183 protein-coding genes, 1 other RNA gene, 1 pseudogene, 1 riboswitch and 1 other annotated feature are annotated in these 219,341 nt (G+C 40.3%); of the genes and pseudogenes, 154 read left to right on the top strand and 31 right to left on the bottom strand.

Translation table 11 applies throughout. The features are described from left to right. The 13 genes from BUF11_RS24470 to BUF11_RS17750 all read left to right on the top strand — a co-directional run. Window positions 1-220 (top strand): hypothetical protein (locus BUF11_RS24470; RefSeq protein ID WP_175562094.1); only part of this gene is annotated, 220 nt, incomplete at its 5' end. A 552-nt stretch (window positions 221-772) separates the two neighbouring features. Continuing rightward, a complete protein-coding gene (gene nifH, locus BUF11_RS17805) occupies window positions 773-1,591 on the top strand; it encodes a nitrogenase iron protein (protein ID WP_073590201.1) in 819 nt (272 codons plus the stop codon). Between the two features lie 15 nt (window positions 1,592-1,606). Beyond that, the gene (locus BUF11_RS17800; RefSeq protein ID WP_073590200.1) at window positions 1,607-1,930 is read left to right on the top strand and encodes a P-II family nitrogen regulator; all 324 of its coding nucleotides are present in this window, start codon (window positions 1,607-1,609) and stop codon (window positions 1,928-1,930) included. An 18-nt stretch (window positions 1,931-1,948) separates the two neighbouring features. Further along, entirely contained in the window at window positions 1,949-2,332 is a 384-nt protein-coding gene (locus BUF11_RS17795; RefSeq protein WP_073590199.1) for a P-II family nitrogen regulator, read from the top strand. A 13-nt stretch (window positions 2,333-2,345) separates the two neighbouring features. Beyond that, window positions 2,346-3,941, top strand: coding sequence for a nitrogenase component I subunit alpha (locus BUF11_RS17790; RefSeq protein ID WP_073590198.1), 1,596 nt, complete (start codon window positions 2,346-2,348; stop codon window positions 3,939-3,941). Further along, on the top strand, window positions 3,941-5,314 hold the full coding sequence (locus BUF11_RS17785; protein ID WP_073590197.1) for a nitrogenase component 1: 1,374 nt from the start codon (window positions 3,941-3,943) through the stop codon (window positions 5,312-5,314). The genes BUF11_RS17790 and BUF11_RS17785 overlap by 1 nt, the downstream gene beginning before the upstream one ends. A 118-nt stretch (window positions 5,315-5,432) precedes the next feature. Further along, entirely contained in the window at window positions 5,433-6,794 is a 1,362-nt protein-coding gene (gene nifE / locus BUF11_RS17780) for a nitrogenase iron-molybdenum cofactor biosynthesis protein NifE (protein ID WP_073590196.1), read from the top strand. Then, window positions 6,791-9,433 (top strand): nitrogenase component 1, encoded by a 2,643-nt coding sequence (locus BUF11_RS17775; RefSeq protein WP_073590195.1) that lies wholly within the window; start codon window positions 6,791-6,793, stop codon window positions 9,431-9,433. Before nifE ends, BUF11_RS17775 begins: the two co-directional genes overlap by 4 nt. A 15-nt stretch (window positions 9,434-9,448) precedes the next feature. After that, the gene (locus BUF11_RS24465; protein ID WP_073590194.1) at window positions 9,449-9,757 is read left to right on the top strand and encodes a 2Fe-2S ferredoxin; all 309 of its coding nucleotides are present in this window, start codon (window positions 9,449-9,451) and stop codon (window positions 9,755-9,757) included. A 35-nt stretch (window positions 9,758-9,792) separates the two neighbouring features. Further along, entirely contained in the window at window positions 9,793-10,785 is a 993-nt protein-coding gene (locus BUF11_RS17765; RefSeq protein ID WP_073590193.1) for a homocitrate synthase/isopropylmalate synthase family protein, read from the top strand. Then, entirely contained in the window at window positions 10,769-11,587 is an 819-nt protein-coding gene (locus BUF11_RS17760) for a beta/alpha barrel domain-containing protein (RefSeq protein ID WP_073590192.1), read from the top strand. The genes BUF11_RS17765 and BUF11_RS17760 overlap by 17 nt, the downstream gene beginning before the upstream one ends. 124 nt (window positions 11,588-11,711) lie before the next feature. Next, complete coding sequence (locus BUF11_RS17755; RefSeq protein WP_073590191.1) at window positions 11,712-12,329, top strand: Fe-only nitrogenase accessory AnfO family protein; 618 nt, start codon at window positions 11,712-11,714, stop codon at window positions 12,327-12,329. A gap of 4 nt (window positions 12,330-12,333) precedes the next feature. Continuing rightward, the gene (locus BUF11_RS17750; protein ID WP_073590190.1) at window positions 12,334-13,332 is read left to right on the top strand and encodes a hypothetical protein; all 999 of its coding nucleotides are present in this window, start codon (window positions 12,334-12,336) and stop codon (window positions 13,330-13,332) included. Window positions 13,333-13,358: 26 nt separating this feature from the next. Here BUF11_RS17750 and BUF11_RS17745 read toward each other — a convergent pair whose 3' ends face one another. Further along, on the bottom strand, window positions 13,359-14,285 hold the full coding sequence (locus BUF11_RS17745; RefSeq protein ID WP_073590189.1) for a substrate-binding domain-containing protein: 927 nt from the start codon (window positions 14,283-14,285) through the stop codon (window positions 13,359-13,361). A gap of 351 nt (window positions 14,286-14,636) precedes the next feature. On the opposite strand from BUF11_RS17745, the gene modA reads away from it, so the two are divergent. The 13 genes from modA to BUF11_RS17680 all read left to right on the top strand — a co-directional run bounded on the left by modA (window position 14,637) and on the right by BUF11_RS17680 (window position 27,513). Next, complete coding sequence (modA, locus tag BUF11_RS24790; protein ID WP_073590188.1) at window positions 14,637-15,467, top strand: molybdate ABC transporter substrate-binding protein; 831 nt, start codon at window positions 14,637-14,639, stop codon at window positions 15,465-15,467. Between the two features lie 44 nt (window positions 15,468-15,511). Further along, a complete protein-coding gene (gene modB / locus BUF11_RS17735; protein WP_073590187.1) occupies window positions 15,512-16,183 on the top strand; it encodes a molybdate ABC transporter permease subunit in 672 nt (223 codons plus the stop codon). Between the two features lie 2 nt (window positions 16,184-16,185). Next, window positions 16,186-17,247, top strand: coding sequence for a sulfate/molybdate ABC transporter ATP-binding protein (locus BUF11_RS17730; protein WP_073590186.1), 1,062 nt, complete (start codon window positions 16,186-16,188; stop codon window positions 17,245-17,247). Between the two features lie 200 nt (window positions 17,248-17,447). Beyond that, window positions 17,448-17,861, top strand: a complete 414-nt coding sequence (locus tag BUF11_RS17725; RefSeq protein WP_073590185.1) for a hypothetical protein — start codon at window positions 17,448-17,450, stop codon at window positions 17,859-17,861. Window positions 17,862-17,863: 2 nt separating this feature from the next. Continuing rightward, window positions 17,864-18,862 (top strand): hypothetical protein, encoded by a 999-nt coding sequence (locus tag BUF11_RS17720; RefSeq protein ID WP_073590184.1) that lies wholly within the window; start codon window positions 17,864-17,866, stop codon window positions 18,860-18,862. Between the two features lie 37 nt (window positions 18,863-18,899). Then, a complete protein-coding gene (gene cdaA, locus BUF11_RS17715) occupies window positions 18,900-19,778 on the top strand; it encodes a diadenylate cyclase CdaA (protein WP_073590183.1) in 879 nt (292 codons plus the stop codon). After that, complete coding sequence (locus tag BUF11_RS17710) at window positions 19,759-20,979, top strand: CdaR family protein (RefSeq protein WP_073590182.1); 1,221 nt, start codon at window positions 19,759-19,761, stop codon at window positions 20,977-20,979. The genes cdaA and BUF11_RS17710 overlap by 20 nt, the downstream gene beginning before the upstream one ends. A 41-nt stretch (window positions 20,980-21,020) precedes the next feature. Continuing rightward, window positions 21,021-21,296 carry an HPr family phosphocarrier protein gene (locus BUF11_RS17705; protein WP_073590181.1) on the top strand — a complete coding sequence of 92 codons (276 nt, stop codon included), beginning with the start codon at window positions 21,021-21,023 and terminating at the stop codon, window positions 21,294-21,296. Window positions 21,297-21,579: 283 nt separating this feature from the next. Next, window positions 21,580-23,250, top strand: coding sequence for a 2-isopropylmalate synthase (leuA, locus tag BUF11_RS17700; protein WP_073590180.1), 1,671 nt, complete (start codon window positions 21,580-21,582; stop codon window positions 23,248-23,250). 225 nt (window positions 23,251-23,475) lie between these two features. Then, entirely contained in the window at window positions 23,476-23,874 is a 399-nt protein-coding gene (gene tagD, locus BUF11_RS17695) for a glycerol-3-phosphate cytidylyltransferase (RefSeq protein ID WP_073590222.1), read from the top strand. Window positions 23,875-23,895: 21 nt separating this feature from the next. Then, window positions 23,896-25,116, top strand: coding sequence for a CDP-glycerol glycerophosphotransferase family protein (locus tag BUF11_RS17690; protein WP_242952401.1), 1,221 nt, complete (start codon window positions 23,896-23,898; stop codon window positions 25,114-25,116). 9 nt (window positions 25,117-25,125) lie between these two features. Beyond that, a complete protein-coding gene (locus BUF11_RS17685) occupies window positions 25,126-26,307 on the top strand; it encodes a glycosyltransferase family protein (protein WP_073590179.1) in 1,182 nt (393 codons plus the stop codon). Between the two features lie 18 nt (window positions 26,308-26,325). After that, window positions 26,326-27,513, top strand: a complete 1,188-nt coding sequence (locus BUF11_RS17680; RefSeq protein ID WP_073590178.1) for a CDP-glycerol glycerophosphotransferase family protein — start codon at window positions 26,326-26,328, stop codon at window positions 27,511-27,513. Window positions 27,514-27,605: 92 nt separating this feature from the next. Here BUF11_RS17680 and BUF11_RS17675 read toward each other — a convergent pair whose 3' ends face one another. Together BUF11_RS17675 and BUF11_RS17670 are read right to left on the bottom strand one after the other, a co-directional pair. After that, window positions 27,606-28,535 (bottom strand): LCP family protein, encoded by a 930-nt coding sequence (locus BUF11_RS17675; RefSeq protein ID WP_207665489.1) that lies wholly within the window; start codon window positions 28,533-28,535, stop codon window positions 27,606-27,608. 125 nt (window positions 28,536-28,660) lie between these two features. Continuing rightward, on the bottom strand, window positions 28,661-30,079 hold the full coding sequence (locus BUF11_RS17670) for an undecaprenyl-phosphate glucose phosphotransferase (protein ID WP_073590176.1): 1,419 nt from the start codon (window positions 30,077-30,079) through the stop codon (window positions 28,661-28,663). Between the two features lie 275 nt (window positions 30,080-30,354). Between BUF11_RS17670 and BUF11_RS17665 the strand changes: the two genes are divergently transcribed. The 13 genes from BUF11_RS17665 (at window position 30,355) to hisC (ending at window position 42,751) form a co-directional block, all read left to right on the top strand. After that, window positions 30,355-32,004, top strand: a complete 1,650-nt coding sequence (locus tag BUF11_RS17665) for a S1C family serine protease (RefSeq protein ID WP_084558736.1) — start codon at window positions 30,355-30,357, stop codon at window positions 32,002-32,004. A gap of 214 nt (window positions 32,005-32,218) precedes the next feature. Next, window positions 32,219-33,646, top strand: a complete 1,428-nt coding sequence (gene clpX, locus BUF11_RS17660; RefSeq protein ID WP_073590175.1) for an ATP-dependent Clp protease ATP-binding subunit ClpX — start codon at window positions 32,219-32,221, stop codon at window positions 33,644-33,646. A 28-nt stretch (window positions 33,647-33,674) separates the two neighbouring features. Further along, window positions 33,675-34,352: a beta/alpha barrel domain-containing protein gene (locus BUF11_RS17655; RefSeq protein WP_073590174.1), complete on the top strand. Its 678-nt coding sequence runs from the start codon at window positions 33,675-33,677 to the stop codon at window positions 34,350-34,352. Between the two features lie 10 nt (window positions 34,353-34,362). Next, complete coding sequence (locus tag BUF11_RS17650) at window positions 34,363-34,599, top strand: hypothetical protein (RefSeq protein WP_073590173.1); 237 nt, start codon at window positions 34,363-34,365, stop codon at window positions 34,597-34,599. A gap of 240 nt (window positions 34,600-34,839) precedes the next feature. Further along, the gene (locus tag BUF11_RS17645) at window positions 34,840-36,027 is read left to right on the top strand and encodes an ABC transporter substrate-binding protein (protein ID WP_073590172.1); all 1,188 of its coding nucleotides are present in this window, start codon (window positions 34,840-34,842) and stop codon (window positions 36,025-36,027) included. Window positions 36,028-36,066: 39 nt separating this feature from the next. Next, window positions 36,067-36,216, top strand: coding sequence for a hypothetical protein (locus tag BUF11_RS24460; protein WP_175562093.1), 150 nt, complete (start codon window positions 36,067-36,069; stop codon window positions 36,214-36,216). A 95-nt stretch (window positions 36,217-36,311) separates the two neighbouring features. Continuing rightward, window positions 36,312-37,190 (top strand): branched-chain amino acid ABC transporter permease, encoded by an 879-nt coding sequence (locus BUF11_RS17640; protein ID WP_073590171.1) that lies wholly within the window; start codon window positions 36,312-36,314, stop codon window positions 37,188-37,190. 7 nt (window positions 37,191-37,197) lie between these two features. After that, window positions 37,198-38,184 (top strand): branched-chain amino acid ABC transporter permease, encoded by a 987-nt coding sequence (locus tag BUF11_RS17635; protein ID WP_073590170.1) that lies wholly within the window; start codon window positions 37,198-37,200, stop codon window positions 38,182-38,184. A 16-nt stretch (window positions 38,185-38,200) separates the two neighbouring features. Continuing rightward, complete coding sequence (locus BUF11_RS17630; protein ID WP_073590169.1) at window positions 38,201-38,959, top strand: ABC transporter ATP-binding protein; 759 nt, start codon at window positions 38,201-38,203, stop codon at window positions 38,957-38,959. Window positions 38,960-38,971: 12 nt separating this feature from the next. Beyond that, a complete protein-coding gene (locus tag BUF11_RS17625; protein WP_073590168.1) occupies window positions 38,972-39,682 on the top strand; it encodes an ABC transporter ATP-binding protein in 711 nt (236 codons plus the stop codon). A gap of 13 nt (window positions 39,683-39,695) precedes the next feature. Next, entirely contained in the window at window positions 39,696-40,319 is a 624-nt protein-coding gene (locus BUF11_RS17620; RefSeq protein ID WP_073590167.1) for a cytidylate kinase-like family protein, read from the top strand. Window positions 40,320-40,478: 159 nt separating this feature from the next. Continuing rightward, the gene (locus BUF11_RS17615; protein ID WP_073590166.1) at window positions 40,479-41,672 is read left to right on the top strand and encodes a pyridoxal phosphate-dependent aminotransferase; all 1,194 of its coding nucleotides are present in this window, start codon (window positions 40,479-40,481) and stop codon (window positions 41,670-41,672) included. Between the two features lie 8 nt (window positions 41,673-41,680). Then, window positions 41,681-42,751: a histidinol-phosphate transaminase gene (gene hisC, locus BUF11_RS17610; RefSeq protein WP_073590165.1), complete on the top strand. Its 1,071-nt coding sequence runs from the start codon at window positions 41,681-41,683 to the stop codon at window positions 42,749-42,751. A gap of 63 nt (window positions 42,752-42,814) precedes the next feature. Here hisC and BUF11_RS17605 read toward each other — a convergent pair whose 3' ends face one another. The 5 genes from BUF11_RS17605 to BUF11_RS17585 form a co-directional block, all read right to left on the bottom strand. Then, window positions 42,815-44,830, bottom strand: coding sequence for a DUF2264 domain-containing protein (locus BUF11_RS17605; RefSeq protein ID WP_073590164.1), 2,016 nt, complete (start codon window positions 44,828-44,830; stop codon window positions 42,815-42,817). Window positions 44,831-44,872: 42 nt separating this feature from the next. Next, window positions 44,873-47,047, bottom strand: a complete 2,175-nt coding sequence (locus tag BUF11_RS17600) for a glycoside hydrolase family 31 protein (protein WP_073590163.1) — start codon at window positions 47,045-47,047, stop codon at window positions 44,873-44,875. Between the two features lie 15 nt (window positions 47,048-47,062). Continuing rightward, window positions 47,063-47,893: a carbohydrate ABC transporter permease gene (locus BUF11_RS17595; RefSeq protein ID WP_073590162.1), complete on the bottom strand. Its 831-nt coding sequence runs from the start codon at window positions 47,891-47,893 to the stop codon at window positions 47,063-47,065. A 27-nt stretch (window positions 47,894-47,920) separates the two neighbouring features. Beyond that, on the bottom strand, window positions 47,921-48,829 hold the full coding sequence (locus BUF11_RS17590) for a carbohydrate ABC transporter permease (protein WP_073590161.1): 909 nt from the start codon (window positions 48,827-48,829) through the stop codon (window positions 47,921-47,923). Window positions 48,830-48,916: 87 nt separating this feature from the next. Next, window positions 48,917-50,263 (bottom strand): ABC transporter substrate-binding protein, encoded by a 1,347-nt coding sequence (locus tag BUF11_RS17585; RefSeq protein ID WP_073590160.1) that lies wholly within the window; start codon window positions 50,261-50,263, stop codon window positions 48,917-48,919. A gap of 308 nt (window positions 50,264-50,571) precedes the next feature. Here BUF11_RS17585 and BUF11_RS17580 point away from each other — a divergent pair, with 308 nt between their 5' ends. From BUF11_RS17580 to BUF11_RS17565, 4 genes are all read left to right on the top strand, one after another. Next, window positions 50,572-52,320 (top strand): sensor histidine kinase, encoded by a 1,749-nt coding sequence (locus BUF11_RS17580; protein ID WP_073590159.1) that lies wholly within the window; start codon window positions 50,572-50,574, stop codon window positions 52,318-52,320. A 3-nt stretch (window positions 52,321-52,323) separates the two neighbouring features. Beyond that, entirely contained in the window at window positions 52,324-53,928 is a 1,605-nt protein-coding gene (locus BUF11_RS17575; protein WP_073590158.1) for a response regulator transcription factor, read from the top strand. 61 nt (window positions 53,929-53,989) lie between these two features. Next, the gene (locus tag BUF11_RS17570) at window positions 53,990-55,705 is read left to right on the top strand and encodes a glutamine--tRNA ligase/YqeY domain fusion protein (protein WP_073590157.1); all 1,716 of its coding nucleotides are present in this window, start codon (window positions 53,990-53,992) and stop codon (window positions 55,703-55,705) included. 16 nt (window positions 55,706-55,721) lie between these two features. Next, window positions 55,722-56,567 (top strand): DUF2225 domain-containing protein, encoded by an 846-nt coding sequence (locus BUF11_RS17565; RefSeq protein WP_073590156.1) that lies wholly within the window; start codon window positions 55,722-55,724, stop codon window positions 56,565-56,567. Window positions 56,568-56,723: 156 nt separating this feature from the next. On the opposite strand, the gene BUF11_RS17560 is transcribed toward BUF11_RS17565, so the two are convergent. Continuing rightward, window positions 56,724-57,446: a DUF6062 family protein gene (locus tag BUF11_RS17560; RefSeq protein WP_073590155.1), complete on the bottom strand. Its 723-nt coding sequence runs from the start codon at window positions 57,444-57,446 to the stop codon at window positions 56,724-56,726. A gap of 354 nt (window positions 57,447-57,800) precedes the next feature. On the opposite strand from BUF11_RS17560, the gene BUF11_RS17555 reads away from it, so the two are divergent. The 3 genes from BUF11_RS17555 (at window position 57,801) to BUF11_RS17545 (ending at window position 60,509) form a co-directional block, all read left to right on the top strand. Further along, on the top strand, window positions 57,801-58,088 hold the full coding sequence (locus tag BUF11_RS17555; RefSeq protein ID WP_073590154.1) for a co-chaperone GroES: 288 nt from the start codon (window positions 57,801-57,803) through the stop codon (window positions 58,086-58,088). 22 nt (window positions 58,089-58,110) lie between these two features. Further along, entirely contained in the window at window positions 58,111-59,733 is a 1,623-nt protein-coding gene (gene groL, locus BUF11_RS17550) for a chaperonin GroEL (protein WP_073590153.1), read from the top strand. Between the two features lie 278 nt (window positions 59,734-60,011). Beyond that, the gene (locus tag BUF11_RS17545) at window positions 60,012-60,509 is read left to right on the top strand and encodes a DUF6106 family protein (protein ID WP_073590152.1); all 498 of its coding nucleotides are present in this window, start codon (window positions 60,012-60,014) and stop codon (window positions 60,507-60,509) included. An 81-nt stretch (window positions 60,510-60,590) separates the two neighbouring features. On the opposite strand, the gene BUF11_RS17540 is transcribed toward BUF11_RS17545, so the two are convergent. Further along, complete coding sequence (locus BUF11_RS17540) at window positions 60,591-62,303, bottom strand: methyl-accepting chemotaxis protein (protein ID WP_073590151.1); 1,713 nt, start codon at window positions 62,301-62,303, stop codon at window positions 60,591-60,593. Between the two features lie 397 nt (window positions 62,304-62,700). Here BUF11_RS17540 and guaB point away from each other — a divergent pair, with 397 nt between their 5' ends. After that, on the top strand, window positions 62,701-64,155 hold the full coding sequence (guaB, locus tag BUF11_RS17535) for an IMP dehydrogenase (protein ID WP_073590150.1): 1,455 nt from the start codon (window positions 62,701-62,703) through the stop codon (window positions 64,153-64,155). Window positions 64,156-64,177: 22 nt separating this feature from the next. Here guaB and BUF11_RS17530 read toward each other — a convergent pair whose 3' ends face one another. Together BUF11_RS17530 and BUF11_RS17525 are read right to left on the bottom strand one after the other, a co-directional pair. Beyond that, a complete protein-coding gene (locus BUF11_RS17530; protein WP_073590149.1) occupies window positions 64,178-64,867 on the bottom strand; it encodes a peptidoglycan recognition protein family protein in 690 nt (229 codons plus the stop codon). A 67-nt stretch (window positions 64,868-64,934) separates the two neighbouring features. Next, complete coding sequence (locus tag BUF11_RS17525) at window positions 64,935-65,414, bottom strand: deoxycytidylate deaminase (protein ID WP_073590148.1); 480 nt, start codon at window positions 65,412-65,414, stop codon at window positions 64,935-64,937. A gap of 348 nt (window positions 65,415-65,762) precedes the next feature. On the opposite strand from BUF11_RS17525, the gene BUF11_RS17520 reads away from it, so the two are divergent. From BUF11_RS17520 to BUF11_RS17490, 7 genes are all read left to right on the top strand, one after another. Beyond that, entirely contained in the window at window positions 65,763-66,683 is a 921-nt protein-coding gene (locus BUF11_RS17520) for a phosphate ABC transporter substrate-binding protein (RefSeq protein ID WP_073590147.1), read from the top strand. Beyond that, complete coding sequence (gene pstC / locus BUF11_RS17515; RefSeq protein ID WP_073590146.1) at window positions 66,683-67,603, top strand: phosphate ABC transporter permease subunit PstC; 921 nt, start codon at window positions 66,683-66,685, stop codon at window positions 67,601-67,603. The genes BUF11_RS17520 and pstC overlap by 1 nt, the downstream gene beginning before the upstream one ends. A 95-nt stretch (window positions 67,604-67,698) precedes the next feature. Further along, entirely contained in the window at window positions 67,699-68,853 is a 1,155-nt protein-coding gene (pstA, locus tag BUF11_RS17510) for a phosphate ABC transporter permease PstA (RefSeq protein ID WP_073590145.1), read from the top strand. Window positions 68,854-68,895: 42 nt separating this feature from the next. Next, entirely contained in the window at window positions 68,896-69,654 is a 759-nt protein-coding gene (gene pstB / locus BUF11_RS17505; RefSeq protein WP_073590144.1) for a phosphate ABC transporter ATP-binding protein PstB, read from the top strand. Between the two features lie 112 nt (window positions 69,655-69,766). Further along, window positions 69,767-70,414, top strand: coding sequence for a phosphate signaling complex protein PhoU (gene phoU, locus BUF11_RS17500; RefSeq protein ID WP_073590143.1), 648 nt, complete (start codon window positions 69,767-69,769; stop codon window positions 70,412-70,414). 25 nt (window positions 70,415-70,439) lie between these two features. Further along, on the top strand, window positions 70,440-71,144 hold the full coding sequence (locus BUF11_RS17495) for a response regulator transcription factor (protein WP_073590142.1): 705 nt from the start codon (window positions 70,440-70,442) through the stop codon (window positions 71,142-71,144). Between the two features lie 96 nt (window positions 71,145-71,240). After that, a complete protein-coding gene (locus BUF11_RS17490) occupies window positions 71,241-72,992 on the top strand; it encodes an ATP-binding protein (protein ID WP_073590141.1) in 1,752 nt (583 codons plus the stop codon). Here BUF11_RS17490 and BUF11_RS17485 read toward each other — a convergent pair. Beyond that, window positions 72,933-73,589 carry a TIGR01906 family membrane protein gene (locus BUF11_RS17485; RefSeq protein WP_073590140.1) on the bottom strand — a complete coding sequence of 219 codons (657 nt, stop codon included), beginning with the start codon at window positions 73,587-73,589 and terminating at the stop codon, window positions 72,933-72,935. The genes BUF11_RS17490 and BUF11_RS17485 overlap by 60 nt on opposite strands. A 358-nt stretch (window positions 73,590-73,947) precedes the next feature. Here BUF11_RS17485 and BUF11_RS17480 point away from each other — a divergent pair, with 358 nt between their 5' ends. From BUF11_RS17480 to purH, 5 genes are all read left to right on the top strand, one after another. Next, window positions 73,948-75,360: a helix-turn-helix domain-containing protein gene (locus BUF11_RS17480; protein ID WP_073590139.1), complete on the top strand. Its 1,413-nt coding sequence runs from the start codon at window positions 73,948-73,950 to the stop codon at window positions 75,358-75,360. Between the two features lie 178 nt (window positions 75,361-75,538). Then, the gene (locus BUF11_RS23840; protein WP_084558734.1) at window positions 75,539-77,722 is read left to right on the top strand and encodes an Ig-like domain-containing protein; all 2,184 of its coding nucleotides are present in this window, start codon (window positions 75,539-75,541) and stop codon (window positions 77,720-77,722) included. A 50-nt stretch (window positions 77,723-77,772) separates the two neighbouring features. After that, window positions 77,773-78,408 carry an Ig-like domain-containing protein gene (locus BUF11_RS17440; RefSeq protein WP_073590138.1) on the top strand — a complete coding sequence of 212 codons (636 nt, stop codon included), beginning with the start codon at window positions 77,773-77,775 and terminating at the stop codon, window positions 78,406-78,408. A 29-nt stretch (window positions 78,409-78,437) separates the two neighbouring features. Further along, entirely contained in the window at window positions 78,438-79,226 is a 789-nt protein-coding gene (locus BUF11_RS17435) for a DinB family protein (protein ID WP_242952400.1), read from the top strand. 127 nt (window positions 79,227-79,353) lie between these two features. Continuing rightward, window positions 79,354-79,436, top strand: a riboswitch (ZMP/ZTP riboswitch). Between the two features lie 89 nt (window positions 79,437-79,525). Continuing rightward, entirely contained in the window at window positions 79,526-81,079 is a 1,554-nt protein-coding gene (gene purH, locus BUF11_RS17430) for a bifunctional phosphoribosylaminoimidazolecarboxamide formyltransferase/IMP cyclohydrolase (protein ID WP_073590137.1), read from the top strand. A gap of 3 nt (window positions 81,080-81,082) precedes the next feature. On the opposite strand, the gene BUF11_RS17425 is transcribed toward purH, so the two are convergent. Then, a complete protein-coding gene (locus BUF11_RS17425; protein WP_073590136.1) occupies window positions 81,083-81,973 on the bottom strand; it encodes an AraC family transcriptional regulator in 891 nt (296 codons plus the stop codon). Window positions 81,974-82,318: 345 nt separating this feature from the next. Between BUF11_RS17425 and BUF11_RS17420 the strand changes: the two genes are divergently transcribed. The 24 genes and pseudogenes from BUF11_RS17420 to BUF11_RS17300 all read left to right on the top strand — a co-directional run bounded on the left by BUF11_RS17420 (window position 82,319) and on the right by BUF11_RS17300 (window position 116,854). Continuing rightward, window positions 82,319-83,620 carry an ABC transporter substrate-binding protein gene (locus tag BUF11_RS17420; RefSeq protein ID WP_073590135.1) on the top strand — a complete coding sequence of 434 codons (1,302 nt, stop codon included), beginning with the start codon at window positions 82,319-82,321 and terminating at the stop codon, window positions 83,618-83,620. An 82-nt stretch (window positions 83,621-83,702) separates the two neighbouring features. After that, window positions 83,703-84,608 (top strand): carbohydrate ABC transporter permease, encoded by a 906-nt coding sequence (locus tag BUF11_RS17415; RefSeq protein WP_073590134.1) that lies wholly within the window; start codon window positions 83,703-83,705, stop codon window positions 84,606-84,608. A gap of 9 nt (window positions 84,609-84,617) precedes the next feature. Beyond that, complete coding sequence (locus BUF11_RS17410; RefSeq protein ID WP_073590133.1) at window positions 84,618-85,496, top strand: carbohydrate ABC transporter permease; 879 nt, start codon at window positions 84,618-84,620, stop codon at window positions 85,494-85,496. Between the two features lie 127 nt (window positions 85,497-85,623). Then, window positions 85,624-86,739 (top strand): phosphotransferase enzyme family protein, encoded by a 1,116-nt coding sequence (locus tag BUF11_RS17405; protein WP_073590132.1) that lies wholly within the window; start codon window positions 85,624-85,626, stop codon window positions 86,737-86,739. Between the two features lie 13 nt (window positions 86,740-86,752). Beyond that, window positions 86,753-88,705 carry a DUF5107 domain-containing protein gene (locus tag BUF11_RS17400; protein ID WP_073590131.1) on the top strand — a complete coding sequence of 651 codons (1,953 nt, stop codon included), beginning with the start codon at window positions 86,753-86,755 and terminating at the stop codon, window positions 88,703-88,705. 177 nt (window positions 88,706-88,882) lie between these two features. Further along, window positions 88,883-89,500, top strand: a complete 618-nt coding sequence (locus BUF11_RS17395; protein WP_073590130.1) for a lactate utilization protein — start codon at window positions 88,883-88,885, stop codon at window positions 89,498-89,500. A gap of 78 nt (window positions 89,501-89,578) precedes the next feature. Further along, complete coding sequence (locus BUF11_RS17390) at window positions 89,579-90,235, top strand: DNA-3-methyladenine glycosylase family protein (protein WP_073590129.1); 657 nt, start codon at window positions 89,579-89,581, stop codon at window positions 90,233-90,235. Then, the gene (locus BUF11_RS17385) at window positions 90,232-90,834 is read left to right on the top strand and encodes a bifunctional transcriptional activator/DNA repair enzyme AdaA (protein ID WP_242952399.1); all 603 of its coding nucleotides are present in this window, start codon (window positions 90,232-90,234) and stop codon (window positions 90,832-90,834) included. Before BUF11_RS17390 ends, BUF11_RS17385 begins: the two co-directional genes overlap by 4 nt. 50 nt (window positions 90,835-90,884) lie before the next feature. Continuing rightward, window positions 90,885-91,346, top strand: coding sequence for a methylated-DNA--[protein]-cysteine S-methyltransferase (locus BUF11_RS17380; protein WP_334293032.1), 462 nt, complete (start codon window positions 90,885-90,887; stop codon window positions 91,344-91,346). A 69-nt stretch (window positions 91,347-91,415) separates the two neighbouring features. Beyond that, window positions 91,416-91,862, top strand: a complete 447-nt coding sequence (locus tag BUF11_RS17375; RefSeq protein WP_073590127.1) for a GNAT family N-acetyltransferase — start codon at window positions 91,416-91,418, stop codon at window positions 91,860-91,862. A gap of 309 nt (window positions 91,863-92,171) precedes the next feature. Further along, window positions 92,172-92,944: pseudogene (locus BUF11_RS25265) on the top strand (transposase); the annotation flags it as partial. A gap of 682 nt (window positions 92,945-93,626) precedes the next feature. After that, window positions 93,627-99,995: a leucine-rich repeat protein gene (locus BUF11_RS17365; protein WP_073590125.1), complete on the top strand. Its 6,369-nt coding sequence runs from the start codon at window positions 93,627-93,629 to the stop codon at window positions 99,993-99,995. A gap of 134 nt (window positions 99,996-100,129) precedes the next feature. Then, the gene (locus BUF11_RS17360; RefSeq protein WP_073590124.1) at window positions 100,130-101,221 is read left to right on the top strand and encodes an RCC1 domain-containing protein; all 1,092 of its coding nucleotides are present in this window, start codon (window positions 100,130-100,132) and stop codon (window positions 101,219-101,221) included. A 158-nt stretch (window positions 101,222-101,379) separates the two neighbouring features. Then, entirely contained in the window at window positions 101,380-108,711 is a 7,332-nt protein-coding gene (locus BUF11_RS17355; protein WP_073590123.1) for a S8 family serine peptidase, read from the top strand. Beyond that, the gene (locus BUF11_RS17350) at window positions 108,674-109,270 is read left to right on the top strand and encodes a hypothetical protein (RefSeq protein WP_139243446.1); all 597 of its coding nucleotides are present in this window, start codon (window positions 108,674-108,676) and stop codon (window positions 109,268-109,270) included. Before BUF11_RS17355 ends, BUF11_RS17350 begins: the two co-directional genes overlap by 38 nt. 318 nt (window positions 109,271-109,588) lie before the next feature. Beyond that, the gene (locus BUF11_RS17345) at window positions 109,589-110,044 is read left to right on the top strand and encodes a hypothetical protein (RefSeq protein ID WP_073590121.1); all 456 of its coding nucleotides are present in this window, start codon (window positions 109,589-109,591) and stop codon (window positions 110,042-110,044) included. Window positions 110,045-110,055: 11 nt separating this feature from the next. Next, entirely contained in the window at window positions 110,056-110,406 is a 351-nt protein-coding gene (locus tag BUF11_RS17340; protein WP_073590120.1) for a hypothetical protein, read from the top strand. A 151-nt stretch (window positions 110,407-110,557) separates the two neighbouring features. Continuing rightward, the gene (locus BUF11_RS17335; protein ID WP_073590119.1) at window positions 110,558-110,842 is read left to right on the top strand and encodes a hypothetical protein; all 285 of its coding nucleotides are present in this window, start codon (window positions 110,558-110,560) and stop codon (window positions 110,840-110,842) included. Window positions 110,843-111,392: 550 nt separating this feature from the next. Further along, a complete protein-coding gene (locus BUF11_RS17325) occupies window positions 111,393-111,719 on the top strand; it encodes a hypothetical protein (protein WP_073590117.1) in 327 nt (108 codons plus the stop codon). A 14-nt stretch (window positions 111,720-111,733) separates the two neighbouring features. Beyond that, complete coding sequence (locus tag BUF11_RS17320; RefSeq protein WP_073590116.1) at window positions 111,734-112,135, top strand: DUF6557 family protein; 402 nt, start codon at window positions 111,734-111,736, stop codon at window positions 112,133-112,135. 85 nt (window positions 112,136-112,220) lie between these two features. Beyond that, window positions 112,221-112,448: a hypothetical protein gene (locus BUF11_RS17315; RefSeq protein ID WP_073590115.1), complete on the top strand. Its 228-nt coding sequence runs from the start codon at window positions 112,221-112,223 to the stop codon at window positions 112,446-112,448. A gap of 582 nt (window positions 112,449-113,030) precedes the next feature. Next, the gene (locus tag BUF11_RS17310; protein ID WP_073590217.1) at window positions 113,031-114,566 is read left to right on the top strand and encodes an ABC-F family ATP-binding cassette domain-containing protein; all 1,536 of its coding nucleotides are present in this window, start codon (window positions 113,031-113,033) and stop codon (window positions 114,564-114,566) included. 178 nt (window positions 114,567-114,744) lie between these two features. Beyond that, the gene (locus BUF11_RS17305) at window positions 114,745-115,284 is read left to right on the top strand and encodes an NfeD family protein (RefSeq protein WP_073590114.1); all 540 of its coding nucleotides are present in this window, start codon (window positions 114,745-114,747) and stop codon (window positions 115,282-115,284) included. A 94-nt stretch (window positions 115,285-115,378) separates the two neighbouring features. Beyond that, entirely contained in the window at window positions 115,379-116,854 is a 1,476-nt protein-coding gene (locus tag BUF11_RS17300; protein WP_073590113.1) for a flotillin family protein, read from the top strand. A 112-nt stretch (window positions 116,855-116,966) separates the two neighbouring features. Here the strand turns inward: BUF11_RS17300 and BUF11_RS17295 are convergent, their stop codons facing one another. Beyond that, a complete protein-coding gene (locus tag BUF11_RS17295) occupies window positions 116,967-117,614 on the bottom strand; it encodes an Ig-like domain-containing protein (protein ID WP_073590112.1) in 648 nt (215 codons plus the stop codon). Window positions 117,615-117,943: 329 nt separating this feature from the next. Here BUF11_RS17295 and BUF11_RS17290 point away from each other — a divergent pair, with 329 nt between their 5' ends. From BUF11_RS17290 to BUF11_RS17240, 11 genes are all read left to right on the top strand, one after another. After that, the gene (locus BUF11_RS17290; protein WP_073590111.1) at window positions 117,944-118,639 is read left to right on the top strand and encodes a response regulator transcription factor; all 696 of its coding nucleotides are present in this window, start codon (window positions 117,944-117,946) and stop codon (window positions 118,637-118,639) included. A gap of 101 nt (window positions 118,640-118,740) precedes the next feature. Next, complete coding sequence (locus BUF11_RS17285; protein WP_073590110.1) at window positions 118,741-120,228, top strand: sensor histidine kinase; 1,488 nt, start codon at window positions 118,741-118,743, stop codon at window positions 120,226-120,228. Between the two features lie 60 nt (window positions 120,229-120,288). Next, window positions 120,289-120,466, top strand: a non-coding RNA gene (gene ssrS / locus BUF11_RS17280) — 6S RNA. Window positions 120,467-120,582: 116 nt separating this feature from the next. Continuing rightward, complete coding sequence (locus BUF11_RS17275; RefSeq protein WP_073590216.1) at window positions 120,583-122,523, top strand: NAD(+) synthase; 1,941 nt, start codon at window positions 120,583-120,585, stop codon at window positions 122,521-122,523. 55 nt (window positions 122,524-122,578) lie between these two features. After that, the gene (locus BUF11_RS17270) at window positions 122,579-123,457 is read left to right on the top strand and encodes a DegV family protein (RefSeq protein WP_073590109.1); all 879 of its coding nucleotides are present in this window, start codon (window positions 122,579-122,581) and stop codon (window positions 123,455-123,457) included. Window positions 123,458-123,528: 71 nt separating this feature from the next. After that, on the top strand, window positions 123,529-125,787 hold the full coding sequence (locus tag BUF11_RS17265) for a helix-turn-helix domain-containing protein (RefSeq protein WP_073590108.1): 2,259 nt from the start codon (window positions 123,529-123,531) through the stop codon (window positions 125,785-125,787). 271 nt (window positions 125,788-126,058) lie between these two features. Continuing rightward, a complete protein-coding gene (locus tag BUF11_RS17260) occupies window positions 126,059-127,411 on the top strand; it encodes an ABC transporter substrate-binding protein (protein WP_073590107.1) in 1,353 nt (450 codons plus the stop codon). 173 nt (window positions 127,412-127,584) lie between these two features. Then, window positions 127,585-128,478 (top strand): carbohydrate ABC transporter permease, encoded by an 894-nt coding sequence (locus BUF11_RS17255; RefSeq protein WP_073590106.1) that lies wholly within the window; start codon window positions 127,585-127,587, stop codon window positions 128,476-128,478. Between the two features lies 1 nt (window position 128,479). Continuing rightward, window positions 128,480-129,313 (top strand): carbohydrate ABC transporter permease, encoded by an 834-nt coding sequence (locus tag BUF11_RS17250; protein WP_175562092.1) that lies wholly within the window; start codon window positions 128,480-128,482, stop codon window positions 129,311-129,313. Between the two features lie 20 nt (window positions 129,314-129,333). Beyond that, window positions 129,334-131,220 (top strand): glycoside hydrolase family 2 TIM barrel-domain containing protein, encoded by a 1,887-nt coding sequence (locus BUF11_RS17245; protein WP_073590105.1) that lies wholly within the window; start codon window positions 129,334-129,336, stop codon window positions 131,218-131,220. After that, on the top strand, window positions 131,204-132,181 hold the full coding sequence (locus tag BUF11_RS17240) for a beta-galactosidase small subunit (RefSeq protein WP_073590104.1): 978 nt from the start codon (window positions 131,204-131,206) through the stop codon (window positions 132,179-132,181). Before BUF11_RS17245 ends, BUF11_RS17240 begins: the two co-directional genes overlap by 17 nt. 127 nt (window positions 132,182-132,308) lie before the next feature. Here BUF11_RS17240 and BUF11_RS17235 read toward each other — a convergent pair whose 3' ends face one another. Then, window positions 132,309-133,403 (bottom strand): glycerol dehydrogenase, encoded by a 1,095-nt coding sequence (locus tag BUF11_RS17235; protein WP_073590103.1) that lies wholly within the window; start codon window positions 133,401-133,403, stop codon window positions 132,309-132,311. Between the two features lie 284 nt (window positions 133,404-133,687). On the opposite strand from BUF11_RS17235, the gene BUF11_RS24785 reads away from it, so the two are divergent. Continuing rightward, window positions 133,688-134,785: a response regulator transcription factor gene (locus BUF11_RS24785; protein WP_073590102.1), complete on the top strand. Its 1,098-nt coding sequence runs from the start codon at window positions 133,688-133,690 to the stop codon at window positions 134,783-134,785. A 138-nt stretch (window positions 134,786-134,923) separates the two neighbouring features. Here the strand turns inward: BUF11_RS24785 and BUF11_RS17225 are convergent, their stop codons facing one another. Continuing rightward, on the bottom strand, window positions 134,924-135,370 hold the full coding sequence (locus BUF11_RS17225) for a hypothetical protein (protein WP_073590101.1): 447 nt from the start codon (window positions 135,368-135,370) through the stop codon (window positions 134,924-134,926). A 191-nt stretch (window positions 135,371-135,561) separates the two neighbouring features. Between BUF11_RS17225 and addB the strand changes: the two genes are divergently transcribed. From addB to BUF11_RS17200, 5 genes are all read left to right on the top strand, one after another. After that, window positions 135,562-139,044, top strand: coding sequence for a helicase-exonuclease AddAB subunit AddB (gene addB, locus BUF11_RS17220; protein WP_073590100.1), 3,483 nt, complete (start codon window positions 135,562-135,564; stop codon window positions 139,042-139,044). Continuing rightward, window positions 138,998-142,768, top strand: a complete 3,771-nt coding sequence (locus tag BUF11_RS17215; RefSeq protein WP_073590099.1) for a UvrD-helicase domain-containing protein — start codon at window positions 138,998-139,000, stop codon at window positions 142,766-142,768. Before addB ends, BUF11_RS17215 begins: the two co-directional genes overlap by 47 nt. 252 nt (window positions 142,769-143,020) lie before the next feature. Beyond that, window positions 143,021-145,336 (top strand): methyl-accepting chemotaxis protein, encoded by a 2,316-nt coding sequence (locus BUF11_RS17210; RefSeq protein WP_073590098.1) that lies wholly within the window; start codon window positions 143,021-143,023, stop codon window positions 145,334-145,336. A gap of 123 nt (window positions 145,337-145,459) precedes the next feature. Beyond that, the gene (locus BUF11_RS17205) at window positions 145,460-145,678 is read left to right on the top strand and encodes a small, acid-soluble spore protein, alpha/beta type (RefSeq protein WP_073590097.1); all 219 of its coding nucleotides are present in this window, start codon (window positions 145,460-145,462) and stop codon (window positions 145,676-145,678) included. Then, window positions 145,675-146,574 (top strand): diacylglycerol/lipid kinase family protein, encoded by a 900-nt coding sequence (locus tag BUF11_RS17200; RefSeq protein ID WP_073590096.1) that lies wholly within the window; start codon window positions 145,675-145,677, stop codon window positions 146,572-146,574. Before BUF11_RS17205 ends, BUF11_RS17200 begins: the two co-directional genes overlap by 4 nt. Window positions 146,575-146,762: 188 nt before the next feature. Here BUF11_RS17200 and BUF11_RS17195 read toward each other — a convergent pair whose 3' ends face one another. After that, a complete protein-coding gene (locus BUF11_RS17195; protein WP_073590095.1) occupies window positions 146,763-147,998 on the bottom strand; it encodes an ROK family transcriptional regulator in 1,236 nt (411 codons plus the stop codon). 238 nt (window positions 147,999-148,236) lie between these two features. Between BUF11_RS17195 and xylA the strand changes: the two genes are divergently transcribed. Next, window positions 148,237-149,556, top strand: coding sequence for a xylose isomerase (gene xylA / locus BUF11_RS17190; protein WP_073590094.1), 1,320 nt, complete (start codon window positions 148,237-148,239; stop codon window positions 149,554-149,556). A gap of 73 nt (window positions 149,557-149,629) precedes the next feature. After that, on the top strand, window positions 149,630-151,111 hold the full coding sequence (gene xylB, locus BUF11_RS17185; RefSeq protein ID WP_073590214.1) for a xylulokinase: 1,482 nt from the start codon (window positions 149,630-149,632) through the stop codon (window positions 151,109-151,111). On the opposite strand, the gene BUF11_RS17180 is transcribed toward xylB, so the two are convergent. Further along, window positions 151,108-151,671, bottom strand: a complete 564-nt coding sequence (locus BUF11_RS17180) for a TetR/AcrR family transcriptional regulator (RefSeq protein ID WP_073590093.1) — start codon at window positions 151,669-151,671, stop codon at window positions 151,108-151,110. The genes xylB and BUF11_RS17180 overlap by 4 nt on opposite strands. A 134-nt stretch (window positions 151,672-151,805) precedes the next feature. On the opposite strand from BUF11_RS17180, the gene BUF11_RS17175 reads away from it, so the two are divergent. From BUF11_RS17175 to hslO, 8 genes are all read left to right on the top strand, one after another. Continuing rightward, window positions 151,806-152,357, top strand: coding sequence for an HXXEE domain-containing protein (locus BUF11_RS17175; protein ID WP_073590092.1), 552 nt, complete (start codon window positions 151,806-151,808; stop codon window positions 152,355-152,357). 217 nt (window positions 152,358-152,574) lie between these two features. After that, window positions 152,575-153,699, top strand: a complete 1,125-nt coding sequence (locus BUF11_RS17170) for a helix-turn-helix domain-containing protein (protein WP_073590091.1) — start codon at window positions 152,575-152,577, stop codon at window positions 153,697-153,699. A gap of 90 nt (window positions 153,700-153,789) precedes the next feature. Beyond that, window positions 153,790-153,999 carry a PLD nuclease N-terminal domain-containing protein gene (locus BUF11_RS17165; protein ID WP_073590090.1) on the top strand — a complete coding sequence of 70 codons (210 nt, stop codon included), beginning with the start codon at window positions 153,790-153,792 and terminating at the stop codon, window positions 153,997-153,999. Continuing rightward, complete coding sequence (locus tag BUF11_RS17160; protein ID WP_073590089.1) at window positions 153,999-154,916, top strand: ABC transporter ATP-binding protein; 918 nt, start codon at window positions 153,999-154,001, stop codon at window positions 154,914-154,916. The genes BUF11_RS17165 and BUF11_RS17160 overlap by 1 nt, the downstream gene beginning before the upstream one ends. Window positions 154,917-155,092: 176 nt before the next feature. Next, entirely contained in the window at window positions 155,093-155,869 is a 777-nt protein-coding gene (locus BUF11_RS17155) for an ABC transporter permease (protein ID WP_242952398.1), read from the top strand. A gap of 430 nt (window positions 155,870-156,299) precedes the next feature. Continuing rightward, window positions 156,300-157,082 (top strand): phosphoribosylformimino-5-aminoimidazole carboxamide ribotide isomerase, encoded by a 783-nt coding sequence (gene hisA, locus BUF11_RS17150; protein WP_073590088.1) that lies wholly within the window; start codon window positions 156,300-156,302, stop codon window positions 157,080-157,082. A gap of 198 nt (window positions 157,083-157,280) precedes the next feature. Then, on the top strand, window positions 157,281-158,105 hold the full coding sequence (locus tag BUF11_RS17145; protein ID WP_073590087.1) for a class I SAM-dependent DNA methyltransferase: 825 nt from the start codon (window positions 157,281-157,283) through the stop codon (window positions 158,103-158,105). Window positions 158,106-158,183: 78 nt separating this feature from the next. After that, on the top strand, window positions 158,184-159,059 hold the full coding sequence (gene hslO, locus BUF11_RS17140) for an Hsp33 family molecular chaperone HslO (RefSeq protein WP_073590086.1): 876 nt from the start codon (window positions 158,184-158,186) through the stop codon (window positions 159,057-159,059). Between the two features lie 109 nt (window positions 159,060-159,168). On the opposite strand, the gene BUF11_RS17135 is transcribed toward hslO, so the two are convergent. Beyond that, complete coding sequence (locus tag BUF11_RS17135; protein WP_242952403.1) at window positions 159,169-159,606, bottom strand: helix-turn-helix domain-containing protein; 438 nt, start codon at window positions 159,604-159,606, stop codon at window positions 159,169-159,171. 565 nt (window positions 159,607-160,171) lie between these two features. Between BUF11_RS17135 and purC the strand changes: the two genes are divergently transcribed. The 3 genes from purC to purB all read left to right on the top strand — a co-directional run bounded on the left by purC (window position 160,172) and on the right by purB (window position 164,051). After that, a complete protein-coding gene (purC, locus tag BUF11_RS17130) occupies window positions 160,172-160,879 on the top strand; it encodes a phosphoribosylaminoimidazolesuccinocarboxamide synthase (protein WP_073590084.1) in 708 nt (235 codons plus the stop codon). 119 nt (window positions 160,880-160,998) lie between these two features. Beyond that, window positions 160,999-162,441 carry an amidophosphoribosyltransferase gene (gene purF / locus BUF11_RS17125; protein WP_073590083.1) on the top strand — a complete coding sequence of 481 codons (1,443 nt, stop codon included), beginning with the start codon at window positions 160,999-161,001 and terminating at the stop codon, window positions 162,439-162,441. 176 nt (window positions 162,442-162,617) lie between these two features. Then, complete coding sequence (gene purB, locus BUF11_RS17120; RefSeq protein ID WP_073590082.1) at window positions 162,618-164,051, top strand: adenylosuccinate lyase; 1,434 nt, start codon at window positions 162,618-162,620, stop codon at window positions 164,049-164,051. 168 nt (window positions 164,052-164,219) lie between these two features. On the opposite strand, the gene BUF11_RS17115 is transcribed toward purB, so the two are convergent. Continuing rightward, the gene (locus BUF11_RS17115; protein ID WP_073590081.1) at window positions 164,220-164,708 is read right to left on the bottom strand and encodes a hypothetical protein; all 489 of its coding nucleotides are present in this window, start codon (window positions 164,706-164,708) and stop codon (window positions 164,220-164,222) included. 362 nt (window positions 164,709-165,070) lie between these two features. Between BUF11_RS17115 and BUF11_RS17110 the strand changes: the two genes are divergently transcribed. Then, a complete protein-coding gene (locus BUF11_RS17110) occupies window positions 165,071-166,804 on the top strand; it encodes a cellulase family glycosylhydrolase (RefSeq protein WP_073590080.1) in 1,734 nt (577 codons plus the stop codon). Window positions 166,805-166,922: 118 nt separating this feature from the next. On the opposite strand, the gene BUF11_RS17105 is transcribed toward BUF11_RS17110, so the two are convergent. Then, window positions 166,923-168,131 (bottom strand): hypothetical protein, encoded by a 1,209-nt coding sequence (locus BUF11_RS17105; RefSeq protein WP_073590079.1) that lies wholly within the window; start codon window positions 168,129-168,131, stop codon window positions 166,923-166,925. Window positions 168,132-168,331: 200 nt separating this feature from the next. Between BUF11_RS17105 and BUF11_RS17100 the strand changes: the two genes are divergently transcribed. The 5 genes from BUF11_RS17100 (at window position 168,332) to BUF11_RS17080 (ending at window position 171,042) form a co-directional block, all read left to right on the top strand. Then, window positions 168,332-168,607: a GNAT family N-acetyltransferase gene (locus BUF11_RS17100; protein ID WP_073590212.1), complete on the top strand. Its 276-nt coding sequence runs from the start codon at window positions 168,332-168,334 to the stop codon at window positions 168,605-168,607. 86 nt (window positions 168,608-168,693) lie between these two features. Beyond that, the gene (locus BUF11_RS17095) at window positions 168,694-169,035 is read left to right on the top strand and encodes an arsenate reductase family protein (protein ID WP_073590078.1); all 342 of its coding nucleotides are present in this window, start codon (window positions 168,694-168,696) and stop codon (window positions 169,033-169,035) included. 3 nt (window positions 169,036-169,038) lie between these two features. After that, the gene (locus tag BUF11_RS17090; protein ID WP_073590077.1) at window positions 169,039-169,944 is read left to right on the top strand and encodes a LysR family transcriptional regulator; all 906 of its coding nucleotides are present in this window, start codon (window positions 169,039-169,041) and stop codon (window positions 169,942-169,944) included. A gap of 82 nt (window positions 169,945-170,026) precedes the next feature. Continuing rightward, entirely contained in the window at window positions 170,027-170,545 is a 519-nt protein-coding gene (locus tag BUF11_RS17085) for a dCTP deaminase/dUTPase family protein (RefSeq protein ID WP_073590076.1), read from the top strand. Window positions 170,546-170,568: 23 nt separating this feature from the next. Beyond that, entirely contained in the window at window positions 170,569-171,042 is a 474-nt protein-coding gene (locus BUF11_RS17080; protein ID WP_175562091.1) for a DUF523 domain-containing protein, read from the top strand. Window positions 171,043-171,199: 157 nt separating this feature from the next. On the opposite strand, the gene BUF11_RS17075 is transcribed toward BUF11_RS17080, so the two are convergent. Both BUF11_RS17075 and BUF11_RS17070 read right to left on the bottom strand, forming a co-directional pair. Next, the gene (locus tag BUF11_RS17075; protein WP_073590074.1) at window positions 171,200-171,661 is read right to left on the bottom strand and encodes a chemotaxis protein CheX; all 462 of its coding nucleotides are present in this window, start codon (window positions 171,659-171,661) and stop codon (window positions 171,200-171,202) included. Then, entirely contained in the window at window positions 171,652-172,515 is an 864-nt protein-coding gene (locus BUF11_RS17070; protein ID WP_073590211.1) for a response regulator, read from the bottom strand. Before BUF11_RS17070 ends, BUF11_RS17075 begins: the two co-directional genes overlap by 10 nt. Before the next feature lie 244 nt (window positions 172,516-172,759). On the opposite strand from BUF11_RS17070, the gene BUF11_RS17065 reads away from it, so the two are divergent. Continuing rightward, on the top strand, window positions 172,760-173,521 hold the full coding sequence (locus BUF11_RS17065; protein ID WP_073590073.1) for a DUF4362 domain-containing protein: 762 nt from the start codon (window positions 172,760-172,762) through the stop codon (window positions 173,519-173,521). 227 nt (window positions 173,522-173,748) lie between these two features. Further along, window positions 173,749-175,023: an adenylosuccinate synthase gene (locus BUF11_RS17060; RefSeq protein WP_073590072.1), complete on the top strand. Its 1,275-nt coding sequence runs from the start codon at window positions 173,749-173,751 to the stop codon at window positions 175,021-175,023. A 246-nt stretch (window positions 175,024-175,269) separates the two neighbouring features. On the opposite strand, the gene BUF11_RS17055 is transcribed toward BUF11_RS17060, so the two are convergent. Next, window positions 175,270-175,749: a leucine-rich repeat domain-containing protein gene (locus tag BUF11_RS17055; RefSeq protein WP_073590071.1), complete on the bottom strand. Its 480-nt coding sequence runs from the start codon at window positions 175,747-175,749 to the stop codon at window positions 175,270-175,272. Window positions 175,750-176,146: 397 nt separating this feature from the next. Between BUF11_RS17055 and BUF11_RS17050 the strand changes: the two genes are divergently transcribed. Next, on the top strand, window positions 176,147-176,986 hold the full coding sequence (locus BUF11_RS17050; RefSeq protein WP_242952397.1) for an endonuclease VIII: 840 nt from the start codon (window positions 176,147-176,149) through the stop codon (window positions 176,984-176,986). 12 nt (window positions 176,987-176,998) lie between these two features. On the opposite strand, the gene BUF11_RS17045 is transcribed toward BUF11_RS17050, so the two are convergent. After that, window positions 176,999-178,114, bottom strand: coding sequence for a pyridoxal phosphate-dependent aminotransferase (locus BUF11_RS17045; RefSeq protein WP_073590070.1), 1,116 nt, complete (start codon window positions 178,112-178,114; stop codon window positions 176,999-177,001). Between the two features lie 111 nt (window positions 178,115-178,225). On the opposite strand from BUF11_RS17045, the gene BUF11_RS17040 reads away from it, so the two are divergent. The 16 genes from BUF11_RS17040 (at window position 178,226) to spoVAE (ending at window position 195,488) form a co-directional block, all read left to right on the top strand. Then, window positions 178,226-181,813 (top strand): DUF5717 family protein, encoded by a 3,588-nt coding sequence (locus BUF11_RS17040; RefSeq protein WP_073590069.1) that lies wholly within the window; start codon window positions 178,226-178,228, stop codon window positions 181,811-181,813. Window positions 181,814-181,846: 33 nt separating this feature from the next. Further along, window positions 181,847-183,112, top strand: a complete 1,266-nt coding sequence (locus BUF11_RS17035; RefSeq protein WP_073590068.1) for a DUF5716 family protein — start codon at window positions 181,847-181,849, stop codon at window positions 183,110-183,112. Between the two features lie 14 nt (window positions 183,113-183,126). Continuing rightward, complete coding sequence (locus BUF11_RS17030) at window positions 183,127-183,993, top strand: hypothetical protein (protein WP_073590067.1); 867 nt, start codon at window positions 183,127-183,129, stop codon at window positions 183,991-183,993. Between the two features lie 28 nt (window positions 183,994-184,021). Beyond that, a complete protein-coding gene (locus BUF11_RS17025; protein ID WP_073590066.1) occupies window positions 184,022-185,185 on the top strand; it encodes a hypothetical protein in 1,164 nt (387 codons plus the stop codon). Between the two features lie 128 nt (window positions 185,186-185,313). After that, window positions 185,314-185,525 (top strand) — a binding site (T-box leader). Between the two features lie 278 nt (window positions 185,526-185,803). Next, window positions 185,804-188,467, top strand: a complete 2,664-nt coding sequence (locus tag BUF11_RS17020; protein WP_073590065.1) for a valine--tRNA ligase — start codon at window positions 185,804-185,806, stop codon at window positions 188,465-188,467. Window positions 188,468-188,545: 78 nt separating this feature from the next. Next, window positions 188,546-188,689, top strand: coding sequence for a hypothetical protein (locus BUF11_RS24455; RefSeq protein WP_170866704.1), 144 nt, complete (start codon window positions 188,546-188,548; stop codon window positions 188,687-188,689). A gap of 49 nt (window positions 188,690-188,738) precedes the next feature. Next, on the top strand, window positions 188,739-190,142 hold the full coding sequence (locus tag BUF11_RS17015) for a tetratricopeptide repeat protein (protein WP_073590064.1): 1,404 nt from the start codon (window positions 188,739-188,741) through the stop codon (window positions 190,140-190,142). Between the two features lie 291 nt (window positions 190,143-190,433). Then, window positions 190,434-190,820, top strand: coding sequence for an STAS domain-containing protein (locus BUF11_RS17010; RefSeq protein WP_073590063.1), 387 nt, complete (start codon window positions 190,434-190,436; stop codon window positions 190,818-190,820). Between the two features lie 33 nt (window positions 190,821-190,853). Further along, the gene (spoIIAB, locus tag BUF11_RS17005; RefSeq protein WP_073590062.1) at window positions 190,854-191,273 is read left to right on the top strand and encodes an anti-sigma F factor; all 420 of its coding nucleotides are present in this window, start codon (window positions 190,854-190,856) and stop codon (window positions 191,271-191,273) included. A gap of 20 nt (window positions 191,274-191,293) precedes the next feature. Continuing rightward, window positions 191,294-192,040, top strand: a complete 747-nt coding sequence (gene sigF / locus BUF11_RS17000) for an RNA polymerase sporulation sigma factor SigF (protein ID WP_278277154.1) — start codon at window positions 191,294-191,296, stop codon at window positions 192,038-192,040. Between the two features lie 139 nt (window positions 192,041-192,179). After that, window positions 192,180-192,383, top strand: a complete 204-nt coding sequence (locus tag BUF11_RS16995) for a hypothetical protein (protein WP_073590060.1) — start codon at window positions 192,180-192,182, stop codon at window positions 192,381-192,383. Further along, a complete protein-coding gene (locus BUF11_RS16990) occupies window positions 192,352-192,981 on the top strand; it encodes a stage V sporulation protein AA (RefSeq protein ID WP_073590059.1) in 630 nt (209 codons plus the stop codon). The genes BUF11_RS16995 and BUF11_RS16990 overlap by 32 nt, the downstream gene beginning before the upstream one ends. Then, the gene (locus BUF11_RS16985) at window positions 192,971-193,393 is read left to right on the top strand and encodes a stage V sporulation protein AB (protein WP_073590058.1); all 423 of its coding nucleotides are present in this window, start codon (window positions 192,971-192,973) and stop codon (window positions 193,391-193,393) included. The genes BUF11_RS16990 and BUF11_RS16985 overlap by 11 nt, the downstream gene beginning before the upstream one ends. A gap of 70 nt (window positions 193,394-193,463) precedes the next feature. Further along, entirely contained in the window at window positions 193,464-193,970 is a 507-nt protein-coding gene (spoVAC, locus tag BUF11_RS16980) for a stage V sporulation protein AC (protein ID WP_175562090.1), read from the top strand. Window positions 193,971-194,009: 39 nt separating this feature from the next. After that, on the top strand, window positions 194,010-195,059 hold the full coding sequence (locus tag BUF11_RS16975; RefSeq protein WP_073590057.1) for a stage V sporulation protein AD: 1,050 nt from the start codon (window positions 194,010-194,012) through the stop codon (window positions 195,057-195,059). A 72-nt stretch (window positions 195,060-195,131) separates the two neighbouring features. Further along, window positions 195,132-195,488 carry a stage V sporulation protein AE gene (gene spoVAE, locus BUF11_RS16970; protein WP_073590056.1) on the top strand — a complete coding sequence of 119 codons (357 nt, stop codon included), beginning with the start codon at window positions 195,132-195,134 and terminating at the stop codon, window positions 195,486-195,488. Between the two features lie 296 nt (window positions 195,489-195,784). Here spoVAE and BUF11_RS16965 read toward each other — a convergent pair whose 3' ends face one another. Next, window positions 195,785-198,508 (bottom strand): transglycosylase domain-containing protein, encoded by a 2,724-nt coding sequence (locus BUF11_RS16965; protein WP_073590055.1) that lies wholly within the window; start codon window positions 198,506-198,508, stop codon window positions 195,785-195,787. A 622-nt stretch (window positions 198,509-199,130) separates the two neighbouring features. On the opposite strand from BUF11_RS16965, the gene BUF11_RS16960 reads away from it, so the two are divergent. Beyond that, the gene (locus BUF11_RS16960; RefSeq protein WP_073590054.1) at window positions 199,131-199,424 is read left to right on the top strand and encodes a DUF6514 family protein; all 294 of its coding nucleotides are present in this window, start codon (window positions 199,131-199,133) and stop codon (window positions 199,422-199,424) included. Window positions 199,425-199,538: 114 nt separating this feature from the next. On the opposite strand, the gene BUF11_RS16955 is transcribed toward BUF11_RS16960, so the two are convergent. Further along, on the bottom strand, window positions 199,539-200,207 hold the full coding sequence (locus BUF11_RS16955; protein WP_073590053.1) for a YigZ family protein: 669 nt from the start codon (window positions 200,205-200,207) through the stop codon (window positions 199,539-199,541). A 10-nt stretch (window positions 200,208-200,217) separates the two neighbouring features. Continuing rightward, window positions 200,218-200,394: a DUF4250 domain-containing protein gene (locus BUF11_RS16950; protein ID WP_073590052.1), complete on the bottom strand. Its 177-nt coding sequence runs from the start codon at window positions 200,392-200,394 to the stop codon at window positions 200,218-200,220. A gap of 523 nt (window positions 200,395-200,917) precedes the next feature. Between BUF11_RS16950 and BUF11_RS16945 the strand changes: the two genes are divergently transcribed. Further along, a complete protein-coding gene (locus BUF11_RS16945; protein WP_073590051.1) occupies window positions 200,918-202,246 on the top strand; it encodes a replication-associated recombination protein A in 1,329 nt (442 codons plus the stop codon). 18 nt (window positions 202,247-202,264) lie between these two features. Here BUF11_RS16945 and BUF11_RS16940 read toward each other — a convergent pair whose 3' ends face one another. Further along, the gene (locus BUF11_RS16940; RefSeq protein ID WP_073590050.1) at window positions 202,265-202,498 is read right to left on the bottom strand and encodes a hypothetical protein; all 234 of its coding nucleotides are present in this window, start codon (window positions 202,496-202,498) and stop codon (window positions 202,265-202,267) included. Between the two features lie 549 nt (window positions 202,499-203,047). On the opposite strand from BUF11_RS16940, the gene BUF11_RS16935 reads away from it, so the two are divergent. The 12 genes from BUF11_RS16935 (at window position 203,048) to BUF11_RS16875 (ending at window position 216,477) form a co-directional block, all read left to right on the top strand. Next, window positions 203,048-204,289, top strand: coding sequence for an ammonium transporter (locus BUF11_RS16935; RefSeq protein ID WP_334293031.1), 1,242 nt, complete (start codon window positions 203,048-203,050; stop codon window positions 204,287-204,289). A 37-nt stretch (window positions 204,290-204,326) separates the two neighbouring features. Beyond that, window positions 204,327-204,665 carry a P-II family nitrogen regulator gene (locus BUF11_RS16930; RefSeq protein ID WP_073590048.1) on the top strand — a complete coding sequence of 113 codons (339 nt, stop codon included), beginning with the start codon at window positions 204,327-204,329 and terminating at the stop codon, window positions 204,663-204,665. Between the two features lie 287 nt (window positions 204,666-204,952). Continuing rightward, window positions 204,953-207,070, top strand: coding sequence for a leucine-rich repeat domain-containing protein (locus BUF11_RS16925; RefSeq protein ID WP_073590047.1), 2,118 nt, complete (start codon window positions 204,953-204,955; stop codon window positions 207,068-207,070). Window positions 207,071-207,223: 153 nt separating this feature from the next. Then, complete coding sequence (locus BUF11_RS16920; protein ID WP_073590046.1) at window positions 207,224-207,934, top strand: DUF975 family protein; 711 nt, start codon at window positions 207,224-207,226, stop codon at window positions 207,932-207,934. Between the two features lie 126 nt (window positions 207,935-208,060). Continuing rightward, complete coding sequence (locus BUF11_RS16915; protein WP_073590045.1) at window positions 208,061-209,392, top strand: FAD-dependent oxidoreductase; 1,332 nt, start codon at window positions 208,061-208,063, stop codon at window positions 209,390-209,392. A gap of 85 nt (window positions 209,393-209,477) precedes the next feature. Next, entirely contained in the window at window positions 209,478-211,181 is a 1,704-nt protein-coding gene (locus BUF11_RS16910) for a S8 family peptidase (RefSeq protein ID WP_073590044.1), read from the top strand. A gap of 71 nt (window positions 211,182-211,252) precedes the next feature. Then, complete coding sequence (locus BUF11_RS16905) at window positions 211,253-212,068, top strand: alpha/beta fold hydrolase (protein WP_073590043.1); 816 nt, start codon at window positions 211,253-211,255, stop codon at window positions 212,066-212,068. Between the two features lie 167 nt (window positions 212,069-212,235). After that, complete coding sequence (locus BUF11_RS16900; RefSeq protein WP_073590042.1) at window positions 212,236-212,568, top strand: hypothetical protein; 333 nt, start codon at window positions 212,236-212,238, stop codon at window positions 212,566-212,568. 92 nt (window positions 212,569-212,660) lie between these two features. Beyond that, window positions 212,661-213,215: a flavodoxin family protein gene (locus tag BUF11_RS16895; protein ID WP_242952396.1), complete on the top strand. Its 555-nt coding sequence runs from the start codon at window positions 212,661-212,663 to the stop codon at window positions 213,213-213,215. A gap of 411 nt (window positions 213,216-213,626) precedes the next feature. Continuing rightward, window positions 213,627-213,902: a CD3324 family protein gene (locus BUF11_RS16890; RefSeq protein WP_073590041.1), complete on the top strand. Its 276-nt coding sequence runs from the start codon at window positions 213,627-213,629 to the stop codon at window positions 213,900-213,902. A 797-nt stretch (window positions 213,903-214,699) separates the two neighbouring features. Beyond that, window positions 214,700-215,347, top strand: coding sequence for an HD domain-containing protein (locus tag BUF11_RS16880; protein WP_330393903.1), 648 nt, complete (start codon window positions 214,700-214,702; stop codon window positions 215,345-215,347). Between the two features lie 623 nt (window positions 215,348-215,970). Beyond that, window positions 215,971-216,477, top strand: coding sequence for an SEC-C metal-binding domain-containing protein (locus tag BUF11_RS16875; RefSeq protein ID WP_073590039.1), 507 nt, complete (start codon window positions 215,971-215,973; stop codon window positions 216,475-216,477). Between the two features lie 104 nt (window positions 216,478-216,581). Here BUF11_RS16875 and BUF11_RS16870 read toward each other — a convergent pair whose 3' ends face one another. Then, on the bottom strand, window positions 216,582-216,935 hold the full coding sequence (locus tag BUF11_RS16870; protein ID WP_073590038.1) for a helix-turn-helix domain-containing protein: 354 nt from the start codon (window positions 216,933-216,935) through the stop codon (window positions 216,582-216,584). Window positions 216,936-217,295: 360 nt separating this feature from the next. Between BUF11_RS16870 and BUF11_RS16865 the strand changes: the two genes are divergently transcribed. Both BUF11_RS16865 and BUF11_RS16860 read left to right on the top strand, forming a co-directional pair. Then, complete coding sequence (locus BUF11_RS16865) at window positions 217,296-218,699, top strand: putative glycoside hydrolase (protein WP_073590037.1); 1,404 nt, start codon at window positions 217,296-217,298, stop codon at window positions 218,697-218,699. A gap of 67 nt (window positions 218,700-218,766) precedes the next feature. Beyond that, window positions 218,767-219,327 (top strand): RNA polymerase sigma factor, encoded by a 561-nt coding sequence (locus BUF11_RS16860; RefSeq protein WP_073590036.1) that lies wholly within the window; start codon window positions 218,767-218,769, stop codon window positions 219,325-219,327. Window positions 219,328-219,341: the final 14 nt, after the last annotated feature.

The raw sequence follows: 219,341 nt of genomic DNA, 5'->3' as shown, positions 1-219,341 counted from the left end.
GCTTACGGCATTATACTTTGATGAGAATGGAAAAGCTATGGGTATGGCTGTTGCAAGCACATCAAATGTATATGCACCGGGATATACAGATACCGTAGTGCTGAAATATCCAATAAAGAGTCAGACCTGGAATTCATCCACCGGCCAGTATGACTACACATATAACAAACCAGTGTCATATCTGATATACACGAATGGTGCTTATGTGACATCCAATTAAGTAATGAAGATATATTTGATAGCCAGAGGAAAAGTCAAAGTTAAAAATGTTCTTTAGGTGGAAAAGAGAGGAAGTTTGTGTAAACTAGAGAACCGCCGTATACAGAACCGTATATATGGTGGTGTAAGAGGAATGTTTGATGGTGTAAATCACTGTCTGGCATTTCTCTTTTGTTGCATAAAAATGCTTGTTAAGACTTTACCCAAAATACAGATATAAAGCTCCATGAGCTTATAAGAAAGCGAAAGGGGATTTTTTTGACTATACCAGTTATAATGCATAAAAAGTGTTTTAAAACAAGAAGTTATGGCGGTATTTTAGCACAAAAATACCTACATACAATAATTGTCACAAAAGATGAATTAAAAACGAAGATTAATTATATAATTTGATGTATTGTGTCAAGGGACTTTTTCTATTATGATAATCCTAACATTTCACAATCATGTTGCAGAGGTTCAAGTGATCATATTCACAAAGAGGTGGCTTTTTAATCGGCGCTGTCAAGCGGATTAAAAAGCCATTTTGTTTTAAAGAAACGGAGGAATCATTATGAGACAGGTAGCGATTTACGGAAAAGGCGGAATCGGAAAGTCAACTACAACACAGAATCTTACAGCAGGTCTGGCGGATATTGGGAAGAAAATCATGATAGTCGGATGCGACCCCAAAGCAGACTCCACAAGACTGGTGCTTGGGGGACTTGCACAGAAAACAGTTCTTGATACCCTAAGAGACGAAGGGGATGATATTGAGCTTGAGGCGGTAATGAAGCAGGGGTTTATGGGAATCAAGGGAGTTGAGTCCGGTGGTCCGGAGCCCGGTGTTGGCTGCGCAGGACGCGGAATCATTACATCCATCAATCTCCTTGAGCAGCTGGGGGCCTATACGGATGACCTTGATTATGTATTCTACGATGTACTCGGCGATGTTGTCTGCGGCGGTTTTGCAATGCCGATACGTGAAGGGAAGGCACAGGAAATCTACATTGTATGTTCAGGGGAAATGATGGCTCTTTATGCAGCTAACAATATCTCAAAGGGTATTGCAAAATATGGAAAGACAGGAACCGTTCGTCTTGGCGGTCTGATTTGTAATTCCCGTAAGGTTGACAGAGAGGCTGATCTGGTTCAGGCAGTGGCAAAAAAACTTGGCACACAAATGATTCATTTCGTTCCGCGTGATAATGCAGTACAGAGGGCAGAAATCCATAAGAAAACAGTAATTGATTACAGCCCGGAGGAGCCACAGGCAGAGGAATACCGAGAGCTTGCAAGAAAGATAGAGGGCAATGACATGTTTGTTGTTCCAAAGCCAATGTCAATTGATGAGCTGGAAGAAATCCTTATGGAATACGGAATTATGGATTAAGAGGGGAGAGAGTTTATGCTGATAATAAGAGCTATCGTAAGACCCGAAAAAGCCGGGCAGGTAATGGTGGAGCTGGCTGAGGCAGGATTTGCTGCGGTTACCAAGATGGATGTCTTTGGAAGAGGAAGGCAAAAAGGAATTATGGTCGATGATTACTGCTATGATGAGATTCCGAAGGAAATGCTGCTGATTGTTTGTACGGACGAGGATAAGGATACCATTGTAAAAATTATTATGCGAACAGCAAGAACCGGCAATGGTAACTACGGAGACGGGCGTATATTTGTATCACAGGTGGAAGAAGCATACACGGTCAGCACTGGAAAAGCGGGTCTTTAAACGAAAGGCGGTATATATATGAAAGAAATCATGGCTTTTATTCGCCCGAATAAAGTAAATGCAACCAAACGGGCGTTGGCGGAAAATGGATTTCCTGCTTACAGCTGCCGTAAGTGCATGGGCAGAGGCAAGAAAATGATTGATCCCGAACTTCTGAAGCTTGTAATGGCTACCGGAGAACTGCCGATGGATTCCCAGGGAGAGGCACTTACCGAAGCAGTAAGGTTGATTCCAAAGAGGCTTTTTATCGTGATTGTTGATGATGATAAAGTGAAGGATGCGGTTGATATATTCATAAAGGCGAATCAGACAGGGCATCCCGGAGATGGAAAGATATTTGTTGCTCCCGTCATGGAATCATACCGGGTTAGAGACGGTGCAGCAACTACAGATGCGTATTAGGAGGTGTATATTTATGAATGAAAGAGATTTGTTGCTGGAAAAATACTCCTCCAGAGTCTTTAAAAACAGAAAGAGCCATATCACCCAGCTTGAGATGAGTGACGAGCAGGATACCATAACTGCTAATACCAGGGCCATTCCCGGTATCGCAACAGCAAGGGGCTGCTGTTATGCAGGGTGTAAAGGTGTTGTTGTAGGACCCATGAAGGATGCGGTCACGATTACCCACGGCCCGATCGGCTGTGCATTTTACAGCTGGGGAACCAGAAGAAATAAGGCAAAGACGGAAGAAGGCGGGAAAAATTTTATCCCTTATTCCTTCTGTACGGACATGCGGCCGACAGATATTGTATTTGGAGGAGAGAAGAAGTTGGAGGAAGGAATTGATGAGATCATGGCGATTTTCAATCCGAAATGTATCTTCATCTGTTCCACCTGTCCAATCGGACTGATCGGTGACGATGTTCAGGCAGTTGCGAGAGAAGTTGAGAAAAAATACGGTATCAAGGCAATCGGCTTCTCTTGTGAGGGGTACAAGGGCGTTTCACAGTCCTCGGGACATCATATTGCCAATAACGGCCTGATGAAGCAGGTTATTGGTACCGGTGATAAAAAGCCGATGGGCAAATATTCGCTGAATATTCTGGGTGAATACAATATCGGCGGTGATGGCTGGGAAGAAGAGAGAATACTTAAAAAGATCGGATATGAGATAGTATCAGTGTTTACCGGAGATGGAAGCTACGAAACCATGAAGAATGCCCATCTTGCGGATTTGAATCTGGTTATGTGCCACCGTTCCATCAATTATGTGGCACAGATGATGAAAACAAAATACGGCATAGACTGGCTGAAGGTTAATTTTATCGGCATCGGGGCAACCTGCAAAACTCTTCGGATGATCGCTGAGTACTTTCAGGATACTGAGCTTATTGCTAAAACAGAAGAGGTTATAGCACAAGAGCTGGAAGCAATTTCAGATGATATGGAATATTACCGGTCGATGTTAAAAGGCAAGACAGCAGGTATCTTTACCGGAGGTTCCCGTTCTCATCATTATCAGAGCCTTCTTAGAGACCTTGGAATCGAGACGATTATCGCCGGATATGAATTCGCTCACAGGGATGACTATGAAGGGCGGGACATCATTTCGGAGATAAAGCCGGATGCTGACAGCAAGAACATCGAAGAGATTGCTGTTTCCCGGGATGAAGAATTATATAAGGAGCGTTATAGTGGAGAGAAACTGGAGGAACTCAAGGAAAAAGGAATCGAGATTGATACCTATGACGGAATGTTTCCGGATATGAAAAAAGGGTATATGGTTGTCGATGACTACAATATGTTTGAAACGGATGAGCTGATTCAAACGATGAAACCTGACATCTTCTTTTCCGGAATTAAGGATAAATATTCGATCCAGAAGCAGGGAGTAGTGTCCAGACAGCTTCATTCCTATGATTATTCCGGTCCGTATGCAGGATTTAATGGTGCTGTCATATTCGGCCGTGATGTCACAATGAGTATTTATACCAAAGCCTGGGTGCTTACCACTCCTCCCTGGAAGACGGCAGCACTGCTTGGAGGAAGAATCGGAGGTGAAAATTAATGCTTGAGCTGACACCAAAAGAAATTATGGAAAACAGACATATCACCATTAATCCCTGTAAGACCTGTGAACCGGTCGGAGCAATGTTTTGTGCGCTTGGGGTTGAGAACTGCATGCCCCACAGCCATGGCTCTCAGGGCTGCTGCTCTTATCACAGAACCGTATTATCAAGACATTTTAAGGAACCAGCCATGGCTACCTCCAGCTCCTTTACCGAAGGAGCTTCCGTATTCGGAGGAAGAAGTAATCTGACAACGGCGGTAAAGAACATATTTGACATCTATGATCCGGATATTATAGCAATTCACACCACCTGCCTTTCCGAGACCATCGGTGATGATGTTGGAAATTATATTATGGATCTTGAGGTTTCCGATGATAAGACAGTTCTTTATGCAAGCACCCCTTCCTATGAAGGTTCCCATATCCAGGGCTTTTCAAATATGATGATCGGTATTATGAAGTATATGACACAAAAAGCCGCAGTTAAAAGCAACCGGGCTGCCATCTTCCCCGGCTGGGTCAATCCGGGAGATGACAGGGAATTAAAGCGCATTGCAGGGGTGATGGGTGTGGACTATATCTATTTCCCGGATCATGAAGGAATCCTGGAAACACCTATGACGGGCAAATATAAATATTTCCCCAAGGGAGCAGGAACCTCTGCGGCAGATATCAAGGCTCTCGGTACGGCGAAAAAGCTGATTGCCATGGGACATATCACAAGCAGTGAGCCTGCTGAATTCCTTGATAAACAATACAAGGTTCCGTTTTCGCTGATTCCCATGCCAATCGGTGTAAAGCTTACGGATAAGTATGTCATGGCACTTCGTGAAATATCCCACCAGGAGGTGCCGCAAACACTTGAAGACGAAAGAGGAAGACTGGTGGATCTAATGCTGGATTCCCATACCTATACCTACAATAAGACAGCTGCGATTTACGGAGACCCTGATATTGTATACAGCTTTACCTCACTTTGCATTGAAATGGGAATGATTCCAAAGTACGTGATTACAGGTACGCCGAAGGAGGAATTCACAAGACAGGTGTCAGCGCTCTTAAAAGAGCATGGAATCGATACAGGTAAATGTGTTATTAAAGCTGATACGGATCTGTTTTATCTTCATCAGCTGATTAAAAATGAGCCGGTGGATATTTTAATTGGAAGTTCTTATGGAAAGCAAATAGCAAAAGCGGAGAATATTCCAATCATTCGGATGGGATTTCCTGTGCTTGACCGTTATGGCAATACCATTCAACCTACGGTCGGATATGCCGGTGCAATACGCTATGTGGAGAAAATCACCTGCGCATTGATGGATAAAGTAGATGCAGAGGCCAAGGATGAGGATTTTGATGTTGTAATGTAATAAAGCAATAAGGCGGTTCCGGTAATCAAAACGAGGGTGTCTTAAAGTCTCGTAATCTTAAGAGACTTTTAGATACCCTCATGTAAGATAGCGATAAATGATGAAAGGAGTGTTCCAGATGGCCGAATTACAGCGAAAGAATGTCTTAGGGGAAAGGGAAAAATCCATTCTGACCAAGCAGGCAGGGGTCTGTTCCGGGACGGGAATGAAATGTGATACGGATTCTGTATCAGGTTCGGTAAGCCAGAGAGCTTGTGTGTACTGCGGCGCAAGAGTTGTGTTAAATCCGATTACAGATGCCTATCATATTATTCACGGGCCAATCGGATGCTCAAGTTATACATGGGATATACGCGGGAGCCTTACCAGCGGGGAAGACATCTATCGGAACAGTTTCTGTACAGATCTAAGGGAAACGGATGTAATATTCGGCGGAGCCTTAAAGCTTGAAAGTGCCATAGAAGAGCTGATGTCAAAAAATCATCCGAAACTTATTTTTGTATATTCCACCTGTATCGTGGGTGTCATCGGTGATGATGTGGACGCTATCTGCAGACATATGTCTGAAAAATATTCCATTCCGATGGTGCCCGTGAAATCCCCCGGATTTTCAGGAAACAAATCCACCGGGTACCGGATGGCCTGTGATGCGATCATGCAGGTCATAAGCCCGTACAAGACGGACAAACGAACGGGCGGGATCAATATCCTCGGGGATTATAATCTTGCAGGGGAAATGTGGATCATCAAGAATTATCTTGCCAAAATAGGCATCCCTGTGGTGGCGTCCTTTACAGGAGACGCAAGCTACGATGAAATGATCAAGGCACCTTCTGCTTCTCTGAATGTGGTTCAGTGCGCCGGTTCAAGTACCTATCTTGCCAATCGGATGGAAGAGGAGTTTGGTATTCCCTATATCAAGGTAAGCTTTTTCGGGATAGAGGATACGGCGAGTTCTCTCTTGAGGATTGCAGAAGCGCTTGGGAATGAGGAAGCAAGAGAGAAGGGAATCCGGTTCTGTGATAAGGAAACCGGTAAAATACAGGATTTCCTTAATATGTACAGGAGTAACCTGGAAGGAAAGAAAGCAGCTATCTATGTCGGCGGAGGCTTTAAAGCAATATCTCTGATCCGCCAGTTCGCTTTTCTGGGAATGAAGACGGTTGTCGTGGGAACACAGACCGGAAAAAAGGATGATTATGAAATAATCGAGAGCCTGGTAGATGAAGATACTATCATTTTGGATGATGCGAATCCTGCGGAGCTGGAGGCTTTCATGAAGGAAAAAGAAGCGGATATTCTGGTTGGAGGTGTAAAAGAGCGTCCGCTGGCCTATAAGTTAGGAATAGCATTCTGCGACCATAACCATGAGAGAAAGCATGCGCTGGCCGGCTTTGAGGGAGTCATCAATTTTACCAGGGAGATCAATGAGAGTATGAATAGCCCGGTATGGAGTTATATTAAGGAGTGTGGTCTATGAAAACAAAAATCAATTCTCTTGTTAGTCTTAATGTAAATCCATGTAAGATGTGTATGCCTATGGGGGCATCCACAGCATTTTACGGAATCAGCAAATGCATGACCATTCTTCACGGATCCCAGGGATGTGCCACTTATATCAGAAGACACATGGCGACACATTATAATGAGCCGGTGGATATTGCTTCTTCCTCCCTCACAGAGCAGGGAACAGTCTATGGCGGAGAAAAGAATCTAAAAATTGGTCTTACGAATCTGATCAGCCTGTATAACCCTGAGGTAATCGGGATCATGACCACCTGCCTTGCGGAGACCATTGGAGAGGACATTTCGGGAATCATTGAGAGGTTCCGGGAAGAAAATCCGCAATATAAAGACATTACATTGATTCCGGTTGCTTCTCCGGGATATGGGGGAACGCAGTATGAGGGCTATATGGCGGCATTGAATGCAATCGTAGGGAAGCTTGATATGAATACAGAGAAAAATGACAAGGTCAATGTGGTGCTGCCGCCACACAGTCCTGCGGATATCCGGTTTATAAAGAGTGCGTTCGTGCAATTCGGAATCGATGCAATCTTTTTAACGGACATTTCAAGTAACCTTGACGGAGGATATGACCCCAATTATTCAAGACTTCCCCGGGGAGGAACCGCAATTGGTGACATAAGAAAGATGGCAGGGGCAAAGCTGACCATAGAAATCACCGATGATACGACAACCCAGTCGCCGGCAAAGACGCTTTTCGGCAAATATGGGGTACCCTATCGGCAGATATTGTCACCCATGGGACTAAAGGCAACGGATGCATTTTACCGTCTGCTTTCAGAGGTGTCCGGTGTTACAATACCTGAAGGTCTTATGGAAGAGAGGGGGCGTTATCTGGACGGCATGATTGATTCACATAAATATAACAGCGCAGGAAGAGCCGTTATATTTGGAGAGCCGGAATTTGTAATCTCGGCAGTCAGGGTATGTTCTGAGAATGGAATCATGCCGGTGGTTGTGGCAACCGGAAGTGTCTTCCCTTCATTAAAGGATTATGTCGGGCAGGCAGTGGAGGATCTTGGCGTACGGTATTTTGTGGACGGCTATGCTATTATGGATGATGCGGATTTTAAGGAAATTGAGGAGGCTGCAGCCAGATATGGCGCAAATCTTATGATAGGAAATTCGGATGGGCGAAGAATTGAGGTGAATCTTAAAATTCCGCTGGTTCGCAGGGCATTTCCAATCCATGACCGTGTGGGCGGACAAAGGCTGCGGATGCTTGGTTATGAAGGAACCCAGACATTTCTTGATGAAATAACGAACGCACTGCTCAAAGTAACGGAGACGACGTTCCGTGAAGAGATTTATGATGAATATTATAAAGGGAGCGGAATTGACAAAAACAAGAAAATGGTGGAGGATAAATACATATCGGATGATATGGTGAAAAAAACAATGGAGCACCCCTGCTATAATTGTGCAGGACACAAATATGCAAGGATCCATCTGCCGGTAGCACCATCCTGCAATGTTCAGTGTAATTACTGTGTAAGAAAGTTTGACTGTCCCAATGAGAGCCGTCCTGGGGTTACCAGTTCTATTCTGACACCGGAAGAGGCACTGGAGCGGTATAAAACAGTGAAAGCTAAGCTGCCGAACCTTACGGTTGTGGGAATTGCCGGTCCGGGAGATTCGCTGGCGGAAAATTATCCGCAGGTGAAACGTACGATTGAACTGATTCGGGAATATGACAGGGATGTAACCTTCTGCTTATCAACCAACGGACTGATGCTTCCATTCTATGCAAATGAGCTGGCGGACCTTGGCGTGACGCATATTACCGTGACAATGAGTGCTGTTGATCCCAAAATCAGCGGAAAGATATATAAGTACGTCAGCTATATGGGCGGAATCTATGAGGGAGATGCGGCCGGAGCAATTATGATATCCAATCAGATGTCGGGACTTCGGATGCTGCTTGCAGCAGGAGTAATCTGCAAGGTGAATATCGTGACGCTCAAGGGAATTAATGAGCATCATATTCCGGAAGTAGTACAGACCTGCAAGGATATGGGAGTGTATATAACGAATATTATGCAAATGGTCCCGGTGAAAGGAAGTGCTTTCGAAAACCTTCCGATGGTGAGCAATCTTGAGATCGGGAAGTTAAGAACAGAGTGCGGAACAATCATGAAGCAGATGCTTCATTGCAGGCAGTGCCGTGCGGATGCCATTGGAACCCTTGATAATGATATTTCTGTTGACCTTGCCGGTTTTGCTCCGGAAGAGAAAGGAAATAAGGATAAGGGAAAGAAGCATATGTTATTTGCTGTGGCGTCTAAGAGCGGGATTAATGTGGATCTGCATTTTGGCCATGCAAGGGAACTTTATATCTATGAATATACGGACGGTGATGTCCGTTTTCTGGAAAAACGTGATGTAGAAAAGTACTGTTCCGGCAATGCTTATTGCAGTGAGCAGGACGATAAAATTGCAAAGATGCTCAATGCGCTAAGTGACTGTAACGGTGTCATAGCCATGAGAATCGGTGAATCTCCGAAGCATAAGCTGGAGGATAAGGGGATATTTTCATGGTCTACCTTTGATAAAATCGAAAATGCTATTATGAATGCTGCAAAACAGGTATAAAAGGAGGAAGGATTTATGGTTCAGCCAAAATATCATGTATTTATCTGCACGAGCTGCAGAATCAATGGCCAGCAGAAAGGTTACTGCTTTCAACAGGGGAGTACCAGTCTTGTTCAGGCATTCATGCAGGAGATTGAAGACCGGGATCTGTCAGGGGAGGTTGTCCTGAATAATACCGGGTGCTTTGGTATCTGCGAAAAGGGACCGGTTGTGGTTGTTTACCCGGAGGGAGTCTGGTACAAAAATGTTGCACAGGAGGATGTCGGGAGGATATTTGACGAGCATTTTGAGGGTGGTAAGCCGGTGAAAGATCTAATGATCTGATCAAGCTTCATGAGGAAGAAATCGGAGGTATATCTATGATAAGAATTATAGATGCGACACTAAGCCGACTTGATGACTATAATTTGACCCGGGATGAGATATACTGTTTCATTGAACTCATGGGAGAGATCGGCGTCAAGGATATCCAGCTTTCCGTTAATGTGTATTATACAATGGATGGAGAGCTTCCGGAGGGCTTCCATTATTATCTTGAGGTGGACACATCCGCCTATATCAAAGGAATATATCCGGAGAAGGATGAGAATATCAAGCTGTATTTTACTCCAAAGCAATGTAAGAATGACAAGGAGGTGCCTTATTATCAGATTAACAGCCTGGAGGACAATACCAGGTATGAATTGCCGGATAACAGGAAGCTGATGAAGGTAATCGGACTTGATAACCTTATCCTTGGCGGTTGCGTGGCGGGGATGGAGGCGCTGAAAAAGAAATTCTGTTTCGAACGATTGATTCTGTGTCCGGAGAATACCTATCATTGTGCGACAGCCATAGCCTCTTTGTTCCTGCAATATAAGGGGTATGCAGTGCTGACAAGCATGATGGGAATAGGAGAATATGCTGCTACAGAGCAGCTGATTATGTCATTGCATGTTATGGACAGATATATGGTCAGCAGAAGCTTCCGGGGTTTCCTTGATTTGCGCGAATGGCTGGAAAATGTGTTGGGAGGAACGATATCTCCGATAGCACCGGTTCTGGGAAGAAAGATTTTCTATGTGGAATCCGGTGTGCATGTGGATGGAATATTAAAAAAGCCAACGAATTATGAGCCATATGAACCTGAATTGGTAGGTCTTCAAAGAGAAGTGACACTTGGAAAGCATTCCGGAAGAAATTCTATCCGCTACAAGATAGAAAAATTAAAACCGGGAAGTATCGCACTGGAACGAATCGATGAGATTCTGGAGGATGTGAAATCGATGTGCAGAATAACCGGGGAGGCCGTTTCAGAAGATGACTTCATTAAAATTATAGAAAGGTATGAGCGTAATGAAAGAAACACTTAAGATTGTGGACACGACATTACGTGATGGCGAACAATGTTCAGGAGCCATCTTTCTTCCGGAGGAAAAGGTCAAACTTGCCTTGCTTCTTGACCAGATTGGTGTATATGAGATAGAAGTGGGGATTTATGACAGAAGAACGGAAGGGCGGGAATATCTGTCCCGGATTATGAGTAAGAAAAAGCAGGCAAAAATATCAATCTGGTCGAGGCTGAATCCGAAGGATGTCATGGAGGCCTGTCATCAGAAACCGGATATCGTGCATATTGCAGCTCCCGTCAGCTATGTGCAAATCTACTCTAAGCTAAATAAGAATAAAGCATGGGTCGAAAAGCAGCTTGCAGAATGCATGGAGATATCCAACAATTTTCATGTGGATGTAACGCTTGGATTCGAGGATGCTTCCAGGGCGGATATCGGATTTATGATAAAGCTGGCTGTCATGGCGGAGAAGCTCGGGGTAAAAACCGTCAGGCTTGCAGATACGGTTGGGATTTTTACTCCGGTCAGGGCCGGTAATCTTGTTGCTGAGATTAGGTCGCATTGCGGGGTGGCAATCGAAGCCCATGAACATAATGATTTTGGGATGGCGGTTGCCAATTCGCTGGAAATGGCAAACAGGGGAGCAGCTTTCATTGACTGTACCTTATTTGGAATTGGAGAACGCGCCGGTAACTGCAATATGTATCAATTTGTGCATGCCTGTGAATCAGGATTTCAGACAGGAATTGAAAAAAAGAAGATTTTACTATGCATGGAGCAGCTAAAAGTTATGCTGAAGCCCTCCTTTGAAAACTTTGTATAAGAGAACATGATTTGCAGTCTTTGGAAAGGTCTGGGGATTAGGTTGAAAAAACAAAAGTATTGTTTTTTCAACTGCCAATTAACGAATATCCAATCAAAGATTGAATATTCAGGAAAGAGGTAAAATGGAGAAAGCGGCGGTTTTTTACGATAAGGATAAGAAAATGGCTGAATTCTATCAATGTTCAGGGTATTCGATTTTTGGATTAGAGCAGGATGAATTAAAGGAGATAGGAGAAGCTGTGTTTGAACCGGTAGCACCGTCCTCACCGGCTGCTATTCGGGCAAGGGTAAATGAACTGATTGCAGGACTGGGAGATTGTAAAACAGCAGCGTTTGGTAATATTTCCGGAATTCCCTATTCAGCCTTTGATATGGCTGGATTTTGTATTTTCCAGCTGGGGGATAATACCAGGGAAGGCATAAAAGGATTATTGAAAGACCTGCAGCAATTCAAGGAGAAGCAAAGTAAGGCTTCACAGGCAAAAGTAGCACCGGAGGAGACTGATGTGGAAGGAGTCTACCGTTTTGACTTGATTAAGGCACAGGAAGCGAATCCGGAATTGAGCTCTAAAAAAGCGTTGCTTCCTTTCTTTGAGTTGACACCCTTTATGGAGCTTGAGCTGACCTGTGCACATATACCGCCGTGGCTGGAACGGGATGAAAGATTCCTTATAAGGGTGGAGAAGGCGGTAGCCGGCCAATTGGTGCTGATCACTCATAGACAGTGCGAAGGAGGTTGATTGCATGATGAACTATATGGTAGTGGATGATAATCATATCCAGGTTGCAAACGGGATATTCGGGGATGTAACCTCGTTTCAGACGTATCCTTCCGGAGAGCTGGAGAGCCTTAAGCTGGAAGGGAAAAACATGGTTGTAACTCATGCCGGAGAGCTTGTTCCGGCATTTACAGAGACGCCGAGGAGGAAGAATGCCCCCTCGGTTGAATTTTATAAGAATGGAATGATCAAAGCTGTGATGGTAGAGGAACAGTCAGAGGTAATGACACCCATTGGAGATATTCCGGCAGAGAAGATTACGTTTTATCCTACCGGAGAGGTACACAGGGTTTTTATTACGGATGGGAAAATCAGCGGGTTCTGGACAGAGGAAGAGGAAAAAGCTTATAACATACCGCTGACCTTTGAATTTGATTTTGCGGCTTTTACGGCATATCTTTCGGCGGTGAATTTCTATGAGAACGGAGCCATAAAGAGCATTACTCTGTACCCGGGGGGAAAAGTATTGATAAGCACTCCGGTGGGCGAGATGGAAACGGTGATCGGATTTTCTTTGTACGAATCGGGGGAGCTGGAGTCAGTGGAGCCGGCGGCCCCTGTTCTGGTGGAAACGCCAATCGGGCGCTTATCGGTGCATGACGCCAATGCATACGGTGTTCATGCTGACTCTAATTCGGTAAAATTTAATACGGAGGGAAAGCTCTTGTCCGTAAAAACGGAGGAAAACAAGATAATAGCACAATCGGATCAGGAATATGAGATATGGAAACCGGCATGGAAACCGCATCCTTTATACGACGATGAATTAATTGCGGAGGCAATGCAGATCAGCTTCGACTGGGAGCGGAATACAGTAACCTTCCTTTCGGAACAGGAAGCAACCTATCCCATCCATGGAACCAGATTTGTTGTGGGAAAGGCAGATACCGGACAGACGGGCTGCACCCCTGCAAATTGTGCGTCGTGTTCCCTTTGCGGAAGCAGAAACAGCACGATGAAATAAGGGGGAGAGCCCCTTAAAGAGGCCGCTTAAAGCAGCCTCTTTCCCATATCGGTTATGTCATAAAGACCTATGGCATTGATCTCATCGGCGAATTCCCTGGAATTGAGTACTTTAATCAGGGTATTGATTTCCGGACGGTTGATATCAGCTTCTTTGATAACAATGTCATACTGTTCGTCACGCAGAAACAGAAAATCAATACTGGGCATCTGGAGTGCCGTGCCTTTGCTGCCAATGGCACAGTCGGCGCCCCCTTTTGCAACGATTGCCGCAGCAGCCAGATGGGAGCTGACTGCCTTATTATAACCCTTGACCAGGGAGGGGGTGATGTTGTGGGACAGCAGAAGGGAATCGGTAAGAATTCGGATACCGCTTCCTTTTTCGCGGTTTGCGATATGAATGTCCTCCCGGGAAAAGTCTTCAATAGAACAAATATTCTTCGGATTGCCCTTGGCAATATAAAAACCGATGGGCCTGTTTAACACATGGTAGACATGAACTTTTTCTCCCGGAATCAGAGAACTGATATAGGGAAGGTTATAGGAGTTGGTTTTATAATCCCAGATGTGTGCGGATGCGACAGATACCTCGTCCTTATACAAAGAGAGAAGTCCGTTGTAGCTTCCTTCATAGGAACGGATGAAGCGGGCGGATCTGCAGAGGGTATGCGCCGATGAGCACAGCATATCCAGGACGATATCCTGACCACACACAATAATGTCCTCGGTTCGGCCACCGGAATAATCGGTGGACGGGGATTTGACATAATCATAATCTTCAGTTCTGTTATTGCCGGGAGTGATCAGATGGTTTAGATCGCTTTCTGTAATGCGAAGCTGTTTGCCCATCTTTGTGGCCTTCAAAGTACCGCGTTTGATCATTTCGTAAACGGTATTCTTTTTTATTTTTAAAATCTCTGCCGCTTCCAGCGGTGTATAAAGCTTTTCGTTCATTTTCATCACCTGTTTCCCAATATTGAATGATATGCATTATAACAGACATGAAAGAATAAGTCTATATTATATGTGAAGAAACGTAAAAAAACATAATAAAACGTGAATACATGTATTATAACATAATAAAACATAACAATCACTGAATGAAATTGTACAAATATGTATTAAAAAATATGAATTAATATTGAAAATGCTGAAAATAACAAAGGATATTGACAATAATCAATTAATTATATATTCTGTAAAACATAACACAAAACAATGATCAACAACAAGACATTACTAAACATAATAAAACATAACAAAACGCAAAATGTAATGTTTTGAATTCAGAGGAGGAAAAAAATTATGAAAGAGAATGTTATGAAACGGGTACTGGTCGTGATCCTTGCGGGAATAATGTTATTTACCACGGCATGTAAAAAGGCGGATACCCAGCCGGCAGCGGATGAGGGCATTATAAGTTTTGAAGATGTCAACACCGACAAAGTGAATCTGATAGCCTTAGGCAATTCCGATGTTCCGGTCGGACAGTATTCCCAGGAGATTTTTGAAAACCTTAGTCTCTGGGAGGGCATTCAGAGCAAGATTTCCTTTGGTGCCAATGTGAAAGAGGTGCTGTCACAGGTAGAGGAAGCTTCCGTAGACTGCGGTGTTGTATATGCAACGGATGCTGCAACAGCAACTGATATCAAGGTGGTTTGTGAGGCTCCGGAAGGTTCCTTAAAAACTCCGGTGGTATATCCGGTGGCAATGCTTTCAGAGACAAAATATCCGGATGCTGCAAAGACGTTCCTGAACTATCTCATGACGGAAACTGCACTTTCAGAATTCACAAAAGTTGGTTTTACTGTGGCGATTGATACTCCGGCAACAGAAACGGAATATACGGGAAAGACATGCACACTGAATGTATTTGCAGCTGCGAGTCTTACAGAAGCACTTCAGACGATACAGACAGCCTTTGAAGCAAAATATCCTGATATCAGGCTGGTGTTCAGCTTTGATTCAAGCGGTACGCTTCAGACCCAGATTGAGTCCGGAGCCGAGGCGGATATCTTCTTCTCGGCTGCGGCAAAGCAGATGTCAGCGCTTAGCAAAGAGGGCTATATTGCAGATGATACAAAGGCTGACCTTCTGGAAAACAAGGTCGTGCTGATTGTTCCTGCACGGCAATAGATAAACAAAGGAATCAAAAGAAACACTAAAACGGAGGTAGCTCAATGGATTTGTTTCCCTTGTGGAATTCACTTAGAATTTCATTTGTCGCATCGGTAATCACATTTTTTCTCGGAATTTTAATCGCGAATTATGTGGCAAAGCTCCCTGGATTTTTAAAAGGGGTATTGGATGCGGTGCTTACAATTCCGATGGTGCTGCCTCCGACAGTAGTGGGTTTTTTGATATTAAAGATGATTTCGCCGAAAAGCAGTCTCGGGATGCTGGTTAAACAGTATTTTGATGCGACGCTTACTATGAAATGGCAGGCTGCGATTATCGCTGTGGTCGTAGTCACGTTTCCGCTGATGTACCGGACGGCAAGGAGCTCGTTTGAAGCCTTTGATAAGAATATTATCGCAGCAGGTAAGACACTTTGCTTATCCGATGTATATATTTTCTGGCGGGTACTGCTTCCAAACTGCAAGGAGGGAATCATTGCGGGGGTGGTGCTTGCTTTTGCACGGGGTCTTGGGGAATACGGTGCGACAAGTATGGTGGCAGGCTATATTGCGAACCGGACGGCAACCATATCGACGACAGTTGCATATTTCTGGCAGACCAATCAGGATGAAAAGGCAATGCGGTGGGTTATGATCAATCTGGCAATATCCTTTACCGTAATGCTCTGTGTCAATATTTTTGAAAAACGGATTTCCTTCGGAAAGGGGAAATAGATATGTCTATTTACTGCAAAATAAAAAAGAAAGTGGGTAAATTTAATCTGAATATTGATTTTCAGGCCGAAAATGAAACCGTGGCACTCATGGGAGCATCCGGCTGCGGAAAAAGCATGACCCTGCGCTGCATAGCAGGCATTGAGAAGCCGGATAGCGGGCGAATCATTATAAACGGACAGACAGTATATGATTCTGAAAAGGGTATCAACCTGGCACCACAAAAGCGCAGGGCAGGGTATCTTTTTCAGGATTTTGCACTGATACCCAATATGACTGTGAAGAAAAATATTCTGGTCGTGATGCCAAAGGAAAAAAGAGGGAGCATCGAAAGTGTGATGGAGCGGTTTCATCTGACGGGACTGGAAAATCACTATCCGGCTCAGTTGTCGGGCGGACAGAAGCAAAGATGCGCAATTGCCAGAATCATCGTATCTGCGCCTTGGATCATTATGCTCGATGAACCGTTTTCTGCATTGGACAGCTACTTAAAGTGGCAGTTGGAGCGGGAAATCATGTCGGTAATTAACGAATTCGGAAAAACAGTACTGTTTGTATCCCATGACAGAGATGAGGTGTATCGTATCAGTGACAAGGTAGTGGTGATTGAGAACGGAAGAAATGAGCCGATTTGTACGAAGCAGGTGCTTTACCAGCATCCCCAGACCTATGCGGATGCACTTCTGACAGGGTGCAAGAATATTTTCCCTGTTCTTTATGAGGAATTGACCATCCGGGTCCCCGACCTGGCGTTGAAGCTGGAATCTCCAAAGGAATATGAGGATGTGTGTTTCCTTGGTATCAGGGCAAAACAGATTCTTCCGGAGTTTATGGTTGAGGATAAAAACAGTGCTGTTTTCGTATCCTATACCGTTGAACAGGTTACGGAGGCTGTGTTCAGCATGATATTGATGGTCAGGCCGGAGAACGGACACGGGCTGGTTCGCTGGGAGATGCCAAAGGAAGTCTATCATAAATTATCTCTTTATCCACCCGTACTAGCTATACCGAAGAAGGAGATTCTATATCTTAAGGCAGACAGAAATATCTTCCCGTGCGGATAAATCAGCTTCTTTTTTGTAAGAAATTCATGAAATAGAATAAATTGCAGGAAAAACCAGAAAACTTGTAAAATAAGGCTCGAAAACATCTAACTGATATGATATAATATTTGTGATATTCGGTTATCCTGCCAGTTGATTTTTAGGAGACGGAAAATCACCTTAATGAATAATAAGGTAAGCGAAAGCGAGGAATATAGTTCATGTTAGATTTTAAAAAGATAAAAATAATGACAAAGCTGGCTGCCTTTGAGCAAGGAAAGGGTAAGGAAGATATCAAAATCAGCAAATACTATAAAACAGATTATATAAGATACCAGGTAATAAAAACAGCAGTGAGTGTTACTTTGGGATACCTTTTGATACTTCTCCTTTTTGGTATGTATCATGCAGAATATATTATCAGAAAGATAGTAACCTTAAATTTTGTCCGTATAGGCCAGTACTTGCTTGGGTTTTATATTATTATAATGGCCATCTACATTACCGGAGCATTTATCGGTTATTCCGTTAAGTATAATCATTCCAAAAAAAATCTGTCGAGGTACTACAAGCTCCTCAAAAAACTGAACAAGTTCTATCAGGAAGACAGTGCGGATGAAAAGGGGGAAGCATAGAAATGATGACATTGTTAGTACTAAGGACCAGACTTCAAAGTTTATACCAAAAGCATGAAATTTATCTTAAGCCCATATTTAAGTTCATTATAGCAATTATTGTGTTTCAGACAATTAATGCAGGAATCGGGTATGACGGACATTTAAAGCAGCTGCCGATAGTTCTGGCGCTTTCTCTTTTATGTGCTTTTACACCTTCTGCAGTGCTGGTATTGCTGGCAGCTTTGGTTTCTTTTTTGCATATATACGCGGTATCGGTTATATTGTCAGCTATTATACTAATACTATTTATAATAATGTATGCTCTTTTCCTAAGGTTTACACCAAGACTTGGATTAGTGGTTCTTGCGGTTCCCATACTGTTTTACCTGAACATACCGTATGCAGTTCCGCTGCTTTTAGGGGTATTTTCAACTCCGGTCGCTATTATACCGACCTGTCTTGGCGTTATGGTTTATTATCTGTTTCATATTATACAGGGAGCAGCAGCCATTCAGGTAAATGTAAGCCTGGAAGACACTGTAACAATATACTCCTACGTGGTGAACGGGCTAAAGGATAATTCACAGCTCGTGACGGCAATGGTGGTATTTTCTATGACAATTTTAGTTACCTGGCTTGTATGGAAGATGAAATTCGACTATGCCCATGAGATTGCAATTGCAGCAGGCTGCTTTACCAATATATTTGGATTCCTGATTTCCAGCTTGAAATTTGATACCACAGAAGAAATTGGTATGATGATTATCGGTACGGTAATTTCAGGGCTGGTGGTATTGGTTATCCAGTTCTTCCATTTGACATTGGACTATTCGGCTGTGGAACATGTACAGTTTGAAGATGACGATTATTATTACTATGTAAAAGCAATACCAAAAATAAATGTGACAACTCCCCAGGTCAATGTGAAGAGATTTAATACACAAAAAACACAGATTCCGGGAGAACATTTTCCGGATGATTCTTTCACCGATGAGGAAGACTATGAAGATGAGGAGTAACAGACAGCCTAAATTACAGTAAAGCGGGTGAGCTTTTATGAAGACAATTATAAGCTTTTTAAAAGATTATATAAGCTGGAACTCTCTTCCCAAAATCGGGTTCACGGATATCATAGAAATTCTGATATTGACTTTTGTCATTTACAGTGTGATAGTATGGGTAAAACAGACAAGAGCCTGGATACTGGTTAAGGGACTTATTGTGCTGCTTATTCTTTGGCTTTTTGCCTCCATTCTGAATTTAAGCGTAATACTCTGGATATTCTATAAGTGTCTGAATGTGGGTATTATTGCGGTAATCATTGTATTCCAGCCGGAATTTCGAAAGGCGCTGGAACAGCTTGGGCAGAATCATCTTGTTACACCGTTGTTTAATTTCAATGATTCAAAAGACAAGGGAGACCGCTTTTCGGAGAAAACTGTTTCGGACATCGTTAAGGCTACCTTTGAACTTGCCAAAGCCAAGACGGGAGCTTTAATTGTAATAGAAAAAGAGCTTTCCCTTATGGAGTTTGAAAAAACAGGAATTGCCATAGATTCTCTGGTTAGCAGTCAATTACTGATTAATATATTTGAGCACAATACACCTCTTCATGACGGCGCAGTTATCATAAAGGGAAACCGGGTTGCAGCAGCAACCTGCTATCTGCCCCTGTCGGATAACATGCATTTAAGCAAAGAGCTTGGCACAAGGCACAGAGCAGGTATTGGCGTCAGTGAAATAACAGACTGTCTTACAATTATCGTTTCGGAGGAAACAGGCAAGGTGTCTATTGCTACAGGCGGCAGCCTGATCCGGAATGTGGATGGAGACTATTTAAGAAATAAAATACTAAGTCTTCAAAATAAGGCACCCGATACCAAGAAGATAAAATTATGGAAGGGGAGGTCTAAGAGTGAAAGAGAAGCTGACTAGAAATCTTGGACTTAAGATTCTGTCCCTGTTTATGGCTGTTTTTATATGGCTTATTATTTTAAATATAGCAGATCCGGTAGTGCAGAAATCTTTTTACAATATTCCGGTGACAAAAATCAATGAAAATGTAATTTCCCAGAAGGATAAGGTCTATGAGGTTGTATCAGGAGATACGGTAGATGTAACCCTTAAGACAAAAAGATCGGTAATGGAAACCTTGAAACCGGCCGATGTCAAAGCGGTAGCGGATTTATCGGAACTGTCCCTTGTAAATGCGGTACAGATCAAGGTGAACGTACCCGGTCACGACAGGGATATCGTTGATCTGTCCCAGGATATCTCAACGATGAAGGTAAGCCTTGAAAACTTAAAAACTGAGCAGTTTCGTATCAATGTTGTGGCTTTGGGAGAGGTAGCATCGGGGTATTATATCAAGGATAAAATTGCAAGTCCTAACATTATTCAGGTAAGCGGTGCTGAAACTGTTATCAATCAGATAAAGGAAGTAGTTGTAGAGGTGAATGTCACCAATCAGCGTGAGTCTTTTGAAACAAGTGCGGTGCCTAAGGTATACGATAAGAATGGGACTTTAATGGAGTCTGATAAATTGAACTTAAATTTTGATGCGGTGGATGTGACAGTCAATCTGCTGCAAACGAAAACCGTTAATCTCTTTATTGAAGTTACGGGAACTCCTTACTCCGGTTATAAATATGTGGACCTTGAATATGAGCCCAAACAGGTGGTAATTGCCGGTGAAAAGGACGAACTCGACAAGGTTCAATATATCATGGGAGAATATAACATTGACAATCAGAAAGAAGATATAGAAGATCAGGTCAATATTGCGGATTTTATCAAGAATGACGTAATTCTTATAGATGATAACCAGACAGCGGTAATTAATGTTAAGATTGAACGGTTTGACAGTAAGGACTTAAGTTATAATGCCAGTGATATAGAGATGCGCAATCTCCAGACGGGATTAATGGCAACCCTGAAAGAAAATTTTCTTCGTGTTGTGCTGTATGGTGATAATGAAAGCCTGAATTTGATAAGTAAATATAACCTAAAACCGTATATTGATTTAAAAGAAGCCAAGGCCGGAACGAATATCATGCCGGTAGAATTTGATTTACCGGAAGGCATCACGCTGGTCCCCCCCAGCGTGGTAGTGACCGTAAAGCATACGGGCGGATAGATATACGGCATACATAAGTAACTATTAAAGGAGGAATAAGGATGGTAAGCAGTAAAATAGTAGTCAAAAACCCAAATGGATTCCACCTAAGACCGGCGGGGATGTTCTGTAAGATTGCGATAGAATTCCGGTCTAAGATAACAATTTCCATAGAAAATACGAGGGTCAACGGGAAAAGCGTACTAAGTGTTTTAGGAGCCTGTATTAAAACAGGAGATGAAATTGAGATTATCTGTGAAGGGGAAGATGAAGAGAAGGCCCTTGCTGTCCTTATAAAAGCTGTTGAAGAAGGCTTGGGAGATAAGTTTAATGCCTGATGCCCTCTGTAAGGCAGCTATGTATTCGGAGGATACATAGCTATCGGATGATGCATAAATATTCGTAGAAATGTTTTAAATAAAACTTGTAATCCTTTGGAAGGGATGTTATAATGGTAAGCAAAATTGAAGGCCAATATAAGAGCAAAGGAATGATAGGGATGGGACTAGAGTAGACAGGGCCAAGTTATTTATCATAAAAAGATACAGTGTGATCTACCGACTCCGTAGCTTCATATGATTTGAAACAAAAAATATCATGTGAATATCAGGAGGACGGATTATGTTAAATTATAAGAGATATAAAAGTGCACCGGTGGTTAATTTTGAGGAAAGAACATGGCCGGAGAAGCAGATAACAAAGGCACCCATTTGGTGCAGTGTGGATTTAAGAGATGGCAATCAGGCATTAATTGAGCCTATGGTGGTAGAAGAAAAGATTGAATTCTTTAATCTTTTGGTGAAATTAGGCTTTAAGGAAATTGAAGTGGGATTTCCTTCCGCTTCACAGATTGAATTTGATTTTTTAAGGCAGTTAGTAGACCGTAAACTGATTCCTGATGATGTTGCAGTTCAAGTGCTGGTCCAATGCAGGGAGCATCTGATTGAGCGGACCTTTGAAGCACTGGAAGGAGTAAAATCGGCAATCGTCCACATCTATAACTCAACTTCTACTTTGCAGAGGGACGTAGTCTTTGGCATGGACAGAGAAGCTATCAAAGAAATTGCTGTTAACGCTACGAAACTGGTGAAAGAGCATGCCAAGAGTTTTCCGGGAAAAATCATACTGGAATACTCACCGGAGAGTTTTACCGGAACAGAGCTGGATTTCGCTCTGGATATCTGTACGGCAGTGCAGGATGTATGGGAACCGGCTCCGGACAATAAAATTGTTTTTAACCTGCCCAGTACAGTCGAGATGAATACACCGAATGTTTATGCAGATCAGATTGAATGGATGCATACCCATTTTAAGAACAGAGACTCTATTATTTTAAGCATACATCCCCATAATGACAGAGGCTGCGGAGTGGCTTCCAGCGAATTGGCACTCCTTGCAGGAGCAGACCGCGTTGAGGGAACCTTATTTGGCAATGGCGAGAGAACGGGTAACGTTGATATCTTAAACATAGCTTACAATATGTTTTCACAGGGTATTAACCCGGAATTAGAGATTGAAAATATCAATGAAATTATAGAAGTATATGAAAGGCTTTGCAAAATACCTGTCCACGTACGCCATCCTTATGGCGGAAAGCTTGTATTTACCGCCTTTTCAGGCTCTCATCAGGATGCCATTAATAAAGGCGTTAAAGCAATGCATGAGAGAAAGAAAGAGATTTGGGAAGTTCCGTATTTGCCCATTGACCCGGCGGATATCGGAAGAAAGTATGACCCCATTGTCCGCATCAACAGCCAGTCCGGCAAGGGCGGTGTTGCTTTCATCATGGAAAGTTACTTTGGATTCAAGCTTCCTAAAGGAATGCATAAGGAGTTTGCCGATGTTATACAGGCAATATCTGAAAAGCAGGGTGAGGTAGCACCGGAACAGATCATGCAGGAGTTTAAGCAAAACTATCTGGAAAGAAAAGAACCTCTGCATTTTAGAAAATGCCGCTTTGAGGATTTGGCAGAAACCGATAATCCTTTTGATACCTTGGTGACAGTTACTTATACAGATAACGAAGTTGAAAAGGTTTTTGAAGCAACTGGTAACGGACCCATTGATGCTGTTCTTAGAGGACTTGAAAAGGAGCTTGGAATCAATATCAAGATACTTGATTATACCGAACATGCTCTTGGCGAAGGGTCTGGTGCTCAGGCTGCAGCTTATATCCATTTGCTTGATAAGGATACGGGAAAGACAATATTCGGAGTAGGAATCAGCTCCAATATTACCAGAGCATCCATAAGGGCAATCTTTAGCGGTCTTAACAGGTTAAAGAAATCATAAGAAAGTTTAAGTAATTTTTAATGATATAAAGAAAAAAGATATGTTATGGTAATAGATAGAGGATACAGCGCAATCAGAAAATCTGCTTGTATGTGTCCTCTGTTTCTTGCCCAAAATATATATAAGTATTGTGTTATGAAAAGTTGAAAGAAAATTTTAATATGGAAAGGTTGCCACAATACGATTCTTTCAACCTGTTTTATTTGTGGTACAATGGGTATAAAAATGAAAAAGGTAATTACTTATGGAACTTATGATTTGCTGCATGTTGGGCATATTAACCTCTTAAGAAGAGCCAGGGAGCTGGGAGATTATCTGATTGTAGTGTTGTCTTCCGACGAGTTTAATACATTAAAACATAAAACTGCTTATCATAGTTATGAAGACAGAAAGACGATTCTGGAGGCGCTTCGCTTTGTGGATGAGGTAATTCCAGAATACACATGGGAGCAGAAGATTGCGGATGTAGTGGACAACCAGGTAGATATTTTTGTCATGGGAGATGACTGGGAAGGGCAGTTTGATTTTTTAAAGGAGTATTGTGAAGTGGTTTATTTGCCCAGAACAGAGGGGATATCAACTACTAAAATTAAAAACGACCTGAATTTAGCGGGAAAAAAATAATATTAACTGGAGTAACCATATATGCCCCGTATACGAAAATTTTTGAGAAAGTGCAAAAAGAAAATTAAAAAGACCGGTAAAAAATTCGTAATGTTTTTATACCGGGTTGAGATGAAGATACTTCCCGTCAATAAGAGGATTATCATATTTGAAAGCAATATGGGAAGAAATTATACCGGAAACCCCAAAGCAATTTATGAGGAAATGGTAAGGCAGGGACTGGATAAGAAATACCGCTGTTATTTTATGCTCGATAATGTGGCAACGGAAATACCGGGAAATGCTGTTAAAATAAGAAGGATGAGGGTTCGTTACTTCTTTCTTATGGGAATCGCAGGAGTGTGGGTAAGTGACTCCAGAATGCCCAATTATATTAAAAAAAGAGAAGGAGTATATTATGTCCAGACCTGGCATGGAACTCCTCTTAAGAAACTGGCACTTGATATGGACTCTGTCAATATGGCAGGAGAAACAGATATTGAAAAATATAAAAGAAACTTCTTTATGAATACCAGAAGCTGGGATTATCTGATTTCCCAGAACCATTATTCTACGGAAATATTTAAAAGGGCTTTTGCCTTTGACAAGACGCTGTTAGAAGTCGGATATCCCAGAAACGATGTCCTTTTCTATGGGAATAATGAAGAACATATCTGCAATCTTAAAAAGCAGATGGGCCTTCCTCTGGATAAAAAGATTGTCCTGTATGCACCCACCTGGCGGGATAATGAATATTATGCCAAGGGAGCTTATAAGTTCAATACATCCATGGATTTTTCTCTCCTTCGGGAACAGTTGGGAGAGGAATATGTCTGTATTGTTAAGTACCATTATCTTGTAAAAGACAATATTGACTGGTCTACATACGGCGGCTTTGTGTATGAGTTTAATATGTGCGAAGATATTTCTGCCTTGTATCTTGTGGCAGACATCATGGTTACCGATTACTCCTCCGTCATGTTTGATTATTCCCTTTTAAGGAGGCCGATGTTCTTCTTTACTTATGACCTTGAGGACTACAGGGATAATTTAAGAGGCTTCTATTTTGACTTTATAGCAGAAGCTCCAGGACCTCTTGTAGGTACGACGAAAGAATTGGTGGAAGCAATCAAAAACTATGACTATAAAGAATATGAAGAGCAGTACAATGCATTTTATCAAAAATACAACCATGCGGATGATGGCAAGGCTTCTGCCAAGGTGGTAGAAGCAATTGAGAAAATAATAGAAGGAGAAAGGTAACAGCTTTCTATGATTAATAAATGGAAAAGTATCCTGAAAGTTAAGGTAAAAGGAATTCTTCATAATGTACAGGCTAAAAGCGAAAAAAGGCTGGTTAATTACAGGCTTTCTAATTATGATGTGTCCGTTATTCATAATACAAAACCGGATAAAACGAAAAAAATTCTCTTTGTTGTAGAGAGAATGGCGAAATACAGCGGAGGTCAGACCTCTCTTTTGCGTCTTGGAACGGAACTTGCCAAGCTTGGTCATGATGTGGGATATGCTGTCTATAAGCCACAGACCCAGTCAGACATGGAAGAGTGTGCTTCTTCCAATTTATCCGGCTATCTTGGAAAGATGTATACGAACAAACAGCTGTCAGGCCTTAAAGCAGATATTGTAATTGCCTCTTCCTGGGATACGGTAGCCTTTGCCAAGAAAATACCCGGATATAAGATGTATTTTATTCAGGATTATGAGCCTTATTTCTTCTCTTTTGGTGAGCTGTTTTTAATGGCAAAAAAGACCTATGAGCAGGGACTTCATATGGTAAGCCTTGGTGCCTGGAATAAGGAAATGATAGAAAAGAACTGTTTACCGGTATCACCGGTTGATTCTGTGGATTTTCCTTACGAAAGCAAGGAATATCCTCATCATAAGAGAAATTATGACAGCTATTCCTCTAAGAAAGAAATAGTATTGGCGGTTTATCTGAAATACTATGGAAAAAGGCTTCCAAATATTACACAGTATATGCTAAAGCAGTTAAAGGATAAGTTTTTGCAGGAGGGTATTAAGCTTCGAATCCTTTATTATGGAGAGGATAAGAGCTTTCAGACAGAGGCCGGAGAAAACCTCGGGATGTTATCCAAGAAGGAACTTCTTTCCCTTTACCGAAAGGCTGATTTTGGTATGGTAGCCTCCATGAGCAATGTATCCCTTGTGCCCTATGAGATGTTGGCAACCGGTCTTCCATTGATTGAATTTGAGGATGGAACCTTTCCGTATTTCTTCCCTGAGGGCAGTGCTATACTTACATCTTTGGACTATGAAGATTTATACCGGAAGATGAAGCAGTCCATTCAAGATCCTGATATTCTAAAGAAACGGGATGAAACTGCCAGAGAGTATTTAAATACCTTGAGCTGGGCAAAGACAGCAAAGCAATTTGATGACATTATAAACCGCACAACAGAGTATATGGATTAGCATGGGGAGGATAAGCCTTTGAGAGAATGGTTAAAAAAGTTATCCCCTGTATGGGTATTAAAAGTTTACCAGAAAATCCGCTTTATCCTTATAACAGCCCTTTTAGGGCTGTTTCGCATATTTCCCATTCACCCTTACCGGGTCGTGATTTGCAATGTGTGGGGATTCGGTGACAACGCCAAATATGTGACGGAAGAGCTGGCGGGAAGAAAGTATAAAAAATTAGAAATCATATTTATAACCAACCATCCGGGTGCTGCCGGAGAAGCAGAGGGTGTTACATTTTATAAAAGCAACAGTATAAAAGCAATATATGCCTTGGCTACCGCAAGGGTATGGGTGGATAATAACAGAAAAGAAAGCTATATCAGAAAAAGGAAAGGTCAGTACTATATCCAGACCTGGCACGGTGGAATTGCCCTTAAGAAGATCGAGAAGGATTATGAGGAGCATCTTGGCAGCCGCTATGTAAGAAATGCAAAGAGGGATTCTGCCATGACAGATCTTTATATCTCAAACAGTGATTTTTGTACGGGAATGTACCAAAAAAGCTTCTGGTATAAGGGACCTGTCCTAGAGTGCGGAAGTCCAAGGAATGACATCCTTATTCATCCCAAAAGGGAAATCGGCGAACAGGTAAGAAAGGCACTTGGAATAGGAAAAGAAATTAAGATAGCACTTTACGCGCCGACCTACCGGGAGGGAAAGAATAATACTTCCGCCTATTCGCTGGATTATGAGCTGCTCTTATCAGAGTTAAAGCTGAAATTTGGCGGTGAGTGGATAGTGGCAGTCAGGCTTCATCCATTGGTATCAGCCCAGAGCGATACTTTAAAATATAATGACAGGGTGATTAATACGACCCATTACCGTGATATCTATGAGCTGATGTCTGAAAGCGATGTGCTGATTACGGATTATTCCAATATCATGTTTGAGTTTTCCTTTACCGGAAAGCCGGTCTTTTTGTACGCGGCAGATATGAAGGAATATGAAAACAGCCGTGGTTTTTACTTTGACTATAACGCCCTTCCTTATTATAAGGCAGTTACTATGCAGGAACTGGCAGGGGGAATTAAAGCCTTTGATAAGAAGGAATATGAAGGTCTGGTAAAGAATTTCTTTGAGGGGCTGGTGCTTTATGAAAACGGACATGCTTCAAAGGCTGTTGCCGACAGGATAATCCAGGTCATAAAGGGCAGATAAACGCAGGAAGCTATGATAGATATTAAAAGGTGCCATGAATCTACGATATAAAAGATTCATGGCACTTTATTTTATAGTAAAGCTTATGTTCTTTAGTTGTTATCGGTTATTTCCTTTAGCTTGGCACTGATTTCCTTTACCTTATCGGAGGGAGCGTAGTCCGTGGCATCAAATAAGAATTGATGCAGCTTTGTGACATTTGCCGTTAAGTCTACCGGAAATACATAGGATACCCTGTGATAAGTAAACGCTCTTTTTTCAAAGGGGAAACCGGTCTGGTCAACGATATCGTAGGACATAATATCCTTTGCCAGAGTCAGCATTTCAACGGAATCAATGTTGGTGTAAATCTTGGGAAGGATTTCATTTAATATAGAATTAAGAGTTTTCAGGTCGGCTTTTTTGGCCTTTTCAAAAATCTTTTGTATTACAATCCGCTGTCTTTCCGCTCTTTTAAAGTCATCCCCTTTGGTATAACGTATTCTTGCATAAGCAGTAGCATGAGTACCGTTAACGACCTGGGTACCGGCAGACTTTAATTTTCCTACGTGGGTTCCGTTTATTTTATTTAATTCTTTGGTATAACCGTTTACATACTTTAATTCTTCCGGGGTAATATCCAGGGAAACACCGCCAAGAAGATCAATGACCTTACAGACTGCATCAAAATTCACCGTGACGAAGTCCCTGACATCCAAATCAAAGTTCGTATTAATCGTATTTAAAGCCAGAGAATAACCGCCCTTAAAATAAGCAGAGTTGATTTTATTGAATTCATTATCCTTGTTTGGAATCAACGAATAGTTATCCCGATAAATCGAAGCCAGTTTCACATCCTTGGTTTTATTGTTAATACTTACAATGACAATCGTATCGGAATGGGTGTCGGATTTTAAGGCATTATCTCTGGAATCCACACCAAAGATAGCAATATTGCGGTAGCCTTTCATATCTTTATCATCCAGGTCATTTACGACAATGGAGGAGTCACCGGACTTGTCCACCTGCATTTTTGATGCCATATAAAAGTAATATCCTATACATGCTACTAAAAGTATCAATATCAAATCAAATACCACTATAACTTTTGTTTTAAATCTTTTTTTATTTTTTTTAGCCATTACAAATACCTTTCTTTACATAACCCTTAATATGCGTTTTTATTCACAAAACCTCTGAAGAAGGTCAGGAATAATATTTTAAAATCTAAACTAAGGGTCCAATTTTCTATATAATATAAATCACAGTCAATTCTTTTGCGGATAGAAGTATCGCCGCGGTAGCCGTTGACCTGAGCCCAGCCGGTCATGCCTGGAAGCACCTGGTGTTTAATCATGTACCGGGGAATTTCCTCTTTGAATTTCTCTACGAAGAAAGGCCGCTCCGGTCTTGGACCGATTAAACTCATTTCGCCTTTTAGCACGTTGAAAAGCTGGGGAAGCTCGTCAATACTGGTCTTGCGGATGAATTTGCCGATTTTGGTTACTCTTGGATCATTAAAGGTTGTCCAGGATTTCTTTTCCTTGGAGTCCGGCTGTATCTCCATAGAGCGGAATTTATACATTTTGAATTCCTTATTATGTCTGCCAATACGTACCTGTTTAAAGATTACAGGACCCCTGGAGGTTGTCTTAATAATAATGGCAACAGCAGTCATAGGAATTGAAAAGAGAATAAGTGCGACCGTTGCCCCAAAGATATCCACGGCTCTTTTAATCAGGCGGTTTACGAAATTCGTAAGAGGGACATTACGGATGTTAATGACCGGAAGTCCATCCAAATCCTCTGTATAGGGAATAGTAGGAAGGAGATCCTGGTAATCCGGAATAAATTTCGTATGAACTCCGGATTTTTCACATAAGTTAACAATTCTGGAAAGCTTCGAATATTCGTCAATACTTAAAGTGATTCCTATTTCCTCAAGTTCATTGGAACTAAGATAATCGGGAAGATCTTCTATAGAACCGATGACCTTTACTCCTTTATAAGTAGTATCGGGATCTACGTTGTCATCAAGTATCCCGGAAATAGCATAGCCCCAGTGGGGATTGGCAAGAAGCCTGTCTATATAGGACTGCGCAGTCCGGCTGTATCCTACCAAGAGTACATGCTTCCGGTTATAGCCTTTCTTTCTGGCGGCATTTTGAATAATTCTTACTATAAGGCGGAAGATAAGTTCAAAAATAACATTAATTACAAAGAAAATAAAAATGAGATAACGGGAATAATGGCCTTCTCTTGTAGCATATAGTAAAAAAGTAAAATAAAGGGTACCCATGAAATTAGCTTTTATAACATCCCATAAAACCAGTCTTTTCAGACGGATAGGTCCAAGCCCGTACAGCCCGCTGTAATAATATATAATCAGATAGCCCGGCAATAACAGGTATAATATCCTTAAATAAGTTACCAGATTATAAAATCCTGCATTAGGATCAAAATGGATGAGATACCGCAGAGGAGTGTAAAAGCGTAAAAAGTAGGACAATATATAGGAAATTATAATCAAGCATGCGTCTGCCGCAACGTGTATCCGGTTAAGTGTTTTTTCATTGTCTTTTATCATTGAAAACTCCATTGCCTAATGGCTCTTTGTTAGTTTATTTACTTAAATTTTTACCATAAACGATAGTTCTATCATACATGATTGAAAGAATTTCCACAATATAAAAATTTCTTAATATTCGAGAGAAAATCTTAAGATAACGTTTAAAATTAATTTTATTACTTTTCACAAACTATACACAAAATATTGTTAGAATGATCACGTAAGTGAAATATTGGATTGTAACGAAAGCAGATTGTTCATAAAAACAAAATATACGAGGAAGGTGAATCAATATGTCAGATGAATTCTTTGAAGAAGATAAGACAGAAGAAGCCGCTGATGGAAATAGCCGTGAAGCGGAAGAAATAAATGAGACGCCTGTAAATAGCAATATAGAAGAACAAACAGGTGAAAGCGGTACAGCAGCATATGATGCCGCAGAATATAATGCTGCTGCATATGACGGGGCTGCGCGTAGTGCCGATATATACAGCACGGAAGCAGAAGGCAGTATCTACCGATTAAGTAAGCCTGCTGAAGGTGAGAATGGAAATGAACCTGGCAGTTCCTACAGCTTTTGGGCAGAGCAGGTGCAAAATACCGGAGCAGGACAAACATATGAGAATTACCAGCAATTTAAAGAAAACAGCGGATTTACTGCTCAAAATGGTGCTTACTATCAGGGGACCCAGGGAGGAAATCCGGAAGGACAGAATAAGAAAAAAGACGGCTTTTTTAAGAAAGCAGGAAAGTTTGTCGCAGCAGCGGTCGCTTTTGGACTGATTGCAGGGTTAGCTTTTACTGGATTTAATGAAGCATATTATAAGGTAAACCCAAATGCGGCACCAATCTACTTTAATATTGGCGGTGACGGCGATTTTCTTATCAACAGCAATGGACAAAGTAAGCTGTTGTCCTCCACTGCCATAACAGACGGAAAGATAGCACCAAAAACTGATGTAACAGATGTAATTGATAGAACGATGCCCTCCATTGTCCAGATAACTACTACGTATAATCAGGTTTACAATGACTGGTTCGGACAGGAATATAATGAAGAGAGCCAGGGCGGCGGTTCCGGTATTATAGTCGGAAAGAATGAGAAAGAGCTTTTGATTGCTACTAATAACCATGTAGTAGAAGGGGCCGATCCGATCAAGGTGAAATTTATTGATGGTACGGAAGCAGAAGCTATCATCAAAGGAACGGATTCCGTGGCAGACATTGCCGTTATATCTATTGATCTGACAAAAATCAAATCCTCTACAATGGATAAAATATCCATTGCAAAGCTGGGCGATTCTAATTCCATAAAGGTCGGAGAGATGGCAATTGCAATTGGTAATGCTTTGGGCTACGGACAGTCTACAACTGTCGGATACATCAGTGCCAAAGACCGTGAGGTCCAGGTAGATGATAAGAAGATGGTGCTTCTCCAGACAGATGCTGCCATTAACCCCGGTAACAGCGGCGGCGCCTTATTAAACTTAAAAGGGGAAGTAATCGGTATTAACACGGTAAAATACTCCTCCAGCGAAGTGGAAGGTATGGGCTTTGCAATTCCGATTTCCAGAGCAACTCCTATCATAGATGAACTTATGAGCAGAGAAATCCTGACTGAAAATGAAAAGGGCTACCTGGGAGTATATCCGCAAGATGTTACAGAGGATGTAGCAAAGATGTATAATTGGCCGGTAGGTGTCTTCGTGAAGGAAATTATTTCCGGAGGAAGCGCTGATAAGGCAGGAATTGTAGCAGGAGATATTATTACCAAAATAAATGATACAGAAATAACAGCCAGCACACAGCTTAAGGAGAAAGTGAACTCTTACCGTGCGGGTACTAAGATAACAGTAACCTTAATGCGCAATGTCAACGGCAAATTTACGGAGAAGACAATTGCGGTCACTCTGACTTCTAATCCTCAGACTAATACAAGATAACCATCAGGTTTTTTATTCTAATAAGACCCATAAAAGGGCTGGTGCACAGCATCCGGTAACAGGATGACTGGCTTTGCACCAGCCCTTCATACTTTTTTCGTTATAATTATTTTAGAAAAATTTCAATATTATTCTATTGTATACCATAAAACCCTACGTTATAATTGGTATATGCTATCAGAAGCAAAATGCATTTGACAAAGGAGATAACAGAATGAGTGATGATATAAAGGATAAGGACAAAGTTCCGGAAAATATAGATAAGGATAATAAGAACCACGATGACTATGAGGAAGTATGCTATATTTGCAGAAGGCCGGAAAGCAAGGCAGGAAAGATGATGCGGATACCGAACAATATCTGTATTTGTTCTGACTGTATGCAAAAAACCTTTGATACGATAAATAGCAATGGAATGCCTTATATGGATCTTTTGGGATTTCCGCCTAATATGATGAATATGAACACGATTCAAAAGGATGTTCCCAAGAACCAGAAATTAAAGAAGAAAAAAATCGAGGAAGAACCAGAAGAGACTTCGAAAGCTTTTGATATTAAAAATGTTCCTTCACCCCATGTCATAAAGGGAAAGCTGGATGATTATGTGGTAGGTCAGGAGCATGCCAAAAAAGTTCTGTCCGTTGCCGTATATAATCACTATAAGAGGGTTGTTACCGGCACAATGGATGATATTGAGATTGAAAAATCCAATGTGCTTATGATTGGTCCTACCGGAAGCGGAAAGACCTTTCTCGTAAAAACCCTGGCAAAGCTTTTGGATGTACCCCTGGCAATAACGGATGCGACCTCCTTAACTGAAGCCGGCTACATCGGAGATGATGTAGAAAGCGTGGTATCAAAACTGTTGGCTGCGGCAGACAATGATGTGGAAAAAGCAGAAGAGGGAATCATCTTTATAGATGAAATTGATAAAATAGCGAAGAAAAAGAATACGAATAACAGGGATGTCAGCGGAGAGAGTGTCCAGCAGGGGCTTCTTAAGCTCCTGGAGGGCAGTGAAGTGGAGGTTCCTGTCGGTGCTACCAGTAAGAACGCCATGGTGCCTCTTACTACCGTAAACACCAGAAATATATTGTTTATCTGCGGCGGAGCTTTTCCGGATCTGGACAGCATTATTAAGACCAGGCTGAATAAACAGTCCTCTATTGGTTTTAGTGCCGATTTGAAGGATAAATATGATGAGGACCCTAATCTGCTCTTAAAGGTCACGGTAGAGGATTTAAGAGAATATGGAATGATACCGGAATTCTTAGGACGTCTCCCGATTATGTTCTCTTTAGAGGGACTTAATAAGGAAATGCTTATCAAGATATTAAATGAGCCTAAGAATGCAATACTTAAGCAGTACCAGAAGCTGTTAGCCCTGGATGAGGTCTGCCTGGAATTTGATGATGGGGCTATGGAGGCAATTGCGGAAAAGGCGATGGAAAAGAAGACGGGGGCCAGAGCTCTTAGGGCCATTATAGAAGATTTTATGCTGGATATTATGTACGAAATCCCGAAGGATATCAACATTGGAAAGGTAACCATAACCAGGGATTATATTGAGAAAAAAGGGGTGCCCCAGATAGAAATGAGGGGAAGCGGATACAAGAAACTCTTATTAGAAAGCAGTAATTAAAAGAGGATGATGAAAGGGGGAGAGGCAGTTGGAAGACAAATTTTTACCGGAAATCGACGGTAATTTACGTAAGCATATGGTCCGGGTGCCAAAAGTAATTGACCAGGCCAGCGGTATCAGGATATTCGGAAAACTTATCAAATCGTTGGTATTTACAACGGATGTGGCAATTATACGAAACTGTAATGCTAATGCGGTGATTGCCGTATATCCATTTACACCGCAGCCGATTATAACTCATGCTATTATTAACTGCTCCGATGTACCGGTATTCTGCGGTGTCGGCGGCGGAACCACAAAGGGGCCAAGAGTGCTTAACCTTGCGGAAGATGCAGAATTTCAGGGAGCTGTCGGAGTTGTATTAAACGCGCCTACTCCCAACGAAACTATTCTTTATCTCAAGGAAAGAATCGATATACCGATTGCCATAACGGTGGTATCCGAAAGAACGGATATTGCAGCAAGAATTAATGCCGGTGCAGACATCTTAAATGTATCCGGTGCCGGTAAAACAGCCGAGATAGTGAAGCAGATCAGAGAAGAATTCCCTAACATACCTATTATGGCGACGGGCGGTCCCACGGAAGAAAGCATTCTAAAGACCATTGAGGCCGGTGCTAATGCTATCACCTATACACCGCCCACCAATGGTGAGATATTCAAAAAGCTGATGAACAAGTACCGGGATGAAGATTCCATTATATAGGGAGGATTTTATGGTTTTCTTAAAGAGGCTGCTTAAGGGAAATAGCAAAGAAGCAGAAGGAACGCTTTCCAAAGAAGCTGTTAAGACAGAGGCGGGGGAGGTGTCTGGGTCGGAAGAACATGAGATTGTTGAGAAGGAAATTCTTCCGGAGAAGATGATTTGCCCTGACTGCGGAGGTATAACGCTGGTAGGATTGGACTTCTGTGACAAATGCGGCGGTGAGCTTGGTAATTATGAGAATTATTAGTAGTTCATAATTTTTGTTGACAAATAGAAAACACAATAGTAAGATAAATGCAGAACAAAGGCGTTCAATAGTATACGTGTATTTTGAGCGCCTTTTTGTTTTTTATATTCTACTTTTACTTTTAGGGCTTATAGTTACTCGATAAGCTTCTGTTTTTACTCTGGCACTTTAATACATTAACCGGACACTGGTTTATAGCAGAGAACTAACGGATGCTATTATATTTAAGGGAGGTTATTTATGAAAAAAGTATTTAAAAAAGTTGTCAGTCTTGGATTATTAGGAACGCTGACAGTTGCTTCATTAGCAGGCTGCGGAACAAAAAATACCGGCAGCACGGGATCAGATGGGAGCGATGCTTCCGGCACAGGTGATGGAACTTTCTTAATCGGTGGTTTGGGCCCCTTAACAGGTCAGGCTGCTTCTTATGGTATCTCTGTGAAGCAGGGTGCTGAGGTGGCTATTCAGGAAATTAACGATGCAGGCGGCGTTAAGGTTGGGGATCAGACATTAAAGTTAAAATTAGAGTTTGAAGATGATGAGGCAGATGCTGATACTGTAACAGCAGCTTATAATACCTTAATGGATAAGGGTATTCAGGCACTTCTTGGAACCGTAACCAGCGGTGCAGGGCTTGCACTTGCAGACCAGACCTATGCAGATGGTATTTTACAGATTACACCCTCCGGTTCTGCAAAAGAGTTAACCAAGAATCCCAATGCATTCCGCCTTTGCTTTACAGATCCTCTTCAGGGAGAGACAATGGCAGATTATGTAATAAATACGCTGGGATTAAAAAAGGTTGCTATTGTTTATAATAATGCAGATGATTACAGCACCGGTGTTGCGGATGCTTTTGAAAGCAAGATAAAGGAACTTGGCGGTGAGGTTGTTGCCAAGGAAGCTTTCGTAACAGATGCGGTAGATTTTAATACACAGCTTACTACAATTAAAGGTACGGATGCGCAGATTATATTTGCACCGGTTTATTATCAGGATGCCGCTTATATTACCACACAGGCTTCAGAGCTTGGCATGACACTTCCTTTTGTCGGTTCAGACGGTTGGGATGGAGTGCTTGATAAGGTAGTTGACAAGAAGGTATTAGAAGGTGCCGTTTTCTTAAGCCCTTTCTTTGCAGCAGATCCGGATACTGCCGTACAGGCATTTGTAACGAAATATAAGGAAAAATATAATACTTCACCGGACCAGTTCGCAGCAGACGGATATGATACCGTGTACGTTATCAAGGCAGCGCTTGAAAAAGCCGGAAAAACTGACAGTGCAGATTTAATTGAAGCAATGACTCATATTGAAGTTAAGGGCCTTACCGGTACCGTCACCTTTGATACAAACGGTGAACCGAATAAGGGTGCTAAGTTTATTGAGATTAAGAATGGGGAATACACCGCAAAGACAGTACAATAACAGTAAGCTTAGTGGGAGTTATTGCCATAGGAGTGATTTATGAATATGAAAGATTTTGGGCTGAAGTTAAGAATTTCCGACTTTAGTCCAAATTCTTTCTTTTTTAAACAAAGCGGACTGGGAGCTAGTCTGAACTTGTTCGCTTTTTTCGGAAGAGAAGGAGAGAAGGCCTCCGGAGGGAGCGAATAAGCTTATGAGGAAAATATAATGCGGTACGGACAAAAAAGTTAGGCTGAAAAGTAATTTTTAACTACGGATTAACGGATATCCAGAAAGAGGGTAATATGGAAAGTATTATTGAACAGTTTATAAACGGCTTAAGGTCGGGAAGTATATATGCCTTAATAGCTCTTGGGTATACCATGGTATATGGTATTGCAAAAATGATAAACTTTGCCCATGGGGATATTATTATGGTGGGGGCCTATGTCCTTTACGTGAGCATAACAGATTTAAAGATGCCGGTAATACCGGCGGTGTTATTTACTATCATTGTATGTGCCATATTGGGTATCGTGATAGAAAAGGTTGCCTATAAGCCTTTAAGAAAGGCTCCTCCGCTGGCGGTATTAATTACAGCTATCGGTGTAAGCTATTTGCTGCAAAGTGTTGCCCTGTTAATTTTTACGGCAAATCCAATTACTTTCAAATCTATTATCAATCTGGATACCATCAAAATAGGGGGAATTACGATACCGGGCATTACCATTGTAACCCTGGTTGTTACATCAGTTTGCATGATAGCCCTTACCCTGTTTATCAATAAGACCAAAGCAGGAAGTGCTATGAGGGCAGTATCAGAGGATAAGGCAGCAGCCCAGCTGATGGGCATTAACGTAAACCGTACCATTTCCCTGACCTTTGCTATTGGCTCTGCCTTAGCAGCAGTAGCAGGAATTATGTTTATCTGCCAGTTCCAGTCCATAAAACCCACCTTAGGAGCCCTGCCCGGCATCAAGGCCTTCGTTGCGGCAGTCTTAGGCGGTATCGGAAGCGTTCCGGGAGCAATGCTTGGAGGAATACTTCTTGGAGTTATTGAGAGTTTATCAAAAGCATACCTTTCAACAGAACTTTCTGATGCGATTGTTTTTGGTGTTTTGGTTATCGTTCTTCTGGTTAAGCCTTCCGGACTTCTTGGCAAGAACCGTATAGAGAAAGTGTAGGTGGAGTATGGGAAAAGGAATTTTTACAGTAAAGAATTTAATAAAATTAGCCGCTGTTATTGCTGTTTACCTTATTATAATGACAGTGATGGAAGGGAACTTTGCCACCAGGCATTTTAAATCCCTTCTTGTACCGATCGGAATTAATATTATTCTGGCGGTTTCCTTAAATATTACCACCGGTTTTCTTGGAGAACTGTCTTTGGGACATGCGGGCTTTATGGCTATCGGAGCTTATTCGGGAGCTTTATTTACCATCTTTGCCGAGAACCATACGGGAATCCCAAACTCCCTTGCCTTTCTGATAGGCATAATAATCGGAGGTATCGTGGCCGCTTTATTCGGCGTAGTAATCGGAATCCCCGTTTTACGCCTTAAGGGAGATTATCTGGCAATCGTTACTCTTGCTTTTGGTGAAATCGTCCGCTCCATTGTTAACTTTCTTAGTGTTACGGGCGGAGCAAGAGGCTTAAGCGGAATTCCCAGATATACCAACTATAAATGGACCTATGCCTTTGTTATCATAACGATTGTTTTGCTTGCTAACTTTGTAAAATCCCGTTATGGAAGGGTTATCAGTTCTATCAGGGATAATTCCATTGCGGCAGAATCCATTGGTATTAAGGTAAGTAATTATAAAATCATGGCTTTTGTAATTGCAGCCTTCTTTGCAGGAGTGGCAGGCGTGCTCTTTGGGCATAACTTAAGTATCTTAAAGCCCGGCAACTTCGATTACAATAAATCCATTGAAATTCTTGTTATTGTAGTACTTGGCGGTATGGGAAGCATCCCGGGATCTGTCATATCGGCTATCATACTTACTCTGTTACCCGAATTTTTAAGAGGGGCAAGCAACTACCGGATGCTGCTTTACTCACTGGCGCTTATTTTGATTATGCTGTTTAATTCTTCTGAAATCCGCCAGAGGTTAGAAGATTCAGGAAAGTTCCCCAAGTTGCCCAAATTGCCAAAATTAAAGGCAAGAGCCAGATAGAAAGGAGAGAAGAATTTTGAATTTATTAGAAGTAAAAAATCTAGGTATCTCCTTTGGAGGCTTAAGAGCGGTAGACAATGTTAATCTATTAATTGAAAAGGGCCAGCTTTATGGATTAATAGGGCCCAACGGTGCCGGAAAAACAACAGTATTCAATTTACTTACCGGTGTATACAGGCCAACGGACGGTACGATAAAGCTTGACGGTGTGGATTTAGTGGGGAAGTCTCCCTCGGAAATCTGCAAATCAGGAATTGCAAGAACCTTTCAGAATATTCGTTTATTTAAGAAAATGACGGTGCTTGACAATGTCAAGACAGCGCTTCATAATCAGCAGGGTTACTCTCTGGCAGAAAGCTTTCTTCATCTGGGTTCCTACTTTAAGAGGGAGAAGAGCATGGATGAAAAGGCTCTTGAGATTCTGAAAGTATTTGATTTGGATGGTCAGGCACATTATCTGGCCGGCAATCTTCCTTACGGAAAGCAGCGTAAGTTAGAAATAGCCAGAGGTCTTGCGACGAATCCGAAATTGCTCTTACTGGATGAGCCTGCTGCCGGTATGAATCCCAATGAAACAGCAGAGCTTATGGATACCATCCAGCTTGTGAGAAAACGTTACGGTATTACGATTCTCTTAATTGAGCATGATATGAAGCTTGTGTCGGGAATTTGCGAAAAGATACTGGTGTTAAATTTCGGGATGGAATTAGCAGCAGGCACACCGGAGGATGTCTTAAATAATCCCGAGGTAATTACCGCATATCTTGGAGAGTAAAGGAGAGACACTATGGCAATGTTGAAAATAGAGGATTTGAATGTATATTACGGGGTAATCCAGGCATTAAAAGGGATATCCTTTGAAGTAAACGAAGGAGAAGTTATTGCTTTAATCGGAGCAAACGGTGCCGGAAAAACCACGATTCTTCATACAATTACGGGCTTGATAGGGGCCAAGTCGGGACATGTATTATTTGAAGGCAAGGATTTGACAAAAACTCCTGCCCACAAAATCGTAACCATGGGGATGGCACATGTACCGGAAGGCAGAAGGATATTTTCCGAGCTTACGGTATATGAAAATCTTAAGATGGGAGCTTATACCAGAAAAGATAAGGGCGAGATTGAAAGCACATTGAATAAGATATATAATAGATTTCCAAGGCTAAGAGAGCGGAAGAACCAGATAGCAGGAACCCTAAGCGGCGGTGAGCAGCAGATGCTGGCTATGGGAAGGGCCCTGATGTCGCAGCCCAGGATTATACTGATGGATGAACCCTCCATGGGGCTGTCTCCCCTGTTTGTATCGGAGATATTCGATATCATAAGAGAAATCAGCGAGAGCGGTACGACAGTTCTTTTGGTGGAGCAAAATGCAAAAAAAGCACTATCCATCGCCACCAGAGCGTATGTTTTAGAAACCGGCAAGATTGTTCTGGAAGGAAAGGCAAGTGAACTTCTGAATGATGATTCCGTAAAGAAAGCATATCTTGGTGAATAAAGGAGGAGTTGGTATGGATAACTTTGTGATTACCATAGCAAGAGGCTATGGCAGCGGCGGCAGGACTATGGGGAAAATGTTAGCCGAAGAGCTTGGAATACACTATTATGACAGGGAGCTGTTACGTCTGGCTTCAGATGAAAGCGGAATAAATGAAGAACTGTTCGGACGGGCGGACGAGCAGCTAAAGCAGAGCCTTTTATACCGGATAGCCAGGAAAGAATACAAAGGCGAACTGATTCCGCCGGACAGGGAAGACTTTGTTTCTAATGATAATTTGTTCAGCTATCAGGCAAAGGTTATCAGAAAGCTGGCAGAAGAAGAATCCTGCGTTATCGTCGGAAGATGTGCGGATTATGTTCTAAGGGATATGGATAATGTAATAAAAGTTTTTGTTCACGCCTCTCTGGAGGATTGCGTAAAAAGGCTGGAGGGTATGTACAGCCTGCCAGGGAAGGAGCTTGAAAAGAAAGTACTTGAAACGGATAAAAGAAGGGCGGCATACTACCGTTATTATACCGGCAGGGACTGGGAAAATGCGGGGAACTATGATTTGTGCGTCAACAGTAAACGATTGGGCTTTGACAAATGCGTGCAGATTGTGAAAAATTATCTGGATATCCGTCAGGGAAAATAGTAAGAATTAGAAAAGACTTGTTTTTACAGGTCTTTCCTTTTTGTATCTGAATTCTTAGAAAAATGAATTAGTGTGCAGGCATGACTTGTAAAAAAAGACAGCTGTATGCTATACTGTTAAAAATAAAAGAAAAGATACAGTAAAGGAAAGAGGTTTCGTATGATTTCTGAAAAAATGAGTGTAATGGTAAAGAACAGTTCCATAACCAGGGCCATGTTTGAAGAAGGAAAGCGCCTGGCAGCGATTTATGGCAAGGAAAACGTATATGATTTCAGCCTTGGCAATCCCAGTGTGCAGCCGCCTGTTTCAGTAAAAGAAGCGGTAATTGACATTGTTACAAATGAGGAAACGACCTTTGTTCATGGTTATATGAATAATTCCGGCTATGAAGATGTCAGAGAGAACATAGCTGTCCATTTAAATAAAATCCATAGCACCTCATTTCATAAAGATAACATCATAATGACCGTTGGTGCGGCAGGAGGATTAAACGTAATTTTAAAGACCCTGTTAAATCCCGGCGATGAAGTTGTTGTTTTCGCACCATTTTTCGGAGAATACCGTAACTATGCGGATAACTATGATGGAAAGCTTGTGGTAATCAGCCCGGACAAAGAAACTTTTATGCCGAACCTAAAGGAATTAGAAGAGAAGCTCACCGGAAATACCAAGGCAGTTATTGTAAATACACCGAATAATCCTACAGGTGTAGTATATTCCGAAGAAACAATCAAAGAGCTTTCTAAGGTACTGGAAAAGAAGCAGCAGGAGTTTGGTAATCCGATCTATCTGATATCCGATGAACCATACAGAGAATTAGTTTATGGAGATGTATTCGTTCCATATCTTACGAAATATTACAAAAATACCATTGTAGGCTACTCCTATAGTAAATCTCTGTCCCTTCCGGGAGAGCGTATAGGTTATCTCGTGATTCCAAAGGAAGCAGAGGATTACGAAGAGATTTTTGCAGCGGCAAGTGTTGCAACCAGAATTCTTGGCTTTGTAAATGCTCCATCTCTGATACAAAGAGTAGTTGCAAGATGTCTGGATTCGGAAGTGGATATTTCCGTTTATAATGAGAACAGGGAATTGCTATACAACAGCCTCAAAGAATATGGGTATTCCTGTGCAAAGCCGGAGGGGGCATTTTACCTCTTTGTTAAGACTTTAGAGGAAGATGACAAGGCCTTTTGTGAGCGTGCGAAAAAGCATAATATCCTTTTGGTACCAGGTGTTGCTTTTGGCTGTGCAGGTTACTGCCGTATTGCGTATTGTGTAAGCAAAAGTACCATTGAAGGAGCGTTGCCCGGTTTTAAGAAGCTTTACCAGGAATATCAAGAAGAAAGGTAAAAGACAATATGAAACAGTGGGAGCAGTATTTCAGAAAGGTTGTACCCTATGTTCCTGGGGAGCAGCCCAATAAACCCGGAATGATTAAGTTAAACACCAATGAAAATCCCTATCCGCCCTCACCGGAGGTGAAAAAGGCAATGGAAGAATTTAAGATGGATCAGTTAAGACTTTATCCCGATCCCTCTTCCACTGTTTTAACAGAGGCTCTGGGTGAGGTCTATGGCTTAAAGAATGAGCAGATTTTCGTAGGAGTAGGTTCTGATGATGTGTTGGCAACAGCTTTCCTGACCTTTTTTAATTCTACAGAGCCAATCCTGTTTCCTGATATCACCTATTCCTTTTATGAGGTATGGGCAGCACTTTACAATATCCCCTTTGAGACAATCCCTTTAAATGAGGATTTTACTATCAGAAAAGAAGATTACTACAGGAAAAACGGCGGAATTGTCATAGCTAACCCCAATGCACCTACTTCTCTGAATTTAGGCCTTGACGCTGTCAGGGATATCTTAGAGCATAACCGGGAATCGGTTGTTATAGTAGACGAAGCCTATGTGGAATTTGGCGGAGAAACAGCTCTGCCCTTACTGAAGGAATTCGAGAATCTTTTAATCGTGCAGACCTTTTCAAAGGCTTACTCCATGGCAGGAATCCGTATCGGATATGCCTTTGGGGCTCCTTCTCTTATCAAGGCATTAAACGATGTAAAATATTCATATAACTCCTATACCATGAACCAGCCTTCCTTATGCTATGGGGCAGAAGCGGTAAGAGACCAAAAGTATCACAAGGAAATTCTTGACAGGATAATGAAAACCAGGACCTGGGCAGCTGAAAGCCTCCGTGGTCTCGGTTTTACTATTTTGGACTCGAAAACAAACTTCTTCTTTGCTTCTCACAGGGAAGTACCGGCAGAGGTGATTTTTAACGAATTAAGGAAAAAAGATATTTATGTGCGCTATTTTAAAAAGCCCGGAATTGATAATTTCCTAAGGATTACCATAGGAACGGATGAGGAAATGAAGGCATTTATTGATGCGGTTTCCGATATTATCAAAGAGCAAAAAGCATTCTGATAATAGTCAGACCACAAAAGGGCTGCTGCATTTAAATTACTTTTGCAGCAGCCCTTTTGCAGTTTATATCATGAGATTTCCTTCCATTTCCTCATAGTTTATTTCATAACTTTGACCATCTCTTAATTCAATTCTAACCGGTCCGCAGCCGCCGCATTGTTCACTGTCACGAAAAGAAAGACTGCGGATAGGAAAAAGTTCGGATTCTGTGAAATCTTCTCCTCCCTCCTTGCTTAAGACAGCCGATACCATAACATAGGGTTCATAGCCATATAACTTTTCTCTTTTACTGGTTCCATAGAGCAAAAGACTCTTAGCGGATATTGGATTTACACCTGTGCGTTCCTTTAGCTCAATCGTATCAAAACCGGAATAGACGGTAAGTGCCAGCTGCCTTGTATCACTTTTTAGTACCATTGACTGTGCGCCGTTAAGGCTTCTTTTTTGGATACTGACAGTATCATCGGCGGGAAAGCCATAGGCCCCCATAAAGAGCCGGTACGGTTTATGTGGAATTCTGGTTTTATCTGCACGGAGCATGCCGTTCGGGAGCGGTATATCTGCCAATTGGATGGAAGACTTTCCCTGAAAGTTGTATTGAAAGTCAAAATAAGCCATTCGGTAGAGTACTTTTTCTCTGACCCCTGCGTACAGCATAATATTCGGAACCAGCGCTTTTTCCTCTCCGTCGTATAAAAGACTGTATTGCATTGCCTCGGCACCTTTATAATCAAAGGCTTCCCAGGGAAAATGGCTGTGAAAGGATAAGCGTATATAGTAAGGAATATATTCATCCTCCGGTTTAAACAGGGCTTTTGCCGTTCGGAATTCGACAGAACCGTTAGCACCGTGGTGATCCGCTACAATACCGGGGCCCTCCATGATAAAGGTCTTATTTGCATTTTCTTTCATTTCCTCCCAGCTGCCATTGCTTTCAGCGGCAGTCCAAAAGGGATGATTATCAGGAAAACAGAGGCAGATAAAAGGATTGGCCATCCAGAAAGGACTCTCGGCGCAGCTGTATTCCTGCACCATAGGAGAAAATTCCTTGTAAAATCCCAGTGTGGGAATTCCGTTTTGAAAGACGTCTTCCCTGGTGATGAATTGGAGCAGAGCACCGGAATTAATCCTTCGTGCCAATCCCGGATGAGCTTTCGGGTTATTTAAGGCGAAATTTGCAGCAAAGGGAGCTGATACGGCATTGCGGTAAATACCGCTTCTTCCCCAGAGGGTAACATTTGCGTTTTTATCAAACAAGGCTTCATAACGCTCTACAAGGCAATTGGAGTTTTTTTCAATTTGTGAGGCAATATAAGGCTCTTTTTGGTACCCATACCAGGCATTCCAAAGAGGTGCATATACCTGAAATGCCCAGGGAGAATAATAATCAAAGCGGTGCCCGTCCCGGTACCATCCGTCTCCTGCATAGTAGGACAGGATTGCCTGTGCATGGTCACGCATAATAGATTCATCAATGGGATATCCCTCTTTGTGGAGAAAGGCAAGAATCAGCATGTTAAACAGGCGCCAGTTATGGGGCTCCGTATATCCATTTGCGAATTCCATCAGATACGCGGCAATACAATCTTTTTCCTGCTGGCAGTAGGTATCCCAGAGTATATTTCTTGATTGCTCCAGTCCAATGACAAGAGATGCACATTCACAGGTATGCTGGAAGGCGCGCTCCCCGGGAGCGGACATACTCTGAACTTCCTTTAAAGAGAGCATATAGCTTGCAGTCCCTTTTGTAACGGCAGAAAGAATATGTTTCCTGTAATATTCCGTTAGAGAATATTCGCCTATTTTTGTTTCAGGCCTGTTAAAAAGAAGTGGGGCGGCAATCAGAAAACTGCGGGAAAGGCCCTCAAACCGTGCGGCATATTCCTTCCAGGGAGAGGTTTTCTCATTGGGATAGCTTACGGCATACTCTGTTCTTGGGCTAAGGGGCAGACTGTCCATTGAAGCAACATTTGAGAAGATTCCTTTAAGCAGAAACTCACAGGCATCCAGCCAATGCTGCCTGCCCATACCTGTATAGGGACTAAGTGTGTAATCCGGGTTTCTTAATTCAAATTTCATAATGACTTCCTTTCGGCGGATAATCTTAGAGGCAGCTCTGATTTAATACTGATTAATTGTAATCCTGTCGCTTTGCAGCTGGCCCGTATGCTGTATTACTTCTGACATTGGGATACCTGCTCCTTTTTTTACAAGTGCAATTCCGCAAAGGCTTCCGGAAGGTAAGCTATGCCAATGTCCGCCTTCATAGACATTGTCTTTGTTTTCCAAGTCAACCCATAGCCCCTTTGGGAGGTAAACACTTCTTTGGGATATATTGTCCTCAAACAGGGGAGCTGCCAGAATGGAGCTTCCAAACATATACTGGTCATCCAGTCCGATGCAGGTATTGTCATCCGGATATTCAAAAAACATGGAACGCATCATTGGCCAGCCTTTTTCCGCGGATTTTCTGCTTTCCTCATAGATATATGGTATCAGCCGATATCTGAACTCGACCTGTTTTCGGAACAATGCCAGGAATTCTTCTGAATAATGCCAGGGTTCCTTAGGCGGAGCACCGTGACAGCGCATATGAGAAGAAAAAACAGACATAAACATCCATCTTTTATAGAGTTCCTCCGGACTTTTCCTTACAAACCCTCCGGCATCATGGCTCCAGAAAGTGAATCCGCACATTCCAAGAGAGAGTCCTCCCCTTAAAGTAGAAAGCATTCCCATATTGGTATTTTCCGCGTCACCACCCCAATGCAGGGGATAGCGCTGGCTGCCTGCCCAGGCACTCCTGGCCCAGATGATGGATTCCCCTTTTATTTGCTTTGTTATGTCGGATACTGCTTTATTATAGCGGAGAGGATACAGGTTATGCTCTGTTATTCCGGATTTTCCGGAGGCATATTTTCCGTGAAGAGGCGCTGCTTCACCGAAATCAGCCTTGATAGCTGCCACCCCCATCTCCAGCAGGGGCCTTAGCTTATTCTGATACCAGGCTGCCGCATGTTTGTTGGAAAAATCCAAAATAGCATCATCGGCAGGCAGGTTACCGTCAAAATCCTGAACAGCATAGCCGTTATCTACAATTTCCCGGTACAGTTCATTGCCGGGAGTAAAGTAAGGAAGCTGCCACAGGCTTACGTGAAAACCGTTTTCCTTTAAGCTGTTTATCAGCTTTTGGGGATTTGGAAAGCGTGTGGGGGAGAACTGATAGTTGCAGCGCCAGTCTTTTTCAAACCAGCCGGTGTCTAAATGAAGAACATCACAGGGAATGCGGTAATCCCGAAGCTTTCCGGCAGTTTCCATGACTTCTTCTTCTGATTGGTAAGATATTCTGCTCATCCATAAGCCAAAGCTCCAGAGGGGAGGCATGTTGGCTCTTCCTGTCAGGAATGTATAACCGGTGAGTATTTCTTTGGGAGTTCCGGCGATAAAAAATAAGTCTATCTTTTCATTGCCGATAAATATTGTTTGTGCCTCCCGGTAGCGGCTGCCGAAATCGAACGTAACCGGAGCGCTTGTATGGGTGAAAATTCCGTAGCCCTTTGAGCTCATATAAAAAGGTATTGGTTTATACATTTCCTGGGTTTGTACGCCATGGGGGTCTTTTGTCCATAAAACAACCTTTTGCCCTAATTTATCCAAACCCGTAAAGCTCTCTCCGCAGCCGTAAAAGTGCTCTCCGGGGCTTATGGAAAAAGAAGCCGCCGCCGTCTTCTTAAGATCAGAGGCTCGTTTTACATAGGAAAAAGGGAGCGGGTTATAGTTAAGAAGGCATCTGCTATCGTCCATATGAATGGACCTGGTCAGTAAATTGCCGCAGGAATCTCTAATCTCCAGGGTAAAAGGGCAGGAAGTTATAGTGATTTTCAATTTATCAGTAGTCAGAACCAGTGAATTTTTTTCCCGTGCAGTCTTGCAGGGATATGCCTTAAGCTCTTTCTCCAGCATGACAGAAGTTTCTTTTTGAGGTGCTGTATTATCCAGGTTTACCTGTAAACGAAAAATATTGGAGTCATAGAAGGAAAGACTTATTTTATGAGAGGGAGACTCTTCATAGTCCGGCGGGAAAGTCCAGGAAGCGGATTCTTCATAAGGATAGGAAATGCCGTTAAAGGAAAGCCGTTCCTTACGCCGGTATCTTTTAAAGGAGACAGAGCCGGTCATGCTCTTCTCCTCAAAGGTGTTCATTTCAGATATATTAAAAAAGGTATTGCTGACGGAGGAAAAATCCTCACTGCAATCAATGACATGACCCAGATAGTTTTTTTCTGTTGAATTCATTTAAAGCCCCTTTCTTCAGCCCTTTAGTCCGCTGGTAGCAATTCCTTGTACAAAGAACCGCTGAAAAGCCAGGAATATAATAAAAACAGGTACCAGAGCCACTACACTGGCGGCCATAATGAGTCCGTATTCAGTGGAGTACTGTCCGATAAACATTCTGATACCAAGCTGAATGGTTTTCAGATTTGTTGTATTAAAATAAATCATAGGTCCCATAAAATCATTCCATATTGTGACAAAGCTAAAAATGGTAAGTGTGGCTAAGCTGGGCTTTGACAATGGAAGGACAATACGGAAATAAATACGGTAATCGTTTAATCCGTCAATCTTGGCGGCTTCCAACAGGTCGTTTGGTATGGAAAGATAAAACTGGCGCATGAGGAATACACCAAAGGCAGTGAAACTCTGCAGCAGGACATATCCAATATGTGTATCAACTAAATGAAACTTATTCATAAGACTGTACTGGGGCAGCATATAAACCTGCCAGGGTATTGCTATAGTAGTAACGTAACAGAAAAATAAAAAGTCCCTTCCTTTGAAATTGATCTTGGAGAAGCCATAGGCCGCAAAGCTTGAGGTTGCTATCTGGATCACTGTAATTACCAGAGTTAATTTAAGAGTATTCCAGACAAAAAGCCCGAAAGGGATCTTACCCCATATTACAGTGTAATTCTTCCATTGCGGATTTTTGGGAATCCATCTTATCGGAAGAGAAAAGACTTCACTGTCCAGTTTTAAGGAAGCGCTAAGCATCCAGATAAGAGGCAGAAGAGTCAGCAGTGTAATTAACGATAATACTGTATAGGTTAGAAATTTAGAAAATTTACTTTCTCGTATAATCATAATAATCCTCCATTCCTTAATAAGGCATTACATATAGCTAAGCCACTTTTTCTCCACTTTAAACTGCAATACGGTAATAGTGCCGACGACTATAAATAATATCATTGCAGCCGCGCTTGCCTTGCCGTAATTCCAGGCGATAAAGGACTGGTTGTAAATATATTGGCTTAACATAGTTGACGCATTTCCCGGACCGCCTTCCGTCATCATATAGACAAGGTCGAATATCTTAAAGGAATTAATGGTTAGCATCATTAATACAAAGAAAGTACTGGGTGCTAAAAGCGGAAGCGTAACTCTGAAAAACTGCTGCCTCTTTGTAGCACCGTCAATGGTAGCTGCCTCGTAAAGCGAATAGGGGATATCCTGAAGGGCTGCCAGGTAGACGATCATAAAATACCCCATGTTTCTCCAGATACTTACGATGATAAGGGCTGGTATAACGGAATGGATACTGGCTGTCCAGCCGGGAGGGTTTGCAATTCCAATCATTTTGAGAAAGGAGTTAATGGGACCGAAATCCTTTTGGAAAAGAGCATTCCATACAACGGCTATTGCAACAATGGAAGCCACATAAGGAAAGAAGATGGAACTTCTGAAAAAATTAATTCCACGGAGCTTGTTGTTTAGAAGGACAGCCAACCCTAAGGAAGCCACCAAAGTAAACAGCACCGTAAAAGCGGAATAGTAAACAGTTTTAAAAATGGCTCCTATAAACACCCTGTCTTTGAAAATATAAATAAAATTCTTTATGCCGATAAATTCCATAGAATGAAAGCCGTCCCATTTCATAAAACTTAGAACAAGTGAGAAGGTGACTGGAATCAGGATAAATATAAAAAAGCCAATGAAATTTGGTAAAATAAAAGAAAGGCCCAGAAATAAGTTTTTAGTTCCAAGAGAAAGACCCTTTCCTTTTGCCTTAGAGTTCTTCATGTAATGTCCTCCCTGTTTTCTAAAAAGATAATAGCATTTTATAAAAGTAGGAGAGTGGCCGTTTTGCCACTCTCCCACAGGCAATTTCTATTGACCCTGAATTTCCTTATTTCTTTCGGACATTTCCGCAAGGCCCTGGTCAATGCTATATTCCCCTAGCATTATTAAGCTGTGAACTTCTCCAAGCATTTGATTGACCTCAGCCGTCTTTTCTTCTATAGGGCGGTCCAGAGTAATCTTTTTTACAGCGGTTAGGATTTCGAGAGCGTTATCAGGCATACCCTCTGCCTCTGCTACAAAACTCATGGAGTCAGTGCTGATGCGGGAAGGGACTAATCCTGCCTGTGCCTGAATCAAAGCACCTTCTTCACTGGTGACAAAATCAACAAATTTCCAGGCTGCTTCTTGTTTTTTGGAAGAAGCATTGATAGCGATGGGGGTTACGGAACCCACAGTCCAGCCAGCCTCTACGCCTTCCGGATGTGGAAGGACAGCCATTCCCCAATTAACAGTACTTTCACCGGCTTTGATTTTATCGATTAATGTTGAGCAGAACCATGTTCCCATTGGCATCATTGCGATATTACCCTGAAGAAAAGGGCTGGAGTAATGGATATTACCGGTCTTAAGGGTCGCATAATCCATAATGGTACCGGCATTCTGCATTCTAAGTGCCATTTCATAGGAATCTTTCATGAAGGAATAATCACTGTCCAAAATGGTATGTTTACCGTCCTGAATTGCCCAGTTCTGGACGCAGGCCTGCCATGTATGAAGAAGAGCCCCGTATTTTTTGTCCGCACCTTCGCCGCTGGTAAGCTTTGATGCGAGATTTTCAAAATCACTCCATGTCATGTCATTGCCGGGATAGGCAACTCCTGCAGCATCAAATAAATCCTTGTTATAAAATAATACATAAAAACTTGAGTTTACAGGAAGGGCAAAAACTTTTCCGTCATCTGTAGTAAAGCTGTCGGCCAGACCGTTAAATACGTTTAAGTCCAAACCTTGTCTGTTTATAAAACTGCTTAAGTCGGCCAGCTGCCCTTTGCTCTCAATTGCTTTAATGGTATCTCCGTCTTTGATCCAGAAAACATCCAAGTCATTATTTCCGTTTAGCATGATGCTTAACTTATTGGTGTATTCCGAGGATGGGATATCAATAAGGTCGACTTTGATATCAGGATTTCGGGCCATAAATGTATCAGCCATAGTCTTTGCTGAAGCAGAACTTGTGTCTAAGTCCCAGACAGATGCTTTGATAGTAACCTGCCCGGTATCGCCAGAGGTCTTAGCATCCTCTGAAGCGGATTCTGTTTTACTGTTTGAAGGTGTTGAATTCTTTGTGCTGTCACCTTCGCCTTTACAGCCTGCCAGTAACAGACAGGAAAGTACGGTAATCAGCACAGCTGCAATAAGCTTTTGCTTTTTCATAAATATCCTCCTTTTGAAATGTATTGATTATTGTGATTGTATTATACATAAACTGATGATTAATTTAACCTAACAAATTTTCTTAATAACCACACTTTTTTTATAAATAATTCCCGGTGCTTTCTGAAATATAATACTATTTTTAGAATTAATACTATTTTTCTCCTTTTTTTAATTCGCTTTTTGGGGAACCGGAAATATGATATACTGATGGAACATAACTAATTATAATCGGCAGTACAATCTGATAGTATTAATAACAGAAATAAGCAAAGTCTCCAGACTTTGAAAGGAGCATGGTTATAAAAATGAAGAAATATGGCATTAAAATGAAAATACTGCTCTCTACTTCTCTCTGCGTGCTTCTCTTTAGCCTGGCAAGCAATCTGTTCTTATATAGTTATATGGGAAATATTATTTTTTCAAAATCTACGGAACTGGACAGGCAGTATATCCAGGCAGTAAAAAAACAATTGGAGCAGTATATCAGCGAAACAGATAATTTGGGTATGAACTGTGCCTTTGATACGGAAATAGCAAAAGCTCTCTCCCTTAACGGCAGCCAGACTGTAAAGGAGCGAAGCCTTTGCTTTAAGGCACAGGAAGCTTTGAATACCTATTTATCAGCCAGCATGAATAATAAATTTATAAACCGCTTAATTGTATTTAATAAAGATTCCATATTAATAGAAGCCAGCGGTACTATGCAAAGCGGTTCTATCGATACCGGAAGTAAGCTTAGGGCTTCTGAACTGTTTCATCAGATACAGGATAAAACGATTCATTCTATCTATACAATAGCACCTTCCCTTTCCAACCCCAAGGAAAATGTTTTGGTATTTCTTTGCCCTGCCATACAGATCCATACGGCTAAAACCGTAGGATATATTTATATTGAAATATCTCCTGCGTTAATATTGTCACAGCTGCGGGCTGCTCACCAGTTGGACGGAATTTTTGTGAAGGATTCAGAAGATAAAGTGTTTTTGGCAGTGTCAAAGTCCATAAACCGGAAGGAGTATGCAGATTTACCTCTAAAAGATGGGACAACAATAAAAAAGGACGGTCATAAATACAAGGTGAATGCAATGCCGTTATCACATTTTGATTTGACAGTATACAGCATATCCTCCTCTGAAACAACCGCAGGAAATGAAGATACCAGAATGCTCTTTGTGTTAGTAGTTATTCTGGCAACTACCGTCAGTGTCGGCTTTGCTGTTGCCCATATACTGTCAATTTCAATTACCAAGCCCATTAAGATACTGATAACGCGGATAGAAAAAATATCAAAGGATAATGATTTTTCCTATGATTCCCAGATTGAAATTTCGGGCGATGAAATCGGAGAAATCGGAAGAGTGGTAAATTCCATGTCTGCAAGCATCAGCCGCCTTCTGATAGAAACAGAAAAAATGTATGAGCAAAAGAAGGATGTGGAAATCTCTCTTTTACAAAGCCAGGTAAATCCTCATTTTTTATACAACACCTTGGATTCCATACGGTGGATGGCCGTTATCCAGAAATCCAGTTCCATTGCCAATATGACAATGGCATTGGAGAATCTTCTTAGAAACGTTGCAAAGGGGACCGGTGAGAAGATTACACTGAAAGAAGAAATAAGCCTTCTGATGGATTATATCCATATTCAATCCATCCGCTATGTGGAAGTTTTTAACTTTGAAAATAAAATTCCGGAAAATCTCTTATGCTGCCGTATAGTGAAATTTACCCTTCAGCCTCTAATTGAAAATGCTATTTTTCATGGGATTGTGCCCACAGGGAGATTTGGGAATATTATACTTGGCGGCAGAGAAGAGGAGGGTATCTTATACCTGTATGTTGAGGATGACGGAGCCGGTATGGAAAAGAAAGAAATGCTAAGACTGGATGAAGAGGAAGAGGAATATTCCAATAAGGATTCCTTTAGCGGTATGGGAATCAGGAATGTGAATTCAAGGTTAAAACTGATATATGGACAGGAATCCGGTCTGACCTATGAAAGCAAAGAACACGCTTATACACGTGTTACTATCCGTATACCAAAGGAGGTATAACTGATGTTCCAGGTAATGCTTGTAGACGATGAAACTATTATACTTTCCGGTATAAAATTTCTTATTGACTGGGAACAGGAAGACTGTACGATTATGCATACTGCCAAGAACGGCTCCGATGCTCTGGAGAAGATCAGGAACCGTCAGCCGGACATTGTACTATGTGATATCAAAATGCCTGTTATGGATGGAATAGAACTCCTTAAGGCTGTTACGAAAGAGTTTCCTTCCATTGTTTTTATCATGCTTACCAATTTTCAGGAATTTGATCTGGCAAGAGAAACATTAAGGCTTAGGGCTGCCGATTACCTGCTAAAGGCGCAGCTGGAGCCTGCCACCCTGATTAAAAGCCTGAATATGGCAAAAGAGGAATGCAGGAAACGTTCACAGCTAAAAAAGGCTGATACACTAAGTAACTATTACAATTTGAAACAGAAGGAAATACTTGACAATGCTTTCTTGAAAATACTATTCGAATCGGAAGATTCCTCCTTTATGAAAGCTGCAAAAGTTTTAAATGACAATCATATGCTTACCGGCTATTCTTATTTTTATATCCCGCTGGATTTATCGGGTATGCCTGAAGGCAGCTTTTCCAGCCAGAAAGATAAAAAGAAGATACATGCATGGATTAAAGAGCTCACAAAACAAATATCCGAGCAGATTTTTGTCCACCATCTGTTTATCAATACAGGGCAGACGGATTGCATTATACTATATCTCTGGGGCCTTAATAAGGATTCGAAGGAAAACTTCTCATTGTTTCAGAATAAACTTTCCACTACTGTGAGTAAAATCGTACAGGCACGATGCATCGTTTATCCAACCCAGGTTTATTTTGGTGAGAACCAGCTCATTGCCTGCAGGGAAGAACTCATGTACCTGATTGAAATATATTATCTGGGAAAAGAGCTGGAACCGGTTAATGCAGCACGTCCTGTGTTTGAACCTTTGGGTCTGCTTGGAATCGGCGACCGTTTAACAACAGAGCTGAATGCAAAGAATATAGCAGGAGTGCTTTTGCTTCTTGATAAGGCTTCTGAGAGAATACAAAATGTGGTACATCAAAAGAGCCAGGCTGTCTGGCTGTGTTCAGAGCTTTACCGCTCATTGGCAAAATCCCTTAATATGAGTAATTCTGCTGCGGAGGATTATCAGGAGATTAACAGTCTTATGACCAGAAAGCAGGTACTGCTCTGGATTGATAAATTAAAGAACTCCATACGGGAAATGCTTTATCAGAATCCCGGTATGAAATCCCGGCCGGTAGAGATGGCAAAGCAATATATAAAAGAGCATATAGATGAGCATATTAATCTGCAGGAGGTGGCAGAGTATGCAGCAATTTCTCCGGCATATTTTTCTTCCCTGTTTAAAAAGCAAAGCGGACAGAGCTTTGTTGATTATGTGAACAAAGCAAAGGTGGAGAGGGCCTGCAGCTTAATAAGGGAAGGAAATTACCGCATCAATGAAATTGCTTATAAGTTAAGTTTTGAAAATGCTTATTATTTTACCAGAGTATTCCGTAAATTTACAGGTACTACACCCAGGGAATACCAGAGAGAGGTGTGTGATAAAAAGACCGAATGGGACCAACCTCTATTTTGACTAATTAATAAAGATGTGGTATTATATATTTTAATTTGATAATTAAAGGAGGAACACAGCCATGGATAATGAGCAAGACAAAGAAGCTGTTTTAAGTAGCAGTGGAAACAATCCGGCTGACAATGAAGTAGTCTCAAAGAATTTTATTGAGCAGATAATAGAAAAGGACATTAAAGAGGGACGTTGTACTACTGTTGTAACACGCTTTCCTCCTGAACCCAACGGTTACCTTCATATAGGACATGCCAAGTCCATTTTACTGAATTATGGACTGGCCAGGGAATACGGCGGCAGGTTTAACTTGAGGTTTGATGACACGAATCCTACCAAAGAAAAGACGGAATTCGTGGAATCCATTATAGCAGATGTAAAATGGATTGGCGGAGATTATGAAGACAGGCTGTTCTTTGCTTCTGATTACTTTGACCAGATGTATGAAGGTGCTGTGAAGCTAATTAAAAAAGGAAAAGCCTTTGTCTGTGATTTAAAGGCAGAGGAAATCAGGGAATACAGGGGAACCTTGACGGAACCCGGTAAGGAAAGCCCTTACAGGAATAGAAGTATCGAAGAGAATTTAAGGCTCTTTGAAGAAATGAAAGAGGGCAGGTACGAGGACGGTTCCAAGGTGCTGAGGGCAAAAATTGATATGGCCTCACCCAATATCAATATGAGGGATCCTGTCATTTACCGTATTGCAAGAATGACCCACCATAACACGGGAGATAAGTGGTGCATTTATCCCATGTATGATTTTGCACATCCAATTGAGGATGCCATTGAGGGAGTGACCCATTCCATCTGTACGCTGGAGTTTGAAGACCATAGGCCTCTTTATGACTGGGTAGTAACCGAATTGGAGTATGAAAACCCTCCGAAACAGATAGAATTTGCCAAGATGTATCTTACCAATGTCATAACCGGCAAGCGCTATATCAAAAAGCTGGTGGAAGAAGGAATTGTTGACGGCTGGGATGATCCCAGGCTTGTATCCATCAGTGCTTTAAGAAGAAGGGGCTTTACACCGGAATCCATTAAGATGTTTATGGAATTGTGCGGAGTATCAAAGAGCCAGAGCTCTGTGGACTATCCTATGTTAGAATACTGCATCAGAGAAGACCTAAAGCTTAAAAGACCTCGTGTAATGGCAGTATTGGACCCGGTTAAACTAATCATTACAAATTATCCGGAAGATATTACAGAATTCATGGATGTATCCAATAATCAGGAAAATGAAGAGATGGGTACCAGAAAGGTTGCCTTTAGCAGGGAACTTTATATTGACAGGGAAGATTTTAAGATAGATCCTCCGAAGAAATATTTCAGACTGTTTCCGGGAAATGAAGTAAGGCTTATGAATGCCTATTTTGTAACCTGCACCGGCTATGTAACGGATGAAAACGGAGCAGTAACGGAGGTACATGCCACCTATGACCCTAAGACCAGAAGCGGTTCTGGCTTCAATGAGAGAAAAGTCAAGGGGACAATCCATTGGGTTGAGGCAAAAACTTCGGTTAAGGCAGAAGTAAGGTTATATGAGAATATTGTCGATGAAGAAAAGGGAGTATATAATGAGGATGGAAGTCTTAATTTGAATCCGAATTCCATCACTATATTAAAAGACTGCCGCATTGAGTACAGCGTAGATGAAGCAAAGGCTTATGACAGTTTCCAATTTTTAAGACACGGGTTTTTCTGCGTGGACTCGAAAGATTCTGCGAAGGACAAACTGGTATTCAATAGAATTGTGTCGCTTAAGAGCTCATACAAACCTGAGTAAAGGAGGAGGAGTTAAAATGGCTAATATATTTTCAGGGCTGGAAGAATTTGGACTGGGTAAAATGTCCGGCTTGGATGTATACGCATCTGATGATAAGGGGAAAAAAGCAGAACAGCAGGGAGCAGAAGAAAAAGTGCAGATAGTAGAATCTGATTTTATCTTTGATAAGACCTTTACATGCCCTGTTTGTGACAAAGGATTCAAAGCCAAGACAGTAAAAACCGGTAAAGTAAAGCTGATATCTGCTGATACGGACCTGCGTCCGAAATACCAGCATCTGGATTCTTTAAAATATGATGTTATAGCATGCCCGCACTGCGGATATGCTGCCTTAAACCGGTTCTTTAATTACATGACCTCCCAGCAAGCCAAACTGATAAAGGAAAATATATCAGCATCCTTTAAGGGACTAGCCACGGAAGGGGAAGTGCTTACCTATGATGAAGCCATAGCGCGCCATAAGCTGGCACTTGTCAATACCGTTGTCAAGAAGGGGAAGATAAGCGAAAGAGCTTATACCTGCCTGAAAACGGCCTGGCTTCTTAGAGGCAAAGCAGAAGCCTTGTCAGAGCAGGGAGAAACAGAGGAAACCGTGAACGAGCTGAAAAAGCTTCGCGAGGAAGAGTTTGAATTTATTAAAAATGCCTGTGAAGGATTTATGGAGGCGTTTTCAAAGGAATCTTTCCCTATGTGCGGTATGGATGAGAATACCATGATGTACTTAATCGCGGATCTTGCCAGAAGAAGCGGTAAACTGGATGAGTCCAGCCGTTGGATATCCAGGGTTTTAATATCCAGAGATGCCAATGAACGTATCAAGACAAAAGCAAGGGAATTGAAGGATCTGATAAAGCAAGATTAGATACAGGCTTGCGATATGCACAGATCTTTGTATAAAAATTGGGGCTGTTACAGGATTTTGATGAAAGAAATCCGGTAGCAGCCCCAGAATTGTTTGATTTTGTTTTGGGTTTCTCCCCGGTATTTGGGCTGAATTTAGCAAGGCAGAAAAATAAAATTAAGTATCCTTCTCCAAGACACTGTTTGTTTTGGTCATGGTTCTGGGAAGAGCATCCTTTGAATTCTTCCAGGGCTCATTGACATAGCGGTAATCGAACTTATCGATAAACCACTCCAGGTCCTCCCGGACTCTTTTCATATTATCGAAGTAGACCTTATTTAATTCCTCCCGGAAATTTTCTGCCTTCCCGGCATTAAGATGCTTGTCCGCTTCCTGAAATAACAAACCGTAATGCTCGGTGCAAAAACCTTTTGAAGCCTTCAACTTATCAGGAAAGGCGCTGTCATTTTCATATAAATAGAAAAAGGTAGAAATATAAAGACTAAACATATTTTCAATTTTATTACAGATGTAGCAGGAACTTTTCAGATTATCCGTGTAATCCTTTACAGGAGAGTTTTCAGAGGTTTTCTTAAAAAGGGAAGGCCCCTTTCCTTTCTTTACGGAAAGGCTTTCCAAATCTTTAATGGTTTTATCCATATGGGTTTTTAACATAAGGGCCAGACCAAGACGGTTCTTGTTCTCATAAAGCTTTCCCAAATGATAGCTGCAAAATCCCGTCTTATCGGTTTCCGCCCTTACATCATCCTCCATATAGCTTGGTCCCATGGTAAATTCTATGGCATTGTTCTCCAGTGTTTTTTTCATAAAGCATATCGGACATTCACAGCCGCTGTCAAAGGCATCGTTGACCGGTATGGTATATAGTTTTTCTTTCATTTATTGGTAGTTACTCCTTTCGGAAACGAATTAGTACTGACTGTTTCGAGTATAGCACGGGGAAAGAGATTAGACAACGGAAATATTGACAATAATACTATTGGCTGTAAGGACAGGCATTTATATATACCAAAGCATAAAAAAGTGAGAAAAAATGAGATAAGGAGAATAAAAGAAAGAATAGATAAAAAATAAGGGAATTTCAAGCGTTTTCCAAAGAAAAGTATAGTTGCATAATAAATGCAAATTTACTAATATATCTTTATCGGTTAGCACTCAATAAGAGTGAGTGCTAATAAAACTCAAAAAATGCCTTTTTAATTGAAATATTGATATCATAAGGAGGAAATGAAAATGAAATTAGTGCCTTTAGGAGACAAAGTGGTTTTAAAACAGCTTGTAGCAGAAGAAACAACAAAATCAGGTATTGTTTTAGCCGGTCAGGCAAAAGAAAAACCTCAGCAGGCTGAAGTTATAGCGGTAGGTCCCGGCGGTGTTGTGGATGGAAAAGAAGTAACCATGCAGGTTAAGGTTGGAGATAAGGTAATTTTCTCTAAATATGCTGGTACAGAAGTGAAATTAGAAGATGTAGAATACATTGTTGTAAAGCAGAACGATATCGTTGCTGTCGTAGAAGACTAATTAAATTCAGGAGGTTAGTAAAATGGCAAAAGAAATTAAACATGGTGCAGAAGCCAGAGCAGCTTTGGAAAATGGCGTTAATTTATTGGCAAATACAGTAAAAGTTACATTAGGACCCAAGGGAAGAAATGTTGTGCTTGACAAATCCTATGGCGCTCCTTTAATCACAAACGACGGTGTTACCATTGCAAAGGAAATCGAATTAGAAGATGCTTTTGAAAATATGGGAGCTCAGTTAGTAAAAGAAGTTGCTACCAAGACAAATGATGTTGCAGGTGACGGTACAACAACCGCTACTGTTCTTGCACAGGCTATGATTAATGAAGGAATCAAGAACCTGGCTGCTGGTGCTAACCCTATTATCTTAAGAAAAGGTATGCAAAAAGCTACGGATGCAGCAGTGGATTCTATCTTAAAGATGAGCTCCAAGCTTAACGGCAAGGCTCAAATTGCAAGAGTAGCAGCTATTTCTGCCGGTGATGATGCAGTTGGCGAGATGGTAGCAGACGCTATGGAGAAAGTATCCAATGATGGTGTTATCACTATTGAAGAATCCAAGACAATGAAGACAGAGCTTGACCTGGTTGAAGGTATGCAGTTTGACAGGGGATACATTTCCGCTTACATGGCTACCGACATGGACAAAATGGAAGCTAACTTAGACAATCCATATATCTTAATCACAGATAAGAAAATATCCAACATTCAGGATATTCTCCCTGTATTAGAGCAGATCGTTCAGTCTGGTGCAAGACTTTTAATTATCGCAGAAGATGTAGAAGGCGAAGCTTTAACAACCTTAATCGTAAATAAATTAAGAGGAACTTTCAGTGTAGTTGCTGTAAAGGCTCCCGGCTATGGTGACAGAAGAAAGGAAATGCTTCAGGATATCGCTGTTCTTACAGGCGGTACTGTGATTTCCGATGACTTAGGTCTTGACTTAAAGGAAACTACATTAGATCAGTTAGGACGTGCAAAATCTGTTAAGATTCAGAAAGAAAACACTATCATTGTTGACGGTGAAGGTGAGAAGAGAGATATTGATGCAAGAGTTGCACAGATTAGAGCACAGATAGAAGAAACAACCTCTGATTTTGACAGAGAAAAATTACAGGAAAGACTTGCTAAGTTAGCAGGCGGTGTTGCTGTTATCCGTGTTGGTGCTGCAACTGAAACAGAAATGAAAGAGAAGAAGCTTCGTATGGAAGATGCTCTTGCAGCTACAAGAGCAGCAGTTGAGGAAGGTATCGTAGCAGGCGGCGGTTCTGCTTATATCCACGCATCCAAGGAAGTTGCCAAGTTAGCAGCTACTTTAGAAGGTGATGAAAAGACCGGTGCCAACATCATCTTAAAGGCTCTGGAATCTCCTCTTTACTGCATCGTATCCAATGCAGGTCTGGAAGGTTCCGTAGTAACCAGCAAGGTAAAAGAGAAAGAACCGGGAATCGGTTTTGATGCATTAAAGGAAGAATATGTAGACATGGTAACTGCCGGAATCTTAGATCCTGCAAAGGTTACAAGAAGTGCTCTTCAGAACGCTACCAGCGTAGCTTCCACTTTGTTAACAACAGAATCTGTTGTAGCAAATATCAAATCCAATGAACCTGCTATGCCCGCAGGTGCCGGCGGAATGGGAATGATGTAATTCCTAAAACAATGGCTGGAAATAAAACAGTATATCATATTTCCGGCTTTATAGATAGGGGAATCTGCAAATGCAGGTTCCCTTAATTTTTCATAAGATTTTTAGAAAGATATTATAATTATTTTGGCATTAAGGCTTTCCCTTTGGTGGTTTTTTTAGTATAATACACTTATAACTATGCCATTCTGTTAAGCTTGCCAGACAGCTTTGCTGTTTAGGTGAAGGAAACTTAGTAAGATACGTAAGAGGGGCATAAAATCACGTCAGGAGGCAAAAGAATGAATGAGTTATATGCAGAGGCAGGAGTAAAGAGAAAGGATACTGCCGGAACATATGCTTTAAGATTTTTATTGATATTTGCAGCAGCAGTGTTGTTTTTCTTTTCATTACAAAGCCAGATTCTGTTATTTATAGCAGCTATTTTGATTGTTGGTATTTTCTATTTCTTCCCAAGGCTTAGTATCGAGTATGAGTATGTATTTTGCGACGGACAATTGGATTTTGATAAGATTATGGGGAAGGCAAAGAGAAAAACAGCCTTAAAGATTGACTTTGAACAGGTAGAAGTAATTGCTCCCATTGGCTCCCATTCACTGGACAGCTTTAATAATGGCAACTATACATTGAAGGATTTCTCATCAAGAGATAAGAATGCAAAGCCCTATGTTATTATTTTCCGCCAGGGAGAAAAGAGTTTAAGGATTCTTTTTGAACCCAATGAGAAGATGCTGAATTGCATTAAGACGAAATATCCAAGGAAGTTTGTACAGTATTAAGTTAATATAACAGTGATAGAATATAAAAAGGGATTGTCCCTGGCAGGTATCTTGCCGGACAATCCCTTTCTTATTCCCGTTTTAAATCTTAAATTGTGCGACCAGACTGCTTAAGGTTTCTGCTACTGCAGCTTGGTTCTCGGCAGCTTTGGCAATCTGCTCCATAGCTGCGGTGTACTGGTTCATGTTATCGCAAACCTTATCAAAGCTTACAGAGGTTCTTTCAATATCTCCTGTAATTGTCTGAACTACATTTGTGATTTCTTCTGTAGAGTCATCCAGTTCCTGGGCCATAGCGGCAGTATTCTTTGACAGGTCGTTTACATATACCGCATCCTTTTCATAGCTGGAGCCCGTATCAACCAATAGAGCATAGTCATTGAGGACATGTTCGTCGATAAATTTTAATATCTCTTTGGAATTATCCGCGAGATTGTCAAAAGCACTTTTTACATTTTTAACAACCCTGGAAATTTCTTTTACATGCACGGCAGACTGTTCTGCGAGACTTCCGATTTCACTTGCAACTACACTAAAGCCCTTGCCATGTTCCCCTGCTCTTGCGGCTTCGATGGATGCGTTTAATGACAAGAGGTTCGTTTGCTCGGCTATTGCATTAATTAAGCCTGCTATATTGGCAATCTCTTCTACAACCTTACCTTTTTCTATCGCTGACAGGATATTTTTCTGTTTCTCTACGTACAGTGTTTCTGCAAGCTGGCTGGATGTATTTCCCTTATCCTTGATATGGTTGGCACGCAGTTTTATTTGTTCAGCCTGACTGCTTCCCTCGGAGGAATTACGGGTCAGATTATTCACATTGAAATTTACCTTTTCAACCGTACTCTTTAATCCTCCGGTAGCAGTCCTGATATCTGTTACACCATTGTTAATAGCAATGGTATTGGTATTAATAACCTCAAAATTGCCGGAAACCTCCTCTAAGGTAGCAGAGAGTTCTTCACTGGAAGCGGAGACTTCTTCGGTCTGTAATATAATATTTGATAAAATATTCCTTATATTCAGTTTTGCTGTTCTTAGAGCTTCAATCAGTTTTCCCAGCTCATCATGGCTTTTATTATCAATTTCTATGGTCAGGTCGCCTTCACCAAGAGCCTTGGCAAAAGCTAATCCCTTTCTTACTGATTTGGAGATGCCTATCGAAAGGGTAAAGCCGATAAATAAGGAAAAGAACAATCCTATGGCGATGGAGCCATACATTAATATAGAACTGGAATGGGCCACTTCTTTATTATCTGCATTGCCGTCTTGTGCCATTGTTTCATTTTTTTGAATCAGTTCATTGAGCTTTGAAAACATGGTATCTTTTACTTTTATTATATTCACCAGGGATTGTTCTGCCTGGTTGTACAGCGTTCCCGCTGCGAAATCCAATGCGTTTTGTCTTTCCGTATGGTATTCGTCCAAATCCTTTTTAAAATCATCCCATATCTGTTCCGTTTCTTTTGAAAGATGTTTGTTTTGGTAGGACTGTATGTAGGAATCGGATTCTTTGTTCAGTGTATCAATAGCTGCTATTGCAGCAGCAGCCTTTTGTGAATCCTCATACAATATTGCAGCCTGCAGCTGGTTCACCGTTTCCAATAAGTTTTCTTTAATCTTGTGCAGCTCGTTTATACTCTCAAGATTATCGGAATACATGGATTGGGAACGTGCTGCAAGACTGTTAATGTTAACTGCTCCAATAATACCTACAATTGTTAATAAAAGCGTTATAAACAGGAATCCTGCAATCAGCTTAAATTTAATAGAAAGGTTTCTGATTTTTTTCACGGTTCTTCGTCTCCTCTTACGTACATTTTTTGTTCTTAAGGCATGTTACAGAGGCCTAAGCATGTTGTATAATAACATACTACTTTTTTATTGCATTTTTGTCAATAAATTATTAAGAGATAGTTATTTTTATATCAAAATATACATAATAACCAAAAAATACTTCGGGAGGCGTAGTAATTATATTTCAATAGTATTAAGAGAATATAGACAGTAAAAAATTGATTTGTGCAATATGGAAAGACGAATGTACCCGTGTAAAAGACAGGGACATATATCTGTGTGCAAGGCGGGGACAAAATCCATTTTTACTAGTTGACAAGCGGTTCCCGATTGGTTATACTTTTAAAAATTAACTTAAACTTAGCAATTAGAAAAGAAAGAGAGGAAAAATGAGATGGGAACTATTATCGGTGAAGGCATTACCTTTGATGACGTCTTACTGGTACCGGCCTATTCAGAAGTGATACCCAATGAAGTGGATGTGTCAACATATCTGACTAAGACTATTAAATTAAACATTCCTATGATGAGTGCGGGAATGGATACGGTAACAGAACACAGAATGGCTATTGCGATGGCCAGACAGGGCGGAATCGGTGTAATTCATAAAAACATGTCCATAGCCAGGCAAGCGGAAGAGGTGGACAAGGTAAAACGATCCGAGAACGGTGTTATTACAGATCCCTTTTATTTATCACCGGAACATACCTTAGAGGATGCCAATGAATTAATGGGAAAATACAGGATATCCGGTGTTCCTATTACAGAAGGAAAGCGTTTGGTAGGTATTATTACCAACCGTGACCTTAAGTTTGAAACAGATTATTCCAAGAAAATCAAAGAAAGCATGACCTCAGAAGGACTTATTACTGCTCCTGTTGGCATTACGCTGGACGAAGCCAAGAAGATTCTTGCTTCTGTCAGAAAGGAAAAGCTTCCTATTGTTGATAAGGACGGTAACCTGTGCGGTCTTATTACCATAAAGGATATTGAAAAGCAGATTAAATATCCTATTTCTGCAAAGGATTCCCAGGGAAGGCTTCTCTGTGCGGCGGCAGTAGGTGTTACATCCAATATCTTAGAGAGAGTGGATGCCCTTGTAAAGGCAAAGGTAGATGCCATTGTTATAGATACCGCACACGGTCATTCTGCCAATGTGTTAAAGGTAGTCCGTATGGTAAGGGATGCATATCCGGAGCTTCAGATTATTGCAGGAAATGTAGCAACCAAAGAAGCGACCGAAGACCTGATTAAAGCGGGTGTCAGCGCGGTTAAGGTTGGTATCGGTCCCGGATCTATCTGTACTACAAGAGTAGTTGCCGGCATTGGCGTACCACAGGTAACTGCTATTATGGATTCCTATGAAGCTGCGAAGAAGTATGGTATTCCGGTAATCGCCGATGGAGGTATTAAGTATTCCGGTGATATAGCAAAGGCCATTGCCGCCGGTGCAAATCTCTGTATGATGGGAAGTATCTTTGCAGGCTGTGATGAAAGTCCCGGAGAATTCGAACTGTTCCAGGGAAGAAAATACAAGGTTTACCGTGGCATGGGTTCCATTGCAGCCATGGAAAACGGAAGCAAGGACAGATACTTCCAGACCAATGCCAAGAAGCTGGTGCCGGAAGGTGTGGAAGGAAGAGTTGCTTACAAGGGTACCGTAGAGGATACGGTATTCCAGCTAATCGGGGGGCTGCGCTCCGGTATGGGATATTGCGGAACCAAGACAATCGAAGACTTAAAGCAGAATGGACGCTTTGTAAAGATTTCAGCGGCTTCCCTTAAAGAAAGCCATCCTCATGACATCCATATCACCAAGGAAGCTCCTAACTACAGTGTAGAAGAATAAATAACAATAAATATAAGAAGCTTTAGCCTAACTCGGCTGAAGCTTCTTTTTCTTTCAGATAGGTAAATATATTTTCTTTCAATGTATTCCATGCATCCTCATGCTTTACATAATATAAGGGACACAGCTTACCCGTAATATCATAATGTCTTAATATATCTTTCTCATCCAGTCTGTATTTACTGCACAGCCAGGCGGACAGTGCCACAAGGGAAGCATAGGTTTTCTCATTGAATTTGCCCGTGGCATCAGGATGGCAGCATTCAATGGATATGGTATCAACATTTCTGTCATTGGAGGCAAAAGATATCTCGTCAAGGGGAATACACTGAAGGATTTCGCCTTCCAGGCCGATGATAAAATGGCTGCTTGCAGAGGTTTCCCTCTGGGATTTTAAATTTTCAAAATAATTCCGGTTAGCCTCTGCAGAAGTGCCGGGGTTGGCGGTATAGTGAATAACAATGCCCTTTACCTTTTTTAGCGGTTCTTCTGACCTGGAGTAGGGATTGGGTGTTAAAAGATTCTCTGTTATTGGCGGAGGGGCTATGGTATAGTAGGCAAAACCATAAGAGCCTTCCCTAAAGTGCTTTATAGCAGAAAGCAGCATAATTCCAATAATTACTGCCATGAGCATGCATAGGCTGGTCACGGTTGTAAGTCTGAATAATCTGCTTCTGCGTTTTCTTCTGCGGCGTCTGTTCTTGACATTCATGGGGGTATATTCCTCTTCTGTAGTTCTTATGCATTATCATCCCATGCGGTGTTTTCCCCGCCGTGCATCATAATGAAATTGTGATTTCACGGTTTATGGGCTGGTACTTCCGGTAAGTGATACCGGTTGCATCAAGCATTTTCTTGGCGGCTCTTGTAGCATTCGTATCGGCATACTTGTCTGAAAGATAAATAATCTCACTGATACCCTTTTGAATGATAGCTTTTGTACATTCGTTGCAGGGGAATAAGGTGACATAAAGCTTCGCACCTTTCATATAAGGACCGGTATAATTTAAGATAGCATTCATTTCAGCATGGCAGACATAAAAATATTTGGTATCAAGAGGGTTCCCCTCCCGTTCCCAGGAAAATTCGTCGTCCGAACAGCCGATAGGCATACCGTTATAACCAACGGAGAGAATCTTATTATCTTCACTTACAATACATGCGCCGACACTGGTGCTGGGGTCTTTGCTTCTTTCGGCAGAAAAGATAGCAATGCCCATAAAATATTCATCCCAGGTAATATAGTCTTGCTTTTTCATTCCCTTATCCTCCTGATTCGCTCATCAAATATGAATTTATTTTAACATAGGAAAAGAAGTAAGTAAATTTAAAATAAGAAGGAAATACTTAAGAATAGAGAAATAATTGTTAAGTTGACGGAAAAGTTAAAGAAAAAAAGAGCAGGGGTTCCCGGTTGTTTTTAATATGTTTTGGTAAAAATGGTACTATGTAATAATAATTTGCAGATTTTATGAGGCTTAAGAGACTTTACAGAAACTTTACATTTCAAAAATACATGGATTACAAAAGGATAGTAGAATGAAAAATGTAAATAGAACAACAAAGAAACATAACAGGGGGATCCCAAATCAAGGAGGAAAGAAATAATGAAGCTAAAAAATAAAGTTCTGGCAGTTCTTTTAACGATTGCACTTGTAGGTGTTCTTGGAGGATGCGGAAAAACCAATAATACAAATAGCAATACATCCGATAATACCACAACAGAACCTACACAGGCAGCTACAGAAACACCTGCCGCAACAGATGATACATCTTCTACAGACAATTTATCCGGTACAGTAACCATAACAGGTTCTACATCCGTTGAAAAAATCTTAAATGATATGATTGATGAATTTACTGCTTCCAATCCTGATGTAACAATCAACTACACAGGAACCGGTTCATCAGCAGGTATTTCAGATTCTATTGCAGGAGCAAATGACATCGGTGCATCTTCCAGAGATTTAAAGGATGATGAAAAATCAGCAGGCCTTAAGGAAGTAACCTTTGCTTATGACGGAATCGCTATTGCTGTAAATCCTGCTAACACTTTAACAGACATCAGTGTAGAAGATCTCGCAAAGATATTCTCCGGTCAGATTACGAACTGGAAAGATGTAGGCGGAAAAGATGCTACTATTGTAGTAGTATCCAGAGAAGGTGCTTCCGGAACAAGAAGCGCATTCGAAGAATTAGTTAAGTTGGAAGATGCAGGCGGTTTAACAGAGGATGCAACAGTAGCTGAAGGAAATGGTAGTGTTCAGACAACAGTAGCAGGAAATGAAAATGCAATCGGTTATGTATCCTTTTCTTACATTGACAGTACTGTAAAAGCCCTTACTGTAAATGGAGTAGAAGGAACTCCTGAAAATGCAAAATCAGGCACCTATGTACTCTCAAGACCTTTCCTCTTCGTATACGATGAAGCGAAGGCATCAGCTGCTGCAAAAGCATTCGTAGAATTTTCTTTAAGTGATGACGGTCAGGCATTTGTAGAAAAACACGGAGGAATAAAATTAGATTAATGAAAAAGAATGTAAGCAATCAAAATAAGGCGGGCAGAGCAGTAGAATATAAGGAAACACTGTTTCGAATGATATTTCTGTTAAGTGCATTGGTCAGTGTCTTAAGTGTAATTGCAATAATCGTCTTCGTATTCGCAAAAGGATTAAGACCCTTCTTCGGAAAGGATGCTTACAGCTTTCTATCATTTATAACCGGATTAAAATGGGATCCGAATAACAACGTCTTCGGAATACTCTATATGATAGTAGGATCCCTGCTTGCAACCCTGGGCGCAATTGCGCTCGGGGTTCCAATCGGTTTATTGACAGCTGTATTCATTGCCGAAATAGCCCCTAAAAAAATAGTTTCAGTTATTAAGCCGGGAATAGAATTATTAGCCGGCATTCCGTCCGTTATCTACGGAGCCTTCGGTCTTGGAATCATCGTCCCTTTGATTAATAAAATATCTCCTACAGGACAGGGACAGTCCTTGCTTGCTGTTATCTGCGTCCTGACAATTATGGTATTACCTACAATTATATCCTTAAGTGAAAGCAGCATCCGTGCTGTTCCGAAGTCTTACAGAGAAGCATCCTATGGTCTTGGTGCCTCCAAGATACAGACAATATTTAAAGCAGTTGTTCCGGCGGCCCGTTCCGGAATCTTAACAGCCACCGTGCTTGGTATCGGCAGGGCTATCGGAGAAACCATGGCGGTTATGATGATTGCGGGAAATAATATCGGCGGTCTTCCCACCAGTATATTCTCGAAAGTAAGGCCTTTAACTACCAATATTGCCATGGAAATGAGTTATGCATCCGGAAGGCATCAAGATATGCTCTTTGCCACCGGTGTAGTCCTTTTTACTTTTATTATGCTCGTTAACTTTACTTTGATCCGGCTGACAAAAAGGCTTGGGAATGAAGGCCCTTTAAGATAAATCAGGAGGAGCTTTTGTGAAAATTAAAAAGCAATTTTCAATTACTTATTCAGGAATATCCAATCGTAGATTGGATATTCGCGAAAGAGGTCTAAATGAACACTAAAAATTGGAACAATAGAAAAATGAAAGATGGTTTTTTAAGAAGTCTGATCTATCTTGCCACCGCAGTTACTATAAGTATCCTATTTATAATCATAGGTTTCATTTTATATAAAGGGATACCTGGTATTAACTTTAACTTCCTGACCAGGAACTGGGATAACAAGACCACCTTTGTAAATGTGAAGGCTGATGCAAGTAAAGCGGGAGACGGCGCAGAGGGGTATATTTCTTCTCTTGGCATTACTGTCAAAGAAGGAGATAAGAACCTGGTTATAACAAAGATAGAGAAGAATTCTGCGGTTCATAAGGCAGTAAATATGAAGAATGAATCCTATGATTTGAAAAAGGATGATACGATCACTAAGATAGGAGCTGACAATACAGAGGATTTATCCTATACAGACGCCTTAAAGCTGTTAAAGGACAGTGACGGAACCCTCCGGCTTAAGGTAACAAGACCCGGCGGCGGTATTGTGCCGATGTTCGTATCAACTATCTATATTATCCTGTTATCACTTGCAATCGCAGGACCCATTGGAATCAGCGCGGCAATCTATCTGAATGAATATGCAAAGCCCGGGCGGATTCTTCGAAGCATAAGGTTTGCCATCCAGAACCTGGCCGGTATTCCTTCCATTATATATGGACTTTTCGGAATGCTTTTATTCGTACAGACTCTTAAAATGCAGTATTCTATTCTTGCAGGGTCTTTAACCCTTAGTATTTTACTTCTTCCGACCATCATTTCGACCACAGAAGAAGCACTGAAAGAAATACCCAGATCCTATAGGGAAGGTTCCTACGGACTTGGAGCAACGAAGCTGCAGACAATCGCAAAGATTATCCTGCCCGGAGCATTGCCTGGCATCCTGGTAGCAGTAATTCTTAGTATCGGCAGAATAGTCGGAGAATCAGCGGCCTTAATCTTTACAGCAGGTACAGTAGCACAGATACCGGAAGGCTTAATAGGCGGAAAGTCATCTGCAGCAACGCTGACCACTAAGATGTATTGGCTTATAAAAGAAACAGGCGATTTAAGCTCTGCAAGTTCTATCGCAGTAGTATTACTGGTTCTGATCATACTGTTAAACATTGCTTCCAAAATGATAACAAGGCAATTTTTAAAGAAAACCGGTAACGGCTGATAGTGTTTGATTCACAGGATTTTAATAACAGGAGGATATGTTTTGAGCGATAAAGTGAAATTCACGGTCAAGGATCTGGATTTGTTCTATGGCAATTTTCAGGCCCTTAAAAAAATAAACATGAGTATAGAACAAGGGAAGATTACAGCTTTTATAGGACCTTCAGGCTGTGGTAAGTCTACCTTTTTAAAGACCTTAAACCGAATGAATGACCTGATAGAAGGAGTTAAGATAGAGGGAGAGGTAACATTAGACGGTGTGGATATTTATAAGGATTTTGATGCTATTATGTTAAGATCAAGAGTCGGCATGGTATTTCAGCAGCCAAATCCCTTTCCTATGAGTATCTACGATAATGTGGCTTACGGTCCCAGAATACATGGTGTTAAGAAAAAGAGTGCATTAGACGAGATAGTAGAGAAATCTTTACGGCAGGCAGCTATTTGGGATGAGGTAAAGGATAAGCTAAAGAAAAGTGCCCTGGCAGTATCCGGCGGTCAGCAGCAGAGAGTCTGTATAGCCAGAACTCTGGCAATTGAACCGGAGGTTATATTAATGGATGAACCTACCTCAGCGCTTGACCCCATATCTACAATTAAAATTGAAGACCTTGCTACAGAATTAAAGAAACAGTATACTATAATCATAGTAACCCATAATATGCAGCAGGCCGGACGTATATCCGATAAAACAGCCTTTTTCCTAACAGGAGAGGTAATCGAATACGGGGATACGGAACAGATATTTAATAAGCCGGTCAATAAGAAAACAGAAGATTATATCACAGGAAGATTTGGCTGATACCGGGTAAAAATATTTATTAAAATAGTGGAAAGACTTGCAAATAAGCAGGAAAATGCTATTATAAGGATAATCAAATAGCCCTTATCAGGGCAGATAGGAGCGAAAGCGGATGAGACAGACTTTTCTCGCACAATTGGAGGAGTTAAATAATGATGTAATAAAGATGGGAAGTATATTAGAGCTGTCTATGAATGAGATGATAGGAGCCCTTTATGAGAAAGACATTGAAAAGGCAAAGAAAATCATAGACAGAGATGATGAGATTGACCTGCTGGAGCAGCATATTGAGAGGGAATGTGTCAATATCATTGCAAAACAGCAGCCGTTGGCATCTGATTTGAGAAAGATAACTTCTATTATGAAAATCATAACGGATATTGAGCGTATTGCTGACCAATGTGCGGATATTTCGGAGTATATTATCAAACTTAGCAAGTATCCTCAGATGGAAGAACCAAAATCCCTTGAACTTATGATAGAAGCGATGAAAAAGATGGTAATTAATACTATCGACAGCTTTGTAGAGGCGGACCTTGAAAAAGCAAAAGCTGTTATAGAGGCAGATGATGAAGTGGACAATGATTTTGAGAAAATTACAGATGAGCTGTCGCTGACAATGCAAAACAAGCCGGAGCTGGTGCCTCAATGCGTATGTTATCTGATGATTATAAAATATCTGGAGAGAATGGCAGATCATGCCACCAATATAGCGGAATGGATAACCTACATTGTCACGGGAGATCTAACCGTCGGATAAATAAATCCATATAAGGAGAGTTTTCATGAAAACAATACTGGCAGTAGATGACGAAGAACATATATTGGAGTTATTGGCCTATAACCTGGAAAGGGATGGCTACCGTGTATTAAAGGCAGAATCCGGTGAGCATGCCCTTGAGATATTGGCCGCCCAAAAGGTTGATATTGTACTATTGGACTGGATGCTTCCGGGTATGGACGGTATTGAGGTATTGAGAAGAATCCGGGCAGATAAGAATTACCGGACCATTCCCGTTATCTTTCTGACGGCAAAGGGAGATGAAATCAGCAAGGTAGTAGGCCTTGAAGTCGGATCAGACGACTACCTGGTAAAACCTTTTGGTATCCATGAGCTGTCAGCCCGTATTAAGGCTGTTTTAAGAAGAACGGAAGGAATAGCAAAAGTTAGTGAAGATAAGGATGATAAAGAGGAGAGGCTCATCATTGACCATTTGGAAATCAACCGTTCCAGAAGGACAGTAACCCTTGACGGAGACTCCGTAGAACTTTCCTTTAAGGAATTCGAGCTTTTATATTTATTGGCAAAAAACAGAGGAATTGTATTTACCAGGGATAATCTTCTTGAAAAGGTTTGGGGATATGATTATATCGGAGAGACCAGAACCGTCGATGTACATGTAAGTAATCTTAGAAAGAAGATAGAAAAGGATGAAAGCCATCCGGTTTATATCAAAACGGTAAGGGGGATGGGGTATAAGTTTGCTTAAAGGAGAGTGTGAATTATTAAGAAACATAATTCACACACAAATATATGCTGGTGCTCATATTTGCGACACCCGCAGCATGGAGGTTGGGTTGAAAAAATGCAGAAAAAACTTTATATCAGTTATCTGGCAACCATTATTCTGGCTCTTGGGATAGCGGGAATACTGTTTTGGAATGAAACCTCAGACTATTTATACAATCAGAGTGAAGAACGTTATCTGGCACAGGCTAAGATGGTGGCAGACTTATTTACCGTGACCGGATTTGAAACATCCCAGGACTATGATGCATTTGCAGGTAAGTATGGGGATAAATATGGTTGCAGAATTACCATAATTGACAAAGACGGGAATGTCGTTGCCGATTCCGACACAAACGACAAACTGGAAAACCATAAGTCCAGGGAAGAGGTACAAAGAGCCTTAAAAGGGGAAAGCGTATCGGTAACCAGATATTCCAATACGATGAAGCAGGAATATTCCTATAGTGCAGTTCCGGTAAATACAGCCGATTTTAGCGGTGTTATTCGTATATCTCTGCCTTTTTCTACAATACAAGGTTTGACCGATAAACTGGGAGGCTCTCTTGTAATTACTGTTTTCTTATGTCTGGTGTTAGCTATGGCTGCCGCAGCAATCTTTACGGGGCTTTTGACAAGGCCCATTAATGAAGTTGCAAAGGCAGCGGAGAGAATATCGGACGGGGATTATAATATCAAAATATATACCAGGGATAAATCAGTAGTCGGTAAGCTTGCCCGCTCCTTTAATATCATGGCGGTTAACTTTAAGAATACAATAACCACTCTGACTCATAGAAATGCGGAACTGGAAGCAATGCTAAGCAGTATGGAGGCAGGGGTTGTCGCCATTGATGACAGCAGTGAAGTACTCTTTTTCAACAAATCATTCGAAAAGACAGAACATACCAGAAAGGCTATTGCAGTAGGGCAGTCTTTGTATTCTGTATTCCGGAATGCTGCTGTGTTTGATGTGGTGGATGAGGTAAAGGAAACAAAGAAAAGCGTTATGAAAGAAGGAAGCATATCCGGAGATTCCATGCGTTATATCCGTGTTACCGGTACACCGCTGGGGTTAGAGGGGGAAAAGTCCTTTGGCGTACTTTTAATTATAGAAGATATCACCCAGTTGAAGAAATTGGAGAATATGCGAAGAGATTTTGTATCCAATGTAACCCATGAATTGAAAACACCGCTAACTTCCATCAGGGGCTTTATCGATACCTTAAAAAACGGAGCTATAAAAGAAGAGGCAGTGGCAAACCGCTTCTTAGACATTATAGATATTGAGGCTGAAAGACTTTCTACACTTATTCAGGATATTCTGCTATTACAGGAAATCGAGTCAAAAAGAGATTACGAAAGGCTTCCCTTAGATATCAATGAAAGTGTGAATGCGGTTATCGAGCTGCTTCAGCCCAAAATAACGGGTGACATAGAGATTGTTTTTAAACCGCAGCCTTATCTGAAACCCTTTTACTGCAATCCTGACAGGATGAAGCAGCTTTTTATAAACCTGCTTGATAATGCCGTGAAATACACAGAAAAAGGGACTATAACCATTACACTGAAAGAAGAGGAAGATAATTTGGTCCTGGGTATTAAGGATACGGGAATCGGAATCGAAAAGGAATATCTGCCCCGCATTTTTGAACGCTTTTACCGGGTGGATAAGGGGCGTTCGAGAAAGCAGGGCGGAACCGGCCTTGGGCTTTCCATTGTAAAACATATTGTAGAGCTTTACAATGGCAATATACAGGTAAACAGTACCCTAGGTGTTGGAACGGAATTTATCATTACTCTTCCTTATAATATGGGAAACAAAAAATAAGCAAAAGCTTCCAAGAAGAATAATAGCAATAATTAAAAGCAGGCAGTGCATAAAGTAGGTATCCGGCAGCAGGTTGATAATAGGGTCTGTAGCCGGATCAAAGAGCCAATAATCATTGCGGAAAAAAATCTTATGGAATACAATAAATAGCTTGTCAAAATTAACCGCACAAGCCAGAGCCACAAGAAGCGGCAATACTAAAACAGTAACGGCGGAAGGGACGAGATAGCTGTAATCTTTGATTTTTTTCTTATAAAGAATAATTATCAGAAGCAGTACGGCAATTACGCCGCAGATAAAATAAAAGGACAGAAACAAACTCTTGACCTCCTTAAAATGCTCCAGAGCAGGGGCAGAGGAGGGGAGTGTAGGAAACTCAAGCTCTCCTTTAAAAAAAGGAGAATTATAATCAATCAGTGCATCATAATTTTCTTTGATAACAGAGGCCTCTATACCGGAGGTCTTTGCTATGTCCAGATTTTTTATGTCAAAATAATAAAGCGGTCTGAAATTCACTGCAAGAATTACCCCCGCAGAGAGAAAGAACAGTGCAAATAATAGACCGATACCGATATCTGTAAATTTGAATTTTTTCATATAAGCAATCCTTTCAAGACATGCATAGTAAGAACATTTAGAGTTTTGATCAACTATTACCTATTATATAATTCTTTTTTCAATTAAGCAAATATATCTGTATTTCTCGAAAACACATGGCAATCTTTTATACCCCTGATGTGGGAAAAGACAGGGTTTCACTTGCAGATTTATAAGCATAATGATAATATAAAAATAGAAAATAAATCTAAACGTACGTAGTGAAATAAAAACCAATATATTACAAGTATTATCTATAAAACATTCTTATAAGCAAATCGTAGAAATATCTCTTGGCAAAGCAGCCAAACCAATTCAAAGAGGAATTTTAAATAACGTACTTAAAGGAGATAAAAGCATGTCGGAATTTTCGGAAAAACTTGAGTCCTATCTGGGCAGAAATGGACATAACACCGCTTCTTTCGCAAAGCTGTGTGGTATTGAGAGGACCGTATTCTACAAATATGAGAAAGGGAAGCGGCTCCCGCAGAATCTGGAAACGGTAGAAGAGATTGCGGATAAGCTGTTGCTGGCAGTGGATGAAAAAATGGAACTGATTCGGTTATGGAATATGGAGCGGATCGGTAAGGAGGCATTCCTCCAACGTGAGGGTGTAAAAGAATTACTGGAGAACCTTAATGAATATACCTCATTTCATATGGATTCTTCCCAATTCGTCATTAATTGTGGGATAAGTGATGATAAAACAGTTTATATAGCAAAGAGTGAAATTGAGCTCCAGATGTATATCCGGAATATTCTTAAATATGAAGCCTTGAAAGAGAAGTTTGAAGTCCGCATGTGCATGCAGCCAAGATATCATTTTTTGTTGGAAGCCTTACTGGAATATTCGGAATACCCTGCTTTATCAGTAACACAGCTGGTATGCTTTCATAAACAAAAGGACACCATTGTGAATAACCTGAAATACTTAAAAGAAATATTACCCATGGCATTTTGCCTGCCTGATTATAAATTAAAGGTATATTATGAACATGCAGAACACCATATCAATAGCATGTCAGTATTGCCAAATATAATTTTGACCGGAGAGTTTGTAATTCTTTTTTCCTATGGCGGGAAGGAGGGAATAATCTACCGTGAAAGGGAAATTTACGGTTTTTATTCAGAATTATACGAAAATATGTCAAAGCAATGCAAATGTATCAGTACAAACTGCGGCACGGTAGAAGAATATATGAATTCAATCATGAACAAGAATTTTATGTATTTTATAAATCAAAACCCCTGCTTTGGAATTGGTTTTACAAGAGAATTCCTGGATAAAATGCTTATACAGGAGATACCGGATCGTGACGCTTTAATTGAAAATATAATATCTGACATTGAACGCAGAACGGTAGAATATGAAAAGCATGCATGTGAAGCCTTCTTTACGAAGAAAGGAGTAGTTCAGTTCATGAAAACCGGCAGGGACAATGAATATCCGCCTGAGCTGTACCGGCAGTTGACGGAAGCAGAGAGCAGGGAGTTAATTCAAAGCCTCTGTGACAGCAGGACTCTCTTTTATGTACATAACCGTTTGTTTGACGACATGAAATTTCATTACGAATCAGATGTAATTATCCATATAGAGATTGGGGGAGGGGTTATCTTTCAAAAGCCGGATGGACAATTCCGCAGAAAATTTGTCACTCTGGAAGAGAGCAGTATCAATGAAATGTTTGTTGATTTTTTTGAGAACTTGGATAAAATGCAGTATATAAAATCAGAAGAGGAAACAATCGAATATCTAAGGAGTCTTTTATAAAGTAAATAAATACTCTAAAATCACCTTTTATGCTATACCGGCATAGAGGTGGTTTTTTTGCGACTTTTTCCTGGCACAGTAAGTGGCACATATTGAAAGGGAATGCATTTGACAATAGAATTACTATATATACCTGGCAGGAATTAGTTTTACAAAATCTTATAATAGGGGGATATTTATGAAAAACAAAAAAGTTATCTCAATGCTCCTGACTCTTTGCCTGATTTTTTACACCATTACAACAAGTCCTTACATAGTAAATGCAGCAGCGGCAAAGAAAATCACCTTGAATGTAAAAACGTTCACTTTACAGGTCGGAGAGAGTAAAAGCATAAAAGCTGCGGTTACGCCTTCCGGCAGCAGCGGGAAAGTGAAATGGACTTCAAGCAATAAGAAAGTAGCAGTAGTTTCTTCCGCAGGAAAGGTAAAAGCGGTTGCAGCAGGGACGGCCTTAATCAAAGCTTCCCTTTCAAATGGCAAATCAGCTTCCTGTAAGGTGACTGTAAAAGAAAAGAAGGTTACAGTAAAATCCATTACCTTAAATAAGACAAAAGCTGAAATCACTTTGGATGATACCCTTACACTAAGTGCTTTGGTAGTACCTGCTAACGCAGGGGACAGAGATATATCATGGAGTTCAAGTGATGAAGATGTGGCCTTTGTAGATGATGAAGGTACAGTGTTTCCCATGGATGAAGGAACGGCTATCATTACGGCCCAAACAGGCAATGGTGTAAAGAGCAGTTGTACGGTAACCGTATTAGCAAATGGAGAAATACAAACCTCCGTTACATTGGATAGTACCAGTATTACGTTAGGGGTGGGAGATGAAAAGCACCTTAATGCCAGAATTGCACCGGAAGATTCAGAAGATGATGCTTTGTTCTGGGACAGCAGTAACGAAGGAGTAGCCCAGGTGGATAATGACGGTAATATTCTTGCAACAGGGGCAGGAACAGCTGAAATTACTGTCAGCCTGCCCAATGGTAAGCAGGCAGAATGTTTGGTTACGGTAAAAGCGAATCTTACACCAACGCCAACAGTTACACCCAGTCCTAAGGCTACTCCGACACCAACAGCTACACCCAGTCCTAAGGCTACTCCGACACCAACAGCTACACCCAGCCCTAAGGTTACTCCGACACCAACAGCTGCACCCAGTCCTACCCCAACACCAACGCCTGCACCAGCTGCTTCTTCAAGCAGAATTTCTTTACCTGGTCAATACTATACACTGGCCCTAAAGGATAATACCGGCCTGGTAATGGATGTTACAGGAGCGGGACAGAAGAATGGGACAGCGGTGCAAGTATATTCGTCTAATCAAACACCGGCACAACAATGGTATGTTGAAAATCATGATGACGGAACCGTAAGTCTGATTGCAGGCTGTGCAACAACAAAAGTACTGGATATCATGAGAACAAATAATTCTACAACAGGAGCATTAAAATCCGGCTGTAAAGTGGACATTTACGACCATAATGATTATCCTGCACAGCACTTTTATATAGAACAGTTTGGGGATGGTTCCTGCGTACTCCGGCTGGCTTCCAATACGGGTATCGTGGTACAGGCTTCCTCTGCATCACAGAGTGCTGCATTAGTGGCAGGCAGCTATGATGTGAACAACAGCCTGCAAAGGTGGTATATCACACCGGCAGTACCTGCGGCGGTTACAGAAAAAGAAGCCTATGTATACAATACCGGAGGGCAGGGAGTGTTTGTAAGAAGTAGCGCCTCGACCTCTGCCAATTCAATTGGTGGCTTTAAAGAGGGACAAAAAGTTACGGTAATAGGAGATATACAAAACGGGTGGTACAAAGTCAGAGGAACGGATAGAAATACAGGGGGAACTGTTGAAGGGTACTCCCATGGGGATTATATTACCTTTAATAATCCTGGCAGCGGTGCTGATACAGGCAGCGTATCCTTTACAATCCGAACCACCGCACCTGCCTCCAGTGACTATCACTACTATTCCAATCAAAATATTTATTATGCAAGTGGCTGGGGAATGCCTAACTGCACTGCTTATGCATGGGGAAGAATTTGGGAGATATACGGCAAACAGCTGCCTGGTGGATATTTTACGCATAATGCCTGTACGTGGTGGAGTGATAATATAAGCAGCGGAAAATATAAATACGGTTCCGAAGCAAGAGTTGGAGCAATTGCAGTTTGGAATACTAATCTGCCTTATTCTGATGGAGCAGGACATGTGGCAGTAGTAGAAAAAATAGAGAATGGTACAGTCTACGTATCCCAATCCGTATATGGCGGCTATACCTTCAAATATTCTGCGATTGCCAATACCGGTTATTTGCTTGGATATATTTATATTGACCAGCCAAATTACTAAAATATAAAAATCTAATAAAACATGAAAATTCAATTTCGGAGGATAAAGGGATGAAGATATCAAAGAGAATAATGGCTGTATGCATAGCAGCAGCCATGATGATGACAATGTTTACAACGAATGTAAAGGCAGCAAACATGGCGGATTTGGCAACCTCCATTTCAAACTTTGAAGTTTTAAATGATGTTACAATTAAAGAGAATGGAACGAACTACTATTCTGTTGACATTACAGGAAAAGGAACATTGACACTGACAACTACCAGAAATTCAGGAGATTATCTTTCTATTAATGTATATAACGAAAATGGTGAAGGGATATATTCAAACTCAAATCCAAATGATTATGTAGGTAAGGATGTGCAGCAAATCAGTTTGGAGAAAGGGACCTATATTATATCAATATACTCCTCATATGGCCGTTCTTATAATTTAACGACAAGCTTTAAAAAAACCACTGCTTCGGAAATTATAATGACCGCCAAATTAAAGAAGGGTAAAACACTGCAATTGGGGGCAGAACTGACGGAAGGTACTTCAAAAATCACATGGAAATCCGGTAAAACAAGTGTTGCCAAGGTTTCATACAATGGTCTTGTTGCAGGAGTAAAAGCAGGTTCCGCCATTATAACGGCTACCAGTCAAAGCGGGTTGACAACCAAAATTAAAGTTATTGTAACAGAGTAGGTGTTTTTAAGACAGAAGACTGGCATAACATGATATATAATGTTTGCCAGTCTTCTATTTCCCATGATATACTATATGCAGAATTCACACTAAACAGAGAAGAATTTGTTTATGTAAGAATTGCATTGAAAGGAGCTTTTATGTTTCAGCCGGGGACAGATTGGAATCCAAAACAGGCACAGCTGAAAGAGCTGATAGCAAAGCCTGAAAAGTATGAGGACGCAAAAAAGATTTGTTTGGAATTGCATTCCATGGTTCATTCATCAGAAGTGACATCGGGTCTACAGCCAACTCTCATGGACGAAGTATGGGAGGGGCTTACCGAAAAAGCTTTTATTACGATGCCCACAGCAAAGGATGTAACAGTTGCCTGGAATATCTGGCACGTCACGCGGATTGAAGACATTACAGCCAATATTTTAATTCACGAGGGTGAACAGGTATTAAACGGGCAATGGTTAGAGCGTCTTGGAGTTAACGTAAAAGACACAGGCAATGCAATGACGGATGATGAAATTCTTTCTTTAAGCCGTAATTTAGACATGACAGAGCTAAAGAATTACCGGGATGCCGTAGGCCTTCGGACCAAGCAGATAATAAATGGTCTTACGGCTCCTGATTTAAAGAAAAAGATAAGAAAGGAAAGCATTGCAAGAATCCTGGAAGAAGGCGGTGTAACGGAACAGGAAGGTTCCATCTGGCTCCTTGATTTCTGGGGAAAGAAAAATGTCGCCGGAATTCTTCTTATGCCAATTACCAGGCACCAGTCAGGACATCTGAATGACTGCTTAAAACTTAAAAAGAGGCTGCAAAAATAAACGGCCATAGGATAACTTTAGAGATGAGGGTATCCGAATAATATTGAACAAAAATTTTAAGAAAACAGCAGGATATTTTTTAATTGCCGGGGCTTGCCATCCGGCCTTAAATATTGTAGACTAAAGATAGATTTTGTATGACTGGCGGAAATGGGAGCTTACCCATAGGGAGTACAAAAATATGATATGCCGACCGCCTGGGCAGCTCTGGTAATAGGACGATTACCAGGTTACCAGGGCGGTTTTTTGTTGGAAAAAAATCCCTATATTTTCTAACCCAAAGGAAAAGGAGAGCGAAAATGAGAGCATTAATCAGCGTATCGGACAAAACAGGAATTGTGGAATTCGCAAAGGAACTGGAGGCCCTTGGTATTCAGATTCTGTCAACGGGAGGAACCTATAAGAAGCTGAAGGAGGAAGGCATCAAAGCTGTTGAGGTTTCCGAAGTGACAGGATTCCCCGAATGCCTTGACGGAAGGGTAAAGACCCTGCATCCTGCCATCCATGCCGGACTTCTTGCCATGAGAGGAAAAGAAGAGCATATGAAGCAGTTAGAGGAACTTCATATTGAACCCATTGATTTTGTTATTGTAAATCTCTATCCCTTTAAGGCAACTATCCTAAAGGAAGGTGTAACCAGAGAAGAAGCCGTTGAAAATATCGATATCGGCGGTCCTACCATGCTTCGCAGTGCAGCCAAGAATTATCAGGATGTTGCGGTAGTGACAGATCCTTCCGACTATGAAAAGGTACTTTCCGAATTAAAGGCAGATGGAAAAGTAAGTCTTGATACGAAGTTCTGCCTGATGCAGAAGGTATTTATGCATACCTCCAATTATGATACCATGATTGCCGATTATCTGAAGAAGGAAAGAAAAGATACCAGCCTTCCTAAGACTCTGACCCTTACCTATGAGAAAGTACAGGATATGAGATATGGAGAAAATCCTCATCAGAAAGCAGCCTTCTACCGTGAAATCGGAAAGAAGAAAGGTTCTATTGTGGATGCCCTGCAGCTTAACGGAAAGGAACTGTCCTTTAACAATATCAACGACACCAACGGAGCCTTGGAATTATTAAAGGAATTCAGCGAGCCTACCGTAGTTGCCTGCAAGCATGGAAACCCTTGCGGTGTCGGAAGTGCAGATACTATTGATGCGGCCTGGGACAAGACATATCAGGCAGACAAGGTATCCATTTTTGGCGGAATTGTAGTAGTAAACCGTACCGTAACGGCTTATATGGCAAACGAGATGAGTAAAATCTTCTTAGAAGTAATCGTAGCACCGGGCTTTGAGGCAGAAGCCCTTGAAATCTTAAAGGGTAAGAAAAATGTCAGGGTATTACAGCTTGCAGATATCGAAGCAGCTCAGGATGAAAATGCCTATGACTTAAAGAAGGTGAACGGCGGGCTTATCGTTCAGACCATAGACAGTAAGCTGTTAGAGGAAGCAGAGATAAAGGTCGTAACAGATAGAAAGCCCACGGATAAAGAAATGGAAGACCTGCTCTTTGCCATGAAGGTCGTAAAGTTTGTAAAATCCAACGGTATTGCCCTGGCAAAGGATAAGCAGTCGATTGGAATCGGACCCGGACAGGTGAACCGTATCTGGGCGGCAAAGCAAAGCATAGAACACAGCAGGGAATTAATAAGTGAGGATGCTTCACATGGTGCAGTACTTGCCTCCGATGCTTTCTTCCCCTTTGATGACTGCGTAGAAGCAGCCCATGAAGGAGGAATAACAGCAATTATCCAGCCCGGCGGTTCTATCCGTGACGAGGATTCCATTAAGAAATGCAATGAGTACGGAATCGCTATGGTATTTACCGGAATGAGACATTTTAAGCACTGAATTTTATGACTTTTCGGATAATACCTTTATTGAATAAGCATATTCCGTAGGATTCATTCCTGTAATATTTTTAAACTGTCTCGAGAAATAATGTATGGAACTATAGCCTAAGTAGTCGGCAATCTGGGTGAAATTCATATTTCTATTTCGAATTAATTGTTTGGCCTCGTCTACTTTGATTTTATTAAAGTAGTCAATTACGCCGCAATGAAAATTAGAATGAAACATTTTCTGTAATTGGGAACGGCTGATAAGATTGTTCTTGCATATTTCTTGGATTGTAATATGATTCGGCATATTATTTTCCAAGTATGTAAGAACTTCTTTGAGGGCCGTTTCAGTGCTTTTTTCTACGGTTTTATTAAAATAATTGTTAATAGAATTGTCTAAATGGTATCTTCTATATAGCAGGATCAACACTTGTTCAAGGCATGTTTTTATCAATTGCTCTGCCCCAAAAGGAACGGACTCTGCCCGGTTTAATTTTTCATAATAAGGATCATTCAGTCTGTTTACATAGGTATTTTTGGCTTCATTTATTATCTGGGCAAACAATTGTCTTTCTATTTCATTAATAACCAATATCCTATTTTCAAAAAAATGCATACTTTTCGAATCGCATAGAAATGAAATAACAACAAGATTAGGAGCATTTTTTCCTGCTTTTACGTTATGAAACTCGTTAGGCTTATGGAAGATAACTTCATCTTTCTTTAATGTATAGCGGTCTTTATCGGCGACGACATCAACTTCTCCCTTGTCCACACAGAGTAATTCCCAAAAGTCATGGAATTCGCCTGGAAAGTAGAAGTCACTCATATATTCAAAATAATGAATAGTTACAATATTATTTATTACAAATGGTTGTTCCAGCCGAATACTTTCGTATGCCATGATATTCCTCCCTTTGTTAAATTGTTATAGGATGGAAAAGATTTTAAGATGAAAATAGTACATTGTGACGTGAAAAGAATATATATATTTCGAAATGAGCTGATTTATTGTCTATTTGCACAATTTATATTGATATCATAAGGTATTTTTATTAAGAAAGCAATAAAAATATGTGGATTGTGCAAATATATGCAACGATCGGATAAAGATAAAATGGATACGGCACTATATAATTATCAATATATAGGAGATGCAGATAAGAACAGGGGATAAAAGGGATAAAACAGCAAATTGGGGATTCTTTATAGCTCTTCTATATGTATATTAATTTTAGGAGGATAAGGTATGAAAAAGAAACTGATTAGCGCGTTACTGTGTGCAACTATGGTGGCATCACTGCTTACCGGGTGTGGTGCAAAATCAACTTCCAATGACACAAAAAAAGACGGCACAGCGGTAACACAAGCTGCATCGGATAACGGGGGAAAATCAATCGTATATTGGTCCATGTGGGAAGCTACAGAACCACAGGCAAAAGTAATCAAAGAAGCTGTAGATGCTTATATGAAAAATACCGGCAATAAAGTGGATCTTCAATTTAAAGGCCGTACGGGTATTCGTGAAGGCCTTCAGCCGGCACTTGATGCAGGCACCGCAATTGATCTTTTTGATGAAGATCTGGATCGTGTAAATGGAACATGGGGTGGCTATTTATTAGATCTTGAAACATTAGCAAAAGATGCTGATTTTGAAGCTACTGCAAATGCAGGTCTTATAGCAGCTTGCAGAACTGCAGGAGGCGGAACCTTAAAATCAATTCCTTATCAACCAAATGTTTTTGCATTCTTCTACAATCAAAGTCTCTTTGATAAAGCAGGAATTAAAGAAGTTCCTAAAACCTGGGATGAATTCCTCAAAGTTTGTGAAACGTTAAAAGGAGCAGGTATTACGCCGCTTACAAGTGATGACGCCTACATCAATACGAACTTAGGCTACCACCTTTCAAGACTTGTTGGTGAAGAAAGAACACAACAAGTTGTAAAAGAAGGACTCTGGGCAGAAGAACCGGCTGTATTAAAAGCAGCACAAGCATATGAAGAATTAGCTAAAAAGGGCTATATGTCAAAGAGTATAGAATCTAATGTATGGCCAAATGGACAAAACGTTGAATTAGCGCTTGGTGAAGTAGCGATGTACCTCAATGGCTCCTGGTTACCCAATGAAGTGAAAGATATGACAGGTCCTGACTTTAAGTGGGGGTGCTTTAGCTATCCGGCATTAGATGGCGGCGTAACCGGAACAGAAGCTGCAAACTTTGGTGCACAAGTACTTGCTATTAATAAAAATACACAAGTTTCAAAAGAAGCTTTTGAATTAATTACATATATCACAAAAGGTGAATTTGATGCAAAATTATCGGAAGAATCTATTGGTATCCCGGCAGATACTACAAATAAAGAATGGCCGGCTGCACTTTCAGCAGTAAAGCCCGTACTTGATAGTTTAAAAACCCGATATACCTGGGCAGGCGGTATTGAAGCAAATGCTGATATGACACCGGTTATCAAAGAGAACATGTTGAAATTATGCGGTGGCTCTATCACAGCACAGCAATTTGTTGACAACTTAGAAGCTGCAAGCAAATAGGGATTAACATCTAAGATAATGTGAATATGGCGACTTTTGTCAGAGTCGCCATTTTTATAAAGTTTTTAAGGAGGCCTCCAGTTTGAAAAAAAGTAAGACGATGATAATATGTTTTTTACTGCCTGATCTCATATTTTTTGTGTTTGTATTTCTATATCCTATTTGCAGGACAATACTTATGAGCTTTTTCAAAATATCAGGAGTAACGGATGCCATATCTAAATGGACATTTGTTGGGATGGGTAATTTCACTAAATTATTTGAAACAAGCCTGTTTATGACTTCATTATGGAATATATTCAGAATATGGTTAATTGGTGGTTTTATAGTAATGGCATTAGCGTTGCTTTTTGCAGTAATCTTAACAAGCGGAATACGATTCAAAAGCTTTTACCGCGCAGCTATTTATATGCCAAATGTTGTAAGTGCCGTTGCACTTGCTACCATGTGGCTGCAATATGTTTATAATTCCAGATTCGGATTGTTCAAAACAATATTTACGGCCCTGCACCTGAAAGGACTGGCTGCAATACAGTGGACAGATAATGCGCACAAATTCTGGGCTTTATTGATTGCTTATTGTTTTGGGATGGTCGGATATCATATGCTGATCTTTGCCAGTGGAATTGAACGGATCAGTGAAGAATACTTTGAAGCTGCTACACTGGATGGGGCAAATAAAGTAAAGCAATTTTGGTATGTAACATTGCCGCTGATCAAAGGTGTATTTAAGACGAATATCACAATGTGGAGTGTAACTTCCGTTGGATTCTTCTTATGGTCCCAATTATTCTCAACGGTTACAGCAGATACCCAGACAATTACTCCTATGGTATATATGTATACCCAGGTATTTGGCGCGGGCAATAGTGTTACAGAACACAATGCCGGCATGGGAGCTGCAGTTGGAGTAATTCTAAGTATTTGCGTCGTAATTATATTTGCGGTAACCAATAAGTTACTAAAAGATGATGATTTAGAATTCTAGGAGGTAAGTATGAGTAAAGAGAAAGAAATCAAAAAATTTAGCTTGAAAAGAGAATTAAAACTTGCTCCTGGATATCTTATACTTACACTTTGGGTCTTATTTACCTTTGTACTAATTGGATGGGTAATCGCTGCAAGTTTTTCTACCACAAGGGAAATATTCGCCGGGGATGCCTTGAAGTTTAAAACAGGACTGCATTTTGAGAATTATGTAAAAGCATGGACTTCACAAAATGTATCCGGAATCATGGGGCATTCATTAGTTTACGCTACAATATCATGTATTGCTTTAATTTTGGTATGTGCACCGGCTGCTTATGTTTTGTCCAGATTTGAGTTTATTGCAAATAAAACGATTCAGACAAGTCTTGTTTCAGCAATGGGTGTTCCAATGATTATGATTGTATTGCCGCTATTTTGTTTAATCGCCAGAATGAATATATTAAATAGTATATCGTTAAACAGAATCACTTTGCTTTTCCTTTACATAGGTATTAATGTACCATATACAACGATATTTCTGCTGGCGTTTTTCAGTAATTTATCGAGCGCCTACGAACAGGCTGCTGCAATTGACGGGTGCTCACCGATGAAAACCTTTTGGCTTATTATGTTCCCTATGGCACAGCCAGGAATTATAACAGTTTCTATCTTTAATTTTATTAATGTATGGAATGAATATTTTATTTCATTAATTTTTGCTAATTCAGATAAATTAAGACCAATTGCAGTAGGTTTATACTCCATGATTAATTCTATGAGATATACAGGAGACTGGGCAGGTATGTTCTCGGCAGTAACGATTGTATTCCTGCCAACGTTTGTGTTGTATATTTTCTTATCCGAAAAGATTATCGCAGGTATCACCGGCGGCGGATTAAAAGGTTAAGGAAGACAAAGAAGTTGCAGTAAATATATTTGTTAAGTTAAAAGAACCGGGAGTATATACGGAAGAATTTTGAAAAAGAAAATAAGAAATTGGCAGGTTGACCAAAGCGAATAAAGAGGTATAAGAAATGACGAGGGAAGAAAGTTGTTCTAAAATAGAGGATGCCATTCAAAATATTGATTTTAAAGGAAACTTTGCAGATTGTAATATGTATGGTAATGGTCATATCAATGATACGTTTGTGGTACGTTACACACAGGAAGACGGTTCGATTTTACGCTATATATTACAAAGAATAAATCATGAAGTTTTTAAGGACCCTGTAGGATTGATGGAAAATGTTGCTGGTGTCACGGAATTCTTAAGAAATAAAATATTAGAAAACAATGGCAATGCGGACGGTGAAACGATAAATCTGATTAAAACAAAAGATGGTAAAAACTTTTATCAGGACAGCATTGAAAGTTATTGGAGAGGTTATCGGTTTATCGAAGATGCTGCTTGTTATGATAAAGTAGAGAAGCCGGATGACTTTTATCAAAGCGCTCTTGCTTTCGGACATTTTCAAAATCAACTCTCGGATTATCCTGCAGAAACATTACATGAGACAATTAAGGATTTTCACAATACACCGGACCGTTTTATGAGATTCAAAAAAGCGTTGGAAGAAGATATCTTAGGCCGTGCAAAAAACATACAAGAAGAGATTCGATTTGTATTAGACAGAGAGCAGGATACTCATATCTTAATGGATTTATACAAAAAAGGTGAAATGCCTCTTCGTGTTACACATAATGATACAAAACTAAATAATATCATGATTGATAACAAAACAGGTAAAGCAATCTGTGTTATTGATCTTGATACTGTTATGTCTGGTTTCGCTGTAAATGATTTTGGTGATTCCATCCGTTTTGGTGCAAGCACGGGTGCAGAGGATGAAAAAGATTTATCAAAAGTAAACTTTGACCTTGGACTTTATGAATTATATACGAAAGGATTTCTTGAAGGCTGTAATGGAAGTCTGACTGATGTTGAACTGGATATGCTTCCGGTTGGAGCTAAGATAATGACATTAGAATGCGGCATCCGTTTCTTAACAGACTATTTACAAGGGGATACTTATTTCAAAATTCACAGGGAAGGGCACAATCTTGACCGGTGCAGAACACAATTTAAGTTAGTTTCAGATATGGAAAAACAGTGGGATGCGATGTATGAAATTGTAAATAAGTACCGTTAGGAGAGGAGTTAGAATGAAATCGCAATTAACGTTTTCTAAGATTAGCATAGAAGTCAGCGATTTGGGACAGGAATCCGTATTGCCGGATATTTTAGGTGAATTCAACATACAGAATAAGACAAAGTCCATGCTTGGCGAATATGAAGAAATTTATGAAGGCTATGGCCAGCTCCAAAGCATCTATCCATACCGCCTGCAAAATACCTATAACCGCAAACTGGAGCCTAAAGAGGTTCCGGTTGCCATCCTTGAAAATGAACACCTGAAGGCAGCCTTTCTTCCAACCTATGGCGGAAGACTTTGGAGTTTAATTGACAAACAGACTGGAACAAATCTGTTATACACCAATGATATCATCCGTCCAAGCAATCTGGCGTTAAGAAATGCCTGGTTCAGCGGAGGTGTGGAATGGAATCTCGGAATGATTGGCCATCACCCATTTACCATGTCCCAGATGTTCACCGCCGAATTGACCCTGGATGACGGGCTTACCCCTGTCTTACGGTTCTATGAGTTTGAGCGGATTCGAAAAGTAGCATATCAGATTGATTTCTGGTTGGAAAAAGAGAGCAGATTCCTAAACTGCAGAATGCGTATTCATAATCAGAATGAACAAGTTGTTCCGATGTACTGGTGGAGTAATATGGCAGTTCCTGAGTACCCGAACGGAAGAGTTGTTGTCCCCGCAAAGGAGGCATACACAAACACCAATGGTGTAATTGAAAAAGTCTCCATACCTCATGTTCACGGAGCAGATGTAACCGCTTACGGAAATATTGAGACTCAGGTAGACTATTTCTTTGACATTCCGGAAGAACAATTGAAGTTCATAGCAAATATAAATCAAGAGGGGTATGGATTACTCCAGATGTCAACGAGACGGCTTAGAGGACGTAAACTCTTCTGTTGGGGTAAAAGCGAGGGCTCTGACCGATGGCAGGAGTTCCTGACAAAAGAGGCAGGAAGATACGTTGAGATTCAGGCCGGCCTTGGCAAAACGCAATACGGATGTATTCCTATGGCTCCTAATACTGCATGGGAATGGATGGAGCAATATGGACCAATCCAAATCGTAAAAGATACTCTGCAAGATTTCGAATCAGCGCAGAAAGAAGTTACATCTCATGTAAGTGATATGACTAAATTACATTCCTTAGAAGAAGAGCTTCTTAAAACCCGACAATTAGCAAAAACGAAAGGAAATGTTATCTATAGCGGAAGCGGATATGGTCAATTAGAAAATATGTTACGGGAAGAACGTCATCTTCCTCCCCTTGCGCTGCAGCTGGATTTTAACAGTCCTGATACCAGGCCGGAAATATGGAAAGACTTTTTACAAAACGGGGTGTTTGCCTGCCCGGCTCCAACACAGGTACCAAGTGATTATTTCCAGGATGATTACCTTTATCAAAAATTAGATGATTACGTTAACAGAAAAGATTCTAATAATTGGTATGCGTGGCTGCATCTTGGTTTTAATGATTATTATTATAAGAAGTTCGCAAAAGCAAAGGAATCTTTCTTAAATTCTGATAAATGTTCTGCGAATTCTTGGGCTAAACTAGGGTTAGCTGCGGTTTACAGGATTGAGGGTGACAATCAAAATGCCATATCTTCTGCTTTAGAAGGCATCAAACTATGCAGTAATGAATTATCTTATGCAAAAGACGTATTTAAGCTATTGAATAATTGCGGTGCATATAGCGAAATAAAAGAATTATACACAGGAGTTCCTGATGAAATCGCACAGGAAAGCAGAATAAAACTTTACTACATAATTGCATTAAAAGAGCTTGCGGAATTTGAGAAAGCTTATGAGCTGCTGATGGAGGACGGTGGCCTGATTGTAGATGATATACGGGAAGGCGAGGATACGATTGGACTTTTGTGGCAGGAAATTTACCAAAACCTTTACCCTAAAGGCCAGGAAAAAATACCGCATGTATTTTGTTACAGATCATTTTAGATAAGTTTGGGTCCTATTTTATTTTTAGGATAGAGCCCAAGCTTATTTTTATGTGTGAAGCGCTTTTATTTCATGGAAAATTTAAATATAGGTTGCTTTTCTTATAGTATGCAGTTTATCATATTAACGGAAAACCTGATACGATCTTTACAATAAGAAAAGGAGTTTCATGCCTGTATGGAGGAAAAGATAAAGAAAACCATTAGAAATTTGCAGAAGAATAATATGGCAGGGTATTTTGTTGAGAATACAGAAGAATTGCTTTTGCTCTTATCCGCTCTAATCCGTAAGGGTGAGAGGGTTGGCTGCGGGGATTCGGTTACCTTAGAAGAAACAGGAGTTTTTAATTACCTTAAAAACGGAGATTTTATCTTTTATGATAAGCATCAGAAGGGATTGACTTCCGAGGAAAAGCGGGCGCTTTATATAAAAAATTTTGAAACGGATACATTTATAACAGGCACCAATGCCATCACAGCAGGCGGAGAGCTGTTTAACATTGACGGAAACGGAAGCCGTGTAGCACCTATGCTTTATGGACCAAAACAGGTGATTGTTGTAGCAGGAACGAATAAGCTGGCAGATACGGCAGAAGCGGCTATTAAACGTACAAGGCAGATTGCAGCACCTCTTGATGCGAAGAGGCTAAATAAAGATACGCCCTGTACAAAATTAGGCAGATGTATTGATTGCAGGCATGAACAGCGGATTTGCAATGATTTTGTTTTAATAACAGGGCAGTTTATCAAGGATAGAATAAAGGTGATTCTTATAGATGGTGACTATGGCTTTTAAAAATTAAATTAGATATCCCATATTGAGAAGAAAGCTGTATACTGCATATGCTATAGTTATTTTATCGGAGGTGATTATTTGTATTTTGAATATGGCAAAGAAGAAATAGAATTCTTAAAAAGCCGTGATAAGCTTTTAAGTGAGGCAATTGACAGGATAGGACACATATACCGGCCCGTTGACAGTGACCTGTTCTCTTCGGTGGTTCATCATATCATTGGGCAGCAGATTTCAACAAGTGCCCAGGAAACTATCTGGAGGAGGCTTAAAGAGAGACTTGAAAGTGTCAATGCCGGGACAATATGTTCACTTGAACCGGAAGAACTGCAAAAGCTTGGTATGACATATAAAAAGGCCGGATACATCAAAGACTTTGCCGAAAAGGTCAGAAATAAGGAATTTGACATAGACAGGCTTCATGATATGACAGATGAGGAAATCATAAAAGAGCTTTCGGCTCTAAAGGGTATCGGTGTTTGGACTGCTGAAATGATTATGATATTTTCCATGCAGCGTCCTGACATTGTAAGCTATGGAGATCTTGCGATACACCGAGGCATACGCATGCTGTATCATCATAAAAATGTTGACAGAAAAAAATTTGATAAATATGCAAGGCGGTATTCACCCTATGGAACAGTGGCAAGCCTATATCTCTGGGCTGTTGCCGGAGGGGCTATTCCCGAAATGCGTGACTATGCACCTGCGAAAAGTAAGGGGGCAGCAAAGAAATGAAGCAAGAAGATATGGAACGAAAAGATATAAAATGGGAAGAGATAAGGCAGGATGAAATAAAACAGGAAGAAATGTGGAGAGCAGTATCCGAAAATGATACCGCTTATGACGGTATCTTCTTTTATGCGGTCAAATCTACCGGGATCTATTGCCGCCCTTCCTGTAAATCTAAAATACCAAAGCGTGAGAACGTTTGCTTTTTTGATACTGCAAAAGAGGCAAGAGCAGCTGGCTTTCGTCCCTGCAAGAGGTGCAGGAGCGATCTTTTAGACTATCAGCCAATCAGGGAAATAGCAGAAAAGGCCAAACAGCTCTTGGAAGATTCCTTCTACAAAAGCTGTGAGCTGAATCAGGAACTAAAGGAGCTTGGAGTATCCAAACACCGCATGGCTGAAATCTTTAAGGAAGAATACGGAGTTACTCTGGCAGAATATGTTGGTAACTTGCGTCTGGAAGAGGCAAAGCGGTTATTGCTTGAAACGAAAGATGAAATTATTAGCATTGCATATGCCGTAGGGTTTGGAGGGGTATCTTCCTTTTACCGTTTTTTTAAGAACGGGACGGGCGTATCCCCAGGGGTTTTTAGAAAAAACAGGTAACCACAAACTTGAGATGCGCAAAAGGCAGCGCAGAATAGAGGTAAAAAATGATCAGGTATGCTTTCTATGAATTTGAATTTGGGATTCTAAAAATCGGTTATACGGATACTGCAATCACTTTCTTGAAAAGAACAGATAGAATAGATTCCTGCAACGAACTCTCTGCCTTATCGGATATGGCATTTAAGCAGGTAAGTGAGTACTTAAAAGGCATGCGGCAGGCTTTTGATTTTCCTTATGAGCTTTGCGGTACAGAATTTCAGAAAAAGGTATGGAATGCTCTCTGCCAGATACCGTATGGAGAAAAGCGTACCTATAAGCAGATAGCAGAAGCTGTTGGGAATCCTAAGGGAAGTCGGGCAGTAGGTATGGCAAATAATAAAAATCCTATTACCATTGCCGTCCCATGTCACCGGGTAATCGGTACAGACGGCCGTCTCGTTGGTTATGCAGGCGGTCTTGAGATGAAAAAGTTCTTACTGGAATTGGAGCAAAGCAGGAAGTTGGTATAGATGCACATTAAAAGAATAGTGCATGTTCATGGAAAGTAATATAAAGTAATTCTCTGTGGGAGGTATAGAGTGGTCATTAGGGAATATAAGGAGAGGGATTGCCGGGAAATGGCAGAACTTTTTTATAATACTGTCCATGCAGTCAATGCCAGGGACTATACAAAAGAACAGCTTAATGCATGGGCTTCGGGCAATATAAATATGGATGCCTGGAATCGTTCATTTTTAAAGAATTATACCCTTGTTGCTCTGGAAAATGACACATTGATTGGTTTTGGTGACATTGATAATACTGGTTATCTGGACCATCTCTTTGTCCACCGGGATTTTCAGAGGCAGGGGGTGGCAACATTGCTCTGTGACAGGCTTGAAACGCATTTTCCTGTCAGCACGGTCACGACACATGCATCCATCACTGCAAGGCCTTTTTTTGAATCCAGAGGCTATCGTGTGCTCTATGAACAGCAGGTAACACGTAACGGCGTAATCCTGGCCAATTATGTGATGGAGAAATAAATGAGTGACCGATATTAAAGTATGAGAATTTGTAGATCTGAAAGGTAAATATTTTTCACACTAATCTGCACAATTAAAATAAGTTTGACAGTTGTTGTGATAAATTTTAAGAAAAGTTTTTCGTAAAGGAGCATTGTACTGATGACAGGAGCTGAGAAAAGATAATTAAAAAGTCCGAGAGGAACCCTCTGGAGGATTTTGCCGGAGCTCATGACCTAAGACATTCCAGCTATATCAACTACACAAGTGATGTCATGCTAACTATGCCATTGATGAAAAATATTTGTGATATAAGAAGTGACAATGTTATCTTATCAAAATGAGAAGCTTAAGTTACTAACCTGTTACCGTTTTGACAAGGTTAAGGAACGGGCAAAGTTGAAATCTTCTGTTTCGAGACTTGTAACCATCATCTTCCCAGAGCTGGAAAGGCTGGTTCCAACGTTCCATATGGTTCTGTCTATGCATTTCTGGATTCTTTCCACAGGCTCGTCAGATTGCCTGGCTACATCTTACAAAGTTGTAAAATCTTCTCATCGAAACCCCTAAAGGAAGATATACCAAGGATACTGCCACAAAATCCATTGGGACAAATATGCCGGCAAAATTACTTGAGCTAAAAAATACAATCAGGCTGATTCAGGAATTGAATTCTGAGATTACGGATATCGAAACTGAGATAAAATCCATCATGGACGGTATCGATTTTCCCATTCTTGCTATTCACGGTATCAGCTATCGCGTGGGTGCTATAGTTCTTTCAGAGATTGGAGATTTCAGCAAATTTGATTCTCCTGACAAGATACTCGCCTATCTGGATTATTTCCGTCCACCCATCAATCTGGGCAACTGGAGTCCTCTTACGCCCATATGGAAAAGCGAGGTTCAAGGTATCTACGCTGCACATTATTTAACGCTGCTAAATTTGTCTGCCTTTGGCATTCAACATTTGCTATCTATCTGACGGAAAAGCGAGCAGAGTGCAAGCATTATTATGTTGCAGTTTCTCATGTTGCCAAGAACTGGTTCGAGTGATTTATCAGCTCGAAAAATCTGCAGAGACATATATTAAGGCAGTATAGCCTTTTCATTTAAATATCTTCTTTTTTGAGCACTTGCAAGGGTGCTCTATTTGTTATGATGTTTTCTAGGTTCAGTCATTCCTAAAATACTTTGCTGCAATTCATTTCTAAAATTTCATTTGTGGGCTTGACTTTTAATAGTTAGTCTTTCAAGTGAGATTATTCATACCTAATTATCATTGGAAAATGGAATTTATTATTAATTTACATTTTTTACACTATCTTCTGAAAGGCCAGAAGTAATTCCAAGAATCTCCTTATCTATCCACAATAGAAATTATCGCAGAAATTAACGAAGTTTTCCTTTTGAATCTTACAAAAGTATGTAAATATTGACAAATAATAGTGCATGTTGTAATATGGTATTTTATGGAATGCAATGAAGGCATTTTGTATTTAAAAAGCAAATATAAACTATAATAGGGGGCAATATGAAAAAAATAATAGAATTTGTGCTTAGTAAGCAGTGGCAGATACCTTACGCCGATGGATGCCCCGGATAATATCATAAAGCTAAAGTAGTTATTTTCTGAAAATCCCATGATGGTATGATCTTCCAATCGAAGTTTTTTAGGAGATCGTTATAAAGCAACCTTAACGTAAGAGTGGTCTATATATTACAACTTATCACAACAAATAGTAATATTAATATGTTAAAAATCATAAACGCATGGAGGCTAAAATGAAGAACAAAGTAATAACAAGATTATTAATGTTGTTTTTAACAATTCCTATAGCTATTGGAATTACAATACCATTGGCTAAGGATGTTAAGGCAGCAACATTATATACTTGGACATCTGGAACCACTACTGTTACATTAGATGATGTTGGAGTTTTAACGGTTAAACCCACAAGTGTAACTGGAGCTATGGCGGATTATACTTCAGTATCAAATACTTCTTGGTATTCGTATAAAGCAAAAATTAAATCTATAGTAATAGCAGATGGAGTAACCAAAATAGGTAATTATGCTTTTGGTGGCAGTACTACTGCTTCGTATACAGATTTAACTTCACTATCTATATCTAATAGTGTAACTTCAATAGGTAATTATGCTTTTGGTGGATGTAATGCACTTAAAAGTATTGTGATACCCAATAACGCAACATCTATAGGTGCATATGCTTTTTATTATTGTTCAGCACTTACAGGTATTGTAATACCCAATAGCGTAACATCTATAGGTACATATGCGTTTGCTTATTGTACGGCTGCTACAAGCTTAACGTTGCCAACAAATATTAGTATTATTACTATTCCCGATTATGCTTTTTACTATTGTAGTAATTTAACCAGCATTACAATTCCAAGTAATGTAAAAACAATCGGTAATTATTCTTTTGAATATTGTTCATCATTAACAAATGTATCTCTTCCTAGCGGACTAACATTAATAAATAATTATTCTTTTGGTTATTGTACAGCATTAACAAATATAATAATACCTAATACTGTTAATAGTATAAACAATACTTCTTTCTATGTTACCTCCAAACTTGCACTTACTGTTAATACGGATAATGCTTATGTAATTAAATGCGCTGATTTTACCTCAATGAATCGAACGGTGACATTCAATTCAACAGGAAATCCTTCAACTACATTATTTACATGGACTTCAGGAACCACTACGATCACTTTAGATAGCTTAGGACTATTAACTGTTAGTCCAACGAACGGCGTTTCTGGATCTATGGCAAATTATACTTCTTCATCTTTACCTTCTTGGTATGGTTATAGAAATATGGTGAAAGAAATAAAGATAACAGAGGGCGTGACAAATGTAAGTGATTATGCTTTTGGTGCTATTTCAACTACGACATATGCAGCAGCAACAAAGATTACGTTGCCAAGTACTGTAACTTCAATAGGACAATGGGCATTCAGCGGATGTAATGCCGTACAATCAGTTATATTGCCTAATAGTCTTACTACAATTGGTAATGAGGCTTTTTATTATTGTTCAGCACTTATAAGTATTGCGATACCCAATAGTGTAACATCATTGGGGGCATATGCTTTTGATTATTGCACGGCCGCTACAAGTTTAACGTTGCCTTCAAATAGCAGTTTTACTACTATTCCCGAATGTACTTTTGATCATTGTAGCAGCTTGACCAGCATTACAATACCGAATAGTGTAAAAACAATTAAAAGTTATTCTTTTGGTTATTGTACAGCATTAACAAATATAACGATACCCAATACTGTTAACAGTATGGACCGTACTTCTTTCTCTGTTGACTCTAGCCTTGCACTTACTGTTAATACGGATAATGCTTATGTAATTAAATGCGTTGATTTTACTTCAATGAATCGAAAGGTGACATTCAATTCAACAGGAAATCCTTCAGCTACATTATTATATACATGGACGTCGGGAACCACTACGATTACTTTGGATAGTTTAGGATTATTAACTGTTAGTCCAACGAACGGCGTTTCTGGAACTATGGCAAATTATACTTCTACGTCTTTTCCTTCTTGGTATGGCTATAGAAATATGGTGAAAGAAATAAAGATAGCAGAGGGCGTGACAAATGTAAGTGATTATGCTTTTGGTGCTAATTCAATGACGACATATACAGCAGCAACAAAGATTACGTTGCCAAGTACTGTAACTTCAATAGGACAATGGGCGTTTAGCGGATGTAATGCCGTACAATCAGTTATATTGCCTAATAGTCTTACTACAATTGGTAATGGGGCTTTTTATTATTGTTCAGCACTTATGAGTATTGCGATACCCAATAGTGTAACATCATTAGGTGTATATGCTTTTGCTTATTGCATGGCCGCTAAAAGTTTAACGTTGCCTTCAAATAGCAGTCTTACTGCTATTTCTGATAGTGCTTTTGAAGGCTGTAGTAGCTTAATCAGTATTACAATACCTGATAGTGTAAAAACAATAGGAAATCTTTCTTTTGGTTATTGTACTTCTTTGGTTAATATATCTATTCCAGGCAGCGTAACTTCAATACAATCGAATACTTTTAATTTAATTAGTAATTTAAATACTAATATCTATACGAATAATGCTATAGCTAAAAATTATGCATGGGCAGCCAATCATCGACCAGCAACTATATATACATATGATCAAAGACCAGTTAGTTTATCGCTAAAGGCAAATATAACCATACCGGTAAGCCGTGTTATAATTACAATAAATTATCCCTCTTATGCTGCCACTAAGCAGTACAAGATAGGAGCTGACGGAACTTGGAAAAATTATATTTCGCCAGTCACTGTTAATGAGAATACTACAGTGTATGCAAGGGCTCTTGATTCGACTGGAGCTGTTATTGAATCTGATTATTTGATAATTACTAATATTGTACAAATTATCATTTCGATCAGTGATTACAATTTAAATCCTACAAATAAAGATATAACAGTAACTGCAGCTACTAATATTGGAACCTTAAATGCAACGAGTCATACTTTTACTCATAATGGAAGCTTTGATTTTGTAGCAACTGATAGTGCTGATAATGTCATAATTAAAACAGTCACCATTACTAATATTGATAAAGATGCTCCTACGGATCCGGTTATATCTATTAATAATAATAAACTTACTATAGTAAGTGGAGCGGATGGTGAATCTGGTGTTAAAGAAACACTTTACCAGTTAAATAATGGAAATTGGATGTCTTATTCCGAGACTGTAACATTAGCAGACGGAACTTATATAATTAATGCAAAAACTGTTGACAATGCAGGTAATGAAAGTTTTCTGGTAACTTACACTGCAAAAATTTTTGATAAAACTGCAGTTAATGAAGCTACCAATGCAATGGATAGAGCTGAAAATTCCAAAACACAGGCGGACCTTGATATTGCAAAAGCACTTATCAATGCTCTTTCTAACAGCCTTGAAAAAACTGACTTAATAAATCGCGCTGGTAACTTGCAAAAAGTAATTGATAGTAAGAATGCTGTTAGTAAAGCAACCATGGCATTGGTCAAAGCAGAAAATACATATATTCAGGAAGACCTTGATACTGCAATAGCGCTTATCAATGCACTTCTTGACGGCCCTGAAAAAACTGATTTAATGGATCGTGCTGATAAGCTGCAAAAAGTTATTGAGGGTAAGGATGCTGTTAGTGAAGCAACCATGGCATTGGTTAAAGCAGAAAATACATATATTCAGGAAGACCTTGATATTGCAATCGCACTTATCAATGCACTTCCTGGCAGCCCTGAAAAGACTGACCTAATAAATCGTGCTAATAGCTTGCAGATTAAAATTGATGATATCAATACTGCTAAGGTTTCAGTTGATGCAGGCGATGCCTCCAGGACGCAAATGGTGAACTTTACTCTAAAAGTATTGGATTTAAAAGATTTGTATACCATGCAGTTAGAAATTCGGTATGATCCTAAAATGATTGAACTGGATCAGACAAATGTAAAAAACCTTGCTCAGAATGATAACCAGAATGGATATACTGCAGTCCAGATAGATTCCAAGGCCGGATTGGTTAAAATCATATATTCCCTTAAAGGTAAAATACCAGGTGTGAGTGGAAATATTGACCTAATCGGTTTGCCGTTTAAAGCCTTACAAATAGGTAAGACAACTGTTGAAGTAAGCAATATTAAGCTTGTTAACTCACATGGGAAGAATATTAAGGTAGTAGCCACATCAAATAAAAAAGAAATAAATATACTTTCAAATCCTCTGAATGTCATGCTGACAGGAGAAAAGGGACAAAATGATTGGTATATTTCTCCTGTTACGGTAGAAATTAATGATTTGGATGCAAAAGAAATCTACTATTCAATTGATGGTGTTAAGTATAGCTATACACAGCCTTTTACGATAAGCGATATAGGTGAGCATATTTTTATAGTAAAGACAGATGATGGTAATGGCTATATTAAAGAAAAAGAACAAGTGTTAAAAATAGATTATAACAGTTCTACAATATCGGTAGACAATCAAACTTATGATTGGCAGAATAATGTAAAAATAATGCCAACATACGATGATCAGGACGGCTCGGGAATATTACAATCATGGTATGAATGGACAGATACAACGGAACAGCCGTCGCAGTGGGAAGAATATAATCAGGATGAACTAATTCCACCTGCGGAGGGTGTCTGGTATCTTCATGTAAAAGCTATTGATGTTGCAGGTAATGTAAGCCAGACCGTATTCGGTCCTTATAAAATTGATAATACGGTTCCGACTATATCCGTCGATAATGATAAAAGAGGAGATTGGGGAAGTGCGGATGTTTCCGTTACACCAGTATTTGCAGATGAGGGTGGATCACAGCTGAAGTATGTTGGCTATCAGTGGAGCCTTGAGCAATCAGTTCTGCCGCAATATACCCCGTATACATCTGGCTGTCTTAAGCAGTCTGGTGATGGAGCTTGGTACTTACATCTGATAGCAGAAGATGGTGCAGGTAATATAAAAACCGTAACCTATGGTCCTTATTATATCGATAGTAGCTCACCTGACGTTGAATTCTCTGATGTATCAGAAGGGGTGAACTATATAGATACGGTAACACCTAATATATTTATATCTGACACAGTATCAGGAATAAAAAATCAGACAATCGTACTGGACAAACAGCCATATGTGTCCGGAACCCCTGTAACAGAACCTGGAATGCATACGATAACCGTCTTTGCAAAAGACAATAGTGGAAATATGATAACAAAGTCAGTTTCCTTCAATGTGTGTGTAAAACCGGAAGCAATAATCGGTATGACTCCTTCAACCAATCTGTTAGATACAACCCCTATCACATGGAGTTATGAAAATTCCATAGATCATAATGGAGGTAATATTACCTTAGCAGAATGGCAGTTAGACACCAATCCGATAACAACTAGCCCGGACGGCAGTGTTGCTGTAGGAAGCCATGTAATGAGCCTACGGGTAAAAGATGATTATGATATATGGTCAGACTGGGTTTCCATTTCATTTACCGTTGGAAATATTTATAGCATAATTCAAACAGATGTTTTACAGTTAGGTACAGTTGATTCTGGTACAGTAGATAACCTGTTTGATGGTGATACAGGCAGCGAGGTTCTATTCAACGCTTCCTATGATACTAGCGGTATCATGTTTACATTAAATAAGGCTGCTACATTAAAGGGATTATCAATTTCAGAAAGTGGTAGGGACGGTATTTATAATAATGTTGGAATGGATGTATACAAATGGAATGCAGATACGCTAACCTATGATTATTTGGGAAAGACCTCAACTCCTTCTGGCTCTGACGAATGGTATGACGTATTCAACTTCACAGATCCTGGCCAGTATAAAATGCTTGCAGCATACCCGGGATGCCAGGGATTTAATGAATGGGAATTCTATTCAATATCATATAATCCAAACCAAGCACCTACAGCATCAATATCAATGACGCCGTCAGCCAATATTAGTACTATGACAAATATATTATGGAATTATGCTGATTCATCCGACCCTGACGGAGATTCTATCGTATTAGTTGAATGGCAGTTAGATTCCGACCCAGTAACGGCAGACCCTAATGGTATGATAGCAGCCGCCGGCAGCCATACAATGAAATTGCGGGTTCAGGACTGCAGAGGGGGATGGTCTGAATGGGTTTCGATGACCTTTGATGTAAAAGATACAGATATTATGTTACCAACAAATTTAATACCTGCGGACATTACACCAATAGGTACATTGGATTCTGGTACTGTCGCCAGTCTGTTCGATGGTGACTTAACGAATCAGGTGCTATTCAACGCATCGGACTCGCCAAGCGGTGTTGAGTTTACAATAGATAGACCTGTTTTATTGATGGGTTACCAAGCTTGTGGCAGTGATGGTAGCAGTATTGGCGGTAATGAAGGAATGGATGTGTATAGATGGAATACAGAAACACTAACATATGATTATTTAGGAAAGAGCGCGACCACTTCTGGTCCTAAGGTGTGGTATGACATATTCAACTTTACAGAGCCCGGACAATATAAAATACTTGTAGCAACACCGGGTTATCAGGGATTTTGTGAATGGAAATTTCTACAACAATAAAGTTAATATATATAAAACCGCAAGAAAGAACAGATGGTATCATCAAGTTTCTCTTATATGGTAATAATTATAATGAAGCTCAAGCACAATCAAATTGATTTGTGCTTGAACTATACGAAAGGATTAGTGGTAATATGAAAAAAAAATTAGTATTAGTTTTTATCTTTATGTTTGTAGTAGAATTATTCGGAATTCAGGAAAAGGCATCTGCTTCTTCCCCTAGAGTAATTGATGTAGAAGCGGGATTTTATCATACTATCGCATTAAAAGATGATGGGACTGTTTGGGCATGGGGACTTAATGAGTTTGGTCAATTAGGAGATGGTACATATACCAATAGAAATTATCCAGTACAAGTAGGTGGATTAAGTGGCATCAAAGCTGTTGACGCTGGAGACTTCTATAATATTGCTTTAAAGGATGACGGAACAGTATGGTTATGGGGATATAATGAAGGAGGTCAATTAGGAGATGGAACTTCCATTAGAAGAGTTACTCCAGTGCAAGCAATAGGATTAAGTGGTATTATTGACATTTCTGGTGGAGAGGACGGCACAATTGCTCTTAAAAATGATGGGACCGTATGGTTTTGGGGTACCCGTAAAACTGATGGTAGCCAACATCCAACCCCATATCAGATACCGGACTTTGGTAATGTGACTTCTATAAAAGCTGGAAATAATCATTATTTGGCATTAAAAAGCGATGGAACATTATGGGCGTGGGGATGTAATCCTGATGGAGAACTTGGAGACGGTACTACAATAGATAGATTTAGTCCAGTGTATATTATGAGTGGAGTATCTAAAATTGGTACCGGACCTTGCCAATCTTATGCTATAAAAAACGACGGAACCGTATGGTCATGGGGATATAACGGAACAGGTGTATTAGGAGATGGAACGCTTGGCAATTCGAAATTATCGCCTGTCCAAATGATAGGAGCTACAGACGTAAAATATATCACAGGAGGACATTATCATACAATTGTTTTAAAAAATGACGGTACCGTATGGGGGTGCGGCTATGATCGCTATGGTGAATTAGGTGAAGGTATAATTTGTAATGGCAATAATTCAAATGTAAAAACTACACTAATACAACTTAGTGGTATCAGTGGAGCCAAAACTGTTGCAGCAGGGGTTGATGAATTTACAGTTGTATCACTGCAAGATGGTTCAGTTTGGGGCTGTGGATTAAACAATTATGGTCAATTAGGGAATTAGAGCGGTTTGATATAAGGTCAATCTAGAAATAGGTTCTGATTACCTTTATGCATATGGCTCGGAATAAAATCTCAGCATCTACTATTCTCAAAATCATCAATCTTGGAGCAAAATGGTAGTAATATAAATACCAAAGATAATAAAGGGAGAATATGATAATGAAAATACATGTTAAAAAGTTTATTAGTAAAGTATTATCTGTAATCTTGATAGTAACAATACTACTGTCATCGTTCCAAGGTATGGCTTTTGCTAAAACAAATAATGATAGCACAACTAAAAAAATGCTAATCCAGTATAAGCATAATTCTCAGAATTCAGAAATAAAAATAAAAGGCATTAATAAAAAGTATAAAAATTTAAAGAATAAGGATATTTTTTCAGCTGATTTAGATAACGTTAATTTCAAAGAGCTTTCAAAAGACAGTGACATTCAGTATATGGAAGAAGACGCGCCTATCAAAAAGCTTGATGACAGTATTACATGGAATATAAAAGCCGTGAATGCGGATAGTGTTCATAAAAATAATGTTTTTGGAGAAGGTATTAAGGTTGCTCTTTTTGATACGGGAATTGATTTACATAATAATGATCTCGCTGTCTCGGGCGGAGTATCCTTTGTTGACGGTGTTCAGAGCTATGATGACGATAATGGACATGGCACAGCAATGGCAGGAATTCTGGCATCAACCTTGAATAATCAGGGGTTGTTAGGTGTTGCACCTAAAATTGAGCTGTATTCCGTTAAAGTTATGGATAGGAATGGGAATGGTTATTACAGTAACATTATTCAAGGAATACAATGGGCTATCGATAATCACATCAATATTATTGCTATGAGTTTTGGAGGTACGCAATATTCTGAAATCTTAAATGAAGCGATTAAGAATGCAACCTATAACGACATATTGGTAATAGCTGCTTCAGGGAATGACGGAAGCAAAAATATTCTGTATCCTGCAAATTATCCAGATGTAGTATGCGTAGGGGCTACGAACATAACTAACAGTATAGCTGAGTTTACTAATACTGGGGAACAGATGGATCTAGTCGCTCCGGGAGTTGATGTTGAATCAGCAGACTCAAAGGGAGCTTCCATAAAGGTTAGTGGAACCTCTGCAGCAGTACAGCATGTGGCAGGTGTAGCAGCTCTTGCTTGGAGTGTAGACAGAAGCTTAAGCATTGAACAATTAAAAGCAGTTATGTATAAGAATGCCACATCTCTAGGAGATACAAAAGTATACGGATGGGGGCTGGTTAATGCGAAAGCCGCATGTGAGAATATTAGTGAAACTGATTTTACACAGTCACCTTCTTCACAGAAAGATCATGTAATAACGAATAATTCTGGGGAAGGAAGTGTTTCTGCATTAGAATATTCTAATAATGGTGAACAGTATTTCCCAAATATTAAATTAATTATTCCTGGCGTATCTGGTACTCCAACACCAACACCGACGGTAACGCCTACTCCAACACCAACACCAATACCAACACCGACGGTAACGCCTACTCCAATACCAACACCAAAGCCAACACCAACGCCAACAGCAATACCAATAAATAGTAAGATTTACTTCGGTAATACAAGCTCCAATCAGAAAGTTGTTGGGGATCCAGTTAATATAATAACAGGAAATTTTTTTTCCACGCATACCGACCTACATATACCAGATATCGGCGACAATGCGCTTGAAATAGAAAGATATTATAATTCCCTTGATACTAGGATGAGTATGATGGGTATCGGGTGGAGAATGAATTATGATAGCTTTGTTGATTTCGACAGTGAAACAGGTAACGCAATTGTAACATATCCTGATGGACATACAATCACGTTCGAATATTTAAACGGACATTATATAGACCCTGATATGGTATATGACACACTGGTGAAGAATACAGATGGCACGACTTCATTAAAGCTTCAAAGCAAAACAATTTATAACTATAATAGCAGTGGTAAGTTGGTTTCTATTATGGATAGAAACAATAATGCCATAATCATAAAATATGATTCATCCAATCATATCTCACAGGTCATAGGAGCCAGTGGGAAAAAACTTATATTTAACTATACTAGTGGGAAAATAAGTAAAATCTCTGATCCTATCGGCAGGACATTAGAGTATACATACGATTCATCCGGTAATCTGATTCAGGTGAAGGGTACCGGAGGCGGCATCATGAAATACCAGTATGACGAGAATGGTTTAACTTCCATAACTGATGAAAACGGTAAGAAATATATTACCAATAAATACAATGTGAATAAAAGGGTAATACGTCAATTAAACGAGTCGGGAGATGAAACGCTATACTATTATGATGATGTGAATAAGGATAATAGTATAGTTCTCGTGTCTTCGGGGATCACAACTAGGTATAGATATAATGATCAGCTTTATATTACAAGAGAAAACTATTATGACGGTACCTATAAAGAATACAGTTATGATAGTTATGGCAATAGGACAAGCACAAAGGATGAGAACGGCAATATAACACGGAATACATATGATTTACGTGGAAATGAGACTTCTATGACAGAAGCATTAGGTAATACGGTCACTTATTCCTATGATTCGAAGGATAACTTAACAGGGCTATCCACATTAAGCGGCAGTCAAACTACTCTTTCTTATGATGAAAATGCCAACCTGCTTCAAGTAACAACAAAAATTGATAGCCAGACCAATGCCAAAACATGGTATACATATGACTCATATGGACGACTTTTAAGCGTTACTGATGCTGAGGGTAATCTAACCACTTTCCAGTATGACGGCGGAAGTCAGCCAATAAGTGCTACGGATCCAGAGGGGAATATAACCCAATATGGATATGATGCACTGGACAGAAGAACTTCCATCACTAATGCGGATGGAACAACCACCTTTACTTATAATGATAAAGATAAAATAGAAAAGATTACTGATCCCTCAGGCAACATAACACGGATGGAATATGATGCAGGAGGCAATCTAATTAAGAGTATCAATCCGGGGCAATATGATAAGAGCCTGGATGATGGTAAAGGCTATACCTATGCCTATGACAGTATGGATAGGCTGATCCGTGAAACCGATCCATATCTTGCTTCTGGAGCGACCAAGTACGATGAAAATGGGAATTTAATTAAAGAAGTCAATCCAAACTATTATAATGCGACGACCGATGACGGTCTTGGTTATAAATATGAGTATGACGGTCATGGATGGCTCATCAAAACAACGAATCCCTCCGGTCAGCAATCAAGAATTAAATATGACCCTGTTGGTAATGTTATTGCAGTCATCACCGCGAATAACTATAATGAGGCAAGTGATAGCGGTCTGGCTTTCAGTTATGAATATGATGCAAATAACCAGTTGGTCAACGAAAAGGATACGAACGGTAATATTATTCATAGAATGACATATGACTCCAACGGAAATGTTGTAAAAGAGATGGATGCCAAAGGCTATTTAAGCGGAGCCGATGACAACAGTCGTTATGGTACTCTCTATAGCTACAATCTTGCAGGATGGCTTGTGGAAAAGAAAGTGCCACTTAAGAAAGAAAACGGAACAATTTATTACCAGATAGCAAGATATACCTATGACAAGACAGGAAAATTACTTACAAAAAAAACCTCACAAGAATATATCACACTTACCGGTGAGCCGACAGTATGGAATACCATATCCTATACATATGATAAAAACGGCAACGCCAAAACAGTAAGTGATAGTAATGGTGGTCAGATAGAGTATACTTATGACGCCATGGGAAGAGTTGTACAGGATAAAACCTTGATGGAAGGTTCCAAGTACATCATTAACGGATATGAATATGACAAGAGCGGCAATCTGGTTAAAAAATGGAATGAAGTAAATTCTCAGGACTTAAGTGAGGGCGGAACCGGTACGGTGCAGGCTGTTACCGTGATGGAATACGACAAGAATGGAAACCTCACGAAGGAGACCTCACCGGAAGGTTATGTAACCACCTATGAATACGATGACAACAATAGGCTGGTAGCGGAAAACAAGCAGGTTAGTGAAGACACCATAACCGTTAAGAGTAATTCCTTAAGTATTAAATCCTCTAAGAAAACACTTTACCCAGGTGAATCCTATCATTTCAAGCTGGAAATGAATGTAACAGGAGCTGTGAAAGGGCTGGACACGGAAGTAAAGTATGATGAAAGGCTGATGGAGGTAGTATCTGCAAATACCGATGTGGAGGGTCTCACCATAGATACCAGCACACCCGGAGTGATAAAGCTGTCAGCGAAAAACACCAACATAACAGACAAAACAACCCTTTCCAATATAACTATGAGGATTAAGGAAGGGTTTGCAGGAACAGCATATATTATCCCTTCCGGTGAAGGACTCTGGTCGGATGCAAAAGGACAGTATCATTTTAATTCCCTTTCAGGGAAGCTTCTCCGTGTAAAAGCGCCGGACATGAATAATGACGGTATCGTTGATGTGAGCGATCTTACCCTGACCGCCCGTGAGGATGGAATGAAACAAGGTAATTCATCCTATGACGAAAAATATGATATAACGGGAGACGATGTCATAAATGATGCTGACCTTGACTATATCAAAGATTGGATATTTGCCGGAGATACAATGGTTCTTGATACAATGCCTTCAATTAAAACAGCCGAAAAATCAACAAAGAGCTCTTATACCAAAAGCTCAGCTATCGTTACAAGAACTACAACTTATGAGTATGATAAAGCAGGAAACCTGATAAAGGAAACCGACTGTAACGGAAATAGCATCCAATATGATTATGATGCGTACGACCGTGTCATCAGGGTGACGGATCAGGATGGCAATACCACTCGGGCCTTCTATGATGAAGAGGGAAATATCACAAAGGTGGTGGACCCTGAACATTATGACCCGAAAGCGGATGATGGAAAAGGAGAAACCTATGTCTATGATACAATGGGCCGACTCCTCGAGGTCTATGATGCGTCAGGAACTCTTGCTCAAAAGAATACATATGACGAAGACAGTCTTTTAACAGATATATGTGATGCTACCGGAAAGGCACTGGAATATGCTTATGATATTGGTGGGAGGGAAATCAGTGAAACAACTCCAAAGGCGAAAGAGAGTGAAAAAATTTCACAAGAATATTCTTACGATGCGATGGGATACATAACGTCCATCACGGATGGGAATAGAAATACGACTCTTTATGAAAGAGACATGTGGGGGAATGCTCTGAAAGTGACCGATCCCAATGGTGTTGTGACCCAGTGCACGTATGATAACCTGAGTAATCCGACACGTGTGACGGATGGGAAAGGAAACCCCACGACTTATGTCTATAACACCTGGAACCAGTTAGCGGCTGTTACCGATGCCCAGGGGCTTACCGAACAATACTTGTATGACAGGGAAGGAAATCTTACAAAGAAGACCGACCGTAATGGTAATACTTTCTGCTATACCTATAACAGTGACGGAAACCTGACAAAGAAAGAAGTTCAGGGGGCAGAGTTGTATAATCAGTATCTTTACAACAAAGACGGAAGCCTACTCGCAGCCATGAATAACAATACAGTCGACACCTACGACTATACGCCGAATGGCAGGGTAAAAAGCGTGGCCAGAAATGGCGAAACGATACTGAACTATCTTACAGATAAAAATGGCAATATTACCAGGGTCACGGATGCCAAGGGTGATTATACCGGATATACCTATGATGCGGAGGGAAGACTGGATAAGGTAACAGACGGTGAAACGGTTGCTGCAACCTACACCTATAACGCAGACAGTACGATAGCAGGAATAAAGTACAGCACCGGCATCAGTACAATATATGGGTATGACAGCGATAAGAACATCACAAGGCTCGTCAGTAAAAAAGCGGACGGAAGAATACTGGAAAGCTACTCCTATACGTATGACAATAACGGCAACCAGCTTACTAAAAAGGAAAACGGCGAAACAACCACCTATGTCTACGACAAGCTGAACCGTCTGGCAGAGGAAAACAAGACAACCTATACTTATGATAATGCCGGAAACCGACTGTCTAAATCCGACGGAACAGATAATGTAACCTATTCCTATGATCGAAGAAATATGCTGACTCAGGAAAGTAAGAATGGTATAATAACTACATACAATTACGACAAAAACGGTAATCTGACAGCAGAATCAGACGGAACAAAATATTCCTATAATGCATTCAACCAGCTTGTCGAGGCTGGCAAAAAGGATGGAACCTGGCAGCAAAATATCTATGACGCAACAGGGCTTCGTATGGCAACCGTTGAGAACGGAACCTATACGGGATATACCTTTGACCGTGACAACATCCTAGCGGAATATGACAAGGATGACAGCCTGACAACCCGTTACATCCGGGGATATGATTTGATATCGCAGAAGAATAATGCTGGAGAGACCTATAATTACCTTCACAATGCGCATGGGGATATTACCAAACTAGTTGATACTGCCGGAAAAGTGCAGAACAGCTATAGCTATGACGCCTTCGGCAACACGATATCCTACAGCGAGAAAGTGGAAAATAAGTTCCGTTATGCGGGAGAGCAATATGATTCCATAACCGGTGAGTATTATCTAAGAGCAAGGTATTATGAGCCTGCAATGGGTAGATTTATGAATGAGGATACCTATAAGGGGCAGATAGAAGATCCGCAGTCGATGAATTTGTATGCATATTGTGAAAATAACCCTGTTATTTATATCGATCCTAGTGGACATTATGTTGCTAAATGTAGTAGTGGTCAGGGGACGGGCAATGGGAATGTGTCATATGTGCCAGGTGATTATAATAATAATGGTATACCTGATCAATACGAACATAATTCAAATTCAACACAGGGGATAGGTAAAAATAAAAGTAAGGGGACGAGGAATAGTGATTATATTGGTAAATACCCAAAAGCATATATTAATGGTATAATTAAATCATATGAAACTCACAAAAAGGTTAAAGGAAGATTTGTACTGGATAACGGCGGACAAACAATTGGCTACGGGCATGATTTGTTACCCGGTGAAGATTTCAGTGCTGGGTTAAGTGAGCAAGAAGCTTTAGATTTATTAATTAAAGATTTAGATGAAAAATATGCTACTATTGAGGGGTATATAAAGTCGCTAAATTCAGGATATGGTTACAATATTGATATAAACAAGTTTAGTGAAAATGAAGTACTATTCTTAGTTGACTTTGTTTTTAATAGAGGAGCTGGTCTTGTTCAACGACCTAAATTGAAAAAAGCAAAGAAGCCATTTAGTTCTTTAGCTATTCTGATAATTGCTGTTTCGAAAAAAAATGACAAAAAAATCAAGAAAATACTTATGGAAGAGACAAAAAATACAAAAGGTGTGTATTACGAAGGCTTAAAACTTAGGCGCATGGATGAATATGAGATCTATAAATTTGGAGATTTTGTGAGGGATTATGATGTTAAAAGAGATTATACAAAACAAAAAAATTAGAGCGGTTATTGTTATCGTGAGTGTGATTTTTTTATTCACAGTAGTTTATTGTGCTATGAAACCAAAGAAAGAAAATAATAATCTTATTTCAAAAGAAACCGAGAAAGTTACTGTTATCTCTGGAGGTGGGAAAACAGAGGAAGATGAGGAAATTTCTGCCGCTTATGGAGAATGGAAAATTACGGATTATTTAGGCGAAAGTGTTGAATATCACGGTGCTGATGCGACTACAAAGGTTGAAAAGAGTGAAAATGAAAAAGTAATTAAGAAAATCAAGAAAAAGTATTTGTATAAAAAACTTTTTATAGATTCAAAAAATATAACAGCTTTTTCGCCTCCGACCGAATTAGGCTATAACGTTTTGACATGGGATGATTTATTCTCGATATATAGGCAACCATCAGATATATGGGGTGGCATATCACCACCATTTTTATGTATTTCATTAAACCTTAAAGACTATGATGATTCTTTTGATTTAATCATAGACACTAATGGCATTGCAACACTAGTGGTTAAGGGGCAATTCTTTCGTTTGGAGAAAACCGTTACAAACTAAGGAACTGACTTAGAAATAATGTACAGCCAACACGCCAGCACACCTAAAATTCCCTACTACGGGATCAGCTAATTTTTGGATTAAAAGCCTTTAACGCCACATACCCTTAGGTTCATGGTGAACCCCTCCTTGTCAGGAATTTTCATCTGTGGTAAACTTAGATGTAATCGGGGGTTTAAGGGGGGATATTTCATCCTAACTTCCATGGACTAACCAGAATAAACAATCAATAGCGACAGCAGAGAAGAAAAAAGTGATAGATACTGACTTTTCTTTCTCTGCTGTTATAATTTTGATCATGGGATGGGCAATGGTAATGTGTCATATGTGCCAGGTGATTATAATAATAATGGTATACCTGATCAATATGAACCTAAATCAAATTCAACACAGGGGATAGGTAAAAATAAAAGTAAGGGGACGGTTAAAAGTAAGAATTTAGTTACACTAAAAAATTTAGATAATTTTGGTTTTTATATGGGATCAACTGCGAAAAAAAGAAAGTCAAATTTAGCAAAATTAAATAGAGTTTTGAAAGCATATGATATAACTACACCTCTTCGTATTGCATTTTTTCTAGGCGAAGTTGCACATGAATCTGCGTTTGGTAGTAGAACCCTAGAAAAATATAATGGCAGCTCCCCAGAAACTTATTTTAATAAAAAAGATTCTAATAATTATAAGAATTTGGGAAATAAGGGTGGTAATGATGGAGAATTATTTAGAGGCTCTGGTTATCTTCATAATACGAGAATGGTAGTATCGCAGATTTAATATTATTAGATATGAATCACGAATACGATAAATATTGGAATTGGACAAAAGTTGGAGTAGGTGCCATATCAGATATTGCTTCAGTTGCAAAAGTTGCTAAAATACTGAAAAATGTTGATAAAGTTCCAACTTTAGCAGAAAGAATATGGAAATCTGCGGTAGATGCTTTTACACCTGGTTCAGATGATTTGGGGACAGGTATAGGTGATGCTGTTATGGGGCAACTTCCAAAAGATAAACAAGAGACAATAAAATGGTTAGCAGGTTTAATACCTATCTACGGCACATATCAGGCCGTTATTGATGCAACTAGTGATGATCCAATTAAGGGGGTATTTATAAGTAAAAAATGTAAAGGTTAAATTAGAGCCACTTTGATAATCCAAATAAAGATAGGAACATATGATTTCATAAATATCTAAAGACTCTTCAGCTCTTTTAAATTTGACGATGACCTATTCGCTCAAATAAATTACATTAATGATTAAATCATAAAGAAATGAGGATTTGATTATGGAAAAACTCATGCTTAAGACCATAAATATATTACTGGTTATTTTATATGCCTATATACATGTTTTTTATTTTACGCCATATATAAATGCATTTTTTCATGGTCGTCTTGCAAGCTGGGGTATTGGACTTACTGTTGTAGGGGTGTGGGGAATTATTACAAAAATGATAGTTGTAAAATCTCCCTTCGGTGATGAAAAGTATAAAATAGTCAATGGTACATTAATTATCATAGGAATTATTATGGTAATTATAGACGGAATTCTTTTATTGACGAGGATATAACCTGCATTTGTTCCGGTTCGACTGTATGGTTGGGGCGTAGTTTCCGTAACATCGGCTATACATAAGGAACAAACCTTTAGGGGATACGGAGGTGTATCAATTGACAGATTTGATTAAAAAATGGTGTGATAACAACAATGCTTTAAGCAGGACTTTAGAGATGTTTTGGAACTGTTTCGAAATTTATTCAAATGAAGACTATGAAGAATATATAACAGTGTTTCCTGATGGGAAAAAAATGTTATTACAAAATTTGATAAGATTTTATATGAGATTGACTTGCCAGATTTTTCACAAGAACGTATAGCTATTACCATTGATATTTATATATGTGAAGAGAAAGTTGGTTGGTATAAACAGTTATATTTGTTGAATGGAGAACCATTTGATGAATATTTTGTAATTGAGTAATCAAGATTACATTTGTAAACCTAAAGAATAAAATAAGTTTGAAATAGCCACCCATTGATAAAAAATTCGATTAGTGGCTATTTCTATTTATATAGATTACTAATACATAGAATTTTATGTAAAGGATGTTCCGCCTTAATTGATTAGCTTTACGCTTAGCGATAAAGCTAATCAATTAAGGCAGGCAGCGATAAGGAAAAATCTGATATACATAATGATTTCTAAAAAAGCTTTAAAACAAATGGATAAAGAGGTTGATGAAGCTGTAGCTAAAAAGTTTTTAAAATCTATAGCGAAATATCCAGGAAAGCAAGGGGCGAATGGTATAAAAAAATTAAGTGGAAACGGAATAAAAGGATTTATGTATGAAGTTAAGGTTAAAGGAGCGGGAGGAACTTATAGATTGTTAGGCAACAAAACCAAGAGCGGAGAAATTTTGGGGGAAGTTTTTGAAAAGACGCATTAAGGAGATATATTATTATGATAACAGTTAGAGATATTATTTTGCATACAGATTATGAGTCAGTAGCAAAAGAAATAAAAATTCATTATGGCGATGAGCATATGGAAAAGCTGAAACATGTATACACTAAACTAAGAAATATACCATTTAAAAGCAATTCAAATAATATGGTATTATTTATAAGAGTTCTGAAGGAAAATGAGCAGAGCAAAGAGGATGTTGTAATACAGGATTTCGATACCAATGATAATACTTTAATGTTTGATGTTTGTGGGGAAGATGACCAGTATGATGGTCTGTATTCAATAGCATCATCGGAATACGAAGAATTGTTAGGCTATTTTGTTGATTCAACAACCCTAGAGAAATTTTCATACTCACAGATAATTACCCATATTTTATGGGAAATTCAATGGTGAATAAATACTTATAATCGAATAAAGCCCTTATTAAGAAAAAACTCTTTTGAGGTTTGAATTCAAATTAATACGGAGGTTGGACAATATGGAGGCTGTTTTAAAAGTTCATAGTAAAATTGGCATAGTTTCATTAAGTTTATATATGATTTCTGTAGGATTGTCCACTTTTATAAAGGCAAATGTACTTAATTACGATACAGCTTTTCCTGTTTTATGTGTAATGGTAATAATCAGTATAACTGCTTTGATGGCTGCTATTGTTGCCTTGAAAAAGGATAAGATAAAAAGGTGTTCCCAAGTATTTCAATTATAATTGCTTCATTTCTGATTCTGGCAGGTGGATTTATATGTTCTATTCAGGGGAATTTGGCCACGTATTGACAAATGAAGGCCATGGTGCTATCATAATGCGCATAATGTGTAATAAAAGGAGATAAGCCATGAGCTTTTATATAACAGATCAACTGACAAGGAGAATCAGCTCTGTACAATTCAATCCGATGAAACACTGTACAGAGCTTAGCAAATCCTAAGGATTTATATTCATCGGAAAACGGAGTAATAAATTAGGCGGCCATAAAAAGGCACCTGGTTTTTTGCTCTTTTTTCCGTTGGTATTTGTTACACAAAAGGCTATGGGCAATGTTTTTTGCCCATAGCCTTTTGCTATATAAGGAAATCATTGATTTTGCTGCATAGCAGAAGGCAAATACAGTATCTGTATCCTTACTTTCTGCTTTTTTTATTTGCTGTTAAGCGGTACCGGTTAAGAATAAGGGGATCAGAGAGCAGCGTTATGACAGAAGATGAGAACCAAATAAGAAGACGTAGAAAAGGAAATATAGAAAAGAAAACATCGAAAAGAAAACATAGGACAGAAAGGATTGTTGCAATTATGAGTTTATTAGAAATTACGGAGTTATCACATTCATTTGGCGATAACCTGCTTTTTAGAGGAGCAGAGTTATCATTAAACAAAGGAGAACATATCGGCATTGTCGGTCAGAATGGAACTGGGAAAAGCACTCTCATTAAAATATGTACTGAACAAATTATTCCCGACACAGGCCGGGTGGTGTGGCAGCCCAAAGTCACCGCCGGCTATCTGGATCAGTATGCCAAGATAGAAAAAGGAATGACAGTGAAGACCTTTTTGAAATCGGCATTTCTTGATTTGTACACGGTCGAGGAAAAAATGAACGGGCTTTATTCGAGGGCCGCTGCTGGAGAAATGGAGGTTTTGGAGCTTGCCGCACAGTATCAGGAACAATTGGAACGAAAGGACTTTTATCTGATTGATTCTTACATCGAACAGGTCGCAGCCGGTTTGGGGCTGCTCTCTATTGGCTTGGAGCGTCCTATTGCACAAATGAGCGGCGGACAGCGCGCAAAGGTCATCTTGGCTAAGCTGCTGCTTGAAAAGCCTGATGTCCTGCTTCTTGACGAGCCGACAAATTTTCTGGATAAGGAGCATGTTACCTGGCTTGCCGGCTACCTTACTAACCTTGAAAATGCTTTCATGGTAATTTCTCACGACTACGGCTTTTTGGAAAAAATCGCAACCCGTATTTGTGATATAGATAACGAAAAGATTACAAAGTATTACGGCACGTACTCGGAATTTCTGAAAAAGAAAACACTTTTACGGGAAGATTATATCAGACAGTACTCTGCACAGCAAAAGGAGATTAAAAAAACCGAGGAATTTATCCGCAAGAATATTGCGGGACGAAAATCTAAAATGGCAAGGGGCAGACAAAAGCAGCTTGACCGGATGGATAAGATGGACGTATTGGAACAAAAAGAGATTAAACCATTTTTTGGCTTTGCGGGACTCCCCCTGACACCGGCTGAACATTTGACTGTAAAACATCTGTCTGTGGGGTATTACTATCCGGTCTTGTCAGACCTTAATTTCTCTATTAAAGGCGGAGAAAAAGTCGTTGTCACAGGTTTCAACGGGATTGGAAAATCTACACTGCTTAAAACGCTGGTACAGCAAATTCCGGCCTTGCAAGGAAAGTTCTCTTTCTCTGAACAGGTGGCACTTGGATATTATGAACAGGATTTGGCATGGGAGGACGGGACGCGAACACCAATTCAACTTGTCTTAGATGCCTATCCTTCACTTTTAATGAAAGAGGTGCGGAAACATCTGGCCCGCTGCGGAATTTTAAGTAAGCATGCAATGCAGGAAATAGCTACATTAAGCGGTGGAGAACAGGCAAAGGTCAAAATGTGCCTGCTTACCATTAAGCCCTGCAATTTTCTGATTATGGATGAACCGACAAATCATCTTGATATACAGGCAAAGGAGTCCCTGCAGAGTGCCCTGGCAGAGTTTCCCGGCACGGTGCTGCTGGTTTCCCACGAGGAAGCTTTTTACCGGAACTTGGCGCAGCGGATCATTAACATCGAAAAGGCATTGTAGAGTAAGTGGTCAATACTCGCTTTTCGATAAATCTGCAAAAGAAAATGTGGATAAAATTGACATCAAAATGTTTTCTTTGTACAATAGTATAAAGGATACTTCTAATCAAATTTTAATTTTTGTGTAATATGGTATTAATGGTAAAGGAATATGATATTACCATATAGGAGGTGTTAAGGTGCTTTTACTATTCCAGGTGTGTTTTTTCGTTGGTATTGCTTTAATAATTATATCCTTTCTTTTAGGAAGCGTATTTGATATTGTGGGCATTGATGGGTTAAATCTGGATTTTGGGGGAAGCTCACTGGCGCTTCCGTTAAGTCCTGTTGTTTTCGTTTTGTTTACGGCAATATTCGGGGGAATCGGATGGCTGTTAACAGATTATGCTCCGGGACTGCTATGGCTGTTTATATTGTTAATAGCAGCGGTGTCAGGAATTATTATCTGTTTCCTGGTGCAGCACTTCATTGTAACACCTCTTAAAAAAGCCCAAAACACCAGTACACCGGAAGCGCATGATCTGATAGGACTTCCGGCGGTGGTATCGGAAACCATTTTTGAGCAGGGATTTGGAGAGATAAGATATGTTATTAACGGGAACAGCTATGCCTCGCCTGCCAAATCAATTGATGGCGGAGAATTAAAGGCAGGATTAAATGTAGCCATTTGCTGGATTGAAGGATATGTATTTTACGTAACATCCACTGAGAATATCTGATACAAAAAATGTATCTGATATAAATTAGGAAACCATAGTGCTTGCTTAAAGCAGGGCAGTAATGGGAGTACACGTTAATAGGAGGAATAAGGAAATGGAAGCTATCATTATTGCGGGAATTATTGTAGGGGCAATTATTTTGGTTACTCTGGTAATTACCACTACCTGGAAAAGGGTTTCCCAGGATAAGGCAGTCGTTGTATCAGGTCTTAGAAAAAGAGTAATATCCGGCGGCGGCGGTTTCGTAGTACCGTTATTGGAAAGGGCGGATAAGATTTCCCTGGAAAACATGAAAATTGAAATCCGTACGGAGGGAGCCAGAACAGAGCAGGGGGTTGATATCCGGGCAGACGGTGTTGCGGTTATTAAGGTAAAGAGCGACAAGGACAGCATTCTAAATGCCGTGGAGCAGTTTAATACCGGCAGGGAACAGCAGACGATCGAAATCATAAAGGATACTGCTAAGGATGTACTGGAAGGCAAGCTAAGAGAAATTATTTCTAAGATGACTGTAGAAGAGATTTATAAAGACAGGGAAAAGTTCGCTTCTCAGGTCCAGGAAGTGGCAGCTATGGGTCTTGCCAGCATGGGACTGGAATTGAAGGCATTTACTATCCGTGATATATCCGATAAGAATGGCTATCTGGAGGCACTTGGTAAGCCGCGCATAGCAGAGGTTAAGAAAAATGCAGCCATAGCGGAAGCAGAAGCCTTAAGGGAAACAAAGATTAAGGTAGCAGAAGCGGAAAGACTTGGAGAAGAAGCAAGGATTGTAGCGGAAACCCACGTGGCAGAAGCTAATAAGGAAAAGGAATTAAAGATTCAGGGCTACCGTCAGGAGCAGGAAACTGTAAAAGCAAAGGCTGACTCCGCCTATGAAATCCAGAAAAACAAGGTGGATAAGGAAGTAACCGAAACTGCCATGCTCGTAGAACTTACGAAAAAGGAAAAAGAAGCGGAAATTCAGGACAAAGAAGCCATCAGGCGTGAGAAGGAATTGCTTGCTACTGTAAATAAAGAAGCAGATGCAGAGAACTATCGTATCAGCAAGGAAGCAGATGCCAAAAAGTACTCAGAGTTAAAAGAAGCGGAAGCTGCCAGTATGTCGATTAAAATCAAGGCAGAAGCGGAAGCAGAGGCTATTAGGATTAAAGGTGAAGCAGAAGCGTCCTCCATTCTTGCAAAGGGTACCGCAGAAGCACAGACAATGGTTAAGAAGGCAGAAGCCTATAAGCAATATAATGATGCGGCTGTAACCCAGATGATTATTGAAAAGTTACCGGATATTGCTGCAGCCGTTGCTGAACCTTTAACAAAGACAGAAAAGATTGTTATTATTGACAATGGAAGCGGAAAAGGAGGTTCCGGTGCCTCGAAGGTATCCGGCTATGTAACCGATATTATTACGCAGCTTCCGGAAACCATTGAAGCTGTAACAGGTATCAACTTTATAGAAACCATTAAGAATAATCTTTCACAAACTGGTACTTTAAAAGAGGGTAAGGAAGAAAAAGCGGAAGACGAGACAGATAAGCCAGAGGAAGTAACAACAGAGTATAAGGAAGTGTAATGACGTTGTCATGATTTAAGGCATTACCGCAAGCAGGATGCGGTGTGCATAGGAATTGGATAAACATAAAAATGCACCTCGATAGGAGGTGCATTTACAATTTTTATTCTTATTACTGTGCAGATTCTGTAGGGGTTACATCCGCTTTTTCCAGTACGGTAACCTTACAGTAATCGTATTTACCATTCCCGATTGCAACAAAGACATAAGTCACACCAGCAGATTTTGCAGTAACTCTTCCGCCAACACTTACAGTTGCGATTGTAGAATCATTACTCCAAAACCGGGCTTCTTCTACAGTATTGTTTGGTTTCAAAATAGCTGTTAAGGAAGTTTTATCGCCTGCTACAAGGGTTAATTCCGACTTGGTAAGCTTTACACTTAAGGCCGGAGGGCCAACGGTGATCTCGCATTCCAGAGTGGCAACTGTTTTTAAGCCGTCTTTTACGGTAACAGTGATAATGGCTGTTCCATAATCAACTGCGGTAATAAGACCGGTATCATCAACTGTAGCAATGGATGAGGCGCCTGATTTGTAGGAAACTTTCTGACTGTCTGTAACATTGTAAAGTTTTAAGCTGAAAGTAGACTCTTTTACAAGGGACTTACTCTTGACATTTAATTTGATGTCACTTTGATTTTCGTCAATGGTAGATGCACTGGCAACTAATGTATTACCGAATACGGGCGGCAATAGCACAGTTAAAAATAAAAACATGCCAAATGCCAGAAGGCATTTCTTCCATAAATTTGTTTTCATGGCATTATCCTCCTTGATAACAGGCCGTGTTATAGAAAGTAAAGGTGGCTTCCTATAACCTCTTAAGCATATTCGGACGGTCTGTTTGCAATACTCCTATGAAAGACAGAAATCAATATAGGAATATACTGTACCTTAGTATGTACGATTATAAAATAATCTATTTATTTGTCAGAATCATGTCAAAATATTAATTTTTTCTTACGGACATTACGATTTTGTTTATACTGACTTTTCCACTTGTTTTTAGCTTGTAAGACAGATATAATAAAATGTATATGAAACAAAGTGTTGAGACGAAAGCTTAGAGTGATATTGGAGGAAATAAAATGCAATACATACTAATTGCCGATGATAATCAGGACATAACGGATGTTTTGTCAGCTTATTCTAAAAAAGAAGGGCTGGAACCGGTAATTGCAGGTGATGGAGAAGAGGCTTTTCGCTTATTCGAAAAATATAATCCGGCAGCAGTGCTTTTGGATGTTATGATGCCCAAGGAAGACGGCTATGAGGTATGCAGAAAGATTCGTGCAGTATCCAATGTGCCGGTGCTTTTAATCACAGCAAGAGGCGAAGACTTTGAAAAAATCATGGGACTTGACATCGGTGCAGACGATTATATCGTAAAGCCGTTTAGCCCAAGCGAGGTCATGGCAAGAGTAAGGGCAGTCCTTCGCAGGATGACCAAGACAGATAAAGATGTGAAAGCAGGAAACATAATTACGATATGTAATATGACAATAAATCTGGATGAATATACCTTACATATAAATGGTAACAGAATGTCACTTACGAAGAAAGAAATCGAAACCATGTGGACCCTTGCAAAAAATCCCAATAAGGTATTTACCAGAGACAACCTGCTGGACAGTCTATGGGGGTTTGATTATTTCGGGGACAGCAGAACGGTAGATTCCCATATAAAGCGTCTTAGGGCGAAGCTTGATGCGATAGAACATCCGGAATGGAATATCAAGACCATTTGGGGAGTGGGCTATAAGTTTGAGGTGGAAGAAGCCTGACATTATCAGGGAAAAGAGAATGATTCATTTGGGGTCATGAAGTAAATTCATGCCCCTTTTATAAAATTGTTACAGATCTGATGTGCATGAAAGGAGTTTAAATGGACAGAAAACAGGGCAAGCCTTTTAACAGGCTTTTTTTTAAAGTTTATTTAAATTATGCCCTTGTGCTGGCCCTTTTTGCCATACTGGTGGGTCTTATCTTTATGAATCTGTATGAAAATGCCACGATGGAAAGTTACCGTGACAAGATGTTAAAACAGGCAGGCGTCATATCCAAAAGGCTGTCAAGGGCTATTACAAATAATGAAGCGGACGGCTATCTGGATTACCTGGCAATCATACAGGAGCTTGATTATGACGAATCCGATATTTGGACAATCTCCAATCCAAATGCGAAAAGCCCCATGGATAAACAGTTTGAAAATGTCAATCTGGAGGATGTAAAGCTTCCCCAGGATTGTGTAACAGTAATCGAAAAGGCATTTGAGGGCAAGCTTCTTAATAAAAGCGGATATTATGAGGAATTTGGCGGAACATCGGCTATTCAGGGATATCCGGTAACGGTAAACGGAGAAGTTGTGGGAGTGGTGCTGCTGCGTACGGAGATAAAGAAACAGGAGGAAATTGTAAGCAGCAGTATGTATTTGATTTATTTTAGTGTTGGAATTGCTCTTTTTATATCTTTTATTATTGCGATTGTTTTTGCAAAGGGAATTACAAAACCCATCATCTCCATGAGAGCAGCGGCACTTTTACTGGCGGACGGGCAGTATGAAAGCAAGCTTTTCTTAAACCGCAGGGATGAGATAGGGGATTTGGCTACGACCATAGATATTCTGGCAGACCGTTTAAAGGAAAGTGAAGTGGAGAGGCAGAGCAGGGAACAGATGAGAACGGATTTCTTTGCCAATGTCTCCCATGAGCTTAGAACGCCTATAACGGTTGTCAGAGCTTATACCGAGATGTTAGTGGATGGGATTGTTACAGAAGAAGACAAGGTTAACCAGTATTATGCCAAAATATTAGCTGAATGTAAGGGCATGGAACGACTGGTTGGAGACTTGCTTCTGTTATCAAAAATGCAGAATCCTGATTTTGAAGTGGAAAAAGAACCGGTGAATGTTGTTCAGATTTTTGAAGATCTTCTAAGAAGCTTTCATCCTCTGTGCCAGGATAAAGAAATACAAATGGTGTTTACAAAAGAATATCCGGTTTATATTATGATGGGAGATTATGACAGGCTAAAACAAATGTTTTTGATAATATTGGATAATGCCGTAAAATTTTCAAAGGAGAATTCGTCTATATACATAAATCTGACTAAAACGGATAAACTATTAATATCAGTTAGAGATGAAGGCATCGGAATATCTAAGGAAGAGCTGCCTTACATCTTTGATAAATTCTACCGTTCAAAATTAAAGCAAAACGAGCAGGGTTCAGGTCTTGGGCTTGCAATAGCAAGGCAGATAGCTTTAAAGCACGATGGTGATATTGTGGTAAAAAGTGAAGAAGGAAAATGGACGGAATTCTTATTCAGCTTTCAAAGCTTGGAAAATTTTGTAGAAGAATTGGACATTTCATAATATTACCGCAATTTGAACCTTGAAATTTACAAAATGCTGGGGTATAATAAAAGCATAAAATATTTCCTGGAATGTGCGACACTCCTGTCATTTTGAACCTACAACATTTATAAGGGATTCCTAATTTGTGAGATTATGTCAGGCCGCCGTTTGCAGCGGAAGACAGAGGCTTACATGCGGAAACCCACCTAGCTTTTGCTAGGAGTCAAAATACAGGAAACGGCGTTTCGGGGTATTGACAAAAGATAAAGAGGCAGCTATCAGCTGCCTTTCTTTGTTTACATAATAATTCTCTTTTGATAAAATAGAAGGAAATATGGCACAAACTTCATAGACGAAGGAATGGGTGTAAAGATGAGAGACGGATTTATTAAGGTGGCAGCAGCCACTCCTTATATTAAAGTAGCGGATTGTGAGTATAACAGCAGGCAGATAAGAAATCTGATCGAAGAAGTGGACAACCATTCGGTTAAGGTATTGGTATTGCCGGAATTGTGCCTTACAGGGTATACCTGCGGAGAGCTTTTTTTACAGGATGTTCTGCTAAACGGTGCTATGGCTGAATTAAAGCATATTGTAGATTTTACGAAGGGCAGAAAGCTCTTTGTAACCCTTGGGCTTCCGGTATTAAAAAACGGCAAGCTTTTTAATGTTGCCGCTGCTATTTATAACGGTAAATTACTGGGGTTAGTCCCGAAAAAGAATCTGCCGGGGTATTCGGAATTCTATGAGCCCAGACATTTTAATCCCGGCCAGGAAGAAATTACAAAGTTTTCATTCTATGGAGAAACGGTTCCCTTTGGGATGAATCTTTTGTTTCACTGTTTGGATTTTGAGCAATTGACCATAGGAATTGAAATCTGTGAGGACTTGTGGGTACCTTTGCCACCCAGTGTGAATCACTGTCTGGCGGGAGCTACGCTTATCTTAAACCCTTCTGCCAGCGATGAGACCACAGGCAAGGATATTTACCGCAGAGAGCTTATCCGCATGCAGTCTGCAAAGCTGGTCTGCGGCTATATTTATGCTGCTTCGGGAGAAGGGGAATCCAGTACGGATCTGGTGTTCGGTGCCCATAACCTGATTGGGGAAAATGGAATCCTTTTAAAGGAATCTCCCCGTTTTGTCAATGAAATGACAGTAACAGAGCTTGATATGGGAAAGTTAATCAGTGAACGCAGAAGGATGACAACCTATCACGCAGAGGAAAACAGGGATTACCTGTATATAGATTTTTCTTTTGGAGCAGATGTGACTGCGGCAGAAACAGAGATAACAAGATATATTGATAAAGCACCTTTTGTTCCCGGTAAAAGAGAAGACAGGGACAGAAGATGCGAAGAGATTATAAATATCCAGGCCTATGGATTAAAGAAGAGGCTGGAGCATACCGGGCTTAAGACCTGTGTGCTTGCCATATCGGGAGGTTTGGATTCTACGTTGGCACTTTTGGTAGTTTGCAAGGCTTTTGACCTGCTATCCCTTGACCGCAAGGGAATTATTACCGTTACTATGCCCTGCTTTGGTACAACGGACAGAACCTATAACAATGCCGTAGCCCTGGCAAGAGAGCTTTCTGTAAGCTTTTTGGAAATTCCTATAAGGGATGCGGTAAACCTTCATTTTAGAGATATCGGACACGATGCCAACCTGCATGATGTTATCTATGAGAATGTACAGGCAAGAGAAAGAACCCAGATTATTATGGATTTATCCAATAAATATAACGGCCTGGTTATCGGAACAGGTGATATGTCAGAGCTGGCACTTGGGTGGGCTACTTACAATGGGGATCATATGTCCATGTATGGCGTGAATTCTTCCGTTCCCAAGACCCTTGTCAGATACCTTGTGGGTTATTTTGCACAGATTACGGAAAATACTGCCTTAAGAGAGGTACTTACAGATATATTGGACACTCCGGTAAGTCCGGAGCTTCTTCCGCCAAAGGATGGAGAGATTTCCCAGAAGACAGAGGAGCTCGTAGGACCCTATGAGCTGCATGACTTCTTTTTATATTATGTACTCCGGTACGGCTATTCACCTTCAAAGATATTCCGGTTGGCAAGCTTGGCCTTTTTGGAGGATTACAGCGAAGAGACCATATTAAAGTGGCTTAAGAACTTCTACCGCCGTTTCTTTAGCCAGCAGTTTAAGCGTTCCTGCCTTCCGGACGGGCCTAAGGTTGGTTCGGTTGCAGTATCTCCCAGAGGGGATTTAAGGATGCCAAGCGATGCCAGTGCAGCTCTATGGATGAAGGAACTGGAGCTTATCACGCTGGCTCCCATTGCATAACTGATATGAAAACAGGCTGGATGAAATAAACAGAAAGGCAAAAGGTGTAAAAGTTATGGCATTAAGAATAATCACAGATTCGGCTTCCGATGTACCCCGTTCTTTGATAGAAAAATACAATCTGCATGTGATACCGACACCGGTAGTGATAGAAGAAAAGGATTACTTTGACGGAGAAACGATATTTCCGGAGGAGTTTTACAATATTTTAAGAAGCGGGACGGATATAAAAACCTATCATATCAATTCCTTCATGTTCCATAAGAATTTTGAACCCTATGCGAAGAATGGGGATGAGGTAATATATGTCTGCTTTTCAACAGGAATTGCCGGAACCTTTAATGCAGCCAATATTGCAAAGCAGGAGCTTTTAGAGGAATACCCTGATTTTGACCTGACCATTGTAGATTCCAAGTGTGCCTCCTTAGGCTTTGGACTGGCAGTGGAAGAGGCACTTAAACTTGCAGCAAATAATGTAGGAAAAGAAACGGTCTTAGAGGCGATTAACTTTTTTTGTGACAATATGGAGCATATATTTACGGTGGAAACCCTGGAATATTTGTATAAGGGAGGACGGCTTTCCAGAACCTCTGCCATTGCAGGCGGTTTATTAGATATCAAACCGATTATTGAAGTGAATGACGCAGGGGCACTGCGGCCTATCGAGAAGGTAAGGGGCAGGGGAAAATCCCTGAAACGGATAGTGGATATCGTGGGAGAACGCGGAAAGGATTTAAGGGAACAAACCATTGGTTTGGTGCATGGAGATGACAAAAAGACTCTGGAAGAAGTAAAAGCGATGCTGACAGAAAAATATGGCTGTAAGAATTTCCTTGAAAGCTATGTGGGATGTGCCATTGGCGCCCATACAGGTCCGGGAGTAATTGGAGTGATATTCTTAGGAGAAGAATCGCCTTACAAGAATCTGGTATAAAGTAAAAGACTTTCACACTCTGATTTATGCAGCGGGAGCTAAAAAGTAGGCGAAGATAGGAGCTTGTATCGATGTTTCACAAAGATAAGAGAATGAAACTGCCATTAAAGACAATGTACTATCTGTCCTTTGTCTTTTTTATTGTTATTCCAATCCTGCTCGTTCTGATTGTGGTACTCATTGCATTGAACCAACAATTTAAAAGCCAGGCAATTGAGAATATAAAAAGGGCACAGGAAGCAGTCATTGCGGATTTGGTATCCGATGAGGATATTATGTCTTTGAGACTTTCCCATATGGTATATACGAATAATAACGAGATATTAAGATATGCCGCGGAAACCGATACAAACGATTACAGTGTCAAGAATGCCAGTGAGGACAGGCTCTCCAAAGTAATTAATCTGGTTTTGGAACCGGAGAAAGATATTATATCAGTATCCTTTTATATGAAAGACGGAAAGGAAACTTATGTATTAAATGAAATTACACGTTCACAGTATGAAATAAAGCAGACAAAGTGGTACAGAGCCGCATTAAAGAGTAGAAACAGGGTATTCGTTGGTTATTATGACACGAAGAAAACCAATGACCTTTATACGGGCAGTAAAAAAGATTCCCTGATATTAGTGTTTGCCCTGGCACCGGATGTTACCACAGACCGTTCACAGAAGATAGAAATGGTACTGTACTACCAGTCCACCAGAGCGGCTGAACGCATCAAGAATTATAACAGGGATTATCTTTCGGGTAAAAATAAGTTAGGGATTACACAAATTACGGGAGATGATAAGGAACTTATTTTCTCTACCCTAAAGGAAGGCAATTTTCCGGCTCGTAAATATACCCGCATTAAATCACCGGTTAAATTCAACAATGCTGTGTGGTATGTGGAAAGTTATATTAAAACATCAGAACTTACCTCGGAGTATTGGAACACGGCGATTTGGGTATTAGGTGCGGCAGTATTGATTTTACTGTTGGCGGGCTATTATTCCAGATATTTTCTTAGAAGTATTGTAAGACCGATAGAAGAGATAAGCGGCGGTCTCCGTCAGGTGGAAGAAGGAAATCTGGAGATTCACATATCATCAAAAGGCCAATCAGAAATACGTAATATGATCCATCAGTTCAATGCCATGGTTCGAAGACTTAAGGTATTGGTGGATGAATATGAAGCAAAGATAAAAAGTGCGGAAAAGACGCAGGAAGACTATTTTGCCGCTGTCATAAAGGGAGAAATAACCCCGGAAGAATTAAATAAAAGGTCCAAAGAATTTTTCATGGAGCATTATGCAATTCTGGGAATCCATGTAGAGCATTATAATACAAAAGAAAGAGAAGATGACTGTGCTTTAAAGCTGATTAAGCGGTTTGAAGGAAATCCGAGGTTTGCCTCCCGCTGTATCTTGTACAAGGAGAGCGCATCGTTTTTCCTGGCTTTCTACCGTATTACCGAAGAAGACTATTCCATGAAAATAGTAAACATGGCAGAGGAGCTTAAGCGAATAGGGAATCATGAGTTTGGTGTCCATATATACATATGTATCGGGCAAAAGAAATTCGGGTTTGGTGAATTCGACGCACAGGTTAAGGAAATACGGGAAAAGATGTGCCTGCGCCATCTAAAAGGAGCAGATTCCATCATTGATCTCAACCAGGAAGGGAGCAAAATGAATAAGCTTCTTTTCCTTGCAAAAGACTATGAAAAATTAGCCGCAGCGTTGTATACGGCAGATGAGAAGAATCTCAATGAGGAAAAGGAGAAGATGTTCCAGTCCTTTAATAACGCTGCTCTTGAGGAAGTAAAGATGCAGGCCTTTGCGGTCATATTGGCATTGGGAAACCGTTTTAGCAAGGACTATTCCAACTTTACCGATGTCTTTGGACAGGAATATGATTATATTGAAAAAATTGAACGCATTGAAGATATAAAAAGCATAAAATTATGGCTTACCAATTATTTTGCCTGGATTATGGATTATACCGCATCAAAGTTAAATATCGCAAAAACAGATGCTATTCTAAAGGCGAAGAGGTATATATCCGACCATTATGAGGAAGCGGATTTATCTCTTACAAAGATAGCCGATTATGTCGGTCTGAATGAGAAATATTTCAGTAACCGTTTTACCAAGGAATGCGGAGAGACATTTTCCTCTTATCTGATGGAATTAAGAATTCAAAAAGCCAAAGAATTACTAAAAACCACCAGTTTTAAGGTATATGAAATAGCAGAAATGGTTGGATACTACAATGTTGAACATTTTAACAGAATGTTCAAGAAGCTGAATGGAATCAGTCCGGCCCAGTACCGGAAATCTGTATAGACTTTCTTCATCTGAAAAATTTTGATGAGGGTGTTGCATTACTTTTGCAACACCCTCTTTTTGGAAAGAATTCTTTTATTTTTTAAAATATATGGGAAAATAATAAGGGAAAAGCAGTATATGCTAACGATATATCAAGGATTCTAACGAAAAGCAAAGTTTGAAAAAACAGCAATGTGAAAAATAATCAAGAAAAGTGGCAATATGAAATGGTGGTTTTTTTAGAAAATTGTTATGCTGGGTTCACAAACAAAAAAGGGAGGTATTAGTTATGAAAAAGAAGTTATTAGCAACAGTGTTGACTTTTGCAATGGTTGCATCTGTATTAACCGGATGCTCCAATGCAAAAACAGAAAACAAGAATACATCGGATTCGGGCGCTACACCAACAGCCGCTTCTGAATCAAAGGAGGATTTAAGCGGAACGCTTACCTTTACTATTTGGGATAACAACCTGAATACATTTATTGAAGAAAACGACATGGTAGCCAAGTTCCAAAAACAATATCCTAATATAGATATTGAAGTGGAGAAGATTAAAGATGACAGTGAGTACTGGAATGCAATGAAGATGCGTGCATCCGCCAATCAGTTACCGGATATTATGTTCAACAAACCTTTTACTTTATCCAGATTTAAAGATTATTTAGTAGACTTATCCGGAACAGAGGCAAGTGCCAACAATGAACTTGCAAATGGCTATGCAGTGAATGGAAAGGTTCTTGGCATTCCTATGACAGCCGGTTATGAGTATGTATACTATTGGAAGGATATGTTCAAAGAAGCCGGTGCCACAGTTCCTAAGACATGGACGGAATTCGAAGAAGTTACTAAGAAATTGCAGGACTACTATGGAAGCAAGGACAAGGATTTTATGGCATTGGCCTGCGGTTTAAAAGATGAATGGCCGGATTATCCTTTTATGGAATTCATGCCGGCTTTGGAATCCGGTAATGGACAGAATTGGAATACGATGGCTGCACAGGATAATCCATTTGCCGAAGGCACTGATATCAACAAGGCATACCATAAGATATATGATTTATTTACCTCAGGTGTACTTGGAAAAGATCCCTTGGGATTAGGAAACGACCAGGTAACAAGTTTATTTGCAGCAAAGAAAGCCAGTATGATAGCTCTTGGTGACTGGGGACTTCAGAATATTAAAAGCGGTGCAGAGGATGTTTCACAGCTTGGTACTTTCTATCTGCCGACCAGAAATTCTGAATCCGATCCTTATAATGTTATCGTACAGGGCGATTCCTTTATGGGCGTAACAACACATTCCAAGCATCAGGAAGCGGCAATTGCATTTGTTGAGTGGTTCTACTCCGATGCATGGTATCCGGATTATATTAATTATGTATCCTCTGCTTCTTCCATGACCAATTTCCCGAAAGATAAGGATCCGATTCTTGCAGAATCAGACACCTTATGCCCGGATAAAAAGCTGATTATGTACGATGGCGGCGGAGATAATTTCTCTGCTATCCAGAATGAAACCACCTTTGATTATAAGAAACTTGGCGCACAGATGTTAACGAATGACTTTAACCTGGAATCGACCTTAAAAGACCTTGACGACAGATGGAAAGCGGCAAGAGAAAAATTACAGATAAAGTAAAGCAGCAATAAAGTATTTTACCGGATGGGGATGTTGTATTCCAGGTTTTGGATTGATAAGCCTTACAACAGCCCCATCTGCTTAAGAAAAGAGGTTAGGTTGAAAACTAAACTTTTCAACTACGTATTCAGGAATATCAAATCGAAGATTTGATATTCACAAAAGGAGTTATGATGACAAAATTAAATAAAAAGCGAAAATGGTTTATTGCGATATCACTCGTTGTACCAATGCTGCTTCTGGTAGGATTTGTAGTGATTCCGGCCTTTGATTTGTTTCGTATGAGTTTTACAAATTGGGACGGGTATTCAAAAAACAGTGACTTTATAGGAATAAGCAATTATATATCCATGCTGCATAACAAGGATTTGTGGCTGTCACTTGGGAACAATGCGGTGTACTTTTTCGTTCATCTTCTGATGATTCCTATTGAGTTGATGTTTGCCGTGTTATTAAACAGCAGGCTTCGGGCGGCAAAATTCTATAAGACTATGGTATTTCTGCCTTATATCATAAATGGAGTTGCAATTTCCTATGCATTTTCCTACTTTTTCTCACCAATAAACGGTGCCTTTGATTCTGTTTTAGAGCTGCTTCATCTGGGAAACCTTAGCAGAGACTGGCTTTCCGACAACCGGATAGTAAATTATGTACTTTCCTCTGTTTCCGTCTGGAGGTTCAGCGGATATCACGTTGTTTTATTCATGGCAGCCCTGCAGTCTATTCCAAAGGATATTGAAGAGGCGGCAATGGTTGATGGTGCACGTGCATGGCATTTGTTTAAGTATATCCAGATACCGGCTATTATGCTGATGGTGGATTTTGTATTGTTTGATAACATCAGAGGAGCACTGCAGGTATTTGATATTCCTTTTGTTATGACCTCCGGCGGTCCCGGATATGCCTCCTCCACCTTCACCTTATATACCATTAAGACGGCATTTTCATTCTCTAACTTTGGGCTTGCTTCTACAATGGCAATGGCAATCATGATTATGATAGTAGCGATATACTTTACCCAGAACACTATTATACATGGTCTGATATTAAGAGACAGGAGGAAGTAGGATGATGAAAAAAGTTGTTACGCAAGGGGTAAAACAGATTATATGCCTTTGCATGGTGGTGATTGTTTTGGCACCTATTGTCCTGACATTGTTTGCGGCCCTAAAGACAAAGGCGGATATGGTAAATACATCACCTTTGCTGCTGCCGCCTGTAAACAGAATTACTTTTGATAATTTTACAAAGGTCCTGTCGGATAAATATTTGCTGTTAGGTTTTAAAAATACAGGAATCATTTTGGTAATATCCATCTTTTTTAATATTATGTTTGGCAGTATTACTGCTTTTATTATCGAGAGGTTCCAGTTCAGGGGAAAAATGATTGTTGTATCTTTGTTTTTCTTAGGGATGCTGATCCCTAATTTTGTTACAGAAATTGCGAGATTTCGTATTATTCAAGGTATCCATTTATATAATACCCTTGGTGCTCCCATTATTATTTACATCGCTTCCGACTTAATGCAGCTGTATATTTACAGGCAATTTCTATCAGGGATATCAGTGGCACTGGATGAAGCGGCCTTGATAGACGGATGCTCTTACTTCGGATTATTCGTAAGAATCATATTTCCGCTTCTTGCACCGGCGACAGCGACGGTATGTATTATAAAAGCAATCAATATTATCAATGACATGTACATACCCTATTTGTATATGCCAAAGAACAGTTTGCGGACCCTTACAACCTACATTATGAATTTTGCCAATGCCCAGCAGGGCTCCTGGCAGCTTTTAGCGGCAGGAATTATCATAGTCATGCTTTCGACCATTGTTATTTATGTATTCTTTCAGAAATATATCCTGGCAGGCGTTACAGCAGGTGCAGTGAAAGAATAACACTTATTATAGGAGAAGATATGCAGGCAGATATTAATTATATAGATAACCCGGAAATATTTCGTGTAAACCAGCTTCCTGCCCACAGTGACCATGCCTTTTACGGCAGTATGGAAGAGATGCGGGAAGGAAAGAATTCGTTGCTCCAGTCTCTGAATGGAACATGGAGCTTTCATTATTCGGCAAATGCCAAAGAAAGACCGGCAGATTTTTATAAAGCAGACCATTATACTTCGGATTTTGAAGAGATGCAGGTACCCTGCCATATTGAAATGGCAGGGTATGATAAAATTCACTACATCAATACCATGTATCCGTGGGAGGGGCACCTGTTTCGAAGACCCGCCTATAGCCTTAATGACAGCGGGAAAATGGAAGGCTCTTTTAGCCAGGCTGACTACAATCCGGTAGGCTCCTATCTTAAAAAGTTTGATTTAGAGGATGGACTTATTGGTAAAAGAATCTGTATCTGCTTTGAAGGGGCAGAGCAGGCGATGTATGTATGGCTGAACGGGGAATTTGTAGGCTATGCGGAAGACAGCTTTACACCCTCTGAATTTGACCTGACTCCTTATATTAAAGAAAAGGGAAATGTACTGGCGGTAGAGGTGCATAAGCGGAGTACGGCAGCTTTCTTAGAGGATCAGGATTTTTTCCGTTTCTTTGGAATCTTTCGGAATGTTACCCTGTATGCCAAGCCGGATATCCATGTGGAGGATATGTGGGCAAGGCCAGAGTTAAAGGATGATTATAGAACGGGATGCCTGTCCCTGGATATCAGATTCTCCAGCCTTGTTAAACCCGGCGATGTGGTGATAACACTAAAGGATGATAAAGGAAGCATATGCCTGGAAAAAAGGCTGCCGATTACAGAGGAGATACATTTTAGGTCTAAAAATCTGGATAATATCATTTTGTGGGAACATCAAAAACCTTATTTATATCTGCTGACCATAGAGGTTTTTGATGAGCATGGCAGGCTTATTGAGGTGGTGCCCTATAAAACAGGGTTCCGTAAAATTGAAATTAAGGATAAGGTCATTCTTCTAAACGGAAAGCGGCTGATATTAAACGGTGTAAACCGACATGAGTGGAGCGCCGAAAGGGGAAGATGCATTACCTTAAAGGAAATGAACGAGGATATGAAAATTTTTAGAAAAAATCATATAAATGCCGTCAGGACCTGTCATTACCCCGATCAGATTCCCTGGTATTCCCTGTGTGACGAAAATGGAATCTATATGATGGCAGAAACGAATCTGGAATCCCACGGCTCCTGGCAGAAGATGGGCGCTGTTGAGCCTTCCTGGAACATACCGGGAAGTATAAAGGAATGGAAGGCTGCTGTAATTGACAGGGCCAGGACCAATTTTGAAACTTTTAAAAATCATGTTTCCATCCTGTTTTGGTCTCTTGGAAATGAATCTTATGCGGGAGATAATATAGAGGCTATGAACCGGTTTTTTAAAGCAGCAGATGAGAGCCGTCTGGTTCATTACGAAGGAGTGTATCATAACAGAGCTTATGAAGCAGTGATTTCGGATGTGGAAAGCCGGATGTATGCGACGCCCGGAGAGATTATAGAATATTTTGAAAATCAGCCTCTTAAGCCCTTCCTTTTATGTGAATATATGCATGACATGGGAAATTCACTGGGAGGTATGAAGTCTTATGCCAGGCTGCTTGATAAATATGAGGGTTATCACGGAGGATTTATCTGGGATTATATTGACCAGGCCATTTATGTAACGGATGAAGTTACCGGGGAAAAGGTGCTTAGGTATGGCGGCGATTTTGATGATAAGCCTTCGGATTACGAATTCTCGGGAAATGGTATTGTTTTTGCAGACAGAACGGAAAAACCCGCAATGCAGGAGGTAAAATATTACTATGGGTTATATCAATGATGCATTAAGGATTGTATACGGGGACTGCACCCTGGGGGTTCACGGAAGGGATTTTGATTATTTGTTCTCCTATCAGCATGGAGGGCTGGAATCTCTGGTAATTGATGAAAGGGAATGGCTGTACAGGGTTCCAAAGCCTGCCTTCTGGCGTGCAACAACAGACAACGACAGGGGAAACGGATTTCCTCTGCGTTCCGGTATGTGGATGGGTGCGGATATGTTTATCAGCTGTACAGGAATAGAAATAATCGTAGACGGCACCAAAATTGAAATGCCCACAGCGCCTTTAAACAACAGGTATTCCGAAGGAGAAACAGCGAAGAAGATTCAGATTATCTTTACTTACCAGACCATTACGGTTCCTTCTGCGAGAGTAAATGTTTCCTATGAGGTAACCCCGGACGGAAGTATTAAGACGGATGTACATTACTTTGGAAATGATAAACTGCCGGAACTGCCGCTGTTTGGCTTGCGCTTTGTTATGCCCACAGCAGCCTTAGGATACCGGTATGAAGGACTTTCGGGAGAAACCTACCCGGACAGAATGTGCGGAGCCGGCGATGGGACTTATGAAATAGAAGGGCTTCCGGTTACAAAGTATCTGGTTCCGCAAGACTGCAATGTGCATATGGAAACAAACTGGCTGGAGGTGTATCGAAACAAGACACATAATAATTCCAGAAAGGATAATAACAAATTTGGAATTAAGTTCTTGTCTTTGGGTAAGAAATTTGCATTTTCCTGTATTCCCTATACAGCACTGGAGCTGGAAAGTGCAACTCACCAGGAAGAGCTTCCGGCAGCAAGAAGGACGGTAGTTACCATTTTAGGCGCTGTCAGGGGAGTCGGAGGAATTAACAGCTGGGGGGCTGATGTAGAACCGGCTTATCATATCAATGCAGGAGAGGATATTTCTTATTCTTTTCTCATAAGCCGGATTCTAACAGATACTGACAGTTAAAAACTGCTCATATGCGTAAAAAAAGAGGCTGTCACAAAATAGAATTTATATACCATATATTGCACTAGTAAACGGCAATTTTTCCAACTGGTGGTATATATTTCGTATTTCGCGACAGCCTCCTTTTCTATTTGAAATAGTCCTGTCCTAACAGGTCGGCTGCCAGAAGGGCATCATATAATTGGTCGGGAGTAACGTCTCCGGCCATATTATGTATGGTTTCTCCCGGAATACAGGCTTTTTCTGCTGCAATCTTAACCCTGGATACATCTGTTACACTCAATTCCTTTAAAGTGACAGGAAGGCCAACACTATGGCAGAAATCCATTACCTCTTTGATTTCTTCCTTTGGAGCATCTTCCAATAACAGCTGGGTAATGGTACCGAAAGCTACTACAGAGCCGTGCATGACCTCTTCGCATTCGGAAAGGGCAGTAAAACCATTGTATACGGAATGTGCCGTTGCCAGCCCGCCGTTATCTGCTCCCACGCCGCTTAAGTAAGTATTGGCTTCAATTATGGCTTCCAGGGCAGGTGTTACAAGATGGTTTTCACAGGCAAGCTTGGCCTGATAGCCGTTTTTTAGAAGTGTCTTATAGCAGAGCTCACACAGTGCCATGGCGGAAAGAGCGATACCGCCGTTCTCAAGACTTGGGGAATCGGTTCTTACGCAGGCTCTTGCTTCAAAATAGGTTCCCAGCGCATCGCCCATTCCTGCAATCAGGAACTTAACGGGTGCATGGGCAATAATCTCACTGTCTACGATTACAGCTTCCGGATTCTTAGGATAAAAGAGATAGCTGTCAAATGTAGAGTCATCCTTGTAGATAACCGATAAACCGGTGCAAGGCGCATCGGTGGCAACAACGGTCGGGATGATGACTACGGGAAGTTTCTCATAATAAGCGGTAGCCTTTGCGGTATCAATAGCTGATCCGCCGCCGACGCCTACAACAACCTGGATTTTCCTATCCTGAACGATTTTTCTCATCCTTTCTATTTCGCCAGTGGAACTGATTCCCTTAAACACCTCAAAATAGAATTCACAATTGCTGCCTTTAAAACTTTCCGTTAGTTTTTCAGAGCAGTTCTTATAACCGCTGTTACTGCAGATGAATAAAAATGAGCTTCCTAATTCTTTTGTTTCTTCATAAAAGTGCAACAGAGCGCCCTTTCCCTGTAAATATTTTGAAGGTGCTCTTAATAATTTTAATACTGCCATTGATATCCCTTCCTTTTTCGATAAAGATTGTTATAATATTGACAATCTCATCATAGCACCTGTATAATAAAGTAACAATTACCTATAACACCTATTCTGATAGGGTAAAAACCCTAATAAAAGAGGTCGTGTGAAAATAGAAGACAATTTTCACGTTTTATTTAAGCAGTATCGCAAGCAGGCTTGCGATATGCACAAAAAGAGGTTAGGTTGAAAAATAAATTTTTCAACTACGTATTCAGGAATATCAAATCAGAGATTTGATATTCACAAAAGAGGTTGATATGACAGAGATGAATTTTTTGACACGGGATGACTATAAAAATCTGCTTGTCTTTTCAGAAAGCTTAAACCCATACGATATGGATTTTCGTAAGGAAGCAATGAATAACCTGTTAAAATACTTCTCCTTTGAAGGGGCTGCTTTTCCGCTTGTGGACGATAAAGGCTATTATAAACATCTGGTATATGTGAATTTTACGCCTGTCTCCATCGAATCCTATGAACGGGACTGTTATAAAAAAGACTTCTTTGCCCCGGCTAATTTAAAGGAAACCTATGAAAAGTCCGTTTTTACCATAGAAGATTTCACCTCCTATGTGGAATATGAGGCTTCTTCCCTTTATAGCCAGTGCCTTCACTTTAATGGGTTCTATTATGAAGCTTTGGTGCTTTTAAGAGATGAAGAAAACAAGCCTCTTGGAGCGGTTGCCGTATACCATGGAAGGCAGTCGAAAGGCTTTACAATACGGGAGCAAAAGCTTTTAAAAGAAATCGGGATTATCATGGAGAAAGCAATTAGAATCCATCTTAAATGCCTGTCCATGCAAAATAACTTATTCTTTTTGAACAGGATATTTACACGCCATCCCATTGGTATGATACTATGTGATGAGAATTTTGATATACAGGAAATTAACAGAGAAGCATACCAGATATTAGAGGCCCTTGGCATGGCCGCCGGAAAGGAAGATGCAAAGCTTTTGCTGACGGAGTATATTCTTCCGGCCTGCCAGGAAGGCGGGTCGAACCGCCTCTTTCTGCGAGTGGCAACAGGACTTGAAGTCTTTTTGGAAAATATGATTGTAAAGGAGCAGATAACCGGAAGGTTTATTACCCGTTATGCAGTTTTTCTTAAGCCTTCTGTTGATAGTAACACCGTTTCCTGGACTGCCTACCTGACAGAAAAGGGATTAACCAGACGGGAAAGAGAAGTTGCAGACTATTTATGCCAGGGCTGCGAAATCAAAGAAATTGCCGAAAAGTTAAGCATCAGTTTAAATACAGTGAAACGCCATAAGGAAAGTATCTATATTAAACTGTCTGTAAACCGTGCAAGCCAGCTCCTGGTATTGCATCAGAAAATCCAAAATTCCCAGTGAATGGTTATTTTTTTAACAAAGAAACTGATGTAGTAAAAGTATTTTAAATGACAGAAGAAGCCCTGTAACCTTCCTGTGATACACTGTCTTGAATACGGTGCAGGAAGGAAAGCTACAGGGCTTCTTCTGCTTTGTTTTTTATTGTATTTGGCTTGAGGGCTCTGCCTTTGCAAGGGTTGCCTTAATGGCATTTACTAAGAAGTTCTCCGTATATTTACTGTCTTTTGATATTTGAAGTTCATTGATATCCGTACCATTATAAAGCTGGTCTGCTATTTTCTCTAAAGAGGGTTCAACAAGCGGATACATGGTGGTGATGGAATCATCAATGTTTACAATACGGACGGAATTAATATGGTCTTTATCCAGTACAACTTCGAGATTGAGGGAGGTATCATTAAGGACAAAAGTGGAATTATATACCCCCGGTATGTATTTGGCATCCGTAGTAGAGTCTGAACTTTCACTGTTTTTGTTTACGAACATAATAATTAAAAGTATTATCAGCAGTATCCCCAGGCCCGCAAACAGAACTGTATATATAATTTCCTTTAAGTGAAGAACAACTATTTTGGTATTTGACATGACGTTTCACCGTGCCTTTCCTGGTTTATATTTCTCATATTTGACTCAAGAGCCTCCGTAAATCCTTTATATATCTTATTAAAACCCGTAACAAATTATGATTATATTTTAATAGAATAATGCCACTTAACAATACGAAAAAACGTGGTATAATACGGATAAGCATTGCAAAGAAAGGAAAAGGAAGAAGCATGTCATTAAAGTTTATTATGGGGCGCTCCGGGTCGGGAAAATCCTACAGGCTTTATCATGAAATCATAGAAAAATCCATGGAATATCCGGACAGCGGATATCTGGTCCTAGTGCCTGAACAGTTCACCTTGCAGACGCAAAAGGATATTGTCACCATGCATCCTTTAAAGGGAACCATGAATATTGACATATTAAGCTTTATGCGTTTAGCCTATCGGATATTCGACGAAACCGGCAAGGACAACAGAAAAATTCTGGAAGACACCGGTAAGACTATGGTGCTTCGAAAGCTTGTGGCAAATAAGAAGGAAGAGCTGAAATTCTTTTCCCATGATGTAAACAAGCAGGGATTTGCAGAAGAATTAAAATCCCTGATATCGGAGATCTGCCAATACAGTGTCCGGATGGAAGACCTTGAGAGGGTATCTGAAAACCTTCTGGGGAAAGAACGGCTGAAAGATAAGCTGCATGATGTAAAGATTATCTACGAGGCTTTTAAAGAATACATGGAGAACAATTATATAACGGCAGAGGAAATACTGGAGGCACTGATTCCTTCTATCGGACGTTCGGAATTGATCCGTAAGAGCATTATCTGCCTGGATGGGTTTACCGGCTTTACTCCTTCCCAGTACCGCCTGCTTACAGAACTGATGAAATATGCCAGGATGGTAATTGTAACGGTAACCATAGGAAAAGGGGAGTTAAGGGAAAAGGATGAACCCTATAAACTCTTTCACCTAAGCCGCAGGACAATCGATAAGCTGACGGAAATAGCGAAAGAGGAGAATATCCCCATAGAAGAAACCTTACATATGGAGGATTATTTTGAAGAAAAGATACCAAGACGCTACTTAAAGAATGCAGAGCTTGCCGCCCTGGAAGAAAATATTTTCCGGTACCGTATACATCCCTATAAAAAGCCGGTCGAAAATATCGTCCTTTATGGAGCAAGGAATATCCAGGAAGAGGTAAATGTCATTATCCGTAATATCAAGGCTATGGTAAGGGATAAGGGTTACCGCTATCAGGAGATTGCCGTAGTTACAGGGGATACTGACTCCTATGGCAGGGAATTAAGGAAGGGCTTTGAGAGAGAAGGGATACCGTTCTTCCTGGACAGCAAAAGGGCTGTTATGGCCAATCCCTTTGTAGAGCTTATACGCTGTGCTCTTATGATAGTATACGATAATTTCAGCTACGAGGGAGTACTTGGATATTTAAGGACGGGATTTACCGGTATCGACAGGGAGGATATTGACCTGTTAGAGAATTATGTGCTTGCTCTTGGTATCAGAGGAAAGAAGAGGTGGGAAGAGCCCTTCCACCGGCTGGCAAAGAGGATGCAGGAGGGGGATTTAACCAGGATCAATGAGGCAAGGAAACAATTCTGTGAAAAGTTCCTTCCTTTTCATGCGGTTTTAAGTGATAGAAGCCTTACGGTAAGGGACTATACAAAGGCCCTGTATGAGCTTGGGATAAGGCTTAATGTACCGGGGCAGCTAATAGAATTTGCAGAAAGGTACTTAGGAGAAAACCGCCTGTCCGAGGAAAAAGAATACCGTCAGGTCTATGGTACGGTAATCGCTTTATATGACAAGCTGGTAGAGCTGTTAGGGGAGGAGCGGATGCCTGCAAGGGAATATGCCCAGGTATTAGAAGCGGGCTTAAGGGAAGCCAAGGTAGGACTCATCCCTCCGGGACTTGACCAGATTGTAATCGGTGATATTGAAAGGACCAGGCTAAAGGATATTAAAGTTCTGATCCTTGCAGGGGTAAATGACGGCAATATCCCTAAAAAGCCTTCCAAAGGCCTGATACTTACCGACACTGACCGGGAAGTACTTGAAAAGGAAAAGGTGGAGTTAGCTCCTACGGGCAAGCAGGAAATTTATACTGAGAAGTTTTACCTTTATCTGAATCTTACAAAGCCAAAGGATATGCTCTATATAACCTTCAGCAAATTAAGCGGGGATGGTAAAAAACTTCTGCCAGCCTATTTAATAAGTGACATCCGAAAGATTTTTCCGGAGCTTACCGTAACCGAAGAGGAGGAAGGCAAAGAGGATATAAGCGGAATCTTAAGTATCAAGGAAGGCCTTGATTACCTGATAGACGGCTTGCGGCATTTTCCCGAAACAAAAGAGAATCTTTTATGGCAGGAGTTGTTCCAGTACTATTACAGGGAAGAAGAAAAGGAGAAGGAATTACTTCACCTTATAAAAGCGGTATTCTATATAAATAATGAAAAAGGACTGCAAAAAAGAGCAGCAAGGCAGCTGTACGGGGAAAAGCTCTCCGGCAGTGTTACAAGATTTGAGAAGTTTGCGGAATGTGCCTTTGCCCATTTTGCAGCTTATGGTCTGGAGCTGACAGAGAGGGAGGAATACCGTCTTAGTGCGCCGGATATCGGGAATATCTTTCATAAGGCCCTTGAGCTTTTTTCCGGAAAGATAAAGGCGAGTGAATATAACTGGCATACAATTCCCGATGAGGTAAGAGAAAGTTTAAGCGACATCTGTGTGGAGGAAGCGGTAAAGGATTACGGAAATCTGATCTTTACAAGCACCAAGCGGTATGAAGCTATTGTAAGAAGAGCCAAGCGGATATTAAACAGGACCCTGTGGGCAGTATGCAGGCAGATTGCAAAAGGGGACTTTGAACCGGAGGCTTTTGAACTGTACTTTTCCGACAGAACCTTCTTAGATACCTTGTCCATACCCATTTCTTCCGAAGAAAGCATTAATCTTACCGGAAGAATTGACAGGCTGGATGCCTATGAAGAGGCGGACAAGCTGCTTCTTCGAGTGGTGGATTATAAGTCCGGCAGTACCTCCTTTGATTTGAATTCCCTGTATCACGGCTTGCAGATACAGCTTGCCTTTTATCTGGGAGCCGCTATGGAACTGTACCAAAAGGAGAGAGAAGGGAAGGAAGTCTTACCGGCCGGAATACTTTACTACAATATGGAGGACCCCCTGGTAGACAGGTCGGAAGACATTGAAGAAAGTATTCTGAAAGCGTTGAAAATGAACGGTATTGTAAACAGCGCCCATGATATGGTAAAGCATCAGGATAAGAGCTTTCAGAACGAAGGGGAGGGGATACGCCCCTCTGTGAAGTCCGATGTTATTCCGGTGGAGTCCAATAAGGAAGGGGAGCTTACAAAGCGTTCCCAGGGAGCCAGCACGGAGGAAATCCTTCTTCTGCTCTCTCATGTAAGAAATATGGTAGGGGAAATGGGAAAACACATCTTAGACGGAAGCACCAGAGTGGAGCCTTACAAGATGGGAAATCATACTGCCTGCGATTATTGTCCCTATAAGGATGTATGCGGTTTTGACACCAAGTTAAAAAGCTTTGAGTATAAGAAATTAAAAATATTAGAAAAAGAAGAGATAATAAAAAGAATGAGGAAGGGAGGGGAAAAGGAAGATGGATTGGACCAGGGAACAGAAGGAGGTCATAGAGACCAGGAATAAGAATCTGCTGGTTTCGGCAGCAGCCGGTTCGGGAAAGACTGCGGTTTTGGTAGAGCGTATTATAGGCCGCATTACCGATAAGGAAGATGGCATTGATATCGACAGGCTGCTGGTAGTTACCTTTACCAATGCGGCAGCCGCAGAAATGAAGGAGAGAATACGAAAAGCTATAGATGACAGGCTTTCTGTGGATTCAGATAATGCGAATCTTCAAAGGCAGGCGGCACTTGTACACAATGCCCAGATAACAACAATCCACAGCTTTTGCCTCTCGGTTATCCGGGAGAATTTCCAGTCCCTGCCCATAGACCCGGCCTTTCGTATTGCCGAGGAAGCGGAACTTACCCTGTTAAAATCCGACGTACTGGAGGATTTACTGGAGGAATATTACGAAGAAGGAAGCGAAGAATTTCTTGCCTTTTCAGAGGGTTTCGGCGGCGGAAAGACGGATACCGGTATCGAAGAGCTGATATTAAATATCCATCAGTTTTCTATGAGTGCGCCCTGGCCTAAGGAATGGTATGAGAAGCTTAGCAGCAGCTATCATATACAATCGGCAGAAGAAATGAAGGGAGCCTTTTGGATAAAAGAGCTTATGACAATGTTAAACCGTATGGCAGAAGGCCTTGTGGCAATGCTTGAGGAAGCAGAAAAGCTCTGTCTTAAAGAGGATGGACCGGACGCTTACCTTCCTGCTATCAGCAGTGATTTAGAGCAGCTTAAAGGACTTAGCGGTATTACTGATTATACACTTTTTGGGGAGAAAGTTAGAAATATAAGCTTTGCAAGGCTTTCCGGTAAAAGGCAGGAGGGAGTGGACGCAGCTAAGAAGGAGCAGGTTAAGGGAATAAGAGATAAAGTAAAAAAGGCAGTCAGTGATATGGTCGGCAGCTATTATTTCCAGTCAGAGGAGGAGATGGTCTCCGATATCACTGCCATGAAGGATAGTATTGAGGTAATGATCAGAATTTGCAGGGACTTTACCGAACGTTTCCAGAAAAAGAAAGCGGAAAAGAACGTAGTGGATTTTCACGACCTGGAGCATCTGGCACTATCTGTACTGGTTAAGAAGGAGAATGGAGAAATAATTCCGACACCTGCCGCAGATGAGTTAGCGGATTACTATAAGGAAATTATGGTGGATGAATACCAGGACAGCAATCTTGTCCAGGAAATCATCCTGGAGAGTATTTCCGGCGGGCGTTTTGGCAGGCCGGACCGCTTTATGGTAGGAGATGTCAAGCAGAGTATTTACAAGTTCCGATTGGCAGATCCCAGAATATTTATGGAAAAGTATGAAAAATATGATGTATTTTTCATGCCCCCTCATTTATGCAGCAGTCCAAGCGAGGCTGCGATATGCACGGGAGCCAAGGATGATAGCTGCCCGCTCCGGGAGGAGGAAGCGAAAGCAGATAACAGGCGAATAGACCTCCATAAGAACTTTCGAAGCAGGGATGTGGTAATCAACAGTATCAACAGCATCTTTAAAAAGATTATGACAAAGCAGCTTGGAGATATTGAATATGATGAGAAGGCTTATCTTTATCCGGGTGCAGGGTACCTGGAAGAAGAGGGTGTCTCTAAGACAACAGAGCTTCTTTTGGTAACTACCGGTCCGGTGGAAGAAAGTGAGAACGGGGAGGATAAGCAGGAAGACGAGGACTATACGGCAAAGGAACTGGAAGCACTGGCAATCGGGAAAAGAATAAAGGAGCTTACTGACCCTGATACGGGGCTGATGGTTCAGGATAAGAAAAGCGGTGCCTTAAGAAGGGCGGTATATGGGGATATTGCAATCCTCTTACGTTCAATGGCAGGCTTTGCAGAAGGCTTTGCCGATACGTTATCGGCAGAGGGGATTCCCTCTCATACGGAAACCCAGACCGGTTATTTTAAGACACTGGAAATATCCGCAGCACTGAACCTTCTGCGTGTTATTGATAATCCCAGGCAGGACATCCCCTTTACGGCAGTCCTTCGAAGCCCCATGGCAGGATTTACCGATGAAGAACTGGCAGAAATCCGTATGGCAAAGAAAAGAGTCACCATGTACGAGGCTTCCAGGAATTATCTCTTGACCAAGGAAGATGAATTATCCGGTAAGATAGCAGATTTTATCAAAAAGCTGGATGGATACCGGGATATGGCAGTACATCTTACAATCAATGAACTTATCGTTAAAGTGCTGGAGGATACCGGATATTATAATTATGTGTCTGCCATGCCGGGCGGGGATAAGAGAAGAGCCAACCTGGATATGTTAGTACAGCAGGCAATCAGTTTTGAGAAAACCAGCTACAGCGGTTTATTTCACTTTATTCGTTATATGGAGCGGCTTGACAGGTATGACGTGGATTTTGGAGAAGCCAAAGTTACCGGAGAAGATGAGAAAAGTGTCCGTATCATGAGTATACACAAAAGTAAGGGATTGGAATTCCCTGTTGTTTTTGTAGCGGGAATGGGAAAGAACTTTAACTTGCAGGATTCCAGAGCAAAGGTTCTTTTGCATCAGGATTACGGAATCGGTACCGACTATCTGGACCTTTCACTAAGGGTAAAAGCACCTACCTTACTAAAGAAATTTATCCAGAAACAGCTTGTTTTGGAAAGTCTGGGGGAAGAACTGCGTGTGCTTTATGTTGCTCTGACTAGAGCCAAGGAAAAGCTTATTCTGACGGCCGGAGTAAAGGATATGAATAAGCTTTTGTCAGAATATGCAGGAGGAACATTAGATAATAAGGAACATATAAGCTTTTTTACGCTATCAAAAGCGGCTTCTTATCTTGACTGGATTATGGCAGCACTTATACATCAAAAAGGCTTTGAGGAAGTCCTGCGTGCCCACGGCTTTCTGCCGGATTCCCTGGAAGATGATAAGTTTTTTGTACAGGAATACACCTATGAAAAGCTTTTATTCCAGGAAAAAGTAAGCCAGGAGGTAAAGGCATTAAAGGAGGATATTCTTCTTAGCAGAGATAAGGATTTTATATACGATTCTGAATATAAACATAGGATCGAGGAGTATTTTAAGTACCGTTATCCCTACGCTTCGGAAAGTAATATCCATACGAAGTTAACTGTATCAGAACTTAAAAAAATGGGGCAGGAGGAAGCAGAAGAGCCCAGTACTTCCCTTTTAAGAGAAAAGCAGGAAACGAAAGAATATCCTATACCGGATTTTCTCAAAGAGGTGAAGGAGGAAAAAGGAGCAGACTTGGGAACGTTGATTCATAAGGTGCTGGAACTCGCACCGGTAAATGAGATTCACGGGGAAGAAGAGCTTCATATCTTCTTAAAAGGGCTTGTGGAGAAAAAGAGGCTTTCGGCAGAAGAAGCAGAGGTTCTGGATATTAAAAGGCTGGGGGGATTTTTTGAAAGCCCGTTGGCTGCCAGATTACGTAAAGCGGAAGCGGAGGAAAAGTTATATAAGGAACAGCAGTTTATTATGGGAATTAAGGCAAAGGATATCAGTGAGGATTATAAGAGTGAGGAGCTGGTGCTGGTACAGGGAATTATTGATGCTTATTTTGTGGAAAATGACAGTCTTATATTAGTGGATTATAAAAGTGATGCCAAAGTAACAGAGGAGATACTTAGAAGGAGATACAGCCGTCAGTTGGCCTATTACCGAAGAGCTTTAGAGCAGCTTACCGGTAAGAAAGTAAAGGAAAGCCTTCTGTATTCTTTTTGGCTGAATAAGCAGATAATTGTGGAAAATTAAAAAATTTGCGAAATAAAAAGAAAAAACAGAAAAATAATAGGAAATGTTGCACATACTGGGATGTGGGTTTTACGTTAAACTTCATAAATAGAATTAGTTTTAGGATAATTTATTTTAATTTGGATAATTATGTGGTATTATGATGCTAAACAGATAATAATTGTTAAATTAGCTGTTATTAGTAGATAACACCCATATTTTACTGGCTTCAGTACTTGCATTTATATCGAATAATGCTATCAGGAGGACATGATGAAAAGTAACAAGATACCCACGGATAAAAGAGAAAAAAGAGATTTCAAAAAGTTTTTGAAATTGGAAGGAAAGAATAAGTCCAAGGAACTAAAACAGGATGAAGAGATTATCGGTGAGAATGGGAAAGGCGAAGTACATACAAATCAGAAAGCAGAAGATAAGGTTAAGAAGTTTAAGAAGACCGGTAAAAAGCCTGCCATGACCAAACAGGAAAGAAAAGCATTAAGGCAGGAGAGAAAGCTGGAAAATAAACTGGCGTTGGAATCTGTTGCAATGAATAAAGGAATATTGAACAAGTTAAAAGAAACCAGGACTAAAATTATACTTACTGTTTTAGTACCGGTCATATTCATGGCTGTATATGGATTTGTTTCTTACAGTCAAGCCTCCAAAGCAATAACAAGCAGTTATGAAACTAACATGAATCAAACAGTTGAAGCCGTAAGCGATTATCTTAATCTTGGACTTAACACCGTACAGGATAAGGCTGTTGAATTAATGATCGGCAATTCTGTGGCTAATTATTTTGTCAGAATAAACAAGGAAGATACCATTGAAGATTTTAATAATTTGAAGAATCTTCAGCAGGAAGCTATGGTAGTCGATCAGACAAATGATTTCGTAAGTGATGTTTATCTCTTTGCGAATGCCGGAAAACCAATCGTTACAAATGGCTTTGCACCGGCTGACTTGTATGAACAGTTTCTGGCTACAGAGGAAGGGAAAGGTCTTGCTTCAAAAAAATTGGCAAGTAAATGGATTGGCAGCCATTCTGCCCTGGATGAAATTCTTGGCAGGGACGGAACAAAGTATTCCATGGCCATTGTTACAAGGATGAATACGTCAAACGGATTTATTATTATTGATATAGATAAAAAGGAAATAAAAAGCTCTCTTGACAGTATAACCAGTGTAGAGGGCAGTATTGCCGCTGTAGTGGCACCGGACGGAAAAGAAACGAACACAACGGAATCGGGAGAAGATGTTTTCGGCAGCACGGATTTTTATAAGAAATCCTTAAATGCAAAGGAAACGGACGGTTCAAGCTATGTAACCTACAAGGGAAGCAGTTACCTTTATGTTTATAATACGGTTGGTGAAACGGGAAGTATGGTCTGTGCCCTGATTCCTAAGGCTGAAATCTTAAAGCAGGTAAAGGCATTGAAAGTACTTAACATAATATTTGTTTTAGTATCCAGTGTATTGGCAATCATAATAGGCTATGTTATTGCTGTGGGAATTGGAAAGGCCATCAGAAAACTTATGATATCTATTTCTAAGGCAGCGAAAGGAGATTTAACGGTTACTTTCGATACCAGGAAAAAGGATGAGTTCGGTGTTCTGGCAAAGAGCCTTGATGACATGACTTCCAGTATGAAACGGTTGATTGGTGAGGTATACCAGGTCGGTACTAAAGTGACCCAGTCTTCGGGTGAATTATCCCAGACCTCTGACCAGATACTTACTTCTACCAAGGGAATTTCACTTACGATTGATGAGATTGAAGGCGGTGTGGTACAGCAGGCAGACGATACGGAGAAATGCCTGGGACAGATGTCGAAGTTATCGGATCAGATCAATCAGGTATACACGAACACTCATGAGATCGAAAAGAAAGCAATGGATACAAGAGATGTTGTTGGAGAAGGTATTGTAACAATTGATGAGCTTGGCAAAAAGGCGAAGGCTACTTCCGAAGTAACGCAGACAGTTATAAAGAGCATTGAAGAGCTGGAGGTTAAGTCCAGAAGTATCAGCAGCTTTGTAGGCATCATAAACGAAATTGCAGCACAGACAAATCTGCTTTCCTTAAATGCTTCCATTGAAGCAGCACGTGCCGGAGAAGCAGGACGGGGATTTGCAGTTGTAGCAGATGAAATAAGAAAGCTTGCGGACCAGTCGGTAGAGGCAGTAAGGCAGATTCAGGATATTGTTAAGGATATACAGAACAAGACACAGGGTACTGTAGAATCGGCTAAGATGGCTGGTGAAATCGTTGGTTCCCAGACAGATGCATTAAATAGAACAGTTACTACCTTTGAAAAGATTAATGCCTATGTAGGAGGGCTTGTAAGCAACTTAGACAACATCGCTGTAGGAGTTAAGGGTATTGAATCTGCAAAAGAAGATACGCTGGATGCGATTCAAAGTATCTCTGCCGTATCCCAGGAAACAGCAGCAGCATCTGAGGAGGTAAGTGCAACGGCGAATATGCAGATTGGCGCAGTAGAAAACTTAAGCCGTTCAGCGACAGAGCTTGCAGAGGATGCGAAGAATCTGGAGAAAGCAATTAAGCTGTTTAAAATTGAGTAATTTTGGTATGAAACTTATATAAGAGGTTACACTTTAATAAATGAATAAACAAGGGACTGTTTTCATGAAGAAAGATTCATTGAAACAGTCCCTTGTTAAAATCAAGAAAGGGTGTATAATTATATGAGTAAGAAAACGGAAAAGAAGGAAATAAGGCCCATAGAAGAAATGAGTCCGGATGAAAAGTTAAAATATGAAATAGCAACGGAATTAGGACTCTTAGATAAAGTCATGGAAAGTGGATGGAAATCACTTTCAGCTAAAGAAAGCGGCCGGATAGGCGGAATCATGACAAAAAGAAAGAAACAAAAAGTAATGGAGGGACAAAATAAGGAGCCATGAAAAATAGAATATTATTTATTTATAATCCTCTGGCAGGAAAAAGCAAAATCAAAACCTGGCTCTCCAGTATAGTTGAGTGCTTTGGAAGAGGAAACTACGAGGTGGTTATATATGCCACCAAGGGGAAAAAAGATGCAAAAAATATTGTAATTGACTGCCTGAAAAGGGAAAGCTATGATTTGGTGGTATGTTCCGGCGGAGACGGTACCTTGAATGAAGTAATCAGCGGCATCATGGAATCTGATAAAAAACCGGTTATTGGATACCTTCCTTCCGGGACGACCAATGATTTTGCTTATAATTTGAAGCTTCCGAAGAGTCTTCCAAAGGCAGCGGAGGTTGTGCTGCATGGTGAAGTATTTCCCTGTGATATTGGAGTTATTAATGGGAAGTATTTTACATATACGGCTGCTTTTGGGCTGTTTACGGATGCGTCTTATGAGACTTCCCAAGCCCAGAAGAACACTCTTGGAAGAATGGCTTATATATTGGAGGGGATAAAGAGGCTTCCCAACTGGAAAGCATACCAGATAGAGATACATTATGGTGAGAGAATTATTAAAGATAATTTTATTTATGGTATGGTAACGAATTCTGTTTCCGTAGGAGGTTTTCGAGGAATTGCCGGAAAGGATGTTTTGCTGGATGACGGGTTATTTGAAGGCATCTTTGTGAAAATGCCGCAAAATGTAATAGAATTTCAGGCTGTCATTAATGACCTTCTGAAAGGAAACTTAAACAGCGATCACATCTATTATTTTCCCATAAAAAATATAACACTTATCTGTGAGGAAAAGGTTCCCTGGTCCATTGACGGGGAATATGGAGGAGAATACAATACGATTGAAATAGAAAATCTGCATAAGGCGATATCTATCGTCCGCGGAGCAGATTAAACAGGTGTCTCAAAGTATCCAACCTTGAGAGAAGGACCGGATAGTGAAATTAGATAGTTATTGATTTCACTATCCGGTCCTTCATAATTGCCTAAACTGATTTTTGGAACACAATCTTATCATCAGAGTCTGGCAGGCCAGACTCTTTTATATCTTATAGGAAATTACGTCCTATAAGATATAAAGCCCTACGGGCGGGATGCACATGATGCGCCAAGGAAGTTGTCACTGCGTGACAGCGCATCAGCGCCGGAGTCTGGCAAACCAGACTCTTTCTTATTGCTTAAATTAAGGTCTTTAATACCTAAGAAATTTTTGATTATTACGCATATCCCGCCAAGAAGTATGGAGGAATCCCGTAGGGAGGAAGATTCTATACTTATAAAACTGTTCATTCTGCTGCATAAACATGCTTCGATACGTTTGGACAGGCCGGGGATAAAGCTTGTAAAAGAACTGTTTATAATAACAATTTCAGGATTATAAGCATTTAATATATTGTTGGTGCAAATGCTTATTAATTTCACGAAAAGATTTATCATTGCTATTGCATCGGCATCGCCCTCTTTATAAAAAGTCAGAAAGGCATCAAAAGTAATGCTGTCCAAGCCTTTTTTATCAGCAAAGTCCTTTAATAAAGCTCTTTCAGAGACATATTGTTCCAGGCAGCCGTGGTTACCGCAGGGGCATTCCCTTCCGTCGATTTCGATAATGGTATGTCCAAATTCACCGGCCCTGCCATTATATCCGGTATACAATTCATTGTTAATCAGAATTCCAAGACCAATGCCGGAATGGACACTGATATTGGCAATATTCGGATAGTTGTGCATGAAGGTCTTCTCACCAAGTACGGAAAGGTTCGCTTCGTTTTCAAGATATACAGGAGTATGGAAGTAATCATTTAATTTGCCTGCAAGATCATAATTCTGCAAGTTATAATACGGAGCAAAAGATACTTTATTATCATGAACAACACCGTGAATACCCAGAGCTATACCTACCAGTCCATAAGGGGTGGTATCATTGTCCGGTTTTACGGAATCAATCACATGTATCAGAGTTTCTAAAATACCATTCTTGGTCTGCGGGGTTTTCATTTGCTTTAAGCGGCAGTTTTCACCCTGCAAGTCAGTCAGCATAACCGACATGGTATCGACGCCTAAATCAATACTTACCATATAGCCGGCCTTTCTCTGAAAGCTCAATAAAATAGGCTTTCTTCCGAACTCTGTATTGTCACATCCTATCTCTTCCACTAAATTGCGGTTTATAAGATCTGCAACAATTGCCGAAATAGTTGCTTTTGTTAAGCCAAGTACTTTAGAGATGTTTGCCCTGGAGATGGGGCCCTGGTTGATAATAGTTTCAAGCACCAGGGTACTGTTAATATCACGTATAAGCTCTTTGCTTCCTGTAATCATTTTTCTCTTCCTCTGAAGTATCCCACATTTTTACTGGTACCAAATTTTCAATCTAGCACCATGTATGGATTATCCTATCATACTTTCTAACACTTTAAAAGGGTTAGAAAGGTTTATTTTAGGCATATCTTGTTAAGTTTTGGCGATAATGAAGCAAAAATTGACAAATGGGATAAAAGCTGTTATTATAATTATATCATATATAGTTCATTTAATAAACAAAGTGGAGGAAATGAGTATGGCTTATTTTGAAAAGATACAAAAAATTGAATATGAGGGAGCTGCAAGTAAAAACCCCCTGGCCTTTAAGTATTATAATCCGGCAGAGATGGTAATGGGAAAGACTATGAGAGAACAGCTCCGCTTTGCTATGTCCTACTGGCATACCTTTACCTATATGGGAAATGACCCTTTTGGTTCTGCCACGATGTTCAGAACCTGGGATAATCACGAGTGTTCCATGGAGATTGCAAAAGAAAGAGTTCATGCTGCTTTTGAATTCATGGAAAAAGCTCAGATTCCATATTTTTGTTTCCATGACAGGGATATTGCACCGGAAGGAAAAGATCTGGCTGAAACCAATGCAAGGCTGGATGAAATCGTTGCAGTCATCAAAGAAGAGATGAAGCGTACGGGTATAAAATGTCTTTGGGGTACTACCAATGCTTTTGGCAATCCCAGATTCGTACATGGGGCCGGCACTTCCTGCAATGCCACAGTATTTGCCTATGCGGCAGCACAGATAAAAAAGGCGATTGAGATTACAAAGGAGTTAGGCGGAGAAAATTATGTATTCTGGGGCGGAAGAGAAGGGTATGAAACGCTGCTTAATACTAACACGGAGTTAGAGCTTGATAATATGGCAAAGCTTCTTAAGATGGCCTGTAACTATGCAGAAGAAATTGGATTTACCGGGCAGTTCTTAATCGAACCCAAGCCCAAAGAACCCACCAAGCACCAGTATGATACGGACGCTGCAACAGTAATGGCATTCTTAAGGAAATATGACCTTTTGGATAAATTTAAACTGAACATCGAAGCAAATCACGCTACCCTTGCTATGCATACTTTCCAGCATGAGCTTAATATGTGCCGTATTAACGGCGTACTTGGAAGTGTTGATGCCAATATGGGAGACCCTATGCTTGGCTGGGATACGGACCAGTTTCCTACTAATATTTACGATACTACCCTGGCAATGTATGAAATTCTTTTAGCAGGGGGCCTTACCAAGGGCGGGCTCAATTTTGACTCCAAGGTAAGAAGAGCTTCTTTTGAAGAAGAGGATTTATTCCTTGCATATATTGCAGGTATGGATGCATTTGCCAAAGGGCTTAAGGTAGCGGCAAAGCTGTTGGAGGATAGAGTATTTGAAGACTTTAAGGATAAACGCTATGCCAGCTACAAGGAAGGGATCGGAAGAGACATTTCTGAAGGCAGGGCAGACTTTAAAACTTTGGAAGCCTATGCATTGGCTAATGGAGTCACTCTCAATACTTCCGGAAGGCAGGAAATGCTGGAGGCTATTTTAAACCAGTATATTTTGGAGACAAAGTAAGAAGTAAGCAGAATGAAAGCAGATGGAGACAGGAGAAAAAATCCTGGCTCCGGGAAAAGGAAAAGGAGTCGGTATGCTGTATATCGGAATTGATTTAGGCACTTCCTCTGTCAAGCTGCTGCTGATGGATGAAGCAGGAAAAATCAAAAACATTGTAACAAAGGAATATCCTATCAGCTTCCCAAAGCCCGGCTGGTCCGAACAAAATCCTCTGGACTGGTTTTACAGCCTCATGGAGGGGCTAAAAGAGCTGGTGCAGGAGAGGGATAAGAAAGAGGTTAATGGTATCAGCTTTAGCGGACAGATGCATGGTATGGTAATCCTTGATAAAGAAGATAAGGTGATTCGTCCGGCTATTTTGTGGAATGACGGACGTACATGGGAAGAATGTAACTATCTGAATGAAACAATAGGCAGGGAAAAGATATCTGCCTATACCGGGAATATGGCTTTAGCAGGCTTTACCGCACCAAAGCTTTTATGGGTGAAGAGGCATGAACCGGATAATTTTAAGAAGATAAGTAAAGTTATGCTTCCCAAGGATTATATTGCTTACCGTTTATCGGGTGTTCATTCTACGGATGTATCCGATGCCTCCGGTATGCTGCTCTTTAACGTGAAGGAGAAATGCTGGTCAGGGGAAATGCTTGAGATAGCAGGCTTAAAGGAAGAGCAGATGGCAAAGGTATATGAAAGCTATGAAGTGACTGGTACCTTAAGAGCTGACATTGCTAAAGAGCTGGGATTCCCATTAGACTGTAAGGTGATAGCCGGCGGCGGTGACCAGGCAGTGGCAGCGGTAGGGACTGGAACCGTAGGTTCAGGCATGTGCAATGTATCCCTTGGAACTTCAGGGGTAGTATTTGTTGCCAGCAAGGACTACTCCCAGATTAAGGATAATGCACTTCATGTATTTGCCCATGCTGACGGAAGATACCATTTCATGGGGGTTATGCTTTCAGCGGCGGCTTCTAATAAGTGGTGGATGGATGAAGTACTAAAGACCAGGGAATATGTGAAAGAGCAGGAGGCCATCCCTGACCTTGGAAAAAACAATGTGTACTTTCTGCCTTATCTTATGGGGGAGAGAACGCCTCATAATGATCCCGATGCCAGAGGTACCTTTGTCGGCATGACTATGGATACTACAAGAGAAGATATGACACAGGCAGTACTGGAGGGGGTAGCCTTTGCCTTAAGGGATTCCTTTGAAATCGTTAAAGAAACAGGCCTTTCCGTAAAACGCATCCGTATTAACGGAGGAGGAGCCAAGAGTCCCCTCTGGTGCAGAATAATTGCAAATGTGCTGAATGTAAAGGTTGATAAGATAAATTCCGGGGAAGGCCCGGCTTTTGGAGCTGCCATATTGGCAGCCGTAGGCTGTAAGGAATTCATTTCTGTAGAGGAAGCAGCTGCAAGGCTTATTAAGGTGACAGAGACTACCGAGCCGGAAGAAGAAATTGTCAGGCGTTATGAGAAGAAATATGCGGTGTTTAAAGAGATATATCCTGCTTTAAAGCCTGTATATAAAAGAATGGCAGAAGAACAGGATTAGGGAGCCGGGTAATTGCAAAGGGAAATAAAATCCTTCAGAATTGCGGCCATCTCCTCCGGGGATTTTTGCGCGTTGTTATTCAGCCACAGAATGAGAATACGCATAAATCCTCCGGCACTAAAGGCCAGGGCATACCGAAGGCTTTCCTCTGAAAAGGACGTATCCTTTCCTTTGGCTTCATAAAAGGCCAAGGGCAGCAGCTCGTCAACCTTTGTAAGAAAGAGCGGAAGCAGGTGGTGGCGGTTAACAACGGTTAGGAAATCTTTATGCTTTTGCATCTGCGTGAAGAATATTCTGGCAATATTAGGCAGGGATAAATCCTCCTGCTGTGAGAGAAGGGACCGGTACTCTGCCCATATTTTGTAAAAACAGCCTTCTAAAATTTCTTCCTTGGAAGAGTAATTCCTATAAAATGTACGCCTGGAAAGCCCGGCGTAATCCGTAATCTCCTGTATCGTAATTTCGTTGTAATCTTCTGTCTGCATTAATTTCAGCAGAGTGTTTTCCATCCATAGCTTTGATTGGTTTGACTTTGGATTTCCCTTATTTTTATCCGGCATATATGTTACTCCCTCATCGTCACACTATTGTTAATCTGTAGCTATTAAACCAGGGTAATTGACTATGTTTCATAGCATATTATAATAGATATTATCAATCGACACAAGTGTGACAATTAAAGGAGGAAGAATATATGAGGACTATGGATTTCATTGTTTGGATGCTGCCAATTATTTTTATGCTTCATGATTTTGAAGAAATTATTATGGCAGAAGTATGGGGCAAACGTTATAAAAAGAGAATTGACACGGTTTGGCCAAAGAACCAGCCTTTTGGATTGAACTATATAAAACACTGTCATACCCCAACCTTTTCTATCGGAGTAGAAGTGGAATTCGTGCTTTTCTCTGTTATCAGCTTTCTTTCTGTAATCTTTCAAGGCTATTTTATATGGTACGGTGCTTTCTTAGGTGTGCTGATACATATGGTATTGATACACATGCTGATATGTATACAGTTTAAGCACTATGTACCGGGAGTTATCACTTCAATTATATTTTTGCTTCCTGGTATTTGGTTTCTATATGAAGCAGGGAAGATTTTACAGTATAATGCCGGTACTGTTTTCTTAGCTTGCCTGCTTGGAATTATCCTGATGGCTGTTATTATTCCGCTGCTGCATAAATTGATGGGCATCTGGTCCGAATGGCTGTATACGTATTCGGAGACAAAATTCAAAGATTAAATACAAAAAAGGCTATTGCACATATTTATTAACGAAAAAGTCCCATATCCATGGGACTTTTTTTGTTAATCATATCGTAAACCGGGCGGAATTCTTGCTTGTTAACCAGTAGTTAATATTATTAACGTAAGTTAACTATAAATCCATTGTATATAAATGATGCAAGTTATAAAATAATAGACAGAAGGCAAGCTAATTGTCATAGAAAGGAGCCGTTATGGATACCATCAACATCGGAAAAATAATATCGGACAAACGAAAAGAAAAAGGAATTACCCAGGAAGGGCTGGCGAACTATCTGGGAGTCTCAAAACCTGCGGTTTCCAAATGGGAATCAGGTCAGAGCTATCCGGATATCTTATTGCTTCCTGTTCTGGCTGCCTACTTTGACATATCCGTTGATGAATTGATTGGGTACGAGCCAAAGATGACAAAGGAAGATGTCAGAAAGCTCTACCACCGTTTGGCTGCTGAATTTGCAAAAGAGCCCTTTGATAAGGTTTACGGGGAATGCGAAGGTTATCTTAAAAAATATTTTTCCTGCTGGTACCTGCAATATCAAATCGGGTTATTGTATCTGAATCACTGTGCCCTTGCGGGGAGCCCTGACAGAAACGAGAAGGTACTGCAAAGAGCAGTGGAAGTTTTTGAGTCGGTGGAACACTCCAGTGATGATGTAAGTCTTGCCAAACAGGCGATGCAGATAAAGGCATATTGCTATATATGCCAGCAGAAGCCGGCAGAGGCGATTGAGGTTCTTGAGAGATTAAGTGAACCTGTGATACAGTCGGAAGCTTTATTAATAAAGGCCTATCAGCTTAAAGGAGATAAAAAGAAGGCAATTGAATATTTGCAAGGTTACACTTGTACCAGCCTCAATGCTTTATTAGGCACTGCTGCGGATTTCTTTCAATTATACGCAGACCAGCCGGACCGGATGGACCAATATTACGATATATATATTAAACTAATTGATATTTTTGAGATCGAACAGTTATTTTCCGGAGGCCTGTATACCATCTATCTGGTAGCAGCCTCTGTGTATGTAATACAGGAAAGAAATGAAAAAGCTCTGGATGTTCTGGACAGATATGTGGATTTGGCAAAACGGAATGCCAGAAAAGATTTTACATTGCATGGAAGCAGGATATTTGATTCCCTGGATGAGTATCTGAAAACAATTGATGTAGAAACTCTGGCTCCGCGCAGTCCGGAAGTAATATGGAGGGATATTAAGAATATTGTTTCCGATAACCCTGCATTCCGGCCATTGGAGAAGGAAGCACGGTTCCAGAAGATAAAACGGAGTTTGCAGGAACTGTTAAGCCAAAAGGATGAATAAAACAGATTATGTGCTGCCTAGTAGGCAGACTGCCTGCAAGCAAGATGTCTATGAGCAAGATGCCTAAGGGCAGCGGAAAAGGGGTAATTTATGCATAGTTTAAGTCAATTAAAGGAATATTTGCCATTTCTGATACCGCTTTTTTTAATACAGCTGGGACTAATGATTGCGGCTTTGGTTCATATCTTCCGCCATAAGAACTATCGCATCGGAAACAGGGTTCTTTGGGTTATTCTGGCGGTGGCCTTAAATACGATAGGGCCGGTACTGTACTTTACAATTGGCAGGGGTGAAGATTAATGGCGATTCTGGAATTAGACAAGGTATCCAAAAGTTTTGGAGCAGTGAAGGTAATTGGCGATTTAAGTTTTCAGGTCCCGGATCATTCGGTTTTTGGATTTATCGGGAAAAATGGTGCCGGAAAAACAACTACTATGAAAATGATTCTGGGATTTTTGCAGCAGGATTCGGGAGTAATTCATGTATGCGGGGAAAAAGTAAGCTATGGCAATACAAAAGCCAACCGTAATATCGGCTATCTGCCGGATGTACCCGAATTTTACGGATATATGAACCCAAAGGAATATTTAAAGCTCTGCGGAGAAATAACGGGATTAAAAAAAGAGATAATACAGTCAAGAACCAAAGAATTATTAGAACTCGTAGGATTAGACGGTGTAAACAGGAGGATTCATGGATTTTCCAGGGGAATGAAACAAAGGCTTGGGATAGCACAGGCACTTCTAAATGAACCCAAGCTTTTAATATGCGATGAACCGACCTCTGCCCTGGACCCGATGGGAAGAAAAGAAATATTGGATATCCTGTCCCTGGCAAAGAATAAAACTACCATATTGTTTTCCACGCATATTTTATCCGATGTGGAGAGGATTTGTGACAGGATTGGGGTGCTAAATCAGGGAAAGCTGGTTTTAGAGGGAGATGTAAGCGATATCAAGCATAAGTACCGGAAGGATACGGTTCGGGTTGAGGTTGGAAAAAGCTTTCAGCCAGAAAAGGCAGCAGATGGTCTAAGAAAGCTTACGGCCGTGACAAATGTCCGTACCGATAACCGGATTATTGAAATACAGGTCCATAATGCAGAGGATTCAGGGGCAGATATTCTAGCCTTTTTACTAAAGGAAGCTGTTCCAGTAATCCGGTATGAAATTATGGAACCCTCTTTGGAAAATGTATTTTTGCAGGTAGTAGTGTGAATTATTGAAAGGCATAATTCACATACAAGTTTGTGCCTGCGAAATCCTCGGTCCAAACTTGAGGTGTACAGAAGAAGGCATGGCAGTTAGTGTGAATTATTGAAAGGCATAATTCACATACAAGTTTGTGCCTGCGAAATGCATGTGGCCCAAAGTCTACAGGTATAGGAAAGGGTATGGTTATTTTTATGAGAGGTTTTCTTGCATTTACAAAGAAGGAATTTTTAGAACAGCTACGAACCTACAAGTGGCTGATATTCCTGGCGGTGTTTTTTCTTTTTGGACTGATGAGTCCGCTGCTTGCCAAATTAACACCGGATATTCTCTCATCCATGGATATGGGAGGGATTCAGCTAAACTTGCCTGAACCTACGGTAATGGATGCTTATTCCCAGTATTTTAAAAACATGACCCAAATGGGTGTTGTGGTAGTACTATTAGTATTCGGCAGTATATTATCCAATGAGCTGATCAAAGGGACATTAGTTAATATCCTGGCAAAGGGAATGTCAAGAACTGCGGTATTGCTTTCGAAATACACAGCTGCCGTTATTTTATGGTCAGCGGGTTTCCTTCTGTCAGCGGCAACGAATTATGGCTATACGGTATACTTATTTAAGAATGCAAGTGTACCTAACCTTATGTTCTCCATGTTTTGCCTTTGGCTGTTCGGATGCTTTATAATTGCGCTCATTCTTTTATCCAGCGTGGCGGCAGCGGGCTCCTTTGGAGGATTAATCCTATCGGCAGTAACACTGATTATCCTGCTGATGGTTAATATCTTTCCAAAAGCAGAGAAATTCAATCCGGTTACGCTTGTTTCAAAGAATACCGCACTTTTAAATGGAACGAATAAAGCAGGTGACTTATATCTGACAGTAGCAATGACAACCACTTTGATAGCGGTGTGTATTATAACGGCCGTTTTATTGTTTAAGAAGAAACAGATTTAGAAACAACCCAATGACCTCCTCGCGGCAAACCGCCAGATAGTAAAGGCTGTTCCCGCGGGGAGGTATTTAGTGTGAAAAATAGAAAGCATTTTTCACTTTCTATTTGGGCAGTTTCGCAAGTAAACTTGCGAAATGCATGGGTGTTAGTGTGAAAAATAGAAAGCATTTTTCACTTTCTATTTGGACAGTTTCGCAAGTAAACCTGTGAAATGCATGGGATTCAAGATATTTGGACAGTTGATTGTTTGGCCCATCTAGGTTATAATGCTTTACGTATAATAAACGGTTATATTTCTTATTTGGGCAGTACCGTGTAGATGCGGTATGCATGGGCATTAGTGTGAAAAATAAAAAACATTTTTCACACTGATATGAGGCAGTAAATCATCTGCAAGCAGATGGTTTATGCCATGGGAGCTAGGAGGAACAAATGAAATTCAGGCCATGTATTGATATACACAATGGGAAAGTCAAGCAAATTGTAGGCGGAAGCCTTACGGATGAAAAGAGCGAGGCAAAAGAAAACTTTGTATCCGAAAAAGACGGAGAGTACTATGCTGCTCTTTATAAAATGGATAACCTTAAGGGCGGACATATCATTATGCTAAACCCTCCCGGAACCAAAGAATATGAACTTGACAGGCAGCAGGCCCTGAAAGCATTAGGGGCATATCCTGGCGGTTTGCAAATAGGCGGCGGAATAACGGATAAAAACGCTTCTTTATTTCTGGACGCGGGAGCTTCCCATGTCATAGTAACCTCCTATGTCTTTCAGAATGGTTTTATTCAATATGATAACTTAAGTCGGATATCTTCAGAAGCAGGGAAAGAAAGATTAGTTTTAGATGTAAGCTGCCGTAAAAAGGGGGAAGATTACTTTATTGTAACCGACCGCTGGCAAAAGTTTACTAATGAAAAACTTTCTTTAACGCTTTTAAAAGACCTGGCGGAATACTGTGATGAATTCCTGATTCATGGGGTAGATGTAGAAGGGAAATCAGCAGGAATTGATAAAGAATTGATATATTTACTAAGTAAATGGCAGGAGTCTTCTGTAACCTATGCCGGAGGGGTAAACAGCTTTGAAGATCTTTTGGCCATAAGGGAGAGCGGAAAAGGAAATATCAATGTAACCATAGGAAGCTCATTGAGCCTATTTGGAGGACCTTTAAACTATAAGGAAGTGGTGGAGTGGTTCCGTAAATACGCCTAAGGCTAGTGTGAATTATTGAAAAGCATAATTCACTTTTGATTTGGGCAGTTTCGCAAGTAAACTTGCGAAATGCATGAGTGTTAGTGTGAAATGAAAAACATTTCACACCCTGATTTGAGGCAGTAAATCATCTGCAAGCAGACGATTTATGCCATGGGAGCTAGTGTGAAAAATGATATTGATATGTGAGGAAGAAAAATGGAAGCGTATACAGGTTTTGCGCAGGTTTATGATAAATTTATGGACAATGTCCCCTATGATAAATGGGCAGAAGATATAAGAAAGATACTGACAAAGCAGGGTATCTTAGAGGGAATTCTTTTGGACCTTGGGTGCGGGACAGGGAGCATTACAAGAAGACTTGCCGGTTATGGATATGACATGATTGGAATTGATATATCCGAAGAAATGCTTCAGATTGCCATTGAAAAGAAGTACGAAGAGGATGAAAATCCCACTGGCAACAGTAAAGAAAAGGATATCCTTTATTTGAAGCAGGATATGAGAAATTTTGAGCTGTATGGGACAGTTTCGGGAGTAATATGTATTTGCGACAGCTTAAATTATATAACAAAAGAAGAGGAACTTCTTTCTATCTTTTCCCTGGTGAATAATTATCTGGAAGCAGGCGGAATCTTTCTTTTTGATATGAATACGGAATATAAATACAAAGAGATTCTGGGAGAAAATGTGATTGCTGAAAACAGGGAGGACTGCAGCTTTATCTGGGAAAATTATTTTGATGAGAAAGAAAATATTAATGAATACCAGGTAACAATATTTGTAGAAGCAGAAGAGGAAGAAGAAAACAAGCACCGTAAGAGCAAGCTGTATGAGAAATTCAGTGAAACACATTATCAGAAGGCTTATTCCATCGATACGGTAAAATCACTGTTAGAAAAAGCCGGGATGGAATTCATCGGGGTGTATGAAGCATTTACGGAAAATCCTCCCACGCAGACATCAGAAAGAGTATGTTTTCTTGCCAGAGAAAAATTTCAGACAGGGAAAGTATACCGGTAAAATAAAAAAACAAGTCGGGCAGTATCGCAGATTGCCGGCAATCTGCCGGTAAGCCTGGGATAAGGATGGAGGAATACAATGAAGGATTATATCGTAAGAGCAACGGCAGCGGATAACCAGATACGTGCCTTTGCGGCAACGACCAGAAATTTGGCAGAGCATGCAAGAAGCGTTCATAATACAAGCCCTGTGGCAACAGCGGCACTTGGAAGGCTTTTAACGGCAGGAGCTATGATGGGCAGTATGATGAAGGGAACAGATGATTTGCTGACCCTGCAGATAAAATGCGATGGCCCCATAAAGGGGCTTACCGTAACAGCTGATTCCATGGCTAATGTGAAAGGATATGTATACCATCCGGAGGTTATGCTTCCGCCAAGTCCCATTGGCAAGCTGGATGTGGGAGGAGCTCTGGGCACCGGTATATTAAGTGTTATAAAAGATATGGGACTAAAGGAACCCTATGTGGGACAGACAGAATTGGTATCCGGTGAGATTGCAGAGGATTTGACCTATTATTTTGCTGCTTCAGAGCAGGTGCCTTCTTCGATTGCATTAGGGGTACTGATGAATAAGGATAATACTGTCCGCCAGGCAGGAGGATTTATTATCCAATTAATGCCCTTTGCAGAGGAAGAGCTTATAGAAAAGCTGGAGAAGAAATTAAATAACCTTCCTTCCATTACCACCCTTTTAGAAGCAGAAAACACACCGGAAAGTATTCTTGGCATTGTGTTGGGAGATATGGGGCTTACCATACTTGATACCATGGAGACAAGCTTTTACTGCAACTGTACCAAAGAGCGGGTGGAAAAGGCAATTGCCAGCATAGGCAGGAAAGAAATGAAAGAGATGATTGATGACAATGAATCCATTGAGGTGAATTGCCACTTCTGCGGTACGAAGTATCATTTTACCGTCGATGACCTGAAAGCGATTAGTGTGAATTATTGAAAAGTATAATTCACATCCTGATTTGGGGCAGTAAATCATCTGCATTAACTGTCTTTTGATAGAGTGTTATATAAAAATTACGGCGTGACTGTCAGTCACGCCGTAATTGCTACAGGCCGGATAAATCCTTCTTTGACAACAACTCCAGACGGTAACGCTCAAGTTCCCGTGTAATTTCATCGTCAACAGGCTGCTCTTTATATAGTTCTATCATTTTTCCAATAATAAATTCCTTATTTTCATTATTTAGTCTGTCAAAATAGCGTATTATTTTTCGATGTTCGCCAGTCAGAGAAGTTAATTGATAATTAGGAGACTCATTCAGGTTGCCTTGTACAATGTTTTCCGGGAACTTTTGGAATTTGCCAAGGCCTAAAAGAAAGTCAGTGGAAACATTAAAAAATTTTGCCAGGGACAATAAAGTATCTACGGTTGGAAGCTTTTTGCCGCTTTCATAATATGCGATGGTACTTTGTGTAAGATTTAATTTATGTGCCAAATCCTTCTGGGTTAATCCTTTGTGTTCTCTTAGTTCCTTTAATCTCACTTCAAACAATTCAGCACCTCCTGACTTCGATATTATATAATAATTTCAATTATTATTGTGCGAATATGACTAAAACAAATCACGGTATTGACAAATATGACCAATAGGCATATTATAAAAGCGTAGCCAAAATAAAAGGAGCTGAATAATTGTAGGAGTTTTTAGCTCGCAGGTTTTGGTGTGCAATGTACCTATCAGATAAAATACAAGAAATTTTTGAATCCTATTCCCCTCAGAACAGTTCACAAGACTTGGATTTTATCGGTAGTACATGGGGGTAAATGTTACATATTTACCTAAAAGGCCTGTAAGCCGGATAATACTGACTTGCAGGCCTTTTTTCTTTGACAGCTCTATTTATTATGAAGATTAGACTAATAAGTAAAAAAATGCAGAACCTAGTATTTATTAACGGCACTTATAATGATGATTAGTATAAAATGCGATTTTTCTATTGCGAATCTGATTTTGTAAGCTATAATAATAAGAGTAAGACAAGTTGGATTTAAATTTTTCAAGTAGTAAGTAATTAACTTTGTGATAAGAATACAGATAGGAGCCGTATATGGAAAAATTAGAGATGCTTTATGAAGGTAAGGCAAAGAAGGTTTTTAAAACAGAGCAGGAAGATGTTTATATTGTTGATTATAAAGACGATGCAACTGCATTTAATGGCTTAAAAAAAGGAACCATAGTCGGAAAAGGTGTTATTAATAACCGTATGTCCAATCATCTGTTTAAGTTACTCGAAAAGGAAGGCGTTCCTACCCATTACATTGAAGAATTAAGTGACAGGGAAACTGCCGTTAAGAAGGTTGAAATTATACCCTTAGAGGTTATTATACGTAATGTATCCGCAGGCAGCTTTGCCAAAAAGTTAGGAATGGAAGAAGGCATTAAATTACTTGCTCCCACTCTGGAATTCAGCTATAAGAATGACGATCTCGGTGATCCTATGATTAATGATTACTATGCCATTGCTTTAGGTCTTGCCACCAGAGAAGAGATTGACAAGATTTCAAAGATGACTTTTAAGGTAAATGAGGTTCTGTGCAGGTATTTTGAAGAATGCGGTATTGAACTGATAGATTTTAAGATTGAGTTCGGAAGAAGCAAAGGAGAGGTTATTCTGGCTGACGAGATTTCACCGGATACTTGCAGACTTTGGGATATCAGAACCCATGAAAAACTGGATAAGGACCGTTTCAGAAGAGATATGGGCGGCGTAGAAGATGCCTATGAAGAAGTATTAAAGAGAATCGGTTTGGCTTAGGATATGCTAGGGTTGCTGCAAACATAGTAAAAGTACACCGGGTACTCGATTTTGCAGCAGCTCTTCTTTTGTAAGAAGGAAGTTTCAAGATTATAAGACGGCAATAGAAAGGATTATGGATGGATAAGAGCGCACAAATTGATACCTGGATTTCAGATGAAATACATGAGGAATGTGGAGTTTTCGGAATCTATGATTTTGACGGCAATGACATTGCCTTATCTGTTTATTACGGTTTATTTGCCTTGCAGCACAGAGGCCAGGAAAGCTGCGGTATTGCTGTGAGTGATACCAGCGGACCCAAGGGCAGTGTAAGGTCTTATAAAGGAATGGGGCTGGTAAACGAGGTATTTACACCGGAGAGTTTAGAGGACTTAAAGGGAAATATCGGTGTGGGGCATGTACGTTACTCTACAGCAGGAGCCAGCAACAGAGAAAATACCCAGCCATTGGTATTAAATTATGTCAAGGGGACTCTGGCACTTGCCCATAACGGAAATCTTGTCAATGCACCGGAATTAAAAGAAGGATTGGCTTATACCGGAGCTATCTTCCAGACAACGATTGATTCAGAGGTTATTGCTTATCTGATTGCCAGAGAAAGACTTCAGACCAGAAGCGTAGAGGAAGCAGTAAAGAATGCAATGTTAAAGTTAAAGGGAGCTTATTCCCTTGTTATCATGAGCCCCAGAAAATTAATCGGAGCCAGAGATCCTTTTGGCTTTCGCCCGCTTTGTATCGGCAAGAGGGGAAACTCTTATGTACTGGCTTCCGAAAGTGCGGCACTTGATACGGTAGGAGCTGATTTTGTAAGAGATGTGGAACCGGGTGAAGTTGTCATGATTAACCAGGAAGGTATTCACTCCGATATGTCCATGACACAGCCGAAAAAGGCAAAATGCATCTTTGAATATATTTATTTTGCAAGGCCTGACAGTTGCCTTGACTCTGTCAGTGTGTATAATTCCAGAATTATGGCAGGAAGAATACTGGCGCAGACCTATGCGGTGGAAGCAGATATCGTAGTTGGTGTGCCGGATTCCGGCAATGCGGCAGCTTATGGCTATTCACTGGAATCGGGAATTCAGCTTGCAACTGCTTTTGTAAAGAACAGCTATGTAGGAAGGACCTTTATCAAACCCAAGCAGTCTATGAGGGAATCCAGCGTAAAGATTAAGCTTAACGTGTTAAGGGATGTTGTTAAGGATAAGCGGGTTATCATGATTGATGATTCCATCGTAAGAGGCACCACAAGTGAGCGCATTGTAAGAATGCTAAAGAGCGCAGGAGCAAAGGAAGTCCATGTAAGAATAAGTTCTCCGCCGTTTTTGTATCCCTGCTATTTTGGTACCGATGTACCCTCTGACGACCAGTTAATAGCCCATAATAATACAGTAGAAAAGATCAGAGATATGATTGGTGCAGACTCTTTAGGATATTTAGGAGTGGACAGGCTCAGTGAATTAATTGAAGGTGACAGGGGATACTGTGATGCCTGCTTTACCGGAAACTATCCCATTGAACCGCCTAAGGAGGATATCAGGGGAGAGTACGATAGATAAAGAAGATAAAATGGACTTGCTTTTCTGCCGTATATTAAGGATAATAAAATAGAGAAAGTATAAAGGGGAGTGCAGGGATTAACTTTGATATCCTGCAGTCCCCATGTTTTGGGAACAGGAAATGGCACACAAAGAAGAGAAATAAGCAAAATACAGCACAGATACAGGAGGTAGCAATGAGTAATGATAAATATGTAAGCCCCATGTCAGAAAGGTATGCCAGCAAGAGGATGCAGTATATCTTTTCTCCTGACATGAAGTTTAAGACTTGGAGAAAACTCTGGATAGCTCTTGCCCAAGCCGAGATGGAACTGGGTCTCCCGGTTACGAAAGAGCAGATAGAGGAGCTTAAGCAACATCAGGAGGATATCAACTATGATGTGGCAAAGGAAAGAGAAGCACTGGTACGTCATGATGTTATGTCCCATGTCTACGCTTACGGGGTTCAATGCCCGGGAGCAAAGGGGATTATCCACCTTGGCGCAACCTCCTGCTATGTCGGAGATAATACGGATATTATTGTAATGGCGGAGGCTTTAAAAGAAATCCGTACAAAGCTTTTAAATGTAATAGATAAGCTAAAGGACTTTGCCTATGAATACCGGGAACTGCCGACACTTGCATTTACCCACTTTCAGCCTGCACAGCCTACTACCGTAGGAAAGAGAGCTGCTCTCTGGCTGATGGAATTAAAGCTGGATTTTGACGACTTGGAATACCTTATCGGTTCCATGAGACTATTAGGTTCCAAAGGAACCACGGGAACCCAGGCAAGCTTTCTTGAGCTTTTTGAAGGAAACCATGAAAAGGTAAAGGAACTTGATAAAAAAATCGCAGAAAAGATGGGCTTTGCGGACTGTTATCCCGTATCCGGACAGACCTATTCCAGAAAGGTAGATACCAGAGTATTAAACGTACTTGCGGGAATTGCAGCCAGTGCCCATAAGTTTTCCAATGATATCAGGCTTTTACAGCATTTAAAAGAAATAGAAGAGCCTTTTGAAAAGAACCAGATTGGTTCCTCTGCCATGGCGTATAAGAGAAACCCCATGCGAAGCGAGCGTATTGCTTCCCTTGCCAATTACGTAATCTGTGACGCCTTAAATCCTGCAATTACTTCCTCGACCCAGTGGTTTGAAAGGACCCTTGATGATTCCGCCAATAAGCGTATCAGCGTACCGGAAGCTTTCTTAGCGGTTGACGGAATCCTGGACTTATACCTTAACATTGTGGACGGGCTTGTGGTATATCCCAAGGTAATCGAGAAGCATCTGCTGGCGGAGCTTCCTTTTATGGCAACGGAAAATATTATGATGGATGCGGTAAAGGCAGGCGGAGACAGACAGGAGCTTCATGAGAAAATCCGTACACTGTCTATGGAAGCCGGAAAGAATGTAAAGGAAAAAGGTTTAGAGAATAACCTGCTGGAATTAATCGCAGCAGACCCTTCCTTTAACCTGACGCTGGAAGAATTAAAACAGACGATGGAGCCCCGAAAATATGTTGGTCGTTCCAAGGAACAGGTAGAAGAGTTTGTAAGGGATGTTATTGATCCTCTTCTGGAAGAGTATAAGGATTGCCTTGGTATTACTGCAGATATAAAAGTTTGACAACTGGTTAAAAAATTACAATACAAGTAAGAACGTTATCTACAAATTTGTAGAAGCGTTCTTATTTTTTGTCATTTTACTGTTTTTGCCGGAAAAAAGCCTTGGGAGATATTGCATATTTTAGGGAGAAATGATATATTGCTGTTAAAAGATGGATACAAATTCACACTATTCAATCTCGTTATTCTTATTTTTCTGTAAAATAAAATATAAACCAAGTAATATCTTTACCAGATTTATTATCATTGGTATAACGAATGAAGCCAACATACTTCGTATATAGGCCTCTTTAAATGTAGATGCTACTTGATGATTCGCTTGGATATATAATAAAAGGGCTGGGGCTCTAGATGATATAAGTACTAATCCTTCAAATGCTAATAAGAGACCTAATGTTGACCGTACCGTTCGATTAAGTATAAAAAATGGATTATACTTTCCGTCTGCTTTCTTTAAATAAATACTTAATCTTAAGATGATTAATATCACAACAATAAACCATAACATATTGCTCTTTAAAAAATACACAATACTATCTTTGTTTACTCCCATGGATACGAATGAACTAAGGTTCCCCAACAAAGTAAATACACTGGTAAACACTACAAATGACAATGCTATTTGTAAAGATATTTTTATTTCTTTATCAAAATTCATTACTTTACACCCGCTCTAATATATATTTTGGTAATATAATACGCCAAAATTAATTAAATAACAATAACTTTGTCTAACAGAGCTTTGAAATAAAGACATAATTTATGTGCAAGATTTTGAGAAGAATTTTAGAGGGAAGAGAATCATTTCCAGCCAGTAAGAGGGGCATCGCTGGGAAAAAATCTTTGGGGGAATAATTTTTATCCGGTGTGTTTTTATCTTTTCTAAAAACGTTTCAACGGATAAGGCTTATTAAAAATAAATAAGGGGGGAGGGGAATTATGCAGGAAGCATTTAATGACTCATAGGACAATCTGCATATGAACATGAAGACAGTAAAATAATGTAAAAGGGGTAAAAAGATGAAAAAGAGAAAGGTATTTAAAAAGTTTTTTGCAAAAAAAATAGCAGCTGTCCTTATGGCAGCAGTGCTGGTGGTGGGGATGCTATCTTCCATGTTCCTTCCCGCACAAAAGATTCAGGCGGCTATTACTTCCTCGAACTTCTTAAAAGCAGACGGAAAGCTGCTTCGTAATAACTATGGTACCGGAGAAGTTGTGAACCTAAGAGGTACCAATGCAGGGGGATATTTATTGCAGGAGTTCTGGATGTGTCCTACCAGTTACAGTTCCGGTACCTATACCGTTACCTGTGAAATGGACATTTACAAGACCTTAACTGCCAGATTCGGAGAAGCAAAAATGAGGGATCTGGTAAACGTATATCAGGATAACTATTGGACGGAAAAAGACTTTGATAACTGCAAGGCATTAGGAATTAACTGTATCCGTCTGCCTATGTGGTATATGAACTTCGTTGACTTAAACGGAAACTATTTAAGCAATGCTTTTGACCGGGTTGACTGGTTCCTTCAGGAAGCAGGTGAGAGAGGAATCTATGTAATTCTGGATATGCACGGTGCCCCAGGTTCCCAAAATGGCAGTGACCACAGCGGGATTGACGGCAAAGACCAGAAAGTAACTGCTTCCCAGTTCTTTTTTGGCAGCAATGCTTATAACAACCAGCAGAAATACTATGACTTGTGGTATAAGATAGCTCAGCGTTATAAGGACAATCCGGTAGTAGCAGGCTACGATTTGTTAAATGAACCTTATTGCACCTATCGTTATAATTCCGGCTATTCCGATGATTATCTCCATTCGCTGTTATGGGGAATCTACAATAATGCCTACAATGTAATCCGTTCTGCTGACAGCAATCATATTGTAATCATGGAAGCTACCTGGGATCCTTCGGATTTGCCTAACCCTTCCGCCTATAGCTGGTCTAATGTTATGTACGAATACCATAATTATCTCTATGATGACTATGATAATGCAGCAGGCAAGCAGATCACCAATATGCAGAATAAGCTCAACCTTATTAAGAATCAGAATTACAATGTGCCAAGCTACATGGGAGAATTCTGCTACATGAATAATGTATCTGCCTGGCAGCAGGGACTTAAGCTTTTGAATGATGCCGGTATCAACTGGACTACCTGGACCTATAAGGTAACAAGCGGCAATGGTAACTGGGGACTTTATAATCAGAGTATTTCTTCTGTCAATGTAGCAACTGATTCCGAAGCAACTATCCGGTCAAAATGGTCCCAGGCAGGAACTTCATCGCCTAACAGTAATCTGCTTAATGGGATTAAGAGCTACTTTAGCTCCGGGTCATCCGGCACAGAAATACCGACCGGGGACTGCTATTTTGTAGCCAATGCAAACGGTAAGGTGGTATGTGCAGATAATACCGGTAATGATCCGCTGATTGCAAACCGCAGTGCTAACGGAGGAGCCTGGGAGACATTTACTATCGTTGCAAACAGTGATGGAACCTATTCCTTCCTCTCAAAGGCAAATAATAAATATGTGTGCGCAGTGATAGATGAAAGCAGCCAGCTGCTGGCCAGAAGCGCTGCCATAAGCACCTGGGAGAAATTCTATATTACAAAGACAACAAGCGGTGCTTATAACATAAAGGCCTATGCCAATAATCTCTATGTAATGGCTGACTTAAATAACAACGGGGTATTAAAGGCAGTAACAGCCACACCAAGTACCTGGGAATCCTTTAATATCTTAAAATAATAAGGTATCACATAATAGAATTATTACAGAAGTAACTCATTAACAGAAGCCGCTTGCAGCTAAAGTTATAAAAGCTGCAAGCGGCTCCTGTTTTATATAGAGAATGTTCACTTGTTTATTATTCAGATATAACATCCGCTTTTGTCAGAGAATCGGATTCAGCCGCCATATAAAGTACGATTTCTCCGGCTTTGTGATTTTCAGAAGTTTTCAGATATTTATTATACTTGTACCAGGATACCTTTTCATCTCTGTCTGAGGCTACCAGGATCATTACTTCGTTATATTTTTCTCCGTCTTCGTCCATCAGGCCGTCGGTGTAAAGTTCTTTGTGGTATATGGTTTCATAACCGTCTTCTGCTTTTATATCATTCAGTAAAGCTGCAACTTCTTCGGGAGTAAAGGAATTGGAGACTGTATCTTTTTCCGAAATATCAGCCTTTTTCTGTTGGATGAAGGTTAGTCCGCCATTGGTGTCTATATGGTTTTTTACTATTGTAATGGTTATAATGGACGCAAATACCAGGATGACGGTGCCGTAAGCCCTGAATAGTTCCAATGCTGTTTTTTTCCTTTTGTATGGGTTATCCCTGTAGTAGGTATTCTCTGAAAGCCGGTTGTAAACCCCGCATTCAGGGCACATTCCCTCATATAATTCATATTGGAACACCGTACTGCAGGAGCTGCATTGGACCTGGTGACTTTTAAGGCTGGTCTCCCGCTGCATAGTATGGACATCATGAGGTACCTGAATATTATCCTTTGTGTCGATATAATACCAGACAGAGGTTGTAATAAATACCAGACACCACAGGGTAAACTGGGCTGCCAGAACCTGACCGTAGGGGTAAGAGATTAAGCTTCTAAGGATATAGCCTATGTTTAAAGTATCGGGCTCTGTTATGGCAACTGCAGTAAAAAAGTCTGCAAAAGCCAGGAAAATACCCGTAATAAAGATTCCCAGTGCACTCCAGTGCCTTTTTATGGATTTTGGGGTTTCCTGGGTTATGTTATGTATGCCGTGTAACACATTGCCTCCATAGATAGCAGATACACCAGCGATTAATTTCATTATGAAAAGATTTCTTCCTGCTTTTGAGGAAACGGTTTTCTCATATTTCGGGAAAAATACACCTATAATCATGAAACAGAGAGAAAACATAAGATAGGAAGAGGCTGTAACTACGATTAATGTAACTTTAGTCGAGTCCATGGAATAAGATGGCAGCATGGAGAAAATTACAATAGACAGGATAATAGTAAGGATAACCAACAGACTGCTGGCGTAGTGCATAATGGTTTTTACGTTGCTTTTGCCGGTATTCATCTTAGTTAAAATCCTCCAAGTTTAATGGATATCGTATATATTATTTCTATATTAACACAAGCCCGGCTAATATGGCAAATACCGATATAAAAATATTATGAAATAACCTTGCATTTAAAGCGTACCCATTCTACAATAAGGATGTATGCAGGAAGTAATTATTGGAAATTATAGTATTAAGAAAAGAAAGGAGCAGGCGTATGGAATTTAAACATGAAACAAACCGCATTTATCTTGCTGATGGGACTGGAAAGACGATTGCTGAGGTTACATTCCCTGATATTAATCAAAATTCAGTGGAGATTAACCATACCTTTGTGGATGATTCCCTTAGAGGGCAGGGTGTTGCGGGAAAGCTTATGGAAGAACTGGTTAAGAGACTTCGTGCTGAGGGTAAGACTGCAGTACTTACCTGTTCCTATGCAATCGGCTGGTTTGAAAAGAATAAGGGAAATGAAGACCTGATAAGCAGATAGGAAGTTGCAGTGCGCATGGATGTTGGTTTTAAAAGAGGCCGGGCTGTTAAAGATTCGACCTCTTTTATGTAAGAAAAGAGGATGGGATGAACATACAAATTTTCGGGAAATCCAAATGTTTTGATACGAAAAAAGCAGAAAGGTATTTCAAGGAAAGACGGATTAAGTATCAGATGATTGATTTAAGAAAGCATGGCATGAGTCTTGGCGAATACAAAAGCGTAAAGACAGCTGTAGGCGGTATTAATAAACTGATAGATGAGCATTCCAAAGAGTATGAAGACAACTACGTGAAATACCTGTCAGAGGAGTTGGACAGGGAAGAGAAACTATTAGAGCATCAGGGAATGTTTCAGACGCCCATTGTAAGAAACGGAAGACAGGCAACGATTGGCTATCAGCCGGATGTTTGGAAGGATTGGGTATAGCCTATGGATATCAGTCTGGAATATTATAAGATATTTTATTATGTGGCCAAGACCGGAAGCTTTACGGCGGCTGCGGAAAAACTTAATATATCCCAGCCGGCGGTAAGTCAGGCTGTTAAGCTTTTGGAGAGGGAGCTTGGCGGAAGCTTTTTTTTGCGTACGCAAAAGGGGGTAAGGCTGACACCGGAAGGGGACATGCTATTTTCTTATATTTCTGCAGGTTATGAGACCATCCTTAAGGGAGAAGAAAGATTAAGAAAAACACTGGATTTGGAAAATGGTGAGATAAGAATCGGTGCCAGTGATATGACGCTTAAGTTCTATCTCCTTCCCTTTCTGGAGGAGTTCCATAAAAGATATCCTGGCATCAAGGTGAGCGTAACCAACGCACCTACGCCGGAAACCTTGTCCTATCTGTATGAAGGGAAGATTGATTTTGGAATTGTCAGTGAACCTTTTGCGGCAAAAGCAGAGGTTACTTCCCATAGAGTAAAAGAAATACAGGATATCTTTGTAGCAGGAAGCAGCTTTCTTCCTCTGTTAGATAAGGAGCTGGAATATAAAGAGCTGGAGGAATTGCCCATTATATGCCTTGAAGGGTTAACCAGTACCAGAGCCTATGTGGATGAAATACTGAAAAATAACGGTGTGGTATTAAAGCCGGAGTTTGAGCTTGCTACCAGTGATATGATAGTGCAGTTCTCACTTAGGAATCTGGGAGTTGGTTCTGTGGCAGGCGATTTTGCAAAAGAGTATATTGACAGGGGAGAACTGTTTGAATTAAAGCTTAAAAGAAAGCTCCCGCCAAGGCATTTTTGTATTGTGACAAGTTCAAAGAATCCGGTGGCAATGGCGGCCAAAAGCCTCCTTTCTATGATGACCATAGAAGAGGGAGCAAAAAAGAAGTAGAGGTAAGTTGGAATATGAGACAGAAGAAAAAAACGGAAGGAAATAGGTTGCAGCTTTTGGCTGGCAGACCTAAAGATACTGCATGAGAAGAATAGCAAAATTTGAAAAGGTAAGTAAGAGTCAATTTACAAAGGATTGGATCGATACTTTTCCGGAAACCGGGATTGAGGAAATTAACCGTATATATGAAGCAACCAAGCTTCCAAAACGCGCAACGGCAGGTTCGGCAGGCTATGATTTTTACAGCCCCATTGATTTTTCCCTGGCTCCCAGAGAAGGTATCAAGATACCGACCGGTATTCGGGTATCCATGGAGGAAAGCTGGGTATTAAAGTGCTATCCGAGAAGCGGATTAGGCTTTAAGTTCCGTCTCCAGATGAATAATACCGTAGGAATTATTGACAGTGACTATTATTATTCCGATAATGAAGGACATATCTTTGCCAAGGTTACCAATGATTCCAACGAAGGGAAAGTGGCGGAGGTGAAGGCTGGCACTGGGTTTATGCAAGGTATCTTTGTGGAATATGGAATAACTTTTGATGATGACTGTGAAGATAAACGCAACGGAGGCTTTGGAAGCACATCAAAAAAGAGTTAAAAGTCAGGAGCATGGGTATAAAGATGAACATATTAGTAAGTGCCTGCCTGCTGGGACTTGATTGCAGATATTGCGGGACCGGCAAGTACCTTAAGGAATTGGAGGACTTAAAAGAAGACTTTCAGTTTATACCGGTATGCCCGGAGCAGCTTGGAGGTCTTTCTACTCCCAGAAGTCCGGTGGAATTATCAGACGGCAGAGCCATAAACAAAGAAGGAGAGGACTGCACGGAGCAGTTTCAAAAAGGAGGGGAGGAAGCCTGTAAGCTAGCTGATTATTTTGCCTGTAAAGCAGCGGTATTAAAGGCAAACAGTCCTTCCTGCGGCTATGGACAGATATATGACGGAAGTTTTCAGGGAAAACTTATAAAGGGTGATGGAATAACGGCAGGGATGCTTGCGAAAAAGGGATTAAGAATATACACAGAAAATAATTTGGAAGAATTGAAAAGAGTAAGCTCTGCGAAGGCAGTAAACACACCGGAGGGCGAAAGGTAAAATATATAATTCAGGCAGAACCGGTGAGACTGTCGCAAGATATAATTAAAATGTAACAGCCTCGCCGGAAATGTTTGGAAGTGTTTTCAAGCTGAGGAATTTCCCAATAGCTGTACAAAAGAAAATGAGCCCGATATCAGATATCTTAACAGTGTATTTAACTTTCAATAGCTATATTGATTTCAATAGGAATATCATCTGCTAAAAGTTGGACACATAGAACCTGACTTGAACTCATCTTTAAAGATATATTTTTTCCGTGAAGCAGTGTTGGCGTCGAAATATCTATCGAAATCCCTAAATCAGCGAAACAGGTTGCTGCGTTTGCGGTTAACATATTTGTCAATTCTGCTAATGCACTTTGCGCCATTTCATCAAGCTCATTTACTGGCATGCCCATCATCATGGAAGATGCAATTTTCTTAGCATTCTCCATATCCATAGTATACACCACATTGCCTTTTATAGCGCCAACTATACCAAGTACTATGATTACGCCTGAGCTTAGTAACTCCTTACCCTTCACACTTAAAGCACCCTTTTTAACGGTACTAAAACCCAGTTGAGGGATAACCGTTGCAAAAGCGTTTATAAAAGGATTAATATGTTTTACGTCCATTTTTCCTCACCTCTTGAAAATCCGACATTAATTAATAATTCGCCGAAATTTGTCTGTGCAATCGCTGTTGTTGTTTTGAAATTTGGAGCAGAGATGTATACACTATCACCATATAATATAGACGGCGGAGCTACACGAAGCCCTAAAGCTTTATCTTTTCTGTTTAATACCGAGCATGCATTGCCCGAAATAATATTGGCAAACTCTGCTATTGCAGCTATTATTTCATCATTATTCTTAGGTTCTCTTCTTAATAAAGCCGCTGATATATTATGGGCAGTTTCTTTTGACAAATCAATCAGCATTCTGCCGGAAAACTTACCAATTATTCCAATTAGTACAGTTATACCGTTTGATTCGTATTCTTTATTAACGGAATATTCATCCTTAAAGGTAAGGAGGGTTTTGGTCATCCGGTTTATACCATCTAATAAAGATTCCTTGAATACTGGAAAGGATTCCATCTCCAGCAATTGATAAAGTTCATCAGAAGCCATAACTCTGTTAATTGATGTAACAAGTTCATCCGGGTCAATGGGTTTTTGAAGATAATCCGATACTTTATTTTCTTTTGCCTCTTTCATTATTTCTTCATCCATCATGGAACTTATAACGATTACCTTAATGGTCGGATCGATTTCATGTATTGCCCGCGTACACTCAAGTCCATCAGTACCAGGTAATGTCATATCCATTGTTACCAAGTTGGGTTTTTGAGCTTTTATTACTTCTTTTACTTCTTCCAGTGAGCCGGCATCACCAACAACTTCATAACCATTTTCTTCAAGTGTGTCTCTTAATAGTGCAATAGAAAAAGGTGAGTCATCAACAATTACAATTCTAATTTTCTCCATAAAATACATTAACCTCCGTTTTAATGTAATAATACCTTAAAATATTACTTATAATGATAACATATAACTTGGTAAAAGTCACTAAATTTCATGGTTTCTTTATGTTAGAATTGCTGGAAGTTTTTACGAGCAGCGGAAGAGATCTATGGAATTTTTTCATAGGTGAATGAATATATCTTTCCTTTTTGTGGTAGTATAGTGTGAAATGAAAAATACGGTAATTAAAAGTTCAGGAGGATTTCTTATGAAGCGTATAGCCTTTCTATTTCTCTTTGTCACTCTTGCCCTGGTACAAAGTGGCTGCAGTATGCTGCAAAGCAGTGGCAGGGAACCTGCCTTCGATGCTATTGTGATATCCGCTTCCGAGGGAAGTCTTATGGTGGCAGTATCCGGTAAGGGAGAAACGCTCTCTCCTTTTGAACCTGCCTCGGTTTCTTATAACAAAACCGAAAAGAGTGTGTTCACAAGAGGGACGCTTATAAGAATTACCTATGACGGTACGGTAAGGGAATCCTATCCCGTGCAGCTTACTGCTAAGAAAATTACCGTAATAGAAGAGGTAAAGGATAACTGGCCTCCGACTTCACAGCTTAAGAAGGACTATTCGCCGGAAGAGGCAAAGGAAGACGGCTGCTATGTAGAGAGCCTTAGCGGGAAGGAAAACAAGGACATTGCCGCCCGTTTTCAAGGGAATTCTTCACAGGGAATTTGTGCTTATCTTAGAAAAGTTGCCTATACGGTTGAGGGAGATCCGGTGATTACGGATTTTATCTATGACGGAACAAAGTTCTATGTAATAAATGATGCCACAAGGGACGCTTTTGCAGGTTCAGGCAATAAGATAATGCAGAAAGAATATTTGTATATCAATACCTATGAAAAAGGCGGCACAAAGATAATCTATCTGGCAGATGAAAAGGATATCAGCCAGGAGGAGTATGAAGAGAAGGTAATGAGTGCCAAGGGAGAGGCCCTTCTTGATACCTTTACGGTTTATTCAGAGTAGGAAAGATTGCTGTTTTATTTGCGGAAGGATTGCAAAATGATAAGAAGACATAACTGTAAGTTATGGACAATATAAGAAATATTGATTTTACTTATACCGCTTATATGTGTATAATAAGAAAGTAATAAGGCATGGTAACCGGTTTTGTTACGATGCCATTTTTTTGTTTAGCAGGCGCTTAAGTCTGTTGGAATTGTAAATTCACGGGTACAAAAGGAGGAAATTTCATGGTAAAAGCAATAGTAGGCGCTAATTGGGGCGACGAAGGCAAGGGTAAAATAACGGACATGCTTGGTCAGGAATCCGATATTATTGTAAGATTTCAGGGCGGCAGCAATGCAGGACATACCATTATAAATAAGTATGGTAAGTTTGCACTGCATCTTCTTCCTTCCGGAGTATTTTACGACCACACCACCTGTATTATCGGCAATGGGGTAGCACTTAATATTCCCTACCTTTTTAAAGAAGTGAAGTCCTTAACAGACAGAGGCGTGCCGGAACCAAAGCTTTTGGTTTCAGACAGGGCGCAGATTATGATGCCCTACCACATTTTATTTGACCAATACGAGGAAGAAAGACTGGGCGGCAAATCCTTTGGTTCCACCAAGTCAGGAATTGCACCTTTTTATTCTGATAAATATGCAAAAATCGGCTTTCAGGTTTCAGAGCTTTTTGACGAAGAAAGCTTAAAGGAAAAGATTGAGAGCGTATGCGAAGCGAAGAATGTCATATTAGAGCATATGTATCATAAACCTGCTATAAATACAGACGAGTTATTCCGGACGCTTTTAGAATACAGGGATATGGTAAAGCCCTATGTGTGTGATGTATCAGCTTATCTTTATGAAGCGATAAAGGAAGGCAAGAACATCCTCCTTGAGGGACAGCTTGGAGCCTTAAAGGATCCTGATTTTGGAATCTACCCCATGGTAACCTCCTCCTCAACCTTAGCAGCTTATGGTGCTATCGGAGCAGGAATACCTCCTTATGAAATCAAGGAAATCATAGCGGTTGCCAAGGCTTATTCCAGTGCTGTGGGAGCAGGAGAGTTCGTCAGTGAGATATTTGGAGAGGAAGCAGACGAGTTAAGAAGAAGAGGCGGTGACGGCGGCGAATATGGAGCAACTACCGGAAGACCCAGACGTATGGGCTGGTTTGATGCGGTTGCTACCAGGTATGGCTGCAGGATGCAGGGTGCTACCCAGATAGCCTTAACGGTACTGGATGTCTTAGGTTACCTTGAGGAACTGCCGGTATGTGTAGGTTATGAGATTGACGGCGTGGTAACAAAGGATTTCCCGACCACTGTTAAGCTTGCCAAGGCAAAGCCCGTGTATGAAAAGCTTCCCGGCTGGAAGCAGGAAATCAGAGGAATCAAGAAATACGAAGATCTTCCTGAAAACTGCAGAAAATATATTGAATTCATTGAAAAGGAAATGGGTGTTCCCATTACCCTGGTATCCAACGGACCGGGAAGAGATGAGATTATCTACCGTTAACAAAAACTGCCGTACAGCGAATTGAAGTGAACCCCTTTTGTTAGACAAAATCTAACGAAAGGGGTTATTTGATGTCCAGTTTAAGTTTGAAATACTGTTTAATTTGACAGTAGCAGATTTTCCTGTACGTAAGGTAAGTTTAGCAGGATTAATGGCTATTTCCTTGAATTTTATAATATATTTTTTGGCATAGGACCAGGCATAGGAATTCTTAATTCCATTCAGGACAAGGTCTTTAGGGCAGCCTTAAAAAGCAGAAAAGCCAATTTCTTTTACATTACCTGAAAGGGTAATATTCTTTAAGCTGTGACAGGCATAAAATGCCGGTTCCATCTTTTTTACTGAGCTTGGAATGGTAATTTGTGTAAGAGCTTTGCAATAGTCAAAGGTGCCTTCGGATATCACTGCCAGAGAATTTGATAAAGTAATATTCTTTAATTTATAGCACCGGTTAAAAACCTGATATCCGAGAGAAGTCACGGAATTACCCATCTTAACAGAACTTAGGTTGATACAACCGTCAAAGGCATTACTTCCAATATAGATGACGGAATCAGACATGGACACACTTTTTAAGGCAGTACAGCTATTAAATGCTAAAGGACCAATTGAAGTAACAGAGGAAGGTATGATTACATCTCCGCCACCACCTTTGTAGCTGGTTAAGAAACCGTTTTTTATAACAAAGTCTTCTTTAAGCAGCCTGTATCGTCTGGGCGGGGACAATGCCTGAAAATGGAATGATTAAGACGGTTATCACCACTGCTAATAATAATTTCTTCATACTATTCATGGTACACCTCTTTCTTACGAATTATCATATGTTTGTATAGGATATATTATATTACAAAAATCAGGAAAATACAGCTTTATATAAATGTAAAGAATTTTCTTGCTTATTCCGATAAATATATCAAAGTCGGCTTTCAGGTTTCAGAGGTTTTTAAGGAAGAAAACTGAAAAGAAAGAGGTTAGTGTGAAAAATAGAAAGCATTTTTCACTTTCTATTTAGGCAGTTTCGCAAGTAAACTTGCGAAATGCATGGGTGTTAGTGTGAAAAATAGAAAGCATTTTTCACGCAAATTTGTGCCTGCGGCCCAAAGTTTGCAGGTACAGGAAAGGCATGGTTATTAGTATGTTAGAAATACCGGAAAGCAGCACAATTGCCAGACAGATGAATGAGACCGTCCAAGGAAAAGTTATCAGGTTTGCCAATGCCAATAAGTCTCCCCATAAGTTTGCATGGTATTTTGGAGACCCTAATGATTATAACAATCTGCTTGAAGGAAAGAAGATAGGGACTTCCTTTGCCAGAGGCGGAATGGTTGAAATTGAAGCAGAGGATTGCAGAATTGTTATCGGAGACGGAGCTGCGCTTCGGTTTTATGATGACCTTGGAAAGGTGCCGGAAAAGAACCAGCTCTATATTGAATTCACAGATGGTTCGGCACTTGCAGCAACAATCCAAATGTATGGCGGGATTTGGGCATTTAAAGAGGGTCAGAATGATAATCCTTATTACCTTGGTTCCTGTGAAAAACCATCACCCCTTAGCTGTGAATTTTCCTATGAGTATTTTAGGTCACTTTATAACGAATCCCTGCAGAAGAAGTCTGTGAAAGCATTTCTTGCCACAGAACAAAGAATTCCCGGAATTGGAAACGGAGTAATTCAGGATATGCTTTTTCAGGCCGGACTTCATCCCAAACGTAAAATGAGTACCCTTACCGAAGAGGATATGCGGAATCTGTATCAGACGGTAAAGAAAGTGCTGAATGAGATGATAGAGGGCGGCGACAGAGATACGGAAAAAGATTTATTCGGAAATACAGGCCGTTATATGACATACATGAGTAAGAAGACCTATGGGGAGCCCTGTACAAAATGCGGATACCTGATTCATAAAGAAAGCTTCTTAGGCGGCACTGTGTATTTTTGTGAGCATTGCCAAAGGGAGGAATAATTCACTCTATTTTTATATCTCTTTCAGGCAATCTAAAAGCTTATCGTTATTTTCTCTTGTGAGAAAGCAGAAACGGATGAACTGGCTGCCAAGCCCTGTGAAGGTGGAGCAGTCACGAATCATCATAGATTTTCTTATGGCTCTCTCAAACAAATCGTGGGAGGTAAGATCAGCATTTTTTATTTGCAGCAGAATAAAGTTAGCAGCAGGTTCATAGTACTTTAACCCGGGTATCCTATCCAGCTCATGCTTGATACGGTTTCTTTCGCCGCTTATCAGACTTCTGGTCTCTTTAATATACTCTTCATCGGAAAACATAATTTCACCTGCCAGGGAAGCCAGTATATTAATTGTCCAGGGATTTTTTCTCTCATTTACAAGGCTAATCAGTACGTCATCACTTACCAGGGCATAGCCCAGGCGAAGTCCGGGAGCAGCAAAGAACTTTGATATTCCCCGGATGACAATCAGGTTCTTATAAGAAGAAAGCAAAGAAACCGAGGTAACGCAGGAAATATCAGGAGTGAATTCTACATATGTCTCATCCACCATGCAATAAATATTTCTGTCCCGGCAAAAGGAAAGAATTTCTGCCATGGTATCTGTATCTATGGCAGAGGAGGTTGGATTATTGGGATTGCAGATTACAAAAAGATCGCAGGAGTTATCAAGGCTTTCTTTTAAAGCAGGAAGATTTATGATAAAGTTTTCCTCTTTCTTTAAGGGAAAATATTCAATCCTGCTGCCGCCCAGGGTAAGTTCTCTCTCGTATTCAGAATAGGTGGGGCTTAATATCAGGGCTTTTTTTGGCTTAATGAATTGAATGAACAGGGAAATAAGCTCTGTAGAGCCGTTTCCGACCAGAATATGTTCTATGCTGCATTTTTTTTCTGACTGCATATCTTTATTGACATAGGCAGCAATGCTTTTTCGCAGAGAGGTATATTCCCTGTCGGGATAATCCGTTATGGCATCAATGTGGCCGGATAGAGTTCTTCTTAGTACCGGGGATATGCCAAGGGGATTAACATTTCCTGCAAAATTGATAATATCCTCTTTTTTGATACCGTAATACTTTTCTATTTTTTCTAAATCACTTCCGTGAAAATGTTCCTTAGGGTTTATCATAGTCCATCCTTTCCCTTGCGAAATCCTGTCGATTAGTGTTATAATAATTATAATGTAAACGTAAAAAATTGCAACACAATACATGAATAATCAAGTCTTGAGGTGAATTGGTTGAAAGAGAAGATAAAACAGCTGGCTGGCGGCTGCTTTGAATATGAGTCTCCTGCTTTATTATTGTCGGAAGAAGAGCTTATTATAACGGTGGATGCAGGCGGCTGCTATAAAGGAACACTTGCTGTCTGGAATTCTCTTGGCACCATACTCACTGGGCAGCTGTATTCTTCCAGTACTTATTTTTTGACAGAGAAGAATGTATTTACAGGAGAACGCTGTGAGATAGCCTATACCGTGCAGGCAAACACACTGGTACCCGGTGATATGGTACGGGGCTTTCTTGATATCGTAAGCGACAGCGGAGAAGCCAGAATCCCTTTCTTTATTACGGCAGAACCTCCTTATCTGAATTCCTCTCTTGGGAAGGTCAAGGATTTCTTTCATTTTACCAATCTGGCCAAGACTGATTGGGCCGAGGCAGTAAAGCTGTTTAAGACAGAAGGATTTCGTGAATTTCTTGGATACCGGGATAAAAAATATCTGGTATTGTATGATGCGCTAAAGAAAAGCAGGTCGGCAAGCCAGGCGTTGGAAGAATTTCTTATTGCAGTCCGTAAAAAAACTCCCGTTAATTTCATTGTAGATAAGAATATCCTTGAATATGAAGTGGGTACGGAAAGCTTCATGGATAAGATTGTCTTAATGAAGGATAATTGGGGGTATGAAGAGATACGGGTAAGCTGTGAAGGAGATTTTATCGTACCGGAGCATAAAATCATATGGTCGGACTATTTTGTAGGAAATACCTATCCCCTGGAATTTGTAATACAACCCCCTAAAATGCGGAAGGGAAGAAATTACGGGAAGATTATTCTATCCTCTGTTCATGATACAATTGTAGTTGAAATAACGGCAATGCGCAAGTCAGAAAAAGAGGAAGAGAAGCACAGAAAAAGACATATCAGGGAAAAAGTCATTTCCTGTGTGAGAAATTACCTGAATTTCAGAGAAAACCGCATTAGTCCTGAGGAATATACCCAAAATACAGCGGCGGAACTAAGGGGCTTAAAATCGGGAGATAAGAACAACCTGTTATGGTATAAGCTTTTGGAAATCCATTTGATGCAGACAGCAGATATGGGGACAGCAGAAAAGGAAGATGAAGCAAAGGCCGCGTTAAATACCTTAAAGGCAGAAGTCATGGAAAAGAAGCAGGAAGAGCCGGCTTTCGTATGCGCTTACTGGTATCTTCTTGCGCTTATTGATAAGAGTGAGGAGATAGCTGCGGCTGCTTTAAAGGAAATAAGAGATATCTACCATATGAATTCCTATGATTATAGGATAGTATGGTTTTTGTTATACATAGACAGGAAATTTGACAGCAATAAAGGACAGGCACTGGAGCTTTTAAAGGAGCAGTTTTATCATGGCTGTCGCAGTCCCTATCTTTATTTTGAAGCACTTTTAATCTACAAGGAGAATCCGGTGCAATTAACAGAGCTAGGAGACTTTGAGATACAGGTGCTGCTGTTTGGTGCCAAGGAAAACTATACAGACGGCGAATTGGCAGGACAGTTTGCCTATCTTGCTGCCAAGAAGAGAGAGTTTGTAAGCGGCATTTATTACTGCCTGACATTACTGTACCGGAATTTTTCAGAAAAGGATGGGAATGAGGAACAGGCACTTCTTAGTAACCTGTTAACGGCAATTTTAAGCCTGTTAATTAAAGGACATAAAAGAGGAAAGAAGTATTTCACATGGTATCAGCAGGGAGTAAAGGAACAGCTTCGCATTACAGAGCTGTATGAATACTATCTTTATTCCTATGACGAAGAGGAGCAGAACAAGCTGCCCATGCCTGTGCTGCTGTACTTCATTTATAATAGCAGCCTAAGTGATAGAAAGCGGGCCTTTCTCTATGCTTATATTATAAAAAATAAAGAAGAACTTGCTTCCATTTACCGAAGCTATAGTAAGAAAATTGAGAATTTCGGGAAAAGGATGCTAAAGGAGCATGTTATTGACAGAAACCTCTCTGTTGTCTATGAAGAACTCATAACAATGAACGGCTTTACCGAAGAAATCGGAGAGGACCTCTCCTTTGTGATGTTTAAGCAGGAATTATGCTGTAAGAACAGTAGCATAAAAGGTGTGATAACGGTACATGCAGAAACCGGTGAGGAGGTATATACTCCCCTGGTGTCAAATTGTACTTTGATAGACCTCTATACCGAGAATCATGAAATCCTGCTTGTGGATAACCAGGATAACCGCTATGCGAAGACAGTTGCCTATACCCTGTATCCCTTCCTTGGAAAAGACAATTATCTGATGGATTGTTTAAAGCATACGTGCAGGAATCCGATGGTACTCCTAAACTATGCCGATAAAATAGACACTTACCAGAAGTTTGATGACGAATCTGTCCAGATAAGAAGAAGTCTTTTGGAACTTCCCTTTCTGAAAGAAAGCTATAAGAGCAAGATTCAGATGGAATTAATCTCTTTTTATTATGATAATTTCCAGGGAGATTACCTGGAGGATTATCTGGAACAGATTACACTGAAAAATCTTGCCAAAGCCGACAGGGTAAAAGTTACCGAGCTGCTTATCATACGGAATTTCTATGGAGAAGCAAAAAAGGCCTTAGAGGAATACGGGTTTGAGGACATCCAGATTAACAGGCTGATAAAGATATGCACATGGCTGTTAAGTGAGAAAACATCAGAAGATGATGAACTTGTGCTAAAGCTGTGCTTTTATATCTATAAGGCAGGTAAATATAATGAGGAAATATTAATATACCTGTCAAGGCAGTACGAAGGTGCCACCAGGGAATTATACAGTCTTTGGGAAGCAGCCTGCGGCTTTGAGGTTGATACCTGCATTCTGGAAGAAAGGCTGTTGATGCAGATGCTCTTAACGAGAGAATATCTGATTAATTCCCCCCAGGTATTCTTAAAATATTACCAGAGAGGATGCAACCGGAAGCTGATCCGGGCATTCTTATCCTATCATGCATATAAATACCTTATTAACGGCAGAATTCTCAAAGGCGAATTGTTTCAGGTCATGAGAAGAGAGCTGATATATGAGGAAAATGATGTGTGCATGCTGGCACTTCTAAAAAAGCTTTCCAAAGAAGAGTGCTTTGATGAAAGCGAGAAGGAATTTATCGATTATAATCTGCAGCGTTTCTTAAGAAGGGGAATTATTCTGCCCTTTTTCAAGGATTTCAAAGGGGTCTTACCCTTGAACGAGAAAATAAACAGCAGCTGCTTTGTAGAATACATATCCAATCCGGGGCACAGGGTTTTCATTCATTATCGCATGGAGGATCAGGAGGAATTTACGGAGGAAGAAATGACAGATATGTTTCTTGGTATCCACGTAAAGGATTTCATTCTCTTTGCAGACGAAAGCCTTCAATATTATATATCGGAGGGAGAAGGTCCCCAGGCAGTTATAACTGAAAGCGGGAGCTTAAAGGCGGAACAGGAGATATCAGAGGAAGAGGATACCCCCTATGACCAGATAAATTTTATGATAACGGCTCTTGAAATGAACGACTATGAAAGTGTGCAGGAGAGTATTTTACATTACGGGGAAAACCGGTACCTGATAAAGGATTTGTTCGGCATTTGACAAAGTTCGGACGCTTTAAAGAAAGGAGGCAATATGGCTGAAAAAAGAAGCTTGTTTTTAGGATTTGATTTTGGAAATGAAGATATCCAGATATGCTGCTATAATCAGAAGACCTTGGAACCGGAATCTGTTACTTTGCGAAAAGGTGACCGGCCATATTTCTATCCTTCACGTATAGGACTTAAAGCAGGTGCAAAAGAGTGGGTATTCGGTGAAGAGGCTTTGGAATTACAGGAAAAGGGATTGTGCCAGGTGGCGGATAATCTGTTAAAAAGGACAGAGGATGGGACAGAAACCATGCTGTATGATACCGCTTATCCACCTGCCTATCTGCTGGAAAAGCTTTTTCGCAAATGCCTTACCCTGGTGACCTTAAAGTTTCCGGGAGAGGGCATTGCAAAGCTTACGGTGACTGCCAGCGAGCTGAATGAAAGTATAAGGACAGTGCTTAAGGAGGTATTTTCCAATCTGGGTATTAAAGAGGACAGATTGATCTTACAGAGCCACTCCGTAAGCTATGAATATTATGCCCTAAGCCAGAAAAAAGAATTATGGAGTAATGATGTCGGCCTTTTTCATATGGATGAAGAGGAATTCCATTACAGGCAGATAAGCATTAATAGAAAATATACTCCCATACCCGTTGGAATTACCCAGAGGGATTTTGGTGATATTTTAGATTATGAGGAGGTACTTAAGGGAGATAAGGAGCGGTTGGAATACTGCTTTTTAAATCTTGCTAAAAGCCTTTTGCATAAACAGCTTGTTACCACCATATATGTAACGGGCTGTGGTTTTGAGGGAGACTGGGCAGACAATGCACTAAAGGAATTGTGTGTCGGAAGAAGGGTTTTTAAGGGACAGAATCTTTATGCGAAGGGAGCCTGCTATGCAGCAAGAGAGAGTGAAGAGGAAGAAAAGAAGAAGGAGTTCCTTTTTCTTGATTCAGACCAGGTAACCTCCCTGCTGTTCATAGAAGGTATAAAAAACGGAAAATCCACAGAGATACCCTTATGGGATGGATATAAAGCATGGTATGAAGGGCCTTTGGTCCAGGAGTTTATTCTGACAGGAGATAATTGTTTAAAGCTATTGGTAAAGGATTTATTTACCTTAAAAAAGGAATACCATGAAATGATTCTGGAAGGCTTGCAGGTCAGAGGAGATAAGACTACAAGGATAGAAATTTCAGCTTCCTTTAAGGACAGGAAGACAGCTGTTATCAATGTATATGATAAAGGGTTTGGGCAGATGATTCCTTCTTCCGGGCTAAGCTGGGAACAGGAAATAAAGCTATAAGGAGGCTTGAGAGTATGGGAATACTAATAGCATGTGAAGAAAATAAAGCAAAGCTTCCCTACCGCTTTAAGGTAACCGGTACCAGTATATATACGGCAGAGGAGCTTTATTATTATATCTATCATAATATGCTGCTTTTGACCGATGAATTATATGAGGAAGCCTTTCTTGCCTGGCTGGAAAATGAGCTGTGCCTGAAAGAAAAGGCAGAAAAGATACGGGAGCTTAAGAAAAAGCTTTCAGGCTATGATGCACTGACAGAAGCGGCTTTGGTCCTGCTCTCCGGCGACTGCTATTATAAGGAGGAAGAGGTACAGAATTTCCTTATAAAACAAAGTGAAAGGAAGAACGTATCACCCACCGAGATGGCTGTAAAAAAAGCGGAATCCTTTTTACAGCATGGACGGTATTTTGAGGCGGAGATGATTTATGAAAGCCTTCTTGCCGGGGATGCGACCTATTCTCTCTTAAAGGAAGAAGCAGGAAGAATCAGGCATAACCAAGGTATTTGCAGACTGCATACGGAGGGGTTTAAAAGGGCGGCGAAGGACTTTAAGGCTGCTTACGAGATGACGGGCAGGGAAGAATCCAAAAGGCAGTATGTGCTTTGTGTGCTGTTAAGCAGTACGGATGGGTTGGAATTTATAGAGCCATTAAAATCAGAGGAAAGCAGTGACGAAGAAAATATTGACAAGGCATATGTAGAAGGTATCAGGGAAGAGATAAGGGACAGCCTTATGAGGTACAAATCTTCTTCGGAATATAAAGAATCCGAGGAGCTAAAAGAAGCAAAAGAGGACGGCAAGCTGATTGGTTTTACACAAGGGGCAAGAAAAATCATTCATAGCTATAAACAGGAATACCGGTCAGAGAATTCATAATCCGGTAAGCATAAAAGGAGATGGCTACATGGGATTTTGGAAACGCAAAAGTAAGGAGAAGACAAAAGAACAAAAGAATGGGACGGTTTCCATAGCAGAAGAATTAACGACAGCAGACTATACGGTCTTAAAGAAGGAATTTATTGAGGAAAGCTGTGACCAGGTTGTTGAAAGCACACTTCAGGCACAGGAATTAAAGGCAGAATTCCAGGCGGTTACCTCTTATATCAGTGATATTCAAAAAATTGAGGGCATGGACAGAGAAGACAGGGAACTGGTGAATGATCTGGCCAGAAAGATATTGACATTATCAAAGGACAGGGAGAGATATAAAAAAGGAGTTCGAAAGATTAAAGATATCCAGTATCAGAATCTTGCAAAGTTTGAGGAGAGTATTCCAAGTGATTTGAAGAAAATGAGTTCATGGGAATCCTACAGTTCGGTGATTCAAAATGACCTTAAGTATCTGGAAAGTGAGAAAACAGCGTTACTGCACCAAAAAGAAGATGTAGAGGCAAACCAGAAAACCCTTAGTACCATAGGAATTACAACCAGTGTTCTTTCTGTTTTGTTATTTATGGTATTTTTATGGATAAATATAAAGACAAAAGCTAACATGCAGCTGCCCTTTATGCTGACGGTTGCTATGGACGCAGCGGCAGCAGCCTATATCTTCCTTCGCTCCAAGGAAAATAAAAGGGAAACGGCAGAAGCAGAGAAGAAGCTTAACCGCGCTATTCTGCTGTTGAATAAGGTTAAGATAAAATATATCAATAATACCAATGCGTTGGATTACTGCTATGCCAAGTACATGGTTGACAGTCAGGAAAAGTTAAGCTTTTTATGGCAGCAGTATAAAAAGGAAAGAGAAGATGAAAACCAGTATAAATTAAGCAAGGACCAGATGGAATATTACAGCAAGGAATTGACTTCCCATTTAAAGGAAGAAATGGTGTCAGACTCTAAAATATGGGCATATCAGTTAGAAGCACTGCTAGATAAAGCGGAGATGGATAAGGTCAGTGAGGCCCTGTTTGAAAGAAGGCAGAAGCTGAAGGAGCGGATAGAGCAGAATAACCGTCTGAAAGAAAAATGCATAGAAGAAATTGAAAAGTTTACGAGAGAGAACGATGAAAATAAGGTATATGTGGCAGAGCTTTTAAAAAAGAAAGGAATCGCTCTTGACAGATAAGAAAAGTTTTCATATGATATTCATAGCTTGAAAAATAAAAGACATTTTTCAAATTCTCTATTTAAGCAGTATCGCAGGCAAGCCAGCGATATGCATGGGGATAAGTCGGTTAAATCAATAAAATAACGTAAAATGTTATGACGGAGAGGATTAGATAGGTAAGTGTACCAGAGAGGACAGTTCGTGGGCTGAAAGACTGTCTTGCTTACTGCTTATTGAAGTAGCTCCCGAACTGTATCTTTGAAGAAGAGTAGGAGATACCGGGCGATCCCGTTACAGAGAAAAGGCAGCTTGATCTATGCTGTAAATAAAGGTGGTACCACGGTTCTTCGTCCTTTCTGACGGGGAACCTTTTTTTTATCTTATAGGAAATTATATCCTATAAGATAAAAAGCCCTACGGGCGGGATGCACATGATGCGCCAAGGAAGTTGTCACTGCGTGACAGCGCATCAGCGCAGAGTCTGGCAAGCCAGACTCTTTCTTATTTTCCGAAAGTATGGAACATCCTTTATGTTTGTCCTGAAATCTTCATTGCAGGCAGGATAAAGCTGTAAAATAAGTATAACAAAAATATAAAAATTGGGAAAGCTATCAATAACCCAAAGGAGGAAATGAATTGAAGAAGGAACTTGAAAAAAACTATAATCCTGGCGATATTGAGGACAGACTCTACGCCAAGTGGATAAATAAGAAATATTTTAAGGCAGAGGTGGATAAATCGAAAAAATCCTTTACCATCGTAATGCCTCCGCCAAATATCACAGGACAGCTTCATATGGGGCATGCCCTGGATAATACCATGCAGGATATCCTTACAAGATTTAAGAGAATGCAGGGATATAATGCGCTCTGGCAGCCGGGAACCGACCATGCCAGTATTGCAACGGAAGTAAAGATCATTGAACAGCTGAAAAAAGAAGGAATTGATAAGAAGGACCTTGGAAGAGAGGGCTTCTTAGAGAGAGCCTGGCAGTGGAAGGATGAATACGGCGGACGTATCATCAGCCAGTTAAAGAAAATGGGCTCCTCCTGTGACTGGGACAGAGAGCGGTTTACCATGGATGAAGGCTGTTCAGAAGCCGTTGAGGAAGTGTTTTTAAGGCTTTATGAAAAAGGGCTGATTTACAAGGGCTCCCGTATTATAAACTGGTGTCCGGTATGTAAGACCAGTATCTCCGATGCAGAGGTGGAACATGAGGAGCAGACAGGACACTTCTGGCATATTCTCTATCCCATTGCCGGAACAAAGGAATTCTTAGAAGTTGCTACCACCCGACCCGAAACTATGTTAGGTGACGTTGCAGTAGCAGTACATCCGGAGGATGAGCGCTATAAAGCTCTGATTGGAAAGAATGTCATTCTTCCCTTCTTAAACAAGGAAATTCCGATTATTGCAGACACCTATGTTGACAGGGAATTCGGAACCGGTGTTGTTAAAATAACTCCTGCTCATGACCCTAACGACTTTGAAGTTGGTAAGAGGCATAACCTGGAACAGATTAATATCATGAACGATGATGCCACCATTAACGAAAAAGGCGGCCAGTTCGCAGGAATGGACCGTTATGAAGCCAGAAAGCTTATGGTAAAAGAGCTGGAGGAGATGGGACTTCTAAAGAAAGTAGAGGAGCATGTCCACAATGTCGGTATTCATGACAGATGTAATACAACTGTAGAACCCTTAATCAAGCAGCAGTGGTTCGTTAAGATGGACGAGCTCATTAAGCCTGCCATAGAAGCAGTAAAAAGCGGTGAGATAGCTTTTATACCGGAACGTTTTGATAAGATCTATTTTAACTGGACCGATAATATCAGGGATTGGTGTATCTCCAGGCAGCTCTGGTGGGGACACAGGATACCTGCTTATTACTGCGATAAATGCGGTGAAGTAGTGGTAACAAGGGAAATGCCCGAAGTCTGCCCGAAATGCGGTCATACCCACTTGAAGCAGGATGAGGATACGCTGGATACCTGGTTTAGTTCTGCCCTGTGGCCGTTTTCTACCCTTGGCTGGCCAAAGAATACCGAAGACCTTGACTATTTCTATCCCACGGATGTACTGGTAACAGGCTATGATATCATCTTTTTCTGGGTAATCCGCATGGTATTTTCAGGCTATGAATATACCGGTAAGGCTCCCTTTAAGAAGGTATTAATCCATGGACTGGTAAGGGATTCCCTTGGCAGAAAGATGAGTAAGTCCTTAGGAAACGGTATCGATCCCCTTGAAATCATTGATAAGTACGGTGCAGATGCCCTGCGTCTTACTCTTATTACCGGAAATGCACCGGGAAATGATATGCGTTTTTACCTGGAAAGAGTGGAAGCCAGCAGAAACTTTGCCAATAAGGTATGGAATGCTTCACGTTTTATTATGATGAACTTAGAAAAGGCAGAAAACGAAGGAAACAAAGAAGTTCATCTGACCCAGGCTGATAAGTGGATACTATCCAAATGCAATACCTTAGTCAAAGAAGTAACCGACAATATGGAGAACTTCGAGCTTGGTGTTGCCGTTCAAAAAATATATGATTTTATCTGGGAGGAATTCTGCGACTGGTATATCGAGATGGTAAAACCCAGACTTTACAGTGATACCGATGAGACCAAGAGTGCGGCAATCCAGACCTTAAAGCAGGTGCTTATAACCTCCTTAAAGCTTCTTCATCCCTATATGCCTTTTATTACGGAGGAAATCTATTGTACTCTCAAAGAGGCAGAAGGAAAGGATGGGGAAGAGGTATCCATTATGATATCTGACTGGCCGGTATATGAGGGGAAGTTGGCCTTTAACCGGGAGGAAGAAGCGGTAGAATTAATCAAAGCAGCCGTTAAGGGTATCCGTACAGTACGTACCGGCATGAATGTTCCTCCGTCCAAGAAGGCTTCCGTTATCATCGTGACAGAGAGCGGCAGAATAAAAGAAATTTTTGAGAACAGCAAAGCCTTCTTTGCTACTCTTTCCTATGCTTCGGAGGTCATGATACAGGCAGATACTGACGGAATTCCATCCGATGCGGTTACAGCCCTTATCCCGGAAGCGGTTATTTACATGCCTTTTGCGGAGCTTGTAGATATAGAGAAAGAAATCGAAAGATTGAACCAGGAAAAGGAACGTCTTACCAGTGAATTGAACCGTGTAAACGGAATGTTATCCAATGAGAGGTTCGTAAGCAAGGCACCGGAGGCAAAGATTCAGGAAGAAAAAGAAAAACTGGCCAGGTATACCCAGCTTATGGAACAGGTAGAGGAACGCCTTAAAAATCTTAAAAATAGTTAAGAGAAATACACTTGATTTTTAACCATATTATGGGTAAGATAATAAATAAAAAGACGTGGAAGCAGTAAGGAGATTAGCATGATTAATTTTGATGAAGAGATAGCTAAATTTCAGCCAAGCCTTGAGGTTGACCAGGCTGAGGAAGTAATTCACAGCAACGATTTGTCCGACATAACAGACATTATTAAGACTATGCTTAAGGAAATCAAGGATAGAAATTAAAGGAAAGGAAGCCACACAGATTCTTTCGTTAAAGTGGCGGGAAAAAGACATGATATGTCCGGCATGCAACAAGAGCATACAGGGTAAGAATAACCGCTGTGAATGCTGCGGTGAAGACCTGACTGTTTATAAGAAAGTTTATATGATGTCAAACCGGTATTATAATGAAGGGCTTGAGAAATCAAAGGTGCGGGACCTTTCCGGTGCTGTCATCATATTAAAGAAAAGTCTTGAGTTAAACAAAAGGAATACCGATGCCAGAAATCTTTTGGGTTTAATTTACTATGAGATGGGAGAGTCGGTTGCTGCGTTAAGTGAATGGGTCATCAGTAAACACTTTCAGCAGGAAACCAATGATGCAGACAGGTATATGGAATTAGTGCAGGCTAATCCTACAAGGCTTGAAAACTTAAACCAGACCACGAAAAGATACAATGCTGCTCTTTTATCAGCCAAGCAGGGGAATGAGGACCTGGCTATTATACAGCTTAAGAAGGTAACAAACTTAAATCCCCATTTTGTAAAGGCACTTCAATTGCTGGCTCTTTTGTATATGAAGGCCGGTGATATGGAGAAGGCCCTAAAGAATCTGACAAAAGCAAGTAAAATCGATGTTTCCAATACGACCACTCTTCGTTATCTGAAGGAGTTAAATGAGGTTACCAGTACTTCGGCAGAAGACGGAAAGGCAGAAAGAAAAGAAGAACGCAAGGTAATAGCAGAGCCTATAGCCTTTTCCCATGCACCTTATAAGGAAGATAAGCCCAATATATGGCCTTTTGTGAACCTGATTATCGGTATCGCAGTGGGTATTCTTGGAGCGATGTTCTTAATACTTCCTACTGTAAAAGATAATTATCAGAGCGAATATAGTAAGAAGATTAATGACAACAGTGCCGCTGTTAATGAATGGCAGCAAAAGTATGATTCCGTCCAGAAGGAAAAGGAAAGCCAGGATACAAAGATTGACGGCTTGAACAAGCAGATTGAGGAATTAAAGGGAAGCCAGTCGGATGACACTATCTATGAACAGCTTATAAAGACAGCAGCTCTCTATATCAATGAGCTGCAAAAGGGCAGCAGCTCGCAGATAGATTATCTGGCGGTTGCAGATGAACTGGCGAAGATTCAGAATGATAAGCTTGAACAAACGGAAGCCGTGGCTCTTTACACTAATATCAAGCAGGCGGTTGGAAGCAATGCCTCGGCTGCACTTTATGAAAAAGGACATGACCAGTATTCGGCCAGAAAATATGATGATGCTCTTAAGAATCTGCTAAGTGCTTATGAACTGGATGCGACAAATGTAGATGCGGTATATTTTATCGGCCGGAGTTATCACCAGCTTGGAGACTATGACAATGCAAAGAAATACTATAATATTGTCATTGAAAAATTCCCGGATTCCTGGCGTGTAAATGATGCCAAGCAAAGAATGACAGATATCCAGTAGATAGCAGAAACAACCTAAGAATAAACAGAAAGATAAATATAGAAGCAAAAGAAAAGACAATTCCAAAAATTAATTGGAATTGTCTTTTCTTATATAGACGAATCAAAAAATATATGTTAAAATATGTAAATGTAAACATTTGGGATTCAAGTGCGGCAATTTGCATAGGAATCAGAAGAATTATGATTTTATGATAAAGTCAGGCGGGTAAGGTTTTTGTTTCTTGAATATCAATTGGAGTTGTAAGATTGAAATGAAAGTCAGGAAAGAATATCCGGAAGAGAGGTATGCATGGAAAAACAAGAACCATTAAAGAAAGCGGGCAGTACAAGCGGAAAGGAGGCTGCAGAGTACCATATTAAGGATAGATGCCTCATTATTAAGGTGAAGCAGGATTTAGACCATCACAATACCCTGTCCATCAGGGAGCAGTCGGACAAGCTGCTTGATAAGGGGCAGATTAAGAGCATTGTATTTGACTTTTCCGGAACGGATTTTATGGACAGTTCCGGTATCGGGGTCATAATGGGACGTTACAAAAGGCTCACGCTTTCCGGGGGGAAGATTTTTGTAACGGGCATTAACCGTAATCTAGACAGAATATTCAGAATGTCCGGGCTGTACAGGATAGTTCCGAAATTTGATTCCATAGAAGAGGCCGTTGCAAGGAGCCGTTAAACCGGGGAAAGGGATTTGAACAGGAGGATAAGTATGGATACCAACGAAATGTTATTAGAATTTGACAGCAGATCTGAGAATGAGAGCTTTGCAAGATCCGTAGTGGCAAGCTTTGTAGCGCAGCTTGACCCCACACTGGAGGAAATTTCCGATATCAAAACTGCTGTTTCAGAAGCCGTGACCAATGCAATTATTCATGGCTATGAAGAAATGAAAGGAAAAGTAGTTGTAGTTTGCAGAATATTTGAGCATGAGGTTTATGTGGAGGTCCGTGACCGGGGCAAAGGCATAAAGGATATTAAACAGGCAATGGTGCCGCTATTTACGACAAAACCGGAGGAGGAAAGATCCGGTATGGGATTTTCTTTTATGGAGGCCTTTATGGATGAGCTGGATGTAGAATCAGAAATGGGCAAAGGCACAATTGTAAAGATGAAAAAGAAAATCCACTAAGAAAATAGACTGATATCCTGATAAACCCAAGGCGGCAGGAAGGAAGTGAAACAGTGGACACAATCGAATTAATCCGTTTATCGCAAGCCGGAGACAAGGAAGCAAGGGATAGGGTTATAACGGAGAATATAGGATTGGTATGGAGTATTGTAAGAAGATTTATGTCCAGAGGACATGAGACGGAGGATTTGTTCCAGATAGGAACGATAGGACTGATCAAAGCCATTGATAAGTTTGATATGTCCTATGAAGTAAGGTTCTCCACCTATGCGGTACCCATGATTATGGGAGAAATCAAGCGGTTTTTAAGAGATGACGGAGCCATTAAGGTAAGCCGTTCCATGAAGGAAACAGCCGGGAAAATACGCATTACCAGAGAAAAGCTGGGAAGCCTTTATGGCAGGGAGCCAACACTGGAGGAAATCAGCAAGGAACTGAATCTGGCAAAAGAAGAAGTACTTATGGCGTTGGAATCCGGAGCAGAGGTAGAATCTTTATATAAAACGATTTATCAGGGGGATGGGAATGCCATTTATCTCATTGATAAATTGGAACAGACAAATGATGACAGCGAAAATATGATTGATAAGCTTGCATTAAAGGAAACCATAGCTTCTCTTGATGAGAAGGATCAGGAATTAATCAGGCTTCGATACTTTATGAATAGAACGCAGACGGATATTGCAAAAGAAATGGGAATTTCCCAGGTGCAGGTATCCCGTCTGGAAAAGAAAATACTTATGAAAATGCGGGAAAAAATGTCTTAAAGCATGGGAATCATTACCAGAATAGAAAAGAAAAGTAAGCAGATAATATCCGTATAAATAGAAAAATTTACAAAACAGCATCACTGTAAAAGAGATGCTGTTTTTTTATTTACAATATCTAGAAAGACGAGGGATAGAGATGGCATTCAGACAAAAAAAAATTTGGATTTTTGCGGCAGTGCTCCTGTTAATTGCAGCAGGTATTGCGGTAGCTTTTCTCACACAGGATACGGAAAAAAGTTTTCATAAAGGAACGCTTGTCTATGAAAAAGAATATCTCAAGACTGCTGATATAAAAGGAAAGGTGTCTGATGAAGAATATGCGCCTATATATAAAGATTGAAAAGAGTACTCTGGTTCACCATAAGGTTATCCGCTTAAAAGATGTGGCAAAGCTCTATTCGCCGGAACATAAGGTTACGGATGAATTATACCAGCAGGTTCTTTATATTATCAAAGACGATAAAAAGAACAATTATATTTTTTCCGTTATGAAGCTAATTGAGCTTATTCACAGGAATTACCCCGATATTGAAATTATAAATTTTGGAGAATCAGACTTTATTATACAATATGAGCCACTCGGAAAGGAAAAGAAGCTATGGGAGTACTTTAAGGTAGCTTTTGTCTGCTGCATTGTGTTTTTCGGGGCAGCTTTTACAATAATGACTTTTAATGAAGATGCCAATGTATCGAAGATATTTGAAATCATCTATAAGTCCGTTATAGGTACGGATGAGGTGAAGGTCTCTGTGCTTGAAATATCCTATGCCGTAGGGCTGCCCTTGGGCATTATTATTTTCTTTAATCATTTCAGCAAGCTAAAGACAGGAAATGACCCTACTCCAATGCAGGTGCAGTTAAGATTATATGAGTCCGACATGGATGATACCCTGATTGAAAACAGTACGAGGGAGGGGAAATCCTTTGATGTTCATTAAATATCTGTTTCTTATCTTTCTGGGGCTGACAGGAGGCATCTTAATCGCTGCCGGAATAGTAGCCTTTATAACGATTGTAGGTGTGCTCACAAGACTGGCTATCCGAACCGATACTGCCAAGAGAATTCTTCTGTATGAAGACATTGTTGTAGTAGGCTCTGTCTTTGGAAATATACTGGATTTATTCAAGCCTCCTATACCCGTGGGGACAGTGGGGCTAATGGTATTCGGACTGTTTATGGGGTGTTTTGTAGGCTGCCTTGCAGTAGCCCTGGAAGAGGTAATTCAGATATTCCCTATAATGACACACCGTTTAAAACTTAAAATGGGAATACCTATAATTGTGTTGTTTCTTGCTCTTGGAAAGGGGTTAGGTGCCTTTTTTCAACTTTTTATCCATTATAAAAAATAAAGAATAAAATTTATCAGATTTATGTAAAATAGTAAGGCATTCATTCATGGTCAAAAAGGAGGTTCCTAAAATGGATAATAATAAAAAGCAGGTCAGTGCTGCTGACGTGGTGAAGGAACAGGATAAAGCAAAAAAGGCAGAGAAATACAACCAATATGTCAAGGATAAAACACCTACCCATAATAAAGTACTTAATTTCTTTAATGCTTACTGGGTGGGAGGAGTTATCTGCATTATCGGACAAGCCTTTAATAACTATTACACTTCCCTGGGGTGCAATAAAGACCAGGCATCCGCTTACACGGCTCTTTCCCTGATATTTCTGTCGGTACTTCTGACAGGATTAAATATATATCCAAAGCTTGCGAAGTTCGCAGGTGCAGGTACGGTAGTTCCGATTACCGGATTTGCCAATTCTGTTGCGGCTCCGGCAGTGGAATTTAAAAAAGAAGGGCAGGTTTTTGGTATCGGCTGTAAGATATTTACCATAGCGGGACCTGTAATACTATACGGTGTATTCTCCTCCTGGGTTCTTGGAGTTATCTATTATATATTGATGAAAACGGGAGTGATATAGAAATAAAAGTTTAAAACAGTGCGGAAATGAGGTTGAATTATGGAAAATAACAGTAAGATGTGCGGAAAGCAAAGCCTCTTGTTTGCGAATCCGCCTTATATCATAGCGGGCTCTTCTATTGCCGGTAAAAAGGAAGGAGAAGGACCCTTAGGCAGGTATTTTGACCAGGTAGAGGAGGATCCGATGTTCGGTGGAGATACCTGGGAAGATGCGGAAAGCAGGATGATGAGAAGGGCGGCAGATGCTGCTATTGAAAAGGCAGGCCTGAAAAAAGACGATATCAGATATATGGTAGGAGGAGATTTGCTTGGACAGCTGATTGCCACCTCCTTTGGTATTATGGATCTTGAGATTCCGCTGTTTGGTGTATACGGCGCCTGTTCTACAATGGGAGAATCCATTGCAATAGGCTCTGTTTTGGTAGACGGCGGTTATGGAGATAAGGTTATGGCAATTACTTCCAGTCACTTTGCCGGAGCTGAAAAGCAGTTTCGGTTTCCTCTGGCATATGGAAGCCAGAGACCATTGGCAACGAGCTGGACGGTCACAGGAAGCGGAGCGGTCATATTGGACAAAGACGACAATAGAAAGGAAGAGTTACAGGAAAAGGAAGCGCCGGTCTGTGTAAAAGGTGTGACCGTAGGAAGAATTGTTGATTACGGTGTGAAGGATTCTATGAATATGGGAGCCTGCATGGCACCGTCAGCTTATAAGACCATTGCTGCCAATTTAAATGACCTTGGGGTGAAACCGGAATATTACGATAAGATTATAACCGGTGATTTGGGGTATATCGGAAAGGATATCTTAATCGATTTGTTAAAGCAGGAGGGTTATGATATCTCGAAGAATTATATGGATTGCGGTATCGAGATGTTTGATAAAGATACACAGGATACTCATTCGGGAGGAAGCGGCTGTGGATGCAGTGCCATAACCCTTACAAGCTATGTGATACCAAAGCTTAGAAGAAGAGAATGGAAGAGAGTACTCTTTGTACCAACCGGAGCACTTCTTTCCACGGTAAGCTTTAACGAAGGCAATTCTGTCCCCGGTATTGCCCATGGCGTAATGATTGAGGGAATGTAAGAAGCGGATAGTGAATTATAAAGTTGCTAAAATTAATAAACCTGTTACATCAAGGTTTAAGAAAGGATTCCTATGGATTATTTAATAGCATTTCTGATTGGCGGAGCAATCTGCGCAGTTATACAGATATTGATGGATAATACGAAACTCATGCCAGGACGTATCATGGTAATACTGGTTTGCCTGGGAGCCCTGCTGGGGTCGTTAGGTCTATACGAGCCCTTTGAGAAATGGGCCGGTGCGGGAGCAACAGTGCCCTTGTGCGGATTTGGTAATTCCCTGTTTCAAGGGATAAAGGAAGCAATTGATAAGGATGGCTTTCTGGGGATATTTAACGGCGGCTTGACGGCTACATCGGCGGGTATAGCCGGAGCCTTGATTTTCAGTTATATTGCTTCCCTGATTTTTAGTCCAAAAATGAAAGGATGATAAAAGAAGCGCCCTGTCCTAAACCTACCAGGTTAAAGACAGGGCGCTTCAAGTTGTGTCATTATAAGTCCGCATATGCTCCACTTGCGAGAAATAGAGCCAAAGAAACACAAGTTATTACAATGGGGACGAGAGCAAACAAAAGCACAACTTTTTGCTTCCTCTTTCTGTCTATAACCAATGCAAGAATACCAAATATTGTCCCCAATATGGAAAATCTGACGGGTGCAACATCACCCGTCAGACACATTATCCTGTATAGTTCTTTGTAAACTAAAGTAAGAAGTTTTTAAAAATCAGTTATTATAATTATAATCAAACTCTGGATCGTAGACATCATCATTGGTACCGGTATTTCCGGTAGTATTTCCATTGTCTGTATTTCCGGTATCCGGGTTAGCCGGTGGGGCAGTAGGTGTAGCAGCCGGCGGACTTATGGAAGGAGTGATATTATCACCGGGCAATGGAAGGATATTCTGGAGACCTGAATTTTTCGCGTTGTGGATATTGCAGGTATCCTTTGGCAGTATATAAGGAGTATCCATTGTTTTGGCGGTTTCTTCTTTTACCAGCAGGACCTTTTCCTTTACCTTTGATTTCGGGCAGAAGTCATTTGCTATCTTGTTCGATATACTACATATAGAAACCTTCACGTGAACATCACATTTTTCTGTGGGTTCCGTATTTTTAGCAAAATATTCGGTGGCTACCGTTGAACCGCCTTCGTATTTATCACAGAGCCCCTCCACAGCAAGCTTACCACTCTTGGTACAGATGGTCCGCTGGACAATGGAATCAGGGATTGTAAAGGGAACAGGTTCCAGAGCGTATTCTTTATGAATCTGTTCCATAACATCCCGCCAGATAATCTTATGATAACTTGTGTTAGTCTGTGTTTTGTTATTGTCATAACCGGACCAGATGCAGGCTGTGTAATACGGAGTATAGCCTGCAAACCATACGTCATTGTTATCGGAGGTTGTACCGGTCTTTCCGGCAATTGGCATGTTAAGCTTCTGGAACCTGACTAAGGTACCGGTACCTTTCTTAACAACATCCTCCATGGCATTGGTTAAAAGGAAAGCAGTGGACTCCATCATGACCTGACGGACAGCGGTTTTGTTCTTAAGGAGTACTTTATTGTCGTGGTCCAGTATCTTCGTATAGAAGATTGGCTTCGAATAAACTCCGCCATTGGCAACAGCAGCGTATGCTGCTGTCAGCTCAAGGTTCGATACACCCTTTGTAATACCGCCTAAAGCCAGTGAAAGGTTAATATCGGAATAGACCTTTCCGGTGTCGGAGGTCATAGAGTCTACAAGTGTGGTAAAGCCTAGTTTCTGAAGGTAGTCAAAACCAAGTTTTGGCGTTACTTTTTCCAGGGTTTTTACTGTGACAATATTCATGGACCTGGTAATTGCCCTCCGAAGAGTGGTTAAGCCTTCGTAAGTTTCACCGTTCCAGTTTTTTACGTCTTTGTCGGTGCCCGGATATCTAAAGGGAGCATCATCTATTACACTTGCTAAAGTCATACCTGCGGAATCAAGTGCAGGTAAGTAGGTGGAAAGTATTTTAAAGGTGGAACCAGGCTGTCTGGTAGTATTGGTAGCACGGTTTAAGGTACGGTTTCCTGTTTTCTCACCCCGTCCGCCTATTAATCCCACAACATACCCTGTATGCTGGTCCATGATGACCATGGATGACTGCGGCTGGATTATGAGGTTGGTTTTCTCACCCAGAATCGTATCACCGACTTCTACCTTTGCTGCTTTAAAATCTTCAATCAGTTTCTGTGCGTCTTTCTTGGAAGAGAAATAAGCAGAAGTTAAATGGTTGTAAGTCAACAAGTCATTGGTATGGTAATGAACGGTTTTTCCGCTCTTTTTCTCAATGGAAAGTGCATAAGTCAGTTCCCAGAAGGAATCCGTACCCATCTTGGGGAAATAATCCTCATTGGTATACACATTATCAAGGACTGACTGAACCTTGGAATCCATAGTTGTATAGATATTTAAACCGCCGCTGTATAAGGTGTTGCTGGCCTGTGTATACGTATATCCCTTTTCTTCCTGAAGATCAGCGATAACCTGTTCGATCAGCTCATCCACAAAATAGCTGTTATAGGAAGAGTTCTCGTACTGTTCTTCGTTTACGGCTTGAATACGTGAGTAAACATCATCAGCTAAGGCTTCTTTATATTCCTCCTCGGTACACTTATTCAGACGCTTCATATTATCAAGAATCTGTGTACGTCTTTGGGCATTGTTATCCGGATGGGATATGGGATTCATATTGGTAGGTGACTGTGCAATAGCAGAAATTACTGCTGCTTCTGAAAGGGTGAGTTCTCCGACATCCTTGTCAAAATAACGTTTGGAGGCTGTCTGTACCCCATAAGTCCCGGCGCCAAGATTAATCGTATTCAGATAATATTCCAATATCTGATCCTTCTCTAATTTTTGTTCCAGTTGAATGGCAAGATATTGCTCCTGTATTTTACGGATGAACCTGTCGACAAAATTGTCCTCGGCACCGCCGTTGAATACCTGATTTTTTATTAACTGCTGGGTTACTGTACTGGCCCCCTGGTCAAAATCTCCGGATTTAATACCATTAAAAAAGGCACGGAATATACCCTGCATGTCTATACCTTTGTGCTGGTAAAAACGTTCGTCCTCAATGCTGATAACACAATCTTGAAGAACCTTGGGAATCTTATCTATAGTAACATAAACTCGGTTAGATTCTGCACCTACTAAGGTATCAATTAAATTTCCGTCTTTATCATATATATTGGTGGTAAAACCAGTTGGGACGACATTAATCTGATCTATACTGGGGGCGCTGTCGGCAAGTCCTTTCAAAACGCCAAATCCCAGATAGGAGCCAATAATTATGAGGGAAACCAGTCCTACCAGAAATAACCGGAATACAGCAACGCTTGCTTTTGTCGCGATTTTCCTGGAAGCAGATTTTATATACTGCTGCTTTTTGGCGGTTCCTTTTTTGCTAAAATCCATAATAACCTCCATGCTGCCAACGCGCCGCAAATTTGGGCGTCAGCATAAATTTGTGTATAAAAAATGCAATGCATTTTTCTTACTAACAGCCATGCCTTTTTCAGTACACCGCAAGTTTGTGCCGAGGATTTCTCAGGCATTTGTGTGAATTATGCTTTTCAATAATTCACACTACCTTCTTTATCCCGTTATTATATCAAATAAAGCCTGCAAAATAAAGAAATATTTTGCTGCAAAAGTCCTGCATAAACAAGGGGTGTAAAAAATATATTATATTTTTCACACTTGTTACATTATACCATCTGAAAAGATATATGTTAAGTATATACAAAAAAACCATGTGATTTGACTGTAGGAAAGTGTTTATGCACAGATGCTACAAACTGTAGCACTGGAAAAATCTCGTAAAATTACAGAAATATCACAAAAGTTGTTATAAATTGGTTTTTATTAAGCCAATTTTTTACAAAACGTGAATTTTGACTATTGTAATAGTAAAAATTTGTTTATTATGAAAATTAAGTCTTTATTTTATATTGTGTTAAAGTTATAATAGCCATAGTTTATTATTTCTATTATAATAGTGGTGTTATAAAAATTATCAGATTTTTTTGGAGGGGCTATGGAGAAATTATTCTTAGAGGGAACAAAGAAAATATTGTTAGAAGACAATAAGGAATTGATATTTGACTATTACTTGGTAGAAGAATGTAGGACCTGTCAGAAGAATGAAAAGCTCTATGGAATTAAAATATTCCAGCATATGGATGATCATCTTTTAGTAGAGTATTCGGAACCAATCTCGGACTCAAAAGAAACAGTAAGGGACATGATACATAAGCTCTGGAAAAATGAAGTCACACTGGTTGCTATGTTAGAAATTGTAGACGATTTGGTTACAGAAAGTACACTATAAAAATATTGAGGGAAACAATAGGAATTATAACACCGGATTAATAGAATAATAAATAAACGAAGATAAATAGCGCAGAGACAGGCAAAAAGGATTTACATATGTAAATCCTTTTTGCTAATTAAAGACATGTAAACTTTCATTTATTACGGCATATAACAATTTTTGGTCCGTGGACAAGCTGTCCATGGACAGGCTTATTCTTCCTGCGGTTAACTCGGTAAGGCTCTGGCTAAAGGAGGAAAAGGATTCCTCCGGTATCAGAAGAGAGAGCAGAACTTTATCCAGATATTCTTCTTTTAACAGGTATATTCCCGCCTGGGCAATGACATATTTTAGCTTGCCTGCCAAAGTGTAATCAATGGAGATATCTGATTTCCAGCCGGATAACTTTTCTATGATCACAGCATTTCGAAGGCCTTCCTTTGCAGCACTCTGGTAGGCATGAACCAATCCTCCGGTGCCAAGAAGTGTACCGCCGAAATACCTGGTGACGACAATGAGAATGTTATGAAGATTTTCCTGCACAAGAAGGTCTAAGATAGGAAGACCGGCAGTTTTGGCCGGTTCACCGTCATCACTTAAACGTTTGATTTCATCCTTACTGCCAAGCACATAGGCATAGCAGTTATGCCTGGCAGCGGAATGTTCTTTTTTTATCTGTTCAATAAACCGGAGGGCTTCTTCTTCAGAGGAAATCGGATAAACGGAAGCAATAAATCTGGATTTTTTCACCGATACCTCTCCAGTGCTGTATTGATATACCGTGCGGCAGCCTTCGTTCATTGCCATCTCCTTATCTGAATTGGTTTAATTCAGGAATATATTCATAATGAATAATATTTAACCTGTTTTTTAAATCCTGCTCACTGATTTCCAGTATTTTGCATAATTCTGTTAAGTCCTTATAATGGTCTCTTAGCTGGGTATTAATATAACTTAACAGTATAAATGGGTCCTTGGGCAGTGCCATGATGTCCTCCTAAGCAGTATTTTTTATCATTATACCATAGCTCCCGTGCATATCGCAAGTTTACTTGCGATACTGCTCAAATAAGGGGTGTGAAATAAAGAAAGACTATGGAAACGGACGATAATTGAGAATTTTGTTTTGGAATTTTATTGCTCAAGAACCCTTATTCCACTAAAGCAGCAGCAATCGTTCCTGGAAGCGGAAAAAGTGCCAAACTCGCTGGAACGCTGTGGCTTCGGTAGCTTGTAGCTGCTCAAACACTGGCCCTTTTTCCGCTAGTCACGGTTGCTGCTGCTTAAGTGTCGTAAGGAACCCTTCGATATAAAATTCCAAAACAAAATTCTCGATTATCTGGATATCCCCGTTATTTAGTTTCGGGCATTTGCCCTGCGATACTGTAATGCTTTTTATTTGGGGTTGACTGGCAGAGAAATCTTCTTTACAATAAAAGAACAAAGGTTTGCATATGCGCTGCTGGCATTGTAACAGGAGACCTAAAAGCAGCACAGAAATGGAGTGAACAATGGACTTATTTGACTATATGAGGGAAGCAAAGAAGGAAAAAGAAGCCCCCCTTGCCAACCGGCTGCGTCCAAGGACGCTGGAGGAGGTTGTAGGGCAGGAGCATATTATCGGGAAGGACAAGCTGTTATACCGGGCTATTAAGGCGGATAAAATCAGTTCCATTATTTTTTATGGTCCGCCGGGAACCGGAAAGACAACACTTGCCAGAGTAATTGCCAATACCACCAGTGCGGCATTTCTTCAATTGAATGCTACGGTATCCGGTAAAAAGGATATGGAGGAAGTGATAGCCCAGGCAAAAGACAGTATGGGCATGTATGGTAAACGAACGATCCTGTTTATAGATGAAATTCACCGTTTTAATAAGAGCCAGCAGGACTATCTCCTGCCCTTTGTGGAGGACGGCACGATTATACTGATCGGAGCTACAACAGAAAACCCTTATTTTGAGGTCAATGGTGCGCTTATTTCCCGTTCAGTCATTTTTGAATTAAAGTCTCTGGAAAAGAAAGATATCAAAGAATTGATTGTAAGAGCTGTTTATGATAAGGAAAAGGGAATGGGTAATTATAATGCCGAAATAGAGGAAGATGCCCTTGATTTTCTTTCTGATATTGCAGGCGGTGATGCCAGAACTGCTTTGAATGCGATTGAGCTTGGGATTCTGACAACAGAACGCTTAGCAGACGGTAAGATACACATTACTCTTGAAGTAGCACAGGACTGCGTACAAAAGAGAGCTATCCGGTATGATAAGACAGGAGACAACCATTATGATACCATTTCTGCCTTTATAAAGAGCATGAGAGGCTCTGATGCAGATGCGGCGGTTTATTATCTGGCAAGGATGCTTTATGCAGGAGAAAGTGTGGCCTTTATTGCCAGGCGTATCGTTATCTGCGCTGCGGAAGATGTTTCCAACGCAGATCCGAATGCACTTGTGGTTGCCAATGCAGCGGCAGAAGCAGTGGAAAGGTTAGGAATGCCGGAAGCACGTATTGTACTGGCACAGGCTGCCGCTTATGTTGCCTGTGCACCAAAAAGCAATTCTGCCATAGTTGCTATTGATGCTGCTATGGAAGCCGTAAGAAATGAGCATACCCCATCCATACCGCCCTACCTCATGGATGCCCATTATAAGGGCGCCGGAAAGCTGGGACACGGATTGGATTATAAGTATGCCCATTCCTATAAGAACCATTATGTGAAGCAGCAGTACCTCCCGGATGAACTGAAGGACCGCACTTTTTACGAATTATCCGACCAGGGATATGAAAAGAATTTAAAGGAATATCTTGAACGGATTAAAAAGGAATCAGAAATTTAGTGCCTGTGCACGGGATCTTTACTGCTTGCCGTTCCTCTTTTTTGCTTCTTCTTCACCGCGTTTTTTCAGCAGCTTATATACCAGCATATAGACATATAGCAGTAATGGAACCATAAAGGTAGTATACAGGCTTGCCATAAGGAGTCCCTTTGAATCGGGAGAAGCTGTAAGACCTGCATAAAATGTAACGCCGTATAAGGACAGCAGAAGCACTATGGCAATGATAGCACCAATACGTTTTGCTTTTTTCATAATAACCCCTTTCCTGAATATCCAATCTTCGATTGGATATTCGTTAATTGGTAGTTGAAAAAACAGCTTTTTGTTTTATCAACCTAACCCCTTTCGTAAATATCAAACTTCGATTTGGTATTCCTGAATGCGTAGTTGAAAAATATCTTTCATTTAATAAATAATAGTATAAGGGATGCAGCTGTTAAAAGCAAGCAGCTTATTTTTGTGCAAATTGCAGTATGGACATGTAAAAGAAATGGAATTTCTATAGTATTATGTAGTTTTTTTTAATAGTTTAAAAATTGTATTTGACAATTATAAAATATGATGTATAATTCATTTAAAGTCAAAGGCGATTACTCTTTTAAAGGGTAGTTGTCTTTTTTTGCTTTATTTTGTTCTAAACAGCTAATGAAGAGGTATGAATCGGCCGTATACCTATGATTTCGGAAGCTGTGTTTTTACTATTTGGCACTTTAACGAGATAATACGATACCCGGGTGAAGTAAAAAGAGAAAATTGTCATTTATTAAAACGATAAAAAGGAAGGGTAGAGAGAGTATGGAAATTAACAATGGAAATACCGCATTTATACTTGTCAGCAGCGCATTAGTGCTTTTAATGACTCCGGGGTTAGCATTCTTTTATTCCGGTATGGAGAGAAGAAAGAATGCAATAAATACTTTGATGTCTTGTTTTTTTATTTTAGGTTTAGGTTCCATTTTATGGGTAACAGTGGGATATTCCCTTAGCTTTGGTCCTGATCATGGCGGAATTATAGGAGATTTCAGTAAAGCATTTTTTAACGGGGTAGGGTTTGAACCGAATGCAGACTATGCCGGTTCCATACCTGAAACAGTATTTGCTGCTTTTCAAATGATGTTTGCTATTATTACTCCCGCACTTATCTGCGGTGCCATTGCCGGAAGAATGAAATTCTCAGCGCTGTTCATTTTTGTTGCAGCATGGTCCTTACTTGTTTATTATCCTCTGGCACATATGGTTTGGGGAGTGGGCGGATTTATCAGAGAATTAGGCGCTGTTGATTTTGCCGGCGGGAATGTAGTTCACATCAGCTCCGGTGTATCCGGTCTGGTAGCCTGTATCCTTCTTGGAAAACGCAGGGAATATGGAGTGGTATCTTATAAGCCTCATAATATCCCTTTTGTAGTTCTTGGCGCAGCCCTTTTATGGTTTGGATGGTTCGGTTTTAACAGCGGCAGTGCTTTGGCAGCTGATGGCCTTGCAGCCCATGCCTTTATGACTACCAATACTTCTGCAGCGGCAGCTCTTCTTTCCTGGATGCTGATAGAGAAGCTTCTTCACGGTAAGGCAACTATCTTGGGTGCGGCTACCGGTGCGGTAGTAGGTCTTGTAGCCATTACACCTGCAGCCGGCTTTGTTCCCATCTGGTCAGCCCTTATTATAGGGTTACTGGTTAGCCCTATCTGCTATTTCGGTATGACAAAAATTAAAGGTAAGTTTGGTTATGATGATGCGCTGGATGCTTTTGGCTGCCATGGACTTGGCGGTATCTGGGGTGGTATTGCAACAGGTTTATTTGCAAAAACTTCTATTAACTCCGGAGCACAGTGGAACGGACTTGTTTTTGGGGATGTGAAGTTATTTACTGCACAGTTATTAAGTATTGTTATTACAATTGCATTTGCAGGAATTGCCACTTTCGTTATTGTTTCCGTTATCAAGCTGTTGATGCCGGTTAAGGTAACACAGGAAGAGGAAGCACAGGGACTTGATTTGGTTGAACACGGCGAAGTTGCATATCCTTCTTTCAACGGTTTAGATTAATACTATTTTTATGAATAAATAGAAAGGGAGACTGTATATGAAGAAAATTGAAGCAATTGTAAGGCCGGAGAAGCTGGAGCCTTTAAAGGATGCTTTATTAAAGCAGCAGGTTAACGGGCTTACCATTAATCAGGTTCTGGGCTGTGGAAAACAGTATGGTTTTACAGAGTATGTAAGGGGCAATACCATTATCATGAATACTCTTCCAAAGATTGAAATTACACTTGTTGTACCGGATGAACGCATGGAAGAAATCATTGAAACTATCATAAGCATTGCCCAGACCGGTAAATTTGGCGATGGCAAGATATTTGTGTCAGATATTGTGGATTGTATCAGAATCCGTACCAAGGAACGCGGTGAAAAAGCATTATAATTAAATAGAAAGTAATAATAAAGTGCGGCTGTTTCGAAACTAATTGATTATTTAGTGGAGAAGCAGCTTTTTTATATATTCTATTTAATAATAAATACGAGAATTAATTTGTTATTTCATATTAATTACTATATAATCTGATTTAGAGAGTAGTTTGAAAAATGTAGTACATTTTTCAATTTCTATTTGAGCAGTATCGCAGGTAAACCCGCGATATGCATGGGAGTAGTTTGAAAAATCTAGTACATTTTTCTGCTACAGTTTTCAAGTTTAAGGAGGCTATTTCAATGGGAATAACAAATAATTACGTATCAAGTAGATTCAGCATGAAGAATGGGCCGGTTAAAAAACTAATCCAGCTATGTATAAGCTTCGTAATAATACTGGCATTTGCCATTCAGCCGTTATCTGCTGCTGCGGCAGAAAGTACGCCAAGTGACAGTAACACAGCGGCCGGGAGTACTGCCAGTACAGTGGGATTGCAGGGTGGAGAGCTTCATGCATTTTACCCCTCAAATGCGGTTTTTTCAGATAAGATGCAGCAATACATAGACAGTCTGGATTCCGTAAGTTTCGCCTTTAGCAGGATAGATGCAGGAGATTCCGGTAATTTGAATACAGTAAAGGGTAAGAACGGAAACTATAGTTTTTATTATCCGACGGATTTTCTTCAACCGATAAAATATGCAAAGAGCAAAGGGAAATCCATTCAGTTAAATGTATATATGGACAGCAGCGATTGTACGAAGCTTTTGCCATATGCAGAAGAACAGTCAGCTATGCTTCAGGCTATAGTAAATGCCATGCAGGCAGACATTACTCAGGGTGAAGGCGTTTATTATGATGGCGTAGTGATTGACTTTGAAGGACTTCGTAATACTGACGCAGCCGGGACTCCGATTTTGTATAATGGAAATCAAATCAGCACTTACTTCATCCAGTTTCTGAAAGAACTAAGGGTCCAGTTGGATTCTATAGGGAAAAAGCTGTATGTAGCAGTAAACCCAGCGTTATACTACGATGGCTATAATTATTCGGATATACTTAGTATCGCAGACCGGGTAATTATCATGGCACATGATTATGAGCCAACGGAAAAATTGAAAAAAAGCCAGGTTGAACAATATACAGGTTATGATGCACTGGAGCCCATTGATAGTTTGGCGCCTATACAGAAGATAAGACAGGCTTTAAATGATATTCAAAAGGCAGCTTCTGATAGTACACAGCTTCAAAAGGTATGGCTGCAGATTTCATTTGATACTGCCCAGTGGCAGTTTGATGCAGGAAGCGCAACAGGCTGGGAAAAATTGCCCGACACTGCCCTTTCCAAAAAAGGGAGGCTTTCACCGTTATATAAATCAATAAAGGCCCGGGTTGATAATACGGATGGCTATGGGCAGAATATAAGTTATGGTTACAACAATGAACTGCAGAGTCCATATATTCAGTATTACAATTCATCTGATAAATCCTGGAATGTGATGATATATGAAGACAGTACCAGTATCAGTGCCAAGATAGAGATGGCCAAGACTTATGGGCTTGGCGGTATTTCTCTTTGGAGTCTTTCCAATATGCCTGATTATACGGATTCTTTAGGAAAGAAGTTTCATTTGAATGGATGGACTACGATAATCGCTAAGATGAATTCCTATGATACCTTGCCGGCTGCAAGCAGCAAATATGTCAGCTTTTCGGATAGTGCCATAGAAAAGGCAGTCAGGGAGAAACTTGGAAAGACAAGCGGTAAGATATCGCTTCAGGAAGTACAGAGCATATACCGGCTAAAGCTGCCCAAAGGGGTAAAAAGCTTAAAGAATCTTAGCTATCTTACTAATCTTGAATACTTGGATGCCAGCCAGTTGGGACTAAAGGATATAGCGTCCGTTAAAAGCCTGACAAAGCTTCGGGTGCTTTACCTTCAGCGTAATTCGGTATCCGATATCAGCGCTCTTAAAAAACTGACCCAGCTGGAAGTTCTATCTCTGAATGGTAACAAGTTAACATCTGTAAGTGCATTGTCTTCTTTGAAGAATCTGCGGGAGTTATATTTACGTGAGAATAAGATTCAAAGTCTGGCAGGGCTAAGCCAGCTGTTGAAGCTGGAAACGCTGGAAGCCGGAAAGAATAGTATACAGAGCACGGACAGTCTTAAAAACCTCAAAAAGCTGCAGCATCTGGCATTGGATAATAATCAGATCAGCAGTATTACCGGGTTAAAGGCATTGACCAGTCTAAAATATCTGGATTTGTCAGCCAATAAGATAAAGAGTATTGCATCACTAAAGAAACTGACGAATTTGAAAGAACTATATTTGAAGGGGAATAGTATCAGCGATTACAGCCCTGTGAAAGCGGTATATTCTAAAAAAGGTTTTCTTTGTGATTTTAAGGTGAAGTAAGAAGAAGTAAAAATCAATTGGGCATAGTTAACTAAATTGATTTAATTCTCTTTTGTGTTATAATAGTAATGTTTTTACTTTATCCGATAATCCGTTCTAAAGAAAGAGAATGGGCTTATTGGATAAAGGATGTATAGAACAGGGAGGAAACATATGTTAAGAGCAAGAGATTACAGGCAGAAGGCAAGAGAGGCGCTAAGCGGGAATTGGGGTACTGCCATAGGGACAGGATTTGCGGTTCAGGCAATAAACTTTATATTGGTTCTTATTGTCTATATGGTACTGTTGGCAAATGCCAGTCTTCAAATTACCGGTGACATGTCATATACTGATTATCCGCAGGTAATAATATCACCCAAGGGCTATTTAGAGTACATGCTGGCGCTGATTGTCGTACAGTTTGTGATGTATGCCCTGCTGGTTGGATATCTTTATTTTAACGTAAATCTTGTAAGAAGAGAAAGTTTTCAGTTCAACAATGTCTTTTCAAGATTTAATATAATCTTGAAGATATTTGGCCTGTATTTTATGATGGGACTATTCATATTATTATGGTCTTTCCTATTTGTTATTCCAGGGATTATAGCATCATTCCGCTATTGTATGGCACCATATATTATGGCAGATAATCCTGAAATCGGTATTATGGATGCAATCAGAGAATCAAAGGAAATGATGAATGGTTATAAATGGAAATACTTCTGTCTTCAGTTTAGTTTTATCGGCTGGGCATTACTAAGTATAGTGACCTTCGGTATAGGATTGTTGTGGGTTATGCCTTATATGCAGGCTGCCAATGCTGCATTTTATGTGCAGGTATCCGGGCAGAATACCACCTATGAATATAGTCTGGATGATGAATAAGGCGATGAATTAGAAAAGAAGGTGAGGGTGTCCCCAAAATCATGAGACACCCTCCTTTTTTGTAGACCATAATACATTATCGGGATATAATGATTTTAAACAGAATAAGAAAGGAGTTAAAGAAATATGCCAAAGGGGAACAGAAGATTAGTAAAATGTATTGTTTGCGGTGAAATTTTTGATTCGGAGCTTGATGTCTGTCCGGTGTGCGGAGTGGGAAGGGATTATTTTATTCCTTATGAGGAGGAAGATATCGGATTTCGAAAAGATACAAAAGAAAAATTTGTTATATTGGGAAATGGTGCTGCCGGTATCAGTGCAGCAGAAGCCATACGGGAGAGAAATGAAACCTGTTCTATTACTATGATATCCCGGGAAGCGGAATATAGCTACAACAGGCCCATGCTGACAAAAAGTCTTAGCTCCCTTGTTTCGGCAGAGGAGATTCTCATACATCCGATGGATTGGTATGAGGAAAACAGTATTACCAATATATTAAATGCAGAGATTATAAAGCTTGATACGCAGAATAAATCCATCTTATTAGGAGACGGCAGAAGTATTCCGTATGATAAATGTATCTATGCCCTTGGAGCAGAATGTTTTAATCCGCCTGTTAAGGGAAGCGATAAACCGGAAGTTATCGCAATACGCAATATGGCGGATGTAAAAAAGGCAAAGGCACTTGGAAGCGCAGCAAAGAGAGCGGTAGTAATCGGCGGCGGAGTTCTTGGGCTGGAGGCTGCATGGGAGCTTAGCAAGTTATGTGAGGTGACTGTTCTTGAGGTGGCGGACAAGCTTATGGTACGCCAGCTGGATGATAAGGCAGGAGAGATATTAGGAGAGCTGATAAAGAAAGCAGGTATCCAGTTTCGTGTAAATGCATCAATTACTGAGATTATGGGAGAAGACAAGGTAACCGGTGTGGCCTTAAAGGATGGAGAAACCTATCCGGCAGATCTTGTAATTATATCCTGTGGTATCAGGGCAAATGTGAATCTTGCCAGGGATTGCGGAATCATTGTTAACAAGGCTATTGTAGTAAATGAGAAAATGGAAACCAGTAAAGAGGATATTTATGCCTGCGGAGACTGTGCAGAATATCAGTGTGTTAATTATGCGGTCTGGTCCCAGGCAATTATGATGGGAAAGATAGCAGGAGTAAATGCGGCAGGGGAGAATGAAACATATGAACTCAATCCGCCCGCCCTAAGTTTTGAAGGTATGAATACAGCCCTGTTTGCAGGCGGAGATAACGGCAAAAACCCGGAGCTTGAATATCAGGAGCTGGAATACAGTGACGCAGATAACGGCAGGTATGAAAAATATTATTTTAATGAAAAAAAGCTTGTGGGAGCGATACTGATAGGAGACACCCGCAAGATGGTCAAGGTGACAGAAGGATTAAATGTGGGATGTTCCATAAATTATATACAGAATAATATAATACATCCATAATCATTCATTAAGAAGGGATGCTGTCCAGGCATACTTTTTTATAATTGTCATATAGATAAATAACTACTTTTTTGGGTAAACCATTATGAATGAGGCTGACAGGTATAAGATTATCAGTGAGAACTATGCCGATATAATTTTGGATGATTGGAACAGGGAAGAGGTAAGGCAAAAATTTTCGGGAGATCTTATTAATCATATCAACAGTGATATTGCCTTTGCATACATTCCGGTAGACAGGATGACTCTGGACAGCATCAACCAATTTGGATATTACTCAATGCCCGGATGTTATGGACTTCTGACAGCAGAGATTAATCATGAATGTTTATTGGATCCCAAGCCGCAAGGATTTGAAGGATATGACGGTAAGGGTGTGTTATTAGGATTTGTAGATACGGGGATTGATTACAGGCATCCTGCTTTTCGAAAAAAAGACAATACTACCAGAATTGCATCCATATGGGATCAAAGTATAAGAAGCCGGGATAACCATCCAAGGGGACTTTATTATGGAACGGAATATAGTAAGGAACAGATTAATTTAGCCCTTCAAAGCAGCGATCCTTTGTCGGTTATTCCTGTGACAGATGATATCGGCCATGGAACTATAATGGCAGGAATCGCCTGTGGCAGCGAGGATAAGGACAATCACTTTCAGGGAGTTGCATCAGAGGCGGAACTGGTTATAGTAAAATTAAAGCCTGCGAAGCAGTACCTAAGGGAGTTATATATTATTCCTGACGGAGTGCCCTGCTACCAGGAAAATGATATCATAGCAGGAGTTGAATATCTTGACCGCATTGCAAGTTCACTGAACAGACCTATAATAATCTGTATAGGTATTGGAAACAACATTGTTGATCATGTAGGACTGCGTATCAGCAGCCGCTTTTACACAAGTATTGGGGAAAAGCCGGGCTATGTATTTATTACAGCTGCGGGAAACGAGGCAAACCGTAAAAACCATTATTATGAAAGTATTGCTCCAGAGGCTATAACGGCAGATGCAGAGCTGCACGTAGGGAAAAAGAATCCGGGCTTTATGATGCAGTTTTGGGGGCAGTCTCCTAATTTTTTCTGGATTGATGTCTACATGCCTTCCGGTGACTTTCTTATGCGTATTCCACCGGTAGATGGACAGACTAAGATAGAAAAACGAGATAATGGATTGGTAGTAGCCGATAGCGCACTTGGTATTCCATCCAACCATAACCAGTCAATTATCTTCCGATTTCATAATCCTATGGAGGGAAACTGGACATTTAGTGTATTTGGTTCAATGGGAGATTTACCGAGGGAGTTCCATTTTTGGCTTTCTCTCCATAATTTCCTGGCAGAGGATACTTATTTTATAAAACCCAATAATTATACCACAATAGTAGGCCCTGCGAATTCTGCCGGTTTGCTGACTGTCACGAGCTATGACGTTGCAACAGAGAAATTGGACTTTTACAGCAGCAGGGGCTTTAATGTGGATCAATTTCCAAAGCCGGATGTTGCAGCACCGGGGGTCAACCTGCCTGCTCCTTTTCCAGGAGGTTCCTATGTATCTGCCAGTGGCAGCAGTGTAGCGGCTGCCTATACGGCGGGTATTACAGCACTGGTTTTGCAATGGGGAGAAGCGGAAGATAAGGCGGATTTTTTAAATACTCCTCATGTAAAGCATATCTATCAGCTAAGTGCTTTAAGGGATGAAGATATGAAATATCCGAATGAGGACTGGGGATATGGGATATTAAATCCCCAAGGTATATTGGATGTACTGAAAGAACTTATGGCATTGTGATACCCATGAATTGTAGCAAAACTGTATTGCTGGAATATTCTGATAGTAAATCGGAGTTTAGGTGCAACTATATGGAGTATTATATTACTGTAGAACCTGGTGTAAGGATTTATGTTAATGATATAAATCCACAGGGTGAAAAGCCTATATTATTTATGCATGGATGGCCTGCTAACCATCATTTATTTGAGTACCAGTATAATGAATTGATACAGAAAGGATACCGCTGTATCGGTATGGACGTCAGGGGATTTGGAAAATCGGATAAACCGGTGTACGGATATGATTATGATACCTCTGCAGATGATATCCGCTGTGTTATACAAGCGTTAAATTTATGTGACCTTACCTTGTTAGGGCATTCCACGGCAGGAGCGGTGGCAATCCGTTATATGGCAAGGTATGGAGGTTACGGTGTATCAAAGCTGGTGCTGTGTGCAGCAGCAGCTCCCAGCCTTATACAAAGGCCAAACTTTCCTTATGGATTAAAAGAGGAAGATGTACTTCAGATTATCTATAACACTTATCAGGACCGGCCTAAAATGCTGGAGGACTTCGGGGAGATGTTTTTCTATCAGCCTGTTACGGAGCCTTTCTCCCGGTGGTTTTGGTCGCTGGGATTGGAAGCTGCAAGCTGGGCCACCGCCTATGTGTCTTGTGCCTGGCTTTATGAGACATTATTTGATGATATGAAATGTATAAATGTTCCTACGCTTATCATGCATGGTATCCATGACGAGGTATGCAAGTATCCTTTGGGAGTTGCACAGCATAAAGGAATCAAAGGATCAGAATTTATAACCTTTGAAAACAGCGGGCATGGGCTTTTTTATGACGAGAAGGATAAGTTTAACTGTGAATTAATGAAGTTTGTAGGAGAGAAATGATAGGAATCAGGGCTGCCGCATGACTAAGGTTGTGCGGCGGCTTTTTTGATGTTATACGGAAAAGTAATTTGTACGGATTACAAACTAATATGGAAATATGGATAAATACAGCGTATAATAGGGGCAGTAAAAAAAATCATATCATGTGCTAAGGGGAGGAATATATTTTGGAAGAAGATAATAACAGTTTAAAACAGACGAAAAAAATAAAATACAAACCATCAAAAATAGGAAAAATAGCTTTGGGCGCAGCAATTGCTTCATTATCAGCAGGACTTTTGTCTCTTATATTAAGTGCCCTATCCATTATATCAGGCTATTTTATGCTAATTGTGAGTATTGCATCTTATATTATTGCAATGCTTGCTACACTATTCCTGATTATAGATATTGCAAGATTTAATAAGATTCATAATATCAATGAGAATAGTGATAACAAAATGATGATAGGTTTGGTCATTGGTATTGCAATAGGGTTCATGTGGGGAAAAATACTATAAGAACATACAATGAGTCTGAGTGCAAATGCATTTGACTAAATGATATGATGAATACAATAGAGAATACATAAGACGATTGATCAAGGGGATGAATGTTGAGAACAATTATATTTAATGGTTCACCAAGAAAAAACGGCGATACAAAAAGCATACTAAATGAGTTTGTAAAATATTTAGACGGGGAATATAAAATAGTAGACACTTATTATTGTAATATCAAACCATGCTTAGATTGCAGATATTGTTGGGAAAATACAGGGTGCTGTCAAAAGGATGAATGGCAGGAAATTGACCAATATATCAGAGAATGTGACAATATAGTTATTGCTTCACCCATTTACTTTTCTGAATTGACAGGTCAATTGCTTAATGCAGTGAGTAAAGTACAATCATATTGGAGTGCCCGTTATTTTAGGAAAGAAGAAATAATTACAAAATGTAAAAAGGGTGGGATTATTTTAATCGGAGGTGGAGATGGACACATGTCTACACCAATTGAAATGGCAACATGCATTTTACATCATATGAAAGTTAAAAATATAGCACCGGAGATATGCTGCCATGATACGAACAATCAGCCTGCAATCAACCAGGATTATGTTATAAATGCCATAAAAGAAATGGCAGATTTCTTAAATAAGAAATAGTCAAAAATTATGGAATCAAAAACAATACAGAAATGTTTTTGAGCTTGATTATGAATCAATTTATGATATACTAATTCTACGTATACAATTATATTGAAATATATTCAGTTAGGAGGAATCTATATGAAATCCTTAAAGGCAATTGATCGAAAACTCATCTCCTTGCAAAGACCACAAATAAATTAGTCGGCGATGCTTTGCTCGGAGATCTGAAACTAAAGTAGCTGGTGATAATATGACACTTAACATACCTTTTGCTCATAAGAAAGGCTTATTTGTGTACATTTTCACTTGCCATGTTCAGATTTAAATATAGATTTTAACATAAATCTTAACTGCAGCGGGGGTTCCCAGACTGCAGTTTTTTTGGTCTTTGCTTCATCTAAATCAATTATTAGAGGAGCAGAGAATATGAAATATATTAAGGCACAGGATGTGCTGCCTGATGAGCTGATAAAAATATTACAAGAATATGTGAATGGTGAATATTTATATATACCCCGCAAAGATGGTGAAAAGAAAACCTGGGGCGAAAAGAGCGGAGCCAGAATTTTACTAAAGGAAAGAAATCTGGAAATATATCAAAAATATCATAACGGACAGACGGCAGAGGAATTAGCTATGGAATATTTCCTATCGGAACAAAGTATCCGGCGTATATTGAGTCAGGTAAAATATGATGTTTGAGTTTAGTACAGAAGAGTTTGTGCAATAGATTTTATGACAATCTTTGTATATAGTTACATTGTAAGCATCGGAATATATGATGTGACTTTTCAGAGAAAGGAATCAATGACATGGCTTTAAAACCACATAGGGGTAAGACATTATGGAGTCTACCGTCACATGGCAGAGGAACATGTCCTTTATGCAAAACAAAAAGGACTAAGGTATTATATACAATAATTGCGGAAGACGGGACTAAAATGACTGTTTGTAAAAAATGCCGCAATAAAAAAGTGGCATCTGTGAATGCCTTATAATACCGGAATTGAAGATTGAAAGACTTAAATAGCCGTTACATGACTTCGGTTGTGCAGCGGCTTTTTTGAGGTTATAGAAGGAAAAAATCATACAGTTATAAACATAGAAATATGGATAAAACTGGAGTATAATAGAAACGGTAAGAAAAGTAATTTTTAATGAACTGGATGAATTTTAATAATTTATTTTCTTTTCATTCATTTCTGATTAAAAGAATTTAGCGTATCAAGTTGGGAATTTTATATGGCTTTTGATGGTGATAAGCCTGTCGGTGGGGTTACAATTGCGAACTGATATTATGAATGTCTAACAGCGATAAAAGGGTATTTGAGAGGAGAAGTAATGAATTATGTTTTTGAAACAGAGCGGTTATGTTTTAGAAAATTTAAATCGGCTGATGCAGAAATGCTATTTAGTTATCTTTGTGAAGTAACAACAATTTTGTGCACAGAGACGAAATTTTAATAAACAGAAAATTGCATGAACGAAGGATGTATGAGATGATGAATGAATTTCAAATAGAGGAAAATGCTTTTAAGTATTTAAAAGAAACTTTTAAGAATGATTGCAGCGGACATGATTATTATCATAGTGTTCGAGTTTATAAAAATGCTGTAAACATCGCCCAAAAAGAAGGGGGAAATCTATTTCTAATCAAACTTGCTGCCTTATTGCACGATGTTGATGATAGCAAATTATTTGATACCAGTGATAAATTGCAGAATGCCCGAAAATTTTTAGTAGAAAACGGTGTGGATGATTCATCTATTAATGAAATATGTAAAATTATCAAGTCAGTTTCATTTAAAGGAAATGGGTCAGTTATTCCTGACAGTCTTGAAGGAAAAATAGTTCAGGATGCCGACAGACTAGATGCATTAGGAGCTATAGGCATTGCAAGAACGTTTGCATATGGTGGACATAAAGGCAGGCCAATACATGAACCGTATGAGAAGCCAATAGATAATATGGCGGCAAAAGAATATGAAAATCATATCAGTACCAGCATTAACCATTTTTATGAGAAACTGCTTAAACTTAAGAATTTAATGAATACAGATACCGCTATATCATTAGCAGAAAACCGGCATGTTTTTATTAAAAAATATTTAGATGAGTTTACGAATGAATGGGATGGTAATCGATAATCAAATGCCAATTCATCATTTATGATTAAGCTGCCTAGTAATCTTTTTCAATTGTTTATATGAAAATACACTGGCAAACTGGAAAAACAATTACTCAAACTTCACAGGCGTGAATACAAGCGTTATATAGTGTTCCAGAGGGAGTTATGGATATTTCAAATTCTGGCACCGTCTTGTGATATTAAAGTTGCATATGAAGTTGCGTATAAATAAAATTTATGTTAAAATAGTCCTTGTGCCATTAATCATGTGAAGTCCTGGAAGCCTTGATTCATAAGGCTTTCGTAAAAACATAATCCCTATGGCGCTTTTGCCGTGAGGGTGTACAACCTGCTAACTAAAAAGCAAACACCCCGTTACGCCTTTGCAACGGGGTGTTCACTAAAAAGGGGAGGATAAGTATTTAACTTTTCTTTGGTATTGGCCGTGCAGAAATCTGCACAAGGCAGTCATCCGTATGCCGGAGGGGGGATCCAACGATTACAGATGGTACCTTAATCTAGTTCTGAATTGAATTAGATTAACTATAGTATGATGCAGTATTTCTAGGATTATACATAAATAAAAAATATTATGTAAAAAATCTATAGAGAATCAAAAGATTGATAAAGGAAGGTAAAACAATGAGTTTATTAACAGAGTGGAGGGACTTTGCTTATGCCCTTGACACAAACAAAAAGGAAGGCCAGCTTTTCTGGGCTAATTATTTTAACGTGGAACAGGGGATTTATGAAAAGATCCTTGCAGAACCGGAGGTTGTCGTAGAGGGAACAGTGGCAGAACTTGCTGAAAAATACGGTACAACCATATCTCTTATGACAGGTTTCCTGGATGGTATCAATGAAAGCCTTGTAAAAGAAAACCCTATCGAAGAAATGGACGAAACAACAGTTGTTAACCTTGGCTATGATAAAGAAAAGCTGTATTGTAATATGATAGAAGCGAAAGCTGAATGGCTTTATGAACTTCCTGTATGGGATAGCCTGTTATCCGAGGAAAGAAGGAAGGAACTTTATCTGGAGCAGAAAAGGTCCAAGACAGTTGTGAAAGATAAAAAGATTGGCAGGAACGATCCATGTCCATGCGGAAGCGGTAAAAAATATAAATTCTGCTGTGGAGCAGCGAAATAATTTTAAAGAACAATTTAATAAAAGGACATATTAATAAAGGCTGCTGCATTTTGACTAGTTCGGACATACAAGTCATTGTGCAGCAGCTTTTTAAAAAACCGGCTTTATTTTTCACAATTCATAAGAGTATTTTGCTTATACAATAAATAATCTATAAACTTTAGAATCTCTTCTTTGTTATCAGAATTCAGTTCATAATATTTTTGGATGAAAGCGGCAGTTTCATTGACCATATCTCCATAACCAATACGTAAGGTGCTGTCAGAGACTCCCAGCATATAATCACAGGAAACCTTAAAATAATCGGATAATGTTATAAGCTTATCAAAACAAGGCTCATTTCTGTTAGATTCGTAGTTTGCGATTGCACTGGGCTTCACTCCGATAACAGAAGCCAATTCTCCTTGGGTTAATCTGAATTTTTGACGTAAAAATTTAAGACGACTACTAAAATCCATATATATTCTCCCCTCTATGAATCTCTTACTAATCCTATAGAATTATAATTATATAACTACCCAAAAGATGTGTCAATTCAAAACTTTGCAATGCCCTTCTATTAAGGCTGGTATCTCATACACCCGATATAATAGAAAACTAACATTTTGATGCATGTTTAAGTGATGAAGATGGGAAAATATAATGCATAGTCTTAACAGTAGATGTATAATGGGAGATAAGGAATATATTGGAATGCTTGTGATATAAATTATGCTCTCGATGTTCGGAGGCGTTTGGCGAAGAGATTGCTAAGGCACATTCTTTATTTTAATATTTTGTACAAGCTTTGAGAGAAATGAAAAGGGGAAGGATATTAAATGAAAATCATGAAAAAGAAGGATATGTATATCAGATATCATAAAAACAGAGATCAGAGAAGAAGAAAGAAAAGAAAGATAATAGCAGGGAGTACTGCAGCAGCTGTCTTTCTTTTATTCTCTTCTTTATTTCTTTTATGGCATTTTCATATAGTGGATATGAACAGCTTTATGCCTGATAAAAAAAGCAAGACAGAGGTCCATGAAGAAAACAGTTCTTACAATAGCGGCAATAAAAAAGAGGATACCGGCATCGCAGAGGATGTCAGTGCCGATACATTAACACCTGCCGAGGTATTTGACAGTGCCCAGAGTCCTCTTACAGATAATATTAAAAGGACAGAAACAAAGGCAGAGGCGGATATTACACCGGATGTGGCAAAGGAAGAAAAAGAAGTAAATGAACCGGTTAAAGGAATATATGTATCCGGCTTTAGGGCAGGAATATCTGATTATATGTCAGAGTTGATTTCCTTGGCAGAAAACACGGAAATAAATGCAATGGTAATTGACATTAAGAATGATAACGGTGAGATTACCTATAAGATGGACCAGCCTCTGGTGAATGAAATCGGGGCAGGCACGAACTATATAAAAGATATGCCGGGACTTGTAAAGAAGTTAAAGGAAAAGAACATTTACCTGATAGCCAGAGTAGTAGCCTTTAAAGATCCTTTGCTTGCGAAGGAACGGAAGGATTTATGCCTTAAAAAGAAGGGCGGGACCGTCTTCAAGGATAAGAATGGTGACCGCTGGGTAAACCCCTATAAAAAGGAAGTGTGGGATTACCTTGTAGACATTGGAAAGGAAGCTGCTTTACAGGGGTTTGATGAGATACAGTTTGATTATATCCGGTTTTCTACGGATTCCGGTATGAAACAGGTGGATTTCGGAAAGGATGGTAAAAGTAAAAGCAAGACAGAGACAATCACAGAATTTACAAAGTATGCCTGTGACAGTTTAAAGCCTCTTGGAGTAAAGGTTTCAGCAGATGTATTCGGCACCATAATAGGAAGCAAGATAGATGCTGAAATTGTGGGACAAGATTATGCAAAGATGGCTGAATACTTAGATTATATATGTCCTATGATATATCCTTCCCATTATGGTGAAGGTTCCTTTGGCATTGACTATCCTGACACCAAGCCTTATGAGACAATATTGGGAGCTCTTAAAAAATCCAATGAGGTGTTAACGGCAGATGGGAAGAACGATAAGGGGAAGTTGGCAGAGGTAAGACCCTGGCTGCAGGATTTTACCGCAACCTGGGTGAAGCATCATATTAATTATGGAAAAGAAGAAATAAAAGAACAAATTAAAGCGGTTTATGATACGGGCCATACGGAGTGGATATTATGGAACGGCAGCAATAACTATACCAAAACTGCTTTAGAAAAAAAATAAAAACTTCTGCAAGATTTTAAATCTATTTGTGTATAAGTAGAGGAGCATGTGAAAGGAGGCTAATAACTTGAAGGATGAGGCAATAGTAAGCCTGCTTTATGAAGGAAATGAAATAGGCTTATTAAAGTTATCTGAAAAGTACGAAAAGCTCTTAATCCATATAGCCGGCACAATTCTTGGCAGCCGAAGACAGGATATTGAAGAGTGTGTGAATGATACCTATATGAAGTTATGGAAGCATATCAGGAATTATGATATGGAAAAAGCCTCCTTAAAAACATATCTGAAGGTGATTGCCAGAAATACAGCAATCAATAAGCTGCGGGATTTAAGCCGCAGAGAAGGAATGGAATACAAGGAAGATTTCACAGATATTGCCCAATGCTTTATTGACCAGAGCCAGAATGTAGAGAACCAGCTATTTCGTAAAGAAGATATCCTTCTATTGAATGAAGTAATTAAAGAGCTGGAGAAAAAGGACCGGGAACTGGTTCTGCGCAGATATTACTATTTGCAGTCCTCAAAGGATATTGCAAAGGCCATGAGGATGACCGTTACGGCTGTGGATAGCAGGCTGTCAAGGCTTAGGAGCAGGATGAAGCTCACCTTTGACCAGAAATGGGCGTAATGAAATAAAAAGCA

The organism is Anaerocolumna xylanovorans DSM 12503, from assembly GCF_900143645.1.
GTDB classification, from domain to species: Bacteria; Bacillota; Clostridia; order Lachnospirales; family Lachnospiraceae; genus Anaerocolumna; species Anaerocolumna xylanovorans.
This window is presented reverse-complemented; position numbering and strand designations above follow the sequence as displayed.

Bases quoted from the DNA above. Each gene is read 5' to 3' on its own strand.
- BUF11_RS17720 (WP_073590184.1), top strand. From the start codon at position 17,864: ATGATGACATTGTTAGTACTAAGGACCAGACTTCAAAGTTTATACCAA.
- BUF11_RS17485 (WP_073590140.1), bottom strand. From the start codon at position 73,589: ATGAAAAAATTCAAATTTACAGATATCGGTATCGGTCTATTATTTGCA.
- BUF11_RS17425 (WP_073590136.1), bottom strand. From the start codon at position 81,973: ATGGCATACGAAAGTATTCGGCTGGAACAACCATTTGTAATAAATAAT.
- BUF11_RS17060 (WP_073590072.1), top strand. From the start codon at position 173,749: ATGGTAAAAGCAATAGTAGGCGCTAATTGGGGCGACGAAGGCAAGGGT.
- BUF11_RS17495 (WP_073590142.1), top strand. From the start codon at position 70,440: ATGAAAACAATACTGGCAGTAGATGACGAAGAACATATATTGGAGTTA.
- BUF11_RS17275 (WP_073590216.1), top strand. From the start codon at position 120,583: ATGAGAGACGGATTTATTAAGGTGGCAGCAGCCACTCCTTATATTAAA.
- BUF11_RS17355 (WP_073590123.1), top strand. From the start codon at position 101,380: ATGAAAATACATGTTAAAAAGTTTATTAGTAAAGTATTATCTGTAATC.
- BUF11_RS17075 (WP_073590074.1), bottom strand. From the start codon at position 171,661: ATGGACGTAAAACATATTAATCCTTTTATAAACGCTTTTGCAACGGTT.
- BUF11_RS17785 (WP_073590197.1), top strand. From the start codon at position 3,941: ATGCTTGAGCTGACACCAAAAGAAATTATGGAAAACAGACATATCACC.
- BUF11_RS17250 (WP_175562092.1), top strand. From the start codon at position 128,480: ATGATGAAAAAAGTTGTTACGCAAGGGGTAAAACAGATTATATGCCTT.
- BUF11_RS16925 (WP_073590047.1), top strand. From the start codon at position 204,953: ATGGGAATAACAAATAATTACGTATCAAGTAGATTCAGCATGAAGAAT.
- BUF11_RS17585 (WP_073590160.1), bottom strand. From the start codon at position 50,263: ATGAAAAAGCAAAAGCTTATTGCAGCTGTGCTGATTACCGTACTTTCC.
- BUF11_RS17255 (WP_073590106.1), top strand. From the start codon at position 127,585: ATGACAAAATTAAATAAAAAGCGAAAATGGTTTATTGCGATATCACTC.
- BUF11_RS17615 (WP_073590166.1), top strand. From the start codon at position 40,479: ATGATTTCTGAAAAAATGAGTGTAATGGTAAAGAACAGTTCCATAACC.
- BUF11_RS17065 (WP_073590073.1), top strand. From the start codon at position 172,760: ATGAAGCGTATAGCCTTTCTATTTCTCTTTGTCACTCTTGCCCTGGTA.
- BUF11_RS17350 (WP_139243446.1), top strand. From the start codon at position 108,674: ATGATGTTAAAAGAGATTATACAAAACAAAAAAATTAGAGCGGTTATT.
- BUF11_RS17285 (WP_073590110.1), top strand. From the start codon at position 118,741: ATGGACAGAAAACAGGGCAAGCCTTTTAACAGGCTTTTTTTTAAAGTT.
- BUF11_RS17340 (WP_073590120.1), top strand. From the start codon at position 110,056: ATGAATCACGAATACGATAAATATTGGAATTGGACAAAAGTTGGAGTA.
- BUF11_RS17555 (WP_073590154.1), top strand. From the start codon at position 57,801: ATGAAATTAGTGCCTTTAGGAGACAAAGTGGTTTTAAAACAGCTTGTA.
- BUF11_RS17755 (WP_073590191.1), top strand. From the start codon at position 11,712: ATGGAGAAAGCGGCGGTTTTTTACGATAAGGATAAGAAAATGGCTGAA.
- BUF11_RS17530 (WP_073590149.1), bottom strand. From the start codon at position 64,867: ATGAATGTCAAGAACAGACGCCGCAGAAGAAAACGCAGAAGCAGATTA.
- BUF11_RS17675 (WP_207665489.1), bottom strand. From the start codon at position 28,535: ATGGCATCAAAAATGCAGGTGGACAAGTCCGGTGACTCCTCCATTGTC.
- BUF11_RS17645 (WP_073590172.1), top strand. From the start codon at position 34,840: ATGAAAAAAGTATTTAAAAAAGTTGTCAGTCTTGGATTATTAGGAACG.
- spoVAC (WP_175562090.1), top strand. From the start codon at position 193,464: ATGGATAATAATAAAAAGCAGGTCAGTGCTGCTGACGTGGTGAAGGAA.
- purH (WP_073590137.1), top strand. From the start codon at position 79,526: ATGAGAGCATTAATCAGCGTATCGGACAAAACAGGAATTGTGGAATTC.
- BUF11_RS17260 (WP_073590107.1), top strand. From the start codon at position 126,059: ATGAAAAAGAAGTTATTAGCAACAGTGTTGACTTTTGCAATGGTTGCA.
- BUF11_RS17665 (WP_084558736.1), top strand. From the start codon at position 30,355: ATGTCAGATGAATTCTTTGAAGAAGATAAGACAGAAGAAGCCGCTGAT.
- BUF11_RS17050 (WP_242952397.1), top strand. From the start codon at position 176,147: ATGGTTATTAGTATGTTAGAAATACCGGAAAGCAGCACAATTGCCAGA.
- BUF11_RS17270 (WP_073590109.1), top strand. From the start codon at position 122,579: ATGGCATTAAGAATAATCACAGATTCGGCTTCCGATGTACCCCGTTCT.
- BUF11_RS17310 (WP_073590217.1), top strand. From the start codon at position 113,031: ATGAGTTTATTAGAAATTACGGAGTTATCACATTCATTTGGCGATAAC.
- purC (WP_073590084.1), top strand. From the start codon at position 160,172: ATGGAAAAATTAGAGATGCTTTATGAAGGTAAGGCAAAGAAGGTTTTT.
- BUF11_RS17760 (WP_073590192.1), top strand. From the start codon at position 10,769: ATGAAAGAAACACTTAAGATTGTGGACACGACATTACGTGATGGCGAA.
- BUF11_RS17765 (WP_073590193.1), top strand. From the start codon at position 9,793: ATGATAAGAATTATAGATGCGACACTAAGCCGACTTGATGACTATAAT.
- pstA (WP_073590145.1), top strand. From the start codon at position 67,699: ATGAACACTAAAAATTGGAACAATAGAAAAATGAAAGATGGTTTTTTA.
- clpX (WP_073590175.1), top strand. From the start codon at position 32,219: ATGAGTGATGATATAAAGGATAAGGACAAAGTTCCGGAAAATATAGAT.
- BUF11_RS17565 (WP_073590156.1), top strand. From the start codon at position 55,722: ATGGCTAATATATTTTCAGGGCTGGAAGAATTTGGACTGGGTAAAATG.
- BUF11_RS17025 (WP_073590066.1), top strand. From the start codon at position 184,022: ATGGGATTTTGGAAACGCAAAAGTAAGGAGAAGACAAAAGAACAAAAG.
- BUF11_RS17320 (WP_073590116.1), top strand. From the start codon at position 111,734: ATGATAACAGTTAGAGATATTATTTTGCATACAGATTATGAGTCAGTA.
- BUF11_RS17395 (WP_073590130.1), top strand. From the start codon at position 88,883: ATGGAGGAAAAGATAAAGAAAACCATTAGAAATTTGCAGAAGAATAAT.
- hslO (WP_073590086.1), top strand. From the start codon at position 158,184: ATGAAGGATTATATCGTAAGAGCAACGGCAGCGGATAACCAGATACGT.
- BUF11_RS17085 (WP_073590076.1), top strand. From the start codon at position 170,027: ATGAGAAGAATAGCAAAATTTGAAAAGGTAAGTAAGAGTCAATTTACA.
- BUF11_RS16930 (WP_073590048.1), top strand. From the start codon at position 204,327: ATGAAGAAAATTGAAGCAATTGTAAGGCCGGAGAAGCTGGAGCCTTTA.
- BUF11_RS16945 (WP_073590051.1), top strand. From the start codon at position 200,918: ATGGACTTATTTGACTATATGAGGGAAGCAAAGAAGGAAAAAGAAGCC.
- hisC (WP_073590165.1), top strand. From the start codon at position 41,681: ATGAAACAGTGGGAGCAGTATTTCAGAAAGGTTGTACCCTATGTTCCT.
- BUF11_RS17525 (WP_073590148.1), bottom strand. From the start codon at position 65,414: ATGAAAAAGCAAGACTATATTACCTGGGATGAATATTTTATGGGCATT.
- tagD (WP_073590222.1), top strand. From the start codon at position 23,476: ATGAAAAAGGTAATTACTTATGGAACTTATGATTTGCTGCATGTTGGG.
- BUF11_RS16905 (WP_073590043.1), top strand. From the start codon at position 211,253: ATGGAGTATTATATTACTGTAGAACCTGGTGTAAGGATTTATGTTAAT.
- pstC (WP_073590146.1), top strand. From the start codon at position 66,683: ATGAAAAAGAATGTAAGCAATCAAAATAAGGCGGGCAGAGCAGTAGAA.
- BUF11_RS17790 (WP_073590198.1), top strand. From the start codon at position 2,346: ATGAATGAAAGAGATTTGTTGCTGGAAAAATACTCCTCCAGAGTCTTT.
- BUF11_RS17575 (WP_073590158.1), top strand. From the start codon at position 52,324: ATGTTCCAGGTAATGCTTGTAGACGATGAAACTATTATACTTTCCGGT.
- BUF11_RS17725 (WP_073590185.1), top strand. From the start codon at position 17,448: ATGTTAGATTTTAAAAAGATAAAAATAATGACAAAGCTGGCTGCCTTT.
- nifH (WP_073590201.1), top strand. From the start codon at position 773: ATGAGACAGGTAGCGATTTACGGAAAAGGCGGAATCGGAAAGTCAACT.
- BUF11_RS17545 (WP_073590152.1), top strand. From the start codon at position 60,012: ATGAATGAGTTATATGCAGAGGCAGGAGTAAAGAGAAAGGATACTGCC.
- BUF11_RS17360 (WP_073590124.1), top strand. From the start codon at position 100,130: ATGAAAAAAAAATTAGTATTAGTTTTTATCTTTATGTTTGTAGTAGAA.
- BUF11_RS17240 (WP_073590104.1), top strand. From the start codon at position 131,204: ATGGGTTATATCAATGATGCATTAAGGATTGTATACGGGGACTGCACC.
- BUF11_RS17410 (WP_073590133.1), top strand. From the start codon at position 84,618: ATGAGTAAAGAGAAAGAAATCAAAAAATTTAGCTTGAAAAGAGAATTA.
- groL (WP_073590153.1), top strand. From the start codon at position 58,111: ATGGCAAAAGAAATTAAACATGGTGCAGAAGCCAGAGCAGCTTTGGAA.
- BUF11_RS17520 (WP_073590147.1), top strand. From the start codon at position 65,763: ATGAAGCTAAAAAATAAAGTTCTGGCAGTTCTTTTAACGATTGCACTT.
- BUF11_RS16940 (WP_073590050.1), bottom strand. From the start codon at position 202,498: ATGAAAAAAGCAAAACGTATTGGTGCTATCATTGCCATAGTGCTTCTG.
- BUF11_RS24460 (WP_175562093.1), top strand. From the start codon at position 36,067: ATGAATATGAAAGATTTTGGGCTGAAGTTAAGAATTTCCGACTTTAGT.
- BUF11_RS17605 (WP_073590164.1), bottom strand. From the start codon at position 44,830: ATGAAATTTGAATTAAGAAACCCGGATTACACACTTAGTCCCTATACA.
- BUF11_RS17580 (WP_073590159.1), top strand. From the start codon at position 50,572: ATGAAGAAATATGGCATTAAAATGAAAATACTGCTCTCTACTTCTCTC.
- BUF11_RS17215 (WP_073590099.1), top strand. From the start codon at position 138,998: ATGGATTGGACCAGGGAACAGAAGGAGGTCATAGAGACCAGGAATAAG.
- BUF11_RS17625 (WP_073590168.1), top strand. From the start codon at position 38,972: ATGGCAATGTTGAAAATAGAGGATTTGAATGTATATTACGGGGTAATC.
- BUF11_RS17295 (WP_073590112.1), bottom strand. From the start codon at position 117,614: ATGAAAACAAATTTATGGAAGAAATGCCTTCTGGCATTTGGCATGTTT.
- addB (WP_073590100.1), top strand. From the start codon at position 135,562: ATGTCATTAAAGTTTATTATGGGGCGCTCCGGGTCGGGAAAATCCTAC.
- BUF11_RS17200 (WP_073590096.1), top strand. From the start codon at position 145,675: ATGAAAAATAGAATATTATTTATTTATAATCCTCTGGCAGGAAAAAGC.
- BUF11_RS17705 (WP_073590181.1), top strand. From the start codon at position 21,021: ATGGTAAGCAGTAAAATAGTAGTCAAAAACCCAAATGGATTCCACCTA.
- BUF11_RS16875 (WP_073590039.1), top strand. From the start codon at position 215,971: ATGAGTTTATTAACAGAGTGGAGGGACTTTGCTTATGCCCTTGACACA.
- BUF11_RS17010 (WP_073590063.1), top strand. From the start codon at position 190,434: ATGGAAAAACAAGAACCATTAAAGAAAGCGGGCAGTACAAGCGGAAAG.
- modA (WP_073590188.1), top strand. From the start codon at position 14,637: ATGAAAGAGAATGTTATGAAACGGGTACTGGTCGTGATCCTTGCGGGA.
- BUF11_RS24785 (WP_073590102.1), top strand. From the start codon at position 133,688: ATGACAGAGATGAATTTTTTGACACGGGATGACTATAAAAATCTGCTT.
- BUF11_RS17145 (WP_073590087.1), top strand. From the start codon at position 157,281: ATGGAAGCGTATACAGGTTTTGCGCAGGTTTATGATAAATTTATGGAC.
- BUF11_RS17775 (WP_073590195.1), top strand. From the start codon at position 6,791: ATGAAAACAAAAATCAATTCTCTTGTTAGTCTTAATGTAAATCCATGT.
- BUF11_RS17100 (WP_073590212.1), top strand. From the start codon at position 168,332: ATGGAATTTAAACATGAAACAAACCGCATTTATCTTGCTGATGGGACT.
- BUF11_RS17480 (WP_073590139.1), top strand. From the start codon at position 73,948: ATGTCGGAATTTTCGGAAAAACTTGAGTCCTATCTGGGCAGAAATGGA.
- BUF11_RS16890 (WP_073590041.1), top strand. From the start codon at position 213,627: ATGAAATATATTAAGGCACAGGATGTGCTGCCTGATGAGCTGATAAAA.
- BUF11_RS17800 (WP_073590200.1), top strand. From the start codon at position 1,607: ATGCTGATAATAAGAGCTATCGTAAGACCCGAAAAAGCCGGGCAGGTA.
- BUF11_RS17265 (WP_073590108.1), top strand. From the start codon at position 123,529: ATGTTTCACAAAGATAAGAGAATGAAACTGCCATTAAAGACAATGTAC.
- BUF11_RS17110 (WP_073590080.1), top strand. From the start codon at position 165,071: ATGAAAAAGAGAAAGGTATTTAAAAAGTTTTTTGCAAAAAAAATAGCA.
- BUF11_RS17180 (WP_073590093.1), bottom strand. From the start codon at position 151,671: ATGCCGGATAAAAATAAGGGAAATCCAAAGTCAAACCAATCAAAGCTA.
- spoVAE (WP_073590056.1), top strand. From the start codon at position 195,132: ATGGATTATTTAATAGCATTTCTGATTGGCGGAGCAATCTGCGCAGTT.
- BUF11_RS17405 (WP_073590132.1), top strand. From the start codon at position 85,624: ATGACGAGGGAAGAAAGTTGTTCTAAAATAGAGGATGCCATTCAAAAT.
- BUF11_RS17195 (WP_073590095.1), bottom strand. From the start codon at position 147,998: ATGATTACAGGAAGCAAAGAGCTTATACGTGATATTAACAGTACCCTG.
- BUF11_RS17175 (WP_073590092.1), top strand. From the start codon at position 151,806: ATGAGGACTATGGATTTCATTGTTTGGATGCTGCCAATTATTTTTATG.
- BUF11_RS17225 (WP_073590101.1), bottom strand. From the start codon at position 135,370: ATGTCAAATACCAAAATAGTTGTTCTTCACTTAAAGGAAATTATATAT.
- BUF11_RS16960 (WP_073590054.1), top strand. From the start codon at position 199,131: ATGGAGAAATTATTCTTAGAGGGAACAAAGAAAATATTGTTAGAAGAC.
- hisA (WP_073590088.1), top strand. From the start codon at position 156,300: ATGAAATTCAGGCCATGTATTGATATACACAATGGGAAAGTCAAGCAA.
- BUF11_RS17385 (WP_242952399.1), top strand. From the start codon at position 90,232: ATGAAGCAAGAAGATATGGAACGAAAAGATATAAAATGGGAAGAGATA.
- cdaA (WP_073590183.1), top strand. From the start codon at position 18,900: ATGAAGACAATTATAAGCTTTTTAAAAGATTATATAAGCTGGAACTCT.
- BUF11_RS16955 (WP_073590053.1), bottom strand. From the start codon at position 200,207: ATGAACGAAGGCTGCCGCACGGTATATCAATACAGCACTGGAGAGGTA.
- BUF11_RS17080 (WP_175562091.1), top strand. From the start codon at position 170,569: ATGAACATATTAGTAAGTGCCTGCCTGCTGGGACTTGATTGCAGATAT.
- BUF11_RS17750 (WP_073590190.1), top strand. From the start codon at position 12,334: ATGATGAACTATATGGTAGTGGATGATAATCATATCCAGGTTGCAAAC.
- BUF11_RS17315 (WP_073590115.1), top strand. From the start codon at position 112,221: ATGGAGGCTGTTTTAAAAGTTCATAGTAAAATTGGCATAGTTTCATTA.
- BUF11_RS24465 (WP_073590194.1), top strand. From the start codon at position 9,449: ATGGTTCAGCCAAAATATCATGTATTTATCTGCACGAGCTGCAGAATC.
- BUF11_RS17590 (WP_073590161.1), bottom strand. From the start codon at position 48,829: ATGAAGAACTCTAAGGCAAAAGGAAAGGGTCTTTCTCTTGGAACTAAA.
- BUF11_RS16895 (WP_242952396.1), top strand. From the start codon at position 212,661: ATGTTGAGAACAATTATATTTAATGGTTCACCAAGAAAAAACGGCGAT.
- BUF11_RS23840 (WP_084558734.1), top strand. From the start codon at position 75,539: ATGAAAAACAAAAAAGTTATCTCAATGCTCCTGACTCTTTGCCTGATT.
- leuA (WP_073590180.1), top strand. From the start codon at position 21,580: ATGTTAAATTATAAGAGATATAAAAGTGCACCGGTGGTTAATTTTGAG.
- BUF11_RS16965 (WP_073590055.1), bottom strand. From the start codon at position 198,508: ATGGATTTTAGCAAAAAAGGAACCGCCAAAAAGCAGCAGTATATAAAA.
- modB (WP_073590187.1), top strand. From the start codon at position 15,512: ATGGATTTGTTTCCCTTGTGGAATTCACTTAGAATTTCATTTGTCGCA.
- BUF11_RS17030 (WP_073590067.1), top strand. From the start codon at position 183,127: ATGGGAATACTAATAGCATGTGAAGAAAATAAAGCAAAGCTTCCCTAC.
- BUF11_RS16880 (WP_330393903.1), top strand. From the start codon at position 214,700: ATGATGAATGAATTTCAAATAGAGGAAAATGCTTTTAAGTATTTAAAA.
- xylB (WP_073590214.1), top strand. From the start codon at position 149,630: ATGCTGTATATCGGAATTGATTTAGGCACTTCCTCTGTCAAGCTGCTG.
- BUF11_RS17595 (WP_073590162.1), bottom strand. From the start codon at position 47,893: ATGATTATACGAGAAAGTAAATTTTCTAAATTTCTAACCTATACAGTA.
- BUF11_RS17290 (WP_073590111.1), top strand. From the start codon at position 117,944: ATGCAATACATACTAATTGCCGATGATAATCAGGACATAACGGATGTT.
- BUF11_RS16975 (WP_073590057.1), top strand. From the start codon at position 194,010: ATGGAAAATAACAGTAAGATGTGCGGAAAGCAAAGCCTCTTGTTTGCG.
- BUF11_RS17170 (WP_073590091.1), top strand. From the start codon at position 152,575: ATGGATACCATCAACATCGGAAAAATAATATCGGACAAACGAAAAGAA.
- BUF11_RS16995 (WP_073590060.1), top strand. From the start codon at position 192,180: ATGGCATTCAGACAAAAAAAAATTTGGATTTTTGCGGCAGTGCTCCTG.
- BUF11_RS17420 (WP_073590135.1), top strand. From the start codon at position 82,319: ATGAAAAAGAAACTGATTAGCGCGTTACTGTGTGCAACTATGGTGGCA.
- BUF11_RS24455 (WP_170866704.1), top strand. From the start codon at position 188,546: ATGATTAATTTTGATGAAGAGATAGCTAAATTTCAGCCAAGCCTTGAG.
- BUF11_RS17685 (WP_073590179.1), top strand. From the start codon at position 25,126: ATGATTAATAAATGGAAAAGTATCCTGAAAGTTAAGGTAAAAGGAATT.
- BUF11_RS17670 (WP_073590176.1), bottom strand. From the start codon at position 30,079: ATGATAAAAGACAATGAAAAAACACTTAACCGGATACACGTTGCGGCA.
- BUF11_RS17490 (WP_073590141.1), top strand. From the start codon at position 71,241: ATGCAGAAAAAACTTTATATCAGTTATCTGGCAACCATTATTCTGGCT.
- BUF11_RS17640 (WP_073590171.1), top strand. From the start codon at position 36,312: ATGGAAAGTATTATTGAACAGTTTATAAACGGCTTAAGGTCGGGAAGT.
- BUF11_RS17435 (WP_242952400.1), top strand. From the start codon at position 78,438: ATGATATATAATGTTTGCCAGTCTTCTATTTCCCATGATATACTATAT.
- BUF11_RS17560 (WP_073590155.1), bottom strand. From the start codon at position 57,446: ATGAAAGAAAAACTATATACCATACCGGTCAACGATGCCTTTGACAGC.
- BUF11_RS17235 (WP_073590103.1), bottom strand. From the start codon at position 133,403: ATGGCAGTATTAAAATTATTAAGAGCACCTTCAAAATATTTACAGGGA.
- BUF11_RS16910 (WP_073590044.1), top strand. From the start codon at position 209,478: ATGAATGAGGCTGACAGGTATAAGATTATCAGTGAGAACTATGCCGAT.
- xylA (WP_073590094.1), top strand. From the start codon at position 148,237: ATGGCTTATTTTGAAAAGATACAAAAAATTGAATATGAGGGAGCTGCA.
- BUF11_RS16870 (WP_073590038.1), bottom strand. From the start codon at position 216,935: ATGGATTTTAGTAGTCGTCTTAAATTTTTACGTCAAAAATTCAGATTA.
- phoU (WP_073590143.1), top strand. From the start codon at position 69,767: ATGAGACAGACTTTTCTCGCACAATTGGAGGAGTTAAATAATGATGTA.
- BUF11_RS17035 (WP_073590068.1), top strand. From the start codon at position 181,847: ATGGCTGAAAAAAGAAGCTTGTTTTTAGGATTTGATTTTGGAAATGAA.
- BUF11_RS17620 (WP_073590167.1), top strand. From the start codon at position 39,696: ATGGATAACTTTGTGATTACCATAGCAAGAGGCTATGGCAGCGGCGGC.
- BUF11_RS17045 (WP_073590070.1), bottom strand. From the start codon at position 178,114: ATGATAAACCCTAAGGAACATTTTCACGGAAGTGATTTAGAAAAAATA.
- BUF11_RS16990 (WP_073590059.1), top strand. From the start codon at position 192,352: ATGAAGAATATGCGCCTATATATAAAGATTGAAAAGAGTACTCTGGTT.
- BUF11_RS17300 (WP_073590113.1), top strand. From the start codon at position 115,379: ATGGAAGCTATCATTATTGCGGGAATTATTGTAGGGGCAATTATTTTG.
- BUF11_RS17335 (WP_073590119.1), top strand. From the start codon at position 110,558: ATGGAAAAACTCATGCTTAAGACCATAAATATATTACTGGTTATTTTA.
- BUF11_RS16950 (WP_073590052.1), bottom strand. From the start codon at position 200,394: ATGGCACTGCCCAAGGACCCATTTATACTGTTAAGTTATATTAATACC.
- BUF11_RS17210 (WP_073590098.1), top strand. From the start codon at position 143,021: ATGAAAAGTAACAAGATACCCACGGATAAAAGAGAAAAAAGAGATTTC.
- purB (WP_073590082.1), top strand. From the start codon at position 162,618: ATGAGTAATGATAAATATGTAAGCCCCATGTCAGAAAGGTATGCCAGC.
- BUF11_RS16915 (WP_073590045.1), top strand. From the start codon at position 208,061: ATGCCAAAGGGGAACAGAAGATTAGTAAAATGTATTGTTTGCGGTGAA.
- nifE (WP_073590196.1), top strand. From the start codon at position 5,433: ATGGCCGAATTACAGCGAAAGAATGTCTTAGGGGAAAGGGAAAAATCC.
- BUF11_RS17690 (WP_242952401.1), top strand. From the start codon at position 23,896: ATGCCCCGTATACGAAAATTTTTGAGAAAGTGCAAAAAGAAAATTAAA.
- BUF11_RS17070 (WP_073590211.1), bottom strand. From the start codon at position 172,515: ATGGAGAAAATTAGAATTGTAATTGTTGATGACTCACCTTTTTCTATT.
- spoIIAB (WP_073590062.1), top strand. From the start codon at position 190,854: ATGGATACCAACGAAATGTTATTAGAATTTGACAGCAGATCTGAGAAT.
- BUF11_RS17205 (WP_073590097.1), top strand. From the start codon at position 145,460: ATGAGTAAGAAAACGGAAAAGAAGGAAATAAGGCCCATAGAAGAAATG.
- guaB (WP_073590150.1), top strand. From the start codon at position 62,701: ATGGGAACTATTATCGGTGAAGGCATTACCTTTGATGACGTCTTACTG.
- BUF11_RS17105 (WP_073590079.1), bottom strand. From the start codon at position 168,131: ATGAATACCGGCAAAAGCAACGTAAAAACCATTATGCACTACGCCAGC.
- BUF11_RS16985 (WP_073590058.1), top strand. From the start codon at position 192,971: ATGTTCATTAAATATCTGTTTCTTATCTTTCTGGGGCTGACAGGAGGC.
- BUF11_RS16920 (WP_073590046.1), top strand. From the start codon at position 207,224: ATGTTAAGAGCAAGAGATTACAGGCAGAAGGCAAGAGAGGCGCTAAGC.
- BUF11_RS17245 (WP_073590105.1), top strand. From the start codon at position 129,334: ATGCAGGCAGATATTAATTATATAGATAACCCGGAAATATTTCGTGTA.
- BUF11_RS17730 (WP_073590186.1), top strand. From the start codon at position 16,186: ATGTCTATTTACTGCAAAATAAAAAAGAAAGTGGGTAAATTTAATCTG.
- BUF11_RS17570 (WP_073590157.1), top strand. From the start codon at position 53,990: ATGGATAATGAGCAAGACAAAGAAGCTGTTTTAAGTAGCAGTGGAAAC.
- purF (WP_073590083.1), top strand. From the start codon at position 160,999: ATGGATAAGAGCGCACAAATTGATACCTGGATTTCAGATGAAATACAT.
- BUF11_RS16865 (WP_073590037.1), top strand. From the start codon at position 217,296: ATGAAAATCATGAAAAAGAAGGATATGTATATCAGATATCATAAAAAC.
- BUF11_RS17365 (WP_073590125.1), top strand. From the start codon at position 93,627: ATGAAGAACAAAGTAATAACAAGATTATTAATGTTGTTTTTAACAATT.
- BUF11_RS17155 (WP_242952398.1), top strand. From the start codon at position 155,093: ATGGTTATTTTTATGAGAGGTTTTCTTGCATTTACAAAGAAGGAATTT.
- BUF11_RS17095 (WP_073590078.1), top strand. From the start codon at position 168,694: ATGAACATACAAATTTTCGGGAAATCCAAATGTTTTGATACGAAAAAA.
- BUF11_RS17115 (WP_073590081.1), bottom strand. From the start codon at position 164,708: ATGAATTTTGATAAAGAAATAAAAATATCTTTACAAATAGCATTGTCA.
- BUF11_RS17015 (WP_073590064.1), top strand. From the start codon at position 188,739: ATGATATGTCCGGCATGCAACAAGAGCATACAGGGTAAGAATAACCGC.
- BUF11_RS17440 (WP_073590138.1), top strand. From the start codon at position 77,773: ATGAAGATATCAAAGAGAATAATGGCTGTATGCATAGCAGCAGCCATG.
- BUF11_RS17745 (WP_073590189.1), bottom strand. From the start codon at position 14,285: ATGAACGAAAAGCTTTATACACCGCTGGAAGCGGCAGAGATTTTAAAA.
- BUF11_RS17400 (WP_073590131.1), top strand. From the start codon at position 86,753: ATGAAATCGCAATTAACGTTTTCTAAGATTAGCATAGAAGTCAGCGAT.
- BUF11_RS17650 (WP_073590173.1), top strand. From the start codon at position 34,363: ATGGTTTTCTTAAAGAGGCTGCTTAAGGGAAATAGCAAAGAAGCAGAA.
- BUF11_RS17165 (WP_073590090.1), top strand. From the start codon at position 153,790: ATGCATAGTTTAAGTCAATTAAAGGAATATTTGCCATTTCTGATACCG.
- BUF11_RS17160 (WP_073590089.1), top strand. From the start codon at position 153,999: ATGGCGATTCTGGAATTAGACAAGGTATCCAAAAGTTTTGGAGCAGTG.
- BUF11_RS17090 (WP_073590077.1), top strand. From the start codon at position 169,039: ATGGATATCAGTCTGGAATATTATAAGATATTTTATTATGTGGCCAAG.
- BUF11_RS17600 (WP_073590163.1), bottom strand. From the start codon at position 47,047: ATGAATTCAACAGAAAAAAACTATCTGGGTCATGTCATTGATTGCAGT.
- BUF11_RS17795 (WP_073590199.1), top strand. From the start codon at position 1,949: ATGAAAGAAATCATGGCTTTTATTCGCCCGAATAAAGTAAATGCAACC.
- BUF11_RS17635 (WP_073590170.1), top strand. From the start codon at position 37,198: ATGGGAAAAGGAATTTTTACAGTAAAGAATTTAATAAAATTAGCCGCT.